Origin of the sequence: Branchiibius cervicis (assembly GCF_042661605.1) — a bacterium.
Classification (GTDB): domain Bacteria; phylum Actinomycetota; class Actinomycetes; order Actinomycetales; family Dermatophilaceae; genus Branchiibius; species Branchiibius cervicis.
This window is the reverse complement of the sequence record NZ_JBHSWJ010000002.1, coordinates 3,406,951-3,632,604: the sequence shown is the minus strand read 5'-3', so window position 1 is coordinate 3,632,604 and position 225,654 is coordinate 3,406,951. Positions and strand designations below refer to the sequence as shown.

Below are 225,654 nucleotides of genomic sequence, written 5' to 3'. Positions count from 1 at the left end.
TGCCGAAGCGCCCGGTCCGCGGACAGCGCGCCGCCAGGGAGAAGGTCACGGGATCACCGCGACGACGCCGACCTCGACGAGCCATTCGGGCCGGGCCAACGCCTGCACCACCAGGCCGGTCGAGACGTAATAGACACCGGCCAACCGCTCGCCCATCACCCGGTAGACGTCCTCGCGGTACCGGATGTCGGTGAGGTAAATGTGGCAACTGACGATGTGCTCCGGCTGCGCACCCGCCTCCGAGAGCAGCAACAGGATGTTGTCGCAGACCTTCTGGGTCTGCCCGGCCGCGTCCCCGACCGCGACGTTCTCCCGGGTGTCGAGATCCTGCGCGACCTGCCCGCGGACGTACACCGTGTTGCCCGCGACGACGGCCTGGCACAAGTCGTTGCCGAGATTCTGCTCGGGGTAGGTGTCGGCGGTATTGAACGGGCGGATGCGGCGGTGGCCGCCGACGACGATCTCGTCGGTCACGGGTCAGACTCCTTGTTGGTGTGGGATGGCGTCGGTGATCAGGTCGGCGGCACGCTCGGCCACCAGCATCACCGTCACGACCGGGTTGGTCGCGGTCAGGGTGGGGAAGACGGAGGCGTCCGCGATCCGCAGACCGGCGACGCCACGCACTGCGAGCTGCGGGTCGACCACTGCCTCCGGATCGTCGGGCGCGCCGATCCGGCAGGTGCCGCTGACGTGATAGACGGTCTGGTGGGTGGCCCGCAGGATGGCCGACAGCTGCTCGTCGTCCTCGATCTGCGCGCCCGGGAAGAGTTCCTGTCCGACCCAGGAGCGCATCGGCTCGGTCTGCGCGATCCGCCGGCCCCGGCGTACGCCCTCGACCAGCAGGTGCTCGTCGCGCCCCTGCGCGTCGGTGAAGGAGCGGTAGTCGATGGCCGGCGGCACGTCGGGATCCGCAGAGGTGATCCAGGTGCGCCCGCGGGACAGCGGCCGGGCGACGTTGGGCGCGATCGAAACGATGTTGTGCGGCAGCGGTTCCTGGCCATGCTCGGCCCGGTAGCGATCGGCGTGTACCGCCCACGGCTCGACCGGGAAGTGCATCAAGATATCGGGGCGGTCGTCGGGTGTCGCATCACTGATCATGGCGCCCGCGTCCCAGCCGCTCGCGCAGGTGTCCGGCGGCGTCCGCCGCGCCTCCCACACCACCAAACCCTCGACGTGGTCCTGCAGGTTGGCACCGACACCGGGCAGCTGGTGCTGCACAGGGACGCCGGCCGACTGGAGTACGTCGCGTGGCCCGATCCCGGACAACTGCAGCAGCCGCGGGGTGTCGATGGCGCCGGCGCACAGGATGACCTCTCGGCGGGCGGAAACGGTGGCCCTGGTGCCGTCGGCGGACCGCACCCGGACACCGGTCGCGCGCCCGCCGTCGTCGGACAGCACGATCTGCGTCGCCCGCAACCCGGTGAGGATCGTCGGCAGCGGGGTACCAGGCGCCGCCTCGTGCAGATAGTGGATCGACGTGGACGCCCGCACCCCGGAGTCGGAGTCGTAGCCCACCTCGAAAAAGCCTGCGCCGCAGGGCGATTCGTCCAGTCTGCCGTCGTTCCAGGCGTCCTGCACCGGTACGCCGAGTGCGGACGAGGCGCTGACCACCACGTCCGCGACGAACGGGTTCCGGTCCTTGGGCGCCACGGGTTGGATCGGGGTCTGCAGCCGCTTGTAGAGCGGCAGCACGGAGTCCGGACCCCAACCGGTCGCCCCCAGTGACTCCCACTCCTGCAGATCGGAGGCCAAGGGACGCCAGGCGATCATCGTGTTCGCGGTGGAGCAGCCGCCGAGGATCCGTAGCCTCGCCAGCCGGATATGGGAGTTGCCGCGCTGGTTGGGAAGGCTGCGATAGTCCAGGTCGTACTCGCCCTCGAGCATCTCGGCCCAGCGGCGCAGATAACGAGCGCGCGGTTCGTCCTTGTCCGAAGGGCCCCACTCGATCAGCGCCACGTCGCGACCGCGCTCGGCCAACCGAGCGGCCAGCAACGATCCCGCGGTCCCGCCGCCCACGACCACGTAGTCGTGGACCGCGTCATCCATAGTGCACCCAGGTCGTCTTGAGTCCGGTGAATTTGTCCATCGCGTGCAGCGAGAGGTCCCGGCCGTATCCGGACAAGCCGAAGCCGCCGAAGGGCGTCGAAACATCCAGGGCGTCAACGCAGTTCACGGACACGGTGCCGGCTCGCAATGCGGCCGCGACGCGGTGCGCACGGCGCAGGTCATCGGTCCACAATCCTGCGGCCAGCGCGTACGGCGTGCCGTTGGCGACCGCGATCGCTTCTTCCTCGGTGTCCACCACGTGCGTCACCAACACCGGTCCGAAGATCTCGGTCTGCGCAATGTGCGCGGTGGGAGCGACGTCCACGAGCACCGCCGGTCGCACGAAACAGTCCGTCGCAGAGCCAGATGGAACCTCGCCGCCGACGACGGAGGAGGCCTCGTCGGCGCCCGCGGCGAGCAGCGAACGCACCTGTGACGCCTGGCCGAGACTGACCAACGGGCCCATGTCGGTGGCCGGGTCCAACGGGTTGCCGACCGTGATGGCGGCCGTGCGCGCCAGCAACCGGTCAGTCAACGCATCCGCGACCCCGCGCTGGACGACGAGCCGGGAGGTGGCCGAGCACACCTGCCCGGCGTTGGTGAAGATGCCGCCGGTGACACCGGCCGCCACGGCGTCGAGATCGGCGACGTCGTCCAGGACGACCACGGCGCTCTTGCCACCGCATTCCAGCCAGACCTGCTTCATGTTCGACTCGCCGGCGTAGCGCTGGAACAGCTTGCCGACCTGCGTCGACCCGGTGAAGGTCACCGCGTCGACGTCCGCGTGGCGCCCAAGGGCCTGCCCCACGACCGGGCCGTCGCCGGGGACCACCGACAACACACCGTCGGGAATGCCCGCCTCCGTGGCCAGTTCGCCCAGACGCAACGCCGACAACGGCGTCTCCTCGGACGGCTTGAGCACGACGCTGTTGCCCACGGCGAGCGCCGGCGCCAGCTTCCAGATGGCCATCTCCAGCGGGTAGTTCCAGGGCACGACCGCTGCGATGACCCCGAGCGGTTCGCGGGTGACCGTAGCCAGATCGCCCAGCCCGGTCGGTGCCACCTGGCCGTAGACCTTGTCCAGGGACTCGGCGTACCAGCGCAGGATCGCGGCAGACCCGGGGATGTCGATCGCGGTGGTGTCGACGATCCGCTTGCCGCCGTCGCGGCTGTCCAGCAAAGCGAGCTCGTCGAGGTTGGCCAGGATCAGGTCGGCGAGGCGGGTGAGCACGCCGGCCCGCTCACGGGGTGCCCGCCGGCTCCACGCCCCCGATGCGAACGCGCGTCGCGCCGCCGCCACCGCCAGGTCGACGTCGTGCTCGTCGCACTCGGCTACCTCGGCGATGATCTGCCCGGTTGCCGGGTCGATCGTCGGACGGGTGCGGCCGCTGCTGCTGGCAACCGGTCGGCCGTCGATCCAGGCCAGGCCGGAGGGGCGCAACGCAGCCGCCGCGGCGGTCCATTCGGGGGCAGTCTTCACAGGGTCGATCCTCACACCACGGCGTCGGCAGCCAGCACGACGTGCGAGCTACGGGCGGCCCTGGCCCAGAAGTAGTAGACGGGACAAATGATCGCCAGACCCACGATCCAGGAGATGTCGACCCCGTTCATCGCTGTGGCGATCGGGCCGGTGTAAAGGTCGTTGGACAGGAACGGCAACTGCACCAGGATGCCCAGGACGTAGCAGCCCACGGCCGGGACGTTGAGCTTGCCGTAGATGCCGCCGTCCGCCTCGAAGAGCGAGTCGATGTCGTAGTCGCCGTGCCGCAGCAGGTAGTAATCGACCAGGTTGACGGCCGTCCACGGGATCAGCACACACATCAGCAGCAGCATCAGGTTGCTGAAGTTGCCCAGGAAGTTGTCCTTGCCGAGCAGTCCGATCGTGCAGCTGATCGCGAAGAGCACGAGGCACACCACCACACGCATGGCGGCCTTGGGTCGCCAGTTCGGCCAGAGGGTCTGCCCGATGGTGAGCGTGGACAGGGCGCCGCAGTACAGGTTCATCGCGTTCGTGGCGGCGATGCTGATCCCGAAGATCGCCAGCACGAAGATCCCGAAGACGCCGGATCCGTCGCGCACCGCGGCGATGGTGTCGTCCTTGGGGAAGGCGGCACCCAGCACCGCGCCGAGCAGCATGGGCAGCAGCGAGCCGAGCACGCAACCGGAGTAGGTCGCCCAGAAGGCCGCGCGCACGCCGGTGTCCTTGGGCATGTACCGCGTGTAGTCCGACACGTAGGGGGCGTAGGCGATCTGCCACAGCGCCGCGAGGGACAGCGTGCTCATGAAGCCGGCCCAGGAGAACGCACCGACGGAGAAGGTATCGCTCGGCAGTTTGATGACGAAGAGCATGACCAGCGCCAGTAGCAGCGCCACGCCGGCGAGGGCGCTGATGACCCCGGCCATGGCGTGAATGACCTTGTAGCCGAAGATGGCTCCGGCGACACCCAGGACACCGACGAGCAGGATGGCCGGAGTCTCGCCTATCCCGACCAGGCTGGCGAGGGCCTGGCCGCCGAGGACCATGTTGCTGGCGAAGAACGCGGTGTACATCAGCACCACGATGGTGACGACCAGCAGGCTGCCGTACGAACCGAATTGGGCTCGCGTCTGCAACATCTGCGGCACGCCCATCTGCGGACCCTGCGCGGCGTGCAAGGCCATGACCACGCCGCCGACGAGGTTGCCGATGACCAGCGCGATCGCAGCCGCCCACACGGGCAGACCGAAGACGAGAGTGGCCAGCACGCCGGTCGCGACCGTCAGCAGCATGATGTTGGAGCCGAACCAGATGGTGAACAACTGGGTGGCACTACCGTGCCGCTCGTCCTCCGGGATGTGCTCGATGGTGCGAGCCTCGAGAGTCTCTGTGAGCGTGGGGTTTTCGTGTGACGTTGCCATGGAGCGTCTCCTAGCAGGGCGGGTGCGCGGGGCGCGATGTCGAGGGGATGCACCACGGTGTGCGACGGGCACGATCAGCTGTGCCGGATCCCCCAACGATGTGGCGTCGGCTTGCTATTTGTCCATCACAAGAAATCGGCGTTAGTCATCTATTTTGCCGATACTGGGCTGCACGCCGCCGATGGCCCGGCACTCCTCGATGAAGGCCGTCGCCTTGCGGGTCAGCCGGGTGCCGTCGACCCACGCCGCGACCGCGTCCAGCGTGGGCAGCTCGTCCTTGATCGGCAGCGGCACGACCGGCCCGCCGCTGTAGCTCTCGTCGCTGGCCGGTCGCTGGTTGAGGATCGAGTAGCCGTGTCCGGCCGCCACCATCGAGCGCACGGTCTCGAAAAGCCGCGACCGGTAGCCGATGGTGGGTTCGACGCCGACCTGCGCGAACAACGACCGGAAGTAGGTCGCCGTATGCGGTAGGTCCAGCAGCACCAGCCGATCGCCGGCCAGTTCGGTGAGCGACACACTGCGCCGTCCGGCCAACCGATGACCGACCGGGACCAGCACGTACGGCGGGATGGTCGCCACCGGGACCGACCGCAACTCCGCGCCGAGGTCGTAGCTGTACATGACCGCCACCTCGAAGGCTCCATCGCGCAGCCCCTTCTTCAACTCCGCGTGCTCGGCCTCGATCACGGTGAGGTCCACGCGGGGGTAGCGATCGGCGTACTGCGTGACCAGCCGGGGCAGCATGAAGGGGGCGATGGTCGCGAACATGCCCACCCGCAGTTCACCCATCAGCATCTGACCGGCGTTGCGGGCGGCGTCGGCCAACTCCTGGCTGTGGGCCAGGAACCCGCGCAGCTCGGTGTAGAACTCCCGGCCGGCCGGCGTGAGGGCAAGGCCGCGCGCATGGTGACGCAACAGCAGCTGGACGCCGAGCTCCTTCTCCAGCTGCGCCACGGCCGTCGAGACCGCTGACTGGGAGACCACCAGTTCGCGCGCGGCAGCGGTCATGCTGCCGTGCTCGGCCGCAGCGGCGAAGTACCTCAGCTGGACCAGCGTGAAGTTCGGCAGGCGATGGCCCGACCGGTTCTGTGCCGCCACGACGCCTCCCGGGTGCAACAGGAAATCAGATGACTCTCATCAACAGAATCAGCTGAACTGAAACTCAAACGTAACCGCCCGCCCCCTACGGCGTGGGAGGGTCTGCGGAACACGTGCCGACCCCGGGAGGATCCAATGCGAGCCGACACTGTCTTCCGCGGCTCGATCCGAGCATCCGCCGCGGCTCCGGCGACCGATGCTCTGGCCGTTCGCGACGGCACCGTGGTAGCGCTCGGTGCAGCCCACTGTGCCGACCTGACCGGTCCGGCCACGCGCGTCGTCGACGTCGACGGCGTGGTGCTGCCCGGCTTCGTCGATGCGCACGTTCATCCGGCGATGGGCGGCCTGAACCGGATGCACTGCGATCTGGACGACGTGCACGGCCTGGACGCGTACCGCGCTCTCATCCGCGACCACGTGGCCACCTCGACATCGGAGTGGATCGCGGGATCCGGTTGGTACGGCGACGTGTTCGCCGGCGGCTTCCCGACAGCGACCGAGCTGGACAGCCTCACCGACGGTCGGCCGGCGTGCTTCATGAGCCACGACGGCCACGGGGTGTGGGTCAACACCGCGGCCCTGCATCGGGCCGGAATCACCGACGGCACCCCCGATCCGGACGGCGGTCGCATCGTCCGCGACGCATCGGGGAGCGCCACCGGCATGCTGGTGGAATCCGCCGCCAACCTGGTCACCGACCTGCTCCCGGCACCGACGCAGCAACAGATCGAGCGGGCGCTGCTGGAAGCGCAGGCCTACCTGCACTCCGTCGGCATCGTCGGGTGGCAGGACGCCGGGATCGGCGACTGCTTGGGGCTGCCGGACACGTTCGAGGCCTACCGCGGACTGGATGCCTCCGGTGCCCTGACCGCCCGTGTCACCGGTGACCTGTGGTGGCAACTGGACGGCGACCTGAGCCAGATCGAGGGTTTCGTACGCCGCCGGGAGACCACCCGTGACGGCCGGCGCTTCGCCGCGACCGGGATCAAGGTCATGCAGGACGGTGTCTGCGAGAACCTGACAGCCGCGGTGCTGGAGCCCTACCGCGGCCATCCTCACCAGCACGGCCTCAGCTTCTTGGAGCCGGCCTGGCTGAACCGGGTCGTCGCCGCCCTGGCCGCCGAGGACTTCGATGTGCACCTGCACGCGGTCGGCGACCGCGCGGTCCGCGAGGCTCTTGATGCCATCGAATCAGCCCCACGGCACTCCGATGCACGTCACCAGATCGCGCACATCGACCTGATCGACGCCGCCGACATCGACCGCTTCAAGCGCCTGGGCATCATCGCGAACGTCTCACCGTTGTGGGCCCGCGAGGACCGGGTCCTGGTCGAGACCAAACTGCCGTATCTCACCGACGAGCAGCGCCGCCGGCATTTCGCCTTCGGCAGCCTGGAAACGGCCGGCGCTGCGCTCGCCTTCGGTTCGGACTGGCCGGTGTCGAGCCCGGACCCGCTCTGGGCAATCCACGTCGCCGTGAATCGCACTGCGCCCCTTGCTGATCCGCATGCCGCTGACGAGCACGCCCAACGCGTCCCGCTGCTGCCCGACGAGGGCCTGGACATCGTGACCGCCCTCCACGCAGCGACGGCCGGCGCCGCGCATGCGTCCCGCCTGGACCGCAACGGAACCCTCGAGGTCGGGATGGCAGCAGATCTGGTGCTGCTGGATCGCGACCCGGTCACCACCGCACCAGCCGAACTGTCCACCATCCGGGTGCACGCGACGTACGTCGATGGCGCCCCTGTCTTCACCGCCTGACCCACCCGACGCAAGGACCTTCTCCCATGACCACCACACCCACCGCCTTCGCCCAGGAGCAGGAGCAGAACCTGACCCGCTCGTTGGGCCGGTTCGATCTGATCTTCCTGTTGATCTCTGCCGTGGTCGGGCTGGAAACGCTCGGGCAGGTCTCCACCTTCGGCGCGGAGGCCTTCACCTGGACAGCGGTCCTGGCCGTGACCTTCCTGGTCCCCTACGGGCTGATCTTCGCCGAGACCGGGGGCGCGTTCACCGAAGAGGGGGCGCCTACACCTGGGTGCGGGACGCGTTCGGGCGTATGGCCGGCGCCGTCGCGGCGCTGCTGACCTGGGTAACCCAGCCGGTGTGGGTCGGCGGTTCCATGGCGTTCCTGGCCACGGAAGCCTGGAACGTGAACCTGGCGCACATCTCCTCCGGATCGTTCGCCGACTACGCCTTCAAGCTGATCTTCGTGTGGGTGACGGTGATCGCGGCGATCGTGAGCCTGCGCTACGGCAAGTGGATCCCCACCCTGGGCGCACTGCTCAAGGTCGGCCTGCTGGTGCTCTTCATCGGCACGACCATCGCTTACGCCATCAAGCACGGCATCACCGACCTGTCGCTGTCGGACTTCTCGCCGACCTGGATCGGGTTCTTCGGCGCGGTCCCGATCCTGTTGTTCGCCTATCTGGGTTTCGAGTCGGGCAACAGCGCGGCCGGTGAGGTGAAGAACCCGGCCCGGGACATCCCCTTCGGCATCCTGCGCTCCAGCGGCGTTGCGGCGCTGTGCTACCTGCTGCCGATCTTCGCGATCCTGGCGGTCGTGCCCAAGGACCAGATCAAGGGCATCAGCGGGTTCTTCGACGCAACCTCCACCGTGTTCTCCGTCTACGGCCCGGCCGCCGACCCGATGCTGAAGATCCTGTCGGTGTGCCTGGTGCTGGTCCTGATGTCGCAGGGTGCCTCGTGGATGATCATCTCCGACCGCATGCAGGCCATCGCCGCCGCGGACGGTGCCTTCTTCGGCGGCTTCTTCGGCGTCTTCAACAAACACCTGAGCACGCCGGTGCGGGTCAACTTCCTCTCCGGCGTCGTGGCCACGGTCTTCATGCTGGTCGCGATGCAGGTCAGCGGCGATGCCGGTGCCGTCTTCGCCGTCGTGCTGACCATCTCCATCACCACCTTCCTGCTCAGCTACCTGCTGGTCATCCCCGCGGCCATCCGGCTGCGCACGCTCCTGCCGGACGTGCACCGGCCCTTCCGGGTGCCGGTCTCGAACGCCGTCTTCACCGCGATGGGTGCGCTGTGTTTCCTCTGGATCCTGCTGGGGTCCTGGGTCGCGATCTTCCCGGGCACCCTCGAAGCGCTGGTCGGCGCGGACTACCCGTTCTTCGACACCTGGGGGTGCACCGCGGCACCTTCGAGCTGTTCACCATCGGCACCTTGGTCGTGCTGATGATGCTGTGCGCGGTCGGCTACGTGCGGGGTGCCCCGCTGCGCGCGAACCTGGCCACCTCCGAGCCGGAGCCGGTGCCTGCCGTCGAGTAGGCCCGCCCCCGTGACGATCGAACCTGCCACCGCGCATACTGTGCAGTAGGTCACACCAACGGCGGGAGCGGCATGGGCAACGAATCGTTCGACTACGTCATCGTCGGGGGCGGGAGCGCCGGGGCAGTCATCGCGGCGCGCCTCACCGACGATCCGGCGGTGCGCGTGCTGCTGCTCGAGGCCGGCCCGGAGCCCGAGGCCGACGAAATCACCATCCCGGCCGCGTTCACCTCGCTCTTCAAGACCAAGTGGGACTGGAACTACACGACCACCGCTCAGAAGCAGCTCGAGGGACGACCGACCTACTGGCCGCGCATGAAGGCCCTCGGCGGCTGCTCGTCCATGAACGCGATGATCTACATCCGCGGCAACCGCGTGGACTACGACACCTGGCGCGACGAATTCGGTTGCGCCGGCTGGGGGTACGACGACGTCCTGCCCTACTTCATCAAGGCCGAGAACAACCAGCGCATCCATGACAAGTACCACGGCAACGCCGGGCCGCTGTGGGTCAAGGACCGTCGCTACACCTTCCCGGTGACGACCGCGTGGGTCGAATCCGCCGTCGCGGCCGGCTTGAAACGCAACGACGACTTCAACGGCGCCAGCCAGGAGGGCGCCGGGCTCTACCAGGTGACCTGCAAGAAGGGGAAGCGCTGGTCGACCTGGAAGGCCTACCTCGAACCGGTCCGCAAGCGCCCGAACCTCACCATCCGGACCGGCGCCCTCACGACCCGTGTCGTGCTGGACGGTCAGCGGGCCACGGGGGTGGCCTACCTGACCGGCAGGGACGAGCACACGGCGTACGCCGATCGCGAAGTCATCCTGTCCGGCGGCGCCGTCAACTCTCCCCAGCTCCTCATGCTCTCCGGTATCGGCCCGGCCAACCACCTTCGTGAGCTGGAGATCGACGTCGCGGTGGACCTTCCCGGCGTCGGTGGGAACCTGCACGACCACCCGGCCGTGCCGATCATCTGGCGCACCAAGGGCGCCGACGACCCGGCCGCGATGCAGAACATGGTCAACCTCGGCAAGGCGCTCGTCGGCGGCCGCGGGCCGTTGTCGTCCAACATCGGCGAGGGCGGCGGCTTCTTCAACAGCCGCGACGGACTGGCCGCACCGGACCTGCAGATCCACGTGGCCCCGACCTCGTTCTACAACAACGGGCTCAACGAGCCCAACGTCCGCTCGGTGACCACCGCGCCGACCCTGGTCAACGTGTCCAGTCGCGGGACGCTGCGCCTGCGCTCGAAGGACCCGCGCTGGCATCCCTCGATGGACCCGGCCTACTACGACGACCAGACCGACCTGGACGCCATGCTCTCCGGCTGCCGTCGGGCCATCGAGATCGCCCGCAGCGGACCCTTCGCCGGCTACCTTGCCGGCGCAGCCAGGCCAGCCAGCAGCGATCCCACCGACGAGGAACTGATCGCGCACATCCGCAGCTACACCCAGACGCTCTACCACCCGGTCGGCACCTGCGCGATGGGCGACGGCGAAGACGCCGTCGTGGACCCTGACCTCAAAGTCCGCGGTGTCGAAAACCTCCGCGTCGCCGACGCCTCCGTGATGCCGATGGTCCCTCGCGGCAACACCAACGCACCCACCATCATGGTTGGCGAGAAGGCCGCCGACCTGATCCGCTCGACGAAGGACGCCTGATGACCCTGACCGCCGATGCCCCCGCCATTACCGACGAGGAGCAGCTGAAGACCTTCGACAGCTTCAACCCGACCACCGGCGACGTCTACGCCACCTACCCGATCGACGACGCCGCCGCTGTCCAGGCCGCAGTCGGTCGTGCCCGCGAGGCCGCGGACTGGTGGGCAGGTCTGGGCTTCAAGGGCCGCGGCAAGTACCTCGACCAGTGGCGCGCGGTCCTGGCCCGGCGGATGAACCAACTCGCGGACGTCGTCTACGCCGAGACCGGCAAACCGCACGGCGACGCGGCGCTCGAGGTCGGCATGGCCATCGAGCACCTGGCCTGGGCGAGCAAACACGCCAAGAAGGTCCTGGGCAAACGGCACGTCTCCAGCGGTCTGGTGATGGTCAACCAGCGGGCCACCGTGGAGTACCTGCCGCGCGGCGTCGTCGGGGTCATCGGCCCGTGGAACTACCCCGTCTTCACCCCGATGGGCTCGATCGCCTACGCCCTGGCCGCGGGCAACACCGTCGTCTTCAAGCCCTCGGAGTTCAGCCCGGCGATCGGCACCTGGCTGGTGGACGCCTTCCACGAGGTGCTGCCCGACCACGACGTGCTGCAGATCGTCCGCGGTTTCGGGGAGACCGGAAACGCGTTGTGCACCAGCGGTGTCGACAAACTAGCGTTCACCGGATCGACCAGGACCGGCAAGAAGGTAATGGCCGCCTGCGCCGAGACCCTGACCCCGGTCGTCATCGAGGCCGGCGGCAAGGACTCGATCATCGTCGATGCGGATGCCGACGTGGACAAGGCCGCCGAGGCGGCCGCCTGGGGCGCCTTCTGGAACGCCGGGCAGACCTGTATCGGTATCGAGCGCGCCTACGTGCACGAGAAGGTCTACGACCGCTTCGTCGACAAGCTGGTCGAGCAAGCGCAGGCCGTCAAGCCCGGTGTCGACTACGGGCCGATGACGATGCCCGCCCAGGTCGACGTGATCCGCAAACACATCGACGACGCGATCGCCCGCGGGGGCAAGGCCCTCACCGGCGGCCAGGTCACCGACGGCTTCATTCCCGCGACCGTGCTGGTCGACGTACCCGAAGACGCGTTGGCGGTCACCGACGAAACCTTCGGTCCAACGATCACCGTCCGCAAGGTGAAGTCCGCGCAGGAGGCCGTCGATCTGACCAATGCCAGCGAATACGGCCTGGGCTCAGCGGTGTTCAGTAAGAAGAACGGCACCCGGATCGCAGACAAGATCCGCTCGGGCATGACCGCGGTCAACGCCGTACTCGTCTACGCCGCCATCCCTTCCCTGCCCTTCGGCGGCGTCGGCCAGTCCGGCATCGGGCGGATCCACGGTGAGGACGGCCTGCGCGAGTTCGCCCAGCCCAAGTCGGTGGTGAAGCAACTCATGCCGGCCGCGCTCAACGTCACCTCCTTCGAGCGCGGAGCGACCGAGGACAAGTTGTGGGGCACGCTGATCCTCACCCTGCACGGGCGGGCCAACCAGTTCCTCAAGAAGAAGTAGCCGGCGATACCGTCGGATCGTGGTCATCACCGACGTCCGAACCTCGATCCTTCGTTCACCGCTGCACACGCCGTTCGTCACCGCGCTGCGGCGCACGACCACGTCCGACTCGCTGCTGGTCACCATCACCGACGACGAAGGGCACACCGGGTACGGCGAGGCGCCGCAGATCTGGCAGGTCACCGGGGCGTCGATCCCAGGCACCCGGGCCTGCGTCGAGGAGCTGCTCGGGCCGCTACTGATCGGAGCGGACCCGCGCGATTATGTCGACCTGATCCATCGCGTCCGCTGCGCCGTGGCGGGCAACGAGGCTGCGATCTGCGCGATCGACGTCGCACTCCACGATCTCGCCGCCCGGGTCGCCGGGATTCCGCTGGTGCAGCTACTCGGCGGCAGCGCGCCGAGCGTCGTCGAAACCGACGTGACGCTGGCCGCTGGAACCGTAGAGGAGCTGGCCGCTGCCGCGAAAGAGCGGGCGGCCGAGGGCTTCTCGGTGCTGAAGGCCAAGGTCGGTACCGGCACGGCCGAGCAGGACGTCGCCCGGGTCAAGGCCATCCGGGAAGCGGTCGGTCCCGACGTCACCATCCGGCTGGACGCCAACCAGGGGTGGACACCCAGGAGGCAGTCCGGGCGATCCGCGGGCTGGAGGACGCCGACCTCGGCATCGAGTTGGTCGAGCAGCCCGTGCGCCGGGAGGACATCGAGGGCCTGGCCTGGGTCAGTGACCGGGTCGAGTTGCCGATCCTGGCGGACGAGGCGGTCTTCAGCGTGCACGACCTCGTCGCCGTGATCCGGCACCGCGCGGCCGACCTGGTCAATGTCAAGCTGGCCAAGTGCGGTGGACTCCTGGCCGCCGGCACCTTGCTCGAGCTGGCTCGGTCCGAGGGCCTCGGCACGATGGTCGGCTGCATGATGGAATCCGAGATCGGGGTGGGGGCCGCAGCCAGTCTGGTGTCGGCGTACGGGACCAGCGTCGTCAGCGATCTCGATGCCCCCTGGTGGTTCGCCGCCAGTGCCGTTCAGGGCGGAATGACTCTGCGGGACAACCAGATTCACCTACCTGAGGTGCCCGGTTCAGGTGTGGAGAAGATCCTGGAATGACCGGCCGTGTCGGGGGAAGTCCCGACACCCGCCAGCTAGGTCGCACAGGCTCCGCACAGATAGCGTTTCGATCGGTCGCGAAACCTGCGCGACGTACTGCCATCGCTGGGCCACGGCCCGGCCCGCTCGGAGGAATCCTGATGAAGAAGCTGTCCCGTGTCGCCGCCGTCTCCGTGCTGATCGCGACGCCGATCAGCCTCGCCGCATGCGGCGGTGACGACAAGCCGGCGAAAGCCGACGTGAAGTCCGGCTACAGCAAATTGCTCAAGTCCTCGCTCGGCGCTGACGCCTCCGCCGGCGGCGACATGCTCGACAAGATCTCCTCCTGCACCGTCGACAAGGTCTACGACAAGGCCACGACGCAGACCCTGAAGGCGATGGCCTCCGGCGACAAGAGCACGAAGGCCGATGACAAGGATGAGACCCTGCTCACCGACGCCACCAAGGACTGCACGACCACCGCGATGAAGGGCTGAGCGCCTTACAGCGTGTAACGCAGCAACGCGGCGGCCGGAGTCTGCGCCGGCAAATCCGCAGCGCGCACGGCCAGCACCCCGGCGTCGGCGCGTACCGCGCGGCGGATGATCTCATCGACCACGCCGTAGTTGTCGGCCGTGTCGGTGTCCTCCACCGTGATGGCGCCCTGCTCATCGACCGTGCCGTTGACCACGGCGTCGATGTCGAAGGCGATGACGTCGACAGCTCCGGCCGTCGCTGCTCGGGCGATGTCACTGAGGTCGGTGATCGCGCGGCCCTGCGACGTAAACGTCGCGAAGCGGTCGTTGAAGGCCTGCACCTGTCCGGCGTAGATCTCATCAAGGATCGGCCGCGCCGCCTCGGCCAGCTGCTGGTCGCTGAGCTCGTCGGGGTTGCCCTCGATCGATTGCGGCGCCAGGCCGCTGTAGCTGTTCACCGACCGGTAGATGCCGTCCAACGGCTGGGTGCTGGCCAGGATCAGCGGGATTCCCGAGCCGGTGAGCAAGGGGCGCAACGCTTGGTCGACGCCCCGGGCGTACTGGCGCAACCGCACCTTCTGCCCTTCCGAGCCCTGCAGCCGACGGACGGGTGCGCGGTCCTTGATCGAGGACTTGCCGACGTGCGAGGCCGCGTCGGTCGGCAGATCAGGCACCGTGATGGTTTCCGCGGCGGTGTCCGGAACGATCTCGACCAGCCGGGCGGCATTCTGCGACAACGCCAGGACGAACGCCGTCTGGGCGAAGGTGACCGTGCGCAGCAGCGGCTTGAGCAAGAAGCGGTCGGACACATCTACCCGGGAGGACAATTCGTTGGGCAGCCGGAAGCTGGTGAGGTGATCGCCGTCAACGAACACCGCGAGCGAACGAGCTTGATACGACCAGAAGTTCTCATCGTCGATCAGGTCATCCAATGCGTCGGTGATCAACCCGAGCCGACCGCGCTCGAGCTCGGTGTCCTTCAGGATCGCCACCGCCTCGTCACGAGCATTCTTCAACTCGATGCGGGCCTGCGCCGCGTCATCACGCGTCGTGCCGGTCGGTACGTAGATCGAAACGCACCCCGGGGACTGGATGTCGGCGAGCTCGCGGATCGCGGCAATGGAGGGAATGTCGACGTGCAGCATGAAGTGCTCCTCTGACAGGCGCCGCCCCTGTGCGTGCGCCGTTGCCGCAATTCTTTCACGGCACCTTCTACTGCTCCGCGAGCCCCGGCATCTGTCGCCGGTTCTAGGCTGTCCGAAGGAGGTCGGCATGGACTACGGGCACGAACTGAAATTCGGGTTGTTCCCCACCCCGGATGCTTCCGATGCCCACCGCGTCGTGGACCTGGCGCTGCTCGCCGAGGACGTCGGTCTCGATCTGGTCAGCGTCCAGGACCACCCGTACTCACCGATGCTGGACGCCTGGACGCTTCTGTCGGTGATCGCCGCGCGCACCCAGCGCGTGCAGGTGGCGCCCAACGTCGCCAACCTGCCGCTGCGGCCCCCGGTCGTGCTGGCCCGCGCGGCCGCAACCTTGGATGTCCTGTCCGGCGGCCGGGTGGAACTCGGCCTGGGCGCCGGCGGTTTCCACGACGCGATCGCGGCGGCCGGCGGGCCGAAGCTGAGCGCGAAGGAGTCGGTCGATGCGCTGGTCGAGGGCATTGAGGTCATCCGCGGCATCTGGGCTCCCCTGGGCGGGCACGCCGTGCAGCATCCCGGGACGCACTACGACGTGCGGGGCATCCGGCCGGGGCCGGCTCCCGCTCACCGGATCGGCATCTGGATCGGCGCGTACAAACCGCGGATGTTGCGGATCACCGGCCGGCTGGCCGACGGCTGGCTGCCGAGTTCGTCGTACGCCGCGCCGGACGTTCTCGACGACATGAACCGTGCCATCGACGAGGCGGCACTCGCCGCGGGACGCTCCCCGTCCGACGTCACCCGTCTGTACAACATCATGGGACGCTTCGGCAGCTACGACGGCTTCCCCACCGGTTCGGCCCGCGAATGGATCGAGCAGCTGGCCGAACTCACGGTGGACAGCGGCATGTCGACCTACATCCTGGCCTCGGACGACCCCGACACCATTCGGCGGTTCGCCGGAGAGGTTGCCCCCGGAGTACGGGAACTCGTTGCGGCGGAACGTTCTTCGACTCCCGATGACCCGCTGCCCCTGGGAGCCTTGGCCGACGAAATCCCGGCAGCTGCGCGTGGGAAGGCGACGATCGAAGCGGCACCGCTGACCGTCGTACCCACCCCTGACCCGGTGACCCGGCGTTCGAGCGAACAGCCCTGGGACGAGTCGACCCGGCCGCACGTTCCCAGCCCCGACCCGGCCCGTCTCTACACGCCGCACGAGCAGGCCAGCGGACAACACCTGGTGGACGTCCACGACCAGTTGCGCAAGGAGCTGGAGCAGCTTCGCGGGATCGTCGACCAGGTGATCGCCGGGCAGCTGGATGTCGCCGAAGCGCGTTCTGCCATCAACGAATCCACGATGCGGCAGAACAACTGGACAGCGGGGGTCTACTGCGCGCAGTACTGCCGGGTGGTCACCACGCACCACACGATCGAGGACGTCAGCGTCTTCCCGCACCTGCGCTCCGCCCAGCCGTCCCTGGACCCGGTGATCGACCGGCTCGAGGAGGAACACCGGGTGATCCACGGTGTGCTCGACGGAGTGGACCGGGCGCTCGTGGCGTTCGTCAGCGAACCCGACGGGCCGGACCGGCTGCAGGACGCGCTCGACCTGTTGAGCGACACGCTGCTGTCCCACCTGTCGTACGAAGAGCAGGAACTCGTCGAGCCACTGGCGCGGCTGGGGTTCTCCTGACGGATGCGCCGACTCCTGACCGCGGCGGCGGCGCTGGCCTTCTTCGCGGCCGGTCCGGGCTACCCGCCCCCGGGTCCACCGAACTGGCGTCGCTGCCCACCGTGCAGCCCAGCGCCGAATCCGACTGCAGCAACGTCGTTTTCCTCACTGACGGCTACCGCGCCGCCACGAGGGGACCCTCCTTTGCCACATTGCCGCATCGCGCCGGATGGCGCACCGAGTTCATCCCGTACGACGATGCGATCGTCGGCGTCATCCAGCCGCACACCCTGGACTGGACGGTGGATCATACCGTCCCGGTCGTCGTGCAACGGGTCCGGTCCTTCCACGCCGCGTGCCCCGCGGCGCACATCACCTTGCTCGGCTACTCCTTCGGAGCACTGATCGCCGGCGACGCCGCCGAGCACTTCGCCCATTCCGACGAGGTACCGCACGACCAGGTGAACGCCGTACTCTACGGAGATCCGCGACGACCGATGTCCCGCAACGGAATCGAGGGATGGGCCGGCGGATACCTGACGGTGCTGGCATCGGTGCCGGGCATCACGGCCTCCCCACCTCGGGACTTCGGTGACGTGCAGGTCTCGGAGAACTGCAACCAGAACGATGTCATCTGCAACGCCGCCAACCCGCTGGCGAACCCGGCGGCCTTCCGCGCCGAGGTCGACGGATACCTGCACGGTGCGCACTACTACCCCATGGACCCGTGGCGGGACGCAGCACCGGGTGATCACTACGTCGCCGCACCCGAGCCGTTGACGTACGGCGGCCCGGTCGCCGATCTGCCGACCCCCGTGAACTGACCCAACCCGCCGGCGTCGACGTGGCCGGCATCCTGCAGTGGCCGCTGAAGTACGTCGTGAATCGACTGGACTGGGCGGCGGGCCTGCGCAGATTCGGCCTACCCGGTGACGCCCTGATCCACGAATTCATCGCGTGGTCGGAACGCAACGGCGTGCAACTCTGACGATGCCCTCAACAGGGTGCGGGATATCGGCCGGCCCACGGCGCTGCCTGCTCCAATTGCGCTGCAAGAGCGAGAAGTCCGCCGTCCTGGCCGAGCCGTCCGACGAACTGCACACCGAGCGGGACTCCGTCGTCGGTCCAGTGCAGCGGCACGCTGATCGCCGGCCGGCCCGTCATGTTCGCCAGCTGGGTGTAGGGCACCCAGCCGAGAGCCTGCTCCACCAGATCATCCGCGAGTCCGCTGAGCGCCAGCAGCTTCCCGGCGCGGGCTTTGGCGATGACCCGGGATCCGACCTGCAACGCGTGCGGGGTCTCTGTCTCGCCGACCTTGAGGGGCACCTTCGCCAAGGTGGGGGTCAGCAGCAGGTCGTGGGTGTCCTGGTAGTCGACCAGCGAACGGGTGAACTCATGGATCCGCTCCATCGCCATGAAGACCGGCCCGATACCGGTGGCGCGGCCCAGCTCGGCGACGGCGAGCGTGTCCGGCTCGAAGTCGGCGTCCGATGCGCCGTACATCTCCTTGATCCGGGTCACCTGGCCGAACAGCTGCGCGAACCAGATGGTGAGGAAGTCCCGGGACAGTTGCGCGTCGTCGTACGGCGGATCCACCTCCTCGACCCGGTGACCCAGGTCGGTGAGCAGCTGGGCGGCCTCCTCGACCGCACGGACCGCGTCCGGGTCCGGCGAGGGGTTGATGGCCGACGTGGCGGAGTAGCCGATCCGCAGACCGGTGGGAGCGGTCTCGATCGCCGTGCTGAACGGCACTGCAGGCTGGACGATCTGCGCACCCTCGTACTTGTTCGGCCCGACGATGGCATCGAGGAAGCCGGCCGTGTCGCGGACCGTGCGTGAGACGACCCCCTGGGTGACCCACCCGAGCAGCGGATCGCCGTCCACCGGCCCGAACGGCGTCAGGCCGCGGCTGGTCTTCAGGCCCACCAACCCGCAGCACGCCGCGGGAATCCGGATCGACCCACCCCCGTCATTGGCACCGGCCGCCGGTACGATCCCGGCGGCGACCGCCGACGCGGAACCGCCGGATGAGCCGCCCGGCGTACGGCTCAGGTCCCACGGATTGCGGCACGGCCCCCACAGGGCGGATTCGGTGATGCCCTTCGAGCCCAGCTCGGGCGTGTTGGTCTTGCCGAAGATGACGACGCCCGCGTCCAGGAACTTCTGCACGACCGCCGAATGCTCGGCGGCCGTGGCGTTGCGCATCGCGGCGGTGCCGTGACTGGTCGGCAGACCGCCATACTCCTGCAGTAGATCCTTGATGAGGAAGGGAACTCCCGCGAACGGTCCGGCAAGCGGCTCCTTCACCCGTCGCTCGGCAATCGCGTCCATCCGCCGCACGATGGCGTTCAGTTTCGGGTTGACCTGGTCGGCGCGCTGCTGGGCCAGAGCGAGCAACTCGGCGGCGCTCACCTCACCGTCGGCGACTTTCGCGGCCAGGCTCGTCGCGTCGTACGTCAGGTATTCGGTGAGTTCCACCTGGGCAGAGTACGTGCAGACAGTGGCCGCTGTGTGATGTGGCGCACATACTGAGTCCATGACCGTCGACGCGGCTCCCGCCTGGACCTTCCGCAACCACTGGATGAGCCACGTGGGCCGGCACGCCCAGATGCAACCGCAGGGTACGGCGCTGCGCTACCGGGGTGCGGACACCACCTGGGCGCAGCTGGACCAACGATGCCGCCGCCTCGCCCACGGCCTGCGCGACCTGGGTGTCGAGCCGGGTGACCGGGTGGCGTTGCTGTGCCTGAACCATCCGCAGTTCGTCGAGATCGTCCTGGCCGCGAATCATCTGGGCGCCATCGCGGTGCCGCTGAACTTCCGACTCACGCCGCCGGAGGTCGCCTACGTGCTGCACGACAGCGGCGCGAAGGTCGTGTTCGCGGATTCGCTTCTGGCCCCGGCACTTTCGCAGGCCGGCGAGCTGACCGTGATCGAGGTGGGGTCCGCGTCCACGGGGCAATCGGCGTACGACGATCTGCTGGGTGAGCCGGTCGAGCACGGCGACGTGCCCGAGTCGGCGACCGCCCTGTTGATGTACACCTCCGGCACGACCGGCCGTCCCAAGGGCGCGATGCTGTCGCACGCCAACTTGGCGGTGCAGTCGATGACCTGCATCCGGGCGATGGAAACGTTCGATGAGACCGATATCGGTTTCATGACGGCGCCGTTCTTCCACATCGCGGGCCTGGGTTCGTTGGCACCCAACCTGCTGCTCGGCGTACCCACGGTGATCCATCCACTGGGCGCCTTTGACCCTGCGGCTGTGCTGGACGCCTACGAACGTGAAGGCGCCACAGTCGTTTTCAACGTGCCGCAGCAGTGGCAGCTTCTGTGCGCGGAGCAGTCCGCGCGACCGCGCAACCTCAGGTTGCGCGTCCTGACCTGGGGTGCGGCTCCGGCTCCGGCCTCTGACGCGTTGCTGCGGCAGATGAGCAGCACGTTCGACGGTCTGATCGTGGCGGTCTTCGGGCAGACGGAAACCTCGCCGATCACCTGTGTCCTGCGGGGTGAGGAGTCGTTGCGCAAGCTGGGGTCGGTGGGGCGCCCGGTCGCGACCATCCAGTACCGCGTGGTCAACGAGGCGATGGAGGATGTGCCGGTGGGGTCGGTCGGAGAGATCGTCTACCGGGGTCCGCAGGTCATGCAGGGCTATTGGAACAAGCCGGCCGAAACGGCAGCGGCTTTCGCAGGTGGTTGGTTCCACTCCGGTGACCTGGTCAAGCAGGACGACGAGGGCTTCGTCTGGGTGGTTGATCGCAAGAAGGACATGATCATTTCCGGCGGGGAGAACATCTACTGCGCCGAGGTCGAGAATGTGATCGCCGACCATCCGGATGTGGTGGAGGTCGCGGTGACCGGACGACCCGATCCGCAATGGGGAGAGGTCCCGGTGGCCCACGTGTCGTTGCGTCCGTCGGCCGGGTTGACGCTGGAGGAGCTGACGGCCTTCCTCGGTGATCGGTTGGCCGCCTTCAAGCGACCCAAGGAGCTGGTGATCCTGCCCGCGTTGCCCCGCAACGCCAGCGGCAAGGTCCTGAAAACCACACTGCGCCAGCAGGATTCTTCCCAGCCGACAGGAGCGTGAGCGTGTCGGATCTCTACGAGCCGGAGCACCTGGCCTTCCGCGACACGGTCGTGAGCTTCCTGGCCAAGGAGGTGACGCCGCACGCGCAGGAGTGGGAGCACGCCGGCAAGGTCGACCGGTCGCTCTTCACGGCAGCGGCCACAGCGGGTGTCCTGGGTTTCACCATCCCGGAGGAGTACGGCGGCGGCGGCAGCGACGACTTCCGCTTCAACGCCATCATGAACGAGGAGTTGGCCCGTAGCGCGACCTCGTCCGGCGCGGGCGGGATCGGTCTGAGCAACGACATCGTCATTCCGTACTTCCTCGGCCTCACCAACGAGGAGCAGAAGCGGCGCTGGTTGCCCGGTATCGCCGCCGGCGAGTTGATCGTGGCGGTCGCGATGACGGAGCCGGGCACCGGTTCGGACCTGGCCGGCATCCGCACGCGGGCCACCGCCGACGGGGACGGCTACCTCGTCAACGGGGCCAAGACGTTCATCTCCAACGGGCAGAATGCCGACCTGGTGGTGACCGCGGTGCGCACCAGCGACGATCCGCACAGAGGCCTGTCGCTGGTGGTGATCGAGGACGGGATGCCCGGCTTCGAGCGCGGGCGCAACCTGGAGAAGATCGGACTGCACGCCCAGGACACCTCGGAGTTGTCGTTCACCGATGTGCAGGTCCCCGCCGCCAACCGGTTGGGGGAGGAGGGGGCGGGCTTCCTGGGTCTGATGCGCAATCTGCCGCAGGAACGGTTGTCCATCGCCATCACCGGGTTGGCCGGTGCGGAGGGTGTTTTCGAGCGAACCCTGTCCTACGTCAAGGAACGTACGGCGTTCGGCCGACCGATCGGCACCTTCCAGAACACCCGGTTCGTGATGGCCGAGATCGCCACGCAGTTGCAGGTGACCCGCGCCTACATCGATGACTGCATCCGCAGGCATTGCGCCGGGAAGCTCACGGCTGAGGAGGCCGCCGCCGCGAAATGGTGGTGCACCGAGCAGCACGTGCAGATCGTGAACCGCTGCCTGCAGTTGCATGGCGGGTATGGCTACATGCGCGAATACCGGATCGCCCGGGACTACGAGGACGTGCGCATCTCGACGATCTACGGCGGCACCACTGAGATCATGAAGGAGATCGTGGGTCGCAGCTTGGGCCTATGACTGCTTCACCTATTCGTTCTTGCCCCACCGCCGACTGTAGAGGCGCAACGCCTGCAACTCAGCGATGTTCGAGTCGACGTCGGTGGAAGCGGCCTGCTCAGGCGCTGCGTCACGATCGTCCGGCGGAGGCCGGCGCGACTGAGGTGGTCCGGGTAGATCACGAACCGCTGCGACGGTCCCTGCTCCTGCCGAACCGTCAGCAAGACGTCATACCCGCGGCGCCGCGCATCGAGCCGCACGATCTCGCCCTTGAGGGCGTGCCCGGCAAAACCTCGAGCGGGACGGATCGTCGAGTCAGTCATCGGCGCTCGTGTGCGTCGAGGCGTTCCAACGCTCGCTGTACCGTCGAAGCGCCTGCAGCGCAGCAATTTCCGAGTCATTGTCCGCACTCACGATCGCGTCGATCCCGCGCAATGCTCCCTCGACGGCGGCGGTCGCATCCTGTTCCGGGGTTGTGGCGCTACCGGGCGGACAGACCGTGCGCCGTGCGGCCGGGATCTCGTCCAACAAGCGATAACTGTCCACGATCGTTTGGGCCGCCTGACGGGCAGTTTCGCTGTCCAGGGTCGAGAGCGTGGGCACGACATCGACGAAGAGGAGGACGTCGCCGGCGTCGCTGAGCCGATCGTGGCGCCGCAGGGCCGCTGCGGCGTCGAGGACGACGGCCGCGATCTGGCGCTCCGGTGCGGCCGCATCGCTGCGCGCCACCGCCTCTCGCGACATCAGATCGTGCAGCTGCCGGGCGCCCATGCAGAAGCTGCCTTCGCGCAGCGCGTTGACCGCCTGGATCGCCCACGGCGCACCGGCCGGATCACCGACCATTGCGAGGGTCTCCGGCAGGAACTCACTGTGCGGGCAGTACTGGTACCGACCAGCCATCCCGCGCCAGAAGTTCAACCGGGCGACGACCGCACCGAGGACAAGGAGAGCCAGCAGCGCCCCGGCCCCGGCGGCCGTCGGAAGCACATACTTTCCCGGGTCGTCCTCGGTCGCGGGTATCAGACCGAACAAGACGCCGCCCGCCCCGCCCAAGGTGGCCCACATGCACCCTTTCAGCCCGTAGTCCAAGAACGTCGCCCGGGAGGCCGCGGGGCTCGCTTCGTTCCAGTACAGCCAGTTCCGCTGATGCGGTCCGTGCTCCTGCTTGGCGGTGACCCGGATTGCGCCGTTCTCACGGTCCGCACGGAACGTGACGAGGTCCCCCATCAGACGCCGGCTGGTGAAGCTGCGCATCGGCCACAGTTCGCGATCGTTCGACCCGGGACTCAGCGCCCGCCGATCCTCATATCTACTGATGTCCGGACCTCCTGGGCAGGATCCTAAATGGCCGGGGAGTCGTCCGCGGCCGGAACGCCGCCGGACGGTCATCGGCCCAGCAGATACCGTGGGGCTATGCCCGGCGAAGTGCTGACCATCGACGGCCTACCCGGCGGTACGACGCGCGGCGGCCGACCGTCGAGGACGTCCCCGCCGTGACCGCGCTGCTGCGGGCACACCAGATCGCGGCCCATGGCTCCGCCAGCGTCGACCCCGACATGGTGGAGACCAATCTGGTCGGCTACGGCTCCTGGACGCGTCGACAGGCGCTCGTCTTCGACCACGGCACGTTGGTGGCCTGGCTCTCGGTGCACGACCGCGCGGCCGGTCGGAGCATGGTCGAGGTCACGATCAGCCCCGAGGTCGCCGACACCGACGCTGCGGCGATGGCGAGCGCGCTCTTCGGGTGTGCGGAGCGCCTCGCCCGCGAGATCGCCCACACCCGGCAGCTGCACGGCACCCTGCTGGACTCCGGCGCCTACGAAACCGACGCGCGCCAGCAGCAGTGGTTGTCCGACTACGGCTTCGAGAAGGTCCGCACCTGGTTGCAGATGACCCGGCCGGTCACCGCCCAGGACGCGACCGACGTTCCTCCCCGCGCAAGGGCGTCACGGTCCGGTTGGTGCGCCAGCACCCCGACGGTCTACCGGTCGCCCAGGACCTGCAGGCGGTGCACCGGGTGCTGGAGGAGTCGTTCCAGGACCACTTCAGCTCCTACCGCGAGAGCTTCCCGGAGTTCATCATGCGCTTGCGCGAGGACCCCGGGCACCGTTGGGACCATTGGTGGTTGGCCACCGTCGAGGTCGACGGCGAGCAGCTGCCGGCCGGTGCCGTCGTCACCACCGTCCTACCCGAGGACGCCGAGGGATTCGAGGGCACGTACGTCGATTACATCGGTGTGCACCGCCGTGCCCGTGGCCGCGGGGTCGCCAAATCCCTTCTGAACACAGTCATTTCGGAGACGGCCAGGCGCGGCGGCAATCGCGTCGGCCTCGAGGTGGACGCCGACTCACCGACCGGCGCCGACGGCCTCTACACCTCGATGGGCTGGGTGACCACGTACCGCACGCAGTCCTGGCATCTGGATCTCGACCTGCGCTAGGCGATCAACGCCGGGCCCGGCGGGTTTCCTCGCGCAGCTGCTCGACCCGCTGGACCAACTCGGCCGTCGCCTTCTGCCGGGCACCGGGCGGGTACTGGCCCGGCTGGCGGCAGATCCGGTCCAACCGCTGCGCATCGTGCATGAGGCCTGCCTCCTGCTCAGCCGTCAGCCAGGTCCGGGAACCGCCCAATTCTGCAGCCTGGTCCCGGCCACCGGAGCGGTCCAGGGTCAGGATCACTTCCCCGAGCCAATCCGGTTGGTAGTCGGGCAGATCGGCGGTCGCACCCCGAGTGTCGTCCGAGGCGAGGATCAACGCCTCGCGCAGGCGGAACATCGCCTCCTGCACCCGCCCGTGACCCCACGACAAGTGCTGTTGCCGACACGCGGTGATCACCTCCTGCGCTCGGTCCAAACACGCCTCCTGCTCCCTGCGGGTCGTGGCCGCGGCCCACACCTGCAGCTGGGCGGCATCCCGATGGCGTGCGGTGCGACCCAGTTCGCGTTCCGCTTCGATCAGTGTGGAGTGGCGGTAGCCGGTGACCACGATGGGTCCGGTCGCGTCGGTACCGGCCGGGATGACATGGACCGGTTCCAGCGCTTGCCGTGGATCCAGATCCAGCGGATCCTGTTGCGACCACTGGGAGTTCGCGTACTGCTCCAACGCTCGCAGAGTCGTCGTATCGGTGACGAAGCTCGCCGCCTCCGCCTCCCGCAGCACCGACTGGGCCGCCTGCACGATGCGTGCGAACCGTTGCTCCGGCGTGACCCCGTCCGTATCCGCGGCTTCGCGCAAGTAGCCCGGGATCTCGCGCAGTGCCTGGTGACCCTGGACGATCGCCGCCGCAGCCGCCTGTGCCTGCGCCTGCTGTTGCATTCCCAGGAACGACTGTCGCCTACCCACCCGTGCGGGCAACTCCGGGTCGGTACCGTCGACCGCCGTGCGCAACACGTCGCGGGCGTCCGCGAACACATCGCCGCCGCTGGGCTCCTGGCCCGGCGATCGGCGTACGTCGAAGCGGCGGGTCAGCCACCAGGTCAGAGCCACCACCAGCAGGGTCCACAGCACGAGCAATGCCCACATCCCGGCAAACCCCCTTCGTCAGGCTCATCCTGCATCGCTGCCCTTGGGGCGTCACCCCCAAGTGGAGGTCACCCACGCCGCCCGATAGGTAGCTTGGGCCAGTCCATCTCATCGAGGAGAGCACTATGCCGGATCTGCAGGTCGTTGCCACCATTCCCGCCAAGCCGGAGGCCGCTGACGCGATCCGTGCGGCGCTGCGCACCCTGGTCGAGCAGACGCGGCAGGAGGAAGGCTGCCTGTCCTACGACCTGTTCGAGTCCGCCGCGGCGCCGAACACCTTTGTCACCGTGGAGCGTTGGCGCGATCAGGCCGCGCTCGACGAGCACATGCGCTCACCGCACCTGGCCGAAGCGTTCGCCGCGGCCGACGGGGCGCTGGCCGGCGATGTCGCGATCCACCCGTTGACCCCGGTCACGGACTAAGGACGCGCAGGCAGCAGACGGCGTAGGTTCTGAGCATGCGCTCCGACACGCTCACCCTGACCGCCTCCGACGGCACGCCGCTGCACGTCTATCGCTGGCTGCCCGACGGCGAGCCGATCGCCATCGTGCAGGTTGCGCACGGGATGGCCGAGCACGCCGGCCGCTACGAGCGGTTCGCTCAGGCCCTCACCGACCATGGCTACGCGGTGTACGCCGAGGACCACCGCGGTCACGGCGTCACCTCCCGGACCACGGGAGTGGGCTACCTCGCCGACGGTGACGGCTTCGACACCGTCGCCGAGGACTTCGTGACCGTGTTCGACGCGGCCACCGACGAATTCCCCGGGATCCCCCGGGTGCTGTTCGGACACAGCATGGGTTCGATGTTGGCGCGGCACTTCGCGACCAAGCACAGCGCCGACATTTCGGCGCTGATCCTGTCCGGGACGGCCGGTGACCCCGGCGTCATGGGCAAGGCGGGCAAGGTCGTGGCCACCCTGGAATCGAAGGTCCGTGGCAAGCGCACGCCGAGCCCGCTGATGAACAAGCTCGTCTTCGGCGAATACAACAAGGCGTTCAAACCCAACCGCACCGATTTCGACTGGCTCTCCCGCGACGAGGCGGAGGTGGATGCGTACATCGCCGATCCGCAGTGCGGCAAGGTTTTCAGCTCCGGCTTCTACGTCGATCTGCTCTCCGGGCTGGACCGGATCAACGCCGAGGAGCATGTGGCCACCGTCCGTCGCGACCTACCGATCCTGCTGATCGCCGGGGACAGGGACCCGGTCGGCGCCAACGGCAAGGGGGTCCAAGCCGTCGGCGCGCAGTACGAGAAGGTCGGGGTCAGCGACGTCACGGTGATCCTCTACCCCGGCGCCCGCCACGAGTTGCTCAACGAGACCAACCGCGACGAGGTGACCGAAGGCATTCTCAGCTGGCTGGCTGAGCACCTTCAGTAGCCGCGTCGGAGGTCTCAGCAGCCGCCCGCCGCAACTCGTCCAACTCTTCCTCGGACTCCGGCAGCAGCACGCTCAGGTGCTCCTCGTCGGCCAGCAGCTTCGTGCCCAGGAGGGTCAGCACGATGCCGGCGACCGCCCACCCGAGAATGGTGAGCACGAACGGCCACACGCCGGCTCCGCCGAAGTAGACGACCCGCCGGATCGCTTCCGTCGCACAACCGTTCGGCAGCCAATCCCCGATGACCCGCCAGAAGGTGGGCAACACGTCGCTCTGGTAGGCACCGCCCGCGCTGGGGTTGCCCAGGACGACGAAGAGCAGCACCGCCAGGCCGATTCCGAGCACGCCCAGGAACGACTGGAAGGCGATGGTCACGACGCTCGCGGCGTACGACACGAGTGTTCCGATCCCGACCAGGGCCCAGAAGTGCCCGGTGATCGCACCCAGGCCCTGATCGACGACGAGTGCGCCACCGAGACCGGACAGGAAGGCGTACGGCACGAGGCCGAGGACACGAGCGGTGGCTCGGGTCAGATTGTGCGCCCTGGTGCCCTTGGCGATGCCGAGCAGGGAAGCGACCAGGTAGCCGCCGACCATCCAGCCGATCGCCAGATAGAAACCGCTCAGCCCGCGCGCGTCACCCGATTGCAGCGGCACGATGTCCGTGGTTGTGATCGTGCGTTGCTGAGTGGCCAGGGCCCGGGTGAAGACCGTTTCCATGCTGGTGACCACCGACGTGCCGCCACCGCTGGCCACCAACAAGGTGTCCTGGGTGCCGGAGGGGTTGATCACCAACGCGGCGCTGCTGTCGACGTTCTTGATCTCCTGACGGGCCGCGGACTCGCTGGACACCACATGCGCCTTGACCGGGGACCCGTCGATCGCGTTCAGCTTGGCGACGGCCTGTTCCCCGATCTGCTGGGTCGGGGCGACGATGCCCACCGGGACGTCTTTCGGCTTCGGCTCGTGGAAGGCGCCGACGTAGGACCAGATGAAGGCGACCTGGAGCAGGAGCACGCCGATCATCAGGACAACGGTGCGCGCATCGATGGAACTGCGCAGTTCTTGGCTGAAGGTGCGCGCTGCGTGTTTGGGATCGTGCGGTTCGCGAGCCATGAATCTTCCTACGACATCGAACGGTTGGGGTGCAAGAAAGGCACAACCCTTCGACACTACATCTGTAGTAAAGCGTCGGGCCAATCCGATCCGCGTGGGAATCCTCACACCGCCGAAGCGCATCGATGTGACGGGTGCGGCACTGCCCACCAGACCCAGGGGTGTCCCGCCGCCGTCACCGTTCGGGCACAGTCCGTTCCGTCCACTTGAAGGAGGAATCAGCATGTCCACGGTGCTCATCACCGGAGCAGGAACGGGATTCGGCAAGGAGATCGCGCTGCGGCTCGCCGAGAACGGCCACGACGTGATCGCCGGAGTCGAGATCATCGCCCAGGTCACGGCACTGCGGCAGGCCGCCACGGAGCGCGGCGTCGAACTGCAGGTCGAGAAGTTGGACGTCACCAGCGCCGACGACCGGGACAACGCGTGGAACTGGGAGATCGACGTACTGCTCAACAACGCCGGGATCTCGGAAGGCGGCTCGACCGCTGACATCCCCGAGGACCATCTGCGCCGGCAGTTCGACGTCAACGTCTTCGGTCCGATCCTGCTCACCCAGGGATTCGCCAAGCAGATGGTCAAGCGCGGCGGCGGGACGATCGTCTTCATGAGTTCGGTCGCCGGCCTGACCACCGACCCGTTCACCGGTGCCTACTCCGGCTCCAAACACGCCATCGAGGCCTTCGCCGATGCCCTGCACCAGGAGCTGGCGGAATTCGGGGTCCGTGTCGCGACGATCAACCCCGGCCCATTCCTCACCGGCTTCAACGACACCATGTTCGAGACCTGGAAGACCTGGCGCGACGACCCGCAGCAGCGCGTTTTCGACTACAGCAAGCTCGCCTTCCCCCACGAGCAGTACGACCCCGAGCCGGTTTTCTCCACCACGGTCGCCGTCATCACCGGCGATGACACGGGATACCGGCATGTGCTGCCCGTGGAGACCATCCCCCAGACCAAGGAGCAGATGGCCGCCGTGTGGGATCGCCGGCAGAACACCGGCTCGGGTCCGGACGCCCGACCTGAGCTGGTGCAGAAGGCCTATGACATCGAGCCGGCCACACCGGTCTTCTGATCTCGGCGCAACGCAAAGCCCCAGGTCCGAAGACCTGGGGCTTTGTCATTCTGTGCGCGAGGGGGAGTTGAACCCCCACGCCCTTTCGGGCACACGGACCTGAACCGTGCGCGTCTGCCTATTCCGCCACTCGCGCGAGTGCCGGTCTAGTGTGCCTGTTCAGCAGCCGTTTCACCAAACCGGGCCTGCCTGCGCTCCACCGCCCCGACGATTCTGAGGTGATCGCAGCTGCTGAGGATGGATTGTTGCTGAGAATCCTCAGGAACCTCGAAGTCCTCAGAATCGTTGATCTGCTGCGTAACCAACAGGGCAACCAGGTGCCCTCCAGCGCGGCTCGCCGATCGCCACACCTGCCGCAGTTACCATGATCCTGCCCTGCGCCAACCACCAGGGCAGCGGCTGCGCGCAACCGCGCGGCACCGACCGGGAGGCCAGACATGGGTGTGTTCGAGAAGCTGGAAAGGCGCCTCGACAAGAGCGTGAACTCCGCCTTCGCCCGGGCGTTCCGCTCGACGGTGCAGCCGGTCGAGATCGCCAGTGCCATCCGCGGCGCGATGGACGACACCGCCTCCCGGACCAAGCGCGGCGAGCAACCGGTCGTCCCCAACGTCTTCACCGTCTACCTCTCGACCGAGGACCACGCCGAGCTGACCAAGGACGAGAAGGGTCTGGCCGATCAGTTGATCGCCGCCACCGCCGAGCACGCCGACACCCAGCGGTACGCCGCGCGCGGACCCTGGGCGGTGACCTTCGAGTTGGACGACACGCTGGAGACCGGCGTCTTCCGGCTGCGACCCTCCATCGCCAAGGATCCCGCGGCGATGAACGAGCCGCAGCAGCCGGCCCCGTCGCGCGCCACCGAGCCCGACGAGCCGTTCAACGTCCGGCCGGCCGGCCTGGGCGCGGCGTACGCGCAATGGCAGACGCCGGCCGAGACCTTCGACGAGCGCATCGAGGACCAGTCCCCGTTCAACGCGCCGCAATACGAGGAGCCCGGCTTCGACGCCGGCACCTGGCAGGACGAGGTCGACGAGCGTGACCCGTACGCCGCGGCGCCGCGACAGTTCCAGGCCCGCCCCTACCTGATCATCCAGGGGGAGCGCTACGAACTCGCCGGTGCGATCACGGTTCTCGGCCGCGACGAGGCCGCCGACATCATCATCTCCGACCCGGGAGTCTCCCGCCGGCACAGCGAGATCCGGGTGACCAACGACGGGCCGCACAAGGTCGCCTCGGTGCGCGACCTGGGCTCCACCAACGGCACCTTCGTCAACGGCGACCAGATCACCTCGGCGCGCCTGCGCGACGGCGACCGGATCACCATCGGGCGCATGAGCATGACGTACGGCGACGGGTCCCGCCGGTGAGCGGGCAACCCATCAGAGGTGCTGCATGAGCGAATTGACCATCACGCTGATCCGGTTCGGCGTGCTGATCGCCATCTGGGCCTTCGTGATCGCGATCGCCCTCGTGTTACGCAACGACCTCTACGGCACCCGGGTGGTGACGCGCGGTGCCTCGGCCGCGAGCGCCGTACCTCGTGAGCGTGCGCAACGCCGCAAGCGGGCCACCGGACCCACCCACCTGACCGTCACCGACGGATCGATGCGGGGCAGCCGGATCCCCTTGGGGGACACGCCGATCCTGATCGGGCGCAACCCCGAATGCAGCCTGGTGCTCAGCGACGACTTCGCCAGCGGACGGCACACCCGGATCTACCGGGACGGCCTGCAGTGGTACGCCGATGACCTGGGCTCGACCAACGGCACCTTCGTCGACGACCGCCGGATCAGCGAGCACGCCACGTTGAAGCAGGGCAGCGAGATCCGGATCGGGCAGACCGTCCTCGAGGTGCGATGAGCATCGCCCTGCGGTACGCCGCCCGGTCCGACCTGGGGCTGGGTTCCAAGTCACGCAACGAGGACTCCGCCTACGCCAGCCCGGACCTGCTCATCCTGGCCGACGGGATGGGCGGACATGCGGCCGGCGACGTGGCCAGTTCCACTGTGGTGGCGCACCTGCTGGAGCTGGACGACGACTCCCACGGCGCCGACGACGTGCTGCGCGATCTGGGCGACTCGGTGGCCGGAGCCAACGCGCGGCTGACCGATTACATGACCGCCAACGCCGACCTGGACGGGATGGGCACCACGCTGATCGCGTTGGTGCGCTCGGGGACATGCTGGCGCTGGCCAACATCGGCGACAGCCGGGCCTACTTGCTGCGTGATGACACCTTCACCCAGATCACCAAGGACCATTCGTTCGTGCAGTCGCTGCTCGACGAGGGTCGGATCACCGCCGACCAGGCCGTGCACCACCCGCAGCGTTCCCTGGTCACCCGCGTTCTCACCGGTCGTCCCGACGACGAACCGGACCTGTCGCTGCGCGAGGCCAAGGTCGGCGACCGCTACCTGCTGTGCTCCGACGGCCTGTCCGACTACGTCGCCGGAAGCACCATCGAGGAGATCGTCCGCAGCTCCGACACGGTCGAAGAGACCGCCGACCGTCTGATCGAGATCGCCCTGCGCGCCTCCACCCGCGACAACGTCACGGTCGTGGTCGCCGACGTCGTCGCCGGTGACGACGACTCCGCGACCCGGGACCCCACGGTGGTCGGTGCCGCTGCGATGCGCACCGTCGGGGATCCGGACGCGCTGGAACCCCGTACGCCCGCCGAGAAGGCCGCCGCGTTGCGGCGATCGCTGTCCGAGCCGCTGCCGGAGCAGGACGCCCCCGAGGAGCTCGAACTCGCCGAGCAGTCCCGTCGGCCCCGCTGGTTGCGATGGAGCGCGGTCGCCGTCGTGGTCGCCGCAGTCCTCGGATTGGCCGCCTACTTCGGATACGCGTGGACCCAGCAGCAGTACTACGTGGGATCCGCGGACGGCAATGTGGCCATCTACCGGGGGATCTCGCAGAACATCGGGCCGCTGCGACTGCACTCGGTCAAGGAGCGCACGGACATCGCGCTCACCGATTTGCCCAGTGCCTACCGTCAGCAGGTCCGGGACACGATGTACGCCTCGTCCGCCCAGGACGCCCAGCAGGTCGTGACCAATCTGCGTATCCAGGCGGCCGTTTGTCAGTCGAACCCGCTGGGGTGCAGCTGATGAGCATCGTCACCGCCGCCGCACCGCGCACCCGCCGCAACACCGAGTTGCTGCTGCTGATCTTCGCCATCGCCATCGTGCTGCTGTGCTACACCAACGTCGGGCTGGCGATCGACGGCACCGTGCCGGCCGACCTGGTCACCCTCGGGGTTGGCTTCGCTGCCCTCACCCTGGCGTTCCACCTGATCCTGCGGTGGCGCGCGCCGTACGCCGATCCGGTCCTCCTCCCGCTCGTCACCCTGCTCAACGGGCTGGGCGTGGTCATGATCCACCGGATCGACCTCGCGACGGGCCGCAGTATCGGCGACGGCGCCGCGCTGCGGCAGTTGATGTGGAGTGCGTTGTCCATCGTGTGCGCCGCGCTGCTGGTGATCTTCCTGCGCGATCACCGCCGGTTGCAGCGGTACAAATACACCTTCGCCCTGGCCGGCCTGATCCTGCTGTTGCTGCCGCTGCTTCCGGTCATCGGCCGCAACGTCAACGGCGCCCGGATCTGGGTCGGCGTGGGCGGGTTGACCTTCCAGCCCGGCGAGCTGGCCAAGATCTGCCTGGTGATCTTCTTCGCCGCCTACCTGGTGCAGACCCGCGATGCGCTGTCCCTGGTGGGCCGGCGGGTCCTCGGCTTCCCGCTGCCACGGGCGCGAGACCTCGGCCCGATCATCGTGGCCTGGCTGGCCAGCCTGGTGGTGCTCGTCTTCGAGTCCGACCTGGGCACCTCGCTGATGCTGTTCGGGGTCTTCGTGGCCATGCTGTACGTGGCCACCGAGCGGGTCAGCTGGATCGCGATCGGCCTGGTGCTCTTCGGCGCCGGTTGCTACCTGGCCTACCTGCTGTTCGCGCACTTCCGGGTCCGGGTCGATCTGTGGCTGGACCCGTTCACGCCGGGGATGTCCGATCAGTTGGCCAAGGGCCTGATGGGAATGGCTGCCGGCGGCCTCTTCGGCACCGGCCTGGGCCAGGGGCATCCGGAGATCACCTACTTCGCCAACTCCGACTTCATCATGGCCTCCTTCGGTGAGGAGCTGGGCCTGGTCGGCGTCGCGGCCCTGCTGAGCTGTTACGTGATCATCGTCGAGCGGGCTCTGCGCGCCGGCGTCGCGAGCCGCGACTCCTTCGGCAAACTGCTGGCCACCGGGTTCGCCGCGATCATCGGCTTCCAGTGCTTCACGGTGTTGGGCGGGGTGATGCGGGTGATCCCGCTGACCGGGCTGACCACGCCGTTCCTGTCCGCCGGCGGGTCCTCGTTGCTGGCCAACTGGTTGATCGTGGCGCTGCTGTTGCGGATCAGCGACGGCGCCCGCCGCCCGGACGCCGCGGCGCGCCCGGTCTCGCTCGGTGACGAACCCACCCAGGCGGTGTCGGTCCGATGAACGCACCCATCCGCCGTCTGGGTCTGGTCCTGGCCGCGATGTTCTGCGCGCTGCTGGTGGCGGCCACCACCATCCAGTTCGTCCAGGCCCAGAGCCTCAACGAACGACCCGGCAACCGGCGTACCCTGCTGGCGACCTACGGCAAACAGCGTGGGGCGATCCTGGTCGACGGCAAAGCGGTCGCGCAGTCGGTGCCGGTCGATGACGACTACAAGTACCTACGCACCTACCCCCAGGGCAAGCTCTATGCCAGCGTCACCGGCTACTACTCGATCGTCTACGGCACCAGTGGGATCGAGAACTCCTACAACGACCTGCTGTCCGGAAGCTCGGACAAACTGTTCTACCGGCGGATCGTCGACATCGTCACCGGGCAGAGCCAGAAGGGTGCCAGCGTCGAGCTGACGATCAATCCCAAGGCGCAACAGGTGGCCGCCGACGCGATGGGCAGCCAGCGCGGCGCGGTGGTGGCACTCGACCCACGATCCGGCGCCATCCTCGCGATGTACAGCTCCCCGTCGTACAACCCCAATTCCCTTGCTTCGCACAACCTTTCGTCGGTCATGAAGACCTGGCAACAGCTGACCAGCGAGCGGTCCAATCCGATGCTGAACCGGTCGATCAACGAGCTGTACCCGCCGGGTTCCACCTTCAAACTGATCACCTCGGCCGCCGCGCTGAGCACCGGCAAGTACACGACGTCCTCGGAACTGGACGGCCCGGCGCGTCTCCCGTTGCCCGGAACCTCCATCTCGCTGCCCAACGACACCGGCGAGGCATGCGGTGCGGGCGACAAGACGACGCTGGAGCACGCACTGACGATCAGTTGCAACACGGCGTTCGGTTCACTGGGGATGGATCTGGGTGAGGACGCCCTGCGCAACCAGGCCAGCAAATTCGGCTTCGCCCAGCCGGTCACCGTCCCAATGAGCGTCACCCCCAGCGTCTACCCGACCGGCATGGACAAGGCCCAGACGGCCATGTCGGCGATCGGTCAGTTCGATGTGCGGGCCACGCCCCTGCAGATGGCGATGGTGGCGGCCGGCATCGCCAACGACGGCAAGGTGATGACCCCCTACCTCGGGCAGACCGTTCGGGATGCCAACCTCAACGTCGTCCAGAGCGCCGACCCGAAACTGTTCTCGACGGCCGTCACCCCGCAGGTCGCGAACGATCTCACCACGATGATGGTCAGCGTCGTCGACGAAGGCACCGGCAAGAAGGTCCGGATCAGCGGGATCAAGGTGGCCGGCAAGACCGGCACCGCCGAGACCGCCCCGAACAAGAACGCCGACGTCTGGTTCGTCGGATTCGCACCCGCTGACAATCCGACGGTGGCGGTGGCCGTGCTGGTCGAGGACGGCGGCACGGCCGGGCAGGAAGCTCTCGGAGGCACCGTCGCGGCACCGATCGCCAAGCAGGTCCTGGAAGCGGTGCTGCAGCAATGAACCCGGGGGAACGCAGTGATGGAGGTAGTCGGGTGAGCGACCAGAATCCGCCGATCGACGACGAGGACCACACCGTCGCCGATCCACCGCAGGAGCAGGATCAGATCCCGGTCGGTGACAACACGCCCCGGATCCTCGGCGGCCGCTATGAAGTCGGCGAGCTCATCGGCCGCGGCGGCATGGCCGAGGTGCACCTCGGCCACGACAACCGTCTCGGCCGCACCGTGGCTATCAAGGTGCTGCGCACCGATCTGGCCCGCGACAACGCCTTCCTGACCCGCTTCCGCCGCGAGGCGCATTCGGCGGCCGGGCTGAACCATCACGCGATCGTGTCCGTCTACGACTCCGGGGAGGACATCTTCATCGAGGCCGGCGGCGGCCGGGTGCAGATCCCCTACATCGTCATGGAGTACGTCGATGGCCGCACGCTGCGGGAGATCCTCAACGAGGAGGGGCACCTGAGTCCCGACGAGGCAGCCCGGGTGACGATGGGCATCCTGTCGGCGCTGGAGTATTCGCACGAGAAGGGCATCGTGCACCGGGACATCAAGCCGGGCAACGTGATGCTGACCCGCGGCGGCAGCGTCAAGGTGATGGACTTCGGGATCGCCCGGGCGATCGCCGACTCCGGTGCGACGATGACCGGCGCCCAGGCAGTGGTCGGAACGGCGCGCTACCTGTCACCGGAGCAGGCCCAGGGCGAATCCGTGGACGCCCGCTCGGACCTGTACTCCGCCGGCTGCGTCCTCTACGAATTGCTCACCGGCCGCACCCCGTTCGTCGGGGAGCCGGTGTCGCTGGTCTACCAGCACATCACCGACAAACCACAACCGCCGAGTGTCTACGAGCACAGCGTGCCATCGGCCATGGACGCGGTGACCCTGCACTCGCTGGAGAAGGGCCGCGACGCCCGCTACCAGACCGCCGAAGCCTTCCGCGCCGACCTGCAGAACGCCCGCGCAGGTCGCCCCGTGAGCGCCGCCGCCCAACACACGCTGATGGAAGCGGGCGTCGCCCGGCCCGTGACGGAGCGACCGGACAGTGTCGACCGCCGCGACCACACCAAGGACCTGCAGACCGCTCCGCCACGCAAACGCCGGATGTGGCTGTGGGCGATTGCCGTGCTGGCCGCACTTGTCGCCATCGGCGGTGTCGGCTTGCTGCTCAACCAGCAGTCCCAGGACAAGACGGCGGTGGTGCCGCCGCTGACGGGCATGACCCAGGCCGCCGCCGAGACCGCCCTGAACGCCAAGGGCTTCCAGGTCAGTGTGCAGGACCGAGCGGACAACGCCGCCAAGGGCATTGTCATCGATCAGGATCCGGCCAGCGGCGCCGAGGCCAACGTCGGATCCGTCGTCACCCTCACCGTCTCGGCCGGGCCGGGCAACAAGGTGATCCCGGCCAACCTGGCGGGGATGAGCCAGGCCGACGCGAACGCCGCGCTGCGTGCCCTCGGTTTCCAGGACGTCAAGGTCGCCAGCCAGACGGTCGACGATTCGCAGTGGGGGCAGGGCCTGGTCGTGTCCACCAATCCCGCGGCCGGTACGACGATCCCGGCCACCCAGACGGTCTACCTGAACCTGTCCAGCGGCCTGGTGACCGTGCCGGACAACCTGGTCGGCATGTCCGCCCCCGAGGCGAGCGCCGCGTTACTCAAGGCGCATCTGTTCATGAGTTTCAAACAGGTCCAGGTCACCAGCCCGAGCCAGGTCAACACGGTGCGCAAGGTGCAGGACGCCGGCGAGAAGGTGTCGGTGAACTCCAGCATCGACGTCTACGTGGGCAGCTACGAGCCGCCGACGAAGACCATCACGGTCAATCCGACCACGCCGCCGACGTCGCCGACCAGCACTCCGACGTCCCCCAGCACGCCGACGTCACCGACGCCGACCAGCACCTCGACCTCGGCGACGACCACGACGAGTGCTCCGCCGGCGCCCTGAGGGTTCGGCGGGGCTCAGGCGGTGTGCACGAGAGGCGCGAGCCCCTCCGAGCGCTGCACAGCTGCCGGGTCGCCGCAGATCGCCAACCAGTTCGCCAACAACCGGTGCCCGCCCTGCGTCAGCACCGACTCGGGGTGGAACTGCACGCCGTGCAGCGGCAGGTGCGCGTGCTGCACCGCCATGATGACGCCGCTGTCGGTGCGCGCGGTGACCACCAGTTCGTCGGTGACGGTGTCGGATTCGATGGCCAGCGAGTGGTAGCGCGTGGCCGTGAACGGCGACGGCAGGCCCTCGAGGACACCGCGGCCGTCGTGGATCACCTGGGAGGTCTTGCCGTGCAGCAACTCCGGAGCCCGCGAGACGGTCGCGCCGTAGACCACGCCGAGAGCCTGGTGGCCCAGGCACACCCCGAGCATGGGCTGGGCGCGGTCAGCGCACGCCTCGATCATCGCCATCGACACCCCGGCCTCTTCCGGGGTGCCCGGACCGGGAGACACCAGCACCCCGTCGTACGCCGCGCCCTCCTGCGCAGTCACCGCGTCGTTGCGCACCACGTGGGTTTCGGCTCCGAGTTGCTGGAGGTAACCGACGATGGTGAAGACGAAGCTGTCGTAGTTGTCGACGACGAGGATGCGGGTCACCGCTCTATTGTGCGCTGCCCACGGGCACCTTCGCGTACTGCAGACTCAGCCCACCGCCGTACGCCGGGAAGGTCACGTTCTTCTTGGTCTGGACGTCGTACCCCAGCCCGATCATGTCGACGTACTGCCGGTAGCCGGCCACGGCCGGATCGTCCTCCAGGGCCGCCTTCAGCTTGGCGGGGTCGCCCATCGCGGTGATCGTGAACGGCGGGGAGTAGACCCGGCCCTGCAGCAGCAGCGTGTTGCCGACGCAGCGGACCGCTGAGGTACTGATCACCCGCTGGTCCATCAGCATCATGGCGGTCGCACCGCCGCGCCAGAGCGCGTTGACGACCCCTTGGACGTCCTGCTGGTGCACGAGCAGCCAATCGTTGTTGGCACCCTCGGGCAGTTGGCTGGGGTCGAGTTTGGAGTCGTTGAGAGCCACGCTCACCACGCTGCCGGTGACCGAGGTGAATCCGGCGCTGTGCGCCTCCTGGTCGGCCTGCGCCTGCAGCGCCCGCAACCGACTCGAGTCGGAGCGGCTGTTCAGGGCGTTCACCTCCGCCTGCAGTGTGGCCACCGTTCGCTGCTGGGCGGCGACCCGGTCGTTGCCGGCCTGGACCACATCGACCAGGCTGCGCGTCTCCGGGCGCAGGTCCTGGCCGCCGGACGTGGCGGCGCTGACCCCGAAGAGCACCCCCGCCAACACGGCGATCGCGGGCACGGCGTAGGACCAGCGGCCGCGGTTTGCCAGCCGTTTCATACCATCGCCCCCTGCCTGCATAGGCGCCGTCGCTTACGCTCTACCGTAATCCGCGCGGGCGCCCGTCGCTCGCACCGCAGCCGACCGCGGGCCGTGTGGCCGCACCCGGGAGTAGATGTGAGCAGGGCCGACAACGGAGTCGACGACGTCGACGACGAGTTCACCAGGCAGGCCAAAGACGCGGCCAACGCAGCCGCCGCCCGCGACGACGTGGCCGACGACGTGCCGGCCAAGGACGCCGAGCCCAAGGTCGCCGACAAGGCCGACAAGACCGTCACGACGGGAAAGGCTAAGGCAGGCAAGGACGCGGCGAAGAAGACCACGGACGCCTCCGGCGATGCTGCCGCGACCAGCAAGCGCAGCCGCCGCGAACCCAAGCCGGCGAAGGTCGCCAGCGGCCTGAACCCCTCCTGGTGGGTCCCGACCATGCTCGGGCTGATGGTGCTCGGCCTGGTCTGGCTGGTGGTGTTCTACCTGTCCGGGTCCAAATACCCCGTGCCGGGTATCGGTACCTGGAACCTGGCCATCGGTTTCGTGTTGCTCATGTCCGGCTTTGCGATGACCACCCGCTGGAAATAGCCGCACGTACGTCGAGGGGCCGCCGGTGTGTGCACCGGCGGCCCCTCGTCGTGCTGGGACAACGACGCGATCAGCAGGACATCGCCAGCGAGAAGTAGGTGTCCTCGGCGTTGCCGTCCTTGTTGGTGACCTGGACCGTGACCGTTGTCGGGTCGGAGGAGTAGGTCATGTCCGCCGTCACGTCCCGGGTGCCGTCGAAGATCAGATCCGAGGTCGTGGCCGCGCACTTCCGCACGTTGCGGTCGAATTCGATCTCGTAGCGGCCGGCGGAGATCCGGTTGGTCGAGACCACACCCGACGAGCCGCCGTACGGGGTGCCGCTCGGCGAGAGCACCACATACAGGGGTTTGACGTAGTAGCCGGTCACGTCGGCCGCCACCTGCGCCTTACCCGGGGTCTTCAAGGTGAAGGCCCAGGACCCGCCTGCCGTGATCGGCAACGTGATGCCGTTCGCGATCGCGTCGCCGGACCGCGGGTAGTTGATGGCCGAAGCCACCGGCTGGGCGGTGCCGGCCGGCCAGGCGTACATGTAGCTGCCCGAACCCGACTGGCCGATCGCCACCAGGTTCAACGACAGGGCCACCGCGTAGCTCGGCACGCCGCAGCCGCTGGACTTGCCGCCTTGGCCGGACAGATTGCCCACGGCCTTGAAACTGCGTTGGGAGTTGTTCAACCGGCCCCCGGCGAGACGGGTGTCCACCACTCGGCAGGGTGTGACCGCGACGAGCTGCAGTTGTGAGCCGGCGTTCATCGCCGGTGCCCCCGCCACGTGGGCGACCCGGCCGCCGGACGGAGAACCGTTGGGGCTGCTGCCCCTCCGGCGGCGAGGGCGACAGTGGCGCTGGAAGCAACGAGGACGGCCGCGGCGACGCCCGCGACCTTGGGTGAAAAGTGACGAGGACGCATAACGGTTCCTTCAGTGAGACGGTCGGGCGGAGGATCGTCCGCTCGTGTCCGGTTAAGAGCCCGCCAGCACCCCTGGGAATACGTCGTCGCCGGTCATCGGAAGCGTCTAGAACGCCCGTTCGAAGTTACACACATGTAGTTATCCACGGCCTGTGGATAACCCTGGGGATAAGGTCGCGCAGGTTCAGAAGCCGTAGGCGCGCAGGATCAACGCGGGCACATCGGCGGTCTGGTAGCGCCACACCGCCAACGCGACCAGGACGACGACCACCGCGGCCAGCGCCGCCCATTGCCACGACGGGTGCTTCTTCAACGCGGTGTAGATGGCTGCGCACACGCCGCCGGTGATGGCACCGCCAAGGTGCGCCTGCCAGGCGATCCCCGAGACCACGAAGCCGATGACCGCGTTGATGGCGATCAACACCACGATCTGGCTGTAATCGCGGCCCAGGTGCCGGTTGAGCACGACCAGGGCCACGAAGAGCCCGAAGACCGCGCCCGATGCCCCCACGGTGGGCGTGAACCAGCCGGAGCGCAGGGCGTCCTGGACGTTGGTGGGCGTGCTGGCCAGCAGCATGTAGCCCACCGAGCCGCCGAAGGCCGAGATCAGATAGAGCGCCGCGAAGCGGACGCGGCCCAGCAACGGCTCGAGATACTGCCCGCAGATCCACAGGGCGTACATGTTGAACAGGATGTGGAAGATCGAGTCCGGGGAGTGCGCGAAGGCGGAGGTGATCATCCGCCAGGGCTCGGAGCCTGCTTGCACCGGCGCGAACCAGATGTCCGCGGTGAAGGAGGGCACCGCCTTCTGGATCAGCCACACCACGGCGCAGATGCCGATCAGGGTGTAGGTCACCACCGGCTTGCCGCGGGTGACGGTGCCGCCGAAGATGCCACCCGCCGTACGCACGGATTTGGCGCCCTCGTTGACGCAGTCGACGCACTGGATCCCGACGGCGGCCGGGCGCTGGCACTCGGGGCAGGTCGGCCGGCCGCAGCGCTGGCAGGACACCAACGCGACCCGGTCGGGGTGGCGCGGGCAGGTGGGCAGGGCGGGTGCGTTGCCGGAGGGTGGCTCGGTCATGCTCATCTCAACGTTCGGGTACGCCGTGGGGTTGCCCCACGGCGTACCCGATCCTGGTGGTTGGGTCGGTTCAGCGCACGCTCAGCGCTGAATGTCCACGGATTCGATCACGACGGGCTCGACCGGACGGTCCTGTGCGCCGGTGCGCACCGCGGCGATCGCATCGACCACGTCACGGCTCGGCTGGTCGGCGACCGCACCGAAGATGGTGTGCTTGCCCTGCAGCCAGGTGGTCGGCGCCACGGTGATGAAGAACTGCGAGCCGTTGGTGCCCTTGCCGCCGCGCTTGCCGGCGTTGGCCATGGCCAGGATGTACGGCGCCGTGAAGTCGCGGGCCGGCGAGATCTCGTCGTCGAACTCGTAACCCGGACCGCCCACGCCCTGACCCAACGGGTCGCCGCCCTGGATCATGAAGCCGGGGATGATCCGGTGGAAGACCACACCGTCGTAGAACTTCGTCGGGTTCGAGCGCCCGGCGTCGTCGGTGTATTCCTTGGTGCCCTCGGCCAGGCCGACGAAGTTCTCGACGGTCTTGGGGGCGTCGTTCTCGTAGAGGTCGACGACGATGTCGCCGTGGTTGGTGTGCAGCGTTGCCTTCATGCGGCCAGTCTGGCACGCCCTGGGATGCCGCATCGCATGGTCTTGGGGCCCCAGCCACCCGGTCGGGGCACAAGACCGGCAGACTGGGACCGAGCACTCCGGTCGCTTCGAGGCGGCCGGCCGAACCGCAAAGGGGCAAGACGTGGCCAAAACCCGGACCGAAGGACTGCTGGACGCCGTGCACGACGCCGGCGAGAAGCTGAGCGAGGAGTTGGCGGCGGCGAAGGAAGCAGCGGCCCCGGTACTCGAGGAGGCCAAGGAGAAGCTGGCCGAGGGCGCCGAGCACGCCAAAGAGGTCGTCTCGGAGAAGACCGAGGAGGCCAAAGAGGTTCTCGCCGACAGGACGGAGCGGGCCCGCGACGCGGCCGACGACCTGAGGGACACGGCGGCCGAGCGCGCCGCCGAGGCCAAGGACACTGCGGCCCACCGCTTCGCCGACGCGAAGGAGACGGTTGCGGACAAGGCGGCCGATCTGAAGGAGACCGCCGCCGACAAGCGGGCCGACCTGAAGGACACCGCTGCACACAAGGCCGCGGACGCCAAGGACAAAGCGGCCCACACAGCAGCCGATCTGAAGGACACCGCCGCCGACAAGGCGGCCGACGCCAAGGCCGCGACCGCGGACGCGGTCAACACCGCTTCGAACCTGTCCGCCCAGGACGTGCGGGACCTGTTCGAGAAGGAGTGGCTGCCCCACCTGAAGGAAGGGCTCGCCGCTGCGACTGCGGCAGGGGTAGCGGCCGCACAGAACAGCAAGCAGACCCTCGTCGGGGCGCCAAAGAAGAAGCGCGGCAAGTTCTTGATCGTGGTCGGGATCGCCGGGCTGGCAACCGCCGGTGCGCTGATCGTGTCGGCCCGACGCAAGAAGGCGAAGCAGGCCGAGCCCCAGCAGGCGGCAGCCCACATCGCCGCGCAGGTCGAGGAGACCACCGCAAAACTACAGAGCGAAGCCGCGGACGCCGGTGACACGGTGGCCGACAAGGCCGACGACGCCGTTGCAGGAGTGGAGAACTCGATCGACCAGACGATCGACGGCGCTCAGACGCGGCGCGCCCGTCGCAACAACTGAGCCCTCACGACTCACTGACCGGTAGCACCGGGGTCTGGGTGCCGACGTCCTGGTCGAGCATCCGGGCCCGGGTCAGGGCCGTGGTGCCGAAGCGCTGACGTACGTCGTCCACGGCCTGTTCGAGTTCCGCGCGGGTCCGGTCGCGTCGTACGTCCTCCAACGGCAGGAGCAACTGCTCCGAGCCGCAGGGGTCCAGTCCGGACAGCGTCACTCCGACCAGGGTGAGCCCGCGGTCCACGGCCTGGCCCCACACGTCGTACATCAGGGATCGGGTGGCAGCCAGGATCGGCGCGGTCGAGTCGGTGGCACCGGCCAGCGTGCGCGAGCGCGTGGCGCGGGAGTAGTCCGCCCAGCGCAGGCGCACGGTCACGGTGCGTGCTCGCAGCCCACTGTCACGCAGCCGGTGGGTGACACGGTCGACCAAGCGGGTGAGGATGTCGTCGATCTCGCTCTCGCTGCGCGGTCGCGCTCCGAAGGCACTCTGTGAGCCGATCGATCGCCGGCGATGGCCGGTGTGAACCGGCCGCGGATCGCGCAGGTTGGCGACGGCGTGCAGGTGCCGACCGGCGGCCGCACCGAGGGCCTGGGTGAGCGTTCGTTCGTCGAGCGCGGCCAGTTGACCGACCGTGCGCACCCCCGCGAACGCAGCTTCTCGGCGGTGACTTTGCCTACGCCCCAAAGCCTTTCGATGGGCAGCGGGTGAAGGAAGCCGGCCTCGTCGGCGGGCACCACGAGCAGCCCGTCGGGTTTGCAATGCGCGCTCGCGATCTTGGCCAGGAACTTGGTGCGGGCCACCCCGACCGAGATCGGCAAACCCACGCTGCTGCGCACCTGCTCCCGGACCCGGACGGCGACCTCTTGCGGGCAGCGGTAGCTTCGCCGCAGCCCGTCGACGTCGAGGAACGCTTCGTCGATCGACAGCGGCTCGACCACCGGGGTGATGTCGCGCAGGACGGCGAAGACGTCCTTACTGGCCTGCGAATAGGCCGACAACCGGGCGGGTACGACGATCGCGTCCGGGCACAACGGGCGCCAGACCCGCTCGGGCATGGCTGCGCGCACACCGCACGCCTTGGCCTCATAGCTGGCCGCCATCGCGATGCCCCCGCCGACGATGACCGGTCGGCCGCGCAACGAGGGGTCGTCGCGTTGCTCGACCGAGGCGAAGAAGGCGTCGAGATCGGCGTGCAGGATGGACCCCTGCGTCTGCCACGAACCGCCATTGGACACGAACATATGTTCGCACCGTGGGCTGACACGGTGCGTCGAGCGCAATTTGTTGCATTCAAAACGGACCTGTGCAAGTGGGCTGCCCGATCAACAATGCCTTTCTATGGTTCCCCTATGGCCTACGTTCCCGCGACCTACGCGCCAGTGCCGTGGCTGATGCGCGTCTGGCGGCATTGTGCGCCGAATCCGGATCTACGTACCCAACGCACCATCGCCCCGCTGATGCGCAGCTACCCCGGCGTCGCCAAAGACCTTTCGTACACGACGCTGTCGCGCTACGAGAACGGCGCGGTACCGGTCACGCTGGAGATCGTGTCCGCCTTCGAGCAGGTGCTCGGCCTGGCACCGGGGATCATCGGTGCGCACCTGGAGGACAGCGCGGTGGTGCACATCGATCGGATGCAGCGCCGGTCGCTGCTGGATCGGGTGGACAGCGGCCTCAACGGCCCCGACTGGCACCGCCTCAGCCACCTGCTGACCGCACCGGCCGGCGGACTGGTGTTGCGCAGCGCCGACACCCAGGCCCTGATCTCCCGGCTGATGACCGAGATGACCGTATCCCTCGGGTCGGCATACCAGTTCCGGATGCGGGCCCTGATCCGGTTGGCCAAGGACGAGTTCACCCGCGACCTGGTGGGCGATGCAATCGAGGAACACCTCTCGGCCTGCGGGTACTCCGTCATCGGAGACACCTTGGAGCTGTTGCCCAAGGCCCACCATCCGCGCACCGCCGAGGTGCTGATGGACAGTTACCAGAAGCTCGAGGGCGTTGCGCTGCTCCTTGCCGGCGGAGCGATCGAACTGGCGGTCGTCGAGGATCAGATCACACCGGCCTTCTGGGCCCGTCTCGGCGAGCAACTCCTTGCCGATCTCAGCCAACCCGGATCGTCGCGATACGAGCCGGCGGTGTTGATCTTCAACCTCCTGGTGCGACCCGCCCAGACGCACCTGCTGGCCCGGCTGGGGGACCGGGCCCGACGAGATCTGCTCGAGCACCGCGCCGCGCGGTCGGCGGCCGACCGCAGCCCCGAGGAGACCCGGGTGCTGCGGGCCCGGTGCGATCGCATCGCGGAGAAACTGCTCGAGCAGACGCGCCCGCACCGGCCGGCCACCCTGGTCGAGGGGCTCATCTACCGGTTGCGCGAAGCCTTGTCGGATGAGATCTCACCCCTGACGGGTGCGATCGTGCTGGCCTCCAGCCCGTTCGCCGACGCGCTGTCGCACCATCTGGAGCATCACGACCAGGATCTGCCCGGCGCCCAGGTGACACTGAACTCCTGCCAGCGCTACGACGCGGGTTCCCTCGGCGACACCTACCGACAGGCCGATCCGGACCAGCGGGCCAGATTGCTGGTGCCGTTGGCACACAACCGCGCATTCCCGCCCGACATCGACCTGGGTGCGGAGATGCGCGCGCCCAACGTCGAGCGGCGACGACTGCTCTATGCCGCAGGGATGTCGGCCCACCCGGGCCTGGAGGAACTGTCCCAGGAGACCGGCCTGGCTCCGTTGGAGCGCACTGCGGTGCGTTGGTGGTCGCAGGTGGACATCCCCCCGGCCTAAGCGATCAGGCGGGCGTCTTTTCGCCAGCCTCGACCGCAATCGGCAACCGGTTGCGCGACGGCGGGAGCGGACAGGTGGCGTACGGCGTATAGGCGCACGGCAGGTTGATCGCGCGGTTGAAGTCGAGCGTGACCCGGCCCTCGGCGTCCGGCGCGGGGACCGACAGGGCCCGGTTCGCGGCGTACGTGCTGACCCCACTGGTCGCATCGCGCAGCAGCACCAGCAGATCGTCCCCGTGCCCGGGGAACGCCACGAGGGTCAGGTCCTGCCCGTCCTTGGTGAAGTGGATCTCGCCGGGTGCGTCGTAGACGTGTTGCAGACCGTCGACCGCGGCGCCGACCGTGGTGGGGACCGGCTCGTCGTACGCCGTGTAGCGGCCTTCGACGACCCAGGACGGGTCGGGGGCGAAGGCGGGTGTGCCTTGGTACGCGGTCAGGATCTCGTGGTCGGGGTGCCGCGGACGGATGATGTCCTCGCCACCGCGCTTGGCGATCTCGATGACACCGTCGCCGAATCCCACTGTCACACCGGCACGTTCGGGGATGACTCCGAAGTCGACGGTACCTTCGAGGCGCTCGCCGTCCTTGGTCAGCGCCTCGCCGTCGTCCAGACGGACGTGGATGCCGCGGTCGTCTGCCCACCACTGTCCGGGGGCCCGCTCGAATCGCTGGGGTTGGTCGGTCAGGAAGTGCAGACCGGTGACCGCCAGGAAGCCGTGCCGGTCGGACCGGACCTGCTCGTGGTGGTCGTGCCAGCGCTGCCATTCGGAGGCGAAGTCGGTGCTGTGGATGACGGCGTTGCTCATGGCTGCTCCCTCGGGGTGGCTCTCACGCTTGCCCGCCGGGGATCCGATCGGGCCGGGCTTTCACCTGGAGCACCCCACCGCGGTAGGAGGGTTGCCGGTCAGCCAGCCAGGGCTTGTCGCTGACGCTCAATGCCTACTTTGAAAGTAGGGGATGTGCGGTCGGCTTGTCCACTTCTGTTCGGACCACTCATCTCAGGCTCTTAGCGGCTCGGGTGCAATACGGTTTGCCTATGAAGAAGCTCAAGCTGACCCTTCTGGCGCTCGGCCTGATCGCGCTCATCGTCGGCGCCGTGATGCTGTTCATGGCGGTCAGCGTCGACATGAAGGTCGTCTGGGAAATCGCGACCCGCTACCAGGGCGGTGGCACGAAGGAGACGCTGCACGACCCGCGGCCCAAGATGCTGATCATCAGCGGGATCGCCCTCGGTGCCGGGGTGCTGATCGGTCTCGGGCTGGGGCTGCCACTGCATCGCGCCCTGTCGCAGAAGAAGCTGGATGCGTTGGTAGACCAGCGGGTTCAGCAGCGGCTGGCCGGGTCGGCGCCGGAAGCCGCGACCGAGTAGCTAGCGGCGGGCGTCGATCAGATGCCTCGTCGAGTGCGCGACGAACGGCTCGCCCCGCCGCATCCGGGCATCCAGTTCACGTAGCTGCAGGTCGTAACGCTCCACGGTGAAATCCGGCACCCACCACACGCATTTGCGTAGCGTCCACACCACGGCACCCACGTCGTAGAACTCCATCCGGCAGCGCGCCGTACGCAGATCAACGACCGTCAGCCCAGCGCTCCTCGCCTCTGCCGCTTCGGTTCTCGGATCCCGCGCCGCGCGTGCTTCGGGCTGCGCGCCGAGAAAGTACTCGATCAACTCGAACGCCGACGCCGGACCGACGTGCTGTGCGACGTAGTGCCCCTCCGGCTCCAACACCCGGCCGATCTCGGTCCAGTCCGGCTGCACCGGGTGCCGGGAGGTGACCAGATCGAAGGATCGATCCGCGAACGGCAACGGAGCACCTGGATCGGTCTGCACCACACGGACGCCGCGTCCCGCCAGCCGCGTCCGCGCCCGGTCGGCGTTGGGCGGCCACGACTCGGTGACCGTCATGGCCGCAGGGAGCACGGGGGCTTCAGCGATGACCTCCCCGCCACCGGTGTCGATGTCCAGGGCGCGCCGCGCCTTCGCCAGCCGGCCGGCCACCAGGTGGGCGTACCCCCAGGGGGCCGTTCCTCCGTGGCCCGACCGGCCAGCCACTCGAATCCCCATCCGGCGACGTCGGCGGCCTCGGCCTCGGCGATGAGCTCCGCATAGGGCCTCATGAGTCCATCGTGCCAGTCCCGCTCGGGCGCCGGTCGGGCCGCGACGACGCCCATCGGTGCCTGCGTACGGATAGGTTCAGTGACGCCATGGATGAGGAATCGCACGACACTGCGCGGGCGGCGGCAGAGCGCCTCGGATTGGGTGCGCAATACCAGCGGCTGCAGGAACGACGGGCGACTGCCTTTGTGCCGGCAGTGGTACGCCGGTTCCAGGACATCGACGGCGGCACGCAGGCCGGCCTGCTCTCACTCACGCTGTTCACGACAGTCCTCCCGTTGGTCATCCTGGGCTTCGGATACTTCAGCGGGTTCGCCGCCAACATCAGCGTCGGCGTGCTCTTCCAGCGTCAGCTCGGGCTGAGCGGATCCCTCGGGCAAACGGTGCGCGAGGCGTTCGGTGCAGCCGATGCGTTGCGTTCGTCCTGGACCGTGGTCGGTCTCGCCGGGTTCCTGGTGTGGGGGATTCCGATGACGTCCCAGGTGGCCGGAATCTTTGCGGCCGCTTGGCGCCGCGAGCCGTTGACCTTCTGGCAGCGCGTGGGCCGCGGGACGCTGTGGTTCGTCGCCTACCTGGTCACCCTCGCGATCCACGACGTCGTCGCGTTCGGTGGTGATCACCCACTCTCCGTGGCGATTCCGCTGTATCTGGTGTCGTTGATCCCGCTCTGGGTGTTCTGGACGGTGACCCCTGCCCTTCTGGTGCGTGAGGGCGGCCGGGGCGCACGGTTCCTGGTGACGGCCGGTTTCGCCGGTCTGACCATCGACGGCGTCATTCTGCCGCTGGTGGAGCGGCTGTTCGCGCCATCCCTGCTGGAGGGGTGGAACGGTTTCGGACCGATCGGCGTCGCGATGGCGATCATCATCTGGTGCGGCGCGATCGCCGTCGGCTGGGTCCTCACCGCATGTGTGGGCGCGGTGCTGTGGGAACGATCCGCACCGTCGGCGACGGTGCTGGAAGTGGAAGCCGCCCCCGGCGCCGAATGACCGGCGTACGCCGACTGGCTGCGAACTCAGCCGTGCTCGTGCACGCGGCCGAACGGGTCAGCCCCGCAGCGACCGTTCGAGCGGGGTCGGGAAGACCGGCCGGACCACGGCACCCTCCATGCGGCTGCCGAGGTCTGCCGCCGCCTCGTCGACAGCGACCCGCGCCTCGGCGCCGTAGTCACCCGGGACCGCCGTGCGCAACTGGCCGTCCGGGCCCACGGCCCAGGCACCGATCAGCTGCCCGTCCCACCACACCGTCGGACCGAGGTTGCCGTTGCGGTCGAAGACCAGGTCCCGGTCGAGCCCGAGGAACCAGTCGCGGTGCTTCCAGCCCATCGGGGTCGGATCCAAGGCCGGGAGAAGGACTGCGGTCGGTGCCGTGTCCGGTGCGGGCTCGAGTTGCGCCTCCAGGGCCACGCCTGGCAGACCGTGCAGATCGACGTCCACCAGCGGGAGATCCTGGAGCGCTGCGCGTACGGCGGTCTTGGTCCAACCGGTCCACCACTGCAGGTCATCCAGCGTGGCCGGGCCGAATGCGGTGAGCCACCTGATCGCCCAATTACGTTGCGCCTCAGCCGGATCGACCGATGGTAGGCCATCCGGCCACCAGGCGGTCACCGGTTCCCAGCGATGGCTGCGGACCGTCCATGCGGCACCGGGGACGGAACGCACCAGGCGTCCTTGCGCGCTCATCATCGCCAGCAACGTGCTGGTCAGGTTCTGCGGTTGGTCGGATGCGGCGGCGGGGAGGATGGTCGTCGCCAGCCGCGGCTCGGCCCTTGCCAGCTCAGCCCCGGTCGCCGTACCCAGTTGTCGTAACGCCCCGTCGGCCGCGTCGGTGACGTCGTCGAGCCAGTCGGCCAGGTCACCGTCGACCGGCGGCTCGGTGCCGCCTCGGCGCAAACGGCTGAGCAAGCGGGTGCGCAATGTGGCGGCCAGCGGGGTGCTGACCGCCGCCTGGACGACGGGGACATCCGCGCGGTCGAAGACGAACAAGGTACGTCGCATGGCCAGCCACCGGACCAGGGATCTCTGCGTGTACATGGCGGCGGCGATATCGGCCAAGCTGGTGGTGCGGCTGCGGGCGAGCACCGACAGGTAGGGCGAGGCGGGGTCGGTGGCGTGCAACGCGAGCACGGACGTGACCACCTGCTCCGGGCCATCCGCGTCACCGGCGAAGTGGTGACGGCGCGCGATGATTCGCCGTCGCTGCAATTCGCTGATGCGCGGTGCGGCGCTCACGGGTGCAGTTCTTGGGCGAGCATGACGATGATGCCGCTGGGGCCGCGGACGTAGGTGAGTTTGTAGGTGTCTTCGTACGTCGCGACTCCCCTCAGCGGGTAGCAGCCGTGCCGAGCGGCGATGTCCAACGCGGCGTCGATGTCGTCGACGGAGAAGGCGACCCGGTGCATGCCGATCTCATTCGGCTGCGTCGGTTGCGTCTCGATGGCCAGCTCGTCGAGGTATTCGAAGAGTTCCAACGTGCCCTGCCCGTCGGGGGTTTGCAGCATCGCGATCTTGGCGTGGTTGCCGTCGAGACCGACTGCGGTGTCGGACCATTCGCCGCTGACCGTGTCCCTGCCGACCTCGGTCAGGCCCAGGTCGGCGAAGAAGGCGATGGCCTCTTCGAGGTCGTGGACGGCGATCCCGACGTTCTCCAGTCTGATGGGCATGGTTGGCGCGCTAACGGAGCCGTGACGCCTCAGGCAAGGGCGCGCCGGAGCGCCGCCACGCGGGTGGCCACGATGCGCTGCGACAACGCGGCTTCCGGCGCAAAGACCTCCGAGGCGTGGTAGGCACCCGGGTAGACGTGCAGCTCCGTGGGCACTCCGGCCTGCATCAGCCGGTTCGCGAAGGCGATGTCCTCATCACGGAAGAGGTCGCACGTGCCGACATCGATGAACGTGGGCGGGAGTCCGGTGAGGTCCTCGGCCCGGCTGGGCGCGGCGTACGTGTCAGCCTGGGCGTCCCCGAGGTACCAGGCCCACGCCTCGATGTTGCCGGCCCTGTCCCAGATGCCGACGTCGGTGATCTCCTGACTCGACGGGGTCACGTTGCGATCGTCGATCATCGGGTAGATCGGCATCTGGAAGCACAGCGCCGGGCCACCGCGGTCGCGGGCCATGAGCGCGGTGGCGATGACCAGGCCACCGCCCGCACTGCCGCCGAAGAGGGCCAAGCGCGCGGGGTCGATCCCCAACTCGGTCGCGTTGTTTGCCGTCCACGTCAGACCGGCGTAGCAATCCTCGACCTGCGCCGGGTGCGGGTTCTCCGGTGCGAGGCGGTATTCGACCGACACCACCACCGCGCGGACCTGCTCGCAAATCATCGACGCGACGGCGTCCTCGCCGTCCACGTCGCCCAGGATCATGCCGCCGCCGTGGATGAAGTAGACGCCGGGCAGCACGCCCTCGACACCTTTGGGCCGGTAGATGCGCACGGAAATGTCTGGCTCACCGGGCGGACCCGGCACAGCGCGGTCCTCTCGGGTGACGTTCTCGTTCTCGGGGGCCTCCATCGTGGCGAGCGCTGCCTTGAGGGCGGCGCGGCGCTGGACGATGTCGCTGATGGCGTTGAAGCCGCCGGGCATCGCCTGCAACAACTGATCCAGGGGCACCTTGGACTCGGGGTCGATGCGGTCCTGGACGGTGGGCTGAGACGTCGCTGGCTCCATCACTCAGGTATAACCCCTGAGGCGGGGCTGGGGCGACATTGGCTGTCTCTTCCGGCAGACCTGGCCGTGGTGGAGCCAACGGGACTCGAACCCGTAACCCCCTGCTTGCAAAGCAGCGGGTTACCGCAAGTCCTCCCTGGTCAGGAGGATTTTCGAGATCGACCGGGACCCATCTGGGCGCACACTCCAGACCAGGGGGATTACCACGCCACAATGGTGCCGAGTTGGCTCTAGTTTCTCCCGTTGACTGATCCTATTCTCTTCCGCTCCCACCTCGTTGACCTGTCGAAGGGGACTGTGGGGAAGCACCCCCACCGAGGCGATCCTTCGCGCAGTATCCCGCGCATAGCGTTCGCCGCATCCGTTCTGTGCGTGTCGGCCGAGTGCCTCGAACACGGCTCCGACCGGCTGGGATGCTGGCTTGGTGACCGATGCTGAACACACGCCGCGGCGACACCGGAAGGGTCTGGCCCGGGAACAGGAGATCCTTCGGGTCGCCACCGACCACTTCGCAACGTCCGGATTTCGGGGGCCTCGCTGCGGGAGATCGCGGCGGCCTGCGGTATCGCCCATTCCAGCCTGCTGCGCTACTTCCCGTCCAAGGAAGCGCTGCTCGTCGCCGTGCTCGAACGGTGGGATCGCACCGAGGCGTCCGACTTCTACGTGCCCGAGGATCGGTCGGGTCCGCAGATCCTGTCCGGACTGGTGGCCTTGGCCGAGCAGAACGCCAACGCGCGAGGCGTCGTTGACCTGACCACGACGTTGGGCGCCGAGGCCGTCGACCCCGATCATCCCGCGCACGCCTACGTGACCGACCGGCTGGAGCGGATGCGGCTGGTCGTCGCAGACGCACTGCGCCGGGCTGAGGCCGCGGGTGAGCTGCGCGCGGACGTTGATATCGCGGACGCCGCCGCAGGCATCGTCGCGTTGGTCGAGGGGGTGCCGCTCCAGTGGCTCTACGCCCCCAGCACGATCGACATGGCCGGTGCGCTGGCCACCATGATCCAGGCGCTGCTCCTGGTCCCACTGCCCGAGTGGCGACCACGGGATTAAAAGCTACCACCTGGTCGGTTATCGTTTACGTACGACAAAGTGCCGTGCCTTCGCGACCCACCGGGCCCAGCGCCGCTGGACCTCGTCACGAAGCCGCCATGCGTGGAGGAGTCTCACGTGAACAGTTACGACTACATCATCGTCGGTGCCGGTTCGGCCGGGTCGACCTTGGCCTACCGTCTGAGCGAGGACGGAACGAAGCGGGTACTGGTCCTGGAGGCCGGCGGCTCGTCACGCCGACTGCTGATCGACCTGCCCCTCGGCTGGACCGAGCTGCAGAAGTCCACCAAGGTGCTGTGGCCCAACATGACCGAGCCTGAGCCGGGACTGGAGGGCCGGTCGCTGTGGGAGCCCACCGGCAAGGTGCTCGGCGGCACGTCATCAATCAACGGCATGATGTACACCCGCGGCAACGCGCGTGACTACGACGCGTGGCGCGACACCGGACTTCCCGGGTGGGGATACGCCGATGTGCTGCCGTACTTCAAGCGCGCCGAGAACAGCGAGCGCTCCGACACGGTCTACCACGGCCACGGCGGGCCCTTGAACGTCACGCCCATCGACGAGGAGCCGTTCCTCTATCCCCGATTCCTCGAGGCTGCCGAACGCATGGGCTATAAGCACGAGGACGACTTCAACACCGCGGACGTCGAGGGATTCGGTCTGCCCGAGTTCACTGCCTACAAGGGCGTGCGCAACAGCACCGACCGGGCCTTCCTGCGCCCCGCCCGCAAGCGGCCGAACGTCGACGTCGTCACGCACGCCCAGGTCAAGCGGATCGTGCTCGAGGACGGCAAGGCTGTCGGCGTCGAGTACACCAAGGACGGCAAGGACACGACGGTCAACGCCACCGAGACGATCGTGTCGGCGGGTGCCTTCCGCACCCCGCACCTGCTGATGCTCTCGGGGATCGGCCCGGCCGAGCACCTGCGCGAACGTGGCATCCCCGTGCAGGTCGACCTGCCCGGTGTCGGACAGAACCTGCAGGACCACCCGATGATCTACCACTTCTTCCGCGCATCACAGCCCGTGACGTTCGAGAACCAGACACGATTGGACCGGCTTGCGGTCGCCGCGGTGCAGTGGGTGTTCACGCACTCCGGACCGCTGGCGAGCAGCCCGATGACGATCCAGGGCTTCATCAAGACCGACGACGACGTCGAGTACTCCGACATGCAGATGCAGATCGTGCATGCGTCATTGGCCGCGAAACCGTGGCTGCCCGGAGTGGTCAAGGGCGCCGGCCATGTGTTCTCCGGCGGTGGTCTCTACCTGCGCCCGAAGAGCCGGGGCCAGGTGACCTTGAAGTCGGCGCATGCCGAAGACCTGCCGAACATCCGCTTCAATGTGCTGGACAACGAGGACGATCTGCGCGCCATGCGCGCGATCTCGCGCAAGATCCGCGAGTTGTTCGCCACCGAGCCCGTCGCCTCGCTCATCGCGCAGGAGGACGTCCCTGGGTCGCAGGTCCAAAGCGACGAGGAACTGGACGCGTTTCTGCGCTCGGCCACCAGCACCGGCATGCATCCGGCCGGCACCGCCAAGATGGGTCCGGCTACCGATCCCGACGCGGTCGTGGACGGTGAGCTGCGGGTGTACGGCGTTCCCGGGCTGCGCGTGGTCGATGCGTCGGTCATGCCCACGGTCGTCAGCGGCAACACCAACGCGCCGACGATCATGATCGCCGAGAAGGCCGCCGACCTGATCCTCGGCCGCACCCCATTGGCGCCTCAGCCCGACGCTTGGGACGGGGCCAGCGCCTGATCGCTGCGGCCTGAGCCCCACGGAACCGTCGAGCGACGGGCGGTGGGGCTCAGGCGCGATCACGGCGCCAGCGGTGATTTCTCGGGGGTTCTCGGCGCACCCGAGGCAACACGCATCACGACTGGTGTCGACCAAATCGCTACCAATGAAGTCCGGTTGAACTTGAGTCGTCCCACAATGTCAGAGGCCCCTCCCGAGCCGGGTAAGGGCCTTCGACCTGCGATCTTGTGGAGCCGAGGGGACTCGAACCCCTTACCTCCGCCTTGCAAAAGCGGCGCTCTACCAGGTGAGCTACGGCCCCTTGTTTAGTTGTGGACTGTTGCGTGCAAAGCAGGCGCGCCCACCGGCGCAGAAGAATGATCAGCGAGCGGGAGGCTGGTCGGAGGCCTGGATCCAGACGCCCGGCTTGGCCGCTGCCGCCTGCTGCCGCTTCACGACCGCCAGAGCAGCCGCTGCCACACCGGCGAGAACGACGAGCTTCTTCATCAGAATCTCCTAGCGGCGGGCGAGGCGACGATCGTGCACAACGTGGGCCTAAGAGGACTTGAACCTCTGACCTCTTCCTTATCAGGGAAGCGCTCTAACCGACTGAGCTATAGGCCCGTAATCCTGGGCTTCCGACACTCCGGGAGCCCGGACGAGATTACCCCAGCCGCAGTGCCCCACCCAAATCGCGGCGCCGGCGAAGCAGGAGCGCCTCAGCGTCTGCGCGGGTTGTCGACATTTGCACGGGTTGTGGCCCGCGCAAACGTCGATAAGGCGCGCGAACAGGAGCGGCCGGGTGACAGGATCGACACCGTGCTCATTTACAAGATCCTCAAGCCCGCCGAGTGGGAGCAGTGGCAGGTCGAAGGCACCTTCGCCGGCAGCGAACTCGACCAGCAGGACGGCTTCGTGCACTGCTCCACCCGCGAGCAGGTGCCTGGCACCGTCGACCGCTTCTTCGAAGGTGAGGACGACCTGGTCCTCGCCACCCTCGACGCCGATGAACTAGCCGCGCACCTGAAGTGGGAGAACGACTTCCCACACGTCTACGCCGCGCTCACCCTCGAGGACATCGTCGAGGCAGCGCCCTACGAGCACTAACCCCGGCAGGTTTGGAAGCAGTTGCCCCGAGAATTTCAAGGGGAAGGTGCAAGGGCTTCCACGGCGCCCCTCAAACCGGTGCAAAGGCTTCCAAAGCGCCCCCAAGCCACGCAGGGCGCTAGGAACTCAGTCGTCCGAGAGCGTCAGCCGCAACCCGCCGACCAGCGACGCGCAGATGTTGTAGAGGAACGCAGCCAACGTCGCGAACGCGGTGATCAGGATGATGTCGATGAAGCCGATCACGACCGACAGCGACACGACCTTGCCGAAGCCGATGTAGTCCATCAGGTCGAACGTCGAACCCTGCTTGTCCAGCGAGCGCAGCAACTCGTTCAGGTCCGAGAAGACACCCATTCCGGCCAGGACGATCCACAGCAGCGCGACCGCGACCACGCTGGCGATAGCGAACGCCACCGACAGCAGGAACGAGATCTTCATGACCGACCACGGGTCGACCCGTGATACCGACAGCCGCACCCGGCGCGGTGTCGCCCGTACCGGACGAACAGGCGCGCCGCCCTTCACCGCGGCCGGCCGGCCGGAGCGAGACGCGGGCTGAGCCGAGCGAGAAGCAGGCTGACGTCCCCGCGCGGCCGCCGCCGACCCGGACCGGGTCTGTGCGCCAGCGGGACGCGAACCACCTTGCGGGGCAGCAGATCGCTGCGCGCCACCGGGCAACCGGGCAGCGGTCGCCCCGGCGTTGGGGCCGTCGGACTGGCTCACTCTTCGTCTCCGGATTCGTCGGTGTCGGTCTCGGCGGATGACGCCTCATCCGACGGTACGGCATCCACCGCCGAATCCTCCGCACCCTCAACGGAAGCCTCCGAAGCCGAATCCTCCGCACCCTCAACGGGAGCCGAATCTTCCACCGGGTCAGCCTCCACGTTGCGAGCCACTGCCACGATCGCGTCACCCCGGTCCGGTGTCGCGAACTGGACGCCCTGCGTCGAACGCCCGGTCCGGCGTACCTCGGCGACCCGGGAGCGCACGATCTTGCCCTTCTCCATCACCACGAGGACCTCATCGCCCTCATCGACCGTCAGCGCACCGACCAGGTCGCCGCCGCGCTCGGAGAAGTTGGCGACCTTGACCCCGAGCGTGGCCCGGCCCTTGGTCGGGTAGTCCGAGGCCGCCGTACGTTTGGCCAGACCGTTCTCGAAGACGACGAACACATCCGGGTCGGTGCCCTCGGTGATCACACTCATCGCCAGCAACTCGTCCCCGTCGCGGAACTTCATCCCCGTCACCCCCGAGGTCGAGCGACCCATCGGCCGCAGCGCCTCGTCCGTGGCGTGGAAGCGCACCGACTGGCCCTTGCGGGAGACCAGGAGTACGTCGTCCGCGGGCCCGGCGAGCCCCGCGCCGACCAGCTCGTCGCCGTCGCGCAGATTCACCGCGATCAGGCCGCCCGAACGCGGCGAGTCGTACTCGGCCAGGCGGGTCTTCTTGACCAGACCATTGCGGGTAGCCAGCAGCAGGTAGGGCGCCGCGTCGTAGTCCTTCAGCGCCATCACCTGGGCGATCTCTTCGCCCGGCTGGAACGCCAGCAGGTTGGCGACGTGCTGGCCCTTCGCGTCGCGCGCCGCCTCCGGCAACTCATACGCCTTGGCCCGGTAGACCCGGCCTCCGTTGGTGAAGAACAGCAGCCACTGGTGGGTGGAGGTGATGAAGAAGTGCGACACCACATCGTCACCGCGCAGCGACGCACCGCGAACACCCTTGCCACCACGGCGTTGTGCGCGGTACTCCGACACCTTGGTCCGCTTGGCGTAGCCCCCGCGGGTGATCGTGACGACCACGTCCTCCTCGGGGATCAGGTCCTCCATCGACATGTCGCCGTCGTAGGGCACGATCTGGCTGCGCCGGTCATCGCCGTACCGTGCGACGATCTCCGCCAGCTCCTCGCTGACGATGCTGCGCTGCCGCTCCGGCTTGGACAGGATGTCCTTGTAATCGTCGATCAGCCGCTGCAACTCGTCGTGCTGCTCGAGGATCCGCTGCCGCTCCAACGCCGCCAGGCGCCGCAGCTGCAGGTCCAGGATCGCGCGCGCCTGGATGTCGTCGACGTCCAGCAGCTCCATCAACCCGACCCGGGCTTCGTCGGCCGACGGCGAGCGCCGGATCAGCGCGATGACCTCGTCCAGCATGTCCAGTGCCTTGAGGTAACCGCGCAGGATGTGGATGTCCTGCTCGGCCTTGTCGAGGCGGAACTGGGTGCGTCGCACGATGACGTCGATCTGGTGCTCGACCCAGTAGCGGATGAACGCCGACACCGGCAGCGTGCGCGGCACCCCGTCGACCAGCGCCAGCATGTTGGCGCCGAAGTTCTGCTGCAGACCGGTGTGCTTGTAGAGGTTGTTCAGCACGACCTTGGCCACGGCGTCACGCTTGAGCACGATCACCAGGCGCTGGCCGGTCCGCCCGGAGGTCTCGTCGCGCAGGTCGGCGATACCGGCGACCTTGCCGTCGCGCACCAGCCCGGCGATCTTCTCCGCCAGCGTGTCCGGGTTGACCTGGTAGGGCAGCTCGGTGACCACCAGGCACTGCCGGCCCTGGATCTCCTCGACGTTGACGACCGCGCGCATCACGATCGAGCCACGCCCGGTCCGGTAGGCCTCCTCGATCCCCTTGCGACCCATGATCAGGGCGCCCGTGGGGAAGTCCGGTCCGGGGATGCGTTCGAGTACGGCGTCCAGCAGCTCCTCGCGCGTGGCCTCCGGGTGCTCCAGGAGCCACTGCGCCGCGTCGGCCACCTCGCGCAGGTTGTGCGGCGGGATCTGGGTGGCCATTCCGACCGCGATACCCGAGGAACCGTTGACCAGCAGGTTCGGGAAGCGGGCCGGCAGCACGGTCGGCTGCAACGTCTTGCCGTCGTAGTTCGGCTCGAAGTCCACGGTGTTCTCGTGGATGTCGCGCACGAGCTCCATGGCCAGCGGCGCCATCCGGCACTCGGTGTACCGCGGCGCGGCCGCACCGTCGTTACCGGGGGAGCCGAAGTTGCCCTGGCCGTCGATCAGCGGGTAGCGCATCGACCACGGCTGCACCAGCCGGACCATCGCGTCGTAGATCGCGGTGTCACCGTGCGGGTGGTACTGACCCATGACCTCGCCGACCACGCGCGAGCACTTGTTGTAGCCGCGGTCGGGGCGGTACCCACCGTCGTACATCGCGTAGACGATGCGCCGGTGCACCGGCTTGAGGCCGTCGCGCACGTCCGGCAGCGCTCGCGAGACGATGACCGCCATCGCGTAGTCGATGTAGCTGCGCTGCATCTCCGTGTTGAGGTCGATCTCGTCGATCCCCGAGTGCTCCGGCGGAGTCGGGTCGTCCGGTCCGCCGGTGGTGTCGTCAGTCATCAAGTCCCTTTAGATATCGAGAAAACGGACGTCTTTGGCGTTGCGCTGGATGAACCCACGCCGTGACTCGACGTCCTCACCCATCAGCACCGCGAAGATCTCGTCCGCAGCGGCCGCGTCGTCCATGGTCACCTGCAGCAGCGTGCGGGTGTTGGGGTCCATCGTGGTCTCCCACAACTCCTCGTAGTTCATCTCGCCCAGACCCTTGTACCGCTGGATCGGGGAGTCCTTCGGCAACCGCCAGCCCTTGCTCTGCCCGAGCTCGACCAGTCCGTCGCGCTCCTTGTCGGAGAAGGCGAACTCGTGATCGTGGTTGGACCACTTGATCCGGTACAGCGGCGGCTGTGCCAGGTAGACGTAACCGTGCTCGATCAGCGGCCGCATGAAGCGGAAGAGCAGCGTCAGCAGCAAGGTGCGGATGTGCATGCCGTCGACATCGGCGTCGGCCATCAACACGATCTTGTGATAGCGCGCCTTGTCGATGTCGAAGTCCTCACCGATGCCGGTGCCGAAGCCGGAGATCAGCGCCTGGACCTCGTTGTTGGCCAGGACCTTGTCCATCCGCGCCTTCTCGACGTTCAGGATCTTGCCGCGGATCGGCAGGATCGCCTGGTTGAACGGGTTGCGACCCTGCGTGGCCGAACCGCCCGCCGAGTCACCCTCGACGATGAAGACCTCACTGATCGTCGGGTCCTTGGACTGGCAGTCACGCAACTTGCCCGGCAAGCCGCCGCCCTCCAGCAGCCCCTTGCGGCGCGCCGTCTCGCGCGCCTTGCGCGCCGCCATCCGCGCTGACGCCGCCGAGACCGCCTTGGAGACGATCGCGCGTCCGTCGCGGGGGTTGCTGGCCAACCAGTGTTCGAGGTTGTCACGTACGGCGCCCTGTACGAAACCCTTGACCTCTGAGTTTCCGAGTTTCGTCTTGGTCTGACCTTCGAACTGCGGTTCGCCCAGCTTCACGGAGATGACCGCGGTCAACCCCTCCCGGATGTCGTCACCGGTGAGGTTGTCGTCCTTCTCCTTGAGCAGCTTGTTGTCCCGGGCGAATTTGTTGATCAGCGAGGTCATCGCCGCCCGGAAGCCCTCCTCGTGGGTGCCGCCCTCGTGCGTGTTGACCGTGTTGGCGTAGGTGTGCACGGACTCGGAATACGCCGTGGTCCACTGCATCGCGACCTCGACCGACAGCAGCCGGTCGGTGTCCTCGGCCTCGAACGCGATGACACTGTCGTGCACCGGCTCGTTGCGCTTGGAGGAGTTGAGGTACTTCACGTAGTCGAGCAGACCGTCGTCGTAGCGGTAGGTGACCGTCGTGGGAGAGGCCTCCTCGACGGTGGTGCCCTCAGCGGCAGCCTCCTCCTCGGCCGCTTCGTCGACCTCCTGCTCACGCTCGTCGGTCAGCGTGATCGTCAGACCCTTGTTCAGGAAGGCGGTCTGCTGGAAGCGCGCCCGGATGGTCTCGAAGTCGTAGTCCACCGACTCGAAGATGTTGGGGTCGGCCCACCAGGTGATCGTGGTACCCGTCTTGTCCTGCGGGTCCAGATCGCCGATCACCGTCAGCGGTGCCTTGGGCACACCGTGCTCGAACTCGATGAAGAAGCGTTTGCCCAGCTGCCGCACCTCGGCGGTCATCCGGCTGGACAGGGCGTTGACCACCGAGGAGCCCACGCCGTGCAGCCCGCCGGACACCTTGTACCCGCCACCGCCGAACTTGCCGCCGGCGTGCAACTGGGTCAGGACGACCTCGACCGTGGACACGCCCTCGGTCGGGTGGATGCCGGTGGGGATACCGCGGCCGTCGTCGATCACCCGCACGCCGCCGTCGGCCAGCAGCGTCACGTCGATGGTGGTCGCGAACCCGGCAAGCCGTTCGTCGACGGCGTTGTCCACGATCTCCCAGATCAGGTGGTGCAGGCCGCGCGGTCCGGTGGAGCCGATGTACATACCCGGTCGTTTACGGACCGCCTCCAGACCTTCCAGGACCTGGATCGCACTGGCGTCGTACACCGCATCGGTCGAAGTGTCGGGACTGCGAAGCTCCTGCGGTTCGTCGGGCTGGGGGTTGGTCGCGTCGGCCACTAGCTGGTTGCTCCTGTTCCACGGATCGCCCGTCTGACGAACGGGCAGCGCCCTCATCGAGATGAGTGCGCTGTTCGCCTTCCAGTCTACCGTGCATCGGATCGCAACCGGCTCTCAGACCCGCTCAATCCCCAGCCAGACCGCCGAACCAAGCGCCGAATGATCCCCGCTACATGCGCGGGGGCCTCCCGGGCTCTGCGGACGAATCACGACACCAGGACGTAAACCTCTGCTCCGGTGTCGGTCGAACAGGTCACCAGATCGGTGCGGACACAGTTCAACGTGTAGTCCCGGCCGGTCGCCGGCGAGTGCGCTGTGACCTGGAACTGCGTCTGTCCCTGACCGATCGGGCCGGCTGCGGCTGCTGCCACGTTGGTCGCGAAACCGCACGAGGCACGCGCGTTGCCGCCTACGGTCGGCGCGCAGACCTTCGCGCCGGCGGGGAACGTGCCGGCAGCGGTGCTCGTACTCGACTGCGTCGACGACGAGGAGGTCGACGACGACGTCGAGGACGACGATGTGGAACTGGTCGTCGAGGACTGCGCTGAGGTGCTGCTCTCGGTGGAGGTGGGGGAGGGCTGCGTCGGGGTCGGACTGGTCGGGGTCGCCGTCGGTAGCACCGAGTTGGTGGCGGCCGGGGTGCTGGCGTTGTCCCGGCTGGCCCACAGGTAACCGCCCACCGCGCCGACGATCGCCAACGAGGCCATGATCACCGCGATGGGCCACCAGATCGACCGGACCGGATCCTCCGGACCCGCCTCGTACCGGCCCTGTTCGTAGGCCGCCTGCTCGTAGGGGTCCCGGCCGCCGTAGGGCGCGCTCTCGTACTGCGGTGCCGCGTATTGCGACGGGTTCTGCTGCGCCGGGAACGCCTGGGTCGGTTGGTGGTCCCCTCCCTGCCCGTAGGCCGGGTCGACGTAGATCTTCGGTTTCTGCACCGGCAGGTCGTGCGGCGCCACCCCGGGCGGGACACCGACCGTCGGGTCCTCCGAGTGGTCGGCAGGTCCGGGACCGGCCGCAGCGGGACCGCCCTGACCGGGCAGTCGCACCGGCCTGGTGGGGTCGGAGTCGCTGGGAATCGGCCGGGTCTGGTCCGGGTCGTTCGGTTCGTTCGGGCTCACGGGTAGGGACACTCCTCGGTACGGCGAACGGTCCAGGGTAGCGACATCGGCTGGGTCGCCGTGGGTGTCGGGTCGGTCAACCGTAGGTGTCCCGGGGCCCCCGACCACCGGTGATTCCGCGATAACCGTGCTTCCACGACGGTGCTCCGGGGCCGACGATCCGCAGTTCCCGGACCACTTCGGGACCCACCTGGCGCTCGATCGCCGCCAGCAGCGTGGAGCTGAGCAGCCGCAACTGGGTGGCCCATGCGGTCGACTCCGCGCGCACCGTCAGCACCGAGTCCTCGAAGGTGGTCGGCAGGCAGTGGCTGGCCACCTCCGCTCCCACGATGTCGGCCCAGCGGCTGAACACCGCCCCGGCCTGTACGTCGACCTGCCAGGCCCGCTCCTCGATCAGCTTCTCGATGCCGACGCCGAGCGGTTGGGGTTCCAACGAATCGCGACGCGGTGCCACGCCGGGCTGGGTGCCCGATTGCCGGGGACGCACGCCCGGTCGCAGACCCCGGTCGCGGGCGGCACGACGTACCTGGTTCAGCGCCTCACGGGCCGCCTCCAGTGGGTCGAGTTCCTCACTGGCAGAGTCGTTTTCGCTATTCACGAGGCGCTCTCCTGCGGCACGGTGATCGCGCTGACGGCAGCCCGGGTCACCTCGAACCGCGGGCCGATGAGTCCTTGGGGGATATCGGCCGGGACGGCCGCGGTGACCAGAACCTGCTCACAATCCTCGATCAGCGCGGCCAGGCGCTCGCGGCGGCCGGTGTCCAACTCGGCGAAGACGTCGTCCAGCACCAGCACCGGATCCGTGCCCAGGTCATGGCGCAACAGGTGGTAGGCCGCCAGCCGCAGGGCCAGCGCGAACGACCACGACTCGCCGTGACTGGCGTAGCCCTTGGCCGGCAGCTCGCCCAGTTCGAGTTCGACGTCGTCGCGGTGCGGGCCGACCAGCGTCAGCCCCCGGTCGGCTTCGGCCTGCGCCAGTTGCGCGAACCTCTCGTGCGTGGCCTGCGTGAGGTCCCCGACCGTGGGCACCTCGCCGTTCGCGATCGACTCCGCCATCGCTGCGTCCAGACTGCTGCGGTACGTCGCGTGCGCATCACCCGCACCCGCGCTCACTTGCTCGTAGGCCCGGGCCACGTGCGGGGCCAGATCGCGCAGCAGCCGCAACCGCGCGTACAACAGGTGCGCACCGGCGGTTGCCAGATGTTCGTTCCACGCCGGCAGGGACGCCAGCACCGCAGTCCGGTCCGGTGCGGTCCGTGCCGACTTCAGCAGGGCATTGCGCTGCTTGAGGATCTTGTCGTAATCGCTGCGGGCCGCTGACCAGCGCGGTTGCCGCGCCACCAGCAGTTCGTCAAGGAACCGCCGCCGCTGCTCCGGGTCGCCCTTGACCAGCGCGAGATCCTCCGGCGCGAAGAGAACCGTCCGCAACGTGCCGAGGGTTTCCCGCGGCCGCGTCGGATGCGCATTGAGCCGGGCCCGGTTGGCCCGGCCCGGATTGATCTCGAGTTCGACCTGTTGGGTGCGCCCGTCGCGGACCACCGCGGTGGAGATGATCGCCTGCTCGCAGCCGGCCCGGATCAGGGGCCCGTCACTGGCCACCCGATGCGAACCCAGCGACGCGACGTACCCGATGGCTTCGACGAGGTTGGTCTTGCCCTGGCCGTTGGGCCCCACGAACAGGCTCGGCCCTGCGGCCAGGGGCAGATCGACGTGGTCGTAGGAGCGGAAGTCCGTCAGCACCAGGTGGGCGACGTACATCAGCGCTCAGCGCACCACGCGCACCGGGTCAGTGGTCAGTGACGACGGGCTTTTCGCCCTTCTTCGTCACCTGGTGGCCACCGAATTCGTTGCGCAACGCCGCAACGGCCTTCATCGCCGGGGAGGCGGTGCCCTGCCGGGAGAAGAACCGCTGGAAGAGCGAGGTGGAGATGACCGGCATCGGCACGCCGTATTCGACGGCTTCCTGCACGGTCCACCGGCCCTCGCCGGAGTCGTTGACGAAACCCTCGATACCGTCCAGCTTCGCATCCTTGGCCAGCGCGTCGGCCATGAGTTCCTGCAACCAGGAGCGCACGACAGTGCCGCGGGTCCAGGCCTTGAACGCGGCGGGGACGTCCTTGACGATCTCCTTGGCCTCGAGCAGCTCGTAGCCCTCGGCGTAGGCCTGCATCATGCCGTACTCGATGCCGTTGTGGACCATCTTCACGTAGTGCCCGGCCCCTACCTCGCCGGCGTGCACGAAGCCTTCATCGCGCGGACCTTCGGGGCGCAACGCATCGAAGATCGGCATGACCCGCTCGATGTTCTCGTCGGTGCCGCCGGCCATCAGGCCGTAACCCTCGGTCTTGCCCCAGACGCCGCCGGAGACACCGCAGTCGACGAACTCGATGCCCTTTTCGCCCAGTTGTTGGGCGTGCACCGCGTCGTCGGTGAATTTGCTGTTGCCGCCGTCGACGACCAGGTCACCCTTGTCCAGCAGGCCGCCGAGCTGATCGACCAGGCTCTGGGTGATGCGCCCCGCGGGCACCATCAACCAGACCACCCGCGGCGGGGTGAGGGCCTTGACCAGGTCCTCGACCGTGGCGACGTCACTGACGTCGGGGTTGGTGTCGTAACCGACGACCTCGTGCCCCGCAGCCACGATGCGGTCGCGCATGAATCCGCCCATTTTGCCCAGGCCGATGAGTCCGATCTGCATTGCGCTCCTAGGTTTTCCAGAGGTGGTGGTGCCGCGTCAACTGGCGAACCGGACCGGCATCAATACGTAGCGATAGCTGTCGTCGGATTCGCCGTCGGCTTCATTCTGCCCCGACAGAACCGCAGGGCGCCCTGGTTGGGTGAAGGACAATCGGGCGTAGGACGTGCCGAGGACCTGCAGACCGTCGAGCAGGAACTGCGGGTTGAACGCGGTTTCGATCTCCGGCCCGGTCAGGGTCGCCTCGAGGGCTTCGCTGGCCTGGGCTTCCTCGCCCTGTCCCGCCTCGATCGCCAGCACGCCGTCGCTGAACCGCAACCGCACCGGCGTGTTGCGCTCGGCGACCAGGGCAACGCGCTTGACCGATTCGATCAGCGAACCGGTCTGCACGACGGCCACGGAGTCGACCGTGGTCGGGAAGATCGAGGCGACTTTGGGGTATTCGCCGTCAAGCACCCGGCTGGTCGTGCGACGCTGACCGGCTTCGAAGCCGACCAGTCCGTCACCGCCGGCCGCCGAACCGAAGGCCACATCGACACTTCCGCCGGCGCCGAGCGCCTTGGCGGTGTCGGACAGGGTGCGTGCCGGGATCAGCGCGACGTACGCCGCGTCCGGACTGGTGGGGTTCCAGGTGAGTTCGCGCTGGGCCAACCGATACCGGTCGGTGGCCAGCAGGGTGACCTTGTCGCCCTCGACCTCGACGCGCACACCGGTGAGGATCGGCAGCGTGTCGCCGCGGTCGGCAGCGATCGAGACCTGGGCGACCGCCTGGGTGAACGCCGTACCGTCGATCGACCCGCTGCCTTCGGGAGCGGTCGGAAGGGTCGGGTAGTCGGCGGTGGGCATCTCGTGCAGCGCGAACCGGCTGGAACCGCAGACCAATTGGACCTTGGTGCCATCGGAGGTCAGCAGCACCGGCTTGTCGGGCAGCGAGCGCGCGATGTCGGACAGCAAGCGACCGTGCACCAGCGCCGTTCCGGGCTCGTCCACATGGGCGGCGACGGTGACCTTTGCGGAGACCTCGTAGTCGAAGGCGCTGAGCGTGAGCCCGTCGTCACCGGCTTCGAGCAGAACTCCCGCCAGGACGGGGACCGGAGGGCGGGCGGCCAAACCGCGCACGGCCCAGGTGACCGCATCTGCCAAAACGTCGCGTTCGACTTGCAGCTTCACCGACGAAACCGTCCTTGCTCTTGAGAAAGTGCCCTGCTGAATGCCAAGTGTGCGCCCGCCCGGATCGTGGATGCGGGCGTCCCGCCCCTGACCCTAGCCCGGCGGTATGAGTGCAACAACAGCAAGGTGGGTCCGGTGGGTATCGGTAGAACGTGTTGTTCTCGTGGGCTGTCCACAGTCCTGCCGGTCGTTGGGGTTCCGGTAACCGATGAGTAGAGAGTTCTCGTCGTTGTCATAGCGGTTGGGGAAATCGGGGATAACTGCCAACGGTGCAGGTCATAGGGCGCTCGTTCTTGTGGATAACGTCGGGATAGCGGTGGTGGATTTCCCCGGGCGGATCGCTCGGGGGTGGGTCATCCACGCATCGTCCCAAGGTTCCGGTGGGTGAACCGGCGGGTTATCCACTGTTTTCCGCACCGTTGTGCACAGATCTGTGGATAACGAAAAGGGCGTCTTTTCCACACGTTTATCCACAATCGGGGGATAGCGGTACGTCACGTACTGGTAAGAAATCAGCCCGGGAGGTGTCAGGTGTTGCCCGAAGTCGCCGCTCGACGCACGATCTGGGTCAGTTCGCTGATCTGGTCGTAGAGCGAATGTCGCTCGGGAAGCAGCTGGCGGATCTTGCGATCGGCGTGCATCACAGTGGTGTGGTCGCGGCCGCCGAAGTACTGCCCGATCTTCGGCAATGACAGGTCGGTCAGCTCCCGGCACAGGTACATCGCGACCTGTCGAGCGTTGACGAGAGTCCGGGAGCGCGAGGCGTCGCACAGTTCGTCGATCGTCACGCCGAAGTAGCGGGCCGTCTCGCGCATGATCAGCGGGGCAGTCACCTGGCCGGCACTGGCGCTGGGCACCAGATCTTTCAGCACGTGCGCCGCCAGAGCCGGATCGACCTGACTCTGGGTGACCGAGCCGTAGGCCGCGACCCGGATCAGTGCTCCCTCGAGTTCGCGGATGTTGCTGGGCACCTTGTCGGCGATCAGGCTCAGGACGTCATCGGAGATCTCGATGCGGTCGGTGATCGCCTTCTTGCGCAGGATCGCGATCCGCGTCTCCAGGTCCGGCGGTTTGACGTCGGTGGTCAGGCCCCATTCGAAGCGGGAGCGCATGCGTTCTTCCAGGCCGTTGAGTTGCTTGGGCGGCTGGTCGCTGGTCAGCACGATCTGCTTCTCGCTGTTGTGCAGCGCATTGAACGTGTGGAAGAACTCCTCCTGCGTGCTCTCCTTGCCCTGCAGGAACTGCACGTCGTCGATCAGGAGTACATCGACGTTGTCGCGATAGCGCTTCTGGAAGCTGCTGGCCTTGTCGTCACGGATCGAGTTGATGAAGTCGTTGGTGAACTCCTCGGAGTTCACGTAGCGCACGCGTGACTGCGGGTAGTAGGAGCGCACGTAGTGGCCGATGGCGTGCAGCAGGTGAGTCTTGCCCAGACCGGAATCCCCGTAGATGAACAGTGGGTTGTAGGACCGCGCCGGGGTCTCGGCGACGGCCTGGGCGGCGGCACAAGCGAACCGGTTTCCCGCTCCGATCACGAACGTGTCGAAGGTGTACTTCGGGTTGAGCCGGGTGTCGTCGCGCTCGTTGACCGTGGCCGGTCCGTGGCCGGAGGTGCTGGGGCGCTGGCTGATCGGTTGGGCCGCGCCTTGCGGCGGAGCCGGGTCGAACGCGGCCGGGTCAGTTTGGACCGCGGGGTCCTCGGTGTAGCTGTTGACCAGGGTCAGCGTGGGGCCTTCGTCCTCGGCGATGGCCTGGGCTTCGGCCAGGTCCTCGGCGGTGTCGGCACCGTTCTCGGTGCCGCGCAGCGATTGGTCCACGGTCACTGCGATGGTCAGGTCGCGCCCGACGGCCCGGCTCAGGGAACTACGGACGGGTTCGGCCAGGGTGGATTCGACGGCGGTCTTGGTGTTGTCGAACGGAACGGCGATCAGCGCGGTGTCACCGAGGACGCCGACCAGACGAGCGATCTGCAGGAAACCGCGTTCCTTCGCAGGAATTCCGGAGTCAGCCAGGTCGAGCATCACGGTGTGCCAGATGTGCGCCAGATCTGGTTCGGAATCCTCCAAAGCCACCGTGCCCCCTCTGCGCAGACCGTCCGACGCGTCTCGTTGTCCTGAGCGTGCCACCGCGGACCACGGCGCGACAAAAGTTATCCACAACAGTGTGCACAGCTGTGGACAACGAACTTGGGGCGGGGGAGGCGGTGACTGGAAGAACCGACCGTAACAACCGCGTCACGCCTGCGGCAACCGGGAGCCAGGACAAATCTTGCTTCATCGGCGTGTCGCTACCGGCCGCCGGCACTAACCTGCGCTGTATTGGCGGGTTCTGGGTGAGACCGCGGATCACCGAGCGAATCCGCGTCGTTCCGTGCGGGTGGACGCCCGCTGGCCGCGGTCCGGCTGGTTTGACCCGTCCTAGCCGCCCACGTAAAGTTGATGAGGCCTGTTGCGTCCTTGCGTGCGTCGGTTCTGTCGGCGCCGCCCATCCGGATGCAGTCGGCCGAGAACTTCCGCGGTAGTCCGCGGTTTGCAGTGACACCCATGGGCCACCCGGCCCGCCACCGACGGAGTTATTGACGTGAGCAAGCGTACTTTCCAGCCGAACAACCGCCGCCGTGCCCGCAAGCACGGTTTCCGGCACCGCATGCAGACCCGTGCCGGCCGGGCGATTCTGTCCGCCCGCCGCAGCAAGGGCCGCGCGAGCATCTCTGCCTGAGCTGCTGCGCTCATGTTGGCGCGCCGCCACCGGTTACGCACCCCGGATCAGTTCCGGGCGGCGACTCGACGCGGTGGAACGCGCCGAGCCAGCGGTTCCATGGTGGTGGTGCAGATGCGCTCGCACAGCGTGACCGACCCGGGCCCGACCCGGGTCGGTTTTGTCGTGTCCAAGGCTGTTGGCGACGCGGTCACCCGCAACCGGGTCAAGCGCATCCTGCGGCACGCCGTCGCAGCCCGGCTCACCGCGATCGGTGACGGGCAGGACATCGTCGTGCGCGCCCTTCCGCCGGCGAGCCAGAGCGTCTCGCCGGCGGGCTCCCGCCGGCTGCGGGCCGAACTCGAGACCCTGATGGACCGGGTCTGCGCCACGTCCCCTGTCGCCTCGGCGCCGCCGGTGTCGCGATGAGCTTCTTGCCGCGGGTTCGTCGTGTGCTCCGACGGGTAACCACGGCGCCGCTGCTGGCCCTGATCTGGTGCTACCAGCACCTGATCAGTCCGATGACGCCGCCCAGCTGCCGGTTCTATCCCAGCTGCTCGACGTACGCCGCGACCTCCCTGCGCCGTTTCGGCTTGATCCGCGGGAGCTGGCTGACCATCCGCCGGCTGCTGCGGTGCAACCCCTGGAACCCAGGGGGCGTCGACCACGTTCCGCACAGTGAGCGCGATCGCGAGTCGGACCCGGTCACCGGTCGTGCCCGGAGAACTCACCAACCGGAGCCACCCGTCGTACCGTCAACCAGGTAGCTCCACCCGAACTCGTCACCGCCGGTCTCGCGACCGCCCGCCCTGCAGCAGTTAAGGACAGCATGGATACGATCCTCTACCCACTCGAATGGTTCGTCGCCTTCGTGATGGTGGGGTTCCACAAGATCTTCTCGACGATCGGGCTCAATGCTGAGTCTGGCTGGACCTGGGCGCTGTCCATCGTCGGCCTGGTCGTGGTGCTGCGGATCTTGCTGATCCCGCTGTTCGTCAAGCAGATCAAGTCCTCCCGTCGCCTGCAGCTGATCCAGCCGGAGATGCAGAAGATCCAGGCGAAGTACAAGGGCAAAAAGATCCTGAGTCCCGCCAGAAGCAGACCCAGGAAATGATGGAGCTGTACAAACGGGAAGGCACCAACCCGTTCAGTTCCTGTTTGCCGATCCTGTTGCAGGCGCCGTTCTTCTTCGCGCTGTTCCGGGTGCTGAACCACCTGGGCCAGATCGGATCGGGGGCGATGAAGCCGATCGGGCCGCTGACCCAACAGCTGGCCGCCCAGGCGGAATCCTCCACGATTTTCGGCGCCCGCCTGTCCTCGACCTTCCTCGGCTCGACCGATATGGCGACCAAGATCGTTGCGGTCGTCCTCATCGTCATCATGTCGGCCACGGTGTTCACCACCCAGCAGCAGCTGATGCGCAAGAACATGCCGGCCGCTGCCCTGGACAACCCGATGGCCAAGCAGCAGAAGATGATCATGTACATCATGCCGGTCTTCTTCGCGATCTCCGGCGTGAACTTCCCGATCGGTGTGCTGCTGTACTGGGTCACCACCAACCTGTGGACGATGGGTCAGCAGTTCTACGTGATCCGCAGGATGCCGGCACCCGGATCGGCCGCGGAGAAGGCGCTGGAAGCCCGTCGCGCCGCCAAGGGTCAGTCCATTGCGAAGGTGACGATCCCGGGAGTGTCCGCTGCGACGATCGCCGAGAGCGAGTCGGTGGCCCCGACCCCGGGCACGCCCGGTCTGGCGACCGCGGACGGTAGTGCCGCGGGTAAAACCGGTGGTCAACGCGTGCAACCCAAGAAGAACAACAAGAAGCGGAAACGCTAGGGCCCTGACGCCCCCACATCGTTCAACTCATCCTGTGATCGGAGCCGCATGACCGACATCAACACCACCTCCTCGACGGATGCTCCCGCCGTGGAGGACGTCAGCGAAGAGACCGTCACGGTCGTCGCAGCCGAGACCGACGATTCGGAGTCCGCGGACGCCCCTGCTTCCGGGGGTAAGGCCGCGCGCCTCGAGCGCGACGGCGAGATCGCGGCCGACTATCTGGAGACCCTGCTGGACATCGCGGACCTGGACGGCGATATCGAAGTCGACGTGGACGGCGACCGGGCGGCAGTCTCGATCGTCGACAGCGACGACGGCCGTGCCCCGCGCAGCTTGGTCGGTCCGCGAGGCAAGGTGCTCGAAGCGCTGCAGGAGCTGACCCGGCTGGCCGTTCAGGCGGAGACCGGTGACCGCTCCCGGCTGATGCTCGATATTGCGGGTCACCGTTCGACGCGCCGTACTCAGTTGGAGACGCTGGCCCACGAGGCCTGTGAGCAGGTGCGCAGCTCCGGTCAGCCGCAGCGTCTGGAGCCGATGAGCGCGTTCGAACGCAAGGTTGTGCACGACGCGGTGCTGAAGGAAGGCCTGGGTTCCGAGTCCGAGGGTGCCGAGCCCAACCGTCGCGTCGTCGTTCTTCCCGGCTGACCTGCCGCCCAAGGCGCGTTTCACGTGGAACCGGCCGAGGATAACGACAGCCGTAGGACTGGTACCGCCGCTGACGAAACCGAGGTGCCGGTGGCGCCGGAGTCGGCACGCGAGTACCTGGGTTCTCAGTTCGGTCTGATGAGCCGGTACGTCGAGCACCTGGCCACCAGCGCCATCAGCCACGGCTTGATCGGACCCCGGGAGCGGGAATCGCTGTGGACCCGCCATGTCCTCAACTGTGCCGTGCTCGGTGAAGTGATCGAGCCCGCAGCGGACGTGATCGATGTCGGCTCGGGTGCCGGGCTGCCCGGAATGGTGCTGGGTATCAGCCGCCCCGATCTTCACGTGACCCTGGTCGAACCGTTGCTGCGGCGCAGTAACTGGCTCTCGATGGTGATCGAGGATCTGGCCCTGACCAACGTGACCGTACGCCGGGATCGGGCCGAGGACGTGCACGACCTGCGCGCCGACGTCGTCACATCGCGCGCGGTGGCCCGGTTGGATCGATTGACCGGCTGGTGTGCCCCGTTGGTCCGGGCGGGCGGCCGGGTGGTGGCGATCAAGGGTGCGACCGCTCAGGAGGAGCTCGACGAGACCCGCGAGGAACTGGTCGCACTGGGTGTCGTCGATGCCCGGATCGCACAATGCGGGATCGGGGTCGTCGATCCGCCGACGACCGCGGTCGAGTTGGTGTTCGGAAGTACCACGCCGGGTCGTGCGCCCAAGACCGGTGCGGGCCGGAAGAAGCAGAAGTCGAAGAATCGCCGCCGGTCCGGCTGAGCGGGCGTCCTGGGCTCGACCCGACCGGGACCGCGACGCTTGGGGTATCGACCCAGTAATGGAAAGATCGAGGAATGCCAGGACGAGGACCACGCAGCGTTGACCGGGGTACGCCGATCGGGTGGATCGCCCCATCGATCGGCGGCGTGCGCCGAGTCGGGACAGTAACGCAGACCCGGCAGACCTCCGTAGGTGTCAGCGGTGATGTGGTGGGTCGGACCGTCCCGGTGGGTTGGCAGGCGCCGAGCCCCGGCCGCGATCGAAGGTCGACCGGATCCTGGATCGCGATAACGCGATCGGCGTCCGCCCGGGACCGAAGTCGGACTCCGGCAACCATGCTGCGCCGACAAGCTCACGGTCTGCCGGCAGCGACGTGCCTGCTCGCGCCGCCCAGAGCACAGTAGCGGTTCCATCCCAGGAGAGGTCGGACGACAGGACGACGGCCTTTCGTACGGGAGCAGGTCCGGGCGGATCGGGCGGGCACGACGACCCGGCCTCGGACGAGGAGGACGCCGAGCCGGCCGGGAATGAGGCGACTGAGCCGGCTCGCAGCGGTCACGGCCAAGCGTCGGATGAGCCCGCACGTTCGCAACCTGCGGTAGACCGTGTTTCACGTGAAACAGTGACTGAGTGGCATCGCGAACCGGCTCAGCAGCCGCCACCCGCCGGTCCGCCATCAGCAGCGACCGCAGTCGAGCCCGCGGTGGAGCAGGGAGACAGGGATCCGGCAGATACCCCGCTCGCGGCGCAGATTGCCGATGAACAACGTCGCCGGGCCGCGGTGAAGCGAACTGAGGTTCCCCGTCCGCCTGCCCCCGGGTGATGACGATCGCCAACCAGAAGGGCGGCGTCGGCAAAACCACGACGACCGTCAATGTCGCTGCGGCCCTCGCCCAGTCCGGCCTGAACGTCCTGGTGATCGACATCGATCCCCAGGGCAACGCCAGTACCGCGTTGGGTATCCCGCACCACGCCGAGGTACCCAGCATTTACGACGTGATCACCGACGACCGCCCGCTCGGCGAAGTCTTGCAGGAGTGCCCGGACATTCCTGGCCTGTGGTGTGCACCTGCCACTATCGACCTGGCCGGTGCGGAGATCGAACTCGTGTCGTTGGTGGCCCGCGAATCCCGTCTGAAGCGCGCCGTCGACGAACACCTGGCGTCGATGAGCGACACGACCCGCTTCGACTACGTGCTGATCGACTGTCCGCCGAGTCTGGGACTGCTGACGGTGAATGCCTTCGTGGCCGCGGCCGAGGTGTTCATCCCGATCCAGTGCGAGTACTACGCACTCGAGGGCCTCAGCCAGTTGCTCAACAACATCGGGATGATCCGCCGGCATCTGAATCCTCGTCTGGAAGTGTCAACCATCCTGCTGACCATGTACGACGGACGCACCAACCTGTCGTCGAATGTCGCCGACGAGGTCCGGGAGCACTTCCCGGACAACGTGCTGCGGACGCAGATCCCGCGCTCGGTGCGGATCTCCGAAGCGCCCAGCTATGGGCAGACGGTGCTCACCTACGACCCGTCGTCGAGCGGAGCGTTGTCCTACCTGGAGGCCGCGAAGGAACTGGCGTTGCGGTCTGCCCCGGCCTCGGCGAGCGCTGGTTCGTAGGGAGGGTCGGCTGCGAGGCAGGGCTGGAGCGCGATCTGCCTGGTGGTCCCGGACGGCCCGTGTCACCGGACCCGCTGGACCCACCGATAGATTGAGCGCGTGAACGATAAGCGACGCGGCCTTGGCCGCGGACTCGGTGCCCTCATCCCCACCGGACCGGCGGGAGCTCGCCCCACGGACGTCTTCTACGGAGATGTCACCGACGTCGCGGCGGCGCCGGAACGTTTCACGGGAAACATCGCCTCCGACGACCGACCCGAGGCGAGCGAAGACGCCAGCACCGACACGGTCGCTGATCTGCGACCCGTGCCCGGAGCCAGTTTCGCCGAACTGCCGCTGGACAGTATCCGGCCCAACCGGGATCAACCACGGACGGTCTTCGATGAGGACGACCTGGCTGAGCTGGTGCACAGCATCCGCGAGATCGGCATCCTGCAGCCGATCGTGGTACGCGCACTACCTGAGCAGACCGCGGAAACCGGTGGCCCCGCCTACGAGTTGGTCATGGGGGAACGTCGGTGGCGGGCAAGCCGCGAAGCCGGCCGCACCACCATCCCTGCGATAGTCCGCGAGACCGCCGATGAGTTCATGTTGCGCGATGCGTTGCTGGAGAACCTACACCGGGCGCAACTGAACCCTCTGGAGGAAGCTGCCGCCTACCAGCAACTGTTGCAGGACTTCGGCTGCACGCAGGAAGAGCTCGCAGCGCGCATCGGCCGATCGCGGCCGCAGGTTTCCAACACCATCCGATTGATGAAGCTGCCACCACTAGTGCAGCGACGCGTCGCAGCCGGGGTTCTCAGCGCCGGTCACGCCCGTGCCCTTCTCGGTCTGTCAGATGCCGCTGCCATGGAACGGCTCGCTCAACGGGTGGTGGCCGAAGGTCTGTCCGTGCGCGGCACCGAGGAAGTCGTCGCAATGGGCGGCGACCAAGCCCCGGCATCGCGGGTTTCCCAGCCGACGCCGACGGATCCGGAACTGTCGGAACTGGCCGACGCTCTGGGCGACCGCCTCGACACCCGCGTCACGGTCAACCTCGGGCGCAAACGGGGCCGGATGACGATCGAATTCGCCGGCGGCGACGATTTGCGGCGGATTCTGGCGCAGCTCGGGGTCACCGGCCCCGGCGACTGAGCCCGCACGCACAGAAGGAGGGTTGCACCGGCTATCCGGTGCAACCCTCCTCGACGTGGAGCGGATGCTCAGCCCAGGAAGGGCTGCAGTTCCTTCAGCAGCTTCGGCTTGGGCAGCGCACCGACGATGGACTTGACGACTTCCCCGCCGACGTAGACGTTCAGCGTGGGGATCCCGGTGATGCCGTACTTGGCCGACACCTGCGGGTTGAGGTCGGTGTTCAGCTTGACCACGTCGATCTTCTCCGCGTTGGCCTCGGCGATTTCCTCCAGGATCGGAGCAACTGCCTTGCACGGGCCGCACCAGGGTGCCCAGAAGTCGACGAGCACCGGCTTTTCGGCCTTGAGGACGTCGGTGTCGAAGGTGGCGTCGGTGGTCTCCTTGGTCGCAGCCATGGGAGTTCCTTTCAGGGACAGGGTGTCGGGGTCGATCGGAGTGGAATTGTGCTGGTGATCGCAACAACAACCGGTCATGCGCTGGGATTCCCCGCCATGCCCGGTGCTGGGCGTTGATACTGACGTCGTTGTCATCACATTGTCATCGAATCTGCTTATGCCAGAAGGAAATTCACGAAATGACGATTGCATCTGGTAGGTCTTCGTCGGCCGGAATGCCGGCCAAGAACCGTTCTGCGTCGAGGCTGGCGGCACAGCCGCTGCCCGCAGCGGTGATGGCCTGGCGGTAGGTGTGGTCGACCAGGTCGCCGCAGGCGAAGACCCCGGGCAGATTGGTCGCCGTGGTGCGGCCGTCCACCAGCACATACCCGGACTCGTCGGTGTCCACCTGACCGATGACCAGCTCACTGCGCGGCACGTGCCCGATGGCCACGAACAGGCCGGTCACGCCCAACTCGCGGGTCTGACCCGATTGCACATCGCGCAGCGTCACACCGCTCAATTTCGGTTCGCCGTGCAACTGGGCAACCTCGCTGTTCCAGGCAAAGGAGATCTTCGGGTTGTTGCGCGCCCGCTCGGCCATGATCTTGGAGGCCCGCAACTGATCGCGGCGGTGCACCATCGTGACGCTTCGTGCGAACCGGGACAGGAAGGTGGCCTCTTCGACGGCTGAGTCCCCACCGCCGACCACGGCGATGTCCTGGTCGCGGAAGAAGGCACCGTCGCAGGTGGCGCACCAAGAAACACCGTGACCGGACAGCCGCTTCTCCTCGGTCAGCCCCAGCTCCCGATAAGCCGAACCCATCGCGAGAATCACGGCGCGGGCCCGGTAGAGCGTTCCCTCGGAGTCGGTGACCTCCTTGATGGGACCGGTCAGGTCGAGGCTCTCGACGTCATCGCGGATCAGGGTGGCACCGAAGCGCTCCGCCTGGGACCGCATGTTCTCCATCAGATCGGGTCCCATGATGCCGTCCGGGAAACCCGGGAAATTCTCGACGTCGGTGGTGTTCATCAGCGCCCCACCGGCCGTGACCGAACCTTCGAAGACGACCGGGGCCAGATTGGCCCGGGCTGCGTAGACCGCCGCCGTGTAACCGGCGGGTCCGGAACCGACGATGATCAGGTCGTGCACCTGCTGCGTCACTTGTCTCTCCACTGCTGCGGGTAGCCGTCCGCCATCGGAATCGGCCTACTGGATAACCGATCGTAGGCCCCGGGTGTTCCCACCGTGACCGGTGGTCAGGAGAAGACCTTCACGTCGCCGATCCGGGTGCGGAACGTGTCGTTGTAGGCACTGAGCTTGGTGATCCACAACAGCACGTACTTCCCGGTCAAGGGACCGCCGGTGATGCTCTGCTGCCCTGAGCCGTTGTTCAAGGTGCCCAACAGGTTCTGTTGATCACGCGACCTGGTGTCACTGACGTAGACCTGGATCGTCGTCGGATTGCCCAGGACGTTGATGTCGACCCGGCTGACCGACTGGCTGCCGTCCAACCGCACTAACAAGCCCACCCCGTGTTTGCCGTTCTCAGTGAACGTCTCCAGTTTGTAGGGATGGGTCGACCAGGAGGTGTACGCATTGCCGTCGATGGCCCGGTAGGTCAACTGGTTGTTCTCGTTGCCGTCGCCGTCCGGGTCGTAGCTGGTCGCGCTCTCGATCGTCAGTTGCCGGCCCGCGACGGGAGCCGAACTGGTCGGTGCGCTGGTTGTGGTCGCGGTCGGCACAGTGGATGAAGTGGCCGACGGTTGCGCCGAAGAACCGCCCCGGTCGAAGAACGAGCGCAGACCGAGCAACCCGAGGATCATCGCGATGACCACCAAGCCGCCCACGATCACCAGGGCCAGGCGACTGGTCTGCGGGTCCGGGTCGCCGTAGACATCCGGGATCAACGGGGCCGGCGGTTCCAGGTCGGTGTACTCCTCCTGGTGCTTGGGCGGTTCGGGAACCTGGGCGACGCGCAGTGTCGAGGCATCGAAGGTGTGGGTGTCGTCCTGTTCGAGTTCAGGACGCCGCCCGACCATCGTCGCGTCGGGATCCGTGGGATCGACGGGGCCGGCCGCCGCGGTGCCCGATCCCAGGCCGGTGATGGCCGCGGTGCGGGCGCGCGCGGCCTGATCGCCCGACACCGAGTGGACGATCTCCGAGGACCACGGAGACAACTGGTGGGCCAAGGCGGTAGGGGTGGCCGGGCCCGCATCGTCGATGAGAACCTGCTCGACCAAACCGTCGAGATCGGAGGGTACGCCGCGGGTCACCGAGCCGGGCAGCATCAGGATGCCGTTCCTGGTCTGCGCATCGGGAAGTCCGGCGACGGATTCGGGACCGGACCAGTGGCCGGTCAACGCGGCGTACAGGCAATGGACGAGCGCGACGGTGTCGGCGCGGGAAGCGGCGTCGGCGTCCAGGTCATCGGTGCCGGCCAGGGCGGATTCGATGGCCAACCCGCGCACGGAAACGGCTCCGGAGCGGGATCGCTCGATCGAGTGCGGGGTGAGCGCCAGGTGGTGCAGACCCCGGCCGGCGGCGTTACCCAGGCCGACGGCGGCTTCACCCACGATCCGCCGGGCTTCCTCGGCGGGCAGCGGCCCGAGCTGGGCCGACGCGGCCAGCGAATCCGTGCGATGCAGCGCCTCGCTGACAATGAACGCAAGATCATCCTGGGAGCCCACGTCCAGCACCCGCACCAGGTGCGGATCCTCGACGGCCGAGGCGCGCCGGGCGCTGTCGACAGCTGCGGCGGCACCCGGCAGGTCCTCTTCGAAAAGTGTGATCGTGACTTCGCGATCGAGGGTGGCGTCCTGGGCGAGCCAGAGCTCGTGGTCGTCGGCTCGTCGCAGGAGGGTCGTCGTGGTGTAACGGTCGGCGAATACGCTGCCGCCCTGCACCTCGCGCACCCAGCTGCCCCTTTTATTCTTCGGTGTTCAACAACTCGCTGCCTTGACGCAACGCAGGCATCCTATGCGGTGCGGCGCACTCTGCCGGTGACGGCTCGCACGCGCGCGAGCAACGATTCGATCTCGGGAACGTGCAGCAGCTTGGCCGTCGACACGTAGACCAGGCAGAACAGCGGGACCCCGATCAGGGTCTCGAGCAGAGCGACACTCCGGGACTGCAGCGGGCTGCTGGGCGTGAAGATCCCGAGGGTGAAGTAGAAGACGATGGCGACGGTCAGGCTGGCGACCAGAGCGGCCAGGGCCAGCCGGCCGTAGGTCCGCAGGACGCCGTTGCCGGGCACTCGACCCAGGTGACGACGCACCAGGAACCACGCCACCGTCGCTTCGATGATGTAACTCAGCGATTGGGCACCCGCGACACCGGCTCCGACGGCCTGCACGGGTAGTAGGGCCGCCAGCAGCGTGAACGGGATGGCAATCGCCGTGCACACCACCTGCAGGTAGAACGGACGGATCGCGTCGCTGAAGGCGTAACAGACCCGTTGGATGAGGACGCACATCGTGAACGGGATCATGCCGAGGCACATCGCGATGGTGGCGTCGGCGACACTGGCGCCGGCGTTGTTGCGGGTGCCGAACATAGCGATGGCAATGGGGCCGATCAGGACGAATGAACCGATGGTGACGGCCACGGTGGAGACCCCCGAGAGCCGCATTCCCAGGGTGAGGTCGTCTGCGACGGCGGAGCGGTCGCCCCGGTGCGCTGCGTGGGACAAACGCGTGTAGAGCGCCGTCACCAGGGACAGCGTGATCACCGAGTGCGGCATCATGAACAGCAGGAAGGCGTACGACTGGGCGGCCTTACCGCCGAAGTCCTCAGGTACCGCATTGAGCACCCGTGACGTGACGATCTGTCCCACCTGTTGCACGGCCACTGCTCCCAGGGCCCACCCGGCGATCTTGGTGGTGGCCCGCGCCTCCAATCCCCGGAAACGCCAGTTGATCGCGAAACGGTAGCCACTACGCCGCAACGGGACGATCAGGATCGCTGCCTGCGCCGCGATGCCCAGGGTTGCGCTGCCGGCGAGGACCAGGATCTCGGCCCACGACCAGCCGTCGGCCTGCTGGATGGTCCCGGGATCGGACATCCCCCACAGCACGAACAGACCGAGGATCGACACGATGTTGGCCAGGACGGGGGCCCACATCAGCGCGCCGAAGCGGCTGCGGGCGTTCAGGACCTCCCCGAGCAAGGTGTAGGCACCGTAGAAGAACAGTTGCGGCAGGCAGACCAAGGTGAAGGCGATACCCAGTCGGAGGCGGGCCGGGTCGTTGGTGCCGTCGAAGATCCGGTAGAGATACGGCGAGCCGAGCATCAAGACGACCGTGATGGCCGCGAGCAGGATCATCGCCCGGGTCAGCAGCGCATCGGTGAAGGCTTTTCCGCCGTCCGCTTCGCGCAGCGCGCGAGTGATCTGCGGGACGAGTACTGCGTTGATGACCCCGCCGGCGAGCAGCAGGTAGATCAGGTTGGGCAGGTTGTTCGCGGTGTCCCAGACGCTGGCCGGCACGGTGTTCAACCCGATGATGTGCGCCAACAACACGACCCTGAGCACACCCATCAGCCGGGACACGATGGTCCCAGAGGCCATGATCACGCTGGAGCGGAGAATCCCACCGCCGGATGCCACCGGTGCCGGCGTGCTCGGGGCCGGTTCCGCGGGCTTCGGGCGGGAGGCTGCGGGTGTCGGAACGGGTTGCGCCGGTGCGCTGCCGCCGTGCTCCCGCCTCGTGTCGACGACCACCTCGGGCAGGTGCTGGACGCCGTCCAACCGGTCCAGCGCCGCCACGAATTCGTTCTCCGCGGCGGAGTCGGGCAGATCGGACCGGACCCACGCGTCGTACAGGCCGCCGAGACTCGCCGCGATCGGCGGTGGCTCGATGCCCGAGGGCGTGTCCCTGGCAGGTGGTGTGGGGCTCATTCTTCTTCGTCGTCGTCGATGAGCGGCGCGGGAGTGACGGTGACAACCGCATCGCTCGGGGTACGGGTGCTCGGATCGAGCTGCTCGGCGGTGCGCGGCCCGCGCCGGACCGCCCGGACCAACCCGACCACGAACACAATGCCACCCAAGGAGCCCAGGACCCAGTAGATCCAGCTCGCGGTGGGGCGTACGTCGACCTGCACCTGCGTGCTCTGACCGTCGGGGCTGCCGAGGACCAGGCCGCCGGGGGTGCTCAACGTGGCATCGACCGGCACCTGCCCCTGGGCCAGCGCCTGGACGTGGAACCGGGTCGTCGTGCGCCCGGCCACGCCGAGGTCCAGCGTGTGGGTCGGGTCCTCCACCTGCAAGATGGCCCGGCGCGGGGTCAGCGTGAGGTTCACCCCCTGCACGGCGCGGGTCAGTGAACTGGTGACGGTCACGCTCAACTGACCGGAGTCGGCGAAGAAGTTGACGTTGCCCGGGCTGACCGTCACCCGCGCGAGCAGGCCGGAGGTCGCCGTAGCGGCCAGGTGCAGGGTCCTCTCGGCGCCCGCCGTACCCCGCCAGCGCGTGGAGAAGGCCGTGTCCAACGCGGCGGTGCGCGCTGCGATGTCGGACTCTGCGTCCACCAGGATGGTGCCGAGCCCGGTCAGCCGGCGCCGTTGCTGCGCAACGCTTTCCAGCAGTGCGGTGGTGATGGCGCTACGACCCGGGACGGGGTACGGCGTGCCCTCCGCCGGCGTTCCGCGCACCTGGGCGAGCGGGCCGGTGGCCAACGCCGCCGCCGTCTGGTCGCCGGTGCGATCGGCGGTCCAGGCCGCGCCCCGAGCCGCGGTGAGTCGAGCCGCCAGCTCGGCCGGTTGCAAGGTCAACTGCCGTGGTACGAGCGCCGTCATCGAACGCTGGTTGCCCGGTCCTTGGAGGTAGACGGCCAGGGTGTACGCCAGCAAGTGCGCTGAGGCGGCGCCCTCACCCGAGGAATCCGGCGCCGACAGCAGGGAGCTCAGCGTCTCGTCGTACACCAGGAGGCCGGCGGTTCCGGTCGCCCGACGAGCGTCCGTGGTCACCAACCCGGTGTTCGCCACGATCCGGTTGGGTTGGATCACCACCGGCGCGCCACCGCGGGTTGCGGACCAGGTGGTCGTCAGTTGGCTCAGTTGCCGGGCCGTGAGTGCCTCGGCCGGCGCAGCGACCACCGTGTCGCTGATGGTGCGCAGGTCATCGGCCAGGGCCGGACCGACCGCCTGCTCCAGCACGGCCTGGTCGGCACTGCCCGCCAGCAGTCCCGACAGATCCGGATCGTCCAGCGGGGTCCACCAGACCGGCTGGCCGCCCTGCGCTGCCGACTGCAATCGCGTCCGCAGCGTGGTCATCTCGGTGGCGACGGGATCGTTGGCGGTCGGGGGCGTCGTCGTGGTGGTCGGCGTCGGGGTGCTGCCCCCGTCGTCGTCGGGGTCGGAGTGGGGCCGGTGGAGGTTGCCGTACTGGTCGTGGCCGTCGGGGAGGTGGGCGCGGTGGGCGCGGTGGGCAGGTTGTCGTCCTGGGCCACGGGTTCGGTCACGATGCGCGGATCGACCAGCCAGATGACCGGCTGGCCGGCCAGCGCGGTCAGCAACCGGTCGATCCGGGAACCGCTGCCGATGGCCTTGCGCCAGGCCTCCGCGCGGGCATCGCCGCTGGGCCCGAAGAGTGCCGGATCGGCCGGGAGGGTCAGTGGGACCACCCAGCTGATCGCCAGGCTGGGCGTCACCGAGTCTGCGGTGACGACCTGCAAGGAGCTACGCACACTGCGCAGAACGGGGCCACCGGCGCTGCTGACGCTGAGAACCATGGGCAGACTTGCGTACGAGCTCCCTTGCGGGATAGCGCTTTTCGGGATCTTGACCGTCCAGTTCGCTCGGCTGGAGGCGGCCAGTTGCGGCAGCGTGGCCGTCGCCACCGAGTTGGTCAGGTACGTCGTGTGGCCGCCTTGCCAGTCGGACAGCCGGGTGGTGGTGTCCAAGGAGCGGTTGCCCAACCCGACGGTGATCACCGGGGTGATCGGGTCAGCGGACCGGTTGGTGACCGTCCCGGTGACGGTGACATCGGCGGTGCCGTCGGAGATCTGCGGGCTGACCGTCCCGATGGTGAGCGACCCCTCGGTGTTCCAGTCGGCCGCGGCGGCCGCGGGCACCGCCGACGATGCCGGGACCCCGTTGCCCACCGTGATCCCGACCGACAACAGCGCCACGACGACAGCCAGCAGCACAGTGCGCAGCCACGGCCGGCGAAGGGGTCCAGCAGACACGAGTCTCAGGCGGTTCCGGCCAAACGCTCCCAGGCGAGCTGCACGATGCGGCGTTCGTTGGGGAAGGTGAGATAGCGGTGCACCGTGTCCAACCGGAACCATCGCGCGTCCACTGCCTCATGATCGGGGTCGCCCTCGACGCTGATCGATCCGCCGACGGCCTCGAGTAGATAGTGGTGCACGCGCTTGTGGATCCGGAACTTGGGTGTCGTGAACCAGTAGTCGATCGTGCCCAGGGTCAACAGTGCCTGGCCCACGATGCCGGTTTCCTCGGCGACTTCGCGAACCGCCGTCTCGACGAGAGTCTCGCCGGGCTCGACGTGGCCCTTGGGTAGGCACCACTCGAGTTTGCCGGCACGATTGTGCCGCGCGATCAACGCGATCCAGGCCAGGCCGTCGTTGACGTCGATGACCACCCCACCTGCGGAAATCTCCTCTACCGCCGGCAGCCGCCGCACGCTGCGGCTGGCTCGGGGCGGGGACAGGCTCATCTCAACACTGTAACCACGGGCACGCCGCCGGGGGTGTCTTCGCCTAACCTTGGCGGGTGCCCGAGCCCGACCCCATGTCCGAGTTGCCGTACGCCGAGTTGCAAGCTCGCGCCGTACGTCACCTGGCGCCCGTCCTGGGGGTGCTGACCGATCTCGGCGCACGGTTCGCGGCGCAGGGACACGAACTGGCACTGGTCGGCGGCCCGGTGCGCGACGCGTTGCTGGGCCGCACGCCCAGCGATCTGGACTTCACCACGTCCGCGAGCCCGGAACAGACCCAGGCGATCCTGGACGAGTGGGCCGACGCGACGTGGGACATGGGCCGGGCGTTCGGCACCATCGGCGGTCAGCGCGGCCCGGACACGGTCGAGATCACGACCTACCGGGCCGACGTCTACGACCGCACGAGTCGCAAACCGGAGGTGATGTTCGGCGATTCGCTGGTCGATGACCTGCGCCGTCGCGACTTCACCGTGAACGCGATGGCGTTGCGGCTGCCGGAGCCGGAATTCGTCGACCCCTTCGGCGGCCTGGCCGACCTGGCGTCCCGCATCCTGCGCACGCCGGCACCGGCTGTGGAGTCCTTCGCCGATGACCCGCTACGGATGATGCGTGCAGCGCGGTTCGTGGCCCAGCTGGGCTTCACCGCTTCGGCCGAGGTCGTCGCCGCGATGACGGCGATGGCCCCCTCGCTGGAGATGATCTCCGCGGAACGGATCCGCGACGAGTTGTCCAAGCTGCTGCTGGCCGATCACCCCACGCCCGGCTTGCGGCTGCTGGTCGACACCGGCCTGGCGGCGGTGATGCTGCCGGAGCTGCCGGCGCTGCAACTGGAGGTCGACGAGCACCATCGGCACAAGGACGTCTACGAGCACTCCCTGACGGTGCTTGAGCAGGCGATCGCGCTGGAAGGTCCGCGGCAGGTGCCCGGACTGGGCCCGGTCGAGCCGGTGCCCGGACCCGACCTGGTCCTGCGGCTGGCGGCGCTGCTGCACGACATCGGCAAACCCGCGACCCGCCGCTTCGAGTCCGGTGGCGGGGTCTCCTTCCACCACCACGAGATGGTCGGCGCGAAGCTGACCAAGAAGCGGCTGAAGGCGCTGCGCTACCCGGGTGACATCGTCAAAGACGTGTCCCGGCTGGTCGAGCTGCACCTGCGCTTCCACGGCTACGGCGGCGGGGAGTGGACCGACTCAGCCGTTCGCCGCTACGTCACCGACGCCGGGCCGCTGCTGTCCCGGTTGCATCTGCTCACCCGCTCGGACTCCACCACTCGCAACAAACGGCGGGCCGCGGCGCTCGCGGCGTCCTACGACAGCCTGGAGCGGCGGATCGCCGCGGTGCAGGAGGCCGAGGAGCTGGCCGCCGTCCGTCCGGAGCTGGACGGCAACCAGATCGCCGAAACCCTCGGCATCACACCGGGTCCGCTGTTGGGGCGGGCCTACAAGCACCTGCTGGAGTTCCGCTTGGACGCCGGCCCCGTCGGTCCCGACGCGGCCCGGCAGGAGTTGCTGCGCTGGTGGGCGCAGCAACAGCAGGCTCAGGACTGAGCCGACCGCAGGGTGTCGATCAGCGGGGTCGTCGGGCGACCGATCAACCGCGACAGCGTCCCGTCGGTGAAGGCCAGGTCGCCCTCGGCGATGTTGGCGTCCAGACCGGTCACGAAGCCGATGGCGCCGTCGGGCAGTCCGGCGTGCTTCAACGCCTCGACGTGTTCCTGCGTCGACACGTCCTTGCTGACCACGGCGCGGCCCAGTACCTCACCCAGCGCCGCCGCCAGATCGTCGTACGTCCAGGCGGTGTCACCGGCCAGCTCATAGACCTTGCCGACGTGCCCGCCGGTGGTGAGCACCACGGCAGCGGCTTCGGCGAAGTCCTTGCGCGACGCGGAGGCCACCTTGCCCTCGCGGGCGCTGCCGAGCAGCACCCCGCTGTCGCGGACCTCGTCCAGCTTCGGCAGGTAGTTCTCGTTGTACCAGTTGTTGCGCAGGATCACCGTCGGAAGTCCGCTGGTCGCGAGCGCTTCCTCGGTGGCCTTGTGCTCAGGAGCCAGGATCAGGCGGCTCGTGGTCGCGAACGGCGCTGAGGTGTAGACGAATTCGGTGATGGTCTCGCGGGAGGCGGCCACTTCGATGACCGCGGTGTGTTGGGCGACCCGATGGCCGACCTCGCTGCCTGAGACCAGCAGCACCTTGTCCACCGGCTCGGCGCCCACCATTGCGGCCAGGATCGTCTCGGGCCGGTCGTAGTCGAGCTCGGCGGCACCCACCCCGCGGTCGATCAGGTCCGCGATCTTGTCCGGTGTGCGAGCTCCGGCGATGATCTGGTTCGCCGGGACGCCGCGCTCCAGCAATGCGTCGATGGCGAGGCGACCGAGGTGTCCGGAGGCGCCGGTGACAAGGATGGTCATGGTCAGTCCTTTCGTGGGTCCTGTTCGCGGCAACCGGCGGGCGGGGCGTTGCATTCCCTGGTCAGGACACCGGTTCGGTAACCGTTGCCCCACCCGTCGGCGACGAGTGGGGCAACGATTTCCAGAGCACAGGCACGTTCGATGGATCAGCTTTCCGCGAGGATCAGCTCGTCGTCCAGAGCCAGCTCGTGCTTGCCGCGGCCACCGCGACGGGGGCGCAGGGCCACCATCAGCACCCCGAAGCCCACCGCGAGCAGGCCCCCGGCCACCGCGAACCCTCGGTCGGCGCCGGTCACGAAGGCGTCGGTCACCGCTGCCGGTGCGCTCGAGGCGGGGTGCGCCGTCGCGAACACCGTGACCAGGACGGCCAGGCCCAGGGCGCCGCCCAGTTGCTGGGTGACGTTGACCAGACCCGAGGCCACCCCGCGGTCGGCCGGTTCCACACCGGTCAGTCCGGCGGCGGTCAGCGGGACGAACGCGGTGCCGTTGCCGAGGCCGAGCAGGATCATCGGCAGCACCATCGCGGCGTACGACGTGTGCGCACCGAGCACCAGCGCCATGGATCCCAGCCCGATCGCCGAGAGCGCCATTCCGATGCCGGCGATCACCCGCACGCTGTAGCGGTCGGCCAGCCACCGGGACACGATCTGCGAGGAGGAGAAGACCGAGAGCGGGATGGGCAGGAAGGCCAGGCCGGTCTGCAGAGGCGTCCAACCGAGCACCAGCTGCAGGTACTGGCTCATGAAGAAGAACGCGCCCATCGAGCCGGCCACGAGGAGCAGCCGCGCGACGTACGCCGTGGAGCGCTCCCGGTGGGCGAAGAGCCGCAACGGGGTGATCGGGTGACTGACCATCGACTCGTTCAGCAGGAACGCACCCAGCAGGACGACGCCGGTAACGAAGGCGATCAAGGTGCCGGCATCGCCCCAGCCGTCCTCGGCGGCCCGGATGAACCCGTAGACGACGGTGCTCATCCCCAGGGTCACCAGTACGGCGCCGAGGGCATCGGCCGGCGTGCGGGTCCGGCCGGTCCGGGGCAGGACGATCAGTGCCGCCGCGAAGACGGCCACACCGATCGGTGCGTTGACGAAGAACACCCAGCGCCAGGAGGCGAGGTCGGTCAGGAGGCCGCCGGCGATCAGGCCGATCGCTGCGCCTGAGGCGGAGACCACGGTGTACCAACCGATCGCGCGGGTCTGCTGCCGTCCCGGGGCGACGCTGGACATCAGGATGGTGAGCGCAGCGGGTGCGAGCATCGCAGCGCCGACGCCCTGCACCGCGCGAGCGCTGAGCAGGACCGCGGCGTTGGTGGCGAACCCGCCGAGGATCGAGGAGCCGGTGAACAGCGCCAATCCGGCCAGGAAGGTCGCTCGTCGGCCGGCGATGTCTCCCAGCCGCGAGCCGAGCAGCAGCAGGCCGCCGAACGCGAGGGTGTAGGCGTTGACCACCCAGGACAGGCTGGCGGAGTTCATCGACAGTTCCCGCTGGATGTCCGGCAGGGCGATGTTCACGATGGCCGCGTCCAGCACGATCATCAGCTGGGTGATCAGCACCACCGCGACGATGACGCCGGTACGGCGCGACATCCGCCCGGCGGGAGGGGATGAGGTATCGGGGGAGGCACTACGGGTGGTATCGGTGTGGGTCATGTCAGTTAGCCCTTCAAGGAGTGTGGGGCGTAGAATCGACTGAAGCGGAGGATTTCTCCGCTTGCGATATGACGAATATACGGAGGCAACCTCCGGTTATGCAAGTGGTGCCTCGAAGGTGGTGTGGAGTCCATGGGGGAAACGTCGACGACGGTGTCGCGTAATCAGGGGACTGAGACGGTTTCAGGAAGCGCGAATCCCGTTGCCACAGAAGCGAAGAAGCCGTTGCGTGCCGACGCTGCCCGCAACCGGGCGAAGTTGCTGACGGCCGCTGCGGATGCCTTCGCCCAGCAGGGTGTCGAGGTCTCGCTCGAGGACATCGCCGCGGCTGCCGGAGTCGGGATCGGCACCCTCTACCGCAACTTCCCCACCCGTGAAGACCTGGTGCTGGCGGTGTACGCCGACCAGGTGAGCGCCCTGGAGCAGCGTTCGCAGGAGCTACCGGCGCAGTTCGCACCGGCCGAGGCGTTGCACGAATGGATGCGCGGTTTCGTCGACTTCTATGCGGTCAAACGGGGCATGGTCAACCTGCTGCGTTCGATGCAGAGCACCAACCAGACGCCCTTCGAGGGGACCAGGGAAAAGTTGCTCGCCTCCGCCGACCGGGTCCTGCAGCCGGCGATCGAGTCCGGCGCCGTGCGGCCCGACGTCAGCGCCAGCGAGATCACCCGCGCGCTGGGCGGAATCTGCTTGGCCGCAACGAACAACGGCAACGATGCCAACGACACGGCGCTGCCGCTGGTGGACCTGATTTTCGACGGTCTGCGCTACGGCTGCCCGGCCAGCGCGGCGGCCGACCCGGGCACGGACTGAACCACTCGGCGTACCCGCCGCTCGCGGTCCTAGTCCGTCACGACGACGAGGACCTCGCCCTCCTGCACCACGTCACCCCGGCGCACGCGCACGGCGGTCACGGTTCCGGCGAACTCGGGCGTCACCGGAATCTCCATCTTCATGGACTCCAGGAGGACCAGCTCCTGGCCAGCCTCGACCTGATCGCCGACGGACACATGGACGGCAGCAACCTCGGCAACCAGGTCCGAGGCAATCTCCTGATGGGGCACCTGGTCAGTCAAGCACCGGAGCCGATCGCGCCGCGCCGTGCGAACCGCCGGAAACCCCAGCCGTTCTTTGTGCGTTCTACACACAACCGCATGTCCCCCAGTCGTGACATCGGTCATGACTGGGGGACCATGTCACGATGTATCGTGAATTTGCCGAGCCGTTCCGAGTGAAGGAATCCCATGCCGATCGTCGCTACCGTCTTCGCAGTTGCCTGCTTGGCGCTGCTCGTCGGTCGCATGACCGGACGTCTGCCGCGTGACCTGACCGGTGGCGCGTTCCTCGGGTTGGTCCTGTGCGGAGTCTTCGGAGCGGGCTGGGTATTCACCCTTTTGCCATTCCTCTTCGTAGGCTGGGTTGTGCTGGGACCGGTCCGTCGGGAGCACAAGCGCTCACTGAAGGCGGCCCGGCGTGCGCAGATCGAAGGAAGGTGGCAGCAGATGGCCGATCAAGGCGCCGGTCAATCATGCTGCGATAACCCCATGCCGCACCGTCACCGCCCTTATGAGCCGCCGATCGCTGGAACTCCTCGTCGGCGCCGGCCCTACGACCCGCCGGTGCCCGAGACTCCGGTCACCCGCGCCGAGCAGGGACTGCTGGAGTACGCCGCCGACACCCGGCTGCCGGCATCCAGCCGTGAGCGGGTGGGCGCGTTGCACGATCGCCTGGTGGAGGCCTCGAAGTACGTGCAGGATCGCGGATTGTCCTCCGGGCTGCAGGGATTCGGTCTCGAGCAGATCCGCGACGACTTCGCACCGAACGCGATCAAGTCCTACTTGGCGTTGCCGCCGTCGACGGCGCAGACCACCGTGCTGGTGGACGGCAAGACCGGCGCCGACCTGCTCAACGAACAGCTCGACCTGCTGATCAAGGGCGTCGACCAGCAATTGGTGTCGGCGGCGATGGCCAGCGGCGATCAGATGGTCGCCAGCGAGCGGTTCTTGCGGGAGAAGTTCGGCAACCGGCCGGGAGATCTCGACCTCTGAGAGGTCAGACGACGGCTAGCGGTCGTCCGATGGAAATGCCGTTCTATGGTGGCCGCATGGTGAGCATGGGCCGGGCGGTCGCGGCGGCCGGGATGCTGTGCAGCGTTGGCCTGCTGACAGGGTGCTCGTCGTTCGATAACCGCGCGTGCACGGCCAGCCGCATGGAGGCCGACCAGGCAATCGTCGTCGGTGCCGGAATCCCGACGGCTGCGGCTGCTGGGATCTGCGACAAAGCAGCTTGCTCGTGGGCGACCGCGTCGACGACCGATTGCGTCGAAGTGCCTCTCGAGATCACCGTCCCCAACCCGGTCTCCACGATCACCGCGAAGGTCTCGGTCAACGGATCGCCGATCGCCGCGCCCGTGACGGCGACCCCGACGGCTACCCCCTCGACCCAGGTCCAGAACGGGTGCGAGGTAGGCGTCGAATATCGCTACACGGTCACCGTGACCCCGACCCGCTGACGGTGGACTTGCCGGCACGGTTCCTGAGGAGAGCGCGGCTTCTGAGGGAGCACCAGCCGACAGCCACCCTCAGAACGGGCGATCCCCTCAGAATCGGAAGGAACACCAATCTGGGGCACACGAGAACGGCGGTCCACCCCGCAAAGGGATGGACCGCCGTACGTCGATCAGCAGTTAGCGAGCCTCGGTGCCGGCGATGAACGCCTCCAGGCGAGCCCGGCCCTCGGTGTCCTCGCGCTGCTCCGGCGGGGACTTCATCAGGTAGGACGAGGCGGACAGCAGCGCGCCACCGATGCCGCGGTCCTTGGCGATCTTGGCCGCACGGATCGCGTCGATGATGATGCCGGCCGAGTTGGGGGAGTCCCAGACCTCGAGCTTGTATTCGAGGTTCAACGGCACGTCGCCGAAGGCGCGACCCTCGAGCCGCACGTAGGCCCACTTGCGGTCATCGAGCCACGCGACATAGTCCGACGGGCCGATGTGCACGTTCTTGTCGTTGATCTTGCCCGACAGCGGACCGTTCAGGTTGCTGGTCACGGCCTGGGTCTTGGAGACCTTCTTGGACTCCAGGCGCTCGCGCTCGAGCATGTTCTTGAAGTCCATGTTGCCGCCGACGTTCAGCTGGTAAGTGCGGTCCAGCGTGACCCCGCGGTCCTCGAACAGCTTGGCCATGACGCGGTGGGTGATGGTCGCGCCGACCTGGGACTTGATGTCGTCGCCGATGATCGGCACACCCGCGGCCTCGAACTTCGCGGCCCACTCCGGGTCGGAGGCGATGAAGACCGGCAGCGCGTTGACGAAGGCCACGCCCGCGTCGATCGCGCACTGCGCGTAGAACTTGTCGGCCTCTTCCGAACCCACCGGAAGGTAGGAGACCAGCACGTCGGCCTTGGCGTCCTTGAGGGCCTGTACGACGTCCACGGGCTCGGCGTCGGACTCATCGATGGTCAGGGCGTAGTACTTGCCGATGCCATCGAGGGTGTGACCGCGCTGCACGGTGACGCCGGTCGGCGGCACGTCGGCGATCTTGATCGTGTTGTTCTCGGACGCGTTGATCGCCTCGGACAGGTCGAAGCCGACCTTCTTGGCGTCCACGTCGAACGCGGCGACGAACTCGACGTCGCCGACGTGGTAGTCACCGAACTTCACGTGCATCAGGCCGGGGACCGTGCTGTCCGCCGGGGCGTTCTTGTAGTACTCGACACCCTGGACCAGCGAGCTGGCGCAGTTGCCGACGCCGACGACGGCGACGCGGATAGATCCCATGGACATAGCTCCTTGTGCGGATTTCTTACTTGATTTCAGTGGTGGACTGCTGGGTTGCGGGACGGCCGGCCCGCTCGGTCTCGATGAGTTCGGACAGCCACCGGACCTCGCGTTCGGTGGATTCCAAACCGTGGCGGTGCAGTTCGGTGGTGTAGGCGTCAGCGCGCTCACGGCGCGCCCGGGAGGCCTCGCGTGCGGCGTCGAGGCGCTCCTCAAGACGTGAGCGGCGACCCTCCAGGATGCGCAACCGCACGTCCTGGCCGGTCTGGCCGAAAAACGCGAAGTGCACGTCGAAAGAGCCGTCTTCCCAGGATCCCGGGCCGGCGTCGGAGAGCAGCGCTTCGAGCTGTTCCTTGCCTTCGGGGGTCAGCGCGTAGGTGATCCGCGAGCGGGAGTTGATGGGGTGGCCGGATTCGTCGGCGGCGCTCGCGGTGACCCAGCCCCGCTGCTGCAACGTCTTCAGGCACGGATACAAGGAGCCGAAGGACACCATGTGGAAGGCACCGAGGATTCCCGACAGCCGCTTGCGGATCTCGTACCCGTGCAGCGGGGAGTCGTGCAGCAACCCCAGGACGGCGAGCTCGAGCATCGCGCCGCGGCGGTTCGCGCGGGTGGGGCTCATGACGGCTCTTTCCTGGCGGGGCGAATGGGCTGGGCGATCAACGTGCACGAACGGGCGGAACGGGACGACTGCGATATAACGAGGCAACGTTAGCGCTCGATGTATCGAAATGATACATCGGAGACTGTGAATCTGCTTACAGCCGGTGTTCTGCGGCATTCCGCGCCAATCCGCGGTTCTATCCGGCACGCCGCCGGTTCGGCATGGGCCGCCGGCCAGTCGCTTCGCAGGAGGCATTAAGTTGCCCGGCTACCCTTCTTGATCGTGAGTGATCAGCCCGACGTACCCGCCGACGCGGCGACCACGACCCACGGGCGGCCGACCAAGCCGGCCAAGCGGTCCGCGGGACGCCCGAAGAAGAAGCAGAAGAAGCAGCACGGTCTGTTCTTCAAGGTCGTCGTGGGCACGATCCTGGGTCTGCTCGGTCTGTTGGTGGCCGCTATCGCCGCCCTCGTGGTCATCTACTTCACCACCGACATCCCCCAGGCGAACGCGGACGCGACCAAGCAGATCTCCATCGCCTACTACGACGACGGGAAGACCGAGATCGGCCGCCTCGGCTCGATCAACCGGGTTCCGGTCACCCTCGACAAGGTGCCGGTGCAGACCCAGCACGCCTTCCTGGCCGCCGAGGACCGCGACTTCTATGAGAACAAGGGCGTCTCGCCGACCGGCATCCTGAGGGCGCTGTGGTCCAACGTGCGGGGCGGCTCGATCAAGGGCGGTGGCTCCACGATCACCCAGCAGTACGTCAAGAACTACTTCCTGACCCAGGACCAGTCGCTGTCGCGCAAGCTGCGCGAGGCGATGATCGCGATCAAGATCGACCAGAAGTACTCCAAGGACCAGATCCTGGAGGACTACCTCAACAACGTCTACTTCGGGCGCGGCGCGTACGGCATCCAAGCCGGGGCGCAGGCCTACTTCGGCGTCGATTCCGACAAGCTGACGCTCAACCAGGGCATCTTCCTGGCCAGCGTGATCAACGCACCGAGCCTGTTCGACCCGGCTTACGCCGAGGGCAACATGGCCCGCGCACAGTCCCGGGCTGCGTACGTCGCTGACGGCATGGTCGGCAAGGGCTGGCTGAGCCAGTCGGAGCGGGCGAACCTGACGCTGCCCAGCTTCCCGGTGATCAAACAGAAGTCGAGCGTTTCGGGCCCCAACGGCTACATCATTCAGGCGCTGCGCAAGGAGATGGTCAGCAAGCTGGGCATGACCGACAACGACATCGACCGCGGTGGGCTGCGGATCGTCACCACGATCAACAAGAAGGACCAGGACGCGGCGATCGCCGCGGTCGACAAGGTGGTCCCGGAGGACATCCGCAACCTCGGCAATATCCACACCGGCTTGATGGCCCAGAAGACCGACGGCGCCGTGGTGGCCATGTACGCCGGGACCGACCCGCAAAAGGACGCCTCGGCCACGCAGTACCAACTGCTGCAGGGCGGATCCAGCTTCAAGGTCTTCGGCCTGGCCGCAGCCCTCAAGCAGGGCATGAAGCCCTCGAGCACGTACTACAACGGGCCGGCCGAGTTGTACGTCGGCGGCAGCGGCAACGGTTCGGTGGTGCACAACTTCGGCAACGAATCCTTCGGGCGCATCAACCTGGTCACCGCGCTGGCCCACTCGGTCAACACCGTCTTCGTGCAACTGAACAAGGACCTCGGCGAGGACTACAAGCCAACCCTGCAGGCGGCGCAGGACCTGGGTATCCCCGCCACGGATCCGGGCATGCTGGACACCAAGGAACCCGCAACGTTCATCAACAACATCCTGGGCACGCCCGCGGTGAAGGTGGCCGACATGGCCACGGCGTACAACACGATCAACAACAACGGCACCCGGGTCGATCAGTACTTCATCAGCAAGATCACCAGCGCCGGCGATGCCGCCGACTACACCCACAGTCAGTCCGGCAAGGAGGTGCTGACCAAGGACCAGGCGGCCACCCTGACCCAGGCCATGTCACATGTGCTGAGTGACCGGGGCGCCACCGGTTCGACGGCCGACGACATCCTGGGCCGTCCCGCCGCGGGCAAGACCGGCACTTCGGGTACGACCAGCGAGAGCGGCGCGATCTGGTTCACGGGATTCACCCCCGGCCAGCTGACGACCTCGGTCGGCATGTTCAAGCCCAACAGCCAGGGCGGCACCGACGGGCAAATCATCTACAACGGGAAACCGGCGACCGGTGGTGCGCTCGCGGCCCAGGTGTGGGGCTACTTCATGAAGAGTGCGCTCGCCGGGCAACCGGTGGCCCAGTTGCCGAAACCGTCGGGTGACACGGGAGCGACCTACACCCGGCAACCGACCTACACCAGTCGCGAGCCCCAGCCGACGACGACGTCCGCCCCCACGACCACGGTCACGACGTCCGAACCTCCGACGCCCACGAGCACCACCACCTCGCAGACCCCGACCAGCACCACCACGACGTCCCAGGTGCCGACCACCACGCGGCCGACGCCGACGCGCACGCAACAGCCGACATCTACGTCGCAGGAAGCGCCCCCCAGCAGCGAGCGCCCGACCAGCAATCAGGGCCAACCGCCCAAGGCACCCGCGTCGTCGGCGCCGTAAGCCGCACGGGACCGGTTTAGTCTGATCGCGATGAGCGTGATCGGGGATGGGGCGCAGGACCCGACGGGTCCGGGCGACGAGGTGAGCGACCAGGCGGACCAGGAGCGCGCCGTACGCGAAAGGGCTGCACGGGACCGCCGCGAGCGCGCCCGGCTGCGCACCCCGAGCCTGGTCGAGGGCCCGGCCGCGGTCGGGTCCCAGGTGATCGGCGGACCCGTCGGGCGGTTTGCGACCGTCGGCCGCCGCGGCTGGCCCTTCGCGGCCGCCCTGTTGTCGGCCGCCGCTAGCATGCTGGTCGCGCTCTGCGTCCTGCAGAAGAGCCACTGCGTGAAGGTGGGCTGGGGTTCACCGGGGTCGTTGTGGCGGGCCTGCTACTCCGATATCCCGATCGGCGCGGGCACCCCGGCGGCCCGTGGGCCAGCGGCGGCCCCGGGCAGTCCCAGCCGGTGCTCACCGCGATCCTCACCTGGCTCGCGCGCAAGGCGGTGCCGGGCGGTAGCAGCCTGGAGCAGCAGCAGATGCTCTTCGCCGTGGGTGCGGTCATCGTGGTCGTCTGCATCGCGTTGACCGTCACCGCCACGGCCGCGACCCTGCGCAACACCCCCTGGCTGGCTGCCCACGTCGCGCTCAGCCCGGTCCTGATCACCGCCTCGATGGTGTCCCTCGACGTGTTCGGGGTCGCGCTGGCCTCCCTCGGCCTGTGGGCGTGGGCCCGGCATCGTCCGCTCCTGGCCGGTGCCCTGCTGGGTGCGGCGGTGATGGCGCGCAGTTATCCGCTGATCTTCGTGGCGGTGCTGGTCCTGTTGTGCGTGCGCGATGGGCGCCGGCACGACCTGGCGCGCTTGATCGCCGGAGTGCTGGCCGTCTGCGCCATCTGCATCGGGGTGGCGGTGGCGCTCGGCGGCCGGCCGTTTGCGCCGTACGCCGCGTGGAACGATGCCGGACCGGGCTACGGATCGGTCTGGCTGCTGTTGCAGATCGCCGGGGTGAACATTCCGGCGCACCCGCTGACCGTCATCGCGGTGGCCGGCTGGGTGATCGCGCTGCTGGTCGGTGTGATCGCGGTACGCCTGCGCCCGGACGTCGCCTTCGCCCCCTGGCCCTGGTGATGCTGGTCGTCGTGATGCTGACCGGCAAGGCGATTCCGGTGCAGGCGTGTCTGTGGGTGCTGCCGCTGCTGGCCCTCAGTGCCGTGCGCTGGCGCGATCACCTGATCTGGGCCGGCGTGGAGATCGTCTACTTCATCATGGTGTGGATGTACATCGCCGCACCGAGCAATCCGGCCAAGGGTCTGCCCGGCGCGGCGTTCGCCGTGTTCAGTCTGGCTCGTTCGCTGGCTTACGTGGGTATCGCCTGGGCGGCGTGGGACTCCAGTGACACGGCGCGTACGGCGATCGGCGGGGATCCGGTGCATCGCCCGGTCCCCGTGCGGTCGGCCGCGGTGGTCGCTCTCCCGGTCGGCGATTAGGGACCCGCGCGGGCTGCCGATAGACTCGAGTGGTCTATCGGTGGCCTGTGGATGAATTCTGCGGGTTGTCGGTGTGCTGCGGGATAGTGGCGGCATCGACGCTCAGGTAGACACGCTGCAACCCTCCTGTCACGGAGAGACCGTGACCGCCGAGACCAAAGGAGGTGGGTTCACGCATGCGTCAGTACGAACTCATGATCATCCTCGACCCGTCGCTGGACGACCGGGCCGCAACCCCCACTCTGGAGAAGTTCCTCACCGTGGTCACCAAGGACGGTGGCACCGTGGACAACATCGATCTGTGGGGCCGTCGCCGTTTGGCGTACGACATCAAGAAGCAGTCCGAAGGCATTTACGCGGTCATCAACATGACCGCCGAGTCCGCCACTGCTCAGGAGCTCGACCGCCAGCTCGGCCTGTCCGAGTCGGTTCTGCGGACCAAGCTGCTGCGCGCTGACGCCTGATCGGCGCCAGCCCTTCACCACCCACTGACCGAATCCACCATTCCCGAGGGACGAACTCCATGGCTGCAGGCGACACCGTCATCACCATCATCGGCAACCTGACCCAGGACCCGGAGCTGCGCTTCACTCCGTCCGGGGCTGCCGTCGCGAACTTCACCGTGGCATCCACGCCGCGCACGTTCGACCGGCAGAGCAACGAATGGAAAGACGGCGAAACGCTGTTCATGCGCTGCTCGGTGTGGCGTGAAGCGGCGGAGAACGTCGCCGAGTCCCTGGTGCGCGGTTCCCGGGTGATCGTCTCCGGGCGCTTGAAGTCGCGTTCCTTCGAAACGAAGGAGGGCGAGAAGCGCACGGTGATGGAGCTCGAGGTCGACGAGGTCGGACCGTCCCTGCGGTACGCAACCGCCAAGGTCAACAAGACCCAGCGCGGTGGCGGCGGCGGTGGCGGTTGGAACACCGGCGCAGGCAACTCCGGCGCCAGTGACAACAACGACCCGTGGGCCACCGGTGGCTCCAGCCAGCAGGCGCCGGCCCAGTCGGCGCCGTCGGGTGGCAACCAGGGTGGTTGGAGCACCGGCCCGTCCTACGACGAGCCACCGTTCTGATCACTCACTGACAAAGAATTACCCATCCCGAGCGTTGCTCGGGCTCTCGTAAAGAAGGAGAGCACCACGATGGCAAAGCCCGTTGTGCGTAAGCCCAAGAAGAAGGCCAACCCGCTGAAGGCCGCCAAGGTCGAAGCGATCGATTACAAGGACGTCGCGCTGCTGCGCAAGTTCATCAGCGACCGCGGCAAGATCCGCGCTCGTCGGGTGACCGGCGTGTCCGTCCAGGAGCAGCGGCTGATCGCGACCGCGGTCAAGAACGCCCGCGAAATGGCGCTGCTGCCCTACTCGAGCTCGGCTCGCTGAGCCCGCGTAAGGAGAGCTGAACGATGAAGATCATCCTGACTCACGAGGTGTCCGGTCTGGGCGCCGCCGGTGACGTGGTCGAGGTCAAGGACGGCTACGGCCGTAACTACCTGCTGCCCAAGGGTCTGGCCCTGCCCTGGACCAAGGGCGGCCAGAAGCAGGTCGACTCGATCAACCGGGCCCGCCAGTCGCGTGCGGTGAAGTCGTTGGAGCAGGCGCAGAGTGCGAAGGGCACCTTGGAGAACACCAAGGTCACCCTCCCCGCCCGTGCCGGTGCCAACGGCCGCCTCTTCGGCGGTGTGACCACCGCTGAGATCGCCGACGCCGTGCAGGCCTCCGGTGGCGGCAGCATCGACCGGCGGACCGTGGAGGTTCCCTCCCCGATCCGCACGACCGGTGAGCACACCGTGACCGTCCGGCTGCACCCGGAGGTCCTGGCCACCGTGACCCTGAACGTGGTGCCCGCCAAGTAGGGCGCCCGACTCAGGCGAGCGATCGCCGTACGTTCGAAGGCCTCGTCCCGCCGGGACGGGGCCTTCGACGTTGTCCCGGCGGGGGATCCGGGCGAGGGAGAGCGCGCGGGGGCGGTTCAGCTGCCGGTGACCAGCCAGCGGTCCGAGCGGGCCCGCAGCCCGAGACCGACACAGCGCAGCACGAGGAACCACCCGAACGCCAACCACACGATCACCATGGCGGTGCCGTCGCCCAGCGCGGCCAGGTCGCCGGCGTGGGCCCGCAGGGCGATGACCACCGGCGCGTAGCCGAGCAGGACAAGAACCTGCACCCACGCCAGGGCGCGGCCGTCACCGGCGCCGATGAGCACCCCGTCCAGGACGAAGACGATCCCGCAGACCGGGAGCAGCGCCGCGAGCACCAGCAGGGCGGCGCCGAGGGTCTGCTGCAGGTGCGGATCGTCGGTGAACAGCCGCGGTAGCACGGTGTGGGTCGCCGTCAGCAGCACCGCGAGGACGGCTCCGAGACCGACTCCCCACCAGGTGAGGATGCGGGTGAGGTGTCGCGCACCGGATCGGTCGCCGGCGCCGAGGGCCCGCCCGGTCATCGTCTGGGCGGCGATCGCGAGTGCGTCGAGCGCGAAGGCCATGAACGAGAACACGGTCATCGACACCTGGTTGGCCGCCAGCACGACGGTACTGATGCCCGCCGACAGCCAGGTGTCGAGCAGGAGAGCTCCGCGCAGCGCCAGGGTCCGGACCAGCAGCGGTACGCCGCTCGCGGCCGAGGTGAGTACGCCGGCTGGGTGCGGAGTGAGCCGGGCTCCCCGGGCCCGGGCCTGACGGGCGACCACCGCCCCGAGCCCCAGTCCCATCCCGGTCTGTGCGATGACGGTGCCCCAGGCCGAGCCGGCGATGCCCAGGCCCACGGGGTAGACCAACAAGTAGTTCAGCGCGATGTTGACGCCGAAGCCGAGGGTGGCCGCGACCAGGGGCGTGCGGGTGTCCAGCAGGCCGCGCAGGACGCCGGTGGCGGCCAGGATCACCAGCATGCCGGGGATCCCGATCGCGGAGATGCGCAGGTAGATCACCGCCTGGTCGACGGTGGCGTCGGAGGCGCCGAACAACCGGCAGATGGGTTCGGCGGTCCCACCGACGACGATCGCGGTCACCGCACCGAGGCCGATGGACAGCCAGATGCCGTCGATGCCGCCGGCCAGGGCCTCGCTCTCCTGACCGGCACCCATCCGGCGCGCGACCAGTGCGGTCGTGCCGTACGCAAGGAAGATGAACACGTTGACGCCGGTGAGTAGGGCCGCGCTGGCGACGCCCAGTCCGGCAAGGGGAACGGTGCCCAGGTGACCGACGATCGCGGTGTCCGCCAGGAGGAAGAGGGGTTCGACGATCAGGGCCAGGAAGGCCGGCACGGCCAGGGCGGCAATCTGGCGCGCCGACACCGTTGTTGCCGGCGGTGAGTCCACCCGCCGATGCTACCCATCCGCGATGTGAGACATTCCGAGTCCGAATTACGGACAACTTTTGGATGGGTCGTCGGTGTTACAGGCGAAATTGCGACTAAGGCTGAGATCCGCGCGGTTCCGCGGAAATATCACGAAAAGATCACGAGCCGTAACCGGCGGGCGTGACGGCGACTGCCCCGATCGGTCGTTGCCGAGTTGTGCACAACCTTGGCGAAAGGTTGGGAAGGGCTCCGTGCTCCTGTCATAGTTTCTGGCGCCGGTCGAAGCAACGGGGAGTCTGCGACCGGGAGCGCGGCGGGTACAGGCCCGATTCGGCGCTCTCCTTGTCCATCCACGAAGGGTCCCTCTCCGCTCATGGTTTCCTACCGCCCCCGCCACCTCAAGCGCTCGGTTTCTCCTTTGCGCGGTCGTGGCGCAGCTCTGGCGGCCTCCGCCGCGGTGCTCGTGCCCGCGATGGCTGTCACCGATCAGTCCGCTGCCGCACCGGTCAGCGTCAAAGCCGCTGTCGCGCCGGCCGCCGTGTCCGCCGCCACCACGGCGACCGGTCCCACGCTGCGTTACGGCTCCTACGGTTCCGCGGTCCGCGTGTTGCAGAGCAAGCTGAACGCCAAGGGCTACCGACTGGTGGTCGACGGGGCGTTCGGCCCCAAGACCCGCGCCGCGGTCCGGGCCTTCCAGGCCAAGTCCCGCATCGGTGCGACCGGCGTCGTGACCGCCGCCACCTGGCGGGCGCTGGGCGGCTACCCGAAGTCCGCCGCTCCGTCCCGCAGCAGCGCGCGCGGCAGCATCGTCTCGGTCGCCTACCGCTACCTCGGCGCCCCGTACGTGCGTGGCGGATCCGGTCCGCGCGTCTTCGACTGCTCGGGCCTGACGTCGTACGTCTACCGCCAGGTCGGTATCTCCCTGCCGCGCACCGCGCGGGGCCAGCAGGCCGCCGTACCGCGCACCTCCCACCCGGTTCCCGGCGACCTGGTGTTCTTCGGCTACCCGGCCACCCACGTGGGTATCTACGTCAGCCCCGGCCGGATGATCGCCTCCCCGCGCCCCGGCCAGGTGGTCAAGCTGCAGCCGATCTACCAGCGTCCTTCGGGCTACGGCCACGTGCGCTGAATCGCTCGCAACTCCGGTTCCGCCGGCTGTCTCGAATTATGAGACAGCCGGCGGAACTTTTTCGTTCGGCGTGTCGTACGAAGAACTTCGAATGACACGTTTGTAGTATCCGCTCCCGCAAATCGTCGATAGCCGCGCAATGCCGCGGATCTTGCCCCGGCCACTCGCACATCGCGGCGTGTCGATGCTTGACACCATCGGCCACGTCAGCCCCGGCAGTCTCGTTTTCCCCATCTTTCACATTCGTCACACGCCCGGCATAGTCCTTAGTCGTAGGCGCCGGATGGGGTCCCGCGCTACGCCTTGCACGCAGTTCCACCCCTGCCGCCGAGCCATCGGCGGTGTGGTTTCGACACGTGAGCGCCGACACGGACGGCCGGATGACGACGAGAGGGTCTCATGACCACGACTGCCCCCACGATCCCCGACGCGCGCTGGAGCGAGGCACCCAGGCCGCGCCACCAGCGGCAGCGACCCGGCCTGTCGGCGAAGGTCGCGCCCATCGTGACCTCCCGCAAGGGCTTGGTCCTGTCCGGTAGTGCGCTGGCCGTACCGGCCTCCGCCGGTGCGGTCCTGGCCGCGACTCCGGCCGAAGCAGCCGTGTCGCCCGTCAGCGCCGTTCGTACCCCCAGCGTCGTACACGTGACGACGACGCCGTCCAGCCCCGTGGTGATCCTCAGTTACAACGACACGGGTGCGCTGGTCAAAACCCTTCAGCAGCGACTGGGCGGCCTGGAACTCGACGGTTGGTTCGGACCCAAGACGCTGGCCGCGGTCAAGGCGTTCCAGGCGTCCAAGAGGCTGGCGGTCGACGGCGTCGTCGGTCCGTTGACCTGGACCGCGCTGGGCGGCTTCCCCGGCAGCTCCGGCGGCACCGGTGGCTCCACGGGAGGCTCGGGGTCCGGCGGTACCTCCTGCGCGGTCAAGGTGCTGCGGTACGGCTCCTCCGGTGACGCGGTCCAGGTGCTCCAGCAGCGTCTGGGTCGGGGGTTGGCCGACGACGGCGAGTTCGGTGCGCTCACGCTGGCCGCCCTGAAGTCCTACCAGGCCGCCAAGGGCCTGGTGGTCGACGGGATCGCCGGCCCGGCGACGTGGAGCGCGCTGGGCGGCTTCCCGTGCGGGACGGGCGCGACCGGCGGCACCGGCGGGGGCGGGACCGGCACCGGCGGCGGTGGAACCACTACCCCGGTCCAGGGTTCGTTGCAGCAGAAGGCGATCGCCATCGCCAAGCAGTACCTGGGGATTCCGTACGTGCTCGGCGGCAACACGCCCGCCCAGGGCTTCGACTGCTCCGGCCTGACCAAGTACGTCTACGCCCAGCTGGGCGTCACGCTGCCGCGCACGGCTCGGGCGCAGCAGGCCTACCTGGGCAACACGAACAGCCCCGTGCCCGGCGACCTGGTGTTCTTCGGTTACCCCGCCTACCACGTGGGCATCTACCTGGGGAACAACACCATGCTGGCCGCGCCGCACCCGGGCGAGGTGGTCCGGATCCAGCCGATCTACACCACCCCGTCCAGCTATGGACACGTCACCGGGAACTGATCCGTGGTTGCTCTACCTCGCCATCAGCGGCGGCGGCCCGGGCTGGCCGATGCTGTCCGGCCCTTGGTCGTGAGCCGTCGGACCCGCGCCGCTGCCGGCGCTGCGGTGACGGTCCCGTCGGTCGTCGGAGGTAGCGCCCTGGCGGCCGCGCCCGCCGAGGCTGCGACCCCCGCACCCACCGCGGCCCCGTCAACAGCCCGCGTGGTCGCGGCGTCGGGCGTACCTGTCGGGGCGCAAGTGCTGCGGTACGGCTCCAGCGGCGCGTTGGTGAAGGTGGTGCAGCAGCGTCTGGGCAAGCTGACCGTCGACGGCCGGTTCGGAGCCAAGACGCTGGCCGCGGTCAAGACCTTCCAGCGTTCCCACAAACTGGTCCCCGACGGTGTGGTCGGCGCCCTGACGTGGAGCGCGCTGGGCGGACTGCCCGGCGCGACCCCGCCGGCGGCCAAGCCGACCAGTCCCGCCTCGTGCAGCGTTCCGGCGACCCTGCGGTACGGCGCGACCGGGACTTCGGTGAAGACGTTGCAGAAGGCGCTGGGCGGGCTGAGCGTCGACGGGGTGTTCGGGGCCAAGACGCTGGCAGCGGTGAAGAAGGTGCAGAAGCTCAAGGAGCTGCCGGTCACCGGCACGGTGGATGCTGCCACCTGGAAGGCACTCGGCTGCACGCTCACGCCTCCTTCCCCGGGCGGTGCTGGGCCAACCGGCGGCGGCACGGGTGCTACCCCGGGAGACGCCGACTCGCCGTACCGGCTGCCGTGGAAGGCCGGCGTCGGCTACCGGATCAGCCAGGGTGCGCAGGGCTCGTTCTCACACAACGGTGTCTACGACCGGTACGCCGTGGACTTCGCGCTGCCTTCCGGCACCCAGGTGCTCGCCTCGCGGGACGGAGTCGTGAAGGGATCAGGGTGGATCTCCGGCGGCGGCAATTACGTGTTGATCCAAGATGCTTCCGGCTTCTGCCAGGAGTACTTCCACCTGAGCGGCTATTCGGTGCGGGCCGGACAGAAGGTGGCCCAGGGTGCTCCGATCGCCCGCTCGGGCAGCACAGGTCATTCGACGGGTCCGCACCTGCACTTCCAGATGGTGAACTGCTCGACCTGGAAGGCCGTTTCGGTGGTGGACACCTACGAGGAGGGCACGTCGTACGTCGCGGGGCAGTGGGCGATCAGCCGTAACGGGTGAACCTGGCCGATGCTGACGGCTTGTTCCGCGAAGGGTGCGCGGGATGAGCCGTTATGCATATTCGGGGTGCATTGTTTGACCTCGTTCACCTCATGATCTGTGGATAGTCCGAAGGATGGACCAGCGCGAGTTTAGTTTCTATGCACACGCTAAGAGCCCCATCGGTGCAGGTCAGAGCCCTTCTCTTGGTTCGTCGCCGCATTTGTCCACAGCCCTTTCCCCAGCCTGTGCACTGTCGTCCGCGGCGTTTTGCGCACCTGTTCCACACGTTATCCACAAGGCTCCTCGACGAGTTCGCGGGCCGACTTCGTCTGCGGTCCCACCGGCACTAACGTCGGTCCAGACCCCTTGCGTACGACCGATCTCCGACAGGTTGTCGGTGCTGCGTGTTTGGCTGCGAGGGTCGGACGGCGAGACCAGGTGAAAGGGCGGTCGGTGACCAGCACGCAGGCGGAGCCCGGGTACCCAGGGTTGGACTCGGCGTACGGCGATCGGGCCAGTGGGCCGGGACTGTTGCCTCCCCAGGACGTGCACGCCGAGCAGTCGGTGCTGGGGTCGATGTTGCTGTCCAAGGACGCGATCGGTGAAGCCGCCGAGGAGTTGGACTCCCGGGATTTCTACCGCCCGGCGCACGAAACGATCTACGCCGCGATCATCGACCTCTACGGCCGGGGCGAGCCGGCGGATGCGATCACGGTCGCCGATGAGCTGACCAAGCGCGGCGACTTACAGCGGGTGGGCGGGCAGGCCTACCTGCACGAGTTGATCAACTCGGTGCCGGTTGCATCCAATGCCGGGTACTACGCGCACATCGTCGCCGAGCGCGCGGTGCTGCGACGGTTGGTCGAGGCGGGCACCCGGATCGTGCAGATGGGGCAGGCGACCGGCAACGGGGATGTCGTCGACATCATCAATGCGGCGCAGGCCGAGGTGTTCGCGGTCAGCGGCGGCAAGGATTCCGAGGACTACGTGCCGATCGGGTCGGTGGTGGAGCCGACACTCGACATCATCGAGGCCGCGTCGGGTTCGTCTGACGACATGACCGGTGTGCCGACGGGTTTCACCGATCTGGACCACCTGACCAACGGTTTGTCGGCCGGTCAGATGATCGTCATCGCCGCGCGCCCTGCGGTCGGCAAGTCGACGCTGGGGTTGGACATCGCGCGCTCGGCGGCGATCGAGCACCACATGTCGACGGTGATCTTCTCGCTGGAAATGAGCCGCACCGAGATCACGATGCGTCTGCTGTCGGCGGAGGCGCAGATCCAGTTGCAGCAGTTGCGTAAGGGTCAGTTGCGGGACGACGACTGGGCGAAGTTGGCGCACACATCAGGGCGTCTGTCGGATGCGCCGTTGTTCATTGACGATTCGCCCAACATGTCGTTGATGGAGATCCGTTCCAAGTGCCGGCGGCTGCGGGAGCGGCACAACCTGAAGCTGGTGGTCATCGACTATCTGCAGCTGATGTCGTCGGGCAAGCGGGTGGAGTCGCGCCAGCAGGAAGTCTCGGAGTTCTCCCGGGCGCTGAAGTTGCTGGCCAAAGAGCTCGAGGTGCCGGTGATCGCGATCTCCCAGCTGAACCGTGGTCCGGAGCAGCGCACCGACAAGCGACCGATGATGAGCGACCTTCGTGAAAGTGGGTCAATCGAACAGGATGCGGACGTCGTGATCTTGTTGCACCGTGACGATGCGGTGAACCGAGAGAGCGAGCGCGCCGGCGAGGCCGACTTGATCGTGGCCAAGCACCGTAACGGTCCGACCGACACGATCACGGTGGCGTTCCAAGGCCACTTCGCCCGGTTCACCAATATGGCGAAGGCGTTCTAGCCGCCGCCTGTTGTCGAGATGCAGCGAATGTCGAGATGCAGCGAAGTTTTCCTAAACGGGCCAATTGTTTGCCCTGGGGTCTCAAACAGGGTGCGGTGAGGGGTGGATCGACCCGGTTTTGGACTCGTGTACGAAGTGCAAGCAACCTTCGATGCCGGAATTATTGTCAAGCTGGGCGGATCGTCGCAGGTCAGCCGGGTGCTTGTTGAGAGCAGCTCTCATTTCACAAGTTACTGACCGGTACAACCTGTGAACGGAATCGGCTGGTCACATGCCTCGGCCGGTTTGCGCCGTTGGGGCGGGTGGTGATGACTTCGCGCTGTGTCACGCAGGGATGGTGCGCCCGGGTCCGATGACACTTTCTAGCGCGTCGCGAGCGTTGCTACCGGCGGCCGATGGTGGTGCGCATGGTTCGACGGAGGTCCTGGCTCCATTCGGTGGGGATTTCCCAGGGGATGAAGTGCCCGCCATGGTCATGGGCGGTGACGTTGGTGTGGTGGTACCAGTCGGCGCGGTCGCTGGTGAGGAAGTTGGCGACGCGTTCCTCGGTGGTGGTCACCCCGGGTGGGTTCTCGTAGCCGACGAACGTGATTCCGGTCGGTGCTTGGACGACGGGCCGGTGATGGTGGCTGGGGGTCCAGGGGTAGCGGTTGTTGTTGGCGTAGGTGCGGATTGAGGTGTCGATCCCGCCACCGGCCCAGTAGATCGTGGCGTGGGTGAGGATGTCGTCCTTGCTGAACACGGTTTCGATGTCGCCGTGGTTGTCCGACCAGGTGTCCCAGCGTTCGAGGAGCCAGGCGAGCATGCCGGCGGGAGAATCGGCTAGCGCGTAACTGAGTGTCGCGGAGTCGAGCATGTGCGCGGTCAGGTGCACGGCGAACTTCTTCTGCGTCGCGATTACCTCCCGTCGGAGGGTTGAGGGAAGGTTGTCGGGGAGGGCGTGACCTTTGGTGATGTTCCAGGCCATGTCTCCGTTGAAGAAGTCCAGGCGGAGAGCGGAACCGATGTGGATGGCGTACAACTCGCCGGGGTACTTGTGGCCCAGCTGCCCGGTGACCAGTGCCCCGACGTCACAGCCCGCAGCGGCATACTTCGAGTGCCCTAAGACGGTGGTCATGAGTTCGTGGAAGACGTCGGCCATTTTCCAGTAGTTCATGTCGGGTCGTTGCGGGATCGGGGTCGAGAACCCGAACCCGGGCAGCGACGGCACGATGACGTCGAATGCGTCGTCGGGGTTGCCGCCGTGGGCTGCGGGATCGGCGAGTTGGTCGATCACTTTGGACCAGTGCCAGAAGGTCCATGGCCAACCGTGGGACAGGATCAACGGGATCGGGTTCGGCCCGACGCCGGGTTTGCGCATGAAGTGCAATGGGACGTTGTCGATGCTCACGCGATAGTGCTCGTAGGCGTTGATGCGTGTCTCGGCCGCGCGCCAGTCGAATCCGTCGGCCCAGTACTCCACGAGCGGTTGGAGGAACTCGCGTCGTACCCCGTAAAACCCGTCGGCGTTGTCGGCGTTCAGCGGCCACCGCGTGGAACGCAACCTGGCGGTTAAGTCGTCGAGGATTTCGTCGGACACGTGCATCGGGCTTTGTGACAGGTCAATGGTGTGGATGGTGCTCACTCTCCTGCGGCAGGGTGTGGTTCCTCGGCCGCGATAGCGACGAGGCGTTGCAGCACTGGGCCAATTCGGGACAACGTGGTGCGTTCTCGTTGACTCAGCCTGCCGATGAGATCGGCCAGTTTCGTGGCCCGGTCGTCGTGGCGGGATTGCACGATGTGTTCGCCGGCTGCTGTCAGCGACAGCAGAACAGCCCGTCGGTCGGAAGGATCGGGAGCGCGGTGCACCAGTCCCTTAGCCTCGAGCTTGTTGATCAAGCTCGTTAGGGCTGGTTGTTTGATCTGCTCGGTCGCCACCAGATCGGTGACACGCATGGGACCGCGACGCGACAGGCTGTGCAGCACGGACAACGTCGAGAAACTGAACTGCTCGACAGTTGCTAAGCGGATGAAGACGGTGTTGAAGTCCTCAATCGCCCAGGTCAGCTCATCTACGTCCAGATCGCTGGGTTGGGCCGCATCCACCCCAACAACGATACATCAAACATTGATGTAGTGTGGCCGTTTCCTGCGGCGGTCAGGTCGGTTCGCCGGTCGGGCTGCTCATGAGTCCACGCTCGGCGTACAGGGCTCCGAGGCTTCCCGTCAGTAGGTCGCACTCGGTGACTGCCGTGTCGTCTCCGGTGAATGTGGCGAGGGCTCGGATGAGTACGTTCACGCCCTGGATCGCCATGGCGGCGGCGTGCATAAAGTCCTCGCCCCTCGTTGCGCCAATCTCGTTGCGGATCTGTAGGCCCTGGACGGCCCAGATGCGGCCGTGCGTGACGCCTGACCCGGTCCGCCAGCTCTGTTCCCATGGGCCGCCGACATCGGCCAGCATTCCCGTGGTGTTGGGGGTGAGTTGAGCTGACTGCATGTCACCGCTGCGGACCGCCTGAACTCTCGGCCGTTCTGCGACTCTCCTCTTGGGCGCTTCAACCAGTGTGTAGTTGAAATGACGGGCCAGGTCGTAGTGAGCGATGTACGCCGCGATCAGGTCGGCGTCGTCGGCGCGGTGGGCTCGCACCAGCGGTGCGAGCGCTTGGATTGCGTCGGCATGCTCACTAAGGCCGGAGGTGTAACCGCGCAGCAGGCGGGTGTCGAAGGTCCCTTCCAGGTGGTATCCGGCCATAGCACCGGTCTCTAGGACGGATCGCGCAAGGACCGTCGGCGCTGCGGTGCTCTGAAACTCGGATCCTGCCGCCGAGCAGAGGACGGACATTCCCCTGAGCACGTCCTGGATGTGAGTGCAACGCGTGACGACAGGCAGCAGGACCCAGTGCATGTACACGTCACGCCTAGCAAGGTCACCCCGCCTGTCGAGTTCCAGAAGGTCGGTCCGCCGGTCGCCGCCATCGACAGCCTCTTCACCGAACGCACCAGCGAAAGGGTGCACGACGATTTCGTGCAGATCCGCCATCCCGTCGCCGGTCAGATGTGCCAGTTCCACTACTTCCTGGGGTACCGGATAAGGCATGTACCCGACTGTAGGTGGCGGCACCGCGAGGCATGTTTCGATCAAGCCGTTGTTGGATACCTCTTCAATACCCACCGCAGGTGACTGAGGGTGACGCGTAGCTGTTCGGCCTCCTTGCTACGAGACGTCTCGAGGTCGCTCTCAACGATGGCCAGGCGTTGCTGAAGTGTTCGCCGTTCTCGGCTGGTGACGGCTCGGCAAACGTCGCTGCAGCGTGGTCGCCAGGGTGCCGGTGAACGCGCCCACACCCTCGGCGTGCCGCTTCCCACGACCGATCCCGGTCTCGTTGTCCCAGATCAACCGACGTGGAACCCGGCCGAGGTCTTGCAGCAGTTCCCACATGCCCAGCAGCAGGTCGGCGGTGTGGCGGGTCGGGATCATCCGGGCGAGCATGAACCGGGAGTGCGCAGCGGTGATCACCATCACCGGCAGCAGCGCCCTGGTGCCGTCCTCCAGCGGGATCTTCTTCGGCGGGAACCACAAGTCGCATTGCGCCGCGTCACCCGGCAGCCACGTCAGCCGATCAGCGGGGTCGACCGGCCGGTGCTCCGGGCGCAAACGCCGAACGTTCTCACGGAACCAGGTGATCGACCCGCTCCGCCGACCCGTTCGGCGATCACCGTCGCCGGCATGTCCGGCGTCATGGCCAGCAATTGCCGCACCGCCGGCTCGAACGGCGTGAACGCCGTCGGCACCGCTGGCCGCTCGTACTTCGGGGGCCGGTCCGAGGCCAACGCCCGCTCCACCGTCGACCTGCCAACGCCCAAGTCCCGCGCGACCTGACGCTGCGGAACACCATCCGCGACCAGCCGCCGGATCAGAGCCCAATCCTCCACAGAGATCACCCATCCAATCTGTCTGGGTGGCCTCGTTTTCGACCGTCGCTATGGCCTCGTTTTCAAGCGTCGGCGACACGCGCACCTAGGTCGATGTAGTTCCGGTTTCCGTCGTTGACTACTGAGTTCCGCTGGCTGCTGTTGGTTCGATTTTGGATCGGGCCCGGTGCTGGCGGACCCGGGTGCGTGTGCCGCAGGAGCGGGAGGGGCACCAATGGCGTCTGCCACTGGGATCCAGGAATACCCACCCGCATTCAGGGTCGTGGCATTGCGCGAGCATGGCTCGCTCTGGGCCTGTGAGACTCAATAGGGCTGTGAGAGCTACTGATCCGAGCGCGTCACGTGCGGTGTCCCAGCGGGCGCCCTGGGGGTAGGCCGTGAAGGAAACGTGTCTCGCGTCGCTGGCGATCGTGCGGATCGCGGCGGAAGGTGGCGTTGTTGCGCTGACGATGGCCTCGGAAATGGTCCGGCAGGCCGCGCGAAGGTCGTAGGCCACAGAGAGGTCTCGGTCATTGGAGGGCGGCGCTTGCAGTCCGTTCGCTACTAGCCACTCGTCGAGGTCCGCAGTCGTCGCGAGTCGTTCGATCGGGGCAGCCGAGTAGGCCCGACCCACAGTGGCAATGAGGTTCAGCCACGGCGCACCCCCGGCCAGTGGGAAACGAGACTGGTCGGTGCTTGTCGCCGCCGTGGCGTCGTCGATGTTGCGGTCGTTCATATCCCTACTGTAACGTCCGAACCGTTACCTATGTAACGGGTGAACTGTTACCGAAGGAAGGGTGAGTGAGATGGATGTGACGGCTGGTGAGCGAACGCTGCGACTGCTGCAGGACCAAGAGACAACTTCGGGGTGGCGGGCCAGCGTGGACGCGGTGGCTCCCGGCATGGACCAGTGGATCGTCGGGGCACTCTTCGGTGGCCCGTACCAGCGACCCGGCCTCAGCTTGCGAGATCGGCAACTGATCAATCTGGGTGCGTTGACCGCCATGGGCGGGGTCGAACCTCAACTGGTCGGCCACGTCCGTACTTGCCTACGGATCGGTATGACCCGACAAGAGGTCGGCGAAGTGTTCGCCCATCTCACGCCGTACGTCGGAACGCCCAGGGCACTGGCCGGGATGCGCGCTGCTGCTCAGGCGTTCGAGGACGCCAACGCGACACATGAAGCGGCACGCCACGATGGATGATCTGCAAATGGTCCGCACCATCGCCGGCGATGTCGCGTGCGACGACCTTGGCGTGGTCAATGCGCACGACCACCTCTTCCTGACCAGCGCTGCCATGGCGGGAGTCGAACTCGACAACTTAGAAGCAGCTACCGAGGAAGCGCATGCCTTCGGCTTGGCGGGCGGAGGTTGCATCGTGCAATGGTCCCCAGCGGGAACCCGCCGTCACTTGGCCGACCTGCGACGGATGAGTAGCACCATCAACATCCACATCATCGCGGCGACCGGAAGACACTTGCGGGCTCACTACCCCGCGGACGCCGACATCGCGGCATTGTCCGCGGACTCCCTTACTGCCCGCTTTATCGACGACATTCAGCACCAACGGTGCGGATTGATCAAGATCGCCACCGGGTACTGGACCCTCGACCCCTTCGAACGTGACCACGTCGCCGCAGCCGCTGCCGCAGCAGGACACACCGGGGCGCCGATCGCTGTTCATCTCGAAAGGGGAACAGGCGCAAGTCAGGTCGTCGATCTGCTTGAGGACCTTGGGCTGCAACCCGAACAAATCATCCTGGGTCACCTGGGCCGATTTCCTGACCTCGCATCAATCAGAGCAGTCCTAGATCGCGGCGTTTACGCCTGCTTTGATGCGCCATCGCTGGGCAATCACGCCACTGACTGGCGCACCCCCGGGCTGCTGAATGACCTCATCAACGCGGGCCACCTGCACCAGTTGTTGCTGGGCGCCGACACCACCAGTCAATTGGCTCAGCCTGCCAGTGGCGGTGCGCCAGGAACGAGCAACTTCCTGACCTGGGCCCGACAAATCATCGGACCTGTCGTCGGCACCACCGACCTCAGCCAGATCCTGACGACCAACGCACACCAGGCCTACGCACTCCGGCAATAGGTTTGGCGCAGAAACTAGACCCGCACTAAGCGTGATTGTATCGCTGCTCCGGCGATCAGCCTGAGGGGTGATCGGCGTGCCGGAGACAGCGTTTTACGCGTCGACAGGGTGTGTCTCGACCGCGCCGCCTACTTTGCACAACGGCTGCGGTTGAGTCGGATAGGTGCAACGTTCGTCGAGTGTTCCGAGCAACCTTGTTTGCTTCTCGACAACTTGTCCGTCGCGGATGCACGACCGTGTTTGCTTATGGACCAATGGGCGCGCGCTGTCGAGATGCTCAAACCCCTGTGTGGATGGGGCACGGCCGTTATCGCGAACGTCCTGTCATTCCGAGATCCGCGCGCCGCGAGTTAGCTGAGCGCGTGGCACCGCTGACGGTCTTACTCCGTTAGCCTGCGGACGTGGGCGTGCTATTCGACTATTTCGTCGCTGGGAGCGACGAACAGGCTGCGGTGACCATCGATTGGCTCCAAGGACCCAGTCACCCCTCGGCTTCGGGACCCACCGCGGACCCTTACGGGACGTCCGGCCGATCAGACGATGATCTGGGCGACTTTCCGTCCGGGTTTCGGACCGTCAGCGACACAGGGATAGAGCCAGTCGTCCAGGCGGCAACCCTCGAGGGATTACTTACGGGTCGCTCGGTTGACGACATCTTGGAGTCTCTTCCCGAGGCGCCAGTTGCCATTCGGGACGGTGGAGAGAGGTTGGTCCTGCAAGTAAGCGGCGGACTGATTGATGTACTGGCGCAATCAACACCGGAACGGCTCGCTGAGGTGGCGGTTCTCTGGTCGCAGACAGAGGAGTTCTGGGGACAAGGGGACCCCGAGTTCCTGCGCGATCTGCTGGGGGAGCTCGCCCAGCTTGCCCGTCATGCTCGCGCCGAAGGCGAAGTCGTCTACTGCTGGGTTTGCGTCTAGTAGTTAGCAAAGTCCTATCGCGTTGAAGCTGTGATTGGCCACCGATGTGTGGCATATGCAAGCCCCGGAAACGCCGGGTTCACCCCTGATACGGCGCGGCGAAACTCCTACCCACCCCATCCATCAAGCGTCTGCACTTGCCAGTGCTCAGCCGCACTTGGGCGTGACGCTCGATGGCCGGGCGGCATCGTGGCGAGGTCCGCGATCGAGCTGTCGCGTTCGATCGCATGCCAGATGTGTGTGGCGGTGGAGGCTCCGGGAAGATTGGGGTCGTTCACACCGTCACCGATGAACCACTCACCGTCGGCAGTATGTCCGACCTCCCGCGCCGGCTCTTCGCCGCGGAGCACCGTGTTCTGTACGACCGCACCCAGGTCAAACGGAAAACGACCGGCCTCATACGGAAACGGCAGCACCCGGTGCATCTCGTGCCCAGTCACCTACCGCAGGCTAGCGGCTACGTGTGCGGCGTCCCAGCTTCCCGGTCGTGCCGCGATCCGGTAATCGCACGACCCGGCTGTAGTTGGCACAGGGACCGCGCTCGACCGCCGTTGTGCCAAGTACGTCGCGAGTCCCGTGCCATCTTCACTGCAGCTCGACACGCCGCCGCCGCTCCGCTGCCGCGCGTACCCTTTCGCTGGCGGCTTGGCCTCAGGATGCAGCCGAGTCTTGGGTCAGCAGGCGTTCAAAGCCTGGATGTTCCGGCACCCCTGGCACCTCCCACGGTTGTACGACCGATGAGTTGGGCGAGATCTTTTCGCCCAGTCGGTAGATCGCCCAAGGCGTCCCTTCTGCGGGACGAGCTGTGAACCGCTCGCCCGCGCCATGGCCTTCACTTAGCAATGTGCGCAGCCTCTCCGCATCGTCAGCGACGGCATGTGGTGTCCACATAGCAACCTGCCCAACAGTGAGGGGTGTGCCACAGATATTGAGTTGCAGTTCGATCCCATGAAGGAACAGCGCTGCCCCTTCTGTAAGTAGCCGTTCAAGGCTGGAATCCAGCGACCCGTTGAGCTTGCCGTGCACCGCATCACGGCCGGGGTAACTGACAACTTCTCCGTTCAGCAGTTTGACGAGAATGCGCGCCCACAGCCGGTCCATCGTCGAGATCCCTTCGACGGGGAGGTGAAGGTTCACATCGAAGTGTTCTTCTAGCGCGCGTAGGTCATTGAGGTAACTGGTCAGCTCTTCTTCGGGCGCAGTGAACTGGCCGGGGCCGACCAGGACCCAACCCGGGGAAGACCCGTCGATCGAAAGGCCCATCTGCCCGTGGGCAGCAAGCGCGGCGAGGAACCGTACGGCACGGCGGACGTCACGGGCGGTAGATGCGGCGGGCGCGAACTGCATCTCCATGCTGCCCGACCGGGATCCGTCAGTATCTAGCCTCCACGTCTGGGTGATCCCACCGTCAAAGACGACCCGGATTGTTCTTCCGCGCGGACCTGCCGCCATGGACTGCACTGTTCCGGACAGACGGGCAATGGGGTCGCGGTTCGCGACGCCGACCAACACTTCGGCCCGGGTTGGTGGCCGGCCGTCCTGATCTGGAACCGGCCACCACTCGATAGACCCGGTGCCCTTGGCAGCGAACCATTCCGGGCCGATCATCTCGATCGACTGAACAACACGCTCGGGAAGTGTCACCGGATCGATCGCGCCGTAGCCAAGTGACTGCTCAACCTGGGCCATGATGTCCGCGTCCTCAGGCCCGAACCGGGTCTCAAACCTGATGCCCAGCGGTTCCCGTTCGGCAGCGTCAGGGCGGCGAGCAAAAAGGGTCTCGGTGTAAGTGCCGTCTGGGTCGACAGCGTACGCAGTCCCCCAGTACTGGCTACGGGAGGCCAGCTGCTGTCCGATCCGCTGGTTTTCTGCAAGAAGATCGCCTGGCCTCGTGAGAACCGCCGATTCCCGGTGAACGGCTTTCAACAGCTCTTTCGCCGGGTCCCGCAGGAACCAGGATTCGATGTCCGGGTGTTTGATCAGGAGATGATCTAGTTCGGTGGTTCCCATGAAGTCAATCCGCAGTTTGACCCCGGGCGGGCGCATCGCAGTGACCACCTTCCGCTCGGTCACCGTGGCATTGATGGGGGTCACCAAGGTCCACACGCCTGGCAGTTCGTTGCTGTCGAGGACCCGGTTCAACGACTTCTTGATCTGCCGCCGCCGGCTATCGGCGTGCCCACCGGAGAAGCCCTCGGGGAAGTGTTTCAGCTGAAATACCCGGAGCAGCTGATTGGTTCGTTTAACCCGCACCTCGACATCGATTCCGCCATCTCCACCGCGACCGTCGATCGCGTGGGCAACGCGACCGTCGCCGGTGAATTCGCGAACCAGCAGATCCTCGACGAGCCGATTGAAGTCGTTCTCCTCCATGCGTCGCCAATTGACTCGATCCATGCTCCTAGTATCGGTCGAACGTCCTTGCTGCTCACGGCAACCAACCGACGTCAAACGATCTCAACCGTTCCGCGGCCACCGCCGCTCACCCGTCCCAGTACGTTCTTGGGCATGCCCCCAGCGGATAGTAGATTGCACACCCGTGCTGACCCATGGCTGATGGAACGTCTTGAGCGGGGCCTATCTGAAGTAGTTCTGGCCAGCCCGTACCTCAGCGCCGATGTAGCCCTCCGACTGGCTCGGCTAGCCCGCGACTGTTCTCATTCGTGGGTGTTGATCACCCGGTTGGACGCCGCGGCCGTCGCTGGCGGGTACTTGTCGGTCAGGGGCCTGCAGCAACTATTGGAAGCTGGGGTAGAGATCCGCGACGTGCCCCGCGTCCACGCGAAGGTGTTCGTCATCGGCGGGGAGGGGTTCCTCGGATCGGCCAACCTGACCGGTGCCGGACTGGGGACAAGTGCCCTACCCAATCACGAGCTCGGCGTTGAGCTCGATGCCGAGCTCGTCGCGGAAGCGCGCCGTACCCTTTTGTCCTGGAACAGCCAACCTGTCACCGCGGATGACCTGGTGCAGCTCGAGGCCGATGCGAAGCTCATCACCGCCCCCAAACAGGACGCGGCCCGCCACCGACTCAACCCACGCACAGCTCAGCAGCTCGCCGAGGCACTACTTGTGGATGCCCGGGACCCCGGACGCGGTCTGTGGCTGAAACTTGAGTACGGCGAGCCGGACCTCGAAGGGTGGCGAAGCAGCTCGTATTTCGCGAGCCCCAAGAAGGGGCGACCCAAGTTCAAACCGGGCGACCTGGTCTTCATCTGTGCACAGGAGACGCATGACTGCTACGCCGTCGTCGAAGTGAGCGACGGTGCGCAGTTCCAGCCCGCCGACTACGTCGCGCGCATGCAGAACGAAGACCCTGCAGCGATCGAACGGTGGCCATGGGTGACCCGCACCGATCCGCGATTGGTGCCCGAACACCTCTTGCAGGTAAAGCTGGCTGAGCTGGGTATCGCGGGCCGGGGCCTGCAGAACGGACATGTGCGGCTGTCCCTCGACCAATTCGCCTCTGGGGTCAGAGGTCTGGCCAGGACGACCTGCTCATAGCCGTACCCCCCACCGGCCCTCGCTAGAAGTTCGCCGTCCCCAGGGCGGCGGTCGGGTCTGATGCTCCAAACCGCTTGACACGCAATAGGAGCATCAGACCTTGAAACCGGCCAGGATCTGTCGGGAAGTAGCCTCCAGTCGTGGCGGGCCACGACTGGAGGGAGGGCAGTTTCGCGCGCCGTCGGCCCTCTAATGAATCACTGGCGTGGGTTGCGAAATCGGTCGGTCAGGGCGCTCGTGTTGTCGGCTATCGCCGCATGACTGGTGGCGTCTCATCCGCAGTGCACCGGGTGACGGTCGAGCGCGCCGGGACGCGCACCTTCGTGGTGTTGCGGCAGTACCCGGCCGCAACCGGTCTGCACGAGACCCTCCAGGAGGAGTTGACGAACCTTCGTGTGGTGGCGGGGTCCGGCTTACCGGTCCCCAGGGTGGTGGCGGCCGATGTCGACGGCAGCGCGACCGGCGGTGCACCTTCGCTCCTGATGACCCGGTTGCCGGGCCACGTCGAGTTGAATCCCGTCGATCCCGAGCAGTGGTTGAGCAGGGTCGCGGAACTGGCATCGCGTGTGCACTCCGCCGATCTGCCAGCCCGGACGTTCCGGCCGTGGGCGGACTCCTGGATCGCCACTGCGGACTTGCTGCGCGTACCTGCGGGGGCACGCAACCCAGCGGTGTGGAGAGCAGCGATTGATGCGATGGTCACTGCACCGCCGGAGGATCCGCCAGTGTTCCTGCACGGTGATTTCCTGCCGGTGAACATGCTGTGGTCGCGGGGCAACATCACCGGGCTGGTGGACTGGAACGGTGTCCATCGCGGGTCTCGCGCTGTCGACGTTGGGCACTGTCGCCGTTACCTCGCGGCGCTTTACTCGCCCGGCTGGGCGCAAAGGCTCGCGTCGCGGTACGAGTCGGTAGCCGGTGCGCGCTTGGACCCCTGGTGGGATCTGTACGCGTTGCTGCACCACGACGACCACCAGGCGCAGTGGATCCGCCGTCAGGTCGGCGGTCGGCGGGCTGTCGACGTGGCAGGCGTGACATCCCGGATCGAGGTGCTGCTCGAAGCCAGTCTTCGTCGACTGGGGTGACGCTTGATCTCGTCGGGAGCGGTGAGGTCAGGCCTCGCCCATGACGAGGCCCTCGATGGTGTGCTGTTGCACGATCGGGGTCAGGTGGTCGACGACGGACACGGTGAGGTGCCGGCGGACCTTCTCGGGTAGGGCATCCCAGTACGCGGTGGTCACCGCGGGGTCATGCTGCGCGTCGTTCCCGGCCCCGGGCGCGTCGACCCCGAGGACGAGGACGGGCCGCGAGAGCGAGGAGTGGTTCGTCGTCCCACGATGGATCGTCAGCGCCGAGCGGGCCGAGATGTCACCCCGCTGCGGGTACTTGCGCTCCGCCAACTCCTCGAAGCGCGACCACGTCTCCCGCGGAGGGAACATGCCGTGCTCGAAATCCTCGCCGCTATCCCACTGAGTGCCGGGGGCGATTTCGAACGGACCCATGTCCTCGGTCGTGTCGACGCAGGTGACGTTGAAGGCGAGGGAGGTGAGGCGCCGGTCGCGCTTGGTCTCGTCAGGGCTGGGGAAGTCGCGATGCCAGGGCTGGTCGACCGCGCCGGGGAATGGGATGTCGAAGCCGATCTCGACCACTGACCAATCGGGCCCGAGCACGGCCTCGCTCACCTCCTGCACCCACGGATGGCCGACGAGGTCGGCGAACCCACTGATCTCCTCCGGGTGGACCTCGACGTACCAGCGCTGCGGGCCGCGGCCCACGGCGCCACCCTCCCGCTGCCTGGCCGCCGCGAAGGCAGCCTCGACGTCGGCACGGAGCCGGTCGACCCACGGGACATCGAAGGCGCCGCGTAGGGCGGTGATGCCGGCGGTGTGCAGGTCGTCCACAGCGCGGCTGACGGGGACGGTGGCGGTGCTGGTCATGATGTTCCTTTCGTCGAATGCGGCTACTTTGCCACGTGGCAAATTGGAAGGCAATAGGCTGTACGGGTGACGTCGGGACGGGTGCGCCAGCGGGACGTAGCCGAGCGCGCGGGGGTATCCGTCCGTACGGTGTCCAATGTCGTCAACGATTTCGTCCACGTCAGCCAGGACACGCGCGAGCGCGTCCTGGCTGCCGTAGCAGAGCTGGGGTATCGGCCCAACTTGGCGGCCCGCGAACTGCGCACCGGACGCTCCGGCACGGTCTCCCTCGTCGTGCCGGAGATCGACTCGCCGTACTTTTCCGATCTCGCTTCGCGGATGGTGCGCGCCGGCGAGGCGATCGGCCTCACCGTCCACATTGCCCAGAGCGATGGCGACCCCGACCGCGAGCGAGCACTGCTCGCGGGTCCACCCGGACGGGAGGTGGACGGCGTGGTCATCAGCCCGTGGGCCCTCGCCGCGGACGACGTGCGGCCGCGCGGGGACGGCCCACCTGTCGTCATGCTCGGCGAACGGCCCGGGCAGGGCAGCGTGGACCGGGTGGCCATCGACAACGTCGCCGCGGCCCGCGATGCCGTGGCGCATCTGCTGAGCCGGGGGCGGAGGCGGATTGCGGCCGTCGGACTGCAGCCCCATCGTGCCAACGAAACCTCGGCGCTGCGGCGGGAGGGATACCGGCAGGCGGTCGCCGCGGCCGGCGGTACCCATCAGCTCGGGCTCGAGGTTGTCACCCAGACGTTGCACCGGTCCGACGGAGCCGCCGCGGTCCGTCGTCTTCTCGAGGAAGGCTCGGATTTCGACGCGCTCTTCTGCTTCACTGACGAACTCGCCCTCGGAGCGATGCGGGCGTTGCACGATGCGGGCCTCCGGGTCCCCGACGATGTCGCGGTGGTGGGCTTCGACGGCATCCAGGACGGTGCCTTCAGCGTTCCCTCGCTGACCACGGTGCGACCCGACGTCACGCGCATCGCCGAGCTGGCCCTAGCCGCCCTTGGCCGGCATCAGGCCGGTGAGGAAAGTACGCCGACCGAGTACGTCGCGCCGCACCGGCTCGTCGTCCGAGAAAGCAGCTGCGCCTGCCTGCAGCAGAAGTAGGGAGGTACGACGTGCGGTTCGATCGGTGCTGAACCCGCCGGGCGAGGTGGGTCATCGGAACCACTTAACGATCACGCATCGTTCGGTCGCCGTAGCCAGGTTCGCCCGGCGCTCCGGAGTAGCGTCGGTCTACCGCTACGCGCCGTTCATAGGAGTATTCATGAAGACTATGAGGCCGGCCGTAACAAGCCTGGTCGGGTCCGCGGTCGCTGGTGTCTTGCTGGCCGGTTGCGCGGCTGCACAAGCGGGCGGTCCGACCTGGTCGACTCAGCTGTCGCCTGAGCCGCTGCCCACGATCGTGGTTCCGACCACCAGTCCCGATGCTGCGCAGATAGACTTCCAGAACAAGGCGGGGGCGACGATCGAGAAAGTCGCCAAAGTCCTGGGGATCAGTACCGACAACTTCGTGCTCGATTCGGCGAACCAGCGGATCGTGGGCTACTACACCACGACGTCGCAGCGGGACGTGATGAAACAAGAAGGTATCGCGGCGTTCAAGGTCCAGTACTCCGCGGAACAACTCCAGGAAATGCAGGAAAGGCTGTACGACCGGATTCCGGCGAGTGCGACGGGAGTGCACTGGGCCGGCGGCAACGTCAGCACCCAGAAAGTCGAGGTCGGGGCGACCAAGGAGTTCTTTGCTTCCGAGGATTGGGCCACGGCATCCGCCGGGATTCCCGTGTCGATGAAGGTCGAGGACCCCAGCCAGCAGCCGCAGCCCGCTGCCGGCTGAGCCTGCATCGGCAACCCGAACGGACCTGGCATCGCGTCGCGCCGATTCGATCCGGCCGCTCACGGCGTTACCTGATGCTCGGATCCAGCCGCGGACGGATGACAGACTTCGTCGGTGATCGAGGAGGCGCTGACTGAGGTCGAGGGTGTCCGCTTCGTGCCGGACAAGCCGACGGGGTCGGCCGCCCTGGTGCTGGCGGGCTCGAGCGGGCGGGTCGATCGCGACCGGGCGCGGGTGCTGGCCGCGCGTGGCGTGCTTACCGAGTCCATCCGCTGGTTCGGTGGTGCCCGGCAGCAGCCTGGACCGTGGGAAGTCCCCATCGAGTTGTTTCTCCGACGGATTGATGCACTCGCCGAAAGCGCTGATCGTGTCCTGGTCTTCGGAACGTCGTTCGGGTCGGAGGCAGCGCTGCTCGCCGGCGCTCTGTCCGAGCGGGTCGACGCAGTCGTGGCCTTCGCCCCCAGCGACGTGGTCTGGTCCGGGGTCACCCACGAGGGCCGGGTTACGTCGCACTGGACCCTCGATGGTCAACCGCTCCCGTGGGTGCCGTTCGTCGACGACTGGGAACCGGACGACGATCCGCCCGTTTTTCGCGGCCTGTACGAGGCTTCGCGCCGGCGATTCGCCGAAAGGATCCGCGCTGCAACGATTCCCGTCGAGCGAATCCCGAGGGTAGTGCTCGTGGCCGGGGGCGATGACCAGGTGTGGCCGGCCGTCGCTCAGGCCGAAGCGATCGCGGCGACCCGTTCACAGCACGGGCTGGCAACCGACCTGGTCACCGACCCAGAGGCCGGCCATCGCACCATCCTGCCCGGCGAGGCTTTCGTCGAAGTCGGCATACGAATGCGGCGTGGCGGCTCGCCCGCCGCCGACCGGCGATTGGGTGAGACCGCCTGGGAAGTAATCCAGGACGTTCTCCGACCGGGTCAGCCCTCGACGGAGATGTCCACCGCGTCGGGGTAGAAGGCCAGGTGATCGGCGATCGGTGACACCGCGTCGTAGGGCTCGGGGTAGAACCACACCTTGTCCGCCGCGACCGCCCCGTCCGCGCTACGCAGGCCGTGGTAGCGAGCCGTCCCCTTGTAGGGGCAGTACGTCGAGTGGTCGCTGTCGGTGAGTACGTCGGGATCCACGTCTGCTCGCGGGATGTACTGGACCGACGGGTACGACGCTTCGGCCAGTCGCACACTCGATGTGCTGGATGCGATCACCCGGCCGTCGAATCGGACTGTTACACGCTGCTTTTCGGGTTCAACGGTGATCGGGTGGTCCGGGCCGGGTTCAAGCTTGGGCTGGGCAGTCATGTGCATCCCTCGATTCTTCGGCGTCATCATCGACAACACCGGCATCGGCCCACCTCATTCCCCACGTTCTGGTTGGATGAAGCATGGTTCCAGGCGCCGGCCCTGCGATGCGACGACGCGCGTTCATCGGTGCGGTCCCTCTGGCGCTTCTCACCGCATGCGGAACCCAGCGGGAAACCAGAGCAGTGACTCCGGCGCCACGTCCGACCGCGCGATCAACGTCATCCCCGGTTGTCGCTTCATCGACGACGACCCCTGCGCAAGACAGGAATATAACCATGCCCGGAGCGCCAAACCGGATCACCATCCGTCCGGACGACTATCACGTTCCCTATGCCGGGACCGCCGGAGACGGTCGCAAGTTCTTCCTCAGCGACGAGCTCTACACCGCAGACGCTTCCTATGTCGGTCTCTTCCTCTGGACGGCGGACGGCGCCTTCGACAGCGTCCAGGTCGACTCCCTTACCCGGCCGAGCAATGTGCCGCCAGGACAGGCTGCTCCCGGCGTCGACGGCGACGAGGTGGTGCAAACGCGCCTGAAGCAATTGGGCAAGTACGTGTTGGAGCCCATCGAGGTGGCTCCGTTCCTGCGCACAGTGGACGGTGTCGAGTTCGGCTGGCGGTTCGAGGTCTTCGAAGGAACGGCCACCGTCAACATCGAACCAGGCGACTTCATTTGCTACTACGAACCGTGGGATGGCTACGAGTACGACACCTGAACGTCGGTCAGTCGGCGTCGTCGACGGCAGCCCAGACGAGGCGGCTGGCGGCGACGTTGCCCTCGGTTTGCACGCTATCCGCGTCGAGGTTCGGCAGTCACCGCGACCCGCGTAGTCGTCCCCACAGGCGACGCCCGCGTCGTACACCGTTGTGGCGGAAATCAATTGGGGCTCTCCGAGCCGACCCTGGGTGTCGAGCTCATGTGGATGAACTCCAGTTGGGTCTGCATTCGCCCCCACGAGTAACCTCGGCCGGGTGGAACGGCTGCCGCACCCCGTCACCGGCGTATTGATGACCTCGCCGGCGACCCCGGGTGACGGCTGGCCGGGCGACCACGCCACCCCGGGACGCCGCAGGCCCAGTCCGCCATCGACGTACGCCGATCGGCGGCTGACGCCCGCGACCTCACCGACCTGAGTGCCCGGCTGACCGTCTGCCGTGCCTGTCCGCGCCTGGTGACCTGGCGCGAACACTGCGCGCAGGTCAAGAAGGCTGCCTACGCCGATCAGCCCTATTGGGGACGACCGGTCGCCGGGTTCGGTGATACCCGCCCATGGTTGCTGGCGTTCGGCCTGGCTCCTGCTGCGCACGGCGGCAACCGGACCGGCCGCAACTTCACCGGCGATCCCTCTGCCGCATGGCTCTTCCAGGCGCTGTATCGCGCCGGGCTGGCCGCGCTGCCGACCTCCGACAACGCCGGCGACGGGCAGCGGTTGACCGGTGTCCGTCTGCTCAACCCAGTGCGATGCGCGCCGCCGAAGAACAAGCCGACGACGTCCGAGATGGGCACGTGCGCCCCCTGGGTCGCCCGCGAGCTGCAACTCGTCCTGCCCACCGCGCAGGTGGTGTTGTGTCTCGGAGCCATCGGGTGGTCGGCCGCGCTCACGGCGCTCGCCGCTGCAGGTATCGACATCCCCCGACCCCGACCGAAGTTCGGCCACGGCGCGCAGGCAACCGTCGGCGGTCTACACCTGATCGGTTGCTACCACCCGTCGCCGCACAACACCTATACCGGCCGGCTGACGCATGCCATGTTCGATGAAATCATCGCTCGCGCAACGCAACTCGCGGAGCACGGATAGGAGGCGCAGATGATCACAGGTGCGGACAGGGTCGGGTTGGGTCTGGCAGCCCTGGGCCGACCGGCGTACATCACGTCCGGTCGCGGCCAGGATCTGGGTGGGCACCGCAGCGTCGAGCAGATGCGCGAGCGGACCGCGGAGGTCCTGGACGCGGCGTACGCAGCGGGTGTGCGGTACGTCGACTGCGCCCGGTCGTACGGCGTGTCCGAAAGTTTCCTGGCCAGTTGGCTGGCCTCCCGTCCGGGCGTCAGCGATGTGACGGTCGCTTCGAAGTGGGGCTACCGGTACGTGGGTGACTGGGAGATGACCGCGGAAACCCATGAGCGCAAGGATCATTCGCTGGCGGCCTTCCAGGAGCAGTGGGCCGCAACCCAGCACGAACTGGGCAGCCACGTCGACGTCTACCAAGTCCACTCCCTGACCCCGGATAGTCCGGCGCTCACCGACGAGCCGCTGCTCGATGCATTGGCAGCATTGCGGGACAACGGAGTTCGGGTCGGCTTTTCCACCTCAGGACCTCGACAGGGTGATGTCGTCCGCCAGGCCATCACCATCACGCGCGGCGGTGACCCCCTCTTCCGGGTCGTGCAGTCCACGTGGAATCTGCTCGAACCCTCCGTCGGACCGGCGCTGCAGGAGGCAGCCGACGCCGGAGTGCATGTCGTGGTCAAGGAAGCCCTGGCCAACGGCCGTCTGGTCGACGGGGATTCGCCCGAGCTGCAGGGTGCCGCCACCGATCTCGGGATACCGCTGCACCAGGCCGCGTTCGCTGCCGTGGCCGCGCAGCCGTGGCTCGGGCACGTGCTCTCCGGCGCGGTCACCGGATCGCAGGTCGAGGAGAACGTCGCCGCGGCGTCAATCCCTCTGTCGCCGAGTCAGATCGACACGCTGATGGTCGCGAAGGAAGATCCCCGGGAGTACTGGGCGGCACGCTCGCAGCGTGCGTGGGCCTAGCAGCTCAGAACGGCCAGATCACCGGCACGACGAACGCGGCGATCAGGCCGAAGAAAATGAGGTTCGGCAGGCCCAACCGCCAGTAGTCGCCGAAGCGATACCCGGCCGGCTCCTGGATCATCAGATTCGCGGGCGTGGCCACCGGCGTCAGGAACGCCGCGGCCGCAGCCACCGCGATCGCCATCAGCATCGGCAACGGCGAGGTGTGGGTGTTCTGCGCGACCGCGACCGCGATCGGGGCGACGATCAGCGCCGTCGCCAGGTTGCTGATGAACTGCCCGAGGATCAACACCACCACGACCACCCCGATCAACAGCAGCCGCGGCGAATCCCCGAACGCCGAGACCAACCGGTCGGAGATCTGGTCGGCCGCGCCGCTGGTCTGGATCGCGGTTGACAACGGGATCATCCCCGCGATCGTGATCAAGGTCGGCAACTGGATCGCACCCTGCGCCTGCTCGCGCGACAACGCCTTCAACCCCACCAGCAACACCGCCGCCGCGAGCACGATGATCGCCGGGGGAGCGACGCCCGCGGCGAGTAGTACGCACATCGGCACGACAATGGCCAGCGTGAGATAGGTGCGCGGTCCGAACCGGCCGCTCTGGCGCCGAACCTGCTCCGGCTCAGCCACATTCACGACATCGGGTTCCGCGAGGTGCTGATCCAACGCCGACCATCCGCCGCGGACCACCAGGACGTCGCCCGCTTGCAACTGCCCGTTCTCCAACGCTGCATCACCTCGCCGCAACGCCATCACGAAGAGGTCCTCGCCCTGCATCGGCATCCCCACGTAGACGTGTTCGCCGATGAACGACGAGCGCGGCGGGATCACGATCTCCTGCAGCCCCTGGTGGTAGGAAACGGCCGCATCGTCGTCGGCCAGGTCGTACTCGCGGGCCATCAACTCGGCGTACCGGCTCAGGTCGTTGGGTGCATCCCTCGGGGTTCGGTCCGGCAGCACCTTGGGCCCCAGGAAGAGGTTCATCGCGAAGGTGCCCACCACCAGTGGGATCCCGGCCAGCGCGAACTCGAAGAAGCCGAAGGGACGGTCGCCCGACTCCTGGGAGAACTCGGAGACGAACAGGTTGATCGGGCTACCCAGCAGCGTCAGCAGCGACCCCGCGTGCGCCGCGAACGCCATCGGCATCAACAGCTTCGAGGGCGGTTTGCCGATCCGCGTGGCGAGGATGACCCCGACCGGCACGAGTGCGGCGACCGACCCGTTGACGCTGATGATCGCGGTCAGGAGGGCCACCAGGAGCATGAGTGCGAGTACGACGGAGCGCGGGTTGGTGCCGGTGCGCGCCATGAGTTGCTGGCCGGCGAAGGCCGTCACCCCGGTCGCGTCCAACGCCTCGCTGATGACGAAGAGGCTCGCGATGTAGATGATCAGCGGATCGCCGAAACCGGCGACCGTCTGATGGAGGGTGAGCACTCCGGTCAGGTAGAGCGCCAGCGCCACGCTGAGCGCGACCACCGACGGCGGCAGTTTGTTCCAGATGAAGATGACGACGGCAGCGATGAGGATCACGAACGTCGTCGTGCTCGCCGCGATCTCACACCTCCGACTGGGACGGTCCAGACGCCCAGGATGACAGCACGCCCCTCCGCGATCCACCGAAGGGCGGCCGCGAAGGGGCGTTTGCCGACGGCGTTACCGGTTGATGCTGCTGCGACCCCGGCCGAGCAGGGTCAGAACGGCACCGACGACCAGGACGGCGACGCCGATCCAGATGAGGATTTTGCCGACTCCGGCGAAACCGACGATGAGCAGGATGACGCCGATGACGACGAGTGCGAGCCACGGGGACATGAAAAACCCTTTCCGGGGTGAAGGAACGAACGAAGGAAGCCACCCGGTCGGTCGTTCCCCCGCGACCGGACAGCAGCCACCCAACCTACGAAGAAGGAACCAATTAGTCGCCACCCGCAGGAACCACGCCGCCGGATCGGGCACACTCGCGCTTATGCGCCCGTTGTTCACGTCCCCTGTCCGTCGCCGGTCAGCCGCCCCTCGACGTACGTCGATCCTCGCCTTGGCGGGTCTGCTCGCCGTTGGGGCGGTGGGCTGGGCGCCGACGGCGCGCGCCGCCACCACACCCCCGGTCGTCACGGGCACCGTGGCCACCCGGTGCGCCTTCCTGACCTACCAGACGCCGGTCGACTGGTACTTCCCGTCCGGCAACGCCAAGGCGCTGGTGTGGCTGCAGCACGGGTTCGCCGAGAACAAGGCCCTGTACGCCGGCTACGCACGCCAACTGGCCGACCGCGGATTCCTCGTCGCAGCGACGACCCTGCCGTCGGCCGACCTCTTCGGCTGCACGGTCAACAACATCGGCAACAACACGGCGTACCTGAACAACATCGCCACTCTCTTCGGCACGAAGGACACCGGCAGCGGTGCGCTGAACGCCTCCTTCCGCGCGGCGCGAGCCACCGCGGGCCGGGCGGATCTGGCGATGCCGCAGTCGCTGGCCTTCGTCGGTCACTCCGCGGGCGGCGAGGCGGTCAGCTACGTCGCCGGCCGGCTGCGCAGCGCCTACCCTGGCGTGTTCGCCCAGCTCAAGGGGCTGGTCCTGGAGGACCCGGTGGCCTCACCGGCCGGGTCGAACCTGGCGACCGGGCTGAGCGCGCTCGCGCCGACCGGAGTGCCCGTCTACGCGCTGGCCAGTCCCAAGAACTCCTGCAACGCCGATCAGAGCGGCACGCAGCAACTGATCAGCAGCCTGCCGGGCCGCTTCCACGGCGCCCAGATCAGCACGGGGGTGCACCAGGACATCTACGGCACGGACAACACCGCGTTGTTCAACCTGGTCTGCGGCACCCCGAAACCGGACAACACCAACGCCGTTCGGAGCCTGACGACCGGATGGCTGACCGGCTTCGCCGACGGCGCGGACAACCCGGCGTACTTCCCCGGCGGCCCGGCGTACGACGCCCTACAGTCCGCGGGAACCATCACCACCCTGCCCTGACCGGGCCCGCTCGGTCGAGCACCACCCGGATGGCGCTGTGGTCGGTGATTCCGGTGAGTCTCGGCTCGTGGTCGAACGCGCACTCGGTGACCCGAGCGGCCAACGGCTGATCGCACAGTGCGTGATCGAACCGGTAGCCGTGGCCCTGATGGCTGACCCACGTGTGGGTGTAGTCGGCGCTTGCCACCTGGCTGGTCAGGTCGGTCAGGTGCAGTTCGGTGATCAGCCGGTAGAAGAATTCGTACTCGAAGAGCTTCGTGGACCCGTAGAGGGGCTGGTGGTCCGGCGGGATGACGTTGAGGTCTCCGATCAGCAGACTGCCGGCGGCCTCCGGGGCCGGCCAGGACTCCTCCAGCGTCGTCATGCACGCGAGCAGCCAGGACTCCTTGCGCGCCAGAGCTTTTCGATCCGGTGGGATGCCGTGGGGTGGCGAGGACGGCCCGTAGATCGCCACGACGTCGACGGGCCCCGTTTCGTCCGCCAACCGCACGCGGATCGCGCGACCGGACAGATCGGCGTACGGGTCATCGGCAGGCACGGTCGGCACGGACGTGGCCACCAGTACGCCGCGGCCGCCTGCGGGCGGATGCGCGTCGTGCAGGGTGAAGCCCAGGTCCCGAAGCCCAGCGCACAGCAGCCGGTGACCGGCCCCGCTGCGAGTCTCGGTCAGCACCAGAACCGCGGCGTCCTGACCCGCAAGCCACCGCAACAATCCGGGCACCCGGCGCTCGCCGGGAGCCGACACGTTGAGGCTGACGATCCGGATCGACCCGGCCATCCGGCGAGCGTAGCGAAGGCTGCGGCGTCGATGGCCGACGATGGTCGGTATGGCGACCTACCGGATCGAGGGTGCCCGCATCCACGGCATCGATGACTTCTACGGCGAGTTGAACCGGCTGGTGATGGCCGACGAGGACTGGCGGCTCGGCGCCAGTCTGGACGGGCTGAACGACCTGCTGTACGGCGGTATCGGCGCTCTGGCCGGTGACGAACATCCGCAGTTCCTCTGGTGCGACCACCAGCAGAGCAGAACGGCACTCGGCACCGATGCCACCCGGGCCTGGTTGACCGCCAAGCTGGACGGACCGTTCGACCAGGCCCTGATCCGGCAGCAACTGCGTGACCTGGAGGCCGGCACCGGCAAGACCTACTTCGAGCTGATCCTGGAGGTCTTCGCCGACCATCCGCGCGTCGGGCTGACACTGGCCTGACAGACTCGGTGACATGCCCGAGCCCAGTGCCGCCGTTGCCGTCTACATCGACTTCGACAATGTGGTGATCTCCCGCTACGACCAGGTGCACGGCAAGGGCTCGTTCTGGCGGGACCGGGACAAGGGTTTCGAGGTCGCCCGCGTGGCTGCCGCGGAGGTGGACCTTCACGCGATCCTCGACTTCGCCTCCTCCTTCGGCCGACTCGCACTGACCCGGGCGTACGCCGACTGGTCGGTCCCGGCGAACGTCCACTACCGCAAACAACTGGTCGACCGGGCCGTCGACCTGATCCAGCTCTTCCCCGCATCGGGCTCGAAGAACGGTGCTGACATCCGGCTGGCCGTCGACGCGTTGGAGGACATGGCCCGCATGCCGTCGGTGGCGACCGTCGTCCTGGTCGCGGGCGATTCGGACTACATCCCGCTCGCACAACGCCTCAAGCGGATGGGCCGCTACGTAGTGGCCGTGGGGGTCGCCGGCGCCACCAGTCGGTCCCTGGCAGCGGCCGTCGACGAATTGGTGACCTACGACAACCTGCCCGGACTGTCCGACCGCGAGCGGGACGAGCAGGACATCGCCGAGCCGCCGGCGAAGAAGTCCGGTTCGCGGGCGAAAGGTACCCCGGCCACCGAGGACGAGGACAAGGAGGACGCGCAACTCAGTGCCCGCCAGGCGACGCGGTTGTTGTTGCGCGCGTTGCGAATCCTGCGCGAGAAGGATCCGGACTCCGAGTGGTTCAACGCCGGTGAGGTGAAGAGCCAGATGAAGCGGATGGATCCCTCCTTCAACGAGAAGAATTTCGGTGTGACCTCGTTCTCGGAGTTCGTGAAGACCCGCAGCTCCATCGCCGAGCTCAAAGAGGACCACCACAGCCGCACCGTCCGGTTGAGACCGGGGCACTGAGGCCCCCTGGTTAGGGTGGCAGGGGTAGCAGCCCGTATCGATCGAGGAGTTACCCGTGTCCCAGCCGAGTACCCCGCCGCCGGCCAGCCTCGTTGAAGAGCCGCCGAAGGAGAAGCGCTACCTGCTGACCTTCGGGCGGGTGCTGGCCTACCTGGCCTACGCCTACGTGATCGTCGTCGAGATCGTTCTCGGTCTCGGGTTCATCCTGCAGCTGTTCGGCGCCAGTCAGGAAGCCAGTTTCGTGCGGTGGGTCTACCGCTCGATGGAGCGGGCGATGGAACCCTTCCGGGGCATCTTCCCCAGCGTCGATCTCACCTCCAGCGCCAACGGTCAGCACAACGCCGTGCTCGACACCTCCGTGCTGTTCGCGATGCTCGTCTATGCGATCGTCGCGTGGGCGATCCACCTGGCGATCTACTGGCTCACCAAGCAGGTGAACCGTTTTGATCGCGAGCGCGCTGACGCACTCAACCGGCAGACCTACCTGGCCGCCCAGCAACAGGCTGCGCCCCGCTACGCCCAGCAGCAGCCGGGCGCCTACGGACCCCCGCAGCAGGGGCAGTACCCCACACAGGAATACCCCCGTCACCCTGACCAGCGGTGATCAGGGACTGCTGAGTTGCTCGTCGTCGACCTGCGCTTCGTGCATCGATTCCTCGATGTATGCCTGTGCCTGCTCCGGTGACAGGCGCAGGCGGAACGCCATCAGGTAGATGACCGCGGAGATCACGAGCAGGACCGGGATGGCCGTCCCGAAGCCCAGCACCGCACGGCCGCCGTCGTAGTCGCCCAGGTAGGAGACGATCGTCAGGCACACCAGCCAGGGCACCACCCACAGCCCGGCGCGGGCATCGAGTCGCTTTTCGTGCAGACCGCCGGTTGCCGCGAACACGAGCAGCAGCACGAACCCCAGGACCACGGCGACCATCAGCTTCCACACCGTGCTCCACCCCGACCAGTAGACGATCAAGTTCGATCCCCAGAAGGCCAGGAACGGGATCACGTGGCCGCCGGGCAGGCGGAAGGGTCGTTCATGGTCGGGAACCTGTTTGCGCAGGGCGACCAGCACCAGGGGACCCGAGGCGAAGGACAAGACGGTGGCCGAGGTGATGAAGCCGACCAACTGCTGCCAACTGGGGAACGGCAGGAAGGCGATCAGCCCGATGATGAAGGCCAGGATCAGCCCGATCAGCGGGGCTCCCCGGCTCGTCGTACGCGCAAGGGCCTTGGGGGCGTTGCCGTTGCGAGCCATCGCGAACGAGATGCGTGCGGTGACGGTGGTGTAGATCAGACCGGTGTCGCCGGGGGACACGATCGCGTCGATGTAGAGCAGGACCGACAGCCACCCCAGGCCCAGGATGGTGGCGAGCGCCGCGAGCGGTCCGAAGTCGTTGGCGAAGGACAGATTGGCCCACCCGTGCGACGTCGCCAGGGTGTCGCCGGGCAGGGCACCAATGAACGCGACCTGCAGCAGGACGTAGATCACGGCAGTGATCAGCACCGATCCGATGACGGCCAGTGGCACGTTGCGTTTGGGGTTGTCGGTCTCTCCGGCCAGCTCGATTCCTTGACGGAAACCCAGATAGGAGAAGACGATTCCGCTTGTCGCGACCGCGGTGAAGACACCGTGCCAGCCCGAGGGGGTGAAACCGTAGGAGGTGAAGTTGTCCCCGTGGAAGGCGGCGAAGAAGAACGCCGCGATGACGGCGACGATGATGAACAGCTTCCACGACACCAGCACGTTGTTGATGCGCGCGAACCAGCGGACGCCGAAATAGTTGATGACCACGAAGAGGGCCATGAGGACGACCGCTGTCGCATAACCCAGTCCGGTCAAGGTGTGCACGGTCTGCCCGTCGACGGTGTGCGGCGTCGTGAACGGGGCGTACTTCGTGCCGTACTGCAGTGCCGCTTCGACTTCGATGGGCGCCGTGGTCCCCACCGCGATGTAGGTGATCCAGCCGCCCGCGAAGCTGGCCAGGTTGCCGAAGGCCATGTGGGGGAAGCGCACGACCCCGCCGGTGAGCGGGAACATCGTGCCCAGTTCGGCGTAACACAGCGCGATGAACAAGATCAGCAGCGCCCCGAAGGCCCAGGAGATCGTCGCGGCCGGCCCGGCCTGCTGGGAGGCGTTCAGCGCCCCGAAGAGCCAGCCCGAGCCGATGATCGACCCCACGCTGGCGAAGAGCAATCCGACGACGCCCACATGTCGTTTCAGGGTCGGTTGCTGACCGGTTGCGGAGGAGGCGTCCTGTGCTGTCATACCGACCACCGGGCAGGCTGGGCGCGAGTGCTTCGTTTCGCTATGAAAGTGGGCATCGTGCCAACGTACGCCGTGCGTTACCTCGGGCACGAACCTCACGCCCACCCGAGTGGGTGGGGTCAGTGAAGCAGCGGGTCGCGGTCGAACCCGGTGTCGAGCTCGTCCTCGTCCTCCCGCGTCCAGCCCAGCGTGTGCTCCACCGCGCGATCCCATTCGGCACGTCGCCGCCGCCGCAGTCCCTCCGTCATGCCCGGCTCCCACCGGCCGGCGCGATGCCAGTTACGGCGCAACCCCTCCAGGTCCGGCCAGTACCCCACGGCCAGCCCCGCGGCGTACGCGGCGCCGAGCGACACGCTCTCCGAGACCAGGGTGCGTTCGACGGGAATCCCCAGGAAGTCGGCAACCATCTGCATCAGAAGGTGATTGGCGGTCATGCCACCATCCACCTTGAGGCTGGTGATGGCCAGCCCGGTATCGGCGTTCATCGCGTCGACCACTTCGGCGGTCTGCCACGCTGTCGCCTCCAGGACCGCCCGGGCCAGGTGCGCCTTCTTGACGTACGACGTGAGGCCGACGATCACGCCGCGCGCCTCCGGGCGCCAATGCGGAGCGAAGAGACCGGCGAACGCCGGCACGATGTAACACCCTCCGGTGCTGTCCACCTGCCGGGCAAGGGTCTCGATCTGCGGCGCCGAGTCGATCATCTCCAGCGCGTCACGGAACCACTGCACCAACGCGCCGGCGACCGCGATCGACCCCTCGATCGCATAGACCGGCGGCTGCCCGGCCAGGGAGTAGGCGACGGTCGAGATGAGACCGTGCCGGGATGCGATCAGCCGGTCACCGGTGTTGGTGAGCACGAAAGCGCCTGTGCCGTAGGTGCATTTGGCCTCGCCCGCGTCGAAGCACGTCTCGCCGAAGAGCGCCGCCTGTTGGTCGCCGAGGGCTCCGCCCAGCGGCACGCCCGGCATCCCGGAGACGCACGTGCCCCACACCTGGGCGTTGGGGCGGATCTCGGGCAGCATCTGCGCCGGGATGTCGAGGGCATCCAGCAGGCGCTGATCCCATTCCAGGGTGCGGATGTTCATCAGCATGGTCCGGCTGGCGTTGGTGACGTCGGTCACGTGCACTCCGCCGTCCGGGCCACCGGTCAGCTGCCAGGTCAGCCAACTGTCCATCGTGCCGAAGGCGACCTCGCCGGATCGAGCCCGGCGGGCCAGGCCGGGTACGTGGTCCAGCAACCAGCGCAGCCGCGGCGCGGCGAAGTAGCCAGCAGGGGCGAGGCCGCAGATCTCTTCGAACAGTGCCCGGTGCGGCCCGCGCTGCAACTCGGCGACGATCTGGCTGGACCGGGTGTCCTGCCACGTGATGGCCGGGGCCAGCGGCTTGCCGGTGATGCGGTCCCACACGACGGTCGTCTCGCGTTGGTTGGCGATGCCCAGAGCGGCGATGTCCGTCGTCAGCAGACCGGCAGAGCGCAGCGCCTCCGGCAGGACCCGCAGGGTGTTGGCCAGGATCTCCTCGGCGTCGTGCTCCGCCCAACCCGGCTGGGGGAAGAACTGCCGCTGCTCGTGCTGGGCGACCGTCACCATCCGGCCGCGCTGGTCGAAGATCATGCACCGGGTGGAGGTGGTGCCCTGGTCGAGGGCGGCGACGTACCGGGCGTTCACAAGCGCTCCTGCAGGGTGAGGAGATGGCAGTGGCTGCATCGACGACACGCTCGGGGAGGCGCTCGCGGGGCCGGCCGCCGGAGTCGAGCATCCGCGCGGACCTCCCGACGACCGCCAGCGCGCCGACACCGACTCCTGCGTAGTGCAGGATCGGCGCCGCCACCGCGGCCACTCCCGGGGTCAGTGTGCCGTCCGCCACGGCGTACCCCTGGCGCCGGACCTGGGACATGGTGCGGGCCAGCTGGGTCCGGCTGGTGATCGTGGTCGCGGTGAACGGGTGCAACTCCAGGGTGTGCAACCGGCCGGCCGCCGATGAGAACGCGAGAAGCACCTGGCCCAGTGCGGTGGCGTGCAACGGTTGGCGTTCGTCGATCCGCAACCGTTGCGGTGAGCCGTCGGGCCGGAAGACGTGATGCAGCAGCAGCACGCCGTTGCCGCTGAGGACTCCCAACTGCACCTCCAGGCCGGTGGTCGCGGCGAGTTGGTCGGCCCGGTTGGCGGCCCGGGAGCGCAGCAGATGGGGATCGAGGGTCTGCCCCAACCGGGCCAGGCCGGCACCGATCAAATAGCGGCCGGTCTCCGGCTCCTGGGCCACGAAACCCACGTCGACCAGCGTGCGCACGATGCCGTGCACCGTCGGCTTGGGCAGATCCAGCATGCGCGCCAATTCCCCCAGCATCACCGGTTCGGTCGCGGCGGCGAGCAGATGCAGCACGTTCGCCGCTCGCTCGATCGACTGGATGGGCGCGGGCACAGTTCATTCTAAGCCGTTCGACATGAGCGAATCATCGTTCGCGTATGTCGAACGGCTGCTCTGGCTTTGCGATGGCCAGCAGGGTTGTGTGATCCACATCGCAACGAGGCGACGAAAGGACCTGCCCCATGAAGAAAGATACGTTGACCTGGGAACTCCTCGCGGAGTTCGCCGGCACGTGCATCCTCATCCTGTTCGGTGTCGGTGTGGTGGCGCAGGTCGTCACCGGCAACGGCGCACTGGGTGACCACGATTCCATCGCCTGGGCCTGGGGCCTGGGCGTCACGCTCGGTGTTTACGTGTCCGCCCGGATCTCCGGTGCGCACCTGAACCCGGCGGTGACCGTCGCACTGGCGGCGTTCCAGGGCTTCTCCTGGAAGAAGGTGCTGCCCTACTCCCTGGCCCAGACCGCGGGTGCCTTCGTGGCCGCGATCATCGTGCGGTTCACCTACGCCGATCTGATCAACGCCATCGACCCCGGCCACACGTTCAAGACCCAGGGGATCTTCTCGACCCTGCCCGGCACCCATGTGACCATGACCACGGCGTTCTTCGACCAGATCGTCGGTACGGCCATCCTGGTCTTCGTGATCTTCGCGCTCACCAACGCGCGCAACAACCCGCCGCTGTCCAACCTGGGCCCGCTGCTGGTCGGTTTGCTCGTGGTCGCGATCGGTATGGCCTGGGGTGCGAACGCCGGCTACGCCATCAACCCGGCGCGTGACTTCGGCCCGCGTCTGGCGTCCTGGATCACCGGTTACAGCACGGCGATGAAGGAACCGGGCGGCAACTACTACTTCTGGTTGCCGATCGTCGCGCCCATCATCGGCGGCCTCGTCGGTGGCGGACTGTTCAAGCTGCTGATCGATCGCGGCATCGACGCCATGGAAGAGGCAGAACCCGAGGCCGAGGCCGCGGGCGAGCCGCTTCCCAACGAGTGAAACAACCGACTTTCAAAGGAGAGAGCAGATGGCTGACTACGTAGGAGCAGTAGACCAAGGCACGACCAGCACCCGGTTCATGATCTTCAACCACGACGGCGAGGAGGTCGCGCGCCACCAGTTGGAGCACGAGCAGATCATGCCGCAGGCCGGTTGGGTGGAGCATGACCCGATCGAGATCTGGGAGCGCACCAGCTCGGTCATCCAGACCGCGATGGGCAAGGCCAACATCACGGCCAGCGACCTCGCCGCGGTGGGCATCACCAACCAGCGCGAGACCACCGTGGTGTGGAACAAGAGGACCGGGCGCCCGTACTACAACGCCATCGTCTGGCAGGACACCCGCACCGACCGGATCGCCAGCCGGCTCGAGCGCGAGGGTCACGGCGACCTGATCCGCGAGCGCGCTGGTCTGCCGCCGGCGACGTACTTCTCGGGCGGCAAGATCCAGTGGCTGCTGGAGAACGTCAAGGGGTTGCGCGAAGCCGCGGAGAAGGGCGACGCCATCTTCGGTACGACGGACTGCTGGGTGACCTGGAACCTCACCGGTGGCACCGACGGCGGACGGCACGTCACCGATGTGACCAACGCCAGCCGCACGATGCTGATGGACCTGGAGACCTGCCAGTGGGACGACGAGTTGCTCGCGCTCTTCAACATCCCCAGGGCGATGCTGCCGGAAATCGTGTCGTCTTCGGACGCGTCGGCGTACGGCGTCACCGACCCGCACGGGCCGTTCCACGCCGAGGTCCCGATCACCGGCGTGCTCGGTGACCAGCAGGCCGCCACGGTCGGTCAGGTGTGTTTCGCCCCGGGTGAGGCCAAGAACACTTACGGCACGGGCAACTTCATGCTGCTCAACACCGGTGAGGAGCTGGTGCGCAGCAAGGCCGGTCTGCTGACCACGGTCTGCTACCGCTTCGGCAACGACAAGCCGATCTACGCGCTCGAGGGTTCGATCGCGGTGACCGGCTCAGCCGTGCAATGGCTGCGTGACCAGCTCGGCATCATCTCCGGTGCGGCCGACACCGAGCGCCTGGCCGGGCAGGTCGAGGACAACGGCGGCGTTTACTTCGTGCCGGCGTTCTCCGGCCTGTTCGCGCCGTACTGGCGCTCGGACGCCCGCGGTGTGATCGTGGGCCTGTCCCGCTACAACACCAACGCCCACCTGGCGCGGGCCACGCTCGAAGCGATCTGCTACCAGAGCAAGGACGTGGCCGACGCCATGGAGAAGGACTCCGGGGTGAAGCTGGAGGTGCTCAAGGTCGACGGCGGCGTCACCGCCAACAACCTGTGCATGCAGATCCAGTCCGACATCCTGGGGGTCGAGGTGAGCCGTCCGGTGCTGGCCGAGACCACGTGCCTGGGTGCGGCCTACGCCGCGGGTCTGGCCGTCGGTTTCTGGAAGGACACCGACGAGTTGCGCGCCAACTGGCACGAGGGCAAGCACTGGAAGCCGAACTGGAACGACCAGCAGCGTGCCGACGGATACGTCGGTTGGCGCAAGGCCATCGACCGCACGCTGAACTGGGTTGACGTCGACGGAGACTGACACCACCGCCGGGGCCCGCGTCATTGCGGGTCCCGGCGCCGTCGCGTCACCCCGGGGCCGGGTGGCGCGTTCACCAATATCTGAGAGGCTTGAACCATGAGAGCGATCGCCCTGTCACCACAGTTCCGGGAAGACTCGATCGAGGCGATGTCGCAGCAGGAGCTGGACATTCTGGTCATCGGCGGCGGTGTCGTCGGTGCCGGTAGCGCCCTGGACGCCGCCACCCGCGGCTTGAGCGTCGGCCTGGTGGAGGCGCGTGACCTGGCTTCCGGCACCTCGAGCCGGTCCAGCAAGCTCATCCACGGTGGGCTGCGCTACCTGGAAATGCTCGACTTCCGATTGGTTGCCGAAGCGTTGACCGAGCGCGGTCTGCTGCTGCAGAAGATCGCTCCGCACCTGGTGCATCCTGTGGCCTTCCTCTACCCGCTGCAGCACCACGTGTGGGAGCGCGCCTACGCCGGCACCGGTGTCGCGATGTACGACGCGATGAGCCGCCTGTCCGGTAAGGCCGGCGTACCGCTGCACAAGCACCTGACCCGTTCCGGGGCGCGCAAGCAGTTCCCGTCGCTGCGCAAGGACGCGCTGACCGGCGCGCTGCGCTACTACGACGCCCAGGTCGATGACGCCCGCCACACGATGTTCGTGGCTCGCACGGCCGCGGCGTACGGCGCACATGTCGTCACCCGGGCGCGGGTGGTCAACCTGATCAAGGAGGGTGAGCGGGTGACCGGCGCGGTCATCCACGACCTCGAGTCGGACCGCGAATTCACCGTCCGCGCAAAGCAGGTCGTCAACGCGACCGGTGTGTGGACCGACGAGACCCAGTCGATGGCCGGCTCCCGCGGGCAGTTCCATGTGCGCGCCAGCAAGGGCATCCACCTGGTGGTCCCGAAGGACCGCATCCGCGGTGACGTCGGGCTGATCCTGCGCACCGAGAAGTCCGTGCTCTTCGTCATCCCATGGGGTGCGCACTGGATCATCGGCACCACGGACACCGACTGGGACCTGGACAAAGCGCATCCTGCCGCCAGCGAGCGCGACATCGAGTACCTGCTCGAGCACGTCAACACCGTGCTGGAGACGCCGATCACCAAGGACGACGTGCAGGGCGTGTACGCCGGTCTGCGGCCCCTGCTCGCCGGCGAGTCCGAGGCGACCAGCAAGCTGTCCCGCGAGCACGCGGTCGGTCACCCGGCCCCGGGTCTGGTGGTCATCGCCGGGGGCAAGTACACGACGTACCGGGTGATGGCCAAGGACGCGGTCGATGAGGCGGTGTTCGGGCTGAACGCCCAGTTCGACCGGGCCATCCCGGACTCGACGACGCAGAACGTGCCGTTGCTGGGTGCCGAGGGATACCCGGCGCTGATGAACGGTCGCAACGTGCTCGCGGACAAATACGGTCTGCACGAAGTGTGGATCGAGCACCTGCTCAACCGGTACGGCTCGTTGATCCACGAGGTGCTGGAGCCCACCCAGGACGACCCGTCGCTGAAGGAGCCGCTGACCGGCGGCACCGATTATCTGCGGGCCGAGGTGGTCTACGCCGTTACCCACGAGGGGGCGCGGCACCTGGACGACGTCCTGGCACGGCGTACCCGGTTGTCGATCGAGACCTTCGACCGTGGCACCGGGGCGTGCGAGGAAGCGGCCGACCTGATGGGCAGGGTGCTCGGCTGGAGCGAGGAGCAGCGCGACAACGAGATCGATCACTACCGCAAGCGGGTTGAGGCCGAGCTGGAGAGCCAGCGGATGCCCGACGACGCCACGGCCGACGCGGCCCGGATGGGCGCTTCGGACGTGGTGCCGATCAGCTGAGAGCCGCCGGGTGGCGCCCGGCCGCGATCGACAACAGGTCTGCGGCCGGGCCCCGCGGCGGGCTGCTCGGGTGCCAGACGGCACGCAGCGCGCGGCGCAGGCTCGTGCCCGCGACTTCGACCGCGATCAGTCGCCCGGTCTCGACGTCGCGGCTGACCGCCAGCGAGGACAGGACCGCGGGCGCGCCGAGGGTGATGACTGCGTCACGTACGGCGGCCGTGGACGGCAGCACGGCAGCCGCCTCGGCGAGGGCTCCCACCGCGTTTTCGAGGAACGCTCTTGTGCCCGAACCGGATTCGCGCAGGACGAGTGGCGTGGTGGTGAGTTCCGCGACCGGGACCGGTCTGCTGCGAGCGGCCCACGGATGGTCCGGCGCGACCACAGCGACCAACCGGTCGTGAGCGATCACGCGTGAGCGGACCGTGCGCGGAACCCGGGGTGACTCCACGAAGCCCAGTTGCGCCGTGCCGCTGGACACTTCGTGGACCACTTGGTGGGAGTTGCCGGGCAGGACGTGCAGTCGCACCTGCGGGTCCACGGTGCGCAAACGGCTCGCCCAACCGGGCAGGAGGCACTCGGAGACCGTGTTGCTCGCCGCCACCGCCACGGATCGGCGGCCGGCAGCACCCAGCGTGCGTACCCCGTGGTCGAGGTTCTCGGCGGCGGTCAGGATGTCGGTGGCCCAGTCGATGACGACACCGCCCTGCGCGGTGAGCCGGACGCCGCGTGCGGTGCGCTCGAAGACAGGTATGCCGAGGGTCCGCTCAGCCGTCCGGATCCGCTCGCTGACGGCTTGCTGACTGATCCCGAGGCGCCGGGCCGCCGTCGTCATGCTGCCGTCGCGTGCTACTGCGAGCACGGCCTGGAGCTGGGCGAGGTCGGGCACGTGCGACAGCTCTGAGGAGCTCACTGCGCCAGCCTACAAGGTTTGTTTGTAGCTGCACCGGAACGAGCCGCTACCGGACGCGCTCCCGCCGCGACAGGCTGAGGTTGTGAAGGCCGCTGCTCCCCCTCGACTTTTGGAACGGGTGTGACTCGGAATCGCTCCGACGAGGTGAATCGCGTTCCACAAGTTGCGTCGTTGCCGCCTGCGGGCCCGGCGTGGTTTTCCAGTGTGATGGGTACCGGAATCCTCGCGCTGCTGGTCGAACTACACCTCGGACGTACGCCGATCGGCGGGGTGGCCGCACTTGCGCTGCTGATGCTCGCGTGGGCGTTGTTGCTCGGACTCGGAGGCGCGTTCGTTGCCCGTTGCTGTCGCGATCCGCGCGAGTTGCGGGCGTCATGGACCGGACCGGCCGGCGCGGCGGCCTGGGGAACCGTGTCGATGGGCATCCTGTCGGTGGGCTCGGCGACGCTGAAGGTCGCCGTCGGCCAGGGGATTCGGTCGCCGCCGTCGGGCAGTGGGTCGACGCGGTGCTCTGGAGCGTCGGGACGGTCATCGGATTCGCGACCGCCATCGGCTTCATGATCGCGCTCCTGCGGTGCGACCGGGGCCGGCCGGCGATGACCTGGGGGCTGCCGGTCGTGCCGCCCATGGTGACCGCGACCGCCGGGGCCACGCTCGCACCGCTTCTGCCGGCGCCGTGGCACCCACTGGTGTGGTGGGTGGCGGTTGCCGGATTCGTCATCGCCGGGATCTTGGCCGCGGTCATCTTCGGCGCGGCGTACCACCACCATCTGCGCGTCGCGGCCATCCCGGTCGAAGCGAGCGCGACGAGCTGGATCCCGCTGGGTGTCGTGGGGCAATCGACCGCGGCAGCAGTCGCCCTCGCCGCGAAGCCACCGCTGGCGGAGGGCCGGGCGATGAGCATTGCGCACGGTTACGGGTACGCGATGTTGCTGATCGGCGTACCGGTGATCGGGATCGCCGCGCAAACGACGGTCCGCGGTTTCCGCGCGCAGATGCCGTTCGCGCCCACCTGGTGGTCACTGACCTTCCCGATCGGCACCCTCAGTCTCGGCGCCCACCTGCTCGGCACGCAGACCGGGCAGGGGTGGATCGTCGTACTCGGCTGGCTCGCGCTAGCGGTCCTGGCAGGCACCTGGACGCTGTGCGCGAGGGCGACTATCCGTGCGGTGACGACGGCGCGGGTGGCCCCGGCGACTACCGGCGCAGCGCTCGGTAGTAGCGCACCAGCGACTGCGTCGACTGATCCTGTTTCGCCAGTGCCGCTTCGTCGCCGCCGACCGCCGGCGTGACCTGCTTGGCCAGTTGCTTGCCGAGCTCCACACCCCACTGGTCGAAACTGTCGATGCCCCAGACCGTGCCCTCGGTGAAGGTGATGTGCTCATAGAGCGCGATGAGTTGGCCGACGGCGGAGGGCGTCAGGGCAGGAGCCATGATCGAGGTCGTCGGGCGGTCGCCGCTGAAAACTCTTGCGGGCACGATGCTCTCGGGCGTTCCTTCGGCGCGTACCTCGTCGGCGGTCTTGCCGAACGCCAGCGCCGCGGTCTGCGCGAAGAAGTTGGCCAGGAACAGCTCGTGCACGTCCTCGTCACCGTCCTTCAGGTCGTGCGCAGGATTCACGAAGGCGATGAAATCGGCCGGGATGATCCTGGTTCCCTGGTGGATCAGCTGGTAGAACGCGTGCTGGCCGTTGGTGCCCGGCTCACCCCAGAAGATCTCGCCCGTGGTCGTGGTGACGTCGCTGCCGTCGTAGCGAACGCTCTTGCCGTTGGACTCCATCGTCAACTGCTGCAGGTACGCCGGGAACCGGTGCAGGTACTGCGCGTAGGGCAGCACGACGTGCGACTGGGCATCGAAGAAGTTTGAGTACCAGACGTTCAGCAGGCCCATCAGTGCCGGCACGTTGGCCGCCAGGGGTGTGTTCTTGAAGTGCTCGTCGATGGTGCGGAAGCCGGCGAGGAAGTCGCGGAAATGCTGCGGGCCGATGGCCACGGCGACCGAGGTCCCGATCGCAGAGTCGACGGAGTAGCGGCCACCGACCCAGTCCCAGAAGCCGAAGGCGTTCTGCGGGTCGATACCGAACTCCTCGACCTTGTCCAGGGCCGTGGAAACGGCGACGAAATGTTTTTCGATGGCCTCCTTGCGAGCGGCCTCTTCGTCCTCGATCGCGCCGCTGGCCAGCAGACCCTCGAGCAGCCAGGTCCGGGCCAGCCGGGCGTTGGTGAGCGTCTCGAGAGTGCTGAAGGTCTTGGAGGCGACGATGAACAGGGTCGTCTCCGGATCGAGGTCCGCGGTCTTCTCGTAGGCGTCGGTCGGGTCGATGTTGGAGATGAATCGGCAGGAAAGCCCTTCTTGCACATACGGTTTCAGCGCTTCATAGACCATGACCGGGCCGAGGTCCGAGCCGCCGATGCCGATGTTGACGACGGTTTCGATCCGCTTGCCGGTGACGCCCTTCCATTCACCGCTGCGGACCTTGTCGGCGAACGCGAAGACCTTGTTCAGTACCTCGTGGACGTCCGGGACGACGTTGTGGCCATCCACCTCGATCACGGCCTCGGCAGGTGCCCGCAACGCGGTGTGCAGGACGGCCCGGTCCTCGGTGACGTTGATCTTCTCGCCGGCGAACATCGCGTCGCGGCGGGCCTCGAGACCGACTTCGTCACCCAGTGCCACCAGGGCTGCGAGGACATCGTCGGTGATGAGGTTCTTGGACAGGTCGACGAACAGGTCACCGGCGGTGAACGTGAAGCGCTTGGCTCGCTCGGGATCCTCCGCGAATGCCTCGCGGAGGTTCAAGGAGAAGTTCTCCTTGAGTTCCAGCAGTTGGTTCCAGGCGGCGGTCTGCGTCGCGTCGATCGGAGTGCTCATGAAGGTCTCCCACGGTGGTCGTCGACTATCCCTTGCTTTGAACATTAGTGATCATCGCCGTACGCCGACCAGGCGCCCGGGTGTGCCACAGGCCGGTCAGAAGGGCCAGCCCCCAGATCAGGAAGAGGGGATCCCACAGCCGGGCGTGGCCGATCATTGCCTCATGGTCGTATCCACCTGCGGGAGAGATGATTCCGCTGAGCACCAGGTTGCCCGTCACGGTGTTGACGCCGCCCCACAGCACGAGCACGATGCCGGCCGCCCAGCCGATGGTCCGGGTGAGAGGCGGCCAACCGGTCCGCTGGAAGAGGAGGGGAAGGGCGGCAGCGAGGGCCTTGAGGGCGGCGATCGGCCAGAGTAGCCAGGTGCGGTCTCCGACGGTGCTGAGGATGGTCTGGCCCAGGGTGGCGAGCAGCGCCGTACCGCCCGCCGCCCAATAGGCGCTCACGGTGGCGTGCACCAACCCGCAGATCGCCGCGATGGCGAACGCCGGCCGACCGTGGGTCATCCGGTCATTGCCGCGCGGTCCTGCCAGGTGCAGATGCAGGCCTGGTTGCCGTCGTGGTCGGCCACGATCCAGAAGCTGGGTGCTTCCTCGTCAGAGACCATGGTGCCGCCGGCGGCGAGTGCGGCGCGCAGCCGGTCCTTGGCCTGGGCGGCCTCGACCCAGATGTCCGGATGCCAGCGCTGACGAGGTTCGTCGGAGCCGGAGGGTTGGTACCACAGCGACGGCAGCGCTCCTGAGTCGTCGACCAGCTCCTCGTTGCCCTGGTCGGGCAGGCCGAGGACGGCCGCCCAGAACGGGCTGACCCGGCCGCCGTCAGGGGTGTCCAGCGCCCACTCGACCTTGGTGACGGCGGGTTCGAGCGGGAGGTCCTTGGCCAGCTCGATGATCTGGCGGGCAAGTTCGACGTCGCGCTGGGTGATCCCCTTCTCGTCGTGGGAGATCAGGCGGATGTCCAGGTGGTCGTAGCGCAGGTCGAGATCCGGATGGTGATTGGCCGCTTCCGCACGCTCACCGATCGCATTCACCAAGGCCAACCCGGTCACGAAATCGCCGGTCCGGACCCGGGTCATCAGGCCACCGGCCGGGTAGGGCAAGTAGGCCCATCCGGTGAGGCCGAGTTCGGAGATCTGCTGTCCGTTGAGAGTGGTCACGCCTTCATCGTGGCGACTTCGGCCGGGCTGGGGAACCCCGGTCAGCTCAGCGGGATGCCCTTGTCGCCTTTGCCTGCCTGATAGATCTGCGACAACTCGTCGTACGTCGTGTGCAGACGTTGCGCCCTCGCCATCAACTCGGCGTCGCCGGACTCGCGCACCTTCGCGGCCAGGTCGGTGCTGGTGAAGTAGGCGTTGGTCCGGTTGTAGAGGTCGCGATCCGGGGCGGCTTGCGAGCGGTCGGGGTCGGGGACGGCGTACACGGCCTTGAGGATCTGGATGTCGTAGGGGATCGCGAACGAGTCGGCGGAGTCCTGGTGGCTGAAGAAGTAGCTGAAGTTGTCGAAGCCGGACCAGGTGATGCCGGACAGGCATAGCGAGCAGGGTTCGTGGGTGGCCAGGAAGACGCAGTCCTGAGGGCTTGGTCGCTCCGCGGCGGGCAGTTCGTAGAACTTCTTGATGGCGTGGATCTCCCCGTGCCACAACGGGTTGTCGATCTCGTTGTTGGTCGCGGCGATGACCAGGGATAAGTCGTCCTGGTGCAGGATCGCGGCGCCGAAGAGCTTGTTGCCGGCGGTGACTCCGGCGCGGGTCAGCGGGACGACCTCGGTCTCGATGACATCGAGCAAGCGGGTCAGCTGGGCACCGTCCATAATGGCAATCTACCGGATTCCGGAATCATCTTTCCGATAAGTGGAACATGGGCGATGTGGTTGACCGGAACCGGAGGCGCAAGGAGAACGACGCGAACCCCGAGGACAGGTCGTGTCTGTGTACTTCGGGTCGCCAGTGCGTTAAACGATGGCTGCCGTTGCCTTCTTGGCATCGCCTCAGACGTTGGCTCGGCTCTGGGAGGATTTCGCCGTGATGCGATGCAAGGTGCACGTCATGGGTGCCAGTGGTGCTGGAACCACCACGTTGGCAAGGGCTTTGGCCAATCGCTGGTCTGTGCCTCATGCCGATGCGGATGACTATTTCTGGGTGCCGACGAATCCTCCGTACACGCAGAAACGGACGGAGGCTGATCGCTTGGATCTGATGCGCAGCGTGTTCACACCGCGCGAGGCATGGGTGTTATCAGGATCAATGGTGGGCTGGGGCGAAGCGGTCGTCGACCAATGCGACGCCATCGTGTTCCTAACGCTGGATCCTGCCGAGAGGCTGCGACGCCTTGAGGCACGGGAGGTTCGTCGCCGTGTCGGCAAGCCGTTCGATGTGGGAGCCTGGGAGGCATTCATGGACTGGGCAGCTGGGTATGACGACCCGTCATTCGAGGGACGAAGCCGCGTGGTGCACGAGGCGTGGCTGGCCGATCGCCAGCAACCCGTCCTCAGGCTGGACAGTGCGGCTAGCGAAGAAGCCCTTGTCGCTCAAGTGCTTGAGTGGGAACCCGCGGTCTCATCCCGGCGGAGTGGCACGCATCGGTGAAGGGCGGCGATGAAGCGCTTCGCCCCGAACACCCGGCTTTGCCGCCTACCCCCATCGGCGTGCTGTCAGGCCACTTCGAGGCTCGTCGGCTTCCAGGTTTTTCACATGGGTTACTTGCCCCCGATGGGGCCCGTAACGCAGTTGCATCTACGAAATTTGGTTGTGCATATCTGTTTCTGGGGTTCGTACACCAGTACACTCGTGGTATGTCCGTGACCGTCACTGAGGACCCCGCAGCGGCTGGTGTTGCGCGCCCTGCGGTGCTGGCGGATGGGATCGCGGATGCCTCAGTGGCGGAGTTGCTGGCGGCGGCGGGTGAGTTGCTGCAGGCCGCCTACGGGCGGGTGCGGGAGGACTTTGCGGGGTTGTCGCTGGAGGTGTTGTTGGATCAGGTGGTGGCCGCGCAGCGGGTGCAGAACAGTGCCTGGGCGGTGCAAACTCACCGGTTGGCCCAAGCCGCGGCGATCGAGTACCGCGACGAACCCAACCCCTGGAGGGCGGGTTGCCGAAGCTGGTGACCCGGGTGATCCGCCACGCACCAGGATCGTTCACCGATGAGTGGTTCCCGGTGGAGGTCGCGACCGGTCTGGGTTGGTCCGACCGGCAAACCCACACCCGCCTGACCGATGCGTTGGACACCCTCACCGGGTGCCCGCGGTTGCTGGATCGGGTCGGTGCCGGGGGTTGGACCCGGCCAAAGCGTGCGCGGTAGCCCAGATCAGCACCGGCGCCCCCGACCACGTGGCCCAGGCGATCGAGGACAAGATCCTCAGCACAGACCCCGAGGGTTTGACCGCGACGAAGGTGCGGGCGATGGCCCGCCGGGTCCGGGTGCGTCTGGACCCGGTCGGGGCCGACCAGGCATCAACGGCGCGGCGCCGGTCGGCGGTGGGGGTGTGGGTCAGCCCGCACCACGAACCCGGCCTGTCCCAGTTGACGGCGCTGCTACCCACCCTGGAGGCAGCCAAACTGATGGCCGCGGTCGATGAACTGGCTAGGGAGTTGCACCAGGTCACCACCACCGACAAAACGTTGCCGCAGTGCCGGGTCGACGCGTTGACCGACCTAGCGCTGCGCGGGGTGGGTGTCGATACCCAGCTGACGTTCCTGATCCCCCTCACCCCACCCATCACCCCGCCCATCAGCGAGAGACCCGGGCAGATACCGGAGTTGGTAGTGGGTGAGTTGTTGTGTGAGGAACCGGACTGGTCGGAGCTGAACGATGCGTTCGATGAGGCCTGCCAGGACTACCACTGGCACGAAGACGGTCTGGAACCAGTCAACGGGCTCAATGAGTTGGATGAGGAACTACAGGCGTTGATCGCCGGCGAACTAGCCGACCTCAACACCACCGCCCGCGAAAGCAGGCAACGGGAAGCAAGGGACCGGGAAACCGACGAACGGGACACCAGGGAACCGGCCACTGGGTGTCAGGACCCACCGGGCAGCGGTCCACCAGACACCGCACCACCAGACACCGCACCACCAGACACCGCACCACCAGACACCGCACCACCGGGTAGCGGGCCGCCGTGCGAGGTTGCAGTGCAGGCAGGCCGGTTGGAACACCCCGCCAGCACCAGAGCCGGTCACCCTCACTGCGGGATCGGGGACGTGTTGCTGCCGCGGGTGGGGGTCATCCCCGCGGAGGTGATCACCCAGATGACCCACGTGCTCGGGATCAAGCTGACCCGCGCCCTGACCGACGCGACCACCGGCACCGTCATCGAAACCAGTGACCGGTCCTACCGTCCCGGGGCCCGCCTAGCCCGGTTCGTGCGAGCCCGCGACCAACACTGCCGCTTCCCCGGCTGCACCCGACCCGCCAAACTCACCGACCTGGACCACGTGACCCGCTACCCCAACGGGCCCACCGCCGCCCACAACCTGCAATGCCTATGCCGCCACCACCACCGCGCCAAACACGAAGGCGGCTGGACCGTCACCATGACCCCCCACGGCGTGTGCACCTGGACCAGCCCCGCCGGCCACACCTACACCACCCACCCCGGCGACTGACGCTCAGCTGTCCATCGGACCGGGCTCGCGGCGCCGCAGCTCCAGGCTGATCTGATCGGCATCCAGGACGTTCAGCAATTCTGACAGCACCTCCGACGGCGCGGTCCCGGCCTGCCGGATCTCCAGCAACCGCCGTCGTTCGGCATCCAGCACCGCGATCCGCAGCTCCAGCGTCTGGTTCGCCCGGTCGATCCCCTCCGGATCGTCGGCCGCCGGACGCAGGTCGGCGCGAGACTGCGTGCGGGTCTTCATCCGGTCGATCAGGTCCGCGTCATACGTCGACCCGTCTGCCCGTCGTAGGTCCGGGCTCTCCAGGTACCGTTCGCCGGCGGCCTGCATCGTCGAGATGAGACTCTCGATCTCGCTGCGGTCGACGACGTTCCCGGTCAGCCCAAGTCGACGTACCAGCCAGCCCAGCGAGCCACCCTGGATCAGCAGGCTGCCGCCGGCCACGAAGAAGGCGACCAGGATCAGCAGCGAACGCTGCGGGGTGTCGGCGGGCAAGGTCTGGGCGGCAGCCACCGTGAGGGCTCCGCGCATCCCCGCCCAGACCAGCGCCGCTCCGTCGCGCGTGTCCCAACGCTCCTGGAGGATGTAATCGAAGTCGGCGATCCGTCGCATCCACAGCCGTCGGCCGGTGCGCCGTAACTCCTCCTCGTCCATCCCCGCAGTCCGCCGCGAGGAGCTGACCCGCTGGTAGAGGTGTTGCTTCGCCTCCTCGGTGCTCCAGTACTCCTTGGCCTTCTCGGTGCGTTCGACCCGCCGGTTACCGGTCCACAGCAACAGTGCGACGTACGCCGCGCGGATGGCCAGCACCGCTACTCCCGCCGCGAACGCCAGCCAGCCGGCCCGCCACAAACTCTCGTGCTCCTGCCGCACGTCCTGCACCAACTCGATGAGTTGCATCCCCATCAGCAGGAAGATGGTGCCCTCCAGGATCAGCCCGATCGTGCTCCAGTTGGCCCGGTCGGCCAGCCGGTCCTGCGCCCGCAGGTGCTTCCCGGCGCCGACCGAGGTGACCAGGCCGGCCGACACCGCGGCGACCAGCCCGGATCCGCCCAGCTGCTCCACCGGCAGGTACGCCGCGAACGGAACCACGAACGACACGGCGGTACTGAGTGTTTCGTCGCCCATGCGGCCGCGCACCCACACCGCCAGCCGGCCGACTGCGTAGCCGATGGCGACCGCTATGACGATCGAGTAGACGAACGAACCGAAGACGCCCGCCAGCGACACCGACGTCCCGATCGCCGCTACCGCAGAGCGCAGCAGCACCAGAGCGGAGGCGTCGTTGAGCAGACTCTCGCCCTCGAGGACCGTGAGCAGTCGTGGACTGACCCCCAGGCTGCGAGCTATGGAGGTCGCCACCGCATCGGTCGGACTGACGACCGCACCGAGCGCCACCCCCGTGGCGAAGCCGACCTGCGGGATCAGCGTCGACATCAACCAGCCCACCGACAACGACGTGACCACCACCAGCACGACGGACAGTCCCGAGATCGCCGGAAGGTCGCGGCGGAAATCCATCACCGGCAGCCGGGTCGAGGTCGAGTAGAGCAGCGGCGGAAGAATGCCGGCCAGAATCCACTCCGGGTCGATCTCCATGTGCCGCAACGACGGGACCGCGGTCAGGGCGATCCCAGCGGCGACCAGAACCAGCGGCGTCGCGATGTTCACCCGCGAGGCGAGGAAGCTGACCGCAACGACCACCGTGACCACGAGAACCCCGAGGACCAGCAGTTCCATGGGTCGACCTTAGTGAGAGGTCAGCAGCCTCAGGTGACCCAGCACCTCCGCCACCACGGCCCGCGCCGCACGGTCCGGTCGCAGGATCGCCTCGATCTGCCGGGTCGGCTCGCCATCGAGGGTGTCCAGCAGCCGCAACCGCCGCCCGCCGCGGTCGTCCACCGAATCCCGCGGCAGCAGCGCGATCCCGTGCCCGGCGGCCACGAGCGCCTCCTGCATCCGCAGATCCTCGAACCGTTGCGCCACTCGCGGGGTCAGACCCGCGCCGCCGAACCACTGCGTGAGCAACCGGTCGAACGGCCAGTCCGCAGGTACCCCGATCCACGCCTCCCGCGCCAACGTCGCCGGCCGCACCCGGTGCCGGTCCGCGAGCCGGTGGCCGGGGGCCACGGCGACGGCCAGACGTTCATGGGTGAGAGGTACGACGGTGAAGGAGTTACCGACCGGCGCCGGGTCGCCCACCGGGCGGTGAGCGACGACGATGTCGAAGCGATCGGCGTACGCCGCGTAGTCGTCGCTGTGCACGTCCAAATCGCTGACGATCAGCTCGATCAGCGGTTGATCGGCCAGCCGGGTCAGCAGCGTGGGGATGAACCGTTGGCCGGCGGTCGGGAAGACGGCCAGTCGCACCGTTCCGGCGACCTCGCCCCGGTATCGGTCCCATCGGGCCTGCAGTTCTTCGCGAGCGGCGGCCAGGTGCACGCTGGCCGCAGCCAGTTCCTTTCCGGCATCGGTCAGTTCGATGCCGCGCCCGACGCGGCGCAGGAGGGTCGCCCGCGCCTCGCGCTCCAGCAGATGCAGTTGTTGGGAGACGGCGGTGGGCGTGACGTGCAGCGACGCCGCGGTGGCGGTCACCGAACCGCGGCGGTCCAGTTCTCGCAACATCTCCAGGCGGCGCTCATCCATGAAGTAACGCTACAAGGAATGGCAAGACATTCTCGATAGACTTGAAGATTGCCGCGCCCGCAGGCTGGTCCCATGAGTCGACGGGACACCGCCATCGCCTGCCTGGTGGCAGCGCTGTGGGGCGCGAACTTCGTAGCGATCCACGAGTCGCTGCAACAGTTCCCGCCCTTCTTCCTGATCGCGCTGCGCTTCGCACTGCTGGCGGTTCCGGCCCTGCTGTTCGTGAAACGACCTGCCGCGCCGATCCGCTGGTTGCTGCTCTACGGCGTCGGCTTCGGGATCCTGCAGTTCGTCTTCCTCTACGCCGGGATGGCTGCAGGAATGCCCTCCGGACTGGCGTCGCTGGTCCTGCAGGCGTCGGCACCTTTCACGGTCCTGCTCGCTGCGGTCTTCCTGCGGGAGAAGCCGGGCCGGGTGCGCCTGACCGGGATCGGGCTCGCCGTGCTCGGATTCAGCGTGATCGCCGTGACCCGCGGCCTGCAGGCGCAGCTCGTGCCCGTGCTGTTGGTGCTGGCCGGCGGTCTGGGCTGGGCGATCGGCAACATCGGCAACCGTCAGGCCCGCACCACCGAGCCGTTCGCCCTGATGATGTGGATGTGCGTGATCCCGCCCATCCCGATGCTCGCGTTGTCCTTGCTCGTCGAGGGACCGCACCGCATCGCGACGTCGCTGGCGACCTCGCTTTCCAGCCAGGCGATCCCGGCATGGCTGGGTCTGGGTTACACGGTGCTGCTCGGCACGGTCGCCGGCAGTTCGCTGTGGTCGGTGCTGATGGCCCGCAATCCCTCCTCCAGCGTCGCACCCTTCTCGATGCTGGTTCCGGTGGCGGGTTTCCTGTCCGCCGGATTCGTCCTGGGCGAACGCCCCGCCGCCGGTGACCTTGCCGGGGGCGCCCTGGTGATCCTCGGCGTACTCGCACCGAACCTCGTCGCGATTGCCCGGCGGCGATCTGGCGCGCGGCGGCAATCCCGGCTCCTCCGGCAGAATCCAGCCGGAATCTCCGGAGAAGCGGCGATGTCCGGCCGGGATCAGATCCGGCGACCGCATCCCGGGCTCGAATATCAGCATCCGGACGAGAGTCTTACGATGTAGGCATGCCCGCACTGCGTTCCAAGACCTCGACCGATGGTCGCAACATGGCCGGCGCACGCTCCTTGTGGCGCGCGACCGGCATGACCGATGACGACTTCGGCAAGCCCATCATCGCCATCGCCAACTCCTACACGCAGTTCGTGCCCGGGCACGTGCACCTCAAGGACATGGGTGACCTCGTCGCCGGCGCGATCCGCGAGGCCGGAGCGGTCTCCAAGGAGTTCAACACCATCGCCGTCGATGACGGCATCGCGATGGGCCACGCCGGCATGCTCTACTCGCTGCCCAGCCGCGAACTGATCGCGGACAGCGTCGAATACATGGTCAACGCGCACACCGCCGACGCACTGGTCTGCATCAGCAACTGCGACAAGATCACGCCCGGGATGCTGATGGCCGCGCTGCGCCTGAACATCCCCACCGTCTTCGTCTCCGGCGGACCGATGGAGGCCGGCAAGGCGGTCATCGTCGACGGAGTGGCCCAGACCCCCACGAACCTCATCACCGCGATCAACGCCTCTGCAGCGGAGGCGGTTTCGGACGAGGGCCTGGCTGCCGTCGAGCGCTCGGCCTGCCCGACCTGCGGCTCCTGCTCAGGGATGTTCACGGCCAACTCGATGAACTGCCTGACCGAGGCGCTGGGCCTGTCGCTACCCGGCAACGGCTCGACCCTGGCCACCCACGCCGCCCGCCGCGAACTCTTCCTGACCGCCGGGCGCACCATCGTCGACCTGGCCAAGCGGTACTACGGGCAGGATGACACCTCGGTCCTGCCCCGCTCGATCGCCACCGAGAAGGCCTTCACCAACGCGATGGCGCTGGATGTCGCGATGGGCGGCTCGACCAACACCGTGCTGCACATCCTGGCCGCGGCCCAGGAGGGCGAGGTCGACTTCACCCTGGCCGACATCGACGCCCTCTCGCGCCGGGTGCCGTGCCTGGCCAAAGTCGCGCCCAACCACCCCAGCTTCCACATGGAGGACGTGCACCGGGCCGGCGGAATCCCCGCCCTGTTGGGCGAACTCGACCGGGCCGGCCTCTTGGAGCGCGACGTGCACAGTGTCCACTCACCCGACCTCGAGTCCTGGCTCGCGGCATGGGACGTACGTGCCGCCGCGCCCAGTCGCGAGGCGGTCGAGCTCTTCCACGCCGCACCGGGCGAAGTGCGCACCACAGAAGCGTTCTCCACCGAGAACCGTTGGGAGACTTTGGATCTGGATGCCGAGTCCGGTTGTATCCACGACGTCGAGCATGCCTACACCGTCGACGGCGGCCTGGCGGTGCTCTTCGGCAACCTGGCCGAGGACGGCGCGGTCATCAAGACCGCCGGCATCGACGAGGAGCTCTTCCACTTCGTCGGCAAGGCCCTCGTGGTGGAGTCCCAGGAGGCAGCCGTCGAGGCGATCCTGAGCAAGCGGGTCCAGCCCGGCGACGTCGTGGTGGTGCGGTACGAAGGACCCGCGGGCGGCCCGGGTATGCAGGAGATGCTGCACCCGACGTCCTTCATCAAGGGTCTGGGCCTGGGCAAGGTCTGCGCGCTGATCACCGACGGCCGCTTCTCCGGCGGATCGTCCGGGATCTCGGTCGGGCACATCTCACCCGAAGCCGCATCCGGCGGCACCATCGCCCTGGTCGAGGACGGCGACGAGATCGAGATCGACGTGCACCGCCGGCTGCTTCAACTCAACGTGCCCGCGGACGTGTTGGCCGAGCGCCGCGCCAAGATGGAAGCCTCCGAGCACCCGTGGGCGCCCGTCGAGCGTGACCGCGTCGTCTCCAAGGCGCTGCAGGCGTACGCCGCGATGGCTACGTCGGCGTCCACCGGAGCGGTCCGCCAACTGCCCACGCGCTGAGGGGCATTGGGCGACAAGCCCTAACTCGACGTACGCCGGTCGGAGGCGTGGGCCTGTGCCTTCGACAAGGTGCGGAGCGGTAGAGCGACCCACAGGGCCAGGAAGCCCAGGACGCTCAGCACGCCGATGACGATGCTGGCCAGCGGTCCGACCACGATGGCGAAGACCAGCATCAGCACCAAGGTGACGGTGATCGCGAGCATGACCAGACCGCATTTGGCCAGCGTGTCGGCCTGCGCGACCAGGACACCCTTCTCGTGCTTGGCGAAGAGCAGCCGGTGCGCGCTCACCGGGGCGATGAGCAGTCCGCTGGCTACGACGGAGCACACCGTCGCGGCCAGATAGATGACCTTCTCCCAGGTCGCCAGGTCGCTGAAGAGGGACTGCAGCGGCAGCGTCAGCAGGAACCCGGACAGGATCTGGACGCCGGTCTGCACGACCCGCAACTCCTGGAGCAGTTCGGTCCAGTTGCGATCGAGCTTCTCGGTCGGGGTCTCGTGACGTTCCGAATCCCCGGCGTGCCAGACCTCCGGGTCGGACATGCGATCGGCCTACGGAGCCGGCTCAGGCTGCCGGGGGCGGCGCGGTGTCACCGTGCACGACCAGCACCGGGCACGTGGCGTGCTCGGCGACCGCCGAGCTGACCGACCCGAGCAGCAGACCCTTGAAGCCGCCGTGACCGCGGCTTCCGACGACGATCATGTGCGCACCGTCGCCCTCGTCGAGAATCACGTTGGCGGCCGATCCCTCGCGGATCACGGTGTCGATCGAATCGGGGTCGTCCAACACCCGGGCGAGAGTCGCATCCAGGGACTCCTTGGCCAGCGCCTGCGGATCCCAGTCCGGCAGCGTGACCCAGTCCGCGCCGTACATCGCGGTCGGCAACGCATAGGCGGTCACGGCAACCAGCCGGCTGCCACTCGTCTTGGCCATGAAGGCACCCCACTTCAGCGCGTTCACCGACGGTTCCGACCCGTCTACCCCCACGATTACGGTGTTCTTGCTGTCGTTGCTCATGACCGTGCACTCCTTCGATCGAGCCGGTGCCGGCACGCTGCCGGTGCAGATGCGGGCCACGCCCACCCCTCCATTGTGCTCCTCACCCCTGCGGATGGAATTGCCGGGTCGCACAGAATGGCGCGCTCAGCGGGTTCAGATTTGGCGATAAATCCCTTAAAGTCACAAATAGTTGTTCACAACAAAACATGTCCGTGGGCAGCCCAACCCCCAAACATCGGAGGACGATGTGTACAACGTCACCGAGACCCAGACGTCAGATCACGAGAACGAATTCGACGTCCATGTCACCGCCACCCGCTTCGCCGTGCCGCACCGCAAGAGCAAGATGCTCGCGGGCGCGCTGTTCGCCTATGCCAGCCGGGACGGGATGCACGACACCGTCCGGCACGCCTCCCACCAGATCGATCCGCACCAGCTGCGGATGGAGATCTCGCAGTACGTGCCCACCGAGGGTCTTCGGGTGCTGCAGGGCACCGGGGTGCGCGACGAGCTGGTGTTCGCCGTGCCGTCGGTGCTTCAGCAGGCGCCCACGGCGATCGGTCACTACCGCTTGTTGCTGGGCCTGACGACCGCTGAGTTCTACAGCGAGACCGGCGGCATCGTCGAGTTCTCCGTCATGGAAGACCGCGGTGCCGTTCCGCCCGCGCTGCGCGAAGACCTGCCCAGTCTGTGCCGCGCGATCAACGTCGGCATCGCCCAGATGCTGGCCCCGCGCGGCCTGCACTCGACGATCCCGTCCGACCCGTTGGCTCGCTGGAAGCGCTCGGACTCGACGGCCCCGCCGGAAGGCTACGGCGACCTGAGCGAGTTGGCGCTGTCCCGCGACCACGAGCGCATGTCAGCCCGGTCGGCTCGGCGCGCACTGGGCGACTGGCCCGGACGTGAGGTCGGAGTCACCGAGCGCGAGCTCGACGTGCTGCGCATGATCACCGAGGGTCTGAGCAACCAGGAGATCGCCGACCGCAGCTTCCTGTCGATCAACTCCGTGAAGTCCTACATCCGCGCGGCTTACCGCAAGATCGACGTGTCCAGCCGGTCCAAAGCGGTGCTGTGGGGTGTGCAGAACGGTCTGATGGAGCAGGACCCGATCGACGCGGATCACTGAGAGCGACCCTGCGCCTTCACCCCTGAGGGCGGAGGGATAGCTCAGCGGCGCGGCTTACGCTGCGAGGTATGCCCGAAGTGGCCCAAGCCGCGCCCATCCGACTGGCGATTCGTAATGACTACGTCGTCGTGGTCCTCGGTATCGCCGCGATGCTGGAACCGTACGAGGCCCAGATCCGCATCGTCGAGGTCACCGTGGGCGAGTCCGGCGAAAGTACGCCGGTCGATATCACGTTGTACGACGCGTTCAGCCAGACCCAGATCGACGGCAGCGACGTCGATGTCCTGCTGCGAGATCCGCTGGCCGGCAAAGTGGTGGTTTACACCTGGAACGTCAACCCGGCCCTGGTCCGGATGGCGTCCCAGAAAGGGGTCAGCGGCTACCTGTCGAAGTCCTTGGATGGTGCCGGCCTGGTGGACGCGCTGAGCCGCATTCACCGCGGTGAGGTGGTCATCACCGAGCAAACCACCCGGTCCAGCAGCATCAACGGCGAATGGCCCGGGCGGGAGTATGGCCTCACGGCTCGCGAAGCCGAGATCGTCTCCCTGGTCACGCAGGGTTTGTCCAACGAGGCGATTGCCAAGCACTGCTTCATCAGTATCAACTCGGTCAAGTCCTACATCCGCACCGCCTACCGCAAGATGGGCGTGACGACACGCGCCCAAGCGGTGCTGTGGGGCGTCCAACACGGTTTGCTGCCCGATCGCGGGCGGCTGACGCGCGACTCCGACTGACCCACGCACGCGGCGTACGCCCGCGTCGTGGTCGGGTCAGATCAACCCGGCCCGCGCGGCGATGACGGCCAACTCGTGCCGACTGCTCACGCCGAGTTTGCGTTGCGCACTTTCCATGTGACTTTTCAGCGTGCTCTTGGCCACGAACATGCGCGCCGCGACGTCGTCGAGGTTGCCCGGGCCGCTCAACGCGATGATGGCCTCGCGCTCGCGCGGCGACAGGGCCCGGACCGCGTCGCGGGCATCGGACCGCGCCATCGTGTCCGAGCGGGCGGCCGCCGACAACACGGCCTGCACCGGTGACTGGCTGAGCGCGCCGCGACCGGCCGCGACGGCGCGGATTCCGTCCAGGATGTCCAGCCCGGCGTCGGTCTTCAGCAGGAAGCCCGCCGCCCCGGCTCCGATCGCCTGCAGGGTCACGGCATCCGAATCCCAGGTGGTCAGGATGAGCACGGCCGGGGGTTGTCGAGGTTCACGATCCGACGGGTGACAGACACCCCGTCCTCACCGGGCATCCGGATGTCGAGCAGCACCACGTCGGGGGAGTCCGCTTCGATCCGGGCCATGGCCTCGTCGCCGTCGGCGGCCTCCCCGATGACCACCACGTCGTCGGTCGTACCGATGATCGCCGCGAGACCCGAACGCACCATGGGTTCGTCGTCGACCAGCAACACGCGGATGGCAGCGGGCGGCTGGTCGCTCATCCGGTGTCCTCCGCAGGGGTCGCTCAGGGGCTTTCGCGTCGCGCCAGGGCAAGTGGACGGTCGTTCGGAAGACCGCGGTGTCACCGGACCCGGTGGAGACATTGTGCTCAATCCCCGCTTCGGCGTCACCACCAGTTCGGCGGGCACGCTCCCGGATGCCCAGCAACCCGTTGCCCTCGGTGAACTCATCGGGTGTCGCGGGCGACAACTGGTTGACCGCCGTGATGTCGGCGCCGTGCTGAGGAGTGACGTCGATGTGGATACGCAACGGCTGGCCCGGCGCGTGCTTGCGGGCGTTCGTCAGCAACTCCTGCACGATGCGGTAACAGTCGCGGCTGAACTCCGGATCCAGCGGACCGGAATCGTCGACGAAGTACGACGCGGTGATGGGTGTACCCGCCAGCCGCGTCTCCTCCAACAACTCCGGCACGTCGGCCAGGCCGGGAAGACCGTCGTGCAGTTCGGGCGTCTTGGGATCGCGCAGCACCGCAAGCAGAGCGCGCAGATCGGCGGCGGACTGCTGGGCGTTCTCCTGCACCACTCGCGCGCTGCGGGCCAACGCCTCATTGCCGCCGGCCTGCATCTCCAACGCGCTGGCGTGCAGGTTCAGCAGACTCAACCGGTGACCGAGGGCGTCGTGCACCTCCCGGGCGACCTCCTCCCGCTCCTGCTGGCGCAGTAGCCGTTCGCTCAGCCGGCCGGCCTCGGTCCGAGCCTCCTGCGCATCCTGCTCGGCCCGATGGGCGCGGCGCCAGTCCCGGACGAATGCGGCCAGGCCGATCACCACCGCCGCGATCAGCACGGTGAGGGCGACGACCAGCCACCACGGGAATTCCTGGCCGTCGCGCATCGCCAGGACGTTGCGCCAGAACGACGTCTCATGCGAGCGGTGCTGGGTGTCGCGCCAGATCGAGACGAAGATGGCCAGGATCGCCGCGACCGAGCAGATGATGCGCCACCGCTGGCGGACGTTGCTGAGCAGCACGTCGAACATCAGGATCGTCGGGGCCATCCCGCCCAGCGGCAACAGGATCGTCAGCGCCGAAGCGATCAGACTCAACTGCACCGGCCACCGGTCCCGCCACACGGTCAGCGCGGCCAGGACCAGGACCAGGACGACCTCGATGACAGTGACCTTGGGGTCCAGGTCCTTGGGCCAGTGGATCTCCAGCTGGGGATTCTTGGCGGCCGTCGCCAGTAGTACCGCCAGCAAACCCGTCAGCGCGCAGACAACGACGACGATCACTGAACGCACGAGCGACCAGGGATCGGCGGCTCGATCCGTCGGTGGCCGGTCCACGCTGTCCATAAGCAAACGTTAGGGGCTTTGTCGAATTCGGCAGATCCTCTCTTCGTGTAACGCGCGCCTCCGCTGAACGACGGAGGTAGAAATGGGCGGTTCGGCGGGAGCGCCCGATGCCCGGGCGGAGGTGGAATAGCACTACACCTGCGGAACCCACGGCTACCGCCATGCCCGTGTGCGATCCCAGGTGCACTAACGTCCTGCGGCGTGTTTGGTTGGGTGACTGGCCAGGGGGTTCATACCGCGGGACTGAGGGAACGGGGGTAGCGTGCCTACGGTGCGCGCCCCCGTTCCTGCATCCAACGGGCATGTGTCTTTTTGGTGGGACCAACTGGGCGGCGGTGCCATCACTCGTTCGCACCTGGATGGCTCAAGGTCGACCGATGTCTGCATCGTCGGCGGCGGCTACACAGGACTCTGGACGGCCTACTACCTCAAGCAGATCCAGCCCTCCTTGTCGGTCACCGTGGTCGAGCGGGAGTTCATCGGGTACGGCGCGTCCGGGCGTAACGGGGGCTGGTTGACCGCCGCTCTGCCCGGGTCGCGATCGGTGTTGGCGCGTTCCGGCGGTGAGGCCGGTGTGCTGGCCCTCGAGCAGGAGTTGCGCGATCAGGTCGATGAGGTGACCGCGGTCTGCGCTCGCGAAGGGATCGACGCCGACATCGTCAAAGGCGGCGAACTGTCGGTCGCCACATCCCGACCGCAGCTGGCGCGGCTGCGCAGCCACTTCGAGCCACCCGCGCAGGAACTGTCCGCCGCGCAGGTTGCCTCGCGGATCGCCGTCGACGGCGCACTCGGTGGGTCGTTGACACCGCACTGTGCCCGCATCCAGCCGGCCAAACTCGTCGTGGGCCTGGCCCGGGTCGTCGAAGCGGCCGGGGTGCAACTTCTTGAGGGCACGCCGGCGACGTCGCTCGAACCGGGCAGCGTCGGCACCCCGTTCGGGACGATCTCGGCGGGCACGGTGCTGCGTGGCACGGAAGGTTTCACGGCAGCGCTGCCCGGTCAGCGGCGTACCTGGCTGCCGATGAACTCCTCGATGATCGCGACCGATCCACTGCCACAATCGTTCTGGGACGCCGTCGGCTGGTCCGGTTACGAGGTACTCGGCGACGAGGCCAACGCCTACATCTATGCCCAGCGCACCGCCGACGACCGGATCGCGATCGGCGGCCGCGGTGTGCCCTACCGCTACGGATCGCGCACCGACGTCGACGGGCAGACACCCCAACGCACTGTCGATGAACTCTATGGGGCACTCGTCCGGCTGTTCCCGGCGGCTGAGGGCATCGGCATCGCCCACGCCTGGTCCGGGGTGCTGGGCGTCCCGCGTGATTGGTCGGCGACGCTGAGCTTCGATCCGGTCTCGCGCCTGGGTTTCGCCGGCGGATACGTGGGGCACGGTGTGACGTCGTCCTCCCTCGCCGGCCGGACGCTGGCCGAGCTGGCGCTGGGGGTCTCCACGCGGCGTACCTCGTTGCCCTGGGTCAACCGCCCCGTGCGCAAGTGGGAGCCAGAACCATTGCGCTGGTTGGGTGTTCACGGGATGTACGCCGCGTATAGGTTCGCGGACCGCCGCGAGTCGGCCACGGGCCGGGCCTCGAAGGTCGCGGCCGTGGCGGACACGATCTCGCGACGGCCGTAGTCTTCGCGCATGGAATGGGCACCGCGGACCGTTGTGACGACATCGCTGCAGATGACCTCGCCGTCCCAACTCCAGCCGGCCGGTCCGATGCCGGGCGGAGTACGTTTCGAGCGGCTGCTCGCGCCGACGCCGGAGTTCGTCCGGTGGCTCTACGCGGCGGTTGGTGGACCCTGGACCTGGACCGATCGGATCAATTGGACGCGGGCGCAATGGGTTTCGGACCTTGCACTACCCGGCACTGAGATCTGGGTGGCGTACGCCGATGGGGCGCCCGCCGGGTACGTGCACCTCGGTCCGTCCACTGACGGCGACGCAGAAGCGGTCGAGATCAAGTACTTCGGCTTGCTGGAGCACGCGATCGGCCGGGGCATCGGCGGAGCGTTGCTGACCCACGCCGTACGCCGAGCCTGGGCGTTGGCCGCCGATCACGGACTGCCGCCCGCGCGCCGGGTGTGGCTGCACACCTGCTCGCTCGACGGACCGGCCGCGTTGCCGAACTACCGCGCTCGCGGATTCGTGGAGTTCGCCGAGGTCAGCAAGGAAGAAACGGTCCCTGTCGAACCGCTGGGCGCCTGGGTCTCGACCGGCGGCCCGCAGTAGCCGACGCCCCGAAGGGGGCGTCGTGTTCCCAGCACCTGGTAGGACAGGGTGGTGCTCCGGGGGAAGTGGCCGATGGTGATTGCCAGCGTTGCGTTGTTCGGCAACGCCATGGGCCTACAGGCGGCAACGTCCAATGCTCGCCGGCACGGACGATTCGACGCCGGGGACGTCGTGGGTTGGTTGATGACCAGCGTCGTCCTCGGCGGAATCTGGGGCTGGTTCATGCACCTTGCGACCCGGCAGAAATCGTTGCTCTGGGACGAGCCGGCCGATCGTCAGGCGGCGGTCAATCACGCGCTGGAGATCGGTCAGCTCGACGAGGATCCGGAACTGCGGGCGCTTGAGTTCCGCGTCGCGGCCCAGCGGTACCGCGGCCACAGATTCGTGCTGTGCTGGGTGGCCGTCGTTCTGCTGATATGCCTCGGGGGTACTGGTGGCTCGGCTTCGCCAGCATCGACTCGGCGCCGCCGGGATATCGCGAGTTCCTGGTTTTCGCTATCGGGTTGGTAGCCCTCTCGGGAGTCATCATCGGAGTGTGCACCTGGCGACGCGACTCGTTGTTGGAGCGCATCCTGGCCCGACGTGAGGAGCCCGTTCGCGAGTGAGTGGGTCCAGTGGCCCTGTATTGCGCGGGTACGGCGGGTGGGGGCTGGGTGAGTGGGTCCAGTGGCCTTGTGTTGCGCGGGTACGGCGGGTGGGGGCTGGGTGAGTGGGTCCAGTGGCCTTGTGTTGCGCGGGTACGGCGGGTGGGGGCTGGGTGAGTGGGTCCAGTGGCCCTGTATTGCGCGGGTACGGCGGGTGGGTGGCTCAGCCGAACAGGATGCCGGCCTCGTCCCAGAGTTCGCGCGGCACCGATTTCAACTCGGTCGTCGCGTCGTGGAGGTCCACGGTCACGATGTCGTCACCGTGCAGCGCGACCATGTGACCCCACTTACCCTCCATGACCGCGTCGATCGCGGCGGTCCCGTAGCGCGTGGCGATGACCCGGTCGCGTGCGGTCGGCACCCCACCGCGCTGCAGATGGCCCAGTTGCACCGCCCGCGTCTCGATCCCGGTCTTCTTCTCGATGATCGGCGCCAGCTGTTCGCCGATACCGCCCAGACGCATCCGCCCGTCCTGGCCCAGGCCGCGGCTGGTGGTTTCCTGGTCCTGGCCCAGCGGTTTGAAACCTTCGGCCACGACGATGACGGGTGCTCGGCCGCGATTCTTCGCCTTGTTCACCCAGACGCAGATCTGGTCGATCGTCACCGGGAACTCGGGCAACAGCGAGGCGTGGGTGCCGCCGGCGATCCCGGCGTAGAGCGCGATCCAGCCGACGTGCCGGCCCATCACCTCGACCACCATGCAGCGGTGGTGGGACTCGGCGGTCGTTCGCAACCGGTCGATCGACTCGGTCGCGATGGCCACGGCGGTGTCGAAGCCGAAGGTGTAGTCCGTTGCGGCAACGTCGTTGTCGATGGTCTTGGGCACCCCGACCACGTGGATACCGTCGTCAGCCAGCCGCTTGGCTGCGCTCAACGTGCCTTCACCGCCGATCGCGATGATGGCGTCGACCTCGTTGTCGTGCAGTTGCTCCTTGATGTTCTCCAGGCCGCCGCGCTCGTAGGGGTTCGTCCGCGAGGTGCCCAGGATCGTGCCACCCACGAACGACAGTCCCCGAACCCGTTTGCGTGGCAACGGGATCATGTCGCCTTCGGCCAGTCCCCGGTACCCGTCGAGGATCCCGGCGAACTTCACGCCGTAGATCTGGTCACCCTTGATCACGGCACCGCGGATCACCGCGTTCAAGCCCGGACAGTCTCCACCGCTGGTCAGGATGCCGATTTTCATAGGCCCTATCTTTACGGAGCGACCGCCCCCGGCGAAGGCTTTCCGACTGGTGGACCGGCAGACTGTGAGCGTGCCGAGGCTGCGGACCTGTTTGATCCTGCCCCTGCGGGACGACCGTGTCCTGCTCGGGCACAAACTGCGCGGCTTCGGTGCGGGCAAGATCACCGGGATCGGCGGCAAGGTGGAGCCGGGAGAGAGCCTGGTCCGGGCCGCCGTACGCGAACTCGAGGAAGAGGCGGGTCTCAGCGCTGATCCGGCCGATGCGGACCTCGCGGCGTACCTGGACTTCCGCTTCCCCCACCGGCCCGAGTGGGACATGGTCAGCCATGTCTTCGTCGTACGCCGATGGACCGGGCAGGTGCGCGGGTGCGACGAGATCCGACCCGAGTGGTTCCCCGTGCAGGCGCCGCCGTTCTCGCAGATGTGGGATGAGAACCGGGTGTGGTTGCCGCATGTGCTGCGCGGTGAGCGGGTGCACCTGGCGGCGACGTACGGCGCGGACAACGACCACCTCACGGCGGTGAATCTGCAGGTGGTCCAGGAAGTGGACGCAACAATGTGACCCAGGCCACCTACTGGTTGGTAAGGTGACGTTCTACTACACCTGTGGTGCCCAGTTCCCCAGTATGCGAGGTCGTCATGGTCGCTCCGATCCACTACAACCGCAAAGGCTCTGGCGAGCCGCTGGTGCTCATCCACGGCATCGGGCACAACCGCTCCGCGTGGGGTGACGTCCCGGACCGGTTGGCCGAGGAATTCGACGTCATCACCATCGACCTGCCGGGATTCGGCGAGTCACGGAGGTTGGAGAAGCCCTTCAACGCGACGCTGAAGAGCTCGGTGGACCGCCTCGAGCTGTTCTTCGAGGAGCTCGGTCTGGACAAGCCGCACGTCGCCGGCAACTCCCTGGGCGGCGCCTACGCGCTCGAACTGGCCAAGCGGGGGAAGGTCGCCTCCGCCACCGCTTTCTCCCCTGCCGGGTTTTTCCAGGTGCCCGGGTACCTGTGGTGCGGCACCGTTCTGTTCTTCCTGAAGTTCGCCAGCTACACGCCGGCGCCGGTGGCGAAGACGGTGCTGAAGACGCCGGTCGGCCGCTACGCCATCTTCGGCAGTCTCTACAAGCATCCCGAGAAACTGGCGTACGAGCACGCCTGGAGCGACGCCCAGCAGATGCGGCGCGCCCGCGGGTTCTGGCCGGTCATCGCCCGCAGCTACACCCTCTTCCGCAGCAACACCCCCGAAATTCTGACCAACGCGACCGTGGCGTGGGGCGAGCAGGACTATTTGTTGCTGACGTCCCAGGCCAAGCGGGCGCGGCGGATCCTGCCGCAGAGCAAGCACGTGTCGATTCCCGACACGGGCCACATCACGATGTTCGACCACCCGGAGCTGGCGGCCGACATCATCCGCGACACCGCGGCGGCGTCCAAGGGTGCGCTGCCGCAGGAAGCGGCGGTAGCACTACGCGTCGCCTCCTGAGGATCAACGGCTCAGGCCAGGAAGTCCCGGGCGATCTGCGGCCACGCTGCGCGATGCTCGGGCGTTGCGGCCACGAAGACCGTCACGTCATCCAGCAGGTCGGTGAGGGCCTCGGTCGTGCTCAACGGGTGACCCGGGTCGTCCGTCCACGCCAGGATCAGCACCGGGTGTTCCAGTTGCGAAATTGCCTCGGGCGCAGGCAGATCCGTTGCTGCCGCACCGCGCATCACGCTGGGTAGCAGGTCGTCGGCGATCGCCGGGGCCGGTGTCACCAGACCCGCGCACGCCGGTGGGACCGGTTGGAGCGCGTTCATCGCGATCAGCCGCCGCACGCCGTACGCCTCGGCGAGGTCCGCCGCCTGGCGGTATCCGTCGGCCTGTGCGGCCCGGGTCTGCCACGCGGTCGGCGGGATGGTCAGGACCAGCCGGCGGAAGCGGTTCGGCTCGCGCACGGCCGCGTGCAACAGGGTCGCCGTACCCATGGACGCGCCGATTCCGTCGACCGGTGCGCCGGCGTCGGATGCCTCGAGGACCGTGAACAGGTCGGTCGCCAGGTTGCGCCAGTCGTAGTCCGCCGGCTGGGGCCGGCCGCTCGAGGCACCGTGTCCTCGCGCGTCGTACGCGATCACGCGGTGAGCGTCACTGAGCGCGGCGGGCCAGTCGGTGCCCACCGCCTGATCGTTGGCGCGGCTGGCGGTGAGGCCGTGCAGGACGACGACCGGCGGGCCCTGGCCGGTCACCGAGACGTCGAGTTCCGCTCCGTCGACTGGTACACGCACGGGGCCAGAATAGGAGCATGGCCGATGCCCATGAGTACCTCGTCGATCTGACCTGGTCCGGATCGACCGGCGAGGGCTACGAGCACTATTCACGCCAGTATGAAATGCACACTGGCGGCACCCTCGGACCCTTCTCGGCGGACCCGGCCTTCGGCGGCGAAGCTACGCTCGCCAACCCGGAACAACTGCTGGTCATGGCGGCGGCGTCCTGTCAGCTGCTGTCGTTCCTGGCCGTGGCCGCCCGCTCGCGGGTGGACGTCGTGCAGTACGCCGATCGCGCCGTCGGCGTCATGCCCCAGCTCAGCGACGGGCCGAGCTGGGTCACTGAAATCACGCTGTCGCCGCGGATCACCGTGCGCGGAGAGGTGCCGGAGTCCAAACTGCACCGGATGGTGCAGATCGGGCACCGGGAGTGCTTCATCGCGGGCTCATTGCGCACCCGGATAGACATCCAGGCCGTCTTCAGGACCTCGCACGACCCGACATAACCGCACTCAGCTGCCCGTAAGGTGACGTCATGCCGCTGATTCCGCAACCGCCCGCCGTCGGCCGCTTCGACACTGCAGTCCACCAATGGATCACCCGGCACGACGTCCCGGCCAAGGTCGACGCCGGACTGGTCCGCCTCAGTGGCTTCGCCGACCATTCCAAACTGTGGGGTGTCACGGCGCTGGCGATGATCCCGATGGGTCAGCGTGGGCGCAAGGCGTCGTTGCGCGGGATCCTCTCTCTGGCTGTCGCCAGCGCCAGCGCCAACATCATCGGTAAGACCGTCTTCGGTGGACCCCGGCCGCTGGCCAGATCGGTGCCGTTGGCGCGCCGCCTGATGAAGCACCCCACCTCCGGCTCCTTCCCATCCGGTCACTCGGCCTCTGCCGCTGCCTTTGCGACGGGTGCGACGCTGGAGTGGCCCGCTGCGGGGATTGTGCTCATCCCGCTGGCCGGCGCCGTGTGCTACTCGCGGATCCACGTCGGCGCGCACTGGGTCTCCGATGTGGTGGGTGGCGCGGCGCTCGGGGCGGGGATCGCGGTCGCCGGCAAGATCCTGCTGCCCGGCAAGCCGCCGGGCGAGGCGCAGATCCCGGCGGGCCAGCCGGTGAAGCTGGCCCCGATCGAGGACGGCGAGGGACTGTTCGTCGTGGTCAATCCCGGCTCCGGGGCCGAGCGCCGCAACGCTCCCGACCCGGTCAAGATCATCCGGGAACGTCTGCCACGGACGAAGATCCACGAACTCGCCAAGGGAGAGGACCTGCCGCAGCTGTTCCGCGACGCGGTCGACGCCGGCGCGACCGCGATCGGGATGAACGGCGGGGATGGGTCGGTGTCCGCAGCTGCCACCGTGGCGATGGAGAAAGACGTGCCGTTGGTCGTCTTCCCTGGCGGCACGTTGAACCACTTCGCCAAGGCAGTCGGCCTGAGTGAGTACGACACCGTGCTGGACGTAGTCCAGGCCGGCGACGGGATCGCGGTGACCACCGGGGTGCTGGAGATCGACGGGAAGCCCGCGAACGCCGTACTCAACACGTTCTCGATCGGGGTCTACCCGGAGTTGGTGACCGAGCGGGAGAAGCACGAAAAGCGGTGGGGTAAAGGACTGGCAGGGATCTACGCCGCGGGCAAGGTCTTGCGTCAGGCCGAGCCCCTGCCGCTGACGGTCAATGATCACGAGGGGCAGCGGTGGTTGCTCTTCGCCGGTATCAACCGCTATTTCCCCCGCACCCTGGCCCCGGTGGAACGCAAGCGTCTCGACGACGGCCTCCTCGACATCCGCGAAGCGCTGGTGAAGGGCCGGCGCAGCCGCTTGAAGACGTTCTTGGAGACGGCCGGCGGATCGACCGCGGACCGGATCGCCCGGCGTACGCCCTACGTCCGCGAGCATTTGGGGGTGGAGGACTACACCGTGCAAGACCTGAACGTGTCGTGGTCGCCGCGCGACCCGAAGGACGGTCCGGTGATCGTGGCGCACGACGGTGAGACCACCGAGGTGCCGCAGGACACGTACGCCGTGCGGTTGGCGGCCAAGCCACAGGCGCTGCGGGTGTACGCACCCAGCGCGCCCTGCTGACTCAGGCGGTCCGATCCGCGGGTGGTGGCGGGCCATCTAGGTTGCTAGCATTCTGTCATGTCCAGTGAACGCGCCGCCGCCGACGGCAAGGTCCAGTTCAACGTCTACCTGCCCAAATCCTTGGTGACGCAGGTCAAACACCGTGCCATCGACGAGGGCACGAGTCTGTCGGCGATGGTCGAGGCGGCGTTGCGCAGCTATCTCGCAGAAGGAGAACCGAAGTGATGACCGTCCAGGCGATCCGGTTCAGCGACGACGTACCCGCCATGCAGCGATTCCTGGAAACGCTCGGGCTGGCGGCATCGGTCACCAGTGACGAGTGGGCGGTGATGGATTCCGGCTCGGGCCAGGTGCTGCTGCACGGCACGTCCAACGCAACCAGCGGGGCGCAGTCCGGGTGGACCCAACTCACCTTCGAAACCGACGATCTCGATTCTGTGGCAGCGGAATTCGGCGTCACACCGGTAGACGAGGCGTGGGGCCGCTCGTTGTTCGTCACCGACCCGTTGGGTGCCGAAGTCACCATCAACGAGACGCAGACCGACCACTACGGCTACCAGCAGCACGAAGCGCACCCGGACCCGGCAGTCGCTGTCGTGCCGGTTCGCTTCACCGATCCGCAGGGTCCGTATGCGCCGTTCCTCGCCCGTCTCGGACTTCGCGCCGAGGGTGTGGGTGACTACGTGGCGTTCGTCGCCGACCGCGGGTCGGTGGGGGTGCACGTCGATCGCCCCGACGACACCGCGCGGTACGCCGCGCCGGGCGCCGGTGCCCAGGTGCACCTGACGTTCACCTCATCCGGCGACGTCGAAGCACTCGCCAGGACGCTCCGGGCGGCCGGGTACGGCGACGTGCGGGTCGACACGACGTTCGGCACGATGATCGAGGTCATCGACCCCGACGGCCGGCCGGTGCAGATCCACCAGGAGTCGCCGGGCACCTAGGGGCGACTGCGGCGTCACCGGCACGACCCGCAGGAAGCGCTGCACCAGCGGCCCGATCGCGATGGCGTAGAGCACTGTCCCGACGCCGACGCTGCCGCCGAGCAGCCACCCGGTCAGCAGCACGGTGCCCTCGATCACGGTGCGGGCCAGTCGCACGGACCACCCGCGCTTGCGCACGATCGAGGTCCACAGTCCGTCGCGCGGGCCGGGTCCGAGGCCGGCGCCGATGTAGAGCGCTCCGGCCAGGCCGTTCCCGACGATCCCGAAGGCCAGGTAGCCGATCTGCACCGGCAATCCGTGGGCGGTGGGCAGCCAGCGCAACGTCATGTCGGCGGCTGTCCCGATCAGCAGCACGTTGAGCACCGTGCCGAGCCCCGGCTTCTGCCGCAACGGAATCCACGCCAGCAGGATGATCGCACCCACGACGTTGACCGTCATCCCGAAGGACAGCGGCCAGTGCTTGGCCATGCCCTGGTGGAAGACATCCCAAGGATCCAGGCCGAGTCCGGCGCGCACCATGAAGGCCATCGTGGTGCCGTAGAGCCAGAGCCCGACGACGAGCTGGATGACGCGCCCGGGGGCACTGCGCAGCAGATCCATGACGACGAGTTTGGCGCGAAGTGGCTATCAATGACATAGCCACTTGTGAGAAAGTGGCCTCGTGCCGACGATCACTCCCCGCACGCTGAGCGCCCTGCTCGGCGCGCTGCCCGGTCAGCGCCCGGCGTACGTCGAACTGACCGAGGCGATCCGCCTGCTCGTGGTCGACGGACGGATCCCGCCCGGCGGCCGGCTCCCGGGGAGCGGGAACTAGCGAGTGCACTGGGACTGAGCAGGACGACGACCGCTCGTGCCTACCAGCAACTGCGCGACAGCGGTTTTGCGACCGCCCGCCAGGGCTCGGGCACAGTGGTCTGCGTGCCGATGGCGCAATCGACCGCCAGCAGCCTGATCGTGGAATCCGGCGATCCCGATGTGATCGCCTGGACCTACTCGGCGCCGCCGGCCCCGCCCGGCACCGCGCGCGCCTTCCAGCGTGCCGCCGAGGGCCTGCCGGGGTTGCTGACCAGCACCGGGTACCTGCCCGACGGGCTGCCCGCGCTGCGGGAGGCGATCGCCCGCACGTATGACGACCGCGGGCTGCCCACCGACCCGCACCAGATCATCGTGACTTCCGGCGCGATGGGCGCGATCTCACTGGTCGTCCGCACGCTGCTGCGCAAGGGCGACCGGGCCATCGCCGAGGGGCTGAGCTATCCGCACGGAGTCGATGCCCTCCGAGCGGTGGGTGCGCGGGTCGGCGCGTTGCCGGTTCTCGAAAACCCCTGGCCGATCGACGAATTCGGCGAGCTGGCCGCAGCCGGCGCGCACGCGGCGTACCTGATCCCGGAATTCCACAACCCGACGGCCACGGTCATGCCGGGCGAGCAGCGGGAACAACTGGCGGCATTGGCGCGACGGCACGGAGTCCGGGTCATCGCCGACGAGTCGTTGTATGCGGTCAATCTGGACGGGACCAGCCTCCCGCCGCCCTACGCCGGCTTCGATCCCACCGCGATCAGCATCGGCTCGTCGTCCAAGCCGTTCTGGGGCGGTCTGCGCGTGGGGTGGATCCGGGCGCCTCAGGATGTGGTGATGCCGCTGGTACAGATGCGGATGAGCACCGACCTGGGGGCGTCGGCCTTCGAGCAACTCGTGGTGACCGAACTGCTGACCGAAGGCGGTCAGACGGCGGCCAGCGCCCGGGCGCGGCTGCGCGCAGGACGGGACCAGTTGCTCGGTCTGCTCGCCCAGCACCTGCCTGACTTCGAAACCTACTGTCCATCGGGGGACTCAACCTGTGGGTGCGGCTACCCAGCGCCGTGTCGAGTCAGCTGGCCAGTGCCGCGGCGGCGCGCGGCCTGTTGCTCACTCCGGGCGCCCGGTTCTTCAGCCAACCCGGCCGGGCCGGTGAGCGGTATCTACGGTTGCCCTACGTGATGCCCCCGAACGGCTGGCCGACGGGGTGCAGCGGCTGGCGGCGGCATACTCGGACACGACGACGGGCAAGCGCGTCGGCGGCGAGCCGTGCCACGGTCTTGATCTGATCGCTTAGTACGCCGCGACGCCACTTCGATCGGGCCATTGCGCGAGATCCATCGCCGCCTGGGCGGTGGCGTCGAGGAATTCCGATGCCAGTCCGTCCGGGTCGATGCTTTGCCGAGCCGTCTCCCAAGGCAGCAGGAACTCCGCGAGGCCGTCGTCCCAGAACGAACCCTCAGGGACCGGCGCCGACGCGAAACCTTCCGGCGGCGGGTACGCGTAGGAGTAGAAGGCGCCTTCCTGCCCGCCGCCCGGCCAGAAGCCGGCGCTGCTGAGCTCTTCGCTGTAGCCCTCGTACATCACGCGGTCCGGGCAGTTCGGGGCGCCGCCGGGATGCCGCGGCGCCGGTCGCCCGGAGAAGCGGGTCGTCGCCAGATCCATTGCCCCCCAGAAGAAGTGGACCGGGCTGGCCTTGCCGCGGAAACCCGACCGCAGCTGCCGCAGAAGGCGGTCGGCGATGAGCAACTGCCGCCAGAACGTGTGCGCCTGAGCCGGGTCGTAGGTGTTGTGCTCGCGATCCTCAGCGAACGGGATCGCGCGCTCAACCTCGTTCGGCGACGGATGTGCGAGTCCCGGAAGGCCGAAATCCTTCTGGGCGCGCACGATGCGGGCGTAGAAGTCGGCGACGGACCGGCCGATCACCGAGAAGTCCTCCCGATCGCCGGTGCTGCTCCGGATGACCACCCGGTGCGCGACCAGGTCCAACTCGATGTCCACGACGTCGTTCCCGGCAGCCAGGGGGCCGGTCGTCAGGCCGCGAGCCGTCACCGTGAGCGTGCTGTGCCACCAGTGGTTGAGCACCGGTGAGGCCGTCATCCGCTGCTTTCCGAGGATCTGCAGCCACATGTGCAACGTGTCACGCGTCGGGGTCCACGAGGCCACCTCCAGGGCAGGCCATCCGTCGCTCATCCGCCGGCCGCCTGTAGCTGAGCGGCCCAGTCATCGGGCACCCGCGACGCCGGTCCCGGCACTGTCTGGTCGTCGGGGTGATGCTGCGGCGGCGCGAGATCCGGGCCGTCGGCGAACTCTTCGGTGTCGTAGTCCCAGTACCAGTCCTCGCCGGGTTCGAAGCTGCGGATGTAGCGGTGCCCGGTCTGCTTGGCGTGGGCCGTCGCGTGTTTGCCCAGCGACTGGTCGCAGCAACCGATGTGCCCACAGGCGGCGCACCGGCGCAGGTGGAACCACCATGAGCCGGCGGCGTCACATTCGACGCAGCCGTCGCCGGACGGGGGCACGGACGGGTCGAGCATGGCATCGGACGGGGGCTGCGCGCTCATGGTGCTCCTCGGTCGCGGGGACGGTCCCCTTCGACATTAGGGACGCAACCGGCGGCTCAGAACCTCCCTGGGGGTCACGCGGAGGGCAGCGACAGGGCGCGCCAGGCGGCAAAGCCTCCCACGACGTCCGTCGCGTGCGAAACACCCAGCCGCACAAGGGAGTCCGCGGCCAGTGAAGAGGTGTAGCCCTCCTGGCACAGCACGATGACCCGTGCGTCGTACGACGCTTGCGGCAACCGCGCATCGTGGCGCGGATCGAACCGCCACTCCAAGACGTTGCGTTCGACCACGAGCGGCGACAGGGACGGGTGGATCTCGCCTTCCGCCGCGCGCTGAGCGGCCGGCCGGATGTCGACCAGTAGCCCGCGATCCCAGAGCACCTCCTGGTACGCCGCGCGAGGACTGATCCGCTCCAATCGGCTTCGGGCGTCGGCCAGTTGGTCGTCCACCCCGTCGTAGGTGGGGGCGAAGGCGCCCCGGCCGGAGCGGCGGAACAGCTCGGTGTGCAGGGCGGTGATGGTCGCGGTGCTCACCAGTCGTCGCCGTCCCGGTCGACGCCAGTGACCCACAGGTCGCCGTCGCGCAGGTCGTAGCGCGTCATCGAGTCCAACACCGGTGAGTAGGCGTGCACCGAGATCGCCGGTTCGCTCGAGGTGTTGCGGACGTTGTGGATATGCGCCGCGGTGAACGGGCGCCCTACCCCGGGTCGTTGCTGACGCACCTGCTCTCCGGAGCGCCACCAGTGCTCGGTCAGGGTGCCGCTGACCGTCAGGAAGGCCCCGCTGGCCTCGCCGTGGTCGTGCCAGCCGGTGGCGGACCCGGCGGGCCAGTAGATGCCCCAGACCTGGACGCGCGACGTACGGGCGAGTTGGTACCACCGCCGGCCCGAGTCGTCGCCGTCGGCGTCGGCGAAGGACGCCAGCCGCGGCTCGTCGGCGAACAGGTGGGTGATGGACAGCAGTTGGCGCGGGGTGAGGGCAGTGAACGTGCGAAGAGCGGGTGCAAGGGACATGGCGGTTCTTCCGGATCGAGGTGAGGGGTACGGCGGGGTCAGGGCACGACGTACGGACACTCGATCTGGCCGCGGGCCAGGGTCCACCGGGAGGGAACGGCGAGGACGCCATCTCGACTGGCTCGGTAGGACATAACGACAGGTTACTGATGGCATAACAGCGAGGCAAGCCGAATCGGCGAATTCCATGACCCCGCCTCACGTGGGCCAACCGCCCGGGTTCCCGTGCCATGCTCGGCGCATGAGTCCGACTGCGCGGCGGAAGCCGGCCCCCACGCCCACCAGCCCGCGACGTTGCTGATTCTCGGCGCGGGGGTGACCTGACCCACCGGCTGTTGCTCCCCGGCCTGGCCAGCCTGCTGATGGTCGAGGACGATCGCGAGGTGCGCATCGTCGGAGCGGACCGGGCGCCCAAGACCGCGACGCAATGGCGCGCGCTGATGAAGGACTCGTTCGACAGCGCCGGCGCCCCCGCCAAGGTCCTGCGCAGGGCGCAGAAGAACACCAAGTACCTGCAGGCCGACCTACTGGATCCAGATCACCTGCAGAACGTCATCGACGAGTGCGTCACCGGCAATCCGCTGGTCATCTTCTTCGCGCTGCCGCCGGCGATCACCGCCAAGATCTGCGACATGCTGCAGAACATCGAGCTGCCCCACCCGACCCGTCTGGCGTTGGAGAAGCCGTTCGGCACCGACGCGCGCAGTGCGCACGCCCTCAACCAGACCCTCCTGCGGGTCGTCCCGGAGAGTCAGGTCTTCCGGGTCGATCACTTCCTGGGCGTCTCGACGGTGCTGAACCTGATCGGCCTGCGGTTCCTGAACCGGTTGCTGCAGCCGGTGTGGAACTCCGAGTCCATCGAGAAGGTCGAGATCGTCTACGACGAGGCGCTGGCCCTGGAGGGCCGGGCGGGCTACTACGACACCGCCGGTGCGTTGAAAGACATGCTGCAGTCGCATCTTCTGCAGGTCATGGGCCTGTTCGCGATGGAGTCCATCGCCACCTTGCAACCCACCGAGGTGCACGACCAGATCGCTCAGGTGCTGCGGGCGACACGGCTGTGGGGCAATTCGCCACGCCGCGCGGCCAAGCGCGCGCGCTATACCGCGGGCAAGATCGGTGATCGCAAGATTCCGTCGTACGTCGATGAGAAGGGCGTCGATCCCACACGGAACACCGAGACCCTCGCCCAGCTGACGCTCGAGGTGGACAACAACCGGTGGAAGGGCGTCCCGATCACCCTGCGCAGCGGTAAGGCACTGGGCGCGCCCAACAAGCGCATCATCGCCACCTTCCGCGAGGTGCCCCACGTGCCGACGGGTTTCACCGGTTCCGGTGGTGCGGACAAGTTGATCATCGATCTCAAGCCGGGGGCCGTCACCATGGTGCTGTCGATGAACGCCGAAGGCGGCCCCTACGACATGGAACAGAAGGAGCTGCGGGCTGAGCTGGCGCCGGGCCGGATGCAGCCCTACGGCGAGATCCTGGCCGACATCCTCGACGGCCATTCCCTGCTGTCCGTGCGCGGGGACGCGGCGGAGGAGTGCTGGCGCATCGTGGAGCCGGTGCTGAAAGCTTTCAGCGACAACAAGATTCCGCTGGAGGAGTATCCCGCCGGTTCCAACGGCCCGGACGGCTGGGCAACGGCGTAGGTCCGGTCAGCGGCGCAGCAGGGCGGCCGATCGGCGTACGGCGGGGCGGTCGAGTAGGTCGGCGACCGACACCCGGCCGGCGGCCACCTTCACGAATTGTCGCCAGGCCCACGGGTTGTAGCGCAACAGGTTGTGCACGAGTCCCGGATGGCGCTCGAACACTCGCAGGGCCGCAGTCCCCGCAGCCATCTCCCGGCCCAGTGTGCTGGTGATCTGCCGCGCGTACGACGACTGGACCGCCGCGGGGTCACCCGCCGTGGCGAGCGTGGCGGCCGCCGCGCCCGCGAGCGCACCGGACCGCACGGCGTACGAGATCCCTTCCCGTGTCCAGGGCTCGAGGAGTCCGGCAGCGTCGCCGGCCAGCAGGATGCGGCCGTCGCCCAGCGGTGAGTCGGCGGTGCGGCAGCGGGTCAGGTGGCCGCTGCTGATGCGTTCGGTCAGGTCGCCGACGCCGAGGCCGGCGATGAAGTCGGCGAGGTAGGCGCGGGTGGCTTCGGGGCGGCCTTTGCTGTCGATGACGCCGACCGTCAGACCCTGCCGCTTGGCGAAGACCCAACCGTACGAGCCGGGTTCGGGTCCCCAGTCGACCTGGATGCGGCCGATCCACTCCGGCGGGATCTGCGGGCCCAGTTCGACCTCGAGTCCGAGATCGGTCTGGGCCAACTGCACGCCGACGGCCCGGCCCAGCCGGCTCGCCGACCCGTCGGCACCCACGACCGCCCGTGCGAACACCGGGCCGTCAGCAGTGGTCAACGACACGAGGTCGTCGTCCTGGGTGACTCCGGTGACGGTGACGCCGAGGCGGGTGGTGACCCCTCGGCGTACTGCGACCTCCAACAGAGCGGCGTCGAACTCGGTGCGGTCGACCAGGGTCAGGAAGGGATCGGTCGTGGACCGGGTGACCGGTGTGGCGCCGCGCAGGGTGAACGTCGCCGAACGCACCCGCTGCTGGACCGGCAGATCGAGGTCGGGCGGCAGGTTGGCCAGCGTGACGCCGATGAGCCCGCCCCCGCAGGTTTTGTACCGTGGGAAGACGGCACGGTCGATCAGCACGGTGCGAGCACCGGCCTGCGCGGCGACGCGGGCCGCCGTGGACCCCGCGGGACCACCACCGACCACGGCCACGTCGTAGATCTGCTGCGTCACGGTGCCCGATCCTAGAAGGAGGGTCTGCACAGATCGGTGTGTGATCCACTACACACATCGACCCCGTATGTGGTCTACTACACACGTAGTAACCCCACCGTAACCATCGAGGAGTCCTTCATGACCGACGTCGCCACCCGGGTGGAAGAGCACGACATCGTCATCATCGGCGCCGGTCTGTCGGGGATCGACGCTGCCTACCGGGTACAGACGCAGAACCCGGGCAAGGACTACGTCATCCTGGAGGCCCGCTCGGCCCTCGGCGGCACGTGGGATCTGTTCCGCTACCCCGGAGTGCGTTCGGACTCCGACATGTACACGCTCGGCTTCCCCTTCGAGCCGTGGCCCGGCCCGGACGCCATCGCCGACGGCGACAAGATCCTGAAGTACCTGCAGGACACCGCGGCCAAGTACGGCATCGACGAGCACATCGTCTACGACTCCAAGGTCACCGACGCGTCCTGGGACAGCGCCGACGGCCACTGGACCCTGGAGGTCACCGGCCCCGGCGGCACCCGGACCGTGCGCACGAAGTTCGTCTACTGGAGCGGCGGCTACTACAGCTACGACAACCCCAACAACCCGACGTTCCCGGGTCAGGACAGCTTCGAGGGGCGGATCGTGCACCCCCAGTTCTGGCCGGAGGACCTGGACTACGAGGGCAAGAAGGTCATCATCATCGGCTCTGGTGCGACCGCGATCACGCTGGCGCCGTCGATGTCCAAGCGGGGCGCCGAGGTGACGATGCTGCAGCGCTCACCCACGTACGTGATCACCCAGCCGGGCAAGGATCCGATCGCGCTGTCGCTCAAGAAGCTCGAAGGCAAACTGGGCCGCGACAAGGTCTACAGCATGGTCCGGATGCGGTACGCCGGCATGACGCTCGGGTTCTACGAATTCACTCGTCGGGCACCCAAGCTGGCGACCAAGATGCTGCTCAACCAGGTCAAGGCCCAACTGGCCGGCAGCGGCGTCGACATGAAGCACTTCACCCCCAAATACAAGCCGTGGGACCAGCGGGTCTGTGTCGTGCCCAACGCCGACCTCTTCCGGGAGATCCGCAGCGGCCGGATGAGCGTGGTCACCGACACGATCGATTCCTTCGTGCCGGAAGGCATCCGGATCTCCAGCGGCGAAGTGCTCAAGGCGGACATCATCGTCACCGCGACGGGTCTGCGGATGCAGCTCGGTGGCGGCATGACCTTGAACGTCGACGGGCAGCAGGTAGATCTGGCGCAGCGGTTCGCCTACCGCGGCGCGATGATCGAGGGTGTGCCCAACCTGGCTGTCTGCGTGGGTTACATCAACTCCTCGTGGACCCTGCGCGCGGACATGTTGGCGCAGTTCTTCACGACCTTCGTCAACCACGTGGAGAACGGCGGCTACTCCTTCGGCTACCCGGTCAACTCGGGCGATCCCATGGAACCGTTGCCCTTCATGGACGCGACATCGACCTACATCCAGCGCGACATCTGGGACTTCCCCAAGGTCGGGGATCGCAACCCGTGGGCGGTCAAGCAGAACTTCTTCTCCGAGCGCAAGACGCTGGGCAAGAAGAACGTCACCGACGACATGGTCTACGTGCGCGCCGGGGAGGCCCGCAAACCGGCCGACGACGTTCACACTGGCGTAACCCGGCCCGAGTCGGTCCCGGCCTAAGCTGGGGGCTTGACTTCGCTACGTATCGCACTGTCCTCCTATCGGAGCAAAGAACACTCCGGCGGTCAGGGCGTTTACGTGCGCAACCTGTCGCGCGAGCTGACCGAGCTCGGCCATCGGGTCGAGGTGTTCTCCGGGCCGCCGTACGCCGTCCTCGACCCCGGTGTGCAGCTCACCAAGGTGCCGGGTCTCGACCTGTACCGCCCGCAGGACCCGTTCCGCCGGCCCGCGCTGCGGGAGTTCCGCTCCGACCTGGACGTGCTCGAATACGCGACCATGTGTACGGCGGGCTTCCCCGAGCCACGGCTGTTCGGGTTGCGCTTGGAGCGGCTGATGCGTTCCCGGCTGGGGGATTTCGACATCCTGCACGACAACCAAACGCTGGCCCCGGGAATCCTGCGGTTGCATCGGCGCGGAGTGCCGCTGCTGACCACGATCCATCACCCCATCACCGCCGACCGGGCACTGGAACTGGCTCATGCCAGGGGGTGGCAGCGGGTCACCAAACGCCGGTTCTACGACTTCGTGTGGATGCAGCGACGGGTCGCGCGACAACTGCCTGCGGTGCTGACGGTCTCCGAGACCTCGCAAGCCGACATCGAGCGGGACTTCGCCGTTGCCCCGGAACGGATCTCCGTGGTGCCCGTCGGTGTCGACGTCGACGTTTTCACCCCGCCCGCCGCACCCCGGGTGGAGGGGCGATTGATCACGGTGGCCAGCGCCGACGTACCGCTGAAGGGCCTGTCGGTCCTGATCGCGGCTCTGGCGCAACTGGATCCGGCCAGCTGGCGGGAGCTGGTGGTCGTGGGGTCGCCGTCGGACCGGACCAACAAGCAACTGGCCGACGCCGGATTGCTGGATCGGGTGTCGTTCCGCAGCGGATTGCCGGAGGCAGAACTCGCGGCTCTGCTGGGGTCGGCCCAGGTGCACGTGGTTCCGTCGCGGTACGAGGGATTCTCGTTACCAGCGGTCGAGGCGATGGCGTGCGGGACACCGCTCGTCGCGTCGTCGGTGGGCGCGTTGCCGGACCTGGTGGGGACGGACGCCGGGTTGCTGGTACCGCCCGGGGATCCCGCAGCCCTCGCGGGGGCAGTGGCCTCGCTGCTGGCCGCGCCGGAGCGCCGGGCGGCGATGGGGGCGGTTGGTCGCCGCCGAGCGGTCGGGACCTACAGTTGGCGGGCTGTCGCGCAGCAGACGGCGGCGCTCTACGAAGCGGCCATCAAGGAGCAGACGTGATCACCATCGACTACGACACCTTCGACGTGCGGCCGGGGATGAGTTTCCTGGACGTGGGCGCGGGGCAGGGGCGGCATTCGTACGCCGCGTTGCGCCGCGGAGCCGACGTCACGGCGTTCGACATGAACGAGAGCGACCTGGCGGACGTGAAGTCGATGTTCGGCGCGATGGAACTCGAGGGTGACGTGCCCGCCGGGGCGAGCGCCGTCGTACAGCACGGCGACGCGCGCTCGATGCCCTTCGCCTCCGAGTCGTTCGACCGGGTCCTGGCCTCGGAGATCCTGGAGCACATCCACGAGGACGAAGCGGCAATCGCGGAGATCGTGCGCGTGACGAAGCCCGGTGGCCGGGTCGCCGTCACCGTCCCCCGCAACTGGCCCGAGCAGGTCTGCTGGAAGCTGTCGGATGAGTACCACGAAGTCGAGGGCGGCCACATCCGGATCTACCGGGCCAGTGACCTCGTCGCCAAGCTCACGGCAGCGGGCCTCACGCCGTACCGCACGGAACACGCGCACGCCCTGCACGCGCCGTACTGGTGGCTCAAATGCGCAGTCGGGCCGGACAACGAGAACGTCGCGACACGCGGCTATCACAAGCTGTTGGTGTGGGACATGATGAAGGCGCCCGCGATCACCCGGGTCGGCGAGAGGGTGCTGAATCCCGTCCTCGGAAAGAGCTTCGTCGTCTATCTGACCAAGCCGTGACCTTCGCCGTCCCTGGCGCACTGAGCGCCGAACAGATCTGCCGCTCAGGGGAGTTCATCGCTTCGCTGCAAACCGCTGACGGCGCGATCCCGTGGTTCGACGGCGGTCACGTAGACCCCTGGGACCACGTGGAAGCTGCCATGGGGTTGACCGTCACCGGACACCTCGCGGAGGCCGCGGCGGCGTACCAATGGTTGATCGACACCCAACGGCCGGACGGGTCCTGGCCCATGTCCGTGCGCGACGGTGTCGTCCTGGACGCAGCCGCGGACACCAACCAATGCGCCTACATCGCGGTCGGAGCATGGCACTTCTACCTGGTGACCGGGCGGATCGATGCGTTGACCTGGATCTGGCCGACGGTGGAGAAGGCGCTGAACTTCGTGGTGCGCGCACAGCGACCGCATGGCGAATTGTCCTGGGCCGCGGGGGAAGACGGGGCTTTCGTCGAGGGCGCGCTGCTGACCGGTTGTTCAAGTGCGTGGCAGGCGCTGCGCTGCGGTGAGTTGATCGCGCACGCGATCGGCGTGGATCGACCGCGCTGGCGGTGGTCGGCGAACGTGTTGGCCGAGGCCATCTGCGATCGGCCGGCGGCCTTCTTGGACAGGTCGCGCTTCTCGATGGACTGGTACTACCCGGTTCTGACCGGCGCGTTGCGCGGACCCGCGGCAGCGGCCCGGGTGCGGGATGCGTGGTCGCGCTACGTGATGCCCGGCGAGGGTGTCCGCTGCGTGGACGACGAGCCGTGGGTGACGGCGGCGGAGACGGTCGAGTTGGTCGTTGCGCTCGAGGCCATCGGCGAAACCGACTCTGCGCAGCAGCTTTTCGGTCACATCCAGTCGCTGCGCGATGAGCAGACCGGCGGCTACTGGACCGGCCGCAACGTGGTGAACGATCAGGTGTGGCCTGTGGAGCAGACGTCCTGGACGGCGGCCGCGATGGTGCTCGCGGCTGACGCGTTGGTCGGTGCGACCGGCGGCGCGACGTTGTGGCGGGATTTGGGGGTCGGTCCCGGTGGAGTCATGCAGGACAGGGAGGCCGTGAGTTGACCGAGATGCTGCCCGCCCCGCTGCCGCTGGATGTGGCAGCGGCCGTTGCGGCCACCAAGGGGTTCATGCCCGAGGCGGAAGGCGAGGCGCTGCACGCTCACGCGCTGGCATCGTTGCCGGGCACCTGGTTGGAGATCGGCACCTACTGCGGCAAGTCCACCGTGATCCTGGGCGACGCGGCTCGGCGGGTGGGGGCATCCCTCGTGACTGTCGACCACCATCACGGGTCGGAGGAGAACCAGCCGGGCTGGGAGTGGCACGACACCTCCATGGTCGACCCGGTCTCGGGACGGCTGGACACGTTGCCCACCTTCCGGCCGGTGCTGGATTCGCTAGCCGATGTGTGTACGGCGATCGTGGCCTCCACCGAGAATGTCGCCGCGTGGTGGACCTCGCCGGTCACAATGCTGTTCCTGGACGGCAACCACACGGAGCAGACCGCGCAGCACGACTACGCGGCGTTCGCGCCGTTCGTGGTGCCGGGCGGGACCCTGCTGGTGCACGACGTTTTCCCCGACCCGGCCGACGGTGGGCAAGCGCCGTGGCACGTGGTGCAGCGGGCCCTGTCAGAAGGGTTCGTCGAGGTCGCGAAGCACGGCTCGCTTCGCGTGCTGCGCCGCGACTGACGCTGGCACTCTCGGCATGAGAGTGCTAATTTGGAAGAGCAAGGACAGCAAGACGGTCGCCCCCGGGTGGCCCGGTGTGGCGGCCTCGGAACATGGAGGTTGTGATGCGCTCTGACACGTTCAACGAGTTCGACGCCCTGACCCGCTTCCTCGGGTCGCGTACTGGTTCGGCCCGTTCCCCGCAATTCATGCCGATCGACCTTTACAAGATCGACAACAGCTACGTGCTGCACGCAGACCTGCCGGGTATGGATCCCGGCAGCATCGACGTCAAGGTCGATCGCGGCGTCCTGACCATCACGGCTCAGCGGACCGCCCCTTCCGAGGAGGGCGTCCAATGGCTGACCAGTGAACGCTTCTCCGGCATCTACCGCCGTCAGATCAGCCTCGGTGACGACGTCGATACCGAACGGATCACCGCCAGCTACGACAACGGGGTCCTCAGCCTGACCATCCCGTTGCACGAACAGGCCAAACCGCGGCAGATCGAAGTCGTGCAAGGGCGAGACGAAGCTGCGCGGCCGCTGGTCTCCAGCACGGCGGCGCCAGCCTGACCGGCGACCCGGGAGCGGGATTCACCCGGTGGATCCCGCTCCCGGTCTCCGCGACCGGTGTGGTCGCAACGGTCCGACACAATGGGGCCATGAGTCAACGAGCGGGCGCTCTGGACGGGATCGTCGTGGCCGATTTCGGGCGGGTGCTCGCGGCTCCGTACGCGACCATGATGCTGGGCGACCTCGGCGCGGAAGTCATCAAGATCGAGCGGCCGGGTAGCGGGGACGAGACGCGGGGGTGGGGGCCGCCGTACACGCCGGACGGGCGATCGACGTACTTCGAGGCGATCAACCGCAACAAGACCTCGCGCGCGCTGGACCTCAAAGACGCAGACGACCTGGCTGCCGCGCGGTCACTGGCGCAGCGGGCGGACGTGGTCGTGCAGAACTTCCTGCCCGGCACGATGGAGAAGCTGGGGCTGGGATACAACGACCTGCGCCAGGTCAACCCCGGTGTGATCTATTGCAGTGTCAGCGGATTCGGGCAGCAATCGTCCGCCCCGGGATACGACCTGCTGATCCAGGCGACCGGCGGGCTGATGAGCGTCACCGGGCCGTCACCCGACCAGCCGACGAAGGCGGGGGTGGCGCTGATCGACGTACTGACCGGGGTGCACGCGGCGCTGGGGATCGTGGCCGCGCTCTATCACCGGGCGCAGACCGGCGAGGGTCAGCGGGTGGACATCGACCTGATGAGTACGGCGCTGGCGACCTTGGTGAACCAGGCTTCCGGCTACCTGCTGGCGGGCAATGTGCCTGTGGCGATGGGTAATTCGCATCCTTCGCTCTCGCCGTACGACGTGTATCAAGCCGCCGACAAGAAGCTGGTCATCGCATGCGGCAACGACGGGCAGTTCCGCACGCTCGCCGGTGTGCTCGGTGCTCCGGAACTCGCCGACGACCCGCGCTTCCTGACCAACTTCGACCGGACCGCTCACGCCAGCGAACTGACCGAGGTGCTGAATTCGCTTCTGGTGCAACGCACTGCGCAGGAATGGTGCGACGCGCTGGCTGCGATGCGCATCGCCGCAGGACCGATCAACAACGTCGCCGACGCGTTCGAGTACGCGCGGGCGATGGGGTTGTCGCCGGTGCGTGACTGCGCGGGGGCGCCGGTGGTCGCCAACCCGATCAACCTGTCGCAGACGCCGGTGACCTACCGCACCGCGCCCCGCGCCTCGCGGATAGCTGATGGGCTGGGTGCGACGGCGTCGACTACGGAACGCAGCGCGCTCGGCGTACGAGCGACTGGAGCCGTATGTCTACTACCCCGGATGTGACGCGCAAATGGACGACGTTTCGGCTGCTCGCGCAATCCGGCTGGCGTCGATCCAGGATGACCTTGGGGGAATTCGGCGAGGGACGGTGCACGGTGATCGGGTGCGGGTCGGCATCATCCGCGAGATTGCTGCTATCGCGCGGGACCTTCCGGGAGGCAATGAGCGGCAGGATCTGATCGACGCTGCGGATGACGTCTACAGGGCTGACACGTCGGTTACGTGGATTGTGCTCAACGACCAACTGGGTCAGACTCTGGCGGCACCGGCGGTCGCCGGGTGGCTTGAGCGAGAGATTGCACCGGACACCACTGATCCGCTGTCGGCAGACGAGGTCGAGGTGCGGGAGATGCTGGCGGAGACGTTCGCCGATCTGGTCATCACCGACCTGTCAGAAGGCCAGCAGCGTGACGTCGTGCTGGGGCAGTTGGAACTGGATACGGACCGAGTTGACCGATGGGTCGAGACGTTCCTGGAAGACGTCTGGTTCGGCGAGCCGCCGCCCACTGTGCCGCCGGACGTCAGGATGGTGCTGACAGACGAGTTGCTATCCCGGCTGGGCCGGCACTGATTTTGGAGGTTGTGAGGATTTGCAGGGCGGCTGAGACTCACCCGACCTGCAAAACCTCGATCGCTCCAAAATCGTGAAGCGGTCGGCTGAGGATCAGGCCTCGGGGGAGTCGCTCTCGTTCTGTTGCGCTGCCTGCTGCTCGGCGATCTCGGCGTGGATCTTCTCCATCGGCAGGTTGCGGACCTGCTCGATGACGTCGGCCAGCGCGCGCTGCGGCAACGCGCCCGCGTCGGCGTAGACCAGGACGCCCTCGCGGAAGGCCATCACGGTCGGGATCGAGGAGATGTTCAACGCACCCGCGAGGTTCTGCTGCGCATCGGTGTCGACCTTGCCGAAGACGATGTCGGAGTGCTGCGCCGAGGCGGCCTCGAACACCGGCCCGAACTGACGGCACGGACCGCACCAGGTCGCCCAGAAGTCGACCAGCACGATGTCGTTGTCGTTGATGGTGGACGCGAAGTTCTCTTCGGTCAGTGTGGTCGTGGCCATGGACATACTCCTTGTATCTGCGCGTAAAACGTCTCGCTCTTGTTCAACGTGCTCCGGTCGCAAAGATTCCCTTGCCCCACCGGGTCGAGTGTCCGTGTGTTGCGGGCGTGCGGCGATGTGGGCTGGCGGGAGTGGGTCGAGTGTCCGTGTGTTGCGGGATTGCACGCCACCGCCGACCCCTCACTGCCCCGCCACAGTGTCCGCCTAGCGAAATCATCTTTGGTCTATGCGTGGATGGCATGGTGAACTATGGGCATGTCTTCGACCGCCACCTATACCGCGATGCGCCTCACCCAGCGCACTGCGATGTGGCATTGCTGTCGCGTTTGAGCACATCCGCTCACGTCCGAACAGCCCGGGCCCACCGCCCGAAACCCCAACCCACGAAGGCTCCCCACGAAATGTCCACACCCTCGGTTTCCTCGCTCGGCATCCGCGACTTCACGTCCGACCAGCTGATCCGGATTGCGCGCCTGTTCGCCTCCGACGACAGCCACGCCGGCCAGGTCGACCTGTCGGTGACCGAGCGCCAGCGGATCCCGCTGGACTCGACCGCGCACCTCGAGGTCTGGTTGATGGTGTGGCCCGTCGGCTCGAGCACCGGCTGGCACGACCACGGCCAGGCGGCCGGTGCGTACGTCGTGGTGACCGGCGAGTTGATCGAGGAATCCCGCCGCGGGGGTCGGCCACCGACCTGTTGCTCGATAAGGGCGATGAGCGGGCATTCGGCCCGGGCCACATCCACAACATGACCAACGTCGGCGACGCTCCTGCGCTGACCGTGCACGCCTACTCACCGGGCCTGGCCGAGATGACGCCCTACGAGCTGGTCGACGACCGATTGGTGCCGGTCAACCCCTAACCACTACGGTGGTCATGGCCGCGCGCCCCGTTCTGCAGCGCACGTGCCTTTGCGATTCATCCCGTCGATGCCACTGTGACGCGCTCGCACCCGCGAGGAACCGCGCCGGGCAGAACCGACCGCATCACTTGTTCTTTCGGAGAACCTTTGTCACTCAGTACTTCTGCACGTCCCGCTGCCCAGGCGGCAGCACCCGCCTTCGGTGCGCTCGGCGTACCGGCCCCGTTGGTCGAGGTCCTCACCTCCGCGGGCATCACCACCCCTACCCCCATCCAGACCGCGACCCTGCCGGACTCCCTGGCCGGTCGCGACGTCCTGGGCCGCGGCCGGACCGGTTCCGGCAAGACCTACGCCTTCCTCCTGCCCCTCGTGGCGCGGTTGGCGGCCGGGTCAGGTCGGCGTACGCCGAAACGCCCGCGAGCGCTGATCCTGGCCCCCACGCGTGAACTGGTTGCGCAGATCGACGAGTCGCTGGCCCCGCTGGCCGCGAAGTACGGGCTGACCTCGCGCACCGTCTTCGGGGGCGTGGGTCAGAACCCGCAGGTCACCGCGTTACGCGCGGGCGTCGACATCGTCCTGGCCTGCCCCGGCCGGCTGGAAGACCTGATGGGACAGGGGCACGTCGACCTGTCCGCCGTCGAGATCACCGTCCTGGACGAGGCCGACCACATGGCCGATCTCGGGTTCCTGCCCGGCGTCCGGCGAATCCTGGCCAAGACGCCGCAGCGTTCGCAGCGGTTGCTCTTCTCCGCGACGCTCGACTCCGGCGTCAACCAGTTGGTGAAGGCCTTCCTGCACCAACCCGTGACGCACGAGGCCGATTCGGCGCAGTCGCCGGTCTCCACCATGAGCCACCACGTGCTGCATGTGACCGCGGCCGACCACCTGCCGGTGCTGACCGACCTCCTGGCTGCCCCCGGCCGCACCGTGGTCTTCACCCGGACAAAGCACCGTGCGAAAAAGATTGCCCGACAGCTGAATTCAGCCGGTGTGCCGGCGGTTGAGTTGCACGGCAACCTGTCCCAGAATGCTCGTACCCGGTCGATGGATGCGTTCCACTCCGGTGCCGCCCAGACGCTGGTCGCCACGGACATCGCCGCCCGCGGGATCCACGTCGACGATGTCGCGCTGGTGATCCACGCCGATCCGCCGGTCGAGCACAAGGCCTACCTGCACCGTTCCGGACGTACGGCGCGTGCGGGCGCCCAGGGGACCGTCATCACCCTGATGACCGACGACCAGGTCCGCGATGTGCGCGACCTGACCCGGCAGGCCGGCATCAAGCCGACCACCACCCGCGTCACGCCCAACCACCCGTTGCTGGCTGAGCTGGCCCCGGGGGAGCGGACGTACGCCGCGCCCTCCTCGGTCAGTCCCGCTGCGGCACCCGAGGGGTCGAGTCGCCCAGCCGGTGGGGGCAACCGATCTGGCGCTCGCGGCAGCGGCCGCAACACTGCGGATGCGGGCCGCTCCGGTGGGCGTTCGCGCTCTGGCGGTTCGCGACGTACCGGATCGGGCTCCGGCGCCGGATCGGGCAACGGCTCCGGTCGCTCTGGCGGTGGCCGGACGTCGGGTGGGCGCTCCGGCGGTGCGCGCTCGACGACGGCGTACAGCACCTCCAGTGGCGGCCGCAGCTCCGGCGCTGCGGACTTCTCGGCCCGCCGGCCGAGCCGGGGGCGTTGAGCTACCCGGCGAGCTTGCTGATGTCGGCGACGGTGGCGTCGTAGCCGCGGATCAGGTCATCGGCCTGCACCCACAGGCTGCGACCCGCCGCGCCGGCACCCATGCTGATCCGCCGTCCGGCGATCGCGGCGTCGGCGTACACCGGCCAGTCGCCGTCCGCTCCGAACGGCGTGATCGTGCCGCGCGCATAACCCGTTGCGGCGAGGGCATCGTCGGCATCGGGGAGCCGAAGCTTGTTGACTCCGACGACGCTACGCAGTTTCGCCCAGTCGATCTGCCGGTCACCGGGGATCAGCGCCAGCAGGAAATCCCCGTCGTGTCGTTTGACGACAAGGGTTTTCACGATATCCGCCGGTGTGATGCCCTGGACCGCAGCGGCTTCCTCCAGCGAGTTGGCGGCTGGTCGCGTCACGACCTCGATGTCGATGCCGCGAGCGGTGGCGTCCTGCTCGGCGCGGGCGGTGTCGGTCATGAGGCAAGTATGCTTCCCCGCGTCCGCCCCGACACATGGAGCAGGTGACCATGAGCGAACACGCCCAGGCCCAGGTGCATCGACTGCGCCGTATGACCGGTCGCGATCCGCACGAGGAAGGGCGCGTCTCCAGTCCGCTGGAGTTGCTGTTCGACCTGACCTTCGTCATCGCGGTGGGAGTCGCTGCGACCTACCTGGCCGAGGTCACCGCCGAGGGACACATCCTGCCGGCGCTGCTCGGCTTCGGGTTCGCGACGTTCGCGATCACCTGGGCGTGGATCAACTTCACCTGGTTCGCTTCGGCCTTCGACACCGACGACTGGGTCTACCGCGCGATGACCATGGTGCAGATGGTCGGTGTCGTCATCCTGGCCCTCGGGATCCCGGCGATGTTCGAGTCGATCGAGGAGGGCCACCACCTCGACAACCGGGTCATCGTCGCCGGTTATGTCGTGATGCGGGTGGCCATGATCTCGCAGTGGCTGCGGGTGGCCAAGGAGTCGCCGGAATACCGGGATACGGCGCTGCGGTACGCCAAGGGGGTCGGTCTGGCGCAGATCGGCTGGATCGTCGTGGCGATCATCGAGCTGCCGTTGGTGCCGACCCTGTGCCTGACCACCGCGCTGACGATCTTCGAGATGTGCGTGCCCGGCTGGGCCGAAGCCACTACGCGTCCGACGCCCTGGCATCCGCACCACATCGCCGAGCGGTATTCGTTGTTCGCCATCATCGCCCTGGGCGAAGGGCTGGTCGGCACGATTGCCTCCTCCAACGGTGTGCTGGGAGGCGAGCACGGCGGGCACTGGACCTGGGCGGCCATCGCGGTCGTGATCGCCGGCGTCGGGTTGACCTTCGCGCTGTGGTGGATCTACTTCATCAATCCGTTCGGATCGGTGCTGGAGCATCGGCCGCGGTACGCCTGGCTCTTCGGCTACGGGCACATCGTGGTCTTCGGTTCGATCGTCGCGGTCGGCGCAGGTCTGCACCTGGCGGGTCTCTACGTCGAGCACCGCACCGAGCTCAGCGCCACACAGGTGGTCGCGTTCATCGCGGTCCCCATCGCGATCTACATCGTGTCGGTCTACGTCATCCACCTGTTCCTGCTGCCGGTGTGGTCGTGGCTCTACGCCTGGATGATCGGCATCGCCCTCGTCCTGCTCGCGCTGGCCGTGGTGTTGGCGGCGGCCGGTGTGTCGGTTCCGGTGTGCCTGCTGATCGTGATGCTGGCGCCGTTCATCCAGGTCGTCGGCTACGAGTGGCGCGGGCACGATTTCCAGCAGCAGGCGTTGGATCGTCTCGCCGCGTAACCTTTCCACATGTCTGCTGATCGCCCGGCCGAGGAACTCGTCACCTGCGACATCGCCGACCAGATCGCGCGGGTGCATCTGAATCGTCCCGAGAAACTGAACGCGCTGACCTTCCCGCTGCTCGCCCAACTGGTGCAGGTGGCCCACCGGATCCGCGCCGACCGATCGGTCCGCGCCGTGGTGCTGGCCGGGGCCGGTGACTCGTTCTGCGCCGGCCTCGACTTCGCCTCCGTGGCCAAGGACCCCAAGAAGCTGTTCCTGGGGTTCGTGCCCAACCCCATCCGCGGCACCAACCGCTTCCAGGAGGCGTGTTGGGCGTGGCGCCGGTTGCCGGTGCCGGTGATCGCGGCCGTGGAGGGCCACTGCTACGGCGGCGGTATCCAGATCGCTCTGGCGGCCGATTTCCGGATCACCCATCCCGAGGCGAAATGGTCTGTGCTGGAGGGCAAATGGGGTCTCGTGCCGGACATGACCGGGGTGCGGACCCTGTCCGAGCTGGTGGGAGTAGAGACCGCCAAGCGTCTGACGATGACCGCCGAGGTGATCACGGGCGCCCGGGCGCACGAACTCGGGCTGGCCGGCCAACTCAGCCTCTCGCCGTACGACGATGCCCTGGCTCTGGCGCACCAGCTCACCGAGCGCTCGCCGGACGCCCTCGCCGCCGCCAAACGGCTCTTCGACCGGGCCGGTGGCGCGTCCGCCCGGCGAATCTTCGCCGCGGAGCGCCGCGAGCAACTGCCGCTGCTGCTCGGGCGTAACCACAGGGCCGCGCGCACGGCCGGGCTCAACCGCCAAACCCCGACGTACGCCGATCGCGCCCGTCGGTGAGCTGGCAGCGGGTCGACACGCGGGTTGCGTATGAGAACCACTGGATTCGCGTCACCGAAGACCACGTAACGCGTCCTGACGGATCACCGGGGCTCTACGGCGTCGTGGAGTTGCAGCATCCGGCGGTGTCCGTCGTCGCGATCACGGACGATGACGATGTCCTGCTGGTCGAGATGGATCGCTACACGGTGGGGCGCTCGCTCGAGGTGGTCGCGGGTGGCACCGACGGGCAGGATGCGCTGGTCGCCGCGCAACGTGAACTGCTGGAGGAGACGGGCGTCGTTGCTCGGACGTGGCAGCCGATCGGGGAGTTCAACAGCCTGAACGGGGTCTGCCGCGCCTGGACGACGGTCTTTCTCGCCACCGATCTGACGAGTCCGCCGGAGGAGCTTTCCGACCACCAGCTCACCGAAGGCATCAGCGCCGTGCTCCGGGTGCCGTGGGCCGCAGTGATGCGACTCATCGGCGACGGCACGATCACCGACAGTGAGAGCCAGTCGTCATTGATGCTGGCTGCCGTAGCGCTGCGCCGCGTGGGGTAGGTAGGTCTCTGCATAGATGCAGTGCATGATCGTCGTCCGTTGAAGTAGCCGTTGGACCAGCCCTTCCAGCCGGAGCACGTCCGCGGTGGTCGCCAGCTCCGGTGCGACGGTGTGAAGGTCGACCAGCGGTTCGCCGGCCTGTTCGGCGGCTTCGGGCCCGAACATCGCCTCTGGCATCGCTCGATCGACGTACGGCATCGGATACCAGCAGCGCTCGACGATGCGCGTCGCGCTGAACCCGAGGTGGTCACCCAGCCAGCCCACGGCGGATAGCGCGGCAGGTAAGAGCATCTCACGGGGGAGTCGGCGGGTAGCGGTCCGCGACACCTTTGCAAGCATCCGGGGCGCCGGAACGGGGAACTACGGGATCAGGCCGGAGCCGGAGCTCCAGGGGAAGTTGATCCACGCATCCGTGGCTTTCCAGGAGAAATCGGGATCGATGATCGTGGTCGGCTTGGTGTAGATCACCGCCGTGCGGATCTCGCCGGCGTGCGGTTTCAACAGGTCCACCACCAGGGCAAGGGTCTTACCGGAATCCACCACGTCGTCCACGATCAACAACTTCTTGCCGGCCAGGGCGCCGGTGTCCAGCAGGGGCTCCAACACCACCGGCTCGGGAAGGGTCTCCTCGATGTCGGTGTAGAACTCGACGTTCAGCGTGCCGGCCGCTTTGACCTTGAGCGCGTAAGCAATGGCACCGGCCGGGATCAGACCGCCGCGGGCCACGGCGATGACCAGCTCCGGCACGAATCCGGAGTTTTCGATGGCCGTGGCCAGTTCGCGGGACGCCTGTCCGAACAGGTGCCAGGTGAGGTTCTCGCGGTCGTCGTCGGAAGTCACGAGGTCACGGTATCCGCAGCTGCGCCTCGACCGCGCTGTGGTCGCTGCCGTTGGCGGGTAGCACCGACACCTCATGGGTCTGCACTCCGCGCAGTAGCACGTGATCCAACCGGATCAGCCCGATTCCCGACGGCCAGGTGAATCCGAAGCCGAACGACGAACCGCGCGCCTCCGGTGCCGCCGCCGACAACTCCTGGAACGACGGATCGGTCGAGGCGGCGTTGAAATCGCCCATCATGACGATCCGCTGCGATGGGTCGGCCCGGACCACGGCACTCAGATTCGCCAACATCAGATTGCGCTCCGCGAACTCGTTCCAGCGCACCGAGGCCATGTGCACGACGTACACCCGGACCGCGCCCGACGGGGTCGCGACGTCCGCCCGGAACGCCCGCGCCCAGGAGAAGCCCAGGCTCATCGCCCGCTGGTTGCTGATCGGGTACTTGCTCCACAAGCCGACCGTCTGGATCGCGTAGTGGTATCGGTAGCCACTCAGCGTGTCCGTGATCGAGGCTCGCTGCGTCGGCGAGAACTCCTGCAGCGCAATCAGGTCCGCGTTCTGTTGAGCCAGGTTGCGGACCGTGGCCACGGTGTCGGGGTTCTCCGCCTGCACGTTCTGGCTGATCACCCGCAGGTTGCTGGAGGACGCAAGACCACCGGCGGGAAGCAGGTACGGCGCGCACACCGCAAACCACGTGCCGGCCGCTACCAGTGCGGCGACGATCGCGACGATGCTGCGCCGGCCGACCGCCCACACCACCAGGATCAACGCGGGGATCCACAGCCACGGCAGCAACGTCCCGACGACGTTCGTGATGCCGACGCGATGCGGCAACTGCCCGTGCAGCGCCACGACCAGCGCGAACAGCAGCGCCAAGGTGGCGCACACCCATGCGGTACGCCGTGGCCGGGCCGGGTCGAAATCCTCCGGCAACCGCCGGGGTTGGGTCTCGATCGGGCTGGTCATCGGTCGATTCTCCCAAAGGAAACTGTGATCGCCCGCCATAGGATTGCCGGCATGGACTTCTACAACAGTTACGCGCATGGCTTCGCGCGGGTAGCTGGGTGTGCCACTCCCACCGCGATCGCCGATCCGGCCACGAACGCGGCCACGATCATCGCCCAGGCGAAGGCGTGCCATGAGCAGCACGTGGCGGTCGCGATCTTCCCCGAGCTCAGCCTGTCCGGCTATGCCATCGACGACCTGCTACTGCAGGATCCGCTCCTGGACGCCGTCGAGGTAGCGCTCGCGCAGGTCGTCGAGGCCAGCGCCGACCTGCTTCCCCTGCTGGTGGTCGGTGCCCCGCTGCGGCACGGCAACCGGCTCTACAACACCGCGGTGATCGTGCACCGCGGCCACATCCTCGGGGTCGCGCCGAAGTCGTATCTGCCGAACTACCGGGAGTTCTACGAGAAGCGGCATTTCGCTGCCGGAGACCTGATCACCGGTCAGACCCTGACCTTCGGCGCGGGGGCGCCCGATCGGCGTACGTCGATCGCCGGGCTCAAGGTGCCGTTCGGCACCGACCTGCTCTTCAGCGCCAGCGACCTGCCCGGGCTGGTGCTGCACGTCGAGGTGTGCGAGGACATGTGGGTGCCGGTGCCGCCCAGCTCGGTCGCGGCCCTCGCGGGCGCGACGGTCATGGCCAACATCTCCGGGTCGCCGATCACCGTCGGACGGGCCGAGGACCGCCACCTGTTGTGTCAGGCACAGTCGTCAAGATGTTTGTCGGCGTACCTGTATGCCGCTGCAGGACAAGGGGAGTCGACGACAGACTTGTCCTGGGACGGCATGACGATGGTCTACGAATGCGGGGGCCTCCTGGGGCAGACGGAACGTTTCCCGGACGGGCCGGTCGCCACGGTCGTCGATATCGACCTGGACCGGATCCGGCAGGACCGGCAGCGCGACGGCTCGATCGATGACAACGCGCGCACGTACGCCGACTGGTCCGGGACGTTCCGGACGGTCGACTTCGAGGTCGCGCCGCCCGCGGGCGATCTCGGCTTGCTGCGACCGGTCGACCGGTTCCCGTTCGTGCCGGACGACCCGGCCCGGATGGCGCAGGATTGCTACGAGGCGTACAACATCCAGGTGTCCGGCCTGATGCAGCGGCTGCGCGCGATCGGCCAGCCGAAGGTCGTGATCGGCGTCTCCGGTGGCCTGGACTCCACACACGCGCTGATCGTCGCGGCGCGGGCGATGGACCGGATGGGCCGGCCGCGCAGCGACATCCTGGCGTTCACGATGCCGGGCTTCGCCACCGGCAACACCTCCAAGGGGTTTGCCCATGCTCTCGGCGAAGGGCTCGGGGTCACCTTCGAGGAGTTGGACATCAAACCTGCAGCGCGGCAGATGCTGACCGACATGGGGCATCCGTTCGCCGGCGGGGAACCGGTCTACGACGTGACCTTCGAGAACGTGCAGGCCGGGCTGCGGACCGACTTCCTGTTCCGGATCGCCAACCAGCGAGGCGGCATCGTGCTGGGCACCGGCGATTTGTCGGAGCTCGCGCTGGGCTGGTGCACCTACGGGGTTGGTGACCAGATGTCGCACTACACGGTCAACTCCGGCATTCCGAAGACGCTGATCCAGCACCTGATCCGCTGGGTCGTGAGCGAAAAGTTCTTCGACGAGGCCGTCGGCGCGACCCTGACCGGGATCGTCAACGCGGAGATCTCTCCGGAGCTGGTCCCCGCCGGCGACGATGAGAAACCGCAGTCGACCGAGGACGCCATCGGGCCGTATGCGCTGCAGGACTTCACCCTGTACCACGTGCTGCGCTACGGCTTCCGGCCCTCCAAGATCGCCTTCCTGGCGTGGCACGCCTGGCATGACCCCGCGGTCGGTGACTGGCCACAGGGCTTGCCGGACGATCGGCGTACGGGCTATGACCTGGAGACCATCGTGCAGTGGCTCGAAGTCTTCATCAAACGGTTCTTCGCCTTCAGCCAGTTCAAACGCTCGGCGCTGCCCAACGGCCCGAAGGTCGTGCACGGCGGCTCCCTGTCGCCGCGAGGCGACTGGCGCGCACCCTCTGACGGCAACGCGGCCGTCTGGTTGGCCGAGCTGCACGAGGCGGTGCCGCGGTCGTGAAGGTCCGCGTACGCCGCGCCAGCGTCGCGATGGGTGATGACACCCTCGCGCCGCACGAGAAGTGGATCGACCTGCCGGCCGATTGCACCCACGAGCGCTTGGTGAAGGCGACCTCGCGCAACTATCTGGCCTCGATCATCGGCGGGAAGGCGACGTGGGTGGCGTGGCTCAGCGATGCCCCGGACACGCTGCAATGCCCGATCGCGGTGCTGGCCCAGCAGTGGCGTTCGCCGCGCGTGCTGTCACCCGACGCCCGCCGCGCACCGGGCGAGGACTACGTCTATTTCACCTATCTGGCCCAGCGGGATCCGCTGGACATCCTCGACCGGGTCCTCACCGGCCGCCCGATGATCGACTGATCCAGGCAATGGCGGAGTTCTCCGAGCGGGTCGTGAAGGTGCTGCGGCGCGCCGACCAGCGGATCCGCAGCGCCCCACGCGACGAACGCACGGACCGCTTCGTCGCCTGTCGCGCGGCCATGGCGAGTCTGGCCAGGGTCGATGCGTTCTACGTCGGCTTCTACCGCGGTGACTCCACCCTGGTCATTCCCTACTCCGAGGACGCCGGTCGGTTCGCGGGTGTCGACGTGCAGCACTTCGGCCGCGGTGGGCTCTCGGCGTGGCTGCGGGCCTCCCGTCGCACCTATCGTTTCGCCACCGACGGCGGCCGGTTGCTGCGCAAAGGGGTTCCCCTCGGCGATAGCGGCCAGCCGACGCAGGACGCCATCGTGGTGCCGATGCTGGATCCCGCCACGGGTGATGCGCTGGGGATGCTGGCCTTCCAGAGCTGGACGGCCGACGACTTCGATGACGAAGCCGTTGCGGCGGCGCAATGGTTGGCGCGTGCCTTGGTCAGCAGCCTCGCCAAGGACGAGGACGATGTCGAAGCACTCGACCTTTATGTGCTCTACCCGGACCTGGACAGTGCCCGCATCACCGAGGCCGACAGCTACCTGCCGCAACTGGCCCTGCGGTTGGACGAATTGCGTCTCGTCCTGCTCGAAGCGCTCGAGTCGTTCGATGAAGCCGAATCCGACACGGGGACAGGCTCTTTGGTGAGCAACGCGTATCACGTGTGCGCGGCTGCAGGATGAGGTGGTCTCGGGGCTGTTGCAGGCAACCCCGTCGGAGCCGGAATCGCCCTACGCACGGCTGACCCCGCGTGAGCAGCAGATTGCTGCCCTCATCGTCGACGAGGGGCTCAGCAACGCTGAGATCGCCGCCCGGCTCGTGCTCTCGGAGAAGACCGTCAAAGGTCACGTCTCGGGCATCTTGCGCAAATTCGGGGTCAGCCAGCGCTCCGCCATCCCCCGCGGTGAGCGGTAGCGCCGGCCGCCCCGTCCTACCGGCGGGCCGCCCGCACGACGCGCTTGGCCGCGGGCAGACCGCGCGCCCATAGCGGGTAGATCGGCGACAGCGGTAGGTCGAAGGTGCCGGCGAGCAGATCCTCGTGGTCGGCGAATCCGGTTTTGAACGTGGTGATTCCGTTGTTCAACAGACCATTCAGGTCGTAACGTTCGATCCCGTCGCGCCGGCACTCGCGGATCGCGTGCCACTTGAGCGTGTAGTTCGCTCGTAGCGCCTGACCGCGTTCGTTCATCCCGCCGTACAACTCGAACGCGGTCCGCCGACTGGCTGCCAGCCACAGGAACGCGACGGGCTGCCCATCGTCGTACGCCGTGTAGAGCCGTGAGCGGGCACCCAACCGGGCCGCGACGTCCTGGTAGTAGTGCTCGCCGTGCACTGCGAACCCGGCCCGATCGGCGGTCTCGCGATAGAGGGACAGAGCCTGGTCGATGCCTTCCGGGGTGGTGACCAGGCGAAGGTCCAGACCCTCGCGGCCGGACTTGCGAATGTACTGCCTGGTCTTCTTGGCCATGGCCGACAGGAGAGCCTCCTCGGACCGGGTCAGATCCAGGATGAGCGTGCGGGGGATAAGAATGGTGTTCGACGTACGCCGCCAGGGCCCGCCGCTCGGACCGGTCGTCGTGTCCGGCTCGATCGTCAGCACGGTCGCCGGTACGTGATCGCGGCAGTACTGCGCGATCCGGGCGGTCACCTCGTCCTGTTCGCCGTGGTCTGCGAACGGGCCGCGCGGCACATACAGCAGCGGACGTAGGGGGCCGGGCAGCGAACGCTGCAGGACCTGGGCGCCACCGATGGGTTCACCGTTCCGGTACACCGCCAGGCGCAGCGCGCGCCAATGTTCGCCGGATTTGAGCTCACCCCAACCCCAGCACTGCAACGGGTGGCCGCCCCGCGCATCGACCAGGTCATCCCAGGTCGAGGCGTCGTTGACGAGGCTGACGCCAGCCGGTGTCGCGGTCGTCGGCGCGCCGTGTGTCGTGAGTGCCATTGTCCCCTCGTCAATCCGCCGGTACCGGGACGTTAAGGCGCCAACCTGACCGGTGCACCCGAGACTTGGTAGGGATTTGCTGGGCACCGGTCTCGGGACCGGCACTGTCCACAGGTCGCCCGGCGGCTGTCGCACGTGCGACCTACCCTTGAGTCATGGCCGGGTTCGCAAGCACACTGCGTGCTGCGACCTGGTTGACCCGGCTGACTGCCGAGGATGTGCGGCTGTCGGTGCATCCCTTCGCCTACGAGCGCGGGGTCGGATACGCCGACTCCGAGCGGGTCATCGCGCTGTACGGCGAGCCCTCCCGCCTCACCGCCCTGGTGGCCGGTTCGGAAGCCACGCCGTACGCCGTCATCGTGGACGTACGCGACGTCGGCCGCGGGCGGCTGAGCTGGACCTCGCGCTGCTCCTGCCCGCTCGAAACCGACTGCAAACACGTGGTCGCCGCCCTGCTGACCGCGATCGAGGTCATCGCACCCCAGATGCCAGCGGCTCCGCCGCCGGGCGCCTGGCGGGGCCGGGTCGAGACCTGGGTGCGCGATGCGGCCGCGCGGGCGGAGGAAAAGACCGCGCTGGGGCTGCGGTTCGCCGTGTCTGCCGGTCCGCGGGCGGGCGGCGAGCTGTCCGTCGTGCTCACCCCGACCCGGATGGGCAAGACCGGGCGATGGCACAAGGAGGTGCGCTGGTCCGACCTCGAGTACGACGGGGCGCGGGCTTACGACCCGAACCAGGCCGGGGCGCTGGTCGAGTTGCGCAACCGCTTCCGCAACAGCAACGCATCCCGCTACGTCTACGGCGACACGATGATGCTGCAGTTCGCGGACGCTGCGGTGTGGCCCGCGCTGCAGGCGGTGATCGATGCCGGGGTGGCCTTGGTGCCGGGGTACCGCCAGGAGTTCCCGATCCAGTTCGAGCTTCGTCAGCGCGAGCCGCGGGTGCAGGTCCAACGCGATGCCGAGGGCGGGATCGAGTTGCACGCCGATCTGCCGCTTGACCCGGGTGGCCGGTTCATCGGTCAGCCGATGCACGCCGTCGCCGCCTATGACGACGACGGCTTGCACATCCTGGGATTTGCGACGCCGGTCAGTCCGATCGTCGACGCGCTGCTGCGTGAGGGGTCGCTGCAGGTGCCCGCTGACGACGCCGACGAATTCCTGCACGTCTACTATCCGCGGCTGGCCCCACGGATCGAGACCGCCGGGCCGGTCGAGGGTGAGATCGCGCAACCCGAACCCCTGCGCCTGCGCCTCACCCTCAGCCCGGCACCGGGTGCGGCGGACGATCCGCCGCGGATCGGCGTACGGGCGCACATGTACTACGCAGGACGGTTCGCCGAGGACGTGAGTCTTGAGCACACGTCAGTGCGGCCGGACCGGGCCATGGAGCGCGACGTGGTGGAGCGTCTCATTCCGGTACTGCAACCGCTGGGTCTGCTGGAGGCGGTCGGCGGGCTGGGCTGGTGGCCCCGCGCCGAGCACGTGCTGTCCGAGGAGGCGGCGCTGTTGTTGATCGCAGACCTGGAAGCGCTGCGCGGCCACGACGACCTGCTGCTGGAGCTGTCCGGTGAGTTGCCGGTTTTCGAAGAAGCCGATGCGGATCCGCTGATCGAGATCGCCACTCACCAGGATCCGGACGACCCCGACTGGCTCAATCTGATGGTGACGATCACGATCGACGGTGAGTCGGTACCGATCGGACCGTTGATCAAGGCGCTGGCCCAGGACAAGGAGGTCCTGGTACTGCCGTCCGGCACCTGGTTCACGCTCGACAAACCCGAGCTGCTGCGACTGCGCGACCTGCTGGCGGAGGCGCGGGAGATTGCCGACCGGCCCAGCGGAGTGGCGATCAACCGCTACCAGATCGGGTTGTGGGAGGAGTTGGAGAAGCTCGGGGTCGTCGACGAGCAGGCGTTCGCCTGGCAGGCCACCGTCGCCGCGCTGCGCTCGCACGGGGTGGATCTCGAGGCGCCGCTGCCCGATGGGCTGAAGGCCGAGCTGCGGCCCTACCAGCGCTCCGGCTACGGCTGGTTGCACACGTTGTGGACCGCCGGCCTGGGTGGCGTGCTGGCCGACGACATGGGTCTGGGTAAGACCCTCCAGACCATCGCATTGCTCGAATCTGCCCGCGCTGCAGGTGATCTCGATGACCAACCCGTTCTCGTGGTCGCACCCAGTTCCGTGGTGGGCACCTGGGTGTCGGAGGCCGCCAGGTTCGCTCCCGATCTGCGAGTCGTGCCCGTGGTGCAGACCAGTGCTCGGCGGGGCGGGCAGTCCCTGGCCGATCAGGTGCGCGGCGCGCACGTGGTGGTCACGTCGTACGCCGTGCTGCGCCTGGACGCCGAGGCCTTCCACACGCTGGGCTGGCGCGGCCTGGTCCTGGACGAGGCGCAGAACGTGAAGAACCACCAGAGCAAGACCTTCCACGCGGCCAAGCGGATCGGTGCACCGTTCACCCTGGCGATCACCGGCACCCCTCTGGAGAACTCCTTGATGGATCTGTGGGCGATGTTCGCGCTCGCGGCGCCCGGGCTCTATCCGCGGCCGGACCAGTTCGCCGCGGTATACCGCAAGCCGATCGAGAGCGGTGAGAAGCCGGAGCGGCTGGACCAGTTGCGCCGCCGGATCCGGCCGTTGATGTTGCGACGCACCAAGTCCGAAGTCGCAACTGACCTGCCGGACAAGCAGATCCAGGTGCAGAACGTCGCACTGGGAACTCGTCACAGCACCCTGTACAAACGACACCTGCAGCGCGAACGACAGCGCATGCTGGGGTTGCTGGAGGACCCTGATGCCAACCGCATCGCGATCCTGGCCGCGCTGACGCGACTGCGGCAGCTGGCGCTGGACCCGAGCCTGGTCGACGAGGAGTACGCCGCCCGCGAGCTGCCCGCCAAGCTCGCCTTCCTCGTGGACCAGATCCAGGAGGTCTCCGCCGAGGGACACCGCGCACTGGTGTTCAGCCAGTTCACCCGCTTCCTGGGCCGGGCGCGGGACGCGCTGGAGGCGGCCGGCCTCAACACCTCCTACCTCGACGGATCGATGACGGCCAGGGCGCGGCAGCAGGAGATCGACGCCTTCCGCGCCGGCGACCAGGCAGCGTTCCTGATTTCGCTGAAGGCCGGCGGCACGGGCCTGACGCTGACGGAGGCGGACTACGTCTTCGTGCTCGATCCCTGGTGGAACCCGGCCGCGGAGGCGCAGGCCATCGACCGGGCGCATCGCATCGGGCAGGACAAACCCGTGACGGTCTACCGGTTGGTCTCGGCGGACACCATCGAGGAGAAGGTGCTGGCGCTGCAGGAACGCAAGCGCGATCTGTTCACCAAGGTTGTCGACGACGGCGGCGCGCTGGGCGGCGGCTTGACGGTGCAGGACCTACGCGGCCTGTTCGAATGAAAACCTACGCAATCGAAGGTTTCTTTCTACGGAAGTAGAAATGTGGTCCGTATCACGTCTAGAGTCGGCGCATGTCTCTCTTCTCTCACGAACGCTCCTACCGTGACGCCCGCGTCCTGCTGACCGGTGGCTGCTCCGGCCTCGGGCTGGAACTGACCAAACTGTTCGCTGCCGACGGTGCGCGCGTCCTGGTCGGCGATGTGCACGAGCAGGCTCCGGAGGGCGTCCTGCCCGCCGGCGTCGAGTACCGCACCCTCGATATCCGCAGCGACGAGCAGTGGGAGGAAGCACGCAACTGGATGGAGGCCAACTGGGGCGGCATCGATGTCCTGGTCAACAACGCCGGAATCGCCGCCGGCGGGCGCCTGGACGTCGAAGGCATGGACAACTGGAAGCGGATCGTCGACATCAACCTGCTCGGCGCCGTCCGCGGTATCCGCACGTTCGTCCCCCTGATGAAGGCCCAGCGCTCGGGTCAGATCATCAACACCGCATCGCTTGCGGGGCTGGTCCACGCCCCGGCGATGGCCTCCTACAACGCAGTGAAGGCCGGCATCGTCGCCATCTCCGAGACGGCCCGCTGGGAGCTGGCGCCCTACAGGATCTCGGTATCGGCCATCTGCCCCTCGTTCTTCCGCACCAACCTGCATCACTCCCTCGAAGGCAAAGACGTGCAGATGGAGGAGACCGCGGTCCACCTGATCACCAAGGCGCCGCGCGGTGCGGCACAGGTCGCGGCCACGGCGTACAAGAAGGTCAAACAGGGCAAGTTCATCGTCCTGACCGACCCCGACGGGCAGATCGCGTACTTCGGCAAGCGCTATTCGCCCCTGGTCTACAAGGCGCTGATGCTGCAGGCGGGCCGGCGCGTCGGTTCCGGTAAGACACCGGTGCCTCCGATCATCGACAAACTGCAATCGCTCGGCGCCAAGCACTGATTGCATTCGTGCTGGTCAGCGGCTTTCGTTGCGGCTGGCTCTGGCGGTTACCGATCCGTATCTTCTACAGTGGTAGAAACGTGACTCAGATCACGACCCAGTCCTAACGGTCCCGTTTCAACCCTCTTGATCCCGAGGAGAAGCCCCATGTCACTGGCTACCGAATTCCGGACCTCCATTGACGACGACGACTTCCTGGCGCGACTGCTCAGCTCCAGTGAGCAGCTGTCGTACGACCCCGACAAGGAAATCGACTGGTCGGCTCCGCTCGACCCCACCAAGTACGGCCTCAACCCGGAGTGGAGCACGCTGTACGGGACGCCGTTGTGGGACAAGATGTCCGAGCAACAGCGCATCGACCTGACCCGGCACGAGGTCGGCTCGATCATGCAGATCGGCATCTGGTTCGAGATGATCCTGCAGCAGATGATCGTGCGCGATCAGTACCTCAAGGACCCGTCGGGTCATGAGTTCCGCTTCGCGTTGACCGAGATCGCCGATGAGTGCCGCCACTCGCTGATGTTCGCCAAGACCTGCGAGAAAATGGGGGTCCCGCACTACGTCCCGGACCCGGTCTCCAAGGAGCTGGCCCGCGGGTTCAAGGCCGTGGCCTGGGGTGAGAACGCCTACGGCGCAATCCTGGTCGCCGAGGAGATCCTCGATGTCATGCAACGGGACTGGATGCGCGGCGAGAACGTGCTCGACGAAGTCCGCACCACCAGCAAGATCCACGTGGTGGAGGAAGCCCGGCACATGGGCTTCGCACGGCACGAGATCCGCGAGCGGATGGAAGGCACCTGGGCGCCGCGGCAGTTCATCGCCGCCAAGGCCATTGCCATCGTCGCCTTCGTCATCGTCAAGAACCTCGTGAGTAAGGACGTCTACGAGAACGTGGGACTGGACCGCAAGGAAGCCCTGCACGCGGTGAAGCACAACACCCACCACCAGAACCTCATGCGGCTGTCCTGCATCCACCTGATGGACTTCCTCAACGAGTGCCGGCTGATCACGCCGGTGAGCACGCCGTGGTATCGCGCCGTGCACATGCTCTGACCCGACACGCGAACAGACAAAACTCCATGGCTTTCGTCATCACGCAGTCCTGCTGCGCGGACGCTTCGTGCGTGTCCGTGTGCCCCGTCAACTGCATTCACCCCACTCCGGATGAGCCGGACTTCGGCACGACCGACACGCTCTACGTCGACCCGGCAGTCTGTATCGACTGCGGGGCCTGCGCCGATGCCTGCCCGGTCAAAGCGATCGTGCCGGCCGACATCTTGCGCGGCGACGCCCGTACGTTCATCGACATCAACGCGCAGTTCTACGACACGCCGCGCGACGAAACCGTCTGGACTGCACCATCGTTCACGCATTCGATGGACACCGACGGGGAGCCGCTGCGGGTCGCGATCGTCGGCTCGGGACCCGCCGCGTCCTACACCGCTCGTCACCTGTTGACCACGACCACGTGCGACGTGGCGATGTTCGAGCGGCTGCCGGTCCCGGGCGGTCTGCTGCGTGAAGGTGTCGCCCCCGACCACGGCAGCACCAAAGCCATGGCCAGCGCTTTTCGCTGGGTGTACGCGCACCCCCGCACCTCGACGTACTTCAACGTGGAGGTCGGCAAGGACATCAGCTTGGCCGAGTTGCGCCAGCGGTTCCACGCGGTGATCTACGGCGTGGGCGCCCGCGGCGCGAACACGATCGGCTTCGTCGGCGAGCAGGACCCGGCCGTCGTGCACGCCGGCGATGTCGTCGGCTGGTACAACGGGCGACCCAGCGAACCGGGTGTGGAGCCGTTCATCATGCCCCTGGACCAGGAGCGGGTCGTGATCATCGGCAACGGCAACGTCGCGCTGGACATCGCGCGGACGTTGCTGGCTCCGGTTGAGTCCTTGCAGCACACCGACATGCCCGCCGGAGTTGTCGAGCAGCTGCGGCACAGCAAGGTCCGTGAGGTTGTCGTGCTGGGGCGGCGCGCGCCGAAGTTCGCGGCGTTCACGCGTCCCGAGCTGCTGATGCTGCCCGAGACCGCCGATTGTGACGTCGTGATCGAGGATCGACGAGGCATCCGTGAGGAGATCGCCGAACTCACCGAGTCCCGCCACCAGGTGCTGGCCTCGCTGCCCGTCGTGCCCATCGATCTGACCGCACCGCCGGCGCCCGGCCGACGGATCGTGCTCGGATTCGACACCACCATCGCGCAGGTCGTCCACGGACAGGTCAGTCTGCGCCGCACCCAGGACCCCGCCGCCGGCGACGGGCTGGAGCCACAGGACTTCGCGATCGGTGAAGCCAATGTCGTGTTGGCCAACGGCTTCCGGGTGCTCCCGCAGCCGGGGCTGCCGTACGACGAGGTAACCCATCGCATCCCCCAGCAGGACGGGCGGGTGATCGACCCGAGCTCCGGGAAGCCCATTCCTGGTGTCTACCTGGTCGGTTGGACCAAGCGGGGTGCAGTCGGCGGACTGGGCAAGAACCGGCTCGACTCCGAACACACGGTCAACGCGATTCTCGAGGACGCCAACGCCGGCCGGCTGCACAAACCGACCATGGGCTGGTTGGCGTTCCGCCGGATGGTCAACGCGCGGACGAATGTGGTGAGCGCCCGCAGGGCCCTGCACGTGCTCGACCGTGAGGAGAAGGCGGGCCGCAAGGCGGGTCGGCCCCGGGAGAAGTTCGTCTCGACCGACGAGTTGCTGGCTGCGTCGCGTCTGCTGCCCCGTCGGGACAGTACGCCGATCGGCTGATCAGGTGTTGCTCTGCGGACCAATCTGCGAGCCGGATTGGCCGTTCGGGCCGACCTGACCGTTCTGGTTGGACTGCCCCTGCTGGTTGGACTGCCCGTTCTGGTTGCCGAAGCCGCCGGTGCCACCGCCGGGGAAAGTGCCACCACCAAAGCCCCCGCCGCGTCCGCCGAACTGGTTCTGCGTCGTGCCCTGCGGCACGGCGGCGGCCGCTGCAATGGCGCCGGTGGCGGACAACCCGATGGCCAACGCGGCCACAACAGCTGTCTTCTTGCCCGACCACCTCGAGCCGAGGCCGTCGCCGGCAGGCTCGGCTGGCGTGGTCGGCTGGGGCTGCGGATCGGGCGCGAGGTACTGCGCGGCGTACTGCGGCTGTCCGGGGACGGGCTGCGCGTACTGCGCGGCGTACTGCGGCGCGTTGGGGTCGGGCTGGACGTATTGGGCGGCGTACTGCGGTGCGTTCGGATCCGGGTGGACGTACTGCGCGGCGTACTGCGGCTGTCCGGCAGCCGGCTGGGGCTGGGCGTTCACTTCCTGGTGGTTGCGTTCTTCGGGGGACTGCGACTGGCTCATCGGCGATCCTCTCGCGACTCGGAGACGGGCTCTTGGCGTCAGGTAACCGGGCCCACCTGTGGTGTCGCTGTGGCCGGCGTAGCCCGCGGCAAAGAGCGAAATCCACAGTGCCGCGGCTCACATCGGCGGCCATAACGACCGTCACAGGAATCCCAAAGGCTCAGCCGCCACCGTCGTTGGCATGCAGACCGCAACCCCGACGCTGCGCAGCACCGAGCAGGCTGCCCCGACGCCCTCCCGCTTCTGGACGCGCAGGGCGGCCGCTGACCCGGCCACCCCGCGCACCCCCGGCTGACGCGCCTTATGCGCGGACCTGAAGAAGACCCCCGATGGGCCCGGCCCGCACTGCTGGCGCTGCTCGCCGCCACTGCCGTCTTCTACTTCATCAACCTGACCGCGAGCGGTTGGGCCAACTCGTTCTATTCCGCTGCGGTGCAGGCGGGTTCGGCGAACTGGGAGGCCTTCCTCTTCGGCTCGTCGGACGCCGCGAACTCGATCACGGTGGACAAACCGCCGGCGGCGCTGTGGATCATGGCCCTGTCGGTACGGGTCTTCGGGCTGAGTTCGTTCTCGATCCTGATGCCGCAGGTGCTGATGGGCGTCGCGACGGTCGGCGTTCTCTACGCCACCGTCAAGCGCTACTTCGGTGCCGCGGCCGGCGTGCTGGCCGGCGTCGTGATGGCACTGACCCCCGTGGCGGTGCTGATGTTCCGCTTCAACAACCCCGACGCCCTGCTGGTCCTGCTGATGACCCTGGCGGCCTGGGCCACGATGCGTGCGATCGAGAAGGGCTCGATCACGTGGATGGTCTGGGTCGGGGTGTTCCTCGGCTTCGGCTTCCTGACCAAGACCCTGCAGGTCTTCCTGGTCGTGCCGTTCCTCGGCATCGCCTTCCTGGTCTGCGCGAACACCACACTGCGCCGCCGTATCATCGGCTGCCTCGCCGGGATCGCGGCCATGATCGTCGCCGGCGGTTGGTGGGTCGCGATCGTCGAGCTCACTCCGGCCAGCATGCGGCCCTATGTCGGCGGTAGCCAGGACAACTCGTTCCTGTCGTTGACCTTCGGCTACAACGGATTCGGGCGGCTGTCCGGCAACGAGACCGGCTCGGTCGGTGGCGGTGGCGGCGGTGGCACCGGCGGCGGGATGTGGGGTGAGACCGGCATCTTCCGGATGTTCAGTGATTCCACGGGCGGCCAGATCTCCTGGCTGATCCCCTCGGCGCTGGTGCTGCTCGGCGTCGGGCTGGTGCTGCGCGGCCGCAAACCCCGCACCGACCTACGTCGCGCCGCCTACCTGGTCTTCGGCGGCTGGCTGATCGTGACCGGTCTGACCTTCTCCTTCATGGCCGGCATCTTCCACGACTACTACACCGTGGCGCTGGCGCCCGCGATCGCCGCACTGGTCGGCATGGGCGCGATCGAAGCCTGGGAACGGCGTACGTCGCCCATCGGCTCGATCACGCTGGCAGTGGCCACCGCGGCAGCTGCGGTCTGGTCCTTCATCCTGCTGAGCCGGACCACGGAGTACGGCGACTGGTTGCGGATCGGCGTCCTGGCCGTCGGGATGGCGGCTGCCTTCCTGATCCTCGCGCTGAACTGGCTGCACCGCAGGGCAATTCCCCTCGTCCTCGCCGGCGCGCTGGTCGCCGGATTGGCCGGCCCCGCGGCGTACAGCGTGACAACGGTCAGTGAAGCGCACACCGGCTCGATCGTGACCGCCGGCCCGAGCACGCGTGGCATGGGTGGTGGCGGCCGCGGCGGTATGGGCGGCGGTCAGGCGCCGGGCGGCACCACGGGTCAAGCACCCGGTGGCACCACGGGTCAAGCACCCGGTGGCACGACCAGTCAGGCGCCTGGCGGCACCGGAACCCAGCGCGGCACGGGGGCGGCGGAATGGGCGGCCTGCTCAACTCCACCACTCCGAGCACCGAAGTCGTCGCAGCCCTGCAGGCGAACGCCGACAAGTACACCTGGGTCGCGGCGGCGATCGGAAGCCAGAACGCTGCGGGTCTGCAGTTGGCCACACAGTTGCCGGTGATGGCGATCGGCGGCTTCAACGGCAGTGACCCGAGCCCGACGCTGGCGCAGTTCAAGGCGTACGTCGCCGAAGGCAAGATCCACTACTTCTACGGCTCGTCCACGGGTGCCGGTCAAGGCAGCGGCAGTGCGATCGCGCAGTGGGTCGCGGCCAACTTCAAGCAGGTCACCATCGGTGGCTCCACCTTCTACGACCTGACCCAGCCGACATCCACCTCGTCGTCGGCATCGACCGCAACTACCTGATCAGGAGTGAATGTGATGAAACGGCAATCGAATTCGGTCGGCGGCGGCGTCACCGTTCTGGATGTGGTGATCCCGGTCTACAACGAGCAGGAGCAGATCAGCGACAGCGTGCGGACGGTCCACGCATACCTGAGTGAGCAGTTCGCTTACCCCTTCCGGATCACCGTCGCCGACAACGCCTCGACCGATGGCACGCTTCACATCGCCCATCAGGTGCAGCGGGAGTTGTCCGGGGTGAGCGTGGTGCATCTGGAGCAGAAGGGCCGCGGCCGGGCGCTGAAGCAGACCTGGCTGGGCTCGGATGCGTTGGTGCTGGCGTACATGGATGTGGACCTGTCCACGGACCTGGATGCACTGGCTCCGCTCGTCGCCTCGCTGATGTCCGGGCACTCGGACGTGGCGATCGGCAGCCGGTTGGCACGCGGCGCCAACGTGGTGCGCGGGCTCAAGCGGGATGTCATCTCGCGCAGCTACAACCGGTTGCTGAGGACGGTGCTACGGGTGCGGTTCACCGACGCCCAGTGCGGTTTCAAGGCGATCCGTGCCGATGTCGCCCGCGAGTTGCTGCCGTTGGTGAAGGACACCACCTGGTTCTTCGACACCGAACTGCTGGTGCTGGCGCAGTGGTCGGGACTGCGGACCCACGAAGTGCCGGTGGACTGGTACGACGATCCGGACAGCCGGGTCGACATCCCGCAGACGGTCAAGGACGACCTCGCCGGGGTGTGGCGGTTGCTGCGGACGCGCTCTGCGCTGCGACCGGCGCTCGAGCGCATCCGGGTGACCATGGGCCGCGGGCGGCTGCTGCCCATCCCGGTCGCCGCACCACTGCCGCTCGCGGCACAACCTGCGTGAGGCGCGGTTCGAAATTGTTCAGATCCTGGGTACCGGGGGCAGGGGCAGTTCGTACAGCCACGGCTCGACGATGTGTCCGACCGGGTGACCGGTGAACGTCTGCGCGAACTCCACGAACTCCTGCGTCGTGGCGTTGCTGCCCTTGTGTCGGTCGATCCACCCGGCCAGCAGCGCGAAGAAGGACTCGTCGCCGATGGCAGCCCGGATCGCGTGCACGGTCAGAGCCCCGCGTTTGTAGACCCAGTCGTCGAAGACCTGGTCCGGCCCGGGAGCGGCCAGTAGATGCCGAGGGGTCTTGCCGGACAGCTGCTTCCAGTGCAGCGCCGCCTGGTCCTGGGTCGAGCCGTGTCCGCACTCCTGCGACCACAACCACTCGCTGTAACAGGCGAAACCCTCGTGCAACCAGATGTCCTGCAGCCGGGCCAGCGTCACCGCATTACCGAACCACTGGTGCGCCAACTCGTGCGCGATCAACCGCTGACTGTCCCACCGGCGGTCCAGCAGGTTCGACCCGAAGATCGACAAAGACTGCGCCTCGAGCGGGATCTCCAGCGAATCCTCAGTCACCACAATGCGATACGAGGGGAACGGGTACGGTCCGAAGCACCGGGTGAACAGCTGCATCATGGCCGTCTGATCGGCGAACGCCCGATCGAACCGGGCGCGCAGCGCGGGCGGCACCACGGCGTACGTCCGGGTCGGCCCGCCGGTCACCTCGTGCTCGACGTACCGGCCGATCTGGACGGTCGCCAGGTAGGGCGCCATCGGCTCGGTCTGCACGTAACTCCAGGTGGTCTTCGAGCCGTGCCGGCGCACCGCGGTCCGCGAGCCGTTGGCGACCACGAAGTACGCCGAGTTGCAGGTCACGTTGATCCGGTAGGGCGCCTTGTTGCTGGCCCGGTCGTTGCAGGGGAACCAACTGGGCGCGCCGCCGGGTTGCCCGGCGACCAGGACGCCGTCCTCCAGCTCCTCCCAGCCGGCCTCGCCGACCTTGTCGCGCACGACGCTTGGCACGCCGCGGTAGGCGACGGTGAAGGTGACCCGGTCGTCGATCCTCAGCGGTGAGGAGAGGCGTAGCCGAAGGCGGCTGCCGTCGTGCCGGTGCCGCTCGAGTTTGACGCCGGTGATCTTGACGACCTTCAAGGCGTGCAGATCCAGCGTCAGATCGCGCAGGTTGTCCTGCAGCGCGCGGATGGTGAGAGTGGCGCGGCCGGAGAGATGGTTGTTCTCGATCGAGTAGTCGAGGTCGAGCTGGTAGCCCGTGACGTCGTACGACGTGTCGCCGTGGCCGGGCAGGTATGGGTCAGCCGAGGGCATCAGTCCTCCGCCCACGGGCCGATGGGGTTGCCGACCCATCGAGTTTTGTCCGGGACGGATTCCCCACGCATGACCAATGACACTGGACCGACCGTAGCGTGCCGACCGAGGCGCGCCGCGGGCAGGATCACCCCGTGGGGCCCGAGTGTCGCCCCCTCGGCGAGTTCGACGGCGTCCAGCGACAGCACCCGATCGTGGAAGAGATGGGTCTGTACGACGCATCCCCGGCCCACGCTCGCGCCGACTCCCAGCCGGATCAGATCCGTCTCCGGGAGCCAGTAGGTCTCGCACCACACGCCGCGCCCGATCCGCGAACCCATCGCCCGCAGCCACGCGTTCAATACCGGGGTGCCGGCCACCGAACGGGCCAGCCACGGGGCGGCAAGCATCTCGACGAAGGTGTCGGCCAGCTCGTTGCGCCACACGAACGAACTCCACAGCGGGTGCTCGCCGGCGCGTACCTTGCCGATGAGGAGCCACTTGGCTAGTACCGCGAGTGCGGCCGCGACCAGTCCGCCCACCATGAGAAGCGGGCCCAGCAGGACGAGGGCCCAGGTCCAGCCGAGGTGCTGCTGGAGCGCCCAGGCACCCAGGGCGACCCCCGCGGCCAGCGCGAACGCCAGTAGCCACGGCACGATCCGGCACACCTCGACCAGGGAGCGCGCAACCTTCAGCCGCGTGGCCGGTGCGTAGGTGCGCGAGGCGTCGCCCTCGTCGGCATGCCGCCGCAACTGCATGGGCGGGCTGCCGATCCACGAGGTGCCTGAGGAGGCGTGCTCCTTGCGGCCCGGTGCCGCCGAGAGTACGGCGACCAGCCCCTCCTTGGGCACCTTGCGCCCGGGGGCGGTCATCCCCGAGTTGCCGACGAAGGCCCGTTTGCCCACCCGGGATCGCTCGGTGCGCAACCAGCCGCCGCCGAGTTCGTAGGGGCCGATGAGCGTGTCGTCGGCGAGGAACGCGCGCTCGCGGACGGTCACCAGCTTGGGAATCAGCAGGACCGTGGACGCCTCGACCTCATCGCCGATCTTCGCGCCGAGCGCTCGTAACCACATCGGGGTGAGCGCGCTGGAGTAGATCGGGAAGAGCCAGCCGCGCGCTTCGTCCATGGTTCGCAGGGTGCCCCACGCGGCCAGCGCCGGCCAGGAATGCACCGGGTGATGGCCGGGGGCGACGCCGATGCCGAGAAAGCGCACCAGCAGCCAGATCAGCAGGGCAAGGACGACGATGCCAGTCAGGCCGCCGGCGATGAGGGCCGGGATGGCCATGGCGGCCAGCGGACGATGACCGACGACGGCCACGGCCACGGCGAGGCCTGCGATGGTGGCCACGACGGGAAGGAGGCTGATCACGATGGCCAGGACGCCGTACGCGACCGACCACAGCGGTCGGTGCGGCGGGTGCTCGTCGGACCAGGAGCCGCGGGCTTTTCCGACCCGGCGGGCGGGTGCGCCGCTCCACGCTTGATCGGCCGGTACGGTCCCGAAAACGCCTGACCCTGGGGCGATCTCGCTGCGCCGGCCGATATCGCAGCCAGGGACCAACATCGAGCGGGTCCCGATCCGGGCGTCACGGCGTACGGTCACCTGACCGATGTGGATGCGGTCGCCGTCCATCCAGTGACCCGAAAGGTCGACCTCCGGCTCGATGGAGGCGCCGCGGCCGACGTGCAGCATGCCGGTGACCGGCGGGATGGAGTGCAGGTCGGCGTCGCGACCGACCCGGGCGCCCAATGCCCTTGCGTACCAGAGCATCCATGGCGCGCCGGACAGTTTGGTGGCACCGGTCTCGTCGGCGATCCGCTCGGCGAGCCAGAGCCGCAGGTGCACTTTGCCGCCGCGTGGGTAGTTGCCCGGTTTCAGCCCGAGCAGCACGACCCGGATCAGTCCGACCGCGACGGCCATCCGGCCGATCGGGGTCAGGAAGAGTGCCCACATCACCAGGACGAGCCAGCCGGAGGGTTCGGGTACGTCGAGCGGCACGTGACCGGCGACCAGCCAGCAGCCCAGGAGCAGCCAGGCGGCCCAGCGCAGTCCGGCGAGCCACCGCGTGCCGAAGAGCGCCAGTTGCTGCGCGATCTGCGATTTCAGCGGTGTGGGGCGCACCGGCTTGCTGCGCAGTTGTGCGCTCGCGGACATCGAGTCCAGTCGGTTGGCAAGGGATTCGACGGTGGGGTAGTCGTAGACGTCCGCGACGGTGATCTCCGGGTAGGTCTCCCGCAGCCGGGACACGATCTGCGCTGCCGACAGGGAGCCGCCGCCCAGGTCGAAGAAGTCGTCGTGGGGCGAACCGACGACGGCACCGAGGACTTCCAGCCACTGATCGGCGACCTGCTGTTGCGACGGGGTGAGTTCGGCGGTGCCGTCGGATTCTGCGCGCAGCGTCGCTACCGGCCAGGGCAGGGCGTCCCGGTCGATCTTGCCGGAGGTGCGGGTGGGCAGGGTGTCGACCTCGGCCAGGCGCGGCACCATGGTGGCCGGCAGTTCTGCACGCAACCGGGCCATGGCCGCGGACAGGTCGAAATCGCCTGCGACGGTGATGTAGCCGACCAGGATCTTGGCTCCGGCTTCGGTCTGTCGCACGGCGGCTGCACCAGCGGCGACACCCGGGAGCGCCGTCAGTGCGGCGTCGACCTCGCCCAACTCGATGCGTCGGCCGCCCAGTTTGATCTGGTCGTCGGCGCGCCCGGCGAACAGCAGCCCGGCTTCGTCCTTGATCACGACGTCACCGGAGCGGTAGGCGCGGTCCCAGCCAAGAGTCGGCATCGCGGCGTACTTCTCGGCGTCCTTGGCCGGGTCGAGGTAACGGGCCAGGCCGACACCGCCGATGATCAACTCGCCGGACTCTCCGTCGGCGACCGGAAGGCCCTGTGCATCAACGACTTCCAGGTCCCAGCCGTCCAGCGGGAGGCCGATGCGGACCGGTCCTTCGGCGGTCAGTTGCGCCGCACACGCGACGACGGTCGCCTCGGTGGGGCCGTAGGTGTTCCAGATCTCGCGCGTCGCGGTCGCGTAGCGGGCGCCGAGCTCGGGCGGACACGCCTCGCCACCCAGGATCAGGAGACGCACCTTGTCCAGCGCGTGTGCCGGCCACAGGGCCAGCAGCGTCGGCACCGTGGAGACGATCGTGATGTCGTTGGCGACCAACCAGGGGCCCAGGTCCATCCCGCTACGCACCAAGGACCGGGGCGCTGGGACCAGGCACGCGCCGTACCGCCAGGCCAGCCACATCTCCTCGCAGCTGGCGTCGAATGCAACGGACAGGCCGGCCATCACTCGGTCGTCGGTGCCTATCGGGTGGCCCTGTAGGAAGAGCCGGGACTCGGCGTCGACGAAGGCGGCGGCATTGCGGTGAGAGACCGCGACGCCTTTGGGAAGGCCGGTCGAGCCGGAGGTGAAGATGATCCAGGCGTCGTCCTCGACCGCAGGGGCAAGGGCTTCGTCACGGGGCTCGGCGGGTCGTAGGACGGTCAGAGCGAGGTCCTCGGTCAGGGTGGCGGCGACCCCGGCCTCCCCGAAGACGGTGACGGCGCGCTCATCGGGATCGTCGGCGTCCACCGGGACGTACGCCGCGCCGGCCAGTAGCGTGCCGATGATGGCGATGTAGAGATCGGTGGTGCCGGAGCTGATCCGGACGCCGACGCGGTCACCGGGGCCGATACCGGCCTGGGCGAGTTGTTCGGCCAGCGCGGAGGCGGTTTCCAGGAGTTCGGCGTAGGTCAGGACGGTGTTGCCGCTGTCGATCGCGGGGTAGTCCGGGCATTCGGCCGCCGTCTCGGTGAAGATGTCGACCAGCGTGCGCGGCAGCGGGGCCAGATCCCCCGGCGAAGGGTCACGCGATCCTCCTGGTGTCGTTCGGCGGCAGCGACTCCAGTCTTTCACCGCAACCGTCGTAGGTGCGGCAGGGTCCGGGTGACGGGCACCGTCGGCAGGTTCGCCGCGACGATTTTGGAGGGATTCATGATTCTGGAGCCGGTTGCTGGGCAAACGGCTCCAGAATCCTCGATCGCTCCAGGAACGGCGGGGCCGCCCTCCGGATCAGCCGTCGATGCGCAGGGCCGCGACCACCGGGACAGATGTCGCGCGGCGGGCCGGCGGCAGCGCTGAGACCAGCACCAACAACATGCCGACGCCGGCGACCGTGGCCAGGAACGCCCACGGGGTCCCCCACACGAAGCCGTCGGTCTCGAAACCGATGACGGACTGTGCACCAACCGATCCGAAGACCACGCCGAGGATGAGTCCGAAGAGGACTGCGGTGCCGGCCAGGGCGGCGGACTCGCGGGTGATCATCGAGCGAATCTGACTGCCGGTGAAGCCGACCGCTCGCAGCAGGCCGATCTCCCGGCGCCGCTGGATCACGGTGAGTGACATCGTCGAGATGAAGCCGATCACCGAGATGACGCAGGACACCACGACGATGCCGGTCATGACACTGCCGATCATGCCGAGCAACTGGTGTGCCATCTCGCGGTCAGCGGCCGTGAGCTGGGTCCACCCGTCGACGGCCTGCTGCAAGGCACCCATTCCGGAGGCGATCGTGGTGATGATCGCGACGCCGATGACCAGCCCCATCGTGGAGCGAGTCGTCCGCTGCGGGTCGAGTACGGCATTGCGTCGGGCGATGCGACTGGCGGGAGTCGAGCCCAGCGCTCGTCCGGTGGCGGCGACGAGCCGGGGCACGACGTACCGCGCACCGATCAGCAGACCGGTCGTGAAGGTGGCCGCGCCGAGGAAGGCGAGCAGGAATCCGATCGCCGCGTAATGCTCGCCGAGGTAGGCGGCGCCGAGCAGGAAGACCACGCCGGCGGCCATCACCAGCAGGGCGAAGACCTTCCGCAGTCGCGACTCCCGCCGGGGGACGCCGCCGGAGCGGATACCCCGGTCATTGCCTCGGCGGGGGTCACGCTCAGCACGCGGCGCGAGCCGCGCCAGCCGCAGATCAACGCCACAACCGCGACGACCGCGATCGGGACGATGAGGACGACGCTGGTCAACGGATAGTCACGCGAAGGCAGGGTGCCGCGGGCCACCAACACCACCCGTGCGGCGGCGGTGATGGCGACCCCGAGTGCCGCTCCCCCGAGGGCAGCCACCAGGCCGATCAGACCGGTGGATCGCATCACCACCCGCCGCAGGTCCGTGGACCGCGCGCCCAGCAGCCGCAGGAGGGCCAATTGCTGCAGGCGGCCGGCCAGGACGGTGTCGATCGCGTTGGTGATGACCACCGCAGCCACATAGATCGCGACCAGGTTGAAGACCAGCGACGCGATCTGCAGCGTGAACGCCAGGTTGCCCGTGTCGTCGCCGAGTGTGGCCAGTACCGCACTGGCAGAGACCAATACGCCTGCGTAGAGGCCGCACAGGGCGGCGACCAAACCGATGGTGCCGAGGTCACGACCGGAGCCGAGGACCAGTTCCCGTTTCACGCTGCCACCTCCAGGTTCACCATCAGCCGGGCGATCTCCGTTGCGGGCATCGACGGGTAGTCACCCGCGATCCGGCCGTCGGCGACGACCAGGATCCGATCGGCGTACGACGCCGCAACCGGGTCGTGGGTGACCATCAGGATCGTCTGGTGGTACTCCTCCGCGGCGGCGCGCAGGAGCGCCAGCACCTCGCGCGAGGTGCGGGTGTCCAGGTTGCCGGTGGGTTCGTCGGCGATCACCAGATGAGGACGTACGGCGAGTGCCCGGGCAATCGCCACGCGCTGCTGCTGACCGCCGGACAATTCCGCCGGCCGGTGCGTGATGCGATCCTTCAAGCCGAGCACCTGGAGCAGGTAGTCGATGCGCTCGCGGTCCTCGACACTCGGGGTTCGGCCGGCGAGGTCGAAGGGCAGCATGATGTTCTCCCGCACGGTCAGCGTTGGGACCAGGTTGAACGCCTGGAAGACGAAACCGACGTGGTCGCGGCGAAGTTGGGTGCGGCGATCATCAGACAGTTCGTGGAAGGGCTGGCCCGCGAGCCACACCTGCCCCTTGCTCGGATTGTCCAGTCCTGCAGCAATATTCAGCAGAGTGGACTTACCTGATCCGGACGGACCCATGATGGCGGTGAACTGGCTGGGGGCGATGTCGAGGCTGACGTCGGTAAGGGCGGGGACGGCGCTGTGGCCATCGCCGTACCAGCGATCGACGTTGCGCATCCACAGGACAGGGGGCAGTTTCTCGGTCATGCTTACGACGTTATGAAGCGGACGCCTCATCGCGCGTCGGCCGGACGACGGGTTCTGCGTACATCTGCAGATGTACGTCGCGGTCGGTTCAGATCAACCCGTGCTCGTAGGCGTAGACAACCAACTGCACCCGGTCACGTGCATCCAACTTGGTGAGGATGCGTGAGATGTGCGTCTTCACCGTTGCCTCGGAAAGAAACTCAGCTGCAGCGATTTCCGCGTTCGACAAGCCGCGGGCCGCCTGAAGCAGGATCTCGCGCTCGCGGGTGGTCAGCGCGTCGTACTCCGGCCCGGGTGTGGCGCTGCGGCCGCGGAAGCGGGCGAACAACGCCTGCGTGGCACCGGCAGCGACGACCTGGTTGCCTGCGGCGACCGAGCGAATCGAAGCCAGCAGCATCTCCGGCTCGGCCGACTTCAGCACGAACCCGCTGGCTCCGGCTTCGATCGCCGCGACAGCCGACTCATCCTCATCAAACGTCGTGAGCACCAGAACCTTCGGCGCATCCGCACCCATCGATTCAAGCAACTGGCGGGTTGCCGTGACACCGTCGACGCCGGGCATCCGCACGTCCATCACGACCAGATCCGGCGAGGCCTCTCGCACGAGTCCGGGGACTGCCGCGCCATCGCCGGCCTCGCCGACCACCGTGAGGTCCGATTGGGAGTCGATCACCATGGCGATCCCGGCGCGGAAGAGGGCCTGGTCATCTACCAGAGCGACACGGATCACGACGAAACCTCCGAGGGGATGAAAACGTCCACCTGCCAACGGGTTCCGGCATCGATGGACTCAGCGCACATCGTGCCGCCCGCCGCAGAGACTCGCTCGCGCATGCCGCGCAGGCCATGACCGCTGGAGCCCACCGGCCGCGCCCCCGCGGCATTGGTCACCGTCAGCCGGTAGCCGTCGGTCCAGTCCTCGCGCACCTGCACCGGGCTGCGCAGGTCGCCGTGTTTGAGCGCGTTGGTCAAAGACTCCGTCAGGACCCGGCTGGCCGTGGTGGTGAGCTGGGGGTCGGCACTCGGCGTACCGTGCCGATGCACCTCGAGGCTGACTCCCGCATCGCGCAATCGCTGGATCAGCGCATCGGGTTGGTCGAGGGTCAGCGGCGCGTCCGAGCCGTCGTCGCGCAACCGACTGAGCAGGCCGCGGATGTCGGTCATCGCCGCACGGGCGGTCTCGCCGATCACCGACAACGCCTCCTCGGCGCGCTCGGGATCGGTGCGCAACAGATACCGGGCGCCGTCGGCCTGGGCGGCCACGACCGCCCACGAGTGCGCCACCACGTCGTGCATGTCGGAGGCGATGGCGATCCGTTGTTGCTGCTGGGTGACCAGGTCGCGCAATCGGCGCTCCTCGGCGGACTGCAGTTCGAGCCCGACTCGCTCTCGGATCACCTGACGGCGTTGGTAACGCACATAGCCGGTCAGCCAACCGCCGACGACGACCAGCGCGCTCAGCCCTGCCATGATCGCGGCAGTCACCACGCGCCGCCACCACTCACCACCACCCACTGTGGGCTGCAGAGCGGTCCACGCGGTCGCACCGGCGATCACCACGGCGCAAAAAGCCAGACCGATACGTCGCGTCGCGCGGTCGCGGTCCGCACCGAGACGGAAGGTCACCACACAGTAGAACGCGTCGGCGCCGTAGTTGATATCGCCGGCAATGACCTGCCATAGCCCCGCAACCGTAAGCAGAGAGACGCTCGTCATCAGCCACCGCCGCCGGATCGCGACGGCAACGCCGACGAGGGCGGCCACTCCGAAAAGACGGTCGCCGGCGGGCAGGCTCAGCGCGATCGGCAGAAGACCCAGGACGATGTCGGCGGCCCAATTGCGCACCGTGAGCGGGCGGTCCTCACCCCATGGGTCGAGATCGGTGGCGCTCAATGTGCGTGTGCGGTCGACTCGTGGTCCACGTGGCTGACTGGCTCGATCTGGAACGTCGAATGCTCGACGTCGAAATGGCCGGCGATGCACGCCTGCAACTCATCCAGCAGCCGCGCGGAGTGCCCGTCGGTGAAGCACTCGTCCTCGACCACGACGTGGGCGGACAGGGCCGGCAGGCTGGAGGTCACGGTCCACACGTGAAGGTCGTGCACGCTCACGACGTGCTCCGGCTCCAGCAGATGGTCCGTGACGTCGAGCAGGTCGACCTCACTGGGCGCGGCCTCCATCAGCACGCGCCCGCTGTCACGGGTGAGAGACCACCCCGCACGCAGCATCAGGGCGACGACGACCAGGGAGGCGACCGCGTCAGCGCGCATCCACCCCGTCAGCAGGATGACCACCGCGGCGACCGCCGTACCGATGAAGCCGTAGAGATCGGTGAGGACGTGCTGGTAGGCACCCTCGACGTTGAGGCTGCTGCGGTTGGCCCGCGCCATCGAAGCGGCTGCCGCGATGTTGACGACCATGCCGATCAAGGCGACCACCAGCACCAGGCCGCCGGTGACCTGCGGGGGGTCGAAGAGCCGGCGGATCGCTTCGACGCCCAGGATCACGGCCAGCACCAGCAGGGTGATGCCGTTGCCCGCGGCCGACAGGATCTCGGCGCGTTTCCAGCCGAACGTCCACTTCCCACGGGCCGGTTGTGCGGCGAGGTGCATCGCCCAGAGCGCCGCGCCGATGGCCGCGACGTCGGACAGCATGTGGGCGGCATCGGACAGCAGTGCCAGCGATCCTGAGATGAACGCGGTGATGACCTCGCCGACCATGAACGCGCTCAAGAGGCCGAGAGCGATCCACAGATAGCGTCGGTCGGCGTCGGCCGAGATGGTGTGCGAGTGCCCGTCGTGGCTGTGCGGGTCAGCGGACTCGCTCGCGCCATGGGGGTCGGCGCCGGAGCACAGGCTCATACCGCAAGTTTAGGTGGTGCTCGCCTGCCGGTCTGCTCGTCGCTCGTCGCCCAGTGCCCACGGCAACTTCTGGCGGTTTCGTCAGAGATCAGGGTGGCCATGGCTGCGGAGGGCCACGAGTCGTGGAGGTTTCGTCAAAATCCGCGTAGCCACCGCCGGTCCACCGCCTGATGATCCTGCTACGTCTCGTCGGCGTCCGGATCGGGCGGTTGCGCGCCGGCCGCCTCGTCCCGATCCGCCCAGTCCAACAACGTTTCCAGCCCGTACGCCGTGTCGTCGATTCCCGCGGTCAGGTCACCGACCGCGGCATAGCGCGAAGGCATCGTGGCGATGGTGAAGTCGTCGGGCTCAGCCTCGTCGACCTCCGACCACAGCAGCGGTGCTGACACCGTGCCCCGCGGGTTGCCGCGCACCGAATATGCGGCGGCCATCGTGTGATCGCGCGCGTTCTGGTTGTAATCGACGAAGACGACATCGGAAGGCCGGTCCTTGCGCCACCACGTGGTGGTCGTCTCGGAGGGGGCCCGGCACTCGACCTCACGACCGAAGGCAAGGGCGGCGCGGCGTACGTCATGGAACCCCCAGTCCGGGCGGATCCGGACATAGATGTGCAGTCCGTTGCCCCCGGAGGTCTTGGGATAGCCCTCGATGCCCAACTCGGACAGCACCTCGCGGGCCACCCCGGCCACCCGGCGTACGCGCGAGAACGAGCAGTCCGGCATCGGGTCCAGGTCGATCCGCCACTCGTCGGGAGCTTCTACATCGAAGCGGCGGCTGTTCCAGGGGTGGAACTCCACGGTCGACATCTGCACCGCCCAGATCACATCGGCGATCGAGGTGACGCACAGTTCGTCGGCGGTGCGGTTCCAGCGGGGGAAGTGGATCTGCACCGTCTCAACCCATGGCGGCGCTCCGGACGGCAGCCTCTTCTGGTGCACCTTCTGCCCGGTCACGCCGGTCGGGAAGCGGTGCAGCATGCACGGCCGGTCGCGCAGCGCGCGCACGATCCCGTCGGAGACCGACAGGTAGTACTGCGCCAGGTCCAGCTTGGTCTCTCCCCGCAGCGGGAAGTAGACCCGGTCGGGGTTGGAGATGCGGATCTCGTGCGCACCGGCAGTGACCTGCGTGGACGGGCTCGCCATGCTCCGAAGGTAGACCTGGGACGATGGCCGGGTGGCAGGTAAACCACCCCGGACGTTGTTCTCGGTCGATGCGGTCTTTCCCAAGTTGATGCTGATGTGCACGGCCGTCTTCGGCGGGCTGCTGCTTGCCATGGGGCTGCTGCTCGGTCTGCTCGTGCTGCTGGGCAAGGCCTCCGCGCCCACAGCGGCGTTCGCGTGGTGGTGCATGGGGATCGGGATCGTGCTGCTCGCGGGTTCGCGGATCCTGTTCGGCCGGTTCCTGCGGGGCTATCTGCGCGGCCCGGGATCCGGCTCTGTGGACTAGTTACCCATCGGTAGTGTGACCGAGGTAACCTTGGCGCAGTTTTTCCCGGCCACGAGAGGAAGCCGCAATGGCTGCAGCCACCGACGTCCGCCAGAAGATCCACGTGAGCGACGTTGCCAAGGGTCTGATCGGGATGGCTCCCGACCTGGGCACGCTGACGCGCGAGGGGCCGGGACTGTTGCTGCGCAAGCCCACCGACAAGATGTCCGTCGGGCGGATGTTCGAGAAGACCGCGGCCAAGCACGGCGACCGGATCTTCCTCAAGGGCGAGGATCACGTCACCTTCACCTATGACGCCGCCAACAAGCGGGTCAACCAGTACGCGCACGTGCTCAAGGAGGACTACGGCGTTCGCAGGGGCGATGTCGTCGGGATCATGGCGCACAGCCAGGTCGAATACATCCTGATGCTGCTGGCCGCCGTGAAGCTGGGCGCTATCGCCGGCCTACTCAACTACAACCAGCGCGGTGACGTGCTCGCGCACAGCCTGGGTCTGTTGAACTCCAAGGTGCTGTTGCTGGAGGACGGCATGGAGGAGGACCTGGCGACTGCCGGCGACGTGGGCGCCGCGCAGAACGTGCTGACCATGCCCGACCTGGCCAAACTGGCTCGCGAGAAGGGCGTGACCAACCCGCCGGACTGTGCGGCGACCGTGGCCAAGGAGCAGGCGTACTACATCTTCACCTCCGGCACGACCGGCATGCCGAAGGCGTCGGTCATGAGCCACTTCCGCTGGCTGAAGTCCTACTCCGGCCTGGGCGCCCTGGGTGTCCGGCTGAAGAGCAGCGACACCATCTACTGCCCGCTGCCGCTCTATCACAACAACGCCGTGACGGTTGCGCTGAGCTCGGCGCTGGTCAACGGCTCGGCCTTCGCGGTGGCCAAGAAGTTCTCCGCCAGCAAGTTCTGGGACGAATGCATCAAGTACGACGCCACGGCCTTCGTCTACATCGGTGAATTGTGCCGCTACCTGCTTGCGCAGCCGCCCAAGCCGGTCGACACCCAGCACAAGGTGCGGGTCATCGTCGGCAACGGTCTGCGCCCGGACATCTGGCACGAATTCCAGGACCGCTTCAAGATCAAGCGGATCGCGGAGTTCTACGGCGCCTCTGAGTGCAACATCGCCTTCATCAACGCGTTCAACATCGACCAGACCGCCGGCACCTGCCCGTTGCCGTTCACGGTCGTCGAGTACGACCCGGAGACCGGTGAGGCCAAGCGCAACGAGAAGGGCCGCCTGATCAAGGTCAAGCACGGCGGCACCGGTCTGCTGCTGGCCAAGGTCAGCTCGCGCGCGCCGTTCGACGGCTACACCGACCCGGCCGCGACCGAGAAGAAGCTCTACCGCAACGCGTTCAAGGACGGCGACACCTGGTTCAACTCCGGCGACCTCGTGCACAAGCAGGGCCACCTGCACGTCTCCTTCGTCGACCGGTTGGGCGACACCTTCCGCTGGAAGGGTGAGAACGTCGCGACCACCGAGGTCGAGGCGGTGCTCGGCAGAGCCCCCGGGATCGAGGAATGCACCGTGTACGGCGTGGCCGTGCCCGACACCGACGGCAAGGCCGGGATGGGCGCGATCGTGTTGCAGGAGGGCGCCGACTTCGACGGGGAACAGGTGGGCAAGGCGCTCACGACCGGGCTGCCGCCGTACGCCGTGCCGCTCTTCCTGCGCGTCGTGGACTCCCTGGAGCACACCTCCACCTTCAAGAGCCGCAAGGTCGAGCTGCGTGAGGCCGGCTACAGCGACATGGAGAACGAAGTGGTCTATGTGCTGACCGACGGTAAGTACGAGCCGTACTACCCGCAGTACGCCGCGGACGTCGCGGCCGCGAAATACCCGCGGATCTGAGCTTCAGATCCGCCGCAGCCGGCCCTGTGAGTCGGCAGCCAAGCTGATCGCGGCGTCGCCGACCGTGGGAATCGCGGTCGGTGACGTACCCGCGACGTAGTGCAGCGTCGGCGGACGGACGCCGGCGGCTGCGGCCTCGGCCGCGGGCAGGGCCGCGGTGCCGATGAGGGCGACCGCTGCGGTGGCGCAAACCGCACGGGCGGTGCGTCCGCCGCGTCGTCGCCCGGTGGCGAGGGCGGGGGTCTTCGCGGAAGGGGTGTGGCCGAGGGCCGGATAACTGGTCATGGGATCAGCCTGGCCAGGGTCACTGTCACCCGTCTGTGCGGTCGTTGTGCTGACTGGAAGACTGATCGCATGCGGTTGTTCCTCATCCGGCACGGTCAGACGACGGCCAACGTGGCTCGCGAACTCGACACCGCCCTGCCCGGCGCGCCCCTCACCGGACTCGGCCGCGAGCAGGCGGCCAGTCTTCCGAATCGCCTGCGGCAGGAGCGTTTCGACGGCATCTGGTGCTCTCGGGCGCAACGCGCCCAGGACACCGCCGGAGCGCTGGCCACCGGTGTCGGACAGGCGCCGCAGGTGATGCCCGGCCTGCACGAGATCCAGGCCGGGGAGCTGGAGATGTCCGCCGACCGGGGGGACTGGCTGGCCTACATCCGGCTCTTGGAGAGGTGGATCAGGGGAGATCTTCGGCCTGCGGTGCCCGGCGGCGAGAGCGGAGCGGATGCCGTCGCCCGATTCGATGCCGACATCGCGGTCATCCAGGAGCAGGCCCCCGAGCAGGCCGCGATCGTCTCCCACGGCGCGATGATCCGCCTCTGGACGGCCACCAGGGCGGTCGATGCCGACCGCGATTTCGTCATCGATCACCCGCTGCGGAACACCGGGTACGTCGTGCTCGATGGCAACCTTGCCGACGGGTTCTCGCTGGAGAGCTGGCACGGCGAGCTGCCCCCGGAGACGATGGACACCGCTCGCGGCGTAGCGTGCATCCCGTGACGGTCACGTTCGATACAGCCGACCAGTACGCCGATCTGTTGGGTCTGCACGTGCGCTACCGCACCTGGGGCGACCCGGATGCCGGCACGACGTACGTGCTGGTGCACGGCCTGGGCGGTTCGCTGGAGAACTGGGGTCTGGTCGCGCCGTACCTCGCCGAGGCGGATGGCTACGTCTACGCCCTCGACCTGGCCGGTTTCGGTCAGACGGTCCCTGAGCACTACCGGCAGGCTCGGGTGGGCCGCAACGTCGAACTGGTCGAGGAGTTCCTGCGCAAGGTGGTCGGCCGGCCGGCGGTGATTGCCGGCAACTCGATGGGCGGTCTGATCTGCCTGCGCGTTGCGGGCCGGGCACGGGTGCCGATCCGCGGCGCCGTGCTGGTGGACCCGCTGATCCCGCTCAGCCCGCGCCACCGCCCGCATCCGCTGGTGTCCGTGGCGTTCACGATCTATACGGTGCCCGGACTGAACAAAGCCTTCCTGCGCATGCGATCCGGGGAGGAACACCTGGAGGGCAACGTTCACGAGGCCTTGAAACTGGTGACGACCGACGTCGACCGGATCGACCCGCAGGTGCGGGCCGCCCATGTGGACCTGGCCCGGGCACGCCTGACCCAGACCGGGACCGCCGAGTCCTTCCTCGCCGCGGCCCACACGACGCTGCTGCACGGGGTGCGCCGCCGCGACTACACCAAACACGGGCGATCGATCGCCGCGCCGGTGCTGTTGCTGCACGGCGACAAGGACCGGCTGATCAACGTCGGCACTGCTCGCGCTCTGGCCCGCCGGCACCCGGAGTGGACGTACGTCGAGGGTGCCGGGATCGGTCACACGCCGATGCTCGACCAGCCGGAGTGGGTCGCCGACAACATCCTGGCGTGGGCCGCGAGTCCGGCCGTCGCGCGCTGAGCCGATTTGGTCGCGCACAGGTCGCGATTGCATGGTGGTACTCATGAGTAGTTCCGCACGGACCGTTCGTTTCCCGGCTCTGGTCGCCGTGGCTGCCCTTCCGGCGCTGGCTCTGACAGCGTGCTCCGGCGGCTTCAACGACGCCACGACGTCGGCGTCCACCCCTCGTCAGCGACGTCGACCACCACGTCGACGCCGAGCACGACCACCACCAGCACGCCCGCGCCGACCACGTCGAAGACGACGACAACCCCGTCGAGTTCGGCGACGCCGAAACCCACGGCCACGACCTCGACCACCCCGCCGCCGTCGACTGCGTTCATCAGCGCCTGCGTGACCGCCAACTCCAAGCTCAACTCGGCGGTGTCCCAGTGGAACGCCGCGGTGTCCGGCGGCAACGACAGCAAGCTGGATGCGGCGGCGAAGAACTTCTCGACCACGGCGACCCAACTGATGGGTTTGCGCCAGGGAGCAGCCGACCGTCAGTTCAGCCTCAAGATCCAGGACCTGGCCAGCGAACTGAACTCCATGGCCAACGCCCGCAAAAACAACCAGACGGTCACGACCGGTGACTTCAACACCAAGGTGACGGCACTGCGCACCTACTGTCAGACGCGACTGAAGTCCTGAGTCATTCCTCGGCCGCGTCGAGCCGCTCGCGGGCCTGATCCAGGGCCTCCTGGGCCGCGGCATGACGTTGCCGCGCCACTGACAGCTGGTCGACCGCGGTCTGCAGGTCGTCCTCCGCGGCGGAAACCGCCCGCCGCAGCCGCCGCAGCCGGGCGGCGGCGGGTCGGTCGGGCTCGGACTGCGTGGCCGGGGTCACGTCCGCCGTCACCGTTGCGCTCCACCGGGCCACGGCATCACTCAGGTCGACTTCGCCGAAGCCGCTATAACTCAGTGCTTTCGTCAGGCGGCCGCTGCGCAAGGCCTCGGCTGCGGCCGGATCCGCCAACGCTGCGGTCGCGGTGGCGACGACCTGCTCGCGCAGGTTGCCGGACGGCTGCCCCAACGCCTCGAGCAGCCGGTTGATCGCGGCGGTGCGCTCACCGGACAGGTCCCGCATCGCCGCTGCATCCACCCGTCGCTGGGCGTCGCGCAGGCGCTCGCCGAGCTCGCACAACTGCGCGACCGCCGGGTCGTCGGCCAGCTGGTTGAGTGCGGCGGCGGCAACCGTCGGCCGGCGGAGGGCCTTGACCTCGCCGGCCGCATCGCTCCGGCCCGCGTCGCGCAACCTCTTGGCCAACGCGTCCCGCTCCGGAACGAACCGCTCGACCGGTCCGGCGAAGAGCGAGGCCACCGAGGCGGTCAGGTCGGTCATCGTCGGCTCCCGTCGCGGATTAGGTTGATCACATCACACGTTGCGCGCCGAAGGAGTCCGCGATGACCACACAAGAGTTCGACGTCGTTGTCGTCGGTGCCGGGTTGGCCGGGCTGGTGGCCGCTGCAGAGGCCGTCGACGCGGGCCGCCGGGTCGCCGTACTCGACCAGGAGAACGCCAACAACCTGGGCGGGCAGGCGTTCTGGAGTTTCGGGGGTTGTTCCTCGTCGACACCCCTGAGCAGCGTCGGATGGGCGTCAAGGACTCGTTCGATCTGGCCTGGCAGGACTGGCAGGGCAGCGCCGCCTTCGACCGGCTGGATGATCAGGACTCCTGGGCGGCGAAGTGGGCCCGGGCGTACGTCGAGTTCGCCGCCGGCGAGAAGCGCGCCTGGCTGAAGGAGCGCGACATCTCCTTCGTCCCCGTGGTCGGCTGGGCCGAACGCGGCGACGGTCGCGCAGACGGCCACGGCAACTCCGTGCCCCGTTTCCACATCGCCTGGGGTACCGGCACGGGCGTGGTCAAGCCGTTCGTCGAGCGCACGCTACAGGCGGCCGACGAGGGCCGGTTGACCTTCCTGCACCGGCACCGGGCAGATGAGCTGATCCAGGAGGCGGGGCGCGTCGTCGGGGTGCGGGGCGCCGTACTCGCACCCGACGATCACCCCGGGCTGGGCCCAGCAACCGGGACGTCGTCGGTGACTTCGAGGTCCGCGGGGGCGCGATCGTGCTCACCACGGGAGGTATCGGCGGCAACCACGAGTTGGTGCGGCACTGGTGGCCGCAGCGGCTCGGCACACCGCCGGCGTCGATGATCACGGGAGTCCCGGCGTACGTCGACGGTCGGATGTTGCAGATCGCCGAGGACGCGGGCGCTCGCACGGTCAACCGGGACCGGATGTGGCACTACACGGAGGGCATCCAGAACTGGGACCCGATCTGGCCGCAGCACGCGATCCGGATCCTGCCCGGCCCGTCGTCGATGTGGTTCGATGCGCTGGGCCGGCGGTTGCCGTTCCCCTGTCTGCCCGGTTTCGACACCCTGTCGACGCTGCGGTACCTGCGCACGACACCGGACATCGCGGCGTACGACCACTCGTGGTTCGTCCTGACCCAGAAGATCATCGAGAAGGAATTCGCCCTCTCCGGTTCGGAGCAGAACCCCGACATCACGAACAAGGACTTCAAGCTGCTGCTGTCCCGTGTGAAGAGCGGAGCGCCCGGCCCGGTCGAGGCGTTCAAGACCAAGGGGGCGGACTTCGTCGTCGCGGACTCGTTGGAGGAGCTGGTCGCCGGGATGAACAAGCTCACCGACGAGCCGTTGCTGGATCCGGCCGACATCCGCCGGCAGGTCGAGGCGCGGGACCGGGAGATGGTCAACGGCTACAGCAAGGACGCCCAGGTCACGGCCATCCGCGGCGCGCGCAACTACCGCGGCGACAAGATCGCCCGGGTCGCCTCGCCGCACGCCTTGCTGGATCCCAAGGCCGGTCCGTTGATCGGGGTGAAGCTGCACATCCTGACCCGCAAGTCGCTCGGCGGCCTGCAGACCGACCTGCAGTCGCGGGTGCTGCGCCCGGACGGATCGGTCTTCGACGGCCTGTTCGCCGCGGGTGAAGCCGCTGGATTCGGTGGCGGCGGCGTGCACGGTTACAACTCGCTGGAGGGCACGTTCCTGGGTGGCTGTATCTTCTCCGGTCGGGCTGCCGGTCGGGCCGCCGTTGGATGATCTGCCCGTGGGAGGATCTGGGGTATGAATCAGCGGCCTCGTAGGGCATCGGACGATGTGTCCTTCGGCATCAAGGTCGCAGCGTTGTGGTCGGTGTGCCTGCTGGCCATCATCGCCTTCCTGGTTGCGATGGTATGGCTGCTGAACTCGATATCACTGGTCACCATCACGGTGGCGATCGCGGTCATGATCACCGCACTCTTGCAGCCGGCGGTCGCCTGGCTGGATCGGCGCGGCCTGCCGCATGCGGTGGCCGCTGTCCTGGTGTACGTCGTGGGAATCGCGCTCCTCGGCCTGGCGCTGTGGTTCGTGATCTCGCAGATCGCCAAATCCCAGACCAACATCGGTCAACAACTGACAGCGTCGTTGACGACCATTCGTGACTGGTTGGTCAACGGGCCGATTCACATGTCGTCCAAGGAAGCCGACAAATACACCATCCACCTGGGGCAGACGATCGGGCAGTACAAGAACCAGATTGCCTCCGGTGCCTGGGAAAGCGCCAACACGGCCATCGGCATCGTCTCCGGCGCGGTCTTCACGCTCTTCGCGGTGCTGTTCGTGCTGCTCGACAACGGCAAGATGTTCGGCTGGTTCGTGCGGTTCTTCCCGGATGACACCGAGGGCCACGTGTGGGCCGGGGGAGCCGCGGCGTGGCGGACGCTGACGGCGTACATGCGCAGCCTGGTGCTGCTGGCCGCGGTCAACGCGATCGCGATGGTCCCGGTCATGATGATCGCGGGGCTGCCGCTGGTGGTGCCGCTGGCAGTCCTGCTCTTCATCGGTTCGCTGGTGCCGATGATCGGTGTCCTCGTGGCGGGCGCTGTGGTCGTGATGATCGCACTGGTCACCAAAGGCATCACGACCGCCATCGTGGTGGCCATCATGTTGGTCCTGATCGTCCAGCTCTTCGGCAACCTGCTCAATCCGGTGATCCTGGGCAAGGCCGTCGACATCCACCCGTTCGCGATCCTGGTCGGAGTCACCGGCGGCACCCTGCTCGCCGGGATCTTCGGGGCGTTCGTCGCCGTGCCGTTCATCGCCGTCGTGCACAACGCCATCCGCGCCATGCGTGAGTTCAACGCCGGCAAGATCGACCCGCTGATCGAAGGGCATGTTCCCGCCGAGGTCGCCGAGCATCCGCCGCCCGTGCCGCACGGGCAGGAGCATCGCCTCTCGGATCCGGGTCCCGCGTGACCCAGCCGTCATCGGCCCGGGCCGCGGGGCTGCGGCTCTACCGCCTGCTGCCGTCGGTGCTCACGGCGCCGATCGTGCACCTGGTGACTCCGTCCTTCACGATGGGTGCCATTGCCGTCATCGAGTACGGCGACCGGATCCTGGCCCTGCGGCAACTGCACCGACGCGGACTGTCCCTACCGGGCGGCCTGGTCGACCGCGGCGAGACCCCGCAGCAGGCCGTGGTGCGCGAAGTCATGGAGGAGACCGGGCTGCAGGTCACCAGCGGTGCGGTGTACGCCGTGTCCGTGGCCACGCGCCGTCGTCAGGTGGACGTGATCTTCCGGATCGTGTGCGAGAAGGAACCGGTGATCCGTCCCGCGAGCGAGGCCACCTCCTACGAGTGGGTGGACCCCTCGACGTGGGACCCCGAACTCGCCGACAAGTCGACCCGCCGGATCCTCAAAGCCCTGCACGCGGCGTACGGCGATGCCGGCCCGGGACGGGTACTGACCGAGTAGCTCGTCCCCACTATCCACAAGTCTGCGATTACAAGTACTGACCGGTCGAGTGGCCCGGCTCGGGACCGGGCTGGGGAGTGCTGCCCGGCGGTAGCCCGCGGCGCATGGCCTGCAGCTGCGCCTGAGCGGCCATCTGCTGGGCGACGATCGCAGTCTGGATGCCGTGGAAGAGACCCTCGAGCCACCCGACCAACTGCGCCTGGGCGATCCGCAGCTCCGCGTCGCTGGGCGACGCCTCGTTGAACGGCTGGGCGATCCGATCCAGCTCCTCGACCAGCTCGGGGGCCAGACCGTCCTTGAGTTCGTTGATCGACTGCTCGTGGATCTGCGCCAGACGCTTACGGCCGGCTTCGTCCAGCGGTGCGCTGCGGACTTCTTCCAGTAGCTGCTTGATCATCGAGCCGATCCGCATCACCTTGGCCGGTTGCTCGACCAAATCGGCGGGACTGGTGGGTTCGTCGGTCCCGGGGTGCTGCTCATCGTTGGGCGCTACGCCCATGCCGTTCTCGGTGACGACGACCACCTTGTCGTCGTCCTGGTGCACGACGCCGGAAACGGCCTGCTGCTCGTTATCGGTCATAGGGCCCATCCTGCCTTGCCCGCCGCCCCGACCCGCCCCCGGAGGCGTGCCGGCGTCACACCGTGAGCAGTACCTTGCCGATGTGCTGTGAGTCCTTCAGTACGCGGTGCGCCTGCGCCGCCTGCTCCAGCGGGAACGTCTCGGCGATGGTGGGCCGGACCTTCCCATCCGCGATCAACGGCCAGACGTGCTCACGGACCGCGTGGACGATGGCCGCCTTCTGGGCGAGGCTGCGCGAGCGAAGGCTCGTAGCAGCGACCGTGCCCCGTTTGACCAGAAGCGCGTTGATGTCCAGCTCTGCCTTGGTGCCGCCCTGCAGACCGATGATCACCAGGCGACCGCCATCGGCCAGCGCAGTGACATTGCGGGACAGGTACTTCGCGCCGACGACGTCCAGGATCACGTCCGCGCCACCGGCCCCCTGGATGATCTCGACGAAGTCCTGCTCGCGGTAATTGATGAGAATCTCCGCTCCCAGGTCGGCACAGGCGTCGAGCTTCGCCTGGGAGCCGGCGGTCACCGCGACCCGTGCACCGAGGTGCTTGGCGATCTGGATGGCCATCGTCCCGATCCCGCTGGAGCCGCCGTGTTGCAGGAAGAGGTCGCCGGTCTTCAGGTGGGCGGTCATCTCGATGTTCGACCACACGGTGCAGGCGACCTCGGGCAGGGCCGCGGCATCGACCAGCGACACCCCGCGCGGGATGGGCAGGACCTGACCGGCCGGAACCACGACCTGGTGTGCGTAGCCGCCGCCGGCGAGCAGTGCGCACACCTCGTCGCCGATCGCCCAGCCGGTAGCGGTGTCGCCCAGTGCGGTGACGGTGCCACTGACCTCCAGGCCCGGCACCTCCGAGATGCCCGGCGGCGGGGGTAGAAACCCTGCCGCTGCATCAGATCCGCGCGGTTGACCCCCGCCGCGGCCACCTCGATGAGTACCTCACCGGGGCCGGGGGTCAGATCCGGCACCTCGCTGACCGTGAGAACGTCCTCGTCGCCGAATTCCGGGATCGTGATCGCGCGCATACGTTTCACCCTACGTCGGTGCGCGACGGCCCAGCCTGCGGGACAACTCTGCTGCCGATCGGCGTACGTCGATCGCCGCCTTGTGTTGGTCGCTCAGCTGACCAACGGGGTAGGTGAGTGCTATCCCGGCCACGGGGAAGTCGTTGTGGTCGAGGACGGCGGCGGCAAGAGAGGCGAATCCTTCAGTGACAGAGTCACTTTCGGTAGCGACACCCTGTTGTCGCACGGTGGACAGGATGCTGCGCAGCTGGGTCAGTGAGGTGGGTCCGAGGCTGTTGCGCTGGGCGAAGGAGTCGCGGTCGGGATAGAGCGCGCGGACCTGGGCCGGAGGCAACGCTGCGAGCATTGCCAATCCGGACGCGGTCACGGTCGCGGGCAGGCGGACCCCGACATCGGTGACCAGGGAGGGCCTTCGCGGGGCGCGTTCCTCGATCACGTAGAGCACGTCGCGACCGTGCAGGACCGCCAAGTGGGCGTTGTGCGTGGTGGCATCGACCAGCCGGGTCAGAATCGGCCGGGCTATGCGTTGCAGAGGGGCCTGGCGGCTGTAGGCGGAGCCGAGTTCGAAGGCCGCCACGCCCAGGCCCCAGCGACGATCCTCGTCGAGGTGCACGACGAAACCGGTCTCCTTGAGGACTGACAGCACGCGATAGGTGGAGGAGCGGGGCAGGTTCAGCGCGCGAGCGATGGCTGCGGCGGGGAGCGGCTCAGCGCGCCGGGCGAGCAGTTGTAGGACCGCGATCGCGTGCGCCGCGGCAGGTGCGGCCATACCTCGACTGTCTCATATGTGAGACAACTCTGGACTGTGGTGGGTGGGTTTTGAGTCGTGCGGGCGGTGCAATGGAAGGCATGACCGTGATTGATACCCAGATTGTGACCGTCGGCGTGGGACCGGTGAGCCGCGACGACGTCGTGGCGGTCGCGCGCCATGACGCCATCGTCTCGATCGGTGCTGACGCGCTGGCGGCCATGGCGGACAGTCGGGCCGTGATCGAGCGGCTGGCCGACGACACCGTGCCGCACTACGGGGTATCGACCGGTTTCGGCGCGCTCGCGACCCGACACATTCCGCTCGATGACCGAAAGCAACTGCAACGCAGCCTGATCCGCTCACACGCCGCGGGCAACGGTCCCGAGGTCGAGCGAGAGGTCATCCGCGCCACGATGCTGCTGCGCCTGTCCACCCTGGCGACCGGCCGCACCGGGGTGCGCCCCGTCGTGGCGCAGACCTACGCGGCGCTGCTCAACGCGGGCATCACGCCGGTCGTGCACGAGTACGGCTCCCTCGGCTGCTCCGGCGACCTCGCGCCG

223 protein-coding genes, 3 tRNA genes, 8 pseudogenes and 1 riboswitch (2 of these 235 cut by a window edge) are annotated in these 225,654 nt (G+C 67.6%); of the genes and pseudogenes, 127 read left to right on the top strand and 107 right to left on the bottom strand.

Translation table 11 applies throughout. The features are described from left to right. From ACFQBT_RS18795 to ACFQBT_RS18770, 6 genes and pseudogenes are all read right to left on the bottom strand, one after another. Positions 1-85, bottom strand: a pseudogene (locus ACFQBT_RS18795) (DUF1028 domain-containing protein) (it extends 625 nt beyond the left edge of the window). Beyond that, on the bottom strand, positions 46-474 hold the full coding sequence (locus ACFQBT_RS18790; RefSeq protein ID WP_377825085.1) for a RidA family protein: 429 nt from the start codon (positions 472-474) through the stop codon (positions 46-48). The pseudogene ACFQBT_RS18795 and the gene ACFQBT_RS18790 overlap by 40 nt, the downstream one beginning before the upstream one ends. Positions 475-477: 3 nt before the next feature. Further along, positions 478-2,046: a GMC family oxidoreductase gene (locus tag ACFQBT_RS18785; protein ID WP_377825083.1), complete on the bottom strand. Its 1,569-nt coding sequence runs from the start codon at positions 2,044-2,046 to the stop codon at positions 478-480. Then, positions 2,039-3,526 carry an aldehyde dehydrogenase family protein gene (locus tag ACFQBT_RS18780; RefSeq protein ID WP_377825081.1) on the bottom strand — a complete coding sequence of 496 codons (1,488 nt, stop codon included), beginning with the start codon at positions 3,524-3,526 and terminating at the stop codon, positions 2,039-2,041. Before ACFQBT_RS18780 ends, ACFQBT_RS18785 begins: the two co-directional genes overlap by 8 nt. An 11-nt stretch (positions 3,527-3,537) precedes the next feature. Then, the gene (locus ACFQBT_RS18775) at positions 3,538-4,944 is read right to left on the bottom strand and encodes a purine-cytosine permease family protein (protein WP_377825080.1); all 1,407 of its coding nucleotides are present in this window, start codon (positions 4,942-4,944) and stop codon (positions 3,538-3,540) included. Positions 4,945-5,085: 141 nt separating this feature from the next. Further along, positions 5,086-6,042, bottom strand: coding sequence for a LysR family transcriptional regulator (locus tag ACFQBT_RS18770; RefSeq protein ID WP_377825078.1), 957 nt, complete (start codon positions 6,040-6,042; stop codon positions 5,086-5,088). 135 nt (positions 6,043-6,177) lie between these two features. Here ACFQBT_RS18770 and ACFQBT_RS18765 point away from each other — a divergent pair, with 135 nt between their 5' ends. The 7 genes and pseudogenes from ACFQBT_RS18765 (at position 6,178) to ACFQBT_RS18735 (ending at position 14,080) form a co-directional block, all read left to right on the top strand. After that, the gene (locus tag ACFQBT_RS18765) at positions 6,178-7,803 is read left to right on the top strand and encodes an amidohydrolase (protein WP_377825077.1); all 1,626 of its coding nucleotides are present in this window, start codon (positions 6,178-6,180) and stop codon (positions 7,801-7,803) included. 26 nt (positions 7,804-7,829) lie between these two features. After that, positions 7,830-8,129 (top strand): hypothetical protein, encoded by a 300-nt coding sequence (locus tag ACFQBT_RS18760; RefSeq protein WP_377825075.1) that lies wholly within the window; start codon positions 7,830-7,832, stop codon positions 8,127-8,129. Beyond that, entirely contained in the window at positions 8,102-9,238 is a 1,137-nt protein-coding gene (locus tag ACFQBT_RS18755; protein ID WP_377825074.1) for an APC family permease, read from the top strand. Before ACFQBT_RS18760 ends, ACFQBT_RS18755 begins: the two co-directional genes overlap by 28 nt. 164 nt (positions 9,239-9,402) lie before the next feature. Then, positions 9,403-10,992: a GMC family oxidoreductase gene (locus tag ACFQBT_RS18750; protein ID WP_377825072.1), complete on the top strand. Its 1,590-nt coding sequence runs from the start codon at positions 9,403-9,405 to the stop codon at positions 10,990-10,992. Further along, positions 10,992-12,503, top strand: coding sequence for an aldehyde dehydrogenase family protein (locus ACFQBT_RS18745; RefSeq protein WP_377825071.1), 1,512 nt, complete (start codon positions 10,992-10,994; stop codon positions 12,501-12,503). Before ACFQBT_RS18750 ends, ACFQBT_RS18745 begins: the two co-directional genes overlap by 1 nt. Before the next feature lie 19 nt (positions 12,504-12,522). Further along, positions 12,523-13,604 (top strand): annotated as a pseudogene (locus ACFQBT_RS18740) (mandelate racemase/muconate lactonizing enzyme family protein). A gap of 140 nt (positions 13,605-13,744) precedes the next feature. Beyond that, on the top strand, positions 13,745-14,080 hold the full coding sequence (locus tag ACFQBT_RS18735; RefSeq protein ID WP_377825069.1) for a hypothetical protein: 336 nt from the start codon (positions 13,745-13,747) through the stop codon (positions 14,078-14,080). A gap of 5 nt (positions 14,081-14,085) precedes the next feature. Here ACFQBT_RS18735 and ACFQBT_RS18730 read toward each other — a convergent pair whose 3' ends face one another. Further along, positions 14,086-15,204, bottom strand: coding sequence for a baeRF11 domain-containing protein (locus tag ACFQBT_RS18730; RefSeq protein ID WP_377825067.1), 1,119 nt, complete (start codon positions 15,202-15,204; stop codon positions 14,086-14,088). A gap of 127 nt (positions 15,205-15,331) precedes the next feature. On the opposite strand from ACFQBT_RS18730, the gene ACFQBT_RS18725 reads away from it, so the two are divergent. The 3 genes from ACFQBT_RS18725 to ACFQBT_RS18715 all read left to right on the top strand — a co-directional run bounded on the left by ACFQBT_RS18725 (position 15,332) and on the right by ACFQBT_RS18715 (position 17,861). After that, positions 15,332-16,894, top strand: coding sequence for an LLM class flavin-dependent oxidoreductase (locus tag ACFQBT_RS18725; protein WP_377825065.1), 1,563 nt, complete (start codon positions 15,332-15,334; stop codon positions 16,892-16,894). Between the two features lie 101 nt (positions 16,895-16,995). Beyond that, a complete protein-coding gene (locus tag ACFQBT_RS18720; protein WP_377825064.1) occupies positions 16,996-17,697 on the top strand; it encodes a cutinase family protein in 702 nt (233 codons plus the stop codon). A 20-nt stretch (positions 17,698-17,717) separates the two neighbouring features. Then, entirely contained in the window at positions 17,718-17,861 is a 144-nt protein-coding gene (locus ACFQBT_RS18715; protein ID WP_377825062.1) for a hypothetical protein, read from the top strand. A gap of 8 nt (positions 17,862-17,869) precedes the next feature. Here the strand turns inward: ACFQBT_RS18715 and ACFQBT_RS18710 are convergent, their stop codons facing one another. After that, positions 17,870-19,351 (bottom strand): amidase, encoded by a 1,482-nt coding sequence (locus ACFQBT_RS18710; RefSeq protein ID WP_377825060.1) that lies wholly within the window; start codon positions 19,349-19,351, stop codon positions 17,870-17,872. 58 nt (positions 19,352-19,409) lie between these two features. Between ACFQBT_RS18710 and ACFQBT_RS18705 the strand changes: the two genes are divergently transcribed. Continuing rightward, positions 19,410-20,960 carry a long-chain-fatty-acid--CoA ligase gene (locus ACFQBT_RS18705; protein WP_377825058.1) on the top strand — a complete coding sequence of 517 codons (1,551 nt, stop codon included), beginning with the start codon at positions 19,410-19,412 and terminating at the stop codon, positions 20,958-20,960. A 2-nt stretch (positions 20,961-20,962) separates the two neighbouring features. Next, complete coding sequence (locus ACFQBT_RS18700; protein ID WP_377825056.1) at positions 20,963-22,105, top strand: acyl-CoA dehydrogenase family protein; 1,143 nt, start codon at positions 20,963-20,965, stop codon at positions 22,103-22,105. A 294-nt stretch (positions 22,106-22,399) separates the two neighbouring features. Here the strand turns inward: ACFQBT_RS18700 and ACFQBT_RS18695 are convergent, their stop codons facing one another. Beyond that, entirely contained in the window at positions 22,400-23,311 is a 912-nt protein-coding gene (locus tag ACFQBT_RS18695; RefSeq protein ID WP_377825054.1) for a hypothetical protein, read from the bottom strand. Positions 23,312-24,044: 733 nt separating this feature from the next. Between ACFQBT_RS18695 and ACFQBT_RS18690 the strand changes: the two genes are divergently transcribed. Next, positions 24,045-24,524: a GNAT family N-acetyltransferase gene (locus ACFQBT_RS18690; protein ID WP_377825052.1), complete on the top strand. Its 480-nt coding sequence runs from the start codon at positions 24,045-24,047 to the stop codon at positions 24,522-24,524. 4 nt (positions 24,525-24,528) lie between these two features. Here ACFQBT_RS18690 and ACFQBT_RS18685 read toward each other — a convergent pair whose 3' ends face one another. Continuing rightward, on the bottom strand, positions 24,529-25,605 hold the full coding sequence (locus tag ACFQBT_RS18685) for a hypothetical protein (protein ID WP_377825050.1): 1,077 nt from the start codon (positions 25,603-25,605) through the stop codon (positions 24,529-24,531). Positions 25,606-25,730: 125 nt separating this feature from the next. Here ACFQBT_RS18685 and ACFQBT_RS18680 point away from each other — a divergent pair, with 125 nt between their 5' ends. Continuing rightward, complete coding sequence (locus ACFQBT_RS18680; protein ID WP_377825048.1) at positions 25,731-26,027, top strand: putative quinol monooxygenase; 297 nt, start codon at positions 25,731-25,733, stop codon at positions 26,025-26,027. 35 nt (positions 26,028-26,062) lie between these two features. Further along, positions 26,063-26,986 carry an alpha/beta hydrolase gene (locus ACFQBT_RS18675; RefSeq protein ID WP_377825047.1) on the top strand — a complete coding sequence of 308 codons (924 nt, stop codon included), beginning with the start codon at positions 26,063-26,065 and terminating at the stop codon, positions 26,984-26,986. Here ACFQBT_RS18675 and ACFQBT_RS18670 read toward each other — a convergent pair. After that, positions 26,958-28,100 (bottom strand): ABC transporter permease, encoded by a 1,143-nt coding sequence (locus ACFQBT_RS18670; RefSeq protein WP_377825045.1) that lies wholly within the window; start codon positions 28,098-28,100, stop codon positions 26,958-26,960. The genes ACFQBT_RS18675 and ACFQBT_RS18670 overlap by 29 nt on opposite strands. A gap of 223 nt (positions 28,101-28,323) precedes the next feature. Between ACFQBT_RS18670 and ACFQBT_RS18665 the strand changes: the two genes are divergently transcribed. Continuing rightward, positions 28,324-29,175, top strand: coding sequence for an SDR family oxidoreductase (locus ACFQBT_RS18665; RefSeq protein ID WP_377825044.1), 852 nt, complete (start codon positions 28,324-28,326; stop codon positions 29,173-29,175). A 53-nt stretch (positions 29,176-29,228) separates the two neighbouring features. On the opposite strand, the gene ACFQBT_RS18660 is transcribed toward ACFQBT_RS18665, so the two are convergent. Continuing rightward, positions 29,229-29,311 (bottom strand) — tRNA-Leu (locus tag ACFQBT_RS18660). 301 nt (positions 29,312-29,612) lie between these two features. Between ACFQBT_RS18660 and ACFQBT_RS18655 the strand changes: the two genes are divergently transcribed. From ACFQBT_RS18655 to pknB, 6 genes and pseudogenes are all read left to right on the top strand, one after another. Next, complete coding sequence (locus tag ACFQBT_RS18655) at positions 29,613-30,542, top strand: FhaA domain-containing protein (RefSeq protein ID WP_377825042.1); 930 nt, start codon at positions 29,613-29,615, stop codon at positions 30,540-30,542. A gap of 25 nt (positions 30,543-30,567) precedes the next feature. Next, positions 30,568-31,035, top strand: a complete 468-nt coding sequence (locus ACFQBT_RS18650; protein ID WP_377825040.1) for an FHA domain-containing protein FhaB/FipA — start codon at positions 30,568-30,570, stop codon at positions 31,033-31,035. Positions 31,036-31,345: 310 nt separating this feature from the next. After that, positions 31,346-32,284: pseudogene (locus tag ACFQBT_RS18645) on the top strand (PP2C family protein-serine/threonine phosphatase); the annotation flags it as partial. Further along, on the top strand, positions 32,284-33,654 hold the full coding sequence (locus ACFQBT_RS18640; RefSeq protein ID WP_377825038.1) for an FtsW/RodA/SpoVE family cell cycle protein: 1,371 nt from the start codon (positions 32,284-32,286) through the stop codon (positions 33,652-33,654). The pseudogene ACFQBT_RS18645 and the gene ACFQBT_RS18640, both read left to right, overlap by 1 nt. Then, positions 33,651-35,102 carry a peptidoglycan D,D-transpeptidase FtsI family protein gene (locus ACFQBT_RS18635; RefSeq protein ID WP_377825036.1) on the top strand — a complete coding sequence of 484 codons (1,452 nt, stop codon included), beginning with the start codon at positions 33,651-33,653 and terminating at the stop codon, positions 35,100-35,102. The genes ACFQBT_RS18640 and ACFQBT_RS18635 overlap by 4 nt, the downstream gene beginning before the upstream one ends. Before the next feature lie 32 nt (positions 35,103-35,134). Beyond that, the gene (pknB, locus tag ACFQBT_RS18630; protein WP_377825034.1) at positions 35,135-37,045 is read left to right on the top strand and encodes a Stk1 family PASTA domain-containing Ser/Thr kinase; all 1,911 of its coding nucleotides are present in this window, start codon (positions 35,135-35,137) and stop codon (positions 37,043-37,045) included. A 14-nt stretch (positions 37,046-37,059) separates the two neighbouring features. Here pknB and ACFQBT_RS18625 read toward each other — a convergent pair whose 3' ends face one another. Beyond that, complete coding sequence (locus ACFQBT_RS18625; RefSeq protein ID WP_377825032.1) at positions 37,060-37,686, bottom strand: aminodeoxychorismate/anthranilate synthase component II; 627 nt, start codon at positions 37,684-37,686, stop codon at positions 37,060-37,062. 4 nt (positions 37,687-37,690) lie between these two features. Then, positions 37,691-38,431, bottom strand: coding sequence for a DUF881 domain-containing protein (locus tag ACFQBT_RS18620; protein ID WP_377825031.1), 741 nt, complete (start codon positions 38,429-38,431; stop codon positions 37,691-37,693). Between the two features lie 117 nt (positions 38,432-38,548). Between ACFQBT_RS18620 and ACFQBT_RS18615 the strand changes: the two genes are divergently transcribed. Then, positions 38,549-39,010 (top strand): cell division protein CrgA, encoded by a 462-nt coding sequence (locus ACFQBT_RS18615; protein WP_377825029.1) that lies wholly within the window; start codon positions 38,549-38,551, stop codon positions 39,008-39,010. A 70-nt stretch (positions 39,011-39,080) separates the two neighbouring features. Here the strand turns inward: ACFQBT_RS18615 and ACFQBT_RS18610 are convergent, their stop codons facing one another. The 3 genes from ACFQBT_RS18610 to ACFQBT_RS18600 all read right to left on the bottom strand — a co-directional run bounded on the left by ACFQBT_RS18610 (position 39,081) and on the right by ACFQBT_RS18600 (position 41,600). Next, a complete protein-coding gene (locus ACFQBT_RS18610; RefSeq protein WP_377825027.1) occupies positions 39,081-39,710 on the bottom strand; it encodes a hypothetical protein in 630 nt (209 codons plus the stop codon). A 390-nt stretch (positions 39,711-40,100) separates the two neighbouring features. Continuing rightward, a complete protein-coding gene (locus ACFQBT_RS18605; RefSeq protein ID WP_377825025.1) occupies positions 40,101-41,000 on the bottom strand; it encodes a rhomboid family intramembrane serine protease in 900 nt (299 codons plus the stop codon). An 81-nt stretch (positions 41,001-41,081) separates the two neighbouring features. Continuing rightward, entirely contained in the window at positions 41,082-41,600 is a 519-nt protein-coding gene (locus ACFQBT_RS18600) for a peptidylprolyl isomerase (RefSeq protein WP_377825023.1), read from the bottom strand. A 142-nt stretch (positions 41,601-41,742) separates the two neighbouring features. Here ACFQBT_RS18600 and ACFQBT_RS18595 point away from each other — a divergent pair, with 142 nt between their 5' ends. After that, the gene (locus tag ACFQBT_RS18595; protein ID WP_377825021.1) at positions 41,743-42,669 is read left to right on the top strand and encodes a hypothetical protein; all 927 of its coding nucleotides are present in this window, start codon (positions 41,743-41,745) and stop codon (positions 42,667-42,669) included. Between the two features lie 4 nt (positions 42,670-42,673). Here ACFQBT_RS18595 and ACFQBT_RS18590 read toward each other — a convergent pair whose 3' ends face one another. Next, on the bottom strand, positions 42,674-43,114 hold the full coding sequence (locus tag ACFQBT_RS18590; protein WP_377825558.1) for a DinB/UmuC family translesion DNA polymerase: 441 nt from the start codon (positions 43,112-43,114) through the stop codon (positions 42,674-42,676). Further along, complete coding sequence (locus ACFQBT_RS18585; protein WP_377825019.1) at positions 43,036-43,905, bottom strand: Y-family DNA polymerase; 870 nt, start codon at positions 43,903-43,905, stop codon at positions 43,036-43,038. The genes ACFQBT_RS18590 and ACFQBT_RS18585 overlap by 79 nt, the downstream gene beginning before the upstream one ends. 108 nt (positions 43,906-44,013) lie before the next feature. Here ACFQBT_RS18585 and ACFQBT_RS18580 point away from each other — a divergent pair, with 108 nt between their 5' ends. Beyond that, positions 44,014-45,462 carry a hypothetical protein gene (locus tag ACFQBT_RS18580; protein ID WP_377825017.1) on the top strand — a complete coding sequence of 483 codons (1,449 nt, stop codon included), beginning with the start codon at positions 44,014-44,016 and terminating at the stop codon, positions 45,460-45,462. A gap of 4 nt (positions 45,463-45,466) precedes the next feature. On the opposite strand, the gene ACFQBT_RS18575 is transcribed toward ACFQBT_RS18580, so the two are convergent. Next, positions 45,467-46,267 (bottom strand): DUF1684 domain-containing protein, encoded by an 801-nt coding sequence (locus tag ACFQBT_RS18575; RefSeq protein ID WP_377825015.1) that lies wholly within the window; start codon positions 46,265-46,267, stop codon positions 45,467-45,469. A 19-nt stretch (positions 46,268-46,286) separates the two neighbouring features. Beyond that, positions 46,287-46,401, bottom strand: a riboswitch (SAM riboswitch). Positions 46,402-46,497: 96 nt separating this feature from the next. Here ACFQBT_RS18575 and ACFQBT_RS18570 point away from each other — a divergent pair. Further along, positions 46,498-46,830: a hypothetical protein gene (locus ACFQBT_RS18570; RefSeq protein WP_377825013.1), complete on the top strand. Its 333-nt coding sequence runs from the start codon at positions 46,498-46,500 to the stop codon at positions 46,828-46,830. On the opposite strand, the gene ACFQBT_RS18565 is transcribed toward ACFQBT_RS18570, so the two are convergent. Continuing rightward, positions 46,831-47,460 carry a class I SAM-dependent methyltransferase gene (locus ACFQBT_RS18565; protein ID WP_377825012.1) on the bottom strand — a complete coding sequence of 210 codons (630 nt, stop codon included), beginning with the start codon at positions 47,458-47,460 and terminating at the stop codon, positions 46,831-46,833. It abuts the gene before it with no gap. Between the two features lie 206 nt (positions 47,461-47,666). Here ACFQBT_RS18565 and ACFQBT_RS18560 point away from each other — a divergent pair, with 206 nt between their 5' ends. After that, positions 47,667-48,563: a hypothetical protein gene (locus ACFQBT_RS18560; protein WP_377825010.1), complete on the top strand. Its 897-nt coding sequence runs from the start codon at positions 47,667-47,669 to the stop codon at positions 48,561-48,563. Between the two features lie 57 nt (positions 48,564-48,620). On the opposite strand, the gene ACFQBT_RS18555 is transcribed toward ACFQBT_RS18560, so the two are convergent. Genes ACFQBT_RS18555 through ACFQBT_RS18545 form a run of 3 tightly spaced genes read right to left on the bottom strand, consistent with a single transcriptional unit; the run spans position 48,621 to position 51,237 of the window. Further along, the gene (locus ACFQBT_RS18555) at positions 48,621-49,805 is read right to left on the bottom strand and encodes a winged helix DNA-binding domain-containing protein (protein WP_377825008.1); all 1,185 of its coding nucleotides are present in this window, start codon (positions 49,803-49,805) and stop codon (positions 48,621-48,623) included. Next, positions 49,802-50,236 (bottom strand): VOC family protein, encoded by a 435-nt coding sequence (locus ACFQBT_RS18550; RefSeq protein ID WP_377825007.1) that lies wholly within the window; start codon positions 50,234-50,236, stop codon positions 49,802-49,804. The genes ACFQBT_RS18555 and ACFQBT_RS18550 overlap by 4 nt, the downstream gene beginning before the upstream one ends. Before the next feature lie 29 nt (positions 50,237-50,265). After that, positions 50,266-51,237, bottom strand: a complete 972-nt coding sequence (locus ACFQBT_RS18545) for an alpha/beta hydrolase (RefSeq protein WP_377825005.1) — start codon at positions 51,235-51,237, stop codon at positions 50,266-50,268. 522 nt (positions 51,238-51,759) lie between these two features. Between ACFQBT_RS18545 and ACFQBT_RS18540 the strand changes: the two are divergent. The 3 genes and pseudogenes from ACFQBT_RS18540 to ACFQBT_RS18530 all read left to right on the top strand — a co-directional run. Next, a pseudogene (locus ACFQBT_RS18540) lies at positions 51,760-51,849 on the top strand (TetR family transcriptional regulator); the annotation flags it as partial. 9 nt (positions 51,850-51,858) lie between these two features. Then, positions 51,859-52,290, top strand: coding sequence for a TetR family transcriptional regulator C-terminal domain-containing protein (locus tag ACFQBT_RS18535; RefSeq protein ID WP_377825003.1), 432 nt, complete (start codon positions 51,859-51,861; stop codon positions 52,288-52,290). A 117-nt stretch (positions 52,291-52,407) separates the two neighbouring features. Next, complete coding sequence (locus ACFQBT_RS18530; RefSeq protein WP_377825001.1) at positions 52,408-54,054, top strand: GMC family oxidoreductase; 1,647 nt, start codon at positions 52,408-52,410, stop codon at positions 54,052-54,054. Between the two features lie 228 nt (positions 54,055-54,282). On the opposite strand, the gene ACFQBT_RS18525 is transcribed toward ACFQBT_RS18530, so the two are convergent. The 3 genes from ACFQBT_RS18525 to ACFQBT_RS18515 form a co-directional block, all read right to left on the bottom strand. After that, positions 54,283-54,355, bottom strand: a tRNA-Ala gene (locus ACFQBT_RS18525). Between the two features lie 59 nt (positions 54,356-54,414). Further along, the gene (locus ACFQBT_RS18520) at positions 54,415-54,540 is read right to left on the bottom strand and encodes a DLW-39 family protein (RefSeq protein ID WP_211310263.1); all 126 of its coding nucleotides are present in this window, start codon (positions 54,538-54,540) and stop codon (positions 54,415-54,417) included. Positions 54,541-54,583: 43 nt separating this feature from the next. After that, positions 54,584-54,657: transfer RNA gene (locus ACFQBT_RS18515), tRNA-Ile, on the bottom strand. Between the two features lie 195 nt (positions 54,658-54,852). On the opposite strand from ACFQBT_RS18515, the gene ACFQBT_RS18510 reads away from it, so the two are divergent. Next, positions 54,853-55,140 carry a DUF952 domain-containing protein gene (locus tag ACFQBT_RS18510; RefSeq protein WP_377824999.1) on the top strand — a complete coding sequence of 96 codons (288 nt, stop codon included), beginning with the start codon at positions 54,853-54,855 and terminating at the stop codon, positions 55,138-55,140. 126 nt (positions 55,141-55,266) lie between these two features. On the opposite strand, the gene ACFQBT_RS18505 is transcribed toward ACFQBT_RS18510, so the two are convergent. The 9 genes from ACFQBT_RS18505 to dnaA all read right to left on the bottom strand — a co-directional run bounded on the left by ACFQBT_RS18505 (position 55,267) and on the right by dnaA (position 67,579). Continuing rightward, positions 55,267-55,617 (bottom strand): DUF3566 domain-containing protein, encoded by a 351-nt coding sequence (locus ACFQBT_RS18505; RefSeq protein ID WP_377825557.1) that lies wholly within the window; start codon positions 55,615-55,617, stop codon positions 55,267-55,269. Positions 55,618-55,859: 242 nt separating this feature from the next. Beyond that, on the bottom strand, positions 55,860-58,496 hold the full coding sequence (gene gyrA, locus ACFQBT_RS18500) for a DNA gyrase subunit A (RefSeq protein ID WP_377824997.1): 2,637 nt from the start codon (positions 58,494-58,496) through the stop codon (positions 55,860-55,862). Between the two features lie 9 nt (positions 58,497-58,505). Continuing rightward, complete coding sequence (gyrB, locus tag ACFQBT_RS18495) at positions 58,506-60,629, bottom strand: DNA topoisomerase (ATP-hydrolyzing) subunit B (protein WP_377824995.1); 2,124 nt, start codon at positions 60,627-60,629, stop codon at positions 58,506-58,508. 149 nt (positions 60,630-60,778) lie between these two features. After that, positions 60,779-61,693: a hypothetical protein gene (locus tag ACFQBT_RS18490; RefSeq protein WP_377824994.1), complete on the bottom strand. Its 915-nt coding sequence runs from the start codon at positions 61,691-61,693 to the stop codon at positions 60,779-60,781. Positions 61,694-61,769: 76 nt separating this feature from the next. Continuing rightward, entirely contained in the window at positions 61,770-62,291 is a 522-nt protein-coding gene (locus ACFQBT_RS18485; RefSeq protein ID WP_377824992.1) for a DciA family protein, read from the bottom strand. Further along, positions 62,288-63,451: a DNA replication/repair protein RecF gene (gene recF, locus ACFQBT_RS18480; protein ID WP_377824991.1), complete on the bottom strand. Its 1,164-nt coding sequence runs from the start codon at positions 63,449-63,451 to the stop codon at positions 62,288-62,290. The genes ACFQBT_RS18485 and recF overlap by 4 nt, the downstream gene beginning before the upstream one ends. Before the next feature lie 28 nt (positions 63,452-63,479). Continuing rightward, positions 63,480-64,391 (bottom strand): phosphogluconate dehydrogenase (NAD(+)-dependent, decarboxylating), encoded by a 912-nt coding sequence (gnd, locus tag ACFQBT_RS18475; RefSeq protein WP_377824988.1) that lies wholly within the window; start codon positions 64,389-64,391, stop codon positions 63,480-63,482. A gap of 36 nt (positions 64,392-64,427) precedes the next feature. Continuing rightward, positions 64,428-65,558 (bottom strand): DNA polymerase III subunit beta, encoded by a 1,131-nt coding sequence (dnaN, locus tag ACFQBT_RS18470; protein ID WP_377824986.1) that lies wholly within the window; start codon positions 65,556-65,558, stop codon positions 64,428-64,430. Between the two features lie 527 nt (positions 65,559-66,085). Continuing rightward, on the bottom strand, positions 66,086-67,579 hold the full coding sequence (gene dnaA / locus ACFQBT_RS18465; RefSeq protein ID WP_377825555.1) for a chromosomal replication initiator protein DnaA: 1,494 nt from the start codon (positions 67,577-67,579) through the stop codon (positions 66,086-66,088). A gap of 559 nt (positions 67,580-68,138) precedes the next feature. On the opposite strand from dnaA, the gene rpmH reads away from it, so the two are divergent. The 9 genes from rpmH (at position 68,139) to ACFQBT_RS18420 (ending at position 74,273) form a co-directional block, all read left to right on the top strand. Continuing rightward, complete coding sequence (gene rpmH, locus ACFQBT_RS18460; protein WP_109687320.1) at positions 68,139-68,276, top strand: 50S ribosomal protein L34; 138 nt, start codon at positions 68,139-68,141, stop codon at positions 68,274-68,276. 12 nt (positions 68,277-68,288) lie between these two features. Beyond that, the gene (gene rnpA, locus ACFQBT_RS18455) at positions 68,289-68,684 is read left to right on the top strand and encodes a ribonuclease P protein component (protein WP_377824984.1); all 396 of its coding nucleotides are present in this window, start codon (positions 68,289-68,291) and stop codon (positions 68,682-68,684) included. Then, positions 68,681-69,022: a membrane protein insertion efficiency factor YidD gene (gene yidD, locus ACFQBT_RS18450; protein WP_377824983.1), complete on the top strand. Its 342-nt coding sequence runs from the start codon at positions 68,681-68,683 to the stop codon at positions 69,020-69,022. The genes rnpA and yidD overlap by 4 nt, the downstream gene beginning before the upstream one ends. Positions 69,023-69,084: 62 nt before the next feature. Continuing rightward, a complete protein-coding gene (locus tag ACFQBT_RS18445; protein ID WP_377824981.1) occupies positions 69,085-69,369 on the top strand; it encodes a YidC/Oxa1 family membrane protein insertase in 285 nt (94 codons plus the stop codon). Further along, positions 69,366-70,091: a membrane protein insertase YidC gene (gene yidC / locus ACFQBT_RS18440; protein WP_377824980.1), complete on the top strand. Its 726-nt coding sequence runs from the start codon at positions 69,366-69,368 to the stop codon at positions 70,089-70,091. The genes ACFQBT_RS18445 and yidC overlap by 4 nt, the downstream gene beginning before the upstream one ends. A 48-nt stretch (positions 70,092-70,139) precedes the next feature. Further along, positions 70,140-70,739 (top strand): Jag family protein, encoded by a 600-nt coding sequence (locus tag ACFQBT_RS18435; protein WP_377824979.1) that lies wholly within the window; start codon positions 70,140-70,142, stop codon positions 70,737-70,739. A gap of 84 nt (positions 70,740-70,823) precedes the next feature. Continuing rightward, a complete protein-coding gene (rsmG, locus tag ACFQBT_RS18430; RefSeq protein ID WP_377824978.1) occupies positions 70,824-71,519 on the top strand; it encodes a 16S rRNA (guanine(527)-N(7))-methyltransferase RsmG in 696 nt (231 codons plus the stop codon). An 822-nt stretch (positions 71,520-72,341) separates the two neighbouring features. Beyond that, on the top strand, positions 72,342-73,139 hold the full coding sequence (locus ACFQBT_RS18425; protein ID WP_377824976.1) for a ParA family protein: 798 nt from the start codon (positions 72,342-72,344) through the stop codon (positions 73,137-73,139). Between the two features lie 99 nt (positions 73,140-73,238). Then, entirely contained in the window at positions 73,239-74,273 is a 1,035-nt protein-coding gene (locus ACFQBT_RS18420) for a ParB/RepB/Spo0J family partition protein (protein WP_377824974.1), read from the top strand. A 68-nt stretch (positions 74,274-74,341) separates the two neighbouring features. Here the strand turns inward: ACFQBT_RS18420 and trxA (ACFQBT_RS18415) are convergent, their stop codons facing one another. From trxA (ACFQBT_RS18415) to ACFQBT_RS18385, 7 genes are all read right to left on the bottom strand, one after another. Beyond that, positions 74,342-74,668: a thioredoxin gene (gene trxA / locus ACFQBT_RS18415; protein ID WP_377824972.1), complete on the bottom strand. Its 327-nt coding sequence runs from the start codon at positions 74,666-74,668 to the stop codon at positions 74,342-74,344. Positions 74,669-74,840: 172 nt separating this feature from the next. After that, a complete protein-coding gene (gene trxB, locus ACFQBT_RS18410; protein ID WP_377824970.1) occupies positions 74,841-75,812 on the bottom strand; it encodes a thioredoxin-disulfide reductase in 972 nt (323 codons plus the stop codon). Positions 75,813-75,907: 95 nt separating this feature from the next. Further along, positions 75,908-77,563, bottom strand: a complete 1,656-nt coding sequence (locus ACFQBT_RS18405) for a protein kinase family protein (RefSeq protein ID WP_377824969.1) — start codon at positions 77,561-77,563, stop codon at positions 75,908-75,910. Between the two features lie 62 nt (positions 77,564-77,625). Next, the gene (murJ, locus tag ACFQBT_RS18400) at positions 77,626-79,545 is read right to left on the bottom strand and encodes a murein biosynthesis integral membrane protein MurJ (RefSeq protein ID WP_377824967.1); all 1,920 of its coding nucleotides are present in this window, start codon (positions 79,543-79,545) and stop codon (positions 77,626-77,628) included. Continuing rightward, positions 79,542-80,918 carry a hypothetical protein gene (locus tag ACFQBT_RS18395; protein WP_377824965.1) on the bottom strand — a complete coding sequence of 459 codons (1,377 nt, stop codon included), beginning with the start codon at positions 80,916-80,918 and terminating at the stop codon, positions 79,542-79,544. The genes murJ and ACFQBT_RS18395 overlap by 4 nt, the downstream gene beginning before the upstream one ends. Beyond that, positions 80,915-81,832, bottom strand: a complete 918-nt coding sequence (locus ACFQBT_RS18390) for a hypothetical protein (protein WP_377824963.1) — start codon at positions 81,830-81,832, stop codon at positions 80,915-80,917. Before ACFQBT_RS18390 ends, ACFQBT_RS18395 begins: the two co-directional genes overlap by 4 nt. A gap of 5 nt (positions 81,833-81,837) precedes the next feature. Beyond that, positions 81,838-82,323 (bottom strand): NUDIX hydrolase, encoded by a 486-nt coding sequence (locus tag ACFQBT_RS18385; protein WP_291524497.1) that lies wholly within the window; start codon positions 82,321-82,323, stop codon positions 81,838-81,840. A 74-nt stretch (positions 82,324-82,397) separates the two neighbouring features. Here ACFQBT_RS18385 and ACFQBT_RS18380 point away from each other — a divergent pair, with 74 nt between their 5' ends. Continuing rightward, positions 82,398-83,873, top strand: a complete 1,476-nt coding sequence (locus tag ACFQBT_RS18380; RefSeq protein ID WP_377825553.1) for a CCA tRNA nucleotidyltransferase — start codon at positions 82,398-82,400, stop codon at positions 83,871-83,873. Here ACFQBT_RS18380 and ACFQBT_RS18375 read toward each other — a convergent pair. Continuing rightward, entirely contained in the window at positions 83,864-84,733 is an 870-nt protein-coding gene (locus ACFQBT_RS18375; RefSeq protein ID WP_377824962.1) for an SDR family oxidoreductase, read from the bottom strand. The two genes, ACFQBT_RS18380 and ACFQBT_RS18375, sit on opposite strands and share 10 nt — an antisense overlap. A 146-nt stretch (positions 84,734-84,879) precedes the next feature. Further along, positions 84,880-86,382, bottom strand: a complete 1,503-nt coding sequence (locus tag ACFQBT_RS18370; RefSeq protein ID WP_377824960.1) for an MFS transporter — start codon at positions 86,380-86,382, stop codon at positions 84,880-84,882. A gap of 132 nt (positions 86,383-86,514) precedes the next feature. Between ACFQBT_RS18370 and ACFQBT_RS18365 the strand changes: the two genes are divergently transcribed. Continuing rightward, complete coding sequence (locus tag ACFQBT_RS18365) at positions 86,515-87,195, top strand: TetR/AcrR family transcriptional regulator (RefSeq protein WP_377824959.1); 681 nt, start codon at positions 86,515-86,517, stop codon at positions 87,193-87,195. Between the two features lie 29 nt (positions 87,196-87,224). Here the strand turns inward: ACFQBT_RS18365 and ACFQBT_RS18360 are convergent, their stop codons facing one another. Next, positions 87,225-87,458 (bottom strand): biotin/lipoyl-binding carrier protein, encoded by a 234-nt coding sequence (locus ACFQBT_RS18360; protein WP_377824958.1) that lies wholly within the window; start codon positions 87,456-87,458, stop codon positions 87,225-87,227. A 168-nt stretch (positions 87,459-87,626) separates the two neighbouring features. Between ACFQBT_RS18360 and ACFQBT_RS18355 the strand changes: the two genes are divergently transcribed. Next, positions 87,627-88,430 carry a hypothetical protein gene (locus ACFQBT_RS18355; RefSeq protein ID WP_377824956.1) on the top strand — a complete coding sequence of 268 codons (804 nt, stop codon included), beginning with the start codon at positions 87,627-87,629 and terminating at the stop codon, positions 88,428-88,430. Between the two features lie 56 nt (positions 88,431-88,486). Continuing rightward, positions 88,487-88,894 (top strand): hypothetical protein, encoded by a 408-nt coding sequence (locus ACFQBT_RS18350; RefSeq protein ID WP_377824954.1) that lies wholly within the window; start codon positions 88,487-88,489, stop codon positions 88,892-88,894. Positions 88,895-89,068: 174 nt separating this feature from the next. On the opposite strand, the gene ACFQBT_RS18345 is transcribed toward ACFQBT_RS18350, so the two are convergent. Next, entirely contained in the window at positions 89,069-90,160 is a 1,092-nt protein-coding gene (locus ACFQBT_RS18345) for an inositol-3-phosphate synthase (protein ID WP_377824952.1), read from the bottom strand. 25 nt (positions 90,161-90,185) lie between these two features. Continuing rightward, entirely contained in the window at positions 90,186-90,782 is a 597-nt protein-coding gene (locus ACFQBT_RS18340; protein WP_377824950.1) for a PadR family transcriptional regulator, read from the bottom strand. A gap of 264 nt (positions 90,783-91,046) precedes the next feature. Between ACFQBT_RS18340 and ACFQBT_RS18335 the strand changes: the two genes are divergently transcribed. The 7 genes from ACFQBT_RS18335 to rplI all read left to right on the top strand — a co-directional run bounded on the left by ACFQBT_RS18335 (position 91,047) and on the right by rplI (position 96,684). Continuing rightward, positions 91,047-93,368: a transglycosylase domain-containing protein gene (locus tag ACFQBT_RS18335; RefSeq protein ID WP_377824949.1), complete on the top strand. Its 2,322-nt coding sequence runs from the start codon at positions 91,047-91,049 to the stop codon at positions 93,366-93,368. Between the two features lie 359 nt (positions 93,369-93,727). Then, a complete protein-coding gene (locus tag ACFQBT_RS18330; protein WP_377824947.1) occupies positions 93,728-94,477 on the top strand; it encodes a glycosyltransferase 87 family protein in 750 nt (249 codons plus the stop codon). Then, the gene (locus ACFQBT_RS18325; protein WP_377824945.1) at positions 94,474-94,836 is read left to right on the top strand and encodes a hypothetical protein; all 363 of its coding nucleotides are present in this window, start codon (positions 94,474-94,476) and stop codon (positions 94,834-94,836) included. The genes ACFQBT_RS18330 and ACFQBT_RS18325 overlap by 4 nt, the downstream gene beginning before the upstream one ends. 176 nt (positions 94,837-95,012) lie before the next feature. After that, entirely contained in the window at positions 95,013-95,300 is a 288-nt protein-coding gene (rpsF, locus tag ACFQBT_RS18320) for a 30S ribosomal protein S6 (protein WP_377824943.1), read from the top strand. Between the two features lie 59 nt (positions 95,301-95,359). Next, on the top strand, positions 95,360-95,905 hold the full coding sequence (locus ACFQBT_RS18315) for a single-stranded DNA-binding protein (protein ID WP_377824941.1): 546 nt from the start codon (positions 95,360-95,362) through the stop codon (positions 95,903-95,905). A 69-nt stretch (positions 95,906-95,974) separates the two neighbouring features. Next, entirely contained in the window at positions 95,975-96,211 is a 237-nt protein-coding gene (gene rpsR / locus ACFQBT_RS18310; RefSeq protein WP_109687271.1) for a 30S ribosomal protein S18, read from the top strand. Between the two features lie 23 nt (positions 96,212-96,234). After that, positions 96,235-96,684: a 50S ribosomal protein L9 gene (rplI, locus tag ACFQBT_RS18305; RefSeq protein ID WP_377824940.1), complete on the top strand. Its 450-nt coding sequence runs from the start codon at positions 96,235-96,237 to the stop codon at positions 96,682-96,684. Between the two features lie 116 nt (positions 96,685-96,800). Here the strand turns inward: rplI and ACFQBT_RS18300 are convergent, their stop codons facing one another. Then, a complete protein-coding gene (locus ACFQBT_RS18300) occupies positions 96,801-98,144 on the bottom strand; it encodes an MATE family efflux transporter (RefSeq protein WP_377824938.1) in 1,344 nt (447 codons plus the stop codon). A gap of 453 nt (positions 98,145-98,597) precedes the next feature. On the opposite strand from ACFQBT_RS18300, the gene ACFQBT_RS18295 reads away from it, so the two are divergent. The 4 genes from ACFQBT_RS18295 to dnaB all read left to right on the top strand — a co-directional run bounded on the left by ACFQBT_RS18295 (position 98,598) and on the right by dnaB (position 103,805). After that, positions 98,598-99,254, top strand: coding sequence for a C40 family peptidase (locus ACFQBT_RS18295; protein ID WP_377824936.1), 657 nt, complete (start codon positions 98,598-98,600; stop codon positions 99,252-99,254). Positions 99,255-99,653: 399 nt separating this feature from the next. Next, a complete protein-coding gene (locus tag ACFQBT_RS18290) occupies positions 99,654-100,799 on the top strand; it encodes a C40 family peptidase (protein ID WP_377824934.1) in 1,146 nt (381 codons plus the stop codon). A gap of 69 nt (positions 100,800-100,868) precedes the next feature. Further along, positions 100,869-101,978, top strand: coding sequence for a peptidoglycan DD-metalloendopeptidase family protein (locus tag ACFQBT_RS18285; protein WP_377824933.1), 1,110 nt, complete (start codon positions 100,869-100,871; stop codon positions 101,976-101,978). A gap of 435 nt (positions 101,979-102,413) precedes the next feature. After that, complete coding sequence (gene dnaB, locus ACFQBT_RS18280; RefSeq protein WP_377824932.1) at positions 102,414-103,805, top strand: replicative DNA helicase; 1,392 nt, start codon at positions 102,414-102,416, stop codon at positions 103,803-103,805. A 382-nt stretch (positions 103,806-104,187) separates the two neighbouring features. Here the strand turns inward: dnaB and ACFQBT_RS18275 are convergent, their stop codons facing one another. From ACFQBT_RS18275 to ACFQBT_RS18250, 6 genes are all read right to left on the bottom strand, one after another. After that, the gene (locus ACFQBT_RS18275; RefSeq protein WP_377824930.1) at positions 104,188-105,429 is read right to left on the bottom strand and encodes an epoxide hydrolase family protein; all 1,242 of its coding nucleotides are present in this window, start codon (positions 105,427-105,429) and stop codon (positions 104,188-104,190) included. Next, a complete protein-coding gene (locus ACFQBT_RS18270) occupies positions 105,426-105,890 on the bottom strand; it encodes a MarR family winged helix-turn-helix transcriptional regulator (protein ID WP_377824929.1) in 465 nt (154 codons plus the stop codon). Before ACFQBT_RS18270 ends, ACFQBT_RS18275 begins: the two co-directional genes overlap by 4 nt. 52 nt (positions 105,891-105,942) lie before the next feature. Continuing rightward, entirely contained in the window at positions 105,943-106,881 is a 939-nt protein-coding gene (locus ACFQBT_RS18265) for a hypothetical protein (protein ID WP_377824928.1), read from the bottom strand. Positions 106,882-107,022: 141 nt separating this feature from the next. Then, entirely contained in the window at positions 107,023-107,439 is a 417-nt protein-coding gene (locus ACFQBT_RS18260; RefSeq protein ID WP_377824926.1) for a hypothetical protein, read from the bottom strand. Continuing rightward, positions 107,397-107,717, bottom strand: a complete 321-nt coding sequence (locus ACFQBT_RS18255; RefSeq protein WP_377825551.1) for a helix-turn-helix domain-containing protein — start codon at positions 107,715-107,717, stop codon at positions 107,397-107,399. The genes ACFQBT_RS18260 and ACFQBT_RS18255 overlap by 43 nt, the downstream gene beginning before the upstream one ends. Positions 107,718-107,835: 118 nt before the next feature. Beyond that, on the bottom strand, positions 107,836-108,432 hold the full coding sequence (locus tag ACFQBT_RS18250; RefSeq protein WP_377824924.1) for a CGNR zinc finger domain-containing protein: 597 nt from the start codon (positions 108,430-108,432) through the stop codon (positions 107,836-107,838). A gap of 70 nt (positions 108,433-108,502) precedes the next feature. Here ACFQBT_RS18250 and ACFQBT_RS18245 point away from each other — a divergent pair, with 70 nt between their 5' ends. The 3 genes from ACFQBT_RS18245 (at position 108,503) to ACFQBT_RS18235 (ending at position 110,716) form a co-directional block, all read left to right on the top strand. Beyond that, the gene (locus tag ACFQBT_RS18245) at positions 108,503-108,901 is read left to right on the top strand and encodes a carboxymuconolactone decarboxylase family protein (protein ID WP_377825549.1); all 399 of its coding nucleotides are present in this window, start codon (positions 108,503-108,505) and stop codon (positions 108,899-108,901) included. Further along, positions 108,894-109,796 carry a phosphotriesterase family protein gene (locus tag ACFQBT_RS18240; protein ID WP_377824922.1) on the top strand — a complete coding sequence of 301 codons (903 nt, stop codon included), beginning with the start codon at positions 108,894-108,896 and terminating at the stop codon, positions 109,794-109,796. The genes ACFQBT_RS18245 and ACFQBT_RS18240 overlap by 8 nt, the downstream gene beginning before the upstream one ends. Positions 109,797-110,197: 401 nt before the next feature. Next, the gene (locus ACFQBT_RS18235; RefSeq protein ID WP_377824920.1) at positions 110,198-110,716 is read left to right on the top strand and encodes a hypothetical protein; all 519 of its coding nucleotides are present in this window, start codon (positions 110,198-110,200) and stop codon (positions 110,714-110,716) included. A gap of 107 nt (positions 110,717-110,823) precedes the next feature. On the opposite strand, the gene ACFQBT_RS18230 is transcribed toward ACFQBT_RS18235, so the two are convergent. Both ACFQBT_RS18230 and ACFQBT_RS18225 read right to left on the bottom strand, forming a co-directional pair. Continuing rightward, complete coding sequence (locus ACFQBT_RS18230) at positions 110,824-111,156, bottom strand: hypothetical protein (RefSeq protein WP_377824918.1); 333 nt, start codon at positions 111,154-111,156, stop codon at positions 110,824-110,826. 211 nt (positions 111,157-111,367) lie between these two features. Next, complete coding sequence (locus tag ACFQBT_RS18225) at positions 111,368-113,113, bottom strand: hypothetical protein (protein WP_377824916.1); 1,746 nt, start codon at positions 113,111-113,113, stop codon at positions 111,368-111,370. Positions 113,114-113,383: 270 nt separating this feature from the next. Between ACFQBT_RS18225 and ACFQBT_RS18220 the strand changes: the two genes are divergently transcribed. Next, positions 113,384-114,217: a phospholipase D-like domain-containing protein gene (locus ACFQBT_RS18220; protein WP_377824914.1), complete on the top strand. Its 834-nt coding sequence runs from the start codon at positions 113,384-113,386 to the stop codon at positions 114,215-114,217. Positions 114,218-114,474: 257 nt separating this feature from the next. Further along, positions 114,475-115,302 carry an aminoglycoside phosphotransferase family protein gene (locus ACFQBT_RS18215; RefSeq protein ID WP_377824912.1) on the top strand — a complete coding sequence of 276 codons (828 nt, stop codon included), beginning with the start codon at positions 114,475-114,477 and terminating at the stop codon, positions 115,300-115,302. A gap of 27 nt (positions 115,303-115,329) precedes the next feature. Here the strand turns inward: ACFQBT_RS18215 and ACFQBT_RS18210 are convergent, their stop codons facing one another. Next, positions 115,330-116,154, bottom strand: a complete 825-nt coding sequence (locus ACFQBT_RS18210) for a phytanoyl-CoA dioxygenase family protein (RefSeq protein ID WP_377824910.1) — start codon at positions 116,152-116,154, stop codon at positions 115,330-115,332. A 66-nt stretch (positions 116,155-116,220) separates the two neighbouring features. On the opposite strand from ACFQBT_RS18210, the gene ACFQBT_RS18205 reads away from it, so the two are divergent. From ACFQBT_RS18205 to ACFQBT_RS18195, 3 genes are all read left to right on the top strand, one after another. Continuing rightward, positions 116,221-117,249 carry a LacI family DNA-binding transcriptional regulator gene (locus tag ACFQBT_RS18205; protein WP_377824908.1) on the top strand — a complete coding sequence of 343 codons (1,029 nt, stop codon included), beginning with the start codon at positions 116,221-116,223 and terminating at the stop codon, positions 117,247-117,249. A gap of 160 nt (positions 117,250-117,409) precedes the next feature. After that, positions 117,410-117,982, top strand: coding sequence for a hypothetical protein (locus ACFQBT_RS18200; protein ID WP_377824906.1), 573 nt, complete (start codon positions 117,410-117,412; stop codon positions 117,980-117,982). Positions 117,983-118,096: 114 nt separating this feature from the next. Next, complete coding sequence (locus ACFQBT_RS18195) at positions 118,097-118,945, top strand: acyl-CoA thioester hydrolase/BAAT C-terminal domain-containing protein (RefSeq protein ID WP_377824904.1); 849 nt, start codon at positions 118,097-118,099, stop codon at positions 118,943-118,945. Here the strand turns inward: ACFQBT_RS18195 and ACFQBT_RS18190 are convergent. Then, complete coding sequence (locus ACFQBT_RS18190) at positions 118,909-119,331, bottom strand: DUF427 domain-containing protein (RefSeq protein ID WP_377824902.1); 423 nt, start codon at positions 119,329-119,331, stop codon at positions 118,909-118,911. The two genes, ACFQBT_RS18195 and ACFQBT_RS18190, sit on opposite strands and share 37 nt — an antisense overlap. A 233-nt stretch (positions 119,332-119,564) precedes the next feature. Between ACFQBT_RS18190 and ACFQBT_RS18185 the strand changes: the two genes are divergently transcribed. The 4 genes from ACFQBT_RS18185 (at position 119,565) to ACFQBT_RS18170 (ending at position 122,042) form a co-directional block, all read left to right on the top strand. Next, entirely contained in the window at positions 119,565-120,005 is a 441-nt protein-coding gene (locus tag ACFQBT_RS18185) for a hypothetical protein (protein WP_377824901.1), read from the top strand. 256 nt (positions 120,006-120,261) lie between these two features. After that, positions 120,262-120,423, top strand: a complete 162-nt coding sequence (locus ACFQBT_RS18180) for a hypothetical protein (RefSeq protein WP_377824900.1) — start codon at positions 120,262-120,264, stop codon at positions 120,421-120,423. Positions 120,424-120,461: 38 nt separating this feature from the next. After that, entirely contained in the window at positions 120,462-121,088 is a 627-nt protein-coding gene (locus tag ACFQBT_RS18175; RefSeq protein ID WP_377824899.1) for a uracil-DNA glycosylase, read from the top strand. A gap of 9 nt (positions 121,089-121,097) precedes the next feature. After that, positions 121,098-122,042 carry an aldo/keto reductase gene (locus ACFQBT_RS18170; RefSeq protein ID WP_377824898.1) on the top strand — a complete coding sequence of 315 codons (945 nt, stop codon included), beginning with the start codon at positions 121,098-121,100 and terminating at the stop codon, positions 122,040-122,042. A 4-nt stretch (positions 122,043-122,046) separates the two neighbouring features. Here the strand turns inward: ACFQBT_RS18170 and ACFQBT_RS18165 are convergent, their stop codons facing one another. Continuing rightward, positions 122,047-123,576: an SLC13 family permease gene (locus ACFQBT_RS18165; RefSeq protein WP_377824896.1), complete on the bottom strand. Its 1,530-nt coding sequence runs from the start codon at positions 123,574-123,576 to the stop codon at positions 122,047-122,049. Positions 123,577-123,699: 123 nt separating this feature from the next. Beyond that, positions 123,700-123,858, bottom strand: a complete 159-nt coding sequence (locus tag ACFQBT_RS18160; protein WP_291524317.1) for a hypothetical protein — start codon at positions 123,856-123,858, stop codon at positions 123,700-123,702. A gap of 154 nt (positions 123,859-124,012) precedes the next feature. Here ACFQBT_RS18160 and ACFQBT_RS18155 point away from each other — a divergent pair, with 154 nt between their 5' ends. Further along, complete coding sequence (locus ACFQBT_RS18155; protein WP_377824894.1) at positions 124,013-125,020, top strand: hypothetical protein; 1,008 nt, start codon at positions 124,013-124,015, stop codon at positions 125,018-125,020. Here the strand turns inward: ACFQBT_RS18155 and ACFQBT_RS18150 are convergent. Continuing rightward, positions 125,004-125,798 carry an endonuclease/exonuclease/phosphatase family protein gene (locus ACFQBT_RS18150; RefSeq protein ID WP_377824892.1) on the bottom strand — a complete coding sequence of 265 codons (795 nt, stop codon included), beginning with the start codon at positions 125,796-125,798 and terminating at the stop codon, positions 125,004-125,006. The genes ACFQBT_RS18155 and ACFQBT_RS18150 overlap by 17 nt on opposite strands. Positions 125,799-125,847: 49 nt before the next feature. Here ACFQBT_RS18150 and ACFQBT_RS18145 point away from each other — a divergent pair, with 49 nt between their 5' ends. Genes ACFQBT_RS18145 through ACFQBT_RS18135 form a run of 3 tightly spaced genes read left to right on the top strand, consistent with a single transcriptional unit; the run spans position 125,848 to position 127,739 of the window. Further along, positions 125,848-126,231 carry a barstar family protein gene (locus tag ACFQBT_RS18145; protein ID WP_377824890.1) on the top strand — a complete coding sequence of 128 codons (384 nt, stop codon included), beginning with the start codon at positions 125,848-125,850 and terminating at the stop codon, positions 126,229-126,231. A 13-nt stretch (positions 126,232-126,244) separates the two neighbouring features. Continuing rightward, entirely contained in the window at positions 126,245-127,135 is an 891-nt protein-coding gene (locus ACFQBT_RS18140; RefSeq protein ID WP_377824889.1) for an NYN domain-containing protein, read from the top strand. A gap of 55 nt (positions 127,136-127,190) precedes the next feature. Continuing rightward, on the top strand, positions 127,191-127,739 hold the full coding sequence (locus ACFQBT_RS18135; protein WP_377824888.1) for a hypothetical protein: 549 nt from the start codon (positions 127,191-127,193) through the stop codon (positions 127,737-127,739). Here the strand turns inward: ACFQBT_RS18135 and ACFQBT_RS18130 are convergent, their stop codons facing one another. From ACFQBT_RS18130 to ACFQBT_RS18120, 3 genes and pseudogenes are all read right to left on the bottom strand, one after another. Then, on the bottom strand, positions 127,740-129,398 hold the full coding sequence (locus ACFQBT_RS18130; protein ID WP_377824886.1) for an APC family permease: 1,659 nt from the start codon (positions 129,396-129,398) through the stop codon (positions 127,740-127,742). 119 nt (positions 129,399-129,517) lie between these two features. Continuing rightward, positions 129,518-131,107 carry a glycerol kinase GlpK gene (gene glpK, locus ACFQBT_RS18125; RefSeq protein WP_377824884.1) on the bottom strand — a complete coding sequence of 530 codons (1,590 nt, stop codon included), beginning with the start codon at positions 131,105-131,107 and terminating at the stop codon, positions 129,518-129,520. Positions 131,108-131,147: 40 nt separating this feature from the next. Next, a pseudogene (locus ACFQBT_RS18120) lies at positions 131,148-131,747 on the bottom strand (IclR family transcriptional regulator); the annotation flags it as partial. A gap of 203 nt (positions 131,748-131,950) precedes the next feature. On the opposite strand from ACFQBT_RS18120, the gene ACFQBT_RS18115 reads away from it, so the two are divergent. The 3 genes from ACFQBT_RS18115 to ACFQBT_RS18105 all read left to right on the top strand — a co-directional run bounded on the left by ACFQBT_RS18115 (position 131,951) and on the right by ACFQBT_RS18105 (position 136,130). After that, positions 131,951-132,763: an MIP/aquaporin family protein gene (locus tag ACFQBT_RS18115; protein WP_377824882.1), complete on the top strand. Its 813-nt coding sequence runs from the start codon at positions 131,951-131,953 to the stop codon at positions 132,761-132,763. 28 nt (positions 132,764-132,791) lie between these two features. Further along, on the top strand, positions 132,792-134,315 hold the full coding sequence (gene glpK, locus ACFQBT_RS18110; RefSeq protein ID WP_377824880.1) for a glycerol kinase GlpK: 1,524 nt from the start codon (positions 132,792-132,794) through the stop codon (positions 134,313-134,315). Between the two features lie 96 nt (positions 134,316-134,411). Next, positions 134,412-136,130 (top strand): glycerol-3-phosphate dehydrogenase/oxidase, encoded by a 1,719-nt coding sequence (locus ACFQBT_RS18105; protein WP_377824878.1) that lies wholly within the window; start codon positions 134,412-134,414, stop codon positions 136,128-136,130. On the opposite strand, the gene ACFQBT_RS18100 is transcribed toward ACFQBT_RS18105, so the two are convergent. Further along, complete coding sequence (locus ACFQBT_RS18100; protein WP_377824876.1) at positions 136,123-137,040, bottom strand: LysR family transcriptional regulator; 918 nt, start codon at positions 137,038-137,040, stop codon at positions 136,123-136,125. The genes ACFQBT_RS18105 and ACFQBT_RS18100 overlap by 8 nt on opposite strands. Positions 137,041-137,160: 120 nt before the next feature. Between ACFQBT_RS18100 and ACFQBT_RS18095 the strand changes: the two genes are divergently transcribed. Both ACFQBT_RS18095 and ACFQBT_RS18090 read left to right on the top strand, forming a co-directional pair. Beyond that, a complete protein-coding gene (locus ACFQBT_RS18095; protein ID WP_377824874.1) occupies positions 137,161-137,601 on the top strand; it encodes an SLAC1 family transporter in 441 nt (146 codons plus the stop codon). Next, positions 137,547-138,332 (top strand): SLAC1 family transporter, encoded by a 786-nt coding sequence (locus ACFQBT_RS18090; RefSeq protein WP_377824872.1) that lies wholly within the window; start codon positions 137,547-137,549, stop codon positions 138,330-138,332. Before ACFQBT_RS18095 ends, ACFQBT_RS18090 begins: the two co-directional genes overlap by 55 nt. Here ACFQBT_RS18090 and pgi read toward each other — a convergent pair. Genes pgi through ACFQBT_RS18070 form a run of 4 tightly spaced genes read right to left on the bottom strand, consistent with a single transcriptional unit; the run spans position 138,238 to position 141,722 of the window. After that, positions 138,238-139,911 (bottom strand): glucose-6-phosphate isomerase, encoded by a 1,674-nt coding sequence (gene pgi, locus ACFQBT_RS18085; RefSeq protein ID WP_377824870.1) that lies wholly within the window; start codon positions 139,909-139,911, stop codon positions 138,238-138,240. The genes ACFQBT_RS18090 and pgi overlap by 95 nt on opposite strands. A gap of 25 nt (positions 139,912-139,936) precedes the next feature. Then, positions 139,937-140,419 carry a DUF3995 domain-containing protein gene (locus ACFQBT_RS18080; protein WP_377824868.1) on the bottom strand — a complete coding sequence of 161 codons (483 nt, stop codon included), beginning with the start codon at positions 140,417-140,419 and terminating at the stop codon, positions 139,937-139,939. Continuing rightward, positions 140,416-141,069, bottom strand: coding sequence for a 4a-hydroxytetrahydrobiopterin dehydratase (locus ACFQBT_RS18075; protein ID WP_377824866.1), 654 nt, complete (start codon positions 141,067-141,069; stop codon positions 140,416-140,418). Before ACFQBT_RS18075 ends, ACFQBT_RS18080 begins: the two co-directional genes overlap by 4 nt. A 41-nt stretch (positions 141,070-141,110) precedes the next feature. Then, entirely contained in the window at positions 141,111-141,722 is a 612-nt protein-coding gene (locus ACFQBT_RS18070) for a nucleoside deaminase (RefSeq protein WP_377824864.1), read from the bottom strand. 148 nt (positions 141,723-141,870) lie between these two features. On the opposite strand from ACFQBT_RS18070, the gene ACFQBT_RS18065 reads away from it, so the two are divergent. From ACFQBT_RS18065 to ACFQBT_RS18055, 3 genes are all read left to right on the top strand, one after another. Beyond that, the gene (locus tag ACFQBT_RS18065; RefSeq protein ID WP_377824862.1) at positions 141,871-142,497 is read left to right on the top strand and encodes an AAA family ATPase; all 627 of its coding nucleotides are present in this window, start codon (positions 141,871-141,873) and stop codon (positions 142,495-142,497) included. Between the two features lie 206 nt (positions 142,498-142,703). Further along, positions 142,704-143,015 carry a hypothetical protein gene (locus tag ACFQBT_RS18060; RefSeq protein ID WP_377824860.1) on the top strand — a complete coding sequence of 104 codons (312 nt, stop codon included), beginning with the start codon at positions 142,704-142,706 and terminating at the stop codon, positions 143,013-143,015. Positions 143,016-143,145: 130 nt separating this feature from the next. Further along, positions 143,146-144,516 carry an HNH endonuclease signature motif containing protein gene (locus ACFQBT_RS18055; RefSeq protein ID WP_377824858.1) on the top strand — a complete coding sequence of 457 codons (1,371 nt, stop codon included), beginning with the start codon at positions 143,146-143,148 and terminating at the stop codon, positions 144,514-144,516. 3 nt (positions 144,517-144,519) lie between these two features. Here the strand turns inward: ACFQBT_RS18055 and ACFQBT_RS18050 are convergent, their stop codons facing one another. Together ACFQBT_RS18050 and ACFQBT_RS18045 are read right to left on the bottom strand one after the other, a co-directional pair. Next, entirely contained in the window at positions 144,520-146,262 is a 1,743-nt protein-coding gene (locus ACFQBT_RS18050; protein ID WP_377824856.1) for a cation:proton antiporter, read from the bottom strand. Between the two features lie 9 nt (positions 146,263-146,271). Next, a complete protein-coding gene (locus ACFQBT_RS18045; RefSeq protein WP_377824855.1) occupies positions 146,272-147,168 on the bottom strand; it encodes a LysR family transcriptional regulator in 897 nt (298 codons plus the stop codon). Positions 147,169-147,240: 72 nt separating this feature from the next. On the opposite strand from ACFQBT_RS18045, the gene ACFQBT_RS18040 reads away from it, so the two are divergent. Together ACFQBT_RS18040 and ilvD are read left to right on the top strand one after the other, a co-directional pair. Beyond that, on the top strand, positions 147,241-148,260 hold the full coding sequence (locus ACFQBT_RS18040; RefSeq protein ID WP_377824853.1) for an EamA family transporter: 1,020 nt from the start codon (positions 147,241-147,243) through the stop codon (positions 148,258-148,260). A 2-nt stretch (positions 148,261-148,262) separates the two neighbouring features. After that, complete coding sequence (gene ilvD / locus ACFQBT_RS18035; RefSeq protein WP_377824852.1) at positions 148,263-150,113, top strand: dihydroxy-acid dehydratase; 1,851 nt, start codon at positions 148,263-148,265, stop codon at positions 150,111-150,113. 20 nt (positions 150,114-150,133) lie between these two features. Here the strand turns inward: ilvD and ACFQBT_RS18030 are convergent, their stop codons facing one another. Next, on the bottom strand, positions 150,134-150,655 hold the full coding sequence (locus ACFQBT_RS18030) for a DUF6328 family protein (protein WP_377824849.1): 522 nt from the start codon (positions 150,653-150,655) through the stop codon (positions 150,134-150,136). Positions 150,656-150,677: 22 nt separating this feature from the next. Then, on the bottom strand, positions 150,678-151,130 hold the full coding sequence (locus tag ACFQBT_RS18025; protein ID WP_377824847.1) for a universal stress protein: 453 nt from the start codon (positions 151,128-151,130) through the stop codon (positions 150,678-150,680). A gap of 229 nt (positions 151,131-151,359) precedes the next feature. Here ACFQBT_RS18025 and ACFQBT_RS18020 point away from each other — a divergent pair, with 229 nt between their 5' ends. Next, a complete protein-coding gene (locus ACFQBT_RS18020) occupies positions 151,360-152,238 on the top strand; it encodes an XcyI family restriction endonuclease (protein WP_377824845.1) in 879 nt (292 codons plus the stop codon). A 68-nt stretch (positions 152,239-152,306) separates the two neighbouring features. Then, positions 152,307-152,972, top strand: coding sequence for a LuxR C-terminal-related transcriptional regulator (locus tag ACFQBT_RS18015; RefSeq protein WP_377824843.1), 666 nt, complete (start codon positions 152,307-152,309; stop codon positions 152,970-152,972). Positions 152,973-153,008: 36 nt separating this feature from the next. Here ACFQBT_RS18015 and ACFQBT_RS18010 read toward each other — a convergent pair whose 3' ends face one another. The 3 genes and pseudogenes from ACFQBT_RS18010 to ACFQBT_RS18000 all read right to left on the bottom strand — a co-directional run. Further along, positions 153,009-153,425: a LuxR C-terminal-related transcriptional regulator gene (locus ACFQBT_RS18010; RefSeq protein WP_377824841.1), complete on the bottom strand. Its 417-nt coding sequence runs from the start codon at positions 153,423-153,425 to the stop codon at positions 153,009-153,011. After that, positions 153,413-153,622 (bottom strand): response regulator, encoded by a 210-nt coding sequence (locus ACFQBT_RS18005; RefSeq protein ID WP_377824839.1) that lies wholly within the window; start codon positions 153,620-153,622, stop codon positions 153,413-153,415. Before ACFQBT_RS18005 ends, ACFQBT_RS18010 begins: the two co-directional genes overlap by 13 nt. A 538-nt stretch (positions 153,623-154,160) precedes the next feature. Beyond that, positions 154,161-154,526: pseudogene (locus ACFQBT_RS18000) on the bottom strand (histidine kinase); the annotation flags it as partial. Between the two features lie 730 nt (positions 154,527-155,256). Between ACFQBT_RS18000 and ACFQBT_RS17995 the strand changes: the two are divergent. The 3 genes from ACFQBT_RS17995 to ACFQBT_RS17985 all read left to right on the top strand — a co-directional run bounded on the left by ACFQBT_RS17995 (position 155,257) and on the right by ACFQBT_RS17985 (position 157,734). Further along, positions 155,257-156,624 carry an NAD(P)/FAD-dependent oxidoreductase gene (locus ACFQBT_RS17995; protein ID WP_377824838.1) on the top strand — a complete coding sequence of 456 codons (1,368 nt, stop codon included), beginning with the start codon at positions 155,257-155,259 and terminating at the stop codon, positions 156,622-156,624. A gap of 9 nt (positions 156,625-156,633) precedes the next feature. After that, positions 156,634-157,224 carry a GNAT family N-acetyltransferase gene (locus tag ACFQBT_RS17990; RefSeq protein WP_377824836.1) on the top strand — a complete coding sequence of 197 codons (591 nt, stop codon included), beginning with the start codon at positions 156,634-156,636 and terminating at the stop codon, positions 157,222-157,224. A gap of 72 nt (positions 157,225-157,296) precedes the next feature. Further along, positions 157,297-157,734, top strand: a complete 438-nt coding sequence (locus ACFQBT_RS17985) for a hypothetical protein (RefSeq protein ID WP_377824834.1) — start codon at positions 157,297-157,299, stop codon at positions 157,732-157,734. Positions 157,735-158,031: 297 nt separating this feature from the next. On the opposite strand, the gene ACFQBT_RS17980 is transcribed toward ACFQBT_RS17985, so the two are convergent. Continuing rightward, positions 158,032-159,054 (bottom strand): ATP-dependent 6-phosphofructokinase, encoded by a 1,023-nt coding sequence (locus ACFQBT_RS17980; protein WP_377824833.1) that lies wholly within the window; start codon positions 159,052-159,054, stop codon positions 158,032-158,034. A gap of 70 nt (positions 159,055-159,124) precedes the next feature. Between ACFQBT_RS17980 and ACFQBT_RS17975 the strand changes: the two genes are divergently transcribed. Next, complete coding sequence (locus ACFQBT_RS17975) at positions 159,125-159,616, top strand: 8-oxo-dGTP diphosphatase (protein WP_377824831.1); 492 nt, start codon at positions 159,125-159,127, stop codon at positions 159,614-159,616. Positions 159,617-159,693: 77 nt separating this feature from the next. Then, a complete protein-coding gene (locus ACFQBT_RS17970; RefSeq protein ID WP_377824830.1) occupies positions 159,694-160,533 on the top strand; it encodes an alpha/beta fold hydrolase in 840 nt (279 codons plus the stop codon). An 11-nt stretch (positions 160,534-160,544) separates the two neighbouring features. Here ACFQBT_RS17970 and ACFQBT_RS17965 read toward each other — a convergent pair whose 3' ends face one another. Next, entirely contained in the window at positions 160,545-161,312 is a 768-nt protein-coding gene (locus ACFQBT_RS17965; protein ID WP_377824828.1) for an alpha/beta fold hydrolase, read from the bottom strand. A gap of 17 nt (positions 161,313-161,329) precedes the next feature. Here ACFQBT_RS17965 and ACFQBT_RS17960 point away from each other — a divergent pair, with 17 nt between their 5' ends. From ACFQBT_RS17960 to ACFQBT_RS17950, 3 genes are read left to right on the top strand one after another with little or no spacing between them, the layout of a single operon-like run. Next, the gene (locus ACFQBT_RS17960) at positions 161,330-161,800 is read left to right on the top strand and encodes an OsmC family protein (RefSeq protein WP_377824827.1); all 471 of its coding nucleotides are present in this window, start codon (positions 161,330-161,332) and stop codon (positions 161,798-161,800) included. Positions 161,801-161,829: 29 nt separating this feature from the next. Beyond that, entirely contained in the window at positions 161,830-163,377 is a 1,548-nt protein-coding gene (locus tag ACFQBT_RS17955; RefSeq protein WP_377824826.1) for a bifunctional phosphatase PAP2/diacylglycerol kinase family protein, read from the top strand. Positions 163,378-163,434: 57 nt separating this feature from the next. Continuing rightward, a complete protein-coding gene (locus ACFQBT_RS17950; RefSeq protein ID WP_377824824.1) occupies positions 163,435-163,602 on the top strand; it encodes a ribbon-helix-helix domain-containing protein in 168 nt (55 codons plus the stop codon). 569 nt (positions 163,603-164,171) lie between these two features. Here the strand turns inward: ACFQBT_RS17950 and yczE are convergent. Continuing rightward, positions 164,172-164,921: a membrane protein YczE gene (gene yczE, locus ACFQBT_RS17945; protein WP_377824823.1), complete on the bottom strand. Its 750-nt coding sequence runs from the start codon at positions 164,919-164,921 to the stop codon at positions 164,172-164,174. Between the two features lie 61 nt (positions 164,922-164,982). Here yczE and ACFQBT_RS17940 point away from each other — a divergent pair, with 61 nt between their 5' ends. Both ACFQBT_RS17940 and ACFQBT_RS17935 read left to right on the top strand, forming a co-directional pair. Next, the gene (locus ACFQBT_RS17940; RefSeq protein WP_377825613.1) at positions 164,983-165,135 is read left to right on the top strand and encodes a hypothetical protein; all 153 of its coding nucleotides are present in this window, start codon (positions 164,983-164,985) and stop codon (positions 165,133-165,135) included. A gap of 110 nt (positions 165,136-165,245) precedes the next feature. Further along, entirely contained in the window at positions 165,246-166,301 is a 1,056-nt protein-coding gene (locus ACFQBT_RS17935; protein ID WP_377825547.1) for an aminotransferase class I/II-fold pyridoxal phosphate-dependent enzyme, read from the top strand. Positions 166,302-166,412: 111 nt separating this feature from the next. On the opposite strand, the gene ACFQBT_RS17930 is transcribed toward ACFQBT_RS17935, so the two are convergent. The 4 genes from ACFQBT_RS17930 to ACFQBT_RS17915 all read right to left on the bottom strand — a co-directional run bounded on the left by ACFQBT_RS17930 (position 166,413) and on the right by ACFQBT_RS17915 (position 168,692). After that, complete coding sequence (locus tag ACFQBT_RS17930) at positions 166,413-167,312, bottom strand: DUF5996 family protein (protein ID WP_377824821.1); 900 nt, start codon at positions 167,310-167,312, stop codon at positions 166,413-166,415. Further along, entirely contained in the window at positions 167,309-167,680 is a 372-nt protein-coding gene (locus ACFQBT_RS17925; RefSeq protein WP_377824820.1) for a UBP-type zinc finger domain-containing protein, read from the bottom strand. The genes ACFQBT_RS17930 and ACFQBT_RS17925 overlap by 4 nt, the downstream gene beginning before the upstream one ends. 74 nt (positions 167,681-167,754) lie before the next feature. Beyond that, on the bottom strand, positions 167,755-168,213 hold the full coding sequence (locus ACFQBT_RS17920) for a rhodanese-like domain-containing protein (RefSeq protein WP_377824819.1): 459 nt from the start codon (positions 168,211-168,213) through the stop codon (positions 167,755-167,757). Continuing rightward, positions 168,210-168,692, bottom strand: coding sequence for a cysteine dioxygenase (locus ACFQBT_RS17915; protein ID WP_377824818.1), 483 nt, complete (start codon positions 168,690-168,692; stop codon positions 168,210-168,212). The genes ACFQBT_RS17920 and ACFQBT_RS17915 overlap by 4 nt, the downstream gene beginning before the upstream one ends. A gap of 335 nt (positions 168,693-169,027) precedes the next feature. Here ACFQBT_RS17915 and ACFQBT_RS17910 point away from each other — a divergent pair, with 335 nt between their 5' ends. Next, positions 169,028-170,344, top strand: coding sequence for a glucose-6-phosphate dehydrogenase (locus tag ACFQBT_RS17910; protein ID WP_377824816.1), 1,317 nt, complete (start codon positions 169,028-169,030; stop codon positions 170,342-170,344). A 6-nt stretch (positions 170,345-170,350) separates the two neighbouring features. Here ACFQBT_RS17910 and ACFQBT_RS17905 read toward each other — a convergent pair whose 3' ends face one another. Continuing rightward, positions 170,351-171,490, bottom strand: a complete 1,140-nt coding sequence (locus ACFQBT_RS17905; protein ID WP_377824814.1) for a geranylgeranyl reductase family protein — start codon at positions 171,488-171,490, stop codon at positions 170,351-170,353. Between the two features lie 120 nt (positions 171,491-171,610). Between ACFQBT_RS17905 and ACFQBT_RS17900 the strand changes: the two genes are divergently transcribed. The 8 genes from ACFQBT_RS17900 to ACFQBT_RS17865 all read left to right on the top strand — a co-directional run bounded on the left by ACFQBT_RS17900 (position 171,611) and on the right by ACFQBT_RS17865 (position 179,166). Further along, entirely contained in the window at positions 171,611-173,149 is a 1,539-nt protein-coding gene (locus ACFQBT_RS17900; RefSeq protein ID WP_377824812.1) for a flavin-containing monooxygenase, read from the top strand. Between the two features lie 9 nt (positions 173,150-173,158). Beyond that, on the top strand, positions 173,159-174,385 hold the full coding sequence (locus ACFQBT_RS17895) for a glycosyltransferase family 4 protein (protein WP_377824810.1): 1,227 nt from the start codon (positions 173,159-173,161) through the stop codon (positions 174,383-174,385). Further along, positions 174,382-175,089 (top strand): methyltransferase domain-containing protein, encoded by a 708-nt coding sequence (locus ACFQBT_RS17890; protein ID WP_377824809.1) that lies wholly within the window; start codon positions 174,382-174,384, stop codon positions 175,087-175,089. Before ACFQBT_RS17895 ends, ACFQBT_RS17890 begins: the two co-directional genes overlap by 4 nt. Beyond that, entirely contained in the window at positions 175,086-176,138 is a 1,053-nt protein-coding gene (locus tag ACFQBT_RS17885; protein ID WP_377824807.1) for a prenyltransferase/squalene oxidase repeat-containing protein, read from the top strand. Before ACFQBT_RS17890 ends, ACFQBT_RS17885 begins: the two co-directional genes overlap by 4 nt. A gap of 5 nt (positions 176,139-176,143) precedes the next feature. Continuing rightward, positions 176,144-176,764 carry a class I SAM-dependent methyltransferase gene (locus ACFQBT_RS17880; RefSeq protein ID WP_377825545.1) on the top strand — a complete coding sequence of 207 codons (621 nt, stop codon included), beginning with the start codon at positions 176,144-176,146 and terminating at the stop codon, positions 176,762-176,764. Positions 176,765-176,868: 104 nt separating this feature from the next. Further along, positions 176,869-177,318, top strand: a complete 450-nt coding sequence (locus tag ACFQBT_RS17875) for an Hsp20/alpha crystallin family protein (protein WP_377824805.1) — start codon at positions 176,869-176,871, stop codon at positions 177,316-177,318. Between the two features lie 89 nt (positions 177,319-177,407). After that, positions 177,408-178,598, top strand: a complete 1,191-nt coding sequence (locus ACFQBT_RS17870; protein ID WP_377824804.1) for a CaiB/BaiF CoA transferase family protein — start codon at positions 177,408-177,410, stop codon at positions 178,596-178,598. A 100-nt stretch (positions 178,599-178,698) separates the two neighbouring features. Further along, the gene (locus tag ACFQBT_RS17865; protein WP_377824803.1) at positions 178,699-179,166 is read left to right on the top strand and encodes a hypothetical protein; all 468 of its coding nucleotides are present in this window, start codon (positions 178,699-178,701) and stop codon (positions 179,164-179,166) included. 93 nt (positions 179,167-179,259) lie between these two features. Here the strand turns inward: ACFQBT_RS17865 and trxA (ACFQBT_RS17860) are convergent, their stop codons facing one another. Next, a complete protein-coding gene (gene trxA / locus ACFQBT_RS17860; RefSeq protein WP_377824801.1) occupies positions 179,260-179,655 on the bottom strand; it encodes a thioredoxin in 396 nt (131 codons plus the stop codon). Between the two features lie 401 nt (positions 179,656-180,056). On the opposite strand from trxA (ACFQBT_RS17860), the gene ACFQBT_RS17855 reads away from it, so the two are divergent. Further along, positions 180,057-180,407 (top strand): cupin domain-containing protein, encoded by a 351-nt coding sequence (locus ACFQBT_RS17855; protein ID WP_377824800.1) that lies wholly within the window; start codon positions 180,057-180,059, stop codon positions 180,405-180,407. 257 nt (positions 180,408-180,664) lie between these two features. After that, the gene (locus ACFQBT_RS17850; RefSeq protein ID WP_377824798.1) at positions 180,665-182,200 is read left to right on the top strand and encodes a DEAD/DEAH box helicase; all 1,536 of its coding nucleotides are present in this window, start codon (positions 180,665-180,667) and stop codon (positions 182,198-182,200) included. Position 182,201: 1 nt separating this feature from the next. Here the strand turns inward: ACFQBT_RS17850 and ACFQBT_RS17845 are convergent, their stop codons facing one another. Then, positions 182,202-182,672, bottom strand: coding sequence for an aminoacyl-tRNA deacylase (locus ACFQBT_RS17845; protein ID WP_377824796.1), 471 nt, complete (start codon positions 182,670-182,672; stop codon positions 182,202-182,204). 50 nt (positions 182,673-182,722) lie between these two features. Here ACFQBT_RS17845 and ACFQBT_RS17840 point away from each other — a divergent pair, with 50 nt between their 5' ends. The 3 genes from ACFQBT_RS17840 to ACFQBT_RS17830 all read left to right on the top strand — a co-directional run bounded on the left by ACFQBT_RS17840 (position 182,723) and on the right by ACFQBT_RS17830 (position 185,349). Next, positions 182,723-183,979: a low temperature requirement protein A gene (locus tag ACFQBT_RS17840; protein ID WP_377824795.1), complete on the top strand. Its 1,257-nt coding sequence runs from the start codon at positions 182,723-182,725 to the stop codon at positions 183,977-183,979. A gap of 9 nt (positions 183,980-183,988) precedes the next feature. Then, entirely contained in the window at positions 183,989-184,807 is an 819-nt protein-coding gene (locus tag ACFQBT_RS17835) for a crotonase/enoyl-CoA hydratase family protein (protein ID WP_377824794.1), read from the top strand. Positions 184,808-184,932: 125 nt separating this feature from the next. Then, a complete protein-coding gene (locus ACFQBT_RS17830; RefSeq protein WP_377824793.1) occupies positions 184,933-185,349 on the top strand; it encodes an NUDIX domain-containing protein in 417 nt (138 codons plus the stop codon). Here ACFQBT_RS17830 and ACFQBT_RS17825 read toward each other — a convergent pair. The 3 genes from ACFQBT_RS17825 to ACFQBT_RS17815 form a co-directional block, all read right to left on the bottom strand. Further along, positions 185,308-185,640 (bottom strand): hypothetical protein, encoded by a 333-nt coding sequence (locus ACFQBT_RS17825; protein ID WP_377824791.1) that lies wholly within the window; start codon positions 185,638-185,640, stop codon positions 185,308-185,310. The two genes, ACFQBT_RS17830 and ACFQBT_RS17825, sit on opposite strands and share 42 nt — an antisense overlap. 69 nt (positions 185,641-185,709) lie before the next feature. Beyond that, positions 185,710-186,189, bottom strand: a complete 480-nt coding sequence (locus ACFQBT_RS17820; RefSeq protein WP_377824789.1) for a phosphoribosyltransferase — start codon at positions 186,187-186,189, stop codon at positions 185,710-185,712. Between the two features lie 4 nt (positions 186,190-186,193). Then, positions 186,194-187,156, bottom strand: coding sequence for an endonuclease/exonuclease/phosphatase family protein (locus ACFQBT_RS17815; RefSeq protein ID WP_377824787.1), 963 nt, complete (start codon positions 187,154-187,156; stop codon positions 186,194-186,196). A gap of 51 nt (positions 187,157-187,207) precedes the next feature. Here ACFQBT_RS17815 and ACFQBT_RS17810 point away from each other — a divergent pair, with 51 nt between their 5' ends. Genes ACFQBT_RS17810 through ACFQBT_RS17795 form a run of 4 tightly spaced genes read left to right on the top strand, consistent with a single transcriptional unit; the run spans position 187,208 to position 190,611 of the window. Next, positions 187,208-189,286, top strand: coding sequence for an NAD(+) synthase (locus ACFQBT_RS17810; RefSeq protein ID WP_377824785.1), 2,079 nt, complete (start codon positions 187,208-187,210; stop codon positions 189,284-189,286). After that, positions 189,283-189,645: a hypothetical protein gene (locus ACFQBT_RS17805; protein ID WP_377824783.1), complete on the top strand. Its 363-nt coding sequence runs from the start codon at positions 189,283-189,285 to the stop codon at positions 189,643-189,645. The genes ACFQBT_RS17810 and ACFQBT_RS17805 overlap by 4 nt, the downstream gene beginning before the upstream one ends. An 8-nt stretch (positions 189,646-189,653) precedes the next feature. Further along, a complete protein-coding gene (locus ACFQBT_RS17800; RefSeq protein ID WP_377824781.1) occupies positions 189,654-190,379 on the top strand; it encodes a hypothetical protein in 726 nt (241 codons plus the stop codon). 1 nt (position 190,380) lies between these two features. Continuing rightward, entirely contained in the window at positions 190,381-190,611 is a 231-nt protein-coding gene (locus ACFQBT_RS17795; RefSeq protein ID WP_377824779.1) for a LuxR C-terminal-related transcriptional regulator, read from the top strand. 16 nt (positions 190,612-190,627) lie between these two features. Here the strand turns inward: ACFQBT_RS17795 and ACFQBT_RS17790 are convergent, their stop codons facing one another. Next, positions 190,628-191,641 carry a lipid II:glycine glycyltransferase FemX gene (locus ACFQBT_RS17790; protein WP_377824778.1) on the bottom strand — a complete coding sequence of 338 codons (1,014 nt, stop codon included), beginning with the start codon at positions 191,639-191,641 and terminating at the stop codon, positions 190,628-190,630. A gap of 155 nt (positions 191,642-191,796) precedes the next feature. Here ACFQBT_RS17790 and ACFQBT_RS17785 point away from each other — a divergent pair, with 155 nt between their 5' ends. The 4 genes from ACFQBT_RS17785 (at position 191,797) to ACFQBT_RS17770 (ending at position 198,727) form a co-directional block, all read left to right on the top strand. Next, positions 191,797-195,039: a DEAD/DEAH box helicase gene (locus tag ACFQBT_RS17785; RefSeq protein WP_377824776.1), complete on the top strand. Its 3,243-nt coding sequence runs from the start codon at positions 191,797-191,799 to the stop codon at positions 195,037-195,039. A 71-nt stretch (positions 195,040-195,110) separates the two neighbouring features. Beyond that, positions 195,111-195,977, top strand: coding sequence for an SDR family NAD(P)-dependent oxidoreductase (locus tag ACFQBT_RS17780; protein WP_377824774.1), 867 nt, complete (start codon positions 195,111-195,113; stop codon positions 195,975-195,977). 147 nt (positions 195,978-196,124) lie between these two features. Further along, on the top strand, positions 196,125-197,030 hold the full coding sequence (locus tag ACFQBT_RS17775) for an AurF N-oxygenase family protein (protein WP_377824772.1): 906 nt from the start codon (positions 196,125-196,127) through the stop codon (positions 197,028-197,030). A 26-nt stretch (positions 197,031-197,056) separates the two neighbouring features. Next, positions 197,057-198,727 (top strand): 4Fe-4S binding protein, encoded by a 1,671-nt coding sequence (locus ACFQBT_RS17770; protein ID WP_377824770.1) that lies wholly within the window; start codon positions 197,057-197,059, stop codon positions 198,725-198,727. Here the strand turns inward: ACFQBT_RS17770 and ACFQBT_RS17765 are convergent, their stop codons facing one another. After that, positions 198,728-199,297 (bottom strand): hypothetical protein, encoded by a 570-nt coding sequence (locus ACFQBT_RS17765; RefSeq protein ID WP_377824768.1) that lies wholly within the window; start codon positions 199,295-199,297, stop codon positions 198,728-198,730. Positions 199,298-199,600: 303 nt separating this feature from the next. On the opposite strand from ACFQBT_RS17765, the gene ACFQBT_RS17760 reads away from it, so the two are divergent. Genes ACFQBT_RS17760 through ACFQBT_RS17750 form a run of 3 tightly spaced genes read left to right on the top strand, consistent with a single transcriptional unit; the run spans position 199,601 to position 202,437 of the window. Continuing rightward, positions 199,601-201,337 carry a glycosyltransferase family 39 protein gene (locus tag ACFQBT_RS17760; RefSeq protein WP_377824766.1) on the top strand — a complete coding sequence of 579 codons (1,737 nt, stop codon included), beginning with the start codon at positions 199,601-199,603 and terminating at the stop codon, positions 201,335-201,337. Continuing rightward, complete coding sequence (locus tag ACFQBT_RS17755; protein WP_465252299.1) at positions 201,244-201,582, top strand: mannosyltransferase YkcB-related protein; 339 nt, start codon at positions 201,244-201,246, stop codon at positions 201,580-201,582. The genes ACFQBT_RS17760 and ACFQBT_RS17755 overlap by 94 nt, the downstream gene beginning before the upstream one ends. Positions 201,583-201,597: 15 nt before the next feature. Next, entirely contained in the window at positions 201,598-202,437 is an 840-nt protein-coding gene (locus ACFQBT_RS17750) for a dolichyl-phosphate beta-glucosyltransferase (RefSeq protein WP_377824762.1), read from the top strand. A gap of 18 nt (positions 202,438-202,455) precedes the next feature. Here the strand turns inward: ACFQBT_RS17750 and ACFQBT_RS17745 are convergent, their stop codons facing one another. The 9 genes from ACFQBT_RS17745 to ligD form a co-directional block, all read right to left on the bottom strand. After that, a complete protein-coding gene (locus tag ACFQBT_RS17745; RefSeq protein ID WP_377824760.1) occupies positions 202,456-203,754 on the bottom strand; it encodes a M1 family metallopeptidase in 1,299 nt (432 codons plus the stop codon). Beyond that, positions 203,754-207,632 carry a Pls/PosA family non-ribosomal peptide synthetase gene (locus ACFQBT_RS17740; protein ID WP_377824758.1) on the bottom strand — a complete coding sequence of 1,293 codons (3,879 nt, stop codon included), beginning with the start codon at positions 207,630-207,632 and terminating at the stop codon, positions 203,754-203,756. The genes ACFQBT_RS17745 and ACFQBT_RS17740 overlap by 1 nt, the downstream gene beginning before the upstream one ends. Before the next feature lie 156 nt (positions 207,633-207,788). Next, complete coding sequence (locus tag ACFQBT_RS17735) at positions 207,789-208,565, bottom strand: ABC transporter permease (RefSeq protein WP_377824756.1); 777 nt, start codon at positions 208,563-208,565, stop codon at positions 207,789-207,791. Then, the gene (locus ACFQBT_RS17730; RefSeq protein WP_377824754.1) at positions 208,565-209,179 is read right to left on the bottom strand and encodes an FtsX-like permease family protein; all 615 of its coding nucleotides are present in this window, start codon (positions 209,177-209,179) and stop codon (positions 208,565-208,567) included. Before ACFQBT_RS17730 ends, ACFQBT_RS17735 begins: the two co-directional genes overlap by 1 nt. Beyond that, the gene (locus tag ACFQBT_RS17725; RefSeq protein WP_377824752.1) at positions 209,176-209,928 is read right to left on the bottom strand and encodes an ABC transporter ATP-binding protein; all 753 of its coding nucleotides are present in this window, start codon (positions 209,926-209,928) and stop codon (positions 209,176-209,178) included. The genes ACFQBT_RS17730 and ACFQBT_RS17725 overlap by 4 nt, the downstream gene beginning before the upstream one ends. An 88-nt stretch (positions 209,929-210,016) precedes the next feature. Next, positions 210,017-210,658: a response regulator gene (locus ACFQBT_RS17720; protein WP_377824750.1), complete on the bottom strand. Its 642-nt coding sequence runs from the start codon at positions 210,656-210,658 to the stop codon at positions 210,017-210,019. Next, complete coding sequence (locus tag ACFQBT_RS17715) at positions 210,655-211,821, bottom strand: sensor histidine kinase (protein ID WP_377824748.1); 1,167 nt, start codon at positions 211,819-211,821, stop codon at positions 210,655-210,657. Before ACFQBT_RS17715 ends, ACFQBT_RS17720 begins: the two co-directional genes overlap by 4 nt. After that, positions 211,818-212,789: a cation diffusion facilitator family transporter gene (locus ACFQBT_RS17710; protein WP_377824746.1), complete on the bottom strand. Its 972-nt coding sequence runs from the start codon at positions 212,787-212,789 to the stop codon at positions 211,818-211,820. The genes ACFQBT_RS17715 and ACFQBT_RS17710 overlap by 4 nt, the downstream gene beginning before the upstream one ends. Positions 212,790-212,968: 179 nt before the next feature. Beyond that, entirely contained in the window at positions 212,969-213,931 is a 963-nt protein-coding gene (gene ligD / locus ACFQBT_RS17705; protein WP_377824744.1) for a non-homologous end-joining DNA ligase, read from the bottom strand. Positions 213,932-213,962: 31 nt separating this feature from the next. On the opposite strand from ligD, the gene ACFQBT_RS17700 reads away from it, so the two are divergent. Together ACFQBT_RS17700 and ACFQBT_RS17695 are read left to right on the top strand one after the other, a co-directional pair. Beyond that, positions 213,963-214,235: a hypothetical protein gene (locus tag ACFQBT_RS17700; protein ID WP_377824743.1), complete on the top strand. Its 273-nt coding sequence runs from the start codon at positions 213,963-213,965 to the stop codon at positions 214,233-214,235. 67 nt (positions 214,236-214,302) lie between these two features. Further along, a complete protein-coding gene (locus ACFQBT_RS17695) occupies positions 214,303-216,087 on the top strand; it encodes a long-chain-acyl-CoA synthetase (RefSeq protein WP_377824741.1) in 1,785 nt (594 codons plus the stop codon). A 3-nt stretch (positions 216,088-216,090) separates the two neighbouring features. On the opposite strand, the gene ACFQBT_RS17690 is transcribed toward ACFQBT_RS17695, so the two are convergent. Next, on the bottom strand, positions 216,091-216,372 hold the full coding sequence (locus ACFQBT_RS17690; protein ID WP_377824739.1) for a hypothetical protein: 282 nt from the start codon (positions 216,370-216,372) through the stop codon (positions 216,091-216,093). 69 nt (positions 216,373-216,441) lie between these two features. On the opposite strand from ACFQBT_RS17690, the gene ACFQBT_RS17685 reads away from it, so the two are divergent. Then, on the top strand, positions 216,442-217,086 hold the full coding sequence (locus tag ACFQBT_RS17685; protein ID WP_377824737.1) for a histidine phosphatase family protein: 645 nt from the start codon (positions 216,442-216,444) through the stop codon (positions 217,084-217,086). Then, positions 217,083-217,994: an alpha/beta fold hydrolase gene (locus ACFQBT_RS17680; RefSeq protein WP_377824735.1), complete on the top strand. Its 912-nt coding sequence runs from the start codon at positions 217,083-217,085 to the stop codon at positions 217,992-217,994. Before ACFQBT_RS17685 ends, ACFQBT_RS17680 begins: the two co-directional genes overlap by 4 nt. Before the next feature lie 134 nt (positions 217,995-218,128). Here the strand turns inward: ACFQBT_RS17680 and ACFQBT_RS17675 are convergent, their stop codons facing one another. After that, complete coding sequence (locus ACFQBT_RS17675) at positions 218,129-218,317, bottom strand: hypothetical protein (RefSeq protein WP_377824733.1); 189 nt, start codon at positions 218,315-218,317, stop codon at positions 218,129-218,131. Between the two features lie 10 nt (positions 218,318-218,327). Between ACFQBT_RS17675 and ACFQBT_RS17670 the strand changes: the two genes are divergently transcribed. Further along, positions 218,328-218,624: a hypothetical protein gene (locus ACFQBT_RS17670; RefSeq protein WP_377824731.1), complete on the top strand. Its 297-nt coding sequence runs from the start codon at positions 218,328-218,330 to the stop codon at positions 218,622-218,624. 1 nt (position 218,625) lies between these two features. On the opposite strand, the gene ACFQBT_RS17665 is transcribed toward ACFQBT_RS17670, so the two are convergent. Further along, entirely contained in the window at positions 218,626-219,315 is a 690-nt protein-coding gene (locus tag ACFQBT_RS17665; RefSeq protein ID WP_377824729.1) for a hypothetical protein, read from the bottom strand. A gap of 62 nt (positions 219,316-219,377) precedes the next feature. On the opposite strand from ACFQBT_RS17665, the pseudogene ACFQBT_RS17660 reads away from it, so the two are divergent. From ACFQBT_RS17660 to ACFQBT_RS17650, 3 genes and pseudogenes are all read left to right on the top strand, one after another. Next, a pseudogene (locus ACFQBT_RS17660) lies at positions 219,378-221,043 on the top strand (FAD-binding dehydrogenase). Between the two features lie 24 nt (positions 221,044-221,067). Continuing rightward, entirely contained in the window at positions 221,068-222,240 is a 1,173-nt protein-coding gene (locus ACFQBT_RS17655) for an AI-2E family transporter (RefSeq protein WP_377824727.1), read from the top strand. Then, complete coding sequence (locus tag ACFQBT_RS17650; RefSeq protein WP_377824725.1) at positions 222,237-222,740, top strand: NUDIX hydrolase; 504 nt, start codon at positions 222,237-222,239, stop codon at positions 222,738-222,740. Before ACFQBT_RS17655 ends, ACFQBT_RS17650 begins: the two co-directional genes overlap by 4 nt. A gap of 28 nt (positions 222,741-222,768) precedes the next feature. Here ACFQBT_RS17650 and ACFQBT_RS17645 read toward each other — a convergent pair whose 3' ends face one another. From ACFQBT_RS17645 to ACFQBT_RS17635, 3 genes and pseudogenes are all read right to left on the bottom strand, one after another. Further along, complete coding sequence (locus ACFQBT_RS17645; RefSeq protein ID WP_377824723.1) at positions 222,769-223,320, bottom strand: bacterial proteasome activator family protein; 552 nt, start codon at positions 223,318-223,320, stop codon at positions 222,769-222,771. 55 nt (positions 223,321-223,375) lie between these two features. After that, positions 223,376-224,343: pseudogene (locus ACFQBT_RS17640) on the bottom strand (NAD(P)H-quinone oxidoreductase). Between the two features lie 10 nt (positions 224,344-224,353). Beyond that, positions 224,354-225,112, bottom strand: a complete 759-nt coding sequence (locus ACFQBT_RS17635; RefSeq protein ID WP_377824721.1) for an IclR family transcriptional regulator — start codon at positions 225,110-225,112, stop codon at positions 224,354-224,356. 80 nt (positions 225,113-225,192) lie between these two features. Between ACFQBT_RS17635 and hutH the strand changes: the two genes are divergently transcribed. Continuing rightward, a protein-coding gene (hutH, locus tag ACFQBT_RS17630) for a histidine ammonia-lyase (protein ID WP_377824719.1) crosses the window boundary here: on the top strand, positions 225,193-225,654 show its start. Its footprint extends 1,086 nt past the window's final position; only the first 462 of its 1,548 coding nucleotides appear in the window; the start codon lies at positions 225,193-225,195; the stop codon falls past the right edge of the window.

Bases quoted from the DNA above. Each gene is read 5' to 3' on its own strand.
- ACFQBT_RS17765 (WP_377824768.1), bottom strand. From the start codon at position 199,297: ATGAGCCAGTCGCAGTCCCCCGAAGAACGCAACCACCAGGAAGTGAAC.
- ACFQBT_RS18765 (WP_377825077.1), top strand. From the start codon at position 6,178: ATGCGAGCCGACACTGTCTTCCGCGGCTCGATCCGAGCATCCGCCGCG.
- ACFQBT_RS18560 (WP_377825010.1), top strand. From the start codon at position 47,667: ATGGATGAGGAATCGCACGACACTGCGCGGGCGGCGGCAGAGCGCCTC.
- ACFQBT_RS18395 (WP_377824965.1), bottom strand. From the start codon at position 80,918: ATGACCACGCTGCGGACGCGATTGCAGTCGGCAGCGCAGGGCGGCCAG.
- ACFQBT_RS18140 (WP_377824889.1), top strand. From the start codon at position 126,245: ATGCCCGAGCCCAGTGCCGCCGTTGCCGTCTACATCGACTTCGACAAT.
- ACFQBT_RS17645 (WP_377824723.1), bottom strand. From the start codon at position 223,320: ATGACCGATAACGAGCAGCAGGCCGTTTCCGGCGTCGTGCACCAGGAC.
- ACFQBT_RS18340 (WP_377824950.1), bottom strand. From the start codon at position 90,782: ATGAGCCCCACCCGCGCGAACCGCCGCGGCGCGATGCTCGAGCTCGCC.
- ACFQBT_RS17800 (WP_377824781.1), top strand. From the start codon at position 189,654: ATGGCGGAGTTCTCCGAGCGGGTCGTGAAGGTGCTGCGGCGCGCCGAC.
- ACFQBT_RS18705 (WP_377825058.1), top strand. From the start codon at position 19,410: ATGACCGTCGACGCGGCTCCCGCCTGGACCTTCCGCAACCACTGGATG.
- ACFQBT_RS18130 (WP_377824886.1), bottom strand. From the start codon at position 129,398: ATGACAGCACAGGACGCCTCCTCCGCAACCGGTCAGCAACCGACCCTG.
- ACFQBT_RS17845 (WP_377824796.1), bottom strand. From the start codon at position 182,672: ATGACCGACACCGCCCGCGCCGAGCAGGACGCCACCGCTCGCGGCATC.
- ACFQBT_RS18365 (WP_377824959.1), top strand. From the start codon at position 86,515: ATGGGGGAAACGTCGACGACGGTGTCGCGTAATCAGGGGACTGAGACG.
- ACFQBT_RS17690 (WP_377824739.1), bottom strand. From the start codon at position 216,372: ATGACCAGTTATCCGGCCCTCGGCCACACCCCTTCCGCGAAGACCCCC.
- ACFQBT_RS18755 (WP_377825074.1), top strand. From the start codon at position 8,102: ATGGCCGGCGCCGTCGCGGCGCTGCTGACCTGGGTAACCCAGCCGGTG.
- gyrA (WP_377824997.1), bottom strand. From the start codon at position 58,496: ATGACTGACGACACCACCGGCGGACCGGACGACCCGACTCCGCCGGAG.
- glpK (WP_377824884.1), bottom strand. From the start codon at position 131,107: ATGCAGCCACTGCCATCTCCTCACCCTGCAGGAGCGCTTGTGAACGCC.
- ACFQBT_RS18030 (WP_377824849.1), bottom strand. From the start codon at position 150,655: ATGTCCGACCCGGAGGTCTGGCACGCCGGGGATTCGGAACGTCACGAG.
- ACFQBT_RS18675 (WP_377825047.1), top strand. From the start codon at position 26,063: ATGCGCTCCGACACGCTCACCCTGACCGCCTCCGACGGCACGCCGCTG.
- ACFQBT_RS17685 (WP_377824737.1), top strand. From the start codon at position 216,442: ATGCGGTTGTTCCTCATCCGGCACGGTCAGACGACGGCCAACGTGGCT.
- ACFQBT_RS17960 (WP_377824827.1), top strand. From the start codon at position 161,330: ATGGCCGATGCCCATGAGTACCTCGTCGATCTGACCTGGTCCGGATCG.
- murJ (WP_377824967.1), bottom strand. From the start codon at position 79,545: ATGAGCCCCACACCACCTGCCAGGGACACGCCCTCGGGCATCGAGCCA.
- ACFQBT_RS17790 (WP_377824778.1), bottom strand. From the start codon at position 191,641: ATGGCACTCACGACACACGGCGCGCCGACGACCGCGACACCGGCTGGC.
- ACFQBT_RS18005 (WP_377824839.1), bottom strand. From the start codon at position 153,622: ATGGTGCGTTCGGGTCTCGCGGCGATCATCGGTACGACCGACGACGTG.
- ACFQBT_RS18080 (WP_377824868.1), bottom strand. From the start codon at position 140,419: ATGACCCACGGTCGGCCGGCGTTCGCCATCGCGGCGATCTGCGGGTTG.
- ACFQBT_RS17915 (WP_377824818.1), bottom strand. From the start codon at position 168,692: ATGTCCCTTGCACCCGCTCTTCGCACGTTCACTGCCCTCACCCCGCGC.
- ACFQBT_RS18640 (WP_377825038.1), top strand. From the start codon at position 32,284: ATGAGCATCGTCACCGCCGCCGCACCGCGCACCCGCCGCAACACCGAG.
- ACFQBT_RS17875 (WP_377824805.1), top strand. From the start codon at position 176,869: ATGCGCTCTGACACGTTCAACGAGTTCGACGCCCTGACCCGCTTCCTC.
- glpK (WP_377824880.1), top strand. From the start codon at position 132,792: ATGGCTGACTACGTAGGAGCAGTAGACCAAGGCACGACCAGCACCCGG.
- ACFQBT_RS18375 (WP_377824962.1), bottom strand. From the start codon at position 84,733: ATGACCATCCTTGTCACCGGCGCCTCCGGACACCTCGGTCGCCTCGCC.
- ACFQBT_RS18735 (WP_377825069.1), top strand. From the start codon at position 13,745: ATGAAGAAGCTGTCCCGTGTCGCCGCCGTCTCCGTGCTGATCGCGACG.
- ACFQBT_RS18670 (WP_377825045.1), bottom strand. From the start codon at position 28,100: ATGGCTCGCGAACCGCACGATCCCAAACACGCAGCGCGCACCTTCAGC.
- ACFQBT_RS18725 (WP_377825065.1), top strand. From the start codon at position 15,332: ATGGACTACGGGCACGAACTGAAATTCGGGTTGTTCCCCACCCCGGAT.
- ACFQBT_RS18785 (WP_377825083.1), bottom strand. From the start codon at position 2,046: ATGGATGACGCGGTCCACGACTACGTGGTCGTGGGCGGCGGGACCGCG.
- ligD (WP_377824744.1), bottom strand. From the start codon at position 213,931: ATGGCGAGCCCGTCCACGCAGGTCACTGCCGGTGCGCACGAGATCCGC.
- ACFQBT_RS18345 (WP_377824952.1), bottom strand. From the start codon at position 90,160: ATGGGATCTATCCGCGTCGCCGTCGTCGGCGTCGGCAACTGCGCCAGC.
- ilvD (WP_377824852.1), top strand. From the start codon at position 148,263: ATGCCCGCACTGCGTTCCAAGACCTCGACCGATGGTCGCAACATGGCC.
- recF (WP_377824991.1), bottom strand. From the start codon at position 63,451: ATGTACGTCGCCCACCTGGTGCTGACGGACTTCCGCTCCTACGACCAC.
- ACFQBT_RS18665 (WP_377825044.1), top strand. From the start codon at position 28,324: ATGTCCACGGTGCTCATCACCGGAGCAGGAACGGGATTCGGCAAGGAG.
- ACFQBT_RS18225 (WP_377824916.1), bottom strand. From the start codon at position 113,113: ATGGATCGAGTCAATTGGCGACGCATGGAGGAGAACGACTTCAATCGG.
- ACFQBT_RS17880 (WP_377825545.1), top strand. From the start codon at position 176,144: ATGCTGCCCGCCCCGCTGCCGCTGGATGTGGCAGCGGCCGTTGCGGCC.
- ACFQBT_RS18105 (WP_377824878.1), top strand. From the start codon at position 134,412: ATGAGAGCGATCGCCCTGTCACCACAGTTCCGGGAAGACTCGATCGAG.
- rpsF (WP_377824943.1), top strand. From the start codon at position 95,013: ATGCGTCAGTACGAACTCATGATCATCCTCGACCCGTCGCTGGACGAC.
- ACFQBT_RS17990 (WP_377824836.1), top strand. From the start codon at position 156,634: ATGGAATGGGCACCGCGGACCGTTGTGACGACATCGCTGCAGATGACC.
- ACFQBT_RS18570 (WP_377825013.1), top strand. From the start codon at position 46,498: ATGAAGAAGCTCAAGCTGACCCTTCTGGCGCTCGGCCTGATCGCGCTC.
- ACFQBT_RS18730 (WP_377825067.1), bottom strand. From the start codon at position 15,204: ATGCTGCACGTCGACATTCCCTCCATTGCCGCGATCCGCGAGCTCGCC.
- ACFQBT_RS18060 (WP_377824860.1), top strand. From the start codon at position 142,704: ATGTCCGTGACCGTCACTGAGGACCCCGCAGCGGCTGGTGTTGCGCGC.
- ACFQBT_RS18150 (WP_377824892.1), bottom strand. From the start codon at position 125,798: ATGGCCGGGTCGATCCGGATCGTCAGCCTCAACGTGTCGGCTCCCGGC.
- ACFQBT_RS17665 (WP_377824729.1), bottom strand. From the start codon at position 219,315: ATGACCGACCTGACCGCCTCGGTGGCCTCGCTCTTCGCCGGACCGGTC.
- ACFQBT_RS18045 (WP_377824855.1), bottom strand. From the start codon at position 147,168: ATGGATGAGCGCCGCCTGGAGATGTTGCGAGAACTGGACCGCCGCGGT.
- ACFQBT_RS17835 (WP_377824794.1), top strand. From the start codon at position 183,989: ATGTCTGCTGATCGCCCGGCCGAGGAACTCGTCACCTGCGACATCGCC.
- ACFQBT_RS18745 (WP_377825071.1), top strand. From the start codon at position 10,992: ATGACCCTGACCGCCGATGCCCCCGCCATTACCGACGAGGAGCAGCTG.
- ACFQBT_RS18605 (WP_377825025.1), bottom strand. From the start codon at position 41,000: ATGACCGAGCCACCCTCCGGCAACGCACCCGCCCTGCCCACCTGCCCG.
- ACFQBT_RS18015 (WP_377824843.1), top strand. From the start codon at position 152,307: ATGCCCGAAGTGGCCCAAGCCGCGCCCATCCGACTGGCGATTCGTAAT.
- ACFQBT_RS18050 (WP_377824856.1), bottom strand. From the start codon at position 146,262: ATGGAACTGCTGGTCCTCGGGGTTCTCGTGGTCACGGTGGTCGTTGCG.
- ACFQBT_RS18265 (WP_377824928.1), bottom strand. From the start codon at position 106,881: ATGCCTTATCCGGTACCCCAGGAAGTAGTGGAACTGGCACATCTGACC.
- ACFQBT_RS18250 (WP_377824924.1), bottom strand. From the start codon at position 108,432: ATGAACGACCGCAACATCGACGACGCCACGGCGGCGACAAGCACCGAC.
- ACFQBT_RS18115 (WP_377824882.1), top strand. From the start codon at position 131,951: ATGAAGAAAGATACGTTGACCTGGGAACTCCTCGCGGAGTTCGCCGGC.
- rnpA (WP_377824984.1), top strand. From the start codon at position 68,289: ATGTTGGCGCGCCGCCACCGGTTACGCACCCCGGATCAGTTCCGGGCG.
- yidD (WP_377824983.1), top strand. From the start codon at position 68,681: ATGAGCTTCTTGCCGCGGGTTCGTCGTGTGCTCCGACGGGTAACCACG.
- gnd (WP_377824988.1), bottom strand. From the start codon at position 64,391: ATGCAGATCGGACTCATCGGCCTGGGCAAAATGGGCGGATTCATGCGC.
- ACFQBT_RS18580 (WP_377825017.1), top strand. From the start codon at position 44,014: ATGGCCTACGTTCCCGCGACCTACGCGCCAGTGCCGTGGCTGATGCGC.
- ACFQBT_RS17775 (WP_377824772.1), top strand. From the start codon at position 196,125: ATGTCACTGGCTACCGAATTCCGGACCTCCATTGACGACGACGACTTC.
- ACFQBT_RS18355 (WP_377824956.1), top strand. From the start codon at position 87,627: ATGCCGATCGTCGCTACCGTCTTCGCAGTTGCCTGCTTGGCGCTGCTC.
- ACFQBT_RS17770 (WP_377824770.1), top strand. From the start codon at position 197,057: ATGGCTTTCGTCATCACGCAGTCCTGCTGCGCGGACGCTTCGTGCGTG.
- yczE (WP_377824823.1), bottom strand. From the start codon at position 164,921: ATGGATCTGCTGCGCAGTGCCCCCGGGCGCGTCATCCAGCTCGTCGTC.
- ACFQBT_RS18695 (WP_377825054.1), bottom strand. From the start codon at position 23,311: ATGGGGGACCTCGTCACGTTCCGTGCGGACCGTGAGAACGGCGCAATC.
- ACFQBT_RS17855 (WP_377824800.1), top strand. From the start codon at position 180,057: ATGTCCACACCCTCGGTTTCCTCGCTCGGCATCCGCGACTTCACGTCC.
- ACFQBT_RS18380 (WP_377825553.1), top strand. From the start codon at position 82,398: ATGTCCGAGTTGCCGTACGCCGAGTTGCAAGCTCGCGCCGTACGTCAC.
- ACFQBT_RS17980 (WP_377824833.1), bottom strand. From the start codon at position 159,054: ATGAAAATCGGCATCCTGACCAGCGGTGGAGACTGTCCGGGCTTGAAC.
- ACFQBT_RS18160 (WP_291524317.1), bottom strand. From the start codon at position 123,858: ATGTCCCCGTGGCTCGCACTCGTCGTCATCGGCGTCATCCTGCTCATC.
- ACFQBT_RS18170 (WP_377824898.1), top strand. From the start codon at position 121,098: ATGATCACAGGTGCGGACAGGGTCGGGTTGGGTCTGGCAGCCCTGGGC.
- ACFQBT_RS18685 (WP_377825050.1), bottom strand. From the start codon at position 25,605: ATGTGGGCATTGCTCGTGCTGTGGACCCTGCTGGTGGTGGCTCTGACC.
- ACFQBT_RS17985 (WP_377824834.1), top strand. From the start codon at position 157,297: ATGGTGATTGCCAGCGTTGCGTTGTTCGGCAACGCCATGGGCCTACAG.
- ACFQBT_RS17635 (WP_377824721.1), bottom strand. From the start codon at position 225,112: ATGGCCGCACCTGCCGCGGCGCACGCGATCGCGGTCCTACAACTGCTC.
- ACFQBT_RS17950 (WP_377824824.1), top strand. From the start codon at position 163,435: ATGTCCAGTGAACGCGCCGCCGCCGACGGCAAGGTCCAGTTCAACGTC.
- ACFQBT_RS17785 (WP_377824776.1), top strand. From the start codon at position 191,797: ATGGCCGGGTTCGCAAGCACACTGCGTGCTGCGACCTGGTTGACCCGG.
- ACFQBT_RS18760 (WP_377825075.1), top strand. From the start codon at position 7,830: ATGACCACCACACCCACCGCCTTCGCCCAGGAGCAGGAGCAGAACCTG.
- ACFQBT_RS17825 (WP_377824791.1), bottom strand. From the start codon at position 185,640: ATGCTCTTACCTGCCGCGCTATCCGCCGTGGGCTGGCTGGGTGACCAC.
- ACFQBT_RS18385 (WP_291524497.1), bottom strand. From the start codon at position 82,323: ATGAGCCTGTCCCCGCCCCGAGCCAGCCGCAGCGTGCGGCGGCTGCCG.
- ACFQBT_RS18370 (WP_377824960.1), bottom strand. From the start codon at position 86,382: ATGACCCACACCGATACCACCCGTAGTGCCTCCCCCGATACCTCATCC.
- trxA (WP_377824801.1), bottom strand. From the start codon at position 179,655: ATGGCCACGACCACACTGACCGAAGAGAACTTCGCGTCCACCATCAAC.
- yidC (WP_377824980.1), top strand. From the start codon at position 69,366: ATGATGGAGCTGTACAAACGGGAAGGCACCAACCCGTTCAGTTCCTGT.
- ACFQBT_RS17840 (WP_377824795.1), top strand. From the start codon at position 182,723: ATGAGCGAACACGCCCAGGCCCAGGTGCATCGACTGCGCCGTATGACC.
- ACFQBT_RS18750 (WP_377825072.1), top strand. From the start codon at position 9,403: ATGGGCAACGAATCGTTCGACTACGTCATCGTCGGGGGCGGGAGCGCC.
- ACFQBT_RS18295 (WP_377824936.1), top strand. From the start codon at position 98,598: ATGGCTGTCACCGATCAGTCCGCTGCCGCACCGGTCAGCGTCAAAGCC.
- ACFQBT_RS17675 (WP_377824733.1), bottom strand. From the start codon at position 218,317: ATGAACGCAGTCGACGGCGGCGGGGTGGTCGAGGTCGTGGCCGTGGGT.
- ACFQBT_RS18775 (WP_377825080.1), bottom strand. From the start codon at position 4,944: ATGGCAACGTCACACGAAAACCCCACGCTCACAGAGACTCTCGAGGCT.
- ACFQBT_RS18215 (WP_377824912.1), top strand. From the start codon at position 114,475: ATGACTGGTGGCGTCTCATCCGCAGTGCACCGGGTGACGGTCGAGCGC.
- ACFQBT_RS17900 (WP_377824812.1), top strand. From the start codon at position 171,611: ATGACCGACGTCGCCACCCGGGTGGAAGAGCACGACATCGTCATCATC.
- ACFQBT_RS18655 (WP_377825042.1), top strand. From the start codon at position 29,613: ATGGGTGTGTTCGAGAAGCTGGAAAGGCGCCTCGACAAGAGCGTGAAC.
- ACFQBT_RS18425 (WP_377824976.1), top strand. From the start codon at position 72,342: ATGACGATCGCCAACCAGAAGGGCGGCGTCGGCAAAACCACGACGACC.
- ACFQBT_RS17735 (WP_377824756.1), bottom strand. From the start codon at position 208,565: ATGGCCGCCGGCGTGGTCTTCCTGCTCGGCGCCGCCTACCTCGGCGAG.
- ACFQBT_RS17955 (WP_377824826.1), top strand. From the start codon at position 161,830: ATGCCGCTGATTCCGCAACCGCCCGCCGTCGGCCGCTTCGACACTGCA.
- ACFQBT_RS17655 (WP_377824727.1), top strand. From the start codon at position 221,068: ATGAATCAGCGGCCTCGTAGGGCATCGGACGATGTGTCCTTCGGCATC.
- ACFQBT_RS18290 (WP_377824934.1), top strand. From the start codon at position 99,654: ATGACCACGACTGCCCCCACGATCCCCGACGCGCGCTGGAGCGAGGCA.
- ACFQBT_RS18025 (WP_377824847.1), bottom strand. From the start codon at position 151,130: ATGAGCAACGACAGCAAGAACACCGTAATCGTGGGGGTAGACGGGTCG.
- trxA (WP_377824972.1), bottom strand. From the start codon at position 74,668: ATGGCTGCGACCAAGGAGACCACCGACGCCACCTTCGACACCGACGTC.
- dnaA (WP_377825555.1), bottom strand. From the start codon at position 67,579: ATGCTCGACCTGGCTGACTCCGGAATTCCTGCGAAGGAACGCGGTTTC.
- ACFQBT_RS18200 (WP_377824906.1), top strand. From the start codon at position 117,410: ATGAAGACTATGAGGCCGGCCGTAACAAGCCTGGTCGGGTCCGCGGTC.
- ACFQBT_RS18315 (WP_377824941.1), top strand. From the start codon at position 95,360: ATGGCTGCAGGCGACACCGTCATCACCATCATCGGCAACCTGACCCAG.
- ACFQBT_RS18190 (WP_377824902.1), bottom strand. From the start codon at position 119,331: ATGCCGGTGTTGTCGATGATGACGCCGAAGAATCGAGGGATGCACATG.
- ACFQBT_RS18680 (WP_377825048.1), top strand. From the start codon at position 25,731: ATGCCGGATCTGCAGGTCGTTGCCACCATTCCCGCCAAGCCGGAGGCC.
- ACFQBT_RS18435 (WP_377824979.1), top strand. From the start codon at position 70,140: ATGACCGACATCAACACCACCTCCTCGACGGATGCTCCCGCCGTGGAG.
- ACFQBT_RS18245 (WP_377825549.1), top strand. From the start codon at position 108,503: ATGGATGTGACGGCTGGTGAGCGAACGCTGCGACTGCTGCAGGACCAA.
- ACFQBT_RS18585 (WP_377825019.1), bottom strand. From the start codon at position 43,905: ATGTTCGTGTCCAATGGCGGTTCGTGGCAGACGCAGGGGTCCATCCTG.
- ACFQBT_RS17760 (WP_377824766.1), top strand. From the start codon at position 199,601: ATGCGCGGACCTGAAGAAGACCCCCGATGGGCCCGGCCCGCACTGCTG.
- ACFQBT_RS18575 (WP_377825015.1), bottom strand. From the start codon at position 46,267: ATGAGCAACGCCGTCATCCACAGCACCGACTTCGCCTCCGAATGGCAG.
- ACFQBT_RS18635 (WP_377825036.1), top strand. From the start codon at position 33,651: ATGAACGCACCCATCCGCCGTCTGGGTCTGGTCCTGGCCGCGATGTTC.
- ACFQBT_RS17870 (WP_377824804.1), top strand. From the start codon at position 177,408: ATGAGTCAACGAGCGGGCGCTCTGGACGGGATCGTCGTGGCCGATTTC.
- ACFQBT_RS18445 (WP_377824981.1), top strand. From the start codon at position 69,085: ATGGATACGATCCTCTACCCACTCGAATGGTTCGTCGCCTTCGTGATG.
- ACFQBT_RS18620 (WP_377825031.1), bottom strand. From the start codon at position 38,431: ATGAAACGGCTGGCAAACCGCGGCCGCTGGTCCTACGCCGTGCCCGCG.
- ACFQBT_RS17810 (WP_377824785.1), top strand. From the start codon at position 187,208: ATGGACTTCTACAACAGTTACGCGCATGGCTTCGCGCGGGTAGCTGGG.
- gyrB (WP_377824995.1), bottom strand. From the start codon at position 60,629: ATGAGGGCGCTGCCCGTTCGTCAGACGGGCGATCCGTGGAACAGGAGC.
- ACFQBT_RS18650 (WP_377825040.1), top strand. From the start codon at position 30,568: ATGAGCGAATTGACCATCACGCTGATCCGGTTCGGCGTGCTGATCGCC.
- ACFQBT_RS18065 (WP_377824862.1), top strand. From the start codon at position 141,871: ATGGCTGCCGTTGCCTTCTTGGCATCGCCTCAGACGTTGGCTCGGCTC.
- ACFQBT_RS17695 (WP_377824741.1), top strand. From the start codon at position 214,303: ATGGCTGCAGCCACCGACGTCCGCCAGAAGATCCACGTGAGCGACGTT.
- ACFQBT_RS18040 (WP_377824853.1), top strand. From the start codon at position 147,241: ATGAGTCGACGGGACACCGCCATCGCCTGCCTGGTGGCAGCGCTGTGG.
- ACFQBT_RS18350 (WP_377824954.1), top strand. From the start codon at position 88,487: ATGGTGAGCATGGGCCGGGCGGTCGCGGCGGCCGGGATGCTGTGCAGC.
- pgi (WP_377824870.1), bottom strand. From the start codon at position 139,911: ATGAGCACTCCGATCGACGCGACGCAGACCGCCGCCTGGAACCAACTG.
- ACFQBT_RS17930 (WP_377824821.1), bottom strand. From the start codon at position 167,312: ATGAGCGACGGATGGCCTGCCCTGGAGGTGGCCTCGTGGACCCCGACG.
- ACFQBT_RS18155 (WP_377824894.1), top strand. From the start codon at position 124,013: ATGCGCCCGTTGTTCACGTCCCCTGTCCGTCGCCGGTCAGCCGCCCCT.
- ACFQBT_RS18550 (WP_377825007.1), bottom strand. From the start codon at position 50,236: ATGCCCATCAGACTGGAGAACGTCGGGATCGCCGTCCACGACCTCGAA.
- ACFQBT_RS17925 (WP_377824820.1), bottom strand. From the start codon at position 167,680: ATGAGCGCGCAGCCCCCGTCCGATGCCATGCTCGACCCGTCCGTGCCC.
- ACFQBT_RS17970 (WP_377824830.1), top strand. From the start codon at position 159,694: ATGGTCGCTCCGATCCACTACAACCGCAAAGGCTCTGGCGAGCCGCTG.
- ACFQBT_RS17725 (WP_377824752.1), bottom strand. From the start codon at position 209,928: ATGACCGAGAAACTGCCCCCTGTCCTGTGGATGCGCAACGTCGATCGC.
- ACFQBT_RS17935 (WP_377825547.1), top strand. From the start codon at position 165,246: ATGGCGCAATCGACCGCCAGCAGCCTGATCGTGGAATCCGGCGATCCC.
- ACFQBT_RS18600 (WP_377825023.1), bottom strand. From the start codon at position 41,600: ATGAAGGCAACGCTGCACACCAACCACGGCGACATCGTCGTCGACCTC.
- ACFQBT_RS18185 (WP_377824901.1), top strand. From the start codon at position 119,565: ATGCCCGGAGCGCCAAACCGGATCACCATCCGTCCGGACGACTATCAC.
- rpsR (WP_109687271.1), top strand. From the start codon at position 95,975: ATGGCAAAGCCCGTTGTGCGTAAGCCCAAGAAGAAGGCCAACCCGCTG.
- ACFQBT_RS17780 (WP_377824774.1), top strand. From the start codon at position 195,111: ATGTCTCTCTTCTCTCACGAACGCTCCTACCGTGACGCCCGCGTCCTG.
- ACFQBT_RS18545 (WP_377825005.1), bottom strand. From the start codon at position 51,237: ATGGAGCCAGCGACGTCTCAGCCCACCGTCCAGGACCGCATCGACCCC.
- ACFQBT_RS17745 (WP_377824760.1), bottom strand. From the start codon at position 203,754: ATGCCCTCGGCTGACCCATACCTGCCCGGCCACGGCGACACGTCGTAC.
- ACFQBT_RS18210 (WP_377824910.1), bottom strand. From the start codon at position 116,154: ATGACCAGCACCGCCACCGTCCCCGTCAGCCGCGCTGTGGACGACCTG.
- ACFQBT_RS18520 (WP_211310263.1), bottom strand. From the start codon at position 54,540: ATGAAGAAGCTCGTCGTTCTCGCCGGTGTGGCAGCGGCTGCTCTGGCG.
- rplI (WP_377824940.1), top strand. From the start codon at position 96,235: ATGAAGATCATCCTGACTCACGAGGTGTCCGGTCTGGGCGCCGCCGGT.
- ACFQBT_RS17815 (WP_377824787.1), bottom strand. From the start codon at position 187,156: ATGACCAGCCCGATCGAGACCCAACCCCGGCGGTTGCCGGAGGATTTC.
- ACFQBT_RS17750 (WP_377824762.1), top strand. From the start codon at position 201,598: ATGAAACGGCAATCGAATTCGGTCGGCGGCGGCGTCACCGTTCTGGAT.
- ACFQBT_RS18145 (WP_377824890.1), top strand. From the start codon at position 125,848: ATGGCGACCTACCGGATCGAGGGTGCCCGCATCCACGGCATCGATGAC.
- ACFQBT_RS17710 (WP_377824746.1), bottom strand. From the start codon at position 212,789: ATGAGCCTGTGCTCCGGCGCCGACCCCCATGGCGCGAGCGAGTCCGCT.
- ACFQBT_RS18240 (WP_377824922.1), top strand. From the start codon at position 108,894: ATGGATGATCTGCAAATGGTCCGCACCATCGCCGGCGATGTCGCGTGC.
- ACFQBT_RS18070 (WP_377824864.1), bottom strand. From the start codon at position 141,722: ATGGACGGTGCCCAGCTGACCCGCTTGCTCGATGTCATCGAGACCGAG.